The organism is Bradyrhizobium sp. CCGUVB23 (assembly GCF_024199885.1).
GTDB lineage: Bacteria > Pseudomonadota > Alphaproteobacteria > Rhizobiales > Xanthobacteraceae > Bradyrhizobium.
Map to the genome: position 1 here is coordinate 3603750 of NZ_JANADQ010000001.1, position 227651 is coordinate 3831400.

209 protein-coding genes, 4 tRNA genes, 5 pseudogenes and 1 riboswitch (1 of these 219 only partly in view) are annotated in these 227651 nt (G+C 64.3%); of the genes and pseudogenes, 105 read left to right on the plus strand and 113 right to left on the minus strand.

Going from position 1 to position 227651, the window contains the following annotated elements; all coding sequences use genetic code 11:
• The 3 genes and pseudogenes from NLN62_RS16410 to NLN62_RS16420 form a co-directional block, all read right to left on the minus strand.
• Positions 1–282: the 5' portion of a hypothetical protein gene (locus tag NLN62_RS16410; RefSeq protein ID WP_027523597.1), read on the minus strand. 90 nt of this gene lie to the left of the window's left edge; the window shows 282 of its 372 coding nt (coding positions 1–282); its start codon is at positions 280–282; its stop codon lies off the left edge, out of view.
• A gap of 72 nt (positions 283–354) precedes the next feature.
• A pseudogene (locus NLN62_RS16415) lies at positions 355–504 on the minus strand (DUF1214 domain-containing protein); the annotation flags it as partial.
• A 178-nt stretch (positions 505–682) separates the two neighbouring features.
• Positions 683–1543, minus strand: a complete 861-nt coding sequence (locus NLN62_RS16420; RefSeq protein WP_027523596.1) for a DMT family transporter — start codon at positions 1541–1543, stop codon at positions 683–685.
• Positions 1544–1702: 159 nt separating this feature from the next.
• On the opposite strand from NLN62_RS16420, the gene NLN62_RS16425 reads away from it, so the two are divergent.
• The gene (locus tag NLN62_RS16425; protein WP_051389778.1) at positions 1703–3058 is read left to right on the plus strand and encodes a PLP-dependent aminotransferase family protein; all 1356 of its coding nucleotides are present in this window, start codon (positions 1703–1705) and stop codon (positions 3056–3058) included.
• Positions 3059–3074: 16 nt separating this feature from the next.
• On the opposite strand, the gene NLN62_RS16430 is transcribed toward NLN62_RS16425, so the two are convergent.
• Positions 3075–3686, minus strand: a complete 612-nt coding sequence (locus tag NLN62_RS16430) for a GDYXXLXY domain-containing protein (RefSeq protein ID WP_254109416.1) — start codon at positions 3684–3686, stop codon at positions 3075–3077.
• Complete coding sequence (locus NLN62_RS16435; protein WP_254109418.1) at positions 3683–4954, minus strand: DUF2157 domain-containing protein; 1272 nt, start codon at positions 4952–4954, stop codon at positions 3683–3685. Before NLN62_RS16435 ends, NLN62_RS16430 begins: the two co-directional genes overlap by 4 nt.
• A 182-nt stretch (positions 4955–5136) precedes the next feature.
• On the opposite strand from NLN62_RS16435, the gene NLN62_RS16440 reads away from it, so the two are divergent.
• Both NLN62_RS16440 and NLN62_RS16445 read left to right on the plus strand, forming a co-directional pair.
• A complete protein-coding gene (locus NLN62_RS16440) occupies positions 5137–6159 on the plus strand; it encodes an LLM class flavin-dependent oxidoreductase (protein ID WP_254109420.1) in 1023 nt (340 codons plus the stop codon).
• Positions 6160–6215: 56 nt separating this feature from the next.
• The gene (locus tag NLN62_RS16445) at positions 6216–7049 is read left to right on the plus strand and encodes a PhzF family phenazine biosynthesis protein (RefSeq protein WP_254109422.1); all 834 of its coding nucleotides are present in this window, start codon (positions 6216–6218) and stop codon (positions 7047–7049) included.
• Positions 7050–7117: 68 nt separating this feature from the next.
• On the opposite strand, the gene NLN62_RS16450 is transcribed toward NLN62_RS16445, so the two are convergent.
• From NLN62_RS16450 to NLN62_RS16460, 3 genes are all read right to left on the minus strand, one after another.
• The gene (locus NLN62_RS16450) at positions 7118–7927 is read right to left on the minus strand and encodes an ATP-binding cassette domain-containing protein (protein ID WP_254109424.1); all 810 of its coding nucleotides are present in this window, start codon (positions 7925–7927) and stop codon (positions 7118–7120) included.
• Complete coding sequence (locus NLN62_RS16455; protein WP_051389776.1) at positions 7924–9006, minus strand: ABC transporter permease; 1083 nt, start codon at positions 9004–9006, stop codon at positions 7924–7926. Before NLN62_RS16455 ends, NLN62_RS16450 begins: the two co-directional genes overlap by 4 nt.
• Positions 9007–9112: 106 nt before the next feature.
• On the minus strand, positions 9113–10132 hold the full coding sequence (locus tag NLN62_RS16460) for a substrate-binding domain-containing protein (protein ID WP_254109427.1): 1020 nt from the start codon (positions 10130–10132) through the stop codon (positions 9113–9115).
• Between the two features lie 210 nt (positions 10133–10342).
• Between NLN62_RS16460 and NLN62_RS16465 the strand changes: the two genes are divergently transcribed.
• From NLN62_RS16465 to edd, 4 genes are all read left to right on the plus strand, one after another.
• Positions 10343–11581 carry an ROK family transcriptional regulator gene (locus NLN62_RS16465; protein WP_254109429.1) on the plus strand — a complete coding sequence of 413 codons (1239 nt, stop codon included), beginning with the start codon at positions 10343–10345 and terminating at the stop codon, positions 11579–11581.
• Between the two features lie 118 nt (positions 11582–11699).
• The gene (locus tag NLN62_RS16470; protein WP_256575921.1) at positions 11700–12659 is read left to right on the plus strand and encodes a carbohydrate kinase; all 960 of its coding nucleotides are present in this window, start codon (positions 11700–11702) and stop codon (positions 12657–12659) included.
• A gap of 51 nt (positions 12660–12710) precedes the next feature.
• Positions 12711–14189: a glucose-6-phosphate dehydrogenase gene (gene zwf, locus NLN62_RS16475; protein ID WP_254109433.1), complete on the plus strand. Its 1479-nt coding sequence runs from the start codon at positions 12711–12713 to the stop codon at positions 14187–14189.
• Between the two features lie 155 nt (positions 14190–14344).
• Complete coding sequence (gene edd, locus NLN62_RS16480) at positions 14345–16174, plus strand: phosphogluconate dehydratase (RefSeq protein ID WP_254109435.1); 1830 nt, start codon at positions 14345–14347, stop codon at positions 16172–16174.
• A gap of 538 nt (positions 16175–16712) precedes the next feature.
• Here the strand turns inward: edd and NLN62_RS16485 are convergent.
• Entirely contained in the window at positions 16713–17132 is a 420-nt protein-coding gene (locus NLN62_RS16485) for a hypothetical protein (RefSeq protein WP_254109436.1), read from the minus strand.
• Positions 17133–17161: 29 nt separating this feature from the next.
• Complete coding sequence (locus tag NLN62_RS52980; protein WP_256375278.1) at positions 17162–17290, minus strand: hypothetical protein; 129 nt, start codon at positions 17288–17290, stop codon at positions 17162–17164.
• A 1098-nt stretch (positions 17291–18388) separates the two neighbouring features.
• Here NLN62_RS52980 and NLN62_RS16495 point away from each other — a divergent pair.
• Both NLN62_RS16495 and NLN62_RS16500 read left to right on the plus strand, forming a co-directional pair.
• Positions 18389–19790, plus strand: a pseudogene (locus tag NLN62_RS16495) (hypothetical protein).
• 14 nt (positions 19791–19804) lie between these two features.
• Complete coding sequence (locus NLN62_RS16500) at positions 19805–20332, plus strand: SCO family protein (RefSeq protein WP_254109441.1); 528 nt, start codon at positions 19805–19807, stop codon at positions 20330–20332.
• An 18-nt stretch (positions 20333–20350) separates the two neighbouring features.
• On the opposite strand, the gene NLN62_RS16505 is transcribed toward NLN62_RS16500, so the two are convergent.
• From NLN62_RS16505 to NLN62_RS16515, 3 genes are all read right to left on the minus strand, one after another.
• Positions 20351–21415 carry an alpha/beta fold hydrolase gene (locus NLN62_RS16505; protein WP_254109443.1) on the minus strand — a complete coding sequence of 355 codons (1065 nt, stop codon included), beginning with the start codon at positions 21413–21415 and terminating at the stop codon, positions 20351–20353.
• 61 nt (positions 21416–21476) lie between these two features.
• A complete protein-coding gene (locus tag NLN62_RS16510) occupies positions 21477–22499 on the minus strand; it encodes a glutathione S-transferase family protein (RefSeq protein WP_254109445.1) in 1023 nt (340 codons plus the stop codon).
• A 33-nt stretch (positions 22500–22532) separates the two neighbouring features.
• Entirely contained in the window at positions 22533–23309 is a 777-nt protein-coding gene (locus NLN62_RS16515) for an SDR family oxidoreductase (RefSeq protein WP_371932994.1), read from the minus strand.
• Between the two features lie 127 nt (positions 23310–23436).
• On the opposite strand from NLN62_RS16515, the gene NLN62_RS16520 reads away from it, so the two are divergent.
• The gene (locus NLN62_RS16520; protein WP_254109450.1) at positions 23437–24339 is read left to right on the plus strand and encodes a LysR family transcriptional regulator; all 903 of its coding nucleotides are present in this window, start codon (positions 23437–23439) and stop codon (positions 24337–24339) included.
• A gap of 390 nt (positions 24340–24729) precedes the next feature.
• Positions 24730–26334 (plus strand): hypothetical protein, encoded by a 1605-nt coding sequence (locus NLN62_RS16525; RefSeq protein ID WP_254109452.1) that lies wholly within the window; start codon positions 24730–24732, stop codon positions 26332–26334.
• Positions 26335–26531: 197 nt separating this feature from the next.
• Here NLN62_RS16525 and NLN62_RS16530 read toward each other — a convergent pair whose 3' ends face one another.
• The 9 genes and pseudogenes from NLN62_RS16530 to NLN62_RS16570 form a co-directional block, all read right to left on the minus strand.
• The gene (locus tag NLN62_RS16530; RefSeq protein WP_254109454.1) at positions 26532–27251 is read right to left on the minus strand and encodes a hypothetical protein; all 720 of its coding nucleotides are present in this window, start codon (positions 27249–27251) and stop codon (positions 26532–26534) included.
• 653 nt (positions 27252–27904) lie between these two features.
• Positions 27905–28123, minus strand: a pseudogene (locus tag NLN62_RS16535) (YmdB family metallophosphoesterase); the annotation flags it as partial.
• 82 nt (positions 28124–28205) lie between these two features.
• Positions 28206–28674, minus strand: a pseudogene (locus NLN62_RS16540) (ATP-binding protein); the annotation flags it as partial.
• 110 nt (positions 28675–28784) lie between these two features.
• The gene (locus NLN62_RS16545) at positions 28785–30584 is read right to left on the minus strand and encodes a DUF3363 domain-containing protein (protein ID WP_254109456.1); all 1800 of its coding nucleotides are present in this window, start codon (positions 30582–30584) and stop codon (positions 28785–28787) included.
• A gap of 837 nt (positions 30585–31421) precedes the next feature.
• Positions 31422–32696: an AAA family ATPase gene (locus NLN62_RS16550; protein ID WP_254109458.1), complete on the minus strand. Its 1275-nt coding sequence runs from the start codon at positions 32694–32696 to the stop codon at positions 31422–31424.
• A 178-nt stretch (positions 32697–32874) separates the two neighbouring features.
• On the minus strand, positions 32875–33165 hold the full coding sequence (locus NLN62_RS16555; protein ID WP_254109460.1) for a helix-turn-helix domain-containing protein: 291 nt from the start codon (positions 33163–33165) through the stop codon (positions 32875–32877).
• Positions 33166–33311: 146 nt separating this feature from the next.
• Entirely contained in the window at positions 33312–34535 is a 1224-nt protein-coding gene (locus NLN62_RS16560; RefSeq protein WP_254109462.1) for an integrase arm-type DNA-binding domain-containing protein, read from the minus strand.
• Positions 34536–34699: 164 nt separating this feature from the next.
• A tRNA-Ser gene (locus NLN62_RS16565) sits at positions 34700–34789 on the minus strand.
• Between the two features lie 602 nt (positions 34790–35391).
• Positions 35392–36543 carry an ROK family protein gene (locus tag NLN62_RS16570; protein WP_254109465.1) on the minus strand — a complete coding sequence of 384 codons (1152 nt, stop codon included), beginning with the start codon at positions 36541–36543 and terminating at the stop codon, positions 35392–35394.
• A 338-nt stretch (positions 36544–36881) separates the two neighbouring features.
• On the opposite strand from NLN62_RS16570, the gene rplU reads away from it, so the two are divergent.
• From rplU to NLN62_RS16585, 3 genes are all read left to right on the plus strand, one after another.
• Positions 36882–37256, plus strand: coding sequence for a 50S ribosomal protein L21 (rplU, locus tag NLN62_RS16575; RefSeq protein WP_027523580.1), 375 nt, complete (start codon positions 36882–36884; stop codon positions 37254–37256).
• A gap of 103 nt (positions 37257–37359) precedes the next feature.
• Entirely contained in the window at positions 37360–37629 is a 270-nt protein-coding gene (gene rpmA, locus NLN62_RS16580) for a 50S ribosomal protein L27 (protein ID WP_027523579.1), read from the plus strand.
• Positions 37630–37768: 139 nt separating this feature from the next.
• Complete coding sequence (locus tag NLN62_RS16585; protein ID WP_027523578.1) at positions 37769–38362, plus strand: GNAT family N-acetyltransferase; 594 nt, start codon at positions 37769–37771, stop codon at positions 38360–38362.
• Positions 38363–38434: 72 nt separating this feature from the next.
• Here NLN62_RS16585 and NLN62_RS16590 read toward each other — a convergent pair whose 3' ends face one another.
• Positions 38435–39349 (minus strand): DMT family transporter, encoded by a 915-nt coding sequence (locus tag NLN62_RS16590; RefSeq protein WP_027523577.1) that lies wholly within the window; start codon positions 39347–39349, stop codon positions 38435–38437.
• Positions 39350–39604: 255 nt separating this feature from the next.
• Between NLN62_RS16590 and NLN62_RS16595 the strand changes: the two genes are divergently transcribed.
• The 3 genes from NLN62_RS16595 to NLN62_RS16605 all read left to right on the plus strand — a co-directional run bounded on the left by NLN62_RS16595 (position 39605) and on the right by NLN62_RS16605 (position 42964).
• Positions 39605–40084: a MaoC family dehydratase gene (locus tag NLN62_RS16595; protein WP_254109467.1), complete on the plus strand. Its 480-nt coding sequence runs from the start codon at positions 39605–39607 to the stop codon at positions 40082–40084.
• 100 nt (positions 40085–40184) lie between these two features.
• Positions 40185–41225, plus strand: a complete 1041-nt coding sequence (gene obgE, locus NLN62_RS16600; RefSeq protein ID WP_027523576.1) for a GTPase ObgE — start codon at positions 40185–40187, stop codon at positions 41223–41225.
• A 107-nt stretch (positions 41226–41332) separates the two neighbouring features.
• Positions 41333–42964, plus strand: a complete 1632-nt coding sequence (locus NLN62_RS16605; RefSeq protein ID WP_254109469.1) for an alkaline phosphatase family protein — start codon at positions 41333–41335, stop codon at positions 42962–42964.
• Positions 42965–43015: 51 nt separating this feature from the next.
• Here the strand turns inward: NLN62_RS16605 and NLN62_RS16610 are convergent, their stop codons facing one another.
• Entirely contained in the window at positions 43016–43981 is a 966-nt protein-coding gene (locus NLN62_RS16610) for a Bug family tripartite tricarboxylate transporter substrate binding protein (RefSeq protein ID WP_027523574.1), read from the minus strand.
• A 198-nt stretch (positions 43982–44179) separates the two neighbouring features.
• On the opposite strand from NLN62_RS16610, the gene proB reads away from it, so the two are divergent.
• The 10 genes from proB to NLN62_RS16660 all read left to right on the plus strand — a co-directional run bounded on the left by proB (position 44180) and on the right by NLN62_RS16660 (position 54165).
• Positions 44180–45301: a glutamate 5-kinase gene (proB, locus tag NLN62_RS16615; protein WP_027523573.1), complete on the plus strand. Its 1122-nt coding sequence runs from the start codon at positions 44180–44182 to the stop codon at positions 45299–45301.
• A 400-nt stretch (positions 45302–45701) separates the two neighbouring features.
• Entirely contained in the window at positions 45702–46997 is a 1296-nt protein-coding gene (locus NLN62_RS16620; RefSeq protein ID WP_027523572.1) for a glutamate-5-semialdehyde dehydrogenase, read from the plus strand.
• A 16-nt stretch (positions 46998–47013) separates the two neighbouring features.
• A complete protein-coding gene (locus tag NLN62_RS16625) occupies positions 47014–47658 on the plus strand; it encodes a nicotinate-nucleotide adenylyltransferase (RefSeq protein ID WP_027523571.1) in 645 nt (214 codons plus the stop codon).
• Between the two features lie 208 nt (positions 47659–47866).
• Positions 47867–48223 (plus strand): ribosome silencing factor, encoded by a 357-nt coding sequence (rsfS, locus tag NLN62_RS16630; protein WP_027523570.1) that lies wholly within the window; start codon positions 47867–47869, stop codon positions 48221–48223.
• Between the two features lie 124 nt (positions 48224–48347).
• On the plus strand, positions 48348–48830 hold the full coding sequence (rlmH, locus tag NLN62_RS16635) for a 23S rRNA (pseudouridine(1915)-N(3))-methyltransferase RlmH (protein WP_027523569.1): 483 nt from the start codon (positions 48348–48350) through the stop codon (positions 48828–48830).
• A gap of 32 nt (positions 48831–48862) precedes the next feature.
• Positions 48863–50182: a murein hydrolase activator EnvC gene (locus NLN62_RS16640; RefSeq protein ID WP_027523568.1), complete on the plus strand. Its 1320-nt coding sequence runs from the start codon at positions 48863–48865 to the stop codon at positions 50180–50182.
• The gene (locus NLN62_RS16645) at positions 50179–51534 is read left to right on the plus strand and encodes a S41 family peptidase (RefSeq protein ID WP_027523567.1); all 1356 of its coding nucleotides are present in this window, start codon (positions 50179–50181) and stop codon (positions 51532–51534) included. Before NLN62_RS16640 ends, NLN62_RS16645 begins: the two co-directional genes overlap by 4 nt.
• Before the next feature lie 144 nt (positions 51535–51678).
• Complete coding sequence (locus NLN62_RS16650) at positions 51679–52890, plus strand: divergent polysaccharide deacetylase family protein (RefSeq protein ID WP_254109470.1); 1212 nt, start codon at positions 51679–51681, stop codon at positions 52888–52890.
• A gap of 71 nt (positions 52891–52961) precedes the next feature.
• Positions 52962–53468, plus strand: coding sequence for an RNA pyrophosphohydrolase (locus NLN62_RS16655; RefSeq protein ID WP_027523565.1), 507 nt, complete (start codon positions 52962–52964; stop codon positions 53466–53468).
• Between the two features lie 196 nt (positions 53469–53664).
• Positions 53665–54165 carry an RNA pyrophosphohydrolase gene (locus tag NLN62_RS16660; protein ID WP_027523564.1) on the plus strand — a complete coding sequence of 167 codons (501 nt, stop codon included), beginning with the start codon at positions 53665–53667 and terminating at the stop codon, positions 54163–54165.
• Between the two features lie 180 nt (positions 54166–54345).
• Here NLN62_RS16660 and NLN62_RS16665 read toward each other — a convergent pair whose 3' ends face one another.
• The 6 genes from NLN62_RS16665 to NLN62_RS16690 all read right to left on the minus strand — a co-directional run bounded on the left by NLN62_RS16665 (position 54346) and on the right by NLN62_RS16690 (position 61273).
• Positions 54346–56031 (minus strand): adenylate/guanylate cyclase domain-containing protein, encoded by a 1686-nt coding sequence (locus NLN62_RS16665; RefSeq protein ID WP_254109471.1) that lies wholly within the window; start codon positions 56029–56031, stop codon positions 54346–54348.
• Between the two features lie 150 nt (positions 56032–56181).
• Positions 56182–56589 (minus strand): F0F1 ATP synthase subunit epsilon, encoded by a 408-nt coding sequence (locus NLN62_RS16670; RefSeq protein WP_027523562.1) that lies wholly within the window; start codon positions 56587–56589, stop codon positions 56182–56184.
• Positions 56590–56676: 87 nt separating this feature from the next.
• Positions 56677–58119: a F0F1 ATP synthase subunit beta gene (gene atpD, locus NLN62_RS16675; protein WP_027523561.1), complete on the minus strand. Its 1443-nt coding sequence runs from the start codon at positions 58117–58119 to the stop codon at positions 56677–56679.
• A 34-nt stretch (positions 58120–58153) separates the two neighbouring features.
• Entirely contained in the window at positions 58154–59029 is an 876-nt protein-coding gene (locus tag NLN62_RS16680) for a F0F1 ATP synthase subunit gamma (protein WP_254109472.1), read from the minus strand.
• A 154-nt stretch (positions 59030–59183) separates the two neighbouring features.
• The gene (gene atpA, locus NLN62_RS16685; RefSeq protein WP_027523559.1) at positions 59184–60713 is read right to left on the minus strand and encodes a F0F1 ATP synthase subunit alpha; all 1530 of its coding nucleotides are present in this window, start codon (positions 60711–60713) and stop codon (positions 59184–59186) included.
• The gene (locus NLN62_RS16690; protein ID WP_027523558.1) at positions 60713–61273 is read right to left on the minus strand and encodes a F0F1 ATP synthase subunit delta; all 561 of its coding nucleotides are present in this window, start codon (positions 61271–61273) and stop codon (positions 60713–60715) included. Before NLN62_RS16690 ends, atpA begins: the two co-directional genes overlap by 1 nt.
• Positions 61274–61920: 647 nt before the next feature.
• Here NLN62_RS16690 and NLN62_RS16695 point away from each other — a divergent pair.
• On the plus strand, positions 61921–62427 hold the full coding sequence (locus NLN62_RS16695) for a septal ring lytic transglycosylase RlpA family protein (RefSeq protein WP_254109474.1): 507 nt from the start codon (positions 61921–61923) through the stop codon (positions 62425–62427).
• A gap of 233 nt (positions 62428–62660) precedes the next feature.
• Here the strand turns inward: NLN62_RS16695 and NLN62_RS16700 are convergent, their stop codons facing one another.
• The gene (locus NLN62_RS16700; protein ID WP_254109476.1) at positions 62661–64871 is read right to left on the minus strand and encodes a primosomal protein N'; all 2211 of its coding nucleotides are present in this window, start codon (positions 64869–64871) and stop codon (positions 62661–62663) included.
• Positions 64872–64992: 121 nt separating this feature from the next.
• Here NLN62_RS16700 and NLN62_RS16705 point away from each other — a divergent pair, with 121 nt between their 5' ends.
• Positions 64993–65958 carry a tyrosine recombinase XerC gene (locus NLN62_RS16705; protein WP_027523555.1) on the plus strand — a complete coding sequence of 322 codons (966 nt, stop codon included), beginning with the start codon at positions 64993–64995 and terminating at the stop codon, positions 65956–65958.
• An 83-nt stretch (positions 65959–66041) separates the two neighbouring features.
• Positions 66042–66635, plus strand: coding sequence for a DUF4337 domain-containing protein (locus tag NLN62_RS16710; protein ID WP_027523554.1), 594 nt, complete (start codon positions 66042–66044; stop codon positions 66633–66635).
• 250 nt (positions 66636–66885) lie between these two features.
• Here the strand turns inward: NLN62_RS16710 and NLN62_RS16715 are convergent, their stop codons facing one another.
• The 12 genes from NLN62_RS16715 to NLN62_RS16770 all read right to left on the minus strand — a co-directional run bounded on the left by NLN62_RS16715 (position 66886) and on the right by NLN62_RS16770 (position 80854).
• Complete coding sequence (locus NLN62_RS16715) at positions 66886–67416, minus strand: hypothetical protein (protein WP_027523553.1); 531 nt, start codon at positions 67414–67416, stop codon at positions 66886–66888.
• Between the two features lie 33 nt (positions 67417–67449).
• Positions 67450–68850 (minus strand): dihydrolipoyl dehydrogenase, encoded by a 1401-nt coding sequence (lpdA, locus tag NLN62_RS16720; RefSeq protein ID WP_254109478.1) that lies wholly within the window; start codon positions 68848–68850, stop codon positions 67450–67452.
• A gap of 37 nt (positions 68851–68887) precedes the next feature.
• A complete protein-coding gene (locus NLN62_RS16725; protein WP_254109480.1) occupies positions 68888–69637 on the minus strand; it encodes an SDR family oxidoreductase in 750 nt (249 codons plus the stop codon).
• Positions 69638–69704: 67 nt separating this feature from the next.
• A complete protein-coding gene (gene odhB / locus NLN62_RS16730; RefSeq protein ID WP_254109482.1) occupies positions 69705–70934 on the minus strand; it encodes a 2-oxoglutarate dehydrogenase complex dihydrolipoyllysine-residue succinyltransferase in 1230 nt (409 codons plus the stop codon).
• A gap of 155 nt (positions 70935–71089) precedes the next feature.
• On the minus strand, positions 71090–74047 hold the full coding sequence (locus tag NLN62_RS16735; protein WP_027523549.1) for a 2-oxoglutarate dehydrogenase E1 component: 2958 nt from the start codon (positions 74045–74047) through the stop codon (positions 71090–71092).
• Between the two features lie 137 nt (positions 74048–74184).
• Positions 74185–75069: a succinate--CoA ligase subunit alpha gene (gene sucD, locus NLN62_RS16740; RefSeq protein ID WP_027523548.1), complete on the minus strand. Its 885-nt coding sequence runs from the start codon at positions 75067–75069 to the stop codon at positions 74185–74187.
• A 24-nt stretch (positions 75070–75093) separates the two neighbouring features.
• Positions 75094–75573 (minus strand): DUF1579 family protein, encoded by a 480-nt coding sequence (locus tag NLN62_RS16745; RefSeq protein ID WP_027523547.1) that lies wholly within the window; start codon positions 75571–75573, stop codon positions 75094–75096.
• A 3-nt stretch (positions 75574–75576) separates the two neighbouring features.
• On the minus strand, positions 75577–76773 hold the full coding sequence (gene sucC, locus NLN62_RS16750; RefSeq protein WP_254101860.1) for an ADP-forming succinate--CoA ligase subunit beta: 1197 nt from the start codon (positions 76771–76773) through the stop codon (positions 75577–75579).
• A 198-nt stretch (positions 76774–76971) separates the two neighbouring features.
• A complete protein-coding gene (gene mdh, locus NLN62_RS16755) occupies positions 76972–77940 on the minus strand; it encodes a malate dehydrogenase (RefSeq protein ID WP_254109485.1) in 969 nt (322 codons plus the stop codon).
• A 252-nt stretch (positions 77941–78192) separates the two neighbouring features.
• Positions 78193–79380 carry a cell division protein ZapE gene (zapE, locus tag NLN62_RS16760; protein ID WP_027523544.1) on the minus strand — a complete coding sequence of 396 codons (1188 nt, stop codon included), beginning with the start codon at positions 79378–79380 and terminating at the stop codon, positions 78193–78195.
• A 129-nt stretch (positions 79381–79509) separates the two neighbouring features.
• Complete coding sequence (gene thpR / locus NLN62_RS16765) at positions 79510–80046, minus strand: RNA 2',3'-cyclic phosphodiesterase (protein WP_027523543.1); 537 nt, start codon at positions 80044–80046, stop codon at positions 79510–79512.
• A gap of 172 nt (positions 80047–80218) precedes the next feature.
• Positions 80219–80854, minus strand: coding sequence for an arylesterase (locus NLN62_RS16770; protein ID WP_254113526.1), 636 nt, complete (start codon positions 80852–80854; stop codon positions 80219–80221).
• Between the two features lie 55 nt (positions 80855–80909).
• On the opposite strand from NLN62_RS16770, the gene NLN62_RS16775 reads away from it, so the two are divergent.
• The 4 genes from NLN62_RS16775 to NLN62_RS16790 all read left to right on the plus strand — a co-directional run bounded on the left by NLN62_RS16775 (position 80910) and on the right by NLN62_RS16790 (position 86020).
• Positions 80910–81632 carry an ABC transporter ATP-binding protein gene (locus NLN62_RS16775; protein WP_027523541.1) on the plus strand — a complete coding sequence of 241 codons (723 nt, stop codon included), beginning with the start codon at positions 80910–80912 and terminating at the stop codon, positions 81630–81632.
• Positions 81629–84199 carry an ABC transporter permease gene (locus tag NLN62_RS16780; RefSeq protein WP_254109487.1) on the plus strand — a complete coding sequence of 857 codons (2571 nt, stop codon included), beginning with the start codon at positions 81629–81631 and terminating at the stop codon, positions 84197–84199. Before NLN62_RS16775 ends, NLN62_RS16780 begins: the two co-directional genes overlap by 4 nt.
• Before the next feature lie 271 nt (positions 84200–84470).
• Positions 84471–85262, plus strand: coding sequence for a Bax inhibitor-1/YccA family protein (locus tag NLN62_RS16785; protein WP_027523539.1), 792 nt, complete (start codon positions 84471–84473; stop codon positions 85260–85262).
• 224 nt (positions 85263–85486) lie between these two features.
• Positions 85487–86020, plus strand: coding sequence for a GNAT family N-acetyltransferase (locus NLN62_RS16790; protein WP_254113529.1), 534 nt, complete (start codon positions 85487–85489; stop codon positions 86018–86020).
• 149 nt (positions 86021–86169) lie between these two features.
• Here the strand turns inward: NLN62_RS16790 and NLN62_RS16795 are convergent, their stop codons facing one another.
• The 3 genes from NLN62_RS16795 to acnA all read right to left on the minus strand — a co-directional run bounded on the left by NLN62_RS16795 (position 86170) and on the right by acnA (position 90873).
• Complete coding sequence (locus NLN62_RS16795; protein WP_254109489.1) at positions 86170–86541, minus strand: DUF2794 domain-containing protein; 372 nt, start codon at positions 86539–86541, stop codon at positions 86170–86172.
• A gap of 585 nt (positions 86542–87126) precedes the next feature.
• Positions 87127–87915: a thioredoxin family protein gene (locus NLN62_RS16800; RefSeq protein ID WP_254109491.1), complete on the minus strand. Its 789-nt coding sequence runs from the start codon at positions 87913–87915 to the stop codon at positions 87127–87129.
• Between the two features lie 237 nt (positions 87916–88152).
• Positions 88153–90873: an aconitate hydratase AcnA gene (gene acnA, locus NLN62_RS16805; protein ID WP_254109494.1), complete on the minus strand. Its 2721-nt coding sequence runs from the start codon at positions 90871–90873 to the stop codon at positions 88153–88155.
• Between the two features lie 240 nt (positions 90874–91113).
• Between acnA and ccmA the strand changes: the two genes are divergently transcribed.
• The 5 genes from ccmA (at position 91114) to NLN62_RS16830 (ending at position 94326) form a co-directional block, all read left to right on the plus strand.
• Positions 91114–91716: a heme ABC exporter ATP-binding protein CcmA gene (gene ccmA, locus NLN62_RS16810; RefSeq protein ID WP_254109496.1), complete on the plus strand. Its 603-nt coding sequence runs from the start codon at positions 91114–91116 to the stop codon at positions 91714–91716.
• Positions 91717–92017: 301 nt separating this feature from the next.
• Positions 92018–92686 carry a heme exporter protein CcmB gene (gene ccmB, locus NLN62_RS16815; protein ID WP_027523533.1) on the plus strand — a complete coding sequence of 223 codons (669 nt, stop codon included), beginning with the start codon at positions 92018–92020 and terminating at the stop codon, positions 92684–92686.
• A gap of 77 nt (positions 92687–92763) precedes the next feature.
• Positions 92764–93555 (plus strand): heme ABC transporter permease, encoded by a 792-nt coding sequence (locus NLN62_RS16820; protein ID WP_027523532.1) that lies wholly within the window; start codon positions 92764–92766, stop codon positions 93553–93555.
• A gap of 1 nt (position 93556) precedes the next feature.
• The gene (gene ccmD, locus NLN62_RS16825; protein WP_027523531.1) at positions 93557–93736 is read left to right on the plus strand and encodes a heme exporter protein CcmD; all 180 of its coding nucleotides are present in this window, start codon (positions 93557–93559) and stop codon (positions 93734–93736) included.
• On the plus strand, positions 93733–94326 hold the full coding sequence (locus NLN62_RS16830; protein WP_254109498.1) for a DsbE family thiol:disulfide interchange protein: 594 nt from the start codon (positions 93733–93735) through the stop codon (positions 94324–94326). Before ccmD ends, NLN62_RS16830 begins: the two co-directional genes overlap by 4 nt.
• 154 nt (positions 94327–94480) lie before the next feature.
• Here NLN62_RS16830 and NLN62_RS16835 read toward each other — a convergent pair whose 3' ends face one another.
• Positions 94481–95083, minus strand: a complete 603-nt coding sequence (locus tag NLN62_RS16835; RefSeq protein WP_254101838.1) for a septation protein A — start codon at positions 95081–95083, stop codon at positions 94481–94483.
• Between the two features lie 126 nt (positions 95084–95209).
• A complete protein-coding gene (gene ftsY / locus NLN62_RS16840; RefSeq protein WP_254109500.1) occupies positions 95210–96154 on the minus strand; it encodes a signal recognition particle-docking protein FtsY in 945 nt (314 codons plus the stop codon).
• A gap of 57 nt (positions 96155–96211) precedes the next feature.
• Here ftsY and NLN62_RS16845 point away from each other — a divergent pair, with 57 nt between their 5' ends.
• A complete protein-coding gene (locus NLN62_RS16845; RefSeq protein ID WP_027523527.1) occupies positions 96212–96913 on the plus strand; it encodes an RNA pseudouridine synthase in 702 nt (233 codons plus the stop codon).
• A 274-nt stretch (positions 96914–97187) separates the two neighbouring features.
• The gene (locus tag NLN62_RS16850) at positions 97188–98297 is read left to right on the plus strand and encodes a DUF2336 domain-containing protein (RefSeq protein WP_254109502.1); all 1110 of its coding nucleotides are present in this window, start codon (positions 97188–97190) and stop codon (positions 98295–98297) included.
• Positions 98298–98470: 173 nt separating this feature from the next.
• Here the strand turns inward: NLN62_RS16850 and mtaB are convergent, their stop codons facing one another.
• Both mtaB and dapF read right to left on the minus strand, forming a co-directional pair.
• Entirely contained in the window at positions 98471–99724 is a 1254-nt protein-coding gene (gene mtaB / locus NLN62_RS16855; RefSeq protein ID WP_254109504.1) for a tRNA (N(6)-L-threonylcarbamoyladenosine(37)-C(2))-methylthiotransferase MtaB, read from the minus strand.
• Positions 99724–100596: a diaminopimelate epimerase gene (dapF, locus tag NLN62_RS16860; protein ID WP_027523524.1), complete on the minus strand. Its 873-nt coding sequence runs from the start codon at positions 100594–100596 to the stop codon at positions 99724–99726. The genes mtaB and dapF overlap by 1 nt, the downstream gene beginning before the upstream one ends.
• Before the next feature lie 200 nt (positions 100597–100796).
• Here dapF and NLN62_RS16865 point away from each other — a divergent pair, with 200 nt between their 5' ends.
• Entirely contained in the window at positions 100797–101543 is a 747-nt protein-coding gene (locus NLN62_RS16865) for a GyrI-like domain-containing protein (RefSeq protein WP_027523523.1), read from the plus strand.
• Between the two features lie 5 nt (positions 101544–101548).
• Positions 101549–102253, plus strand: coding sequence for an SIMPL domain-containing protein (locus tag NLN62_RS16870; RefSeq protein WP_027523522.1), 705 nt, complete (start codon positions 101549–101551; stop codon positions 102251–102253).
• Positions 102254–102427: 174 nt separating this feature from the next.
• Here NLN62_RS16870 and NLN62_RS16875 read toward each other — a convergent pair whose 3' ends face one another.
• Positions 102428–103423: an MBL fold metallo-hydrolase gene (locus NLN62_RS16875; protein ID WP_254109506.1), complete on the minus strand. Its 996-nt coding sequence runs from the start codon at positions 103421–103423 to the stop codon at positions 102428–102430.
• 418 nt (positions 103424–103841) lie between these two features.
• On the opposite strand from NLN62_RS16875, the gene ffh reads away from it, so the two are divergent.
• The 7 genes from ffh (at position 103842) to NLN62_RS16910 (ending at position 109803) form a co-directional block, all read left to right on the plus strand.
• A complete protein-coding gene (gene ffh, locus NLN62_RS16880; protein ID WP_254101820.1) occupies positions 103842–105398 on the plus strand; it encodes a signal recognition particle protein in 1557 nt (518 codons plus the stop codon).
• A 132-nt stretch (positions 105399–105530) separates the two neighbouring features.
• Complete coding sequence (gene rpsP, locus NLN62_RS16885; RefSeq protein WP_027523519.1) at positions 105531–105863, plus strand: 30S ribosomal protein S16; 333 nt, start codon at positions 105531–105533, stop codon at positions 105861–105863.
• Positions 105864–105872: 9 nt separating this feature from the next.
• Complete coding sequence (gene rimM, locus NLN62_RS16890) at positions 105873–106424, plus strand: ribosome maturation factor RimM (protein ID WP_027523518.1); 552 nt, start codon at positions 105873–105875, stop codon at positions 106422–106424.
• 33 nt (positions 106425–106457) lie between these two features.
• Entirely contained in the window at positions 106458–107201 is a 744-nt protein-coding gene (trmD, locus tag NLN62_RS16895) for a tRNA (guanosine(37)-N1)-methyltransferase TrmD (RefSeq protein ID WP_027523517.1), read from the plus strand.
• 111 nt (positions 107202–107312) lie between these two features.
• On the plus strand, positions 107313–107693 hold the full coding sequence (gene rplS / locus NLN62_RS16900) for a 50S ribosomal protein L19 (RefSeq protein ID WP_027523516.1): 381 nt from the start codon (positions 107313–107315) through the stop codon (positions 107691–107693).
• Positions 107694–108095: 402 nt separating this feature from the next.
• Positions 108096–109502 (plus strand): 3-isopropylmalate dehydratase large subunit, encoded by a 1407-nt coding sequence (leuC, locus tag NLN62_RS16905; protein WP_027523515.1) that lies wholly within the window; start codon positions 108096–108098, stop codon positions 109500–109502.
• A 97-nt stretch (positions 109503–109599) separates the two neighbouring features.
• The gene (locus tag NLN62_RS16910) at positions 109600–109803 is read left to right on the plus strand and encodes a hypothetical protein (RefSeq protein ID WP_027523514.1); all 204 of its coding nucleotides are present in this window, start codon (positions 109600–109602) and stop codon (positions 109801–109803) included.
• 64 nt (positions 109804–109867) lie between these two features.
• On the opposite strand, the gene NLN62_RS16915 is transcribed toward NLN62_RS16910, so the two are convergent.
• The 3 genes from NLN62_RS16915 to NLN62_RS16925 all read right to left on the minus strand — a co-directional run bounded on the left by NLN62_RS16915 (position 109868) and on the right by NLN62_RS16925 (position 111218).
• Positions 109868–110437 carry a hypothetical protein gene (locus NLN62_RS16915; RefSeq protein WP_027523513.1) on the minus strand — a complete coding sequence of 190 codons (570 nt, stop codon included), beginning with the start codon at positions 110435–110437 and terminating at the stop codon, positions 109868–109870.
• Positions 110438–110638: 201 nt separating this feature from the next.
• Entirely contained in the window at positions 110639–110902 is a 264-nt protein-coding gene (locus NLN62_RS16920; RefSeq protein WP_027523512.1) for a hypothetical protein, read from the minus strand.
• Between the two features lie 97 nt (positions 110903–110999).
• Complete coding sequence (locus tag NLN62_RS16925) at positions 111000–111218, minus strand: hypothetical protein (RefSeq protein ID WP_027523511.1); 219 nt, start codon at positions 111216–111218, stop codon at positions 111000–111002.
• 367 nt (positions 111219–111585) lie between these two features.
• Between NLN62_RS16925 and NLN62_RS16930 the strand changes: the two genes are divergently transcribed.
• Entirely contained in the window at positions 111586–111798 is a 213-nt protein-coding gene (locus tag NLN62_RS16930) for a hypothetical protein (protein WP_063621725.1), read from the plus strand.
• Between the two features lie 10 nt (positions 111799–111808).
• On the opposite strand, the gene NLN62_RS16935 is transcribed toward NLN62_RS16930, so the two are convergent.
• Positions 111809–112084, minus strand: a complete 276-nt coding sequence (locus NLN62_RS16935; RefSeq protein WP_027523509.1) for a hypothetical protein — start codon at positions 112082–112084, stop codon at positions 111809–111811.
• 175 nt (positions 112085–112259) lie between these two features.
• Between NLN62_RS16935 and NLN62_RS16940 the strand changes: the two genes are divergently transcribed.
• From NLN62_RS16940 to NLN62_RS16955, 4 genes are all read left to right on the plus strand, one after another.
• Positions 112260–112658: a metallopeptidase family protein gene (locus NLN62_RS16940; protein WP_027523508.1), complete on the plus strand. Its 399-nt coding sequence runs from the start codon at positions 112260–112262 to the stop codon at positions 112656–112658.
• A gap of 255 nt (positions 112659–112913) precedes the next feature.
• Complete coding sequence (gene leuD / locus NLN62_RS16945; RefSeq protein WP_027523507.1) at positions 112914–113519, plus strand: 3-isopropylmalate dehydratase small subunit; 606 nt, start codon at positions 112914–112916, stop codon at positions 113517–113519.
• Positions 113520–113678: 159 nt separating this feature from the next.
• On the plus strand, positions 113679–114464 hold the full coding sequence (locus NLN62_RS16950; RefSeq protein WP_254109509.1) for a hypothetical protein: 786 nt from the start codon (positions 113679–113681) through the stop codon (positions 114462–114464).
• Between the two features lie 222 nt (positions 114465–114686).
• Positions 114687–115106, plus strand: a complete 420-nt coding sequence (locus NLN62_RS16955; RefSeq protein WP_027523505.1) for a hypothetical protein — start codon at positions 114687–114689, stop codon at positions 115104–115106.
• A gap of 38 nt (positions 115107–115144) precedes the next feature.
• On the opposite strand, the gene NLN62_RS16960 is transcribed toward NLN62_RS16955, so the two are convergent.
• The 3 genes from NLN62_RS16960 to NLN62_RS16970 all read right to left on the minus strand — a co-directional run bounded on the left by NLN62_RS16960 (position 115145) and on the right by NLN62_RS16970 (position 116994).
• Complete coding sequence (locus tag NLN62_RS16960) at positions 115145–115960, minus strand: BA14K family protein (RefSeq protein WP_254109511.1); 816 nt, start codon at positions 115958–115960, stop codon at positions 115145–115147.
• Positions 115961–116276: 316 nt separating this feature from the next.
• Complete coding sequence (locus tag NLN62_RS16965; RefSeq protein ID WP_156944356.1) at positions 116277–116495, minus strand: hypothetical protein; 219 nt, start codon at positions 116493–116495, stop codon at positions 116277–116279.
• Positions 116496–116718: 223 nt separating this feature from the next.
• On the minus strand, positions 116719–116994 hold the full coding sequence (locus tag NLN62_RS16970; RefSeq protein ID WP_051389775.1) for a SemiSWEET family sugar transporter: 276 nt from the start codon (positions 116992–116994) through the stop codon (positions 116719–116721).
• A 344-nt stretch (positions 116995–117338) separates the two neighbouring features.
• On the opposite strand from NLN62_RS16970, the gene NLN62_RS16975 reads away from it, so the two are divergent.
• Both NLN62_RS16975 and NLN62_RS16980 read left to right on the plus strand, forming a co-directional pair.
• Complete coding sequence (locus NLN62_RS16975) at positions 117339–117839, plus strand: DUF1269 domain-containing protein (RefSeq protein WP_027523503.1); 501 nt, start codon at positions 117339–117341, stop codon at positions 117837–117839.
• Positions 117840–118570: 731 nt separating this feature from the next.
• Positions 118571–118969, plus strand: a complete 399-nt coding sequence (locus NLN62_RS16980) for a RidA family protein (RefSeq protein ID WP_254109513.1) — start codon at positions 118571–118573, stop codon at positions 118967–118969.
• 107 nt (positions 118970–119076) lie between these two features.
• On the opposite strand, the gene NLN62_RS16985 is transcribed toward NLN62_RS16980, so the two are convergent.
• Positions 119077–119958, minus strand: coding sequence for a CoA ester lyase (locus tag NLN62_RS16985; protein WP_254109514.1), 882 nt, complete (start codon positions 119956–119958; stop codon positions 119077–119079).
• 111 nt (positions 119959–120069) lie between these two features.
• Between NLN62_RS16985 and NLN62_RS16990 the strand changes: the two genes are divergently transcribed.
• Positions 120070–120714 carry a carbonic anhydrase gene (locus tag NLN62_RS16990; RefSeq protein ID WP_027523499.1) on the plus strand — a complete coding sequence of 215 codons (645 nt, stop codon included), beginning with the start codon at positions 120070–120072 and terminating at the stop codon, positions 120712–120714.
• A gap of 131 nt (positions 120715–120845) precedes the next feature.
• Here NLN62_RS16990 and NLN62_RS16995 read toward each other — a convergent pair whose 3' ends face one another.
• A complete protein-coding gene (locus tag NLN62_RS16995; protein WP_254109516.1) occupies positions 120846–121880 on the minus strand; it encodes an aspartate-semialdehyde dehydrogenase in 1035 nt (344 codons plus the stop codon).
• 114 nt (positions 121881–121994) lie between these two features.
• Here NLN62_RS16995 and NLN62_RS17000 point away from each other — a divergent pair, with 114 nt between their 5' ends.
• Positions 121995–122792: a hypothetical protein gene (locus NLN62_RS17000; protein WP_254109518.1), complete on the plus strand. Its 798-nt coding sequence runs from the start codon at positions 121995–121997 to the stop codon at positions 122790–122792.
• 156 nt (positions 122793–122948) lie between these two features.
• Positions 122949–123335, plus strand: coding sequence for a hypothetical protein (locus NLN62_RS17005; protein WP_027523496.1), 387 nt, complete (start codon positions 122949–122951; stop codon positions 123333–123335).
• A gap of 78 nt (positions 123336–123413) precedes the next feature.
• Here the strand turns inward: NLN62_RS17005 and NLN62_RS17010 are convergent, their stop codons facing one another.
• Both NLN62_RS17010 and leuB read right to left on the minus strand, forming a co-directional pair.
• Positions 123414–124058, minus strand: a complete 645-nt coding sequence (locus NLN62_RS17010) for a CatB-related O-acetyltransferase (protein WP_254109520.1) — start codon at positions 124056–124058, stop codon at positions 123414–123416.
• Positions 124059–124189: 131 nt separating this feature from the next.
• A complete protein-coding gene (gene leuB / locus NLN62_RS17015; RefSeq protein WP_027523494.1) occupies positions 124190–125302 on the minus strand; it encodes a 3-isopropylmalate dehydrogenase in 1113 nt (370 codons plus the stop codon).
• A 132-nt stretch (positions 125303–125434) separates the two neighbouring features.
• On the opposite strand from leuB, the gene NLN62_RS17020 reads away from it, so the two are divergent.
• Complete coding sequence (locus NLN62_RS17020) at positions 125435–126634, plus strand: YbfB/YjiJ family MFS transporter (RefSeq protein WP_254109522.1); 1200 nt, start codon at positions 125435–125437, stop codon at positions 126632–126634.
• A gap of 89 nt (positions 126635–126723) precedes the next feature.
• On the opposite strand, the gene NLN62_RS17025 is transcribed toward NLN62_RS17020, so the two are convergent.
• From NLN62_RS17025 to NLN62_RS17040, 4 genes are all read right to left on the minus strand, one after another.
• Positions 126724–127506, minus strand: a complete 783-nt coding sequence (locus NLN62_RS17025) for a molybdopterin-binding protein (RefSeq protein ID WP_027523492.1) — start codon at positions 127504–127506, stop codon at positions 126724–126726.
• A gap of 77 nt (positions 127507–127583) precedes the next feature.
• A complete protein-coding gene (locus NLN62_RS17030; protein ID WP_254109524.1) occupies positions 127584–128213 on the minus strand; it encodes a cytochrome b/b6 domain-containing protein in 630 nt (209 codons plus the stop codon).
• Between the two features lie 182 nt (positions 128214–128395).
• The gene (locus NLN62_RS17035) at positions 128396–128950 is read right to left on the minus strand and encodes a fasciclin domain-containing protein (protein ID WP_027523490.1); all 555 of its coding nucleotides are present in this window, start codon (positions 128948–128950) and stop codon (positions 128396–128398) included.
• A 415-nt stretch (positions 128951–129365) separates the two neighbouring features.
• Positions 129366–130127: an SDR family oxidoreductase gene (locus NLN62_RS17040; RefSeq protein WP_254109526.1), complete on the minus strand. Its 762-nt coding sequence runs from the start codon at positions 130125–130127 to the stop codon at positions 129366–129368.
• Positions 130128–130213: 86 nt separating this feature from the next.
• Here NLN62_RS17040 and NLN62_RS17045 point away from each other — a divergent pair, with 86 nt between their 5' ends.
• Entirely contained in the window at positions 130214–131743 is a 1530-nt protein-coding gene (locus NLN62_RS17045) for a malonyl-CoA synthase (RefSeq protein WP_027523488.1), read from the plus strand.
• Positions 131744–132024: 281 nt separating this feature from the next.
• Here NLN62_RS17045 and NLN62_RS17050 read toward each other — a convergent pair whose 3' ends face one another.
• Positions 132025–132885: a sulfite exporter TauE/SafE family protein gene (locus NLN62_RS17050; protein WP_254109528.1), complete on the minus strand. Its 861-nt coding sequence runs from the start codon at positions 132883–132885 to the stop codon at positions 132025–132027.
• A 162-nt stretch (positions 132886–133047) separates the two neighbouring features.
• Here NLN62_RS17050 and NLN62_RS17055 point away from each other — a divergent pair, with 162 nt between their 5' ends.
• The 11 genes from NLN62_RS17055 (at position 133048) to NLN62_RS17105 (ending at position 145062) form a co-directional block, all read left to right on the plus strand.
• The gene (locus NLN62_RS17055; RefSeq protein WP_254109529.1) at positions 133048–133338 is read left to right on the plus strand and encodes a hypothetical protein; all 291 of its coding nucleotides are present in this window, start codon (positions 133048–133050) and stop codon (positions 133336–133338) included.
• Positions 133339–133405: 67 nt separating this feature from the next.
• The gene (sdhC, locus tag NLN62_RS17060; protein ID WP_027523486.1) at positions 133406–133804 is read left to right on the plus strand and encodes a succinate dehydrogenase, cytochrome b556 subunit; all 399 of its coding nucleotides are present in this window, start codon (positions 133406–133408) and stop codon (positions 133802–133804) included.
• The gene (sdhD, locus tag NLN62_RS17065) at positions 133801–134205 is read left to right on the plus strand and encodes a succinate dehydrogenase, hydrophobic membrane anchor protein (protein WP_254109530.1); all 405 of its coding nucleotides are present in this window, start codon (positions 133801–133803) and stop codon (positions 134203–134205) included. Before sdhC ends, sdhD begins: the two co-directional genes overlap by 4 nt.
• Positions 134206–134208: 3 nt before the next feature.
• Positions 134209–136044: a succinate dehydrogenase flavoprotein subunit gene (sdhA, locus tag NLN62_RS17070; protein WP_027523484.1), complete on the plus strand. Its 1836-nt coding sequence runs from the start codon at positions 134209–134211 to the stop codon at positions 136042–136044.
• A 24-nt stretch (positions 136045–136068) separates the two neighbouring features.
• Positions 136069–136851: a succinate dehydrogenase iron-sulfur subunit gene (locus NLN62_RS17075; protein ID WP_027523483.1), complete on the plus strand. Its 783-nt coding sequence runs from the start codon at positions 136069–136071 to the stop codon at positions 136849–136851.
• Positions 136852–137046: 195 nt separating this feature from the next.
• The gene (locus NLN62_RS17080) at positions 137047–139185 is read left to right on the plus strand and encodes a hybrid sensor histidine kinase/response regulator (protein WP_027523482.1); all 2139 of its coding nucleotides are present in this window, start codon (positions 137047–137049) and stop codon (positions 139183–139185) included.
• 58 nt (positions 139186–139243) lie between these two features.
• Entirely contained in the window at positions 139244–141202 is a 1959-nt protein-coding gene (locus NLN62_RS17085) for an ABC transporter ATP-binding protein/permease (protein WP_254109532.1), read from the plus strand.
• Between the two features lie 62 nt (positions 141203–141264).
• On the plus strand, positions 141265–142113 hold the full coding sequence (locus tag NLN62_RS17090) for an FkbM family methyltransferase (protein ID WP_254109534.1): 849 nt from the start codon (positions 141265–141267) through the stop codon (positions 142111–142113).
• Positions 142114–142137: 24 nt separating this feature from the next.
• Positions 142138–142524: a VOC family protein gene (locus NLN62_RS17095; RefSeq protein ID WP_254109536.1), complete on the plus strand. Its 387-nt coding sequence runs from the start codon at positions 142138–142140 to the stop codon at positions 142522–142524.
• A gap of 86 nt (positions 142525–142610) precedes the next feature.
• Positions 142611–142886 (plus strand): hypothetical protein, encoded by a 276-nt coding sequence (locus NLN62_RS17100; protein WP_254109538.1) that lies wholly within the window; start codon positions 142611–142613, stop codon positions 142884–142886.
• Positions 142887–143034: 148 nt separating this feature from the next.
• On the plus strand, positions 143035–145062 hold the full coding sequence (locus NLN62_RS17105) for an OmpA family protein (protein WP_156944355.1): 2028 nt from the start codon (positions 143035–143037) through the stop codon (positions 145060–145062).
• Between the two features lie 241 nt (positions 145063–145303).
• Here NLN62_RS17105 and argG read toward each other — a convergent pair whose 3' ends face one another.
• From argG to NLN62_RS17140, 7 genes are all read right to left on the minus strand, one after another.
• On the minus strand, positions 145304–146641 hold the full coding sequence (argG, locus tag NLN62_RS17110) for an argininosuccinate synthase (protein ID WP_254109540.1): 1338 nt from the start codon (positions 146639–146641) through the stop codon (positions 145304–145306).
• Between the two features lie 95 nt (positions 146642–146736).
• Positions 146737–147513 carry a phosphatase PAP2 family protein gene (locus NLN62_RS17115; protein ID WP_254109542.1) on the minus strand — a complete coding sequence of 259 codons (777 nt, stop codon included), beginning with the start codon at positions 147511–147513 and terminating at the stop codon, positions 146737–146739.
• Positions 147514–147607: 94 nt separating this feature from the next.
• A complete protein-coding gene (locus NLN62_RS17120) occupies positions 147608–148102 on the minus strand; it encodes a hypothetical protein (protein ID WP_254109544.1) in 495 nt (164 codons plus the stop codon).
• Positions 148103–148318: 216 nt separating this feature from the next.
• Complete coding sequence (gene rlmN, locus NLN62_RS17125) at positions 148319–149527, minus strand: 23S rRNA (adenine(2503)-C(2))-methyltransferase RlmN (protein WP_254109546.1); 1209 nt, start codon at positions 149525–149527, stop codon at positions 148319–148321.
• A gap of 204 nt (positions 149528–149731) precedes the next feature.
• Complete coding sequence (locus tag NLN62_RS17130; protein WP_254109548.1) at positions 149732–150376, minus strand: invasion associated locus B family protein; 645 nt, start codon at positions 150374–150376, stop codon at positions 149732–149734.
• A gap of 335 nt (positions 150377–150711) precedes the next feature.
• A protein-coding gene (locus NLN62_RS17135) for an IS3 family transposase (RefSeq protein ID WP_254095161.1) occupies positions 150712–151841 on the minus strand; the annotation gives its coding sequence in 2 pieces (ribosomal slippage) (positions 150712–151589 and positions 151589–151841; 1131 coding nt in all).
• A gap of 37 nt (positions 151842–151878) precedes the next feature.
• On the minus strand, positions 151879–152712 hold the full coding sequence (locus NLN62_RS17140; RefSeq protein WP_254109550.1) for an SDR family oxidoreductase: 834 nt from the start codon (positions 152710–152712) through the stop codon (positions 151879–151881).
• 218 nt (positions 152713–152930) lie between these two features.
• Here NLN62_RS17140 and NLN62_RS17145 point away from each other — a divergent pair, with 218 nt between their 5' ends.
• The 3 genes from NLN62_RS17145 to NLN62_RS17155 all read left to right on the plus strand — a co-directional run bounded on the left by NLN62_RS17145 (position 152931) and on the right by NLN62_RS17155 (position 156492).
• Positions 152931–153905 carry an NADPH:quinone oxidoreductase family protein gene (locus tag NLN62_RS17145; protein ID WP_254109552.1) on the plus strand — a complete coding sequence of 325 codons (975 nt, stop codon included), beginning with the start codon at positions 152931–152933 and terminating at the stop codon, positions 153903–153905.
• Between the two features lie 525 nt (positions 153906–154430).
• Positions 154431–155297 (plus strand): hypothetical protein, encoded by an 867-nt coding sequence (locus NLN62_RS17150; protein ID WP_254109554.1) that lies wholly within the window; start codon positions 154431–154433, stop codon positions 155295–155297.
• A 25-nt stretch (positions 155298–155322) separates the two neighbouring features.
• The gene (locus NLN62_RS17155; RefSeq protein WP_027523468.1) at positions 155323–156492 is read left to right on the plus strand and encodes a TAXI family TRAP transporter solute-binding subunit; all 1170 of its coding nucleotides are present in this window, start codon (positions 155323–155325) and stop codon (positions 156490–156492) included.
• A gap of 271 nt (positions 156493–156763) precedes the next feature.
• On the opposite strand, the gene NLN62_RS17160 is transcribed toward NLN62_RS17155, so the two are convergent.
• Positions 156764–157153, minus strand: coding sequence for a YkvA family protein (locus NLN62_RS17160; protein ID WP_254109557.1), 390 nt, complete (start codon positions 157151–157153; stop codon positions 156764–156766).
• A gap of 91 nt (positions 157154–157244) precedes the next feature.
• Positions 157245–157550 carry a 4a-hydroxytetrahydrobiopterin dehydratase gene (locus NLN62_RS17165; protein ID WP_254109559.1) on the minus strand — a complete coding sequence of 102 codons (306 nt, stop codon included), beginning with the start codon at positions 157548–157550 and terminating at the stop codon, positions 157245–157247.
• Positions 157551–157701: 151 nt separating this feature from the next.
• On the opposite strand from NLN62_RS17165, the gene NLN62_RS17170 reads away from it, so the two are divergent.
• Both NLN62_RS17170 and NLN62_RS17175 read left to right on the plus strand, forming a co-directional pair.
• On the plus strand, positions 157702–159150 hold the full coding sequence (locus tag NLN62_RS17170) for a TAXI family TRAP transporter solute-binding subunit (protein WP_254109561.1): 1449 nt from the start codon (positions 157702–157704) through the stop codon (positions 159148–159150).
• Positions 159151–159255: 105 nt separating this feature from the next.
• Positions 159256–160803 carry an alkaline phosphatase gene (locus NLN62_RS17175; protein WP_254109563.1) on the plus strand — a complete coding sequence of 516 codons (1548 nt, stop codon included), beginning with the start codon at positions 159256–159258 and terminating at the stop codon, positions 160801–160803.
• Between the two features lie 9 nt (positions 160804–160812).
• On the opposite strand, the gene NLN62_RS17180 is transcribed toward NLN62_RS17175, so the two are convergent.
• On the minus strand, positions 160813–161220 hold the full coding sequence (locus NLN62_RS17180) for a response regulator (protein ID WP_254109564.1): 408 nt from the start codon (positions 161218–161220) through the stop codon (positions 160813–160815).
• A gap of 160 nt (positions 161221–161380) precedes the next feature.
• On the opposite strand from NLN62_RS17180, the gene NLN62_RS17185 reads away from it, so the two are divergent.
• The 4 genes from NLN62_RS17185 (at position 161381) to NLN62_RS17200 (ending at position 166283) form a co-directional block, all read left to right on the plus strand.
• A complete protein-coding gene (locus tag NLN62_RS17185; RefSeq protein WP_051389774.1) occupies positions 161381–162178 on the plus strand; it encodes a Crp/Fnr family transcriptional regulator in 798 nt (265 codons plus the stop codon).
• Between the two features lie 51 nt (positions 162179–162229).
• Complete coding sequence (locus NLN62_RS17190; RefSeq protein ID WP_254109566.1) at positions 162230–162853, plus strand: hypothetical protein; 624 nt, start codon at positions 162230–162232, stop codon at positions 162851–162853.
• 242 nt (positions 162854–163095) lie between these two features.
• Positions 163096–164922 (plus strand): translational GTPase TypA, encoded by a 1827-nt coding sequence (gene typA, locus NLN62_RS17195; RefSeq protein WP_254109568.1) that lies wholly within the window; start codon positions 163096–163098, stop codon positions 164920–164922.
• Positions 164923–165035: 113 nt separating this feature from the next.
• Positions 165036–166283: an NAD(P)/FAD-dependent oxidoreductase gene (locus NLN62_RS17200; protein ID WP_254109569.1), complete on the plus strand. Its 1248-nt coding sequence runs from the start codon at positions 165036–165038 to the stop codon at positions 166281–166283.
• Positions 166284–166385: 102 nt separating this feature from the next.
• On the opposite strand, the gene NLN62_RS17205 is transcribed toward NLN62_RS17200, so the two are convergent.
• From NLN62_RS17205 to NLN62_RS17220, 4 genes are read right to left on the minus strand one after another with little or no spacing between them, the layout of a single operon-like run.
• Positions 166386–166793: a thiol-disulfide oxidoreductase DCC family protein gene (locus tag NLN62_RS17205; protein ID WP_027523459.1), complete on the minus strand. Its 408-nt coding sequence runs from the start codon at positions 166791–166793 to the stop codon at positions 166386–166388.
• A gap of 45 nt (positions 166794–166838) precedes the next feature.
• Positions 166839–168164 carry an SDR family oxidoreductase gene (locus NLN62_RS17210; RefSeq protein WP_254109571.1) on the minus strand — a complete coding sequence of 442 codons (1326 nt, stop codon included), beginning with the start codon at positions 168162–168164 and terminating at the stop codon, positions 166839–166841.
• A gap of 8 nt (positions 168165–168172) precedes the next feature.
• On the minus strand, positions 168173–168640 hold the full coding sequence (locus NLN62_RS17215) for a DUF2269 domain-containing protein (RefSeq protein ID WP_254109573.1): 468 nt from the start codon (positions 168638–168640) through the stop codon (positions 168173–168175).
• Entirely contained in the window at positions 168637–169524 is an 888-nt protein-coding gene (locus tag NLN62_RS17220) for a S9 family peptidase (protein WP_254109575.1), read from the minus strand. The genes NLN62_RS17215 and NLN62_RS17220 overlap by 4 nt, the downstream gene beginning before the upstream one ends.
• Before the next feature lie 267 nt (positions 169525–169791).
• Here NLN62_RS17220 and NLN62_RS17225 point away from each other — a divergent pair, with 267 nt between their 5' ends.
• The 3 genes from NLN62_RS17225 (at position 169792) to NLN62_RS17235 (ending at position 172638) form a co-directional block, all read left to right on the plus strand.
• On the plus strand, positions 169792–170301 hold the full coding sequence (locus tag NLN62_RS17225) for a GNAT family N-acetyltransferase (protein WP_027523455.1): 510 nt from the start codon (positions 169792–169794) through the stop codon (positions 170299–170301).
• Between the two features lie 178 nt (positions 170302–170479).
• A complete protein-coding gene (gene ppa, locus NLN62_RS17230; protein ID WP_027523454.1) occupies positions 170480–171013 on the plus strand; it encodes an inorganic diphosphatase in 534 nt (177 codons plus the stop codon).
• Between the two features lie 140 nt (positions 171014–171153).
• Positions 171154–172638: a M20 family peptidase gene (locus NLN62_RS17235; protein WP_254113531.1), complete on the plus strand. Its 1485-nt coding sequence runs from the start codon at positions 171154–171156 to the stop codon at positions 172636–172638.
• A 145-nt stretch (positions 172639–172783) separates the two neighbouring features.
• Here NLN62_RS17235 and NLN62_RS17240 read toward each other — a convergent pair whose 3' ends face one another.
• From NLN62_RS17240 to NLN62_RS17250, 3 genes are read right to left on the minus strand one after another with little or no spacing between them, the layout of a single operon-like run.
• Positions 172784–173668, minus strand: a complete 885-nt coding sequence (locus NLN62_RS17240) for a bifunctional methylenetetrahydrofolate dehydrogenase/methenyltetrahydrofolate cyclohydrolase (RefSeq protein ID WP_254109577.1) — start codon at positions 173666–173668, stop codon at positions 172784–172786.
• Positions 173669–173671: 3 nt separating this feature from the next.
• The gene (locus NLN62_RS17245; RefSeq protein WP_254109579.1) at positions 173672–174022 is read right to left on the minus strand and encodes a DUF167 domain-containing protein; all 351 of its coding nucleotides are present in this window, start codon (positions 174020–174022) and stop codon (positions 173672–173674) included.
• A 16-nt stretch (positions 174023–174038) separates the two neighbouring features.
• Positions 174039–174329, minus strand: a complete 291-nt coding sequence (locus NLN62_RS17250) for a YggT family protein (protein ID WP_027523450.1) — start codon at positions 174327–174329, stop codon at positions 174039–174041.
• Positions 174330–174517: 188 nt separating this feature from the next.
• Between NLN62_RS17250 and NLN62_RS17255 the strand changes: the two genes are divergently transcribed.
• Positions 174518–174593 (plus strand) — tRNA-Ala (locus NLN62_RS17255).
• A gap of 141 nt (positions 174594–174734) precedes the next feature.
• Here the strand turns inward: NLN62_RS17255 and NLN62_RS17260 are convergent.
• From NLN62_RS17260 to NLN62_RS17290, 7 genes are all read right to left on the minus strand, one after another.
• Positions 174735–175547: an enoyl-CoA hydratase gene (locus NLN62_RS17260; protein ID WP_254109580.1), complete on the minus strand. Its 813-nt coding sequence runs from the start codon at positions 175545–175547 to the stop codon at positions 174735–174737.
• Between the two features lie 110 nt (positions 175548–175657).
• On the minus strand, positions 175658–176452 hold the full coding sequence (locus tag NLN62_RS17265; protein ID WP_254109582.1) for a glutamine amidotransferase: 795 nt from the start codon (positions 176450–176452) through the stop codon (positions 175658–175660).
• 254 nt (positions 176453–176706) lie between these two features.
• Positions 176707–177486, minus strand: a complete 780-nt coding sequence (locus NLN62_RS17270) for an SDR family oxidoreductase (RefSeq protein ID WP_254109584.1) — start codon at positions 177484–177486, stop codon at positions 176707–176709.
• 232 nt (positions 177487–177718) lie between these two features.
• Positions 177719–178207, minus strand: a complete 489-nt coding sequence (locus NLN62_RS17275; RefSeq protein WP_254109586.1) for a TerB family tellurite resistance protein — start codon at positions 178205–178207, stop codon at positions 177719–177721.
• A gap of 318 nt (positions 178208–178525) precedes the next feature.
• Positions 178526–179935: an adenylate/guanylate cyclase domain-containing protein gene (locus tag NLN62_RS17280; protein ID WP_254109588.1), complete on the minus strand. Its 1410-nt coding sequence runs from the start codon at positions 179933–179935 to the stop codon at positions 178526–178528.
• Positions 179936–179982: 47 nt separating this feature from the next.
• The gene (locus tag NLN62_RS17285; protein WP_254109590.1) at positions 179983–181350 is read right to left on the minus strand and encodes a cytochrome P450; all 1368 of its coding nucleotides are present in this window, start codon (positions 181348–181350) and stop codon (positions 179983–179985) included.
• A 36-nt stretch (positions 181351–181386) separates the two neighbouring features.
• The gene (locus NLN62_RS17290; protein WP_254109592.1) at positions 181387–182760 is read right to left on the minus strand and encodes a hydrolase; all 1374 of its coding nucleotides are present in this window, start codon (positions 182758–182760) and stop codon (positions 181387–181389) included.
• 136 nt (positions 182761–182896) lie between these two features.
• Here NLN62_RS17290 and NLN62_RS17295 point away from each other — a divergent pair.
• Positions 182897–184584 (plus strand): annotated as a pseudogene (locus NLN62_RS17295) (MFS transporter).
• 84 nt (positions 184585–184668) lie between these two features.
• On the opposite strand, the gene NLN62_RS17300 reads toward NLN62_RS17295, so the two are convergent.
• Both NLN62_RS17300 and NLN62_RS17305 read right to left on the minus strand, forming a co-directional pair.
• A complete protein-coding gene (locus NLN62_RS17300) occupies positions 184669–184884 on the minus strand; it encodes a hypothetical protein (RefSeq protein ID WP_027523441.1) in 216 nt (71 codons plus the stop codon).
• Between the two features lie 182 nt (positions 184885–185066).
• Positions 185067–185363 (minus strand): hypothetical protein, encoded by a 297-nt coding sequence (locus NLN62_RS17305; protein WP_254109594.1) that lies wholly within the window; start codon positions 185361–185363, stop codon positions 185067–185069.
• 251 nt (positions 185364–185614) lie between these two features.
• Here NLN62_RS17305 and NLN62_RS17310 point away from each other — a divergent pair, with 251 nt between their 5' ends.
• The gene (locus NLN62_RS17310) at positions 185615–186664 is read left to right on the plus strand and encodes a polysaccharide deacetylase family protein (protein ID WP_254109596.1); all 1050 of its coding nucleotides are present in this window, start codon (positions 185615–185617) and stop codon (positions 186662–186664) included.
• 198 nt (positions 186665–186862) lie between these two features.
• On the opposite strand, the gene NLN62_RS17315 is transcribed toward NLN62_RS17310, so the two are convergent.
• Positions 186863–187216, minus strand: coding sequence for a hypothetical protein (locus tag NLN62_RS17315; RefSeq protein ID WP_254109599.1), 354 nt, complete (start codon positions 187214–187216; stop codon positions 186863–186865).
• 130 nt (positions 187217–187346) lie between these two features.
• Positions 187347–190772 carry an autotransporter domain-containing protein gene (locus NLN62_RS17320; protein WP_254109601.1) on the minus strand — a complete coding sequence of 1142 codons (3426 nt, stop codon included), beginning with the start codon at positions 190770–190772 and terminating at the stop codon, positions 187347–187349.
• A 701-nt stretch (positions 190773–191473) separates the two neighbouring features.
• On the opposite strand from NLN62_RS17320, the gene NLN62_RS17325 reads away from it, so the two are divergent.
• Positions 191474–192349: a hypothetical protein gene (locus NLN62_RS17325; protein ID WP_254109603.1), complete on the plus strand. Its 876-nt coding sequence runs from the start codon at positions 191474–191476 to the stop codon at positions 192347–192349.
• Positions 192350–192822: 473 nt separating this feature from the next.
• Here NLN62_RS17325 and NLN62_RS17330 read toward each other — a convergent pair whose 3' ends face one another.
• Complete coding sequence (locus tag NLN62_RS17330; RefSeq protein WP_156944350.1) at positions 192823–193641, minus strand: outer membrane protein; 819 nt, start codon at positions 193639–193641, stop codon at positions 192823–192825.
• Positions 193642–193813: 172 nt separating this feature from the next.
• On the opposite strand from NLN62_RS17330, the gene NLN62_RS53485 reads away from it, so the two are divergent.
• Positions 193814–194164, plus strand: coding sequence for an addiction module antidote protein (locus NLN62_RS53485; protein WP_084801465.1), 351 nt, complete (start codon positions 193814–193816; stop codon positions 194162–194164).
• 327 nt (positions 194165–194491) lie between these two features.
• On the opposite strand, the gene NLN62_RS17335 is transcribed toward NLN62_RS53485, so the two are convergent.
• The 5 genes from NLN62_RS17335 to NLN62_RS17355 all read right to left on the minus strand — a co-directional run bounded on the left by NLN62_RS17335 (position 194492) and on the right by NLN62_RS17355 (position 198858).
• Positions 194492–194695, minus strand: a complete 204-nt coding sequence (locus tag NLN62_RS17335) for a hypothetical protein (protein WP_156944349.1) — start codon at positions 194693–194695, stop codon at positions 194492–194494.
• A tRNA-Thr gene (locus NLN62_RS17340) sits at positions 194685–194760 on the minus strand. The genes NLN62_RS17335 and NLN62_RS17340 overlap by 11 nt, the downstream gene beginning before the upstream one ends.
• Before the next feature lie 104 nt (positions 194761–194864).
• Positions 194865–196778, minus strand: coding sequence for a heme biosynthesis HemY N-terminal domain-containing protein (locus tag NLN62_RS17345; protein WP_254109606.1), 1914 nt, complete (start codon positions 196776–196778; stop codon positions 194865–194867).
• Positions 196779–196799: 21 nt separating this feature from the next.
• Entirely contained in the window at positions 196800–198038 is a 1239-nt protein-coding gene (locus tag NLN62_RS17350) for a COG4223 family protein (protein ID WP_254109608.1), read from the minus strand.
• A 73-nt stretch (positions 198039–198111) separates the two neighbouring features.
• Positions 198112–198858 carry a uroporphyrinogen-III synthase gene (locus tag NLN62_RS17355; protein WP_254109610.1) on the minus strand — a complete coding sequence of 249 codons (747 nt, stop codon included), beginning with the start codon at positions 198856–198858 and terminating at the stop codon, positions 198112–198114.
• 146 nt (positions 198859–199004) lie between these two features.
• On the opposite strand from NLN62_RS17355, the gene tsaD reads away from it, so the two are divergent.
• Genes tsaD through NLN62_RS17370 form a run of 3 tightly spaced genes read left to right on the plus strand, consistent with a single transcriptional unit; the run spans position 199005 to position 201477 of the window.
• Positions 199005–200078 (plus strand): tRNA (adenosine(37)-N6)-threonylcarbamoyltransferase complex transferase subunit TsaD, encoded by a 1074-nt coding sequence (gene tsaD / locus NLN62_RS17360; RefSeq protein ID WP_254109612.1) that lies wholly within the window; start codon positions 199005–199007, stop codon positions 200076–200078.
• A 2-nt stretch (positions 200079–200080) separates the two neighbouring features.
• The gene (locus NLN62_RS17365; protein ID WP_254109613.1) at positions 200081–201061 is read left to right on the plus strand and encodes an NAD(P)H-dependent glycerol-3-phosphate dehydrogenase; all 981 of its coding nucleotides are present in this window, start codon (positions 200081–200083) and stop codon (positions 201059–201061) included.
• Positions 201062–201063: 2 nt separating this feature from the next.
• Positions 201064–201477 carry an EVE domain-containing protein gene (locus NLN62_RS17370; protein WP_027523428.1) on the plus strand — a complete coding sequence of 138 codons (414 nt, stop codon included), beginning with the start codon at positions 201064–201066 and terminating at the stop codon, positions 201475–201477.
• Between the two features lie 71 nt (positions 201478–201548).
• Here the strand turns inward: NLN62_RS17370 and NLN62_RS17375 are convergent, their stop codons facing one another.
• The gene (locus NLN62_RS17375; RefSeq protein ID WP_254109615.1) at positions 201549–202631 is read right to left on the minus strand and encodes an adenylate/guanylate cyclase domain-containing protein; all 1083 of its coding nucleotides are present in this window, start codon (positions 202629–202631) and stop codon (positions 201549–201551) included.
• Positions 202632–202745: 114 nt separating this feature from the next.
• Between NLN62_RS17375 and NLN62_RS17380 the strand changes: the two genes are divergently transcribed.
• Entirely contained in the window at positions 202746–203204 is a 459-nt protein-coding gene (locus NLN62_RS17380; protein ID WP_027523426.1) for an SRPBCC domain-containing protein, read from the plus strand.
• Positions 203205–203210: 6 nt separating this feature from the next.
• Here the strand turns inward: NLN62_RS17380 and NLN62_RS17385 are convergent, their stop codons facing one another.
• Entirely contained in the window at positions 203211–204380 is a 1170-nt protein-coding gene (locus NLN62_RS17385; RefSeq protein WP_027523425.1) for a DNA topoisomerase IB, read from the minus strand.
• 392 nt (positions 204381–204772) lie between these two features.
• Between NLN62_RS17385 and acs the strand changes: the two genes are divergently transcribed.
• Complete coding sequence (gene acs / locus NLN62_RS17390) at positions 204773–206725, plus strand: acetate--CoA ligase (protein WP_254109617.1); 1953 nt, start codon at positions 204773–204775, stop codon at positions 206723–206725.
• Positions 206726–207151: 426 nt separating this feature from the next.
• The gene (locus NLN62_RS17395; RefSeq protein WP_027525051.1) at positions 207152–207667 is read left to right on the plus strand and encodes a L,D-transpeptidase; all 516 of its coding nucleotides are present in this window, start codon (positions 207152–207154) and stop codon (positions 207665–207667) included.
• A 47-nt stretch (positions 207668–207714) separates the two neighbouring features.
• Here NLN62_RS17395 and NLN62_RS17400 read toward each other — a convergent pair whose 3' ends face one another.
• Together NLN62_RS17400 and NLN62_RS17405 are read right to left on the minus strand one after the other, a co-directional pair.
• Complete coding sequence (locus NLN62_RS17400) at positions 207715–208308, minus strand: thermonuclease family protein (protein ID WP_027525052.1); 594 nt, start codon at positions 208306–208308, stop codon at positions 207715–207717.
• A gap of 50 nt (positions 208309–208358) precedes the next feature.
• Positions 208359–208559, minus strand: a complete 201-nt coding sequence (locus NLN62_RS17405; protein WP_027525053.1) for a DUF1674 domain-containing protein — start codon at positions 208557–208559, stop codon at positions 208359–208361.
• Positions 208560–208753: 194 nt separating this feature from the next.
• Here NLN62_RS17405 and NLN62_RS17410 point away from each other — a divergent pair, with 194 nt between their 5' ends.
• The 3 genes from NLN62_RS17410 to purH all read left to right on the plus strand — a co-directional run bounded on the left by NLN62_RS17410 (position 208754) and on the right by purH (position 213746).
• Positions 208754–210100, plus strand: coding sequence for an RsmB/NOP family class I SAM-dependent RNA methyltransferase (locus tag NLN62_RS17410; RefSeq protein ID WP_027525054.1), 1347 nt, complete (start codon positions 208754–208756; stop codon positions 210098–210100).
• 157 nt (positions 210101–210257) lie between these two features.
• Positions 210258–211976 carry a heparinase II/III family protein gene (locus NLN62_RS17415; protein ID WP_254109619.1) on the plus strand — a complete coding sequence of 573 codons (1719 nt, stop codon included), beginning with the start codon at positions 210258–210260 and terminating at the stop codon, positions 211974–211976.
• 59 nt (positions 211977–212035) lie between these two features.
• Positions 212036–212117: riboswitch (ZMP/ZTP riboswitch) on the plus strand.
• Between the two features lie 36 nt (positions 212118–212153).
• Entirely contained in the window at positions 212154–213746 is a 1593-nt protein-coding gene (purH, locus tag NLN62_RS17420) for a bifunctional phosphoribosylaminoimidazolecarboxamide formyltransferase/IMP cyclohydrolase (protein ID WP_254113533.1), read from the plus strand.
• A 44-nt stretch (positions 213747–213790) separates the two neighbouring features.
• Here the strand turns inward: purH and NLN62_RS17425 are convergent, their stop codons facing one another.
• Complete coding sequence (locus NLN62_RS17425; RefSeq protein ID WP_254109621.1) at positions 213791–215179, minus strand: MFS transporter; 1389 nt, start codon at positions 215177–215179, stop codon at positions 213791–213793.
• A gap of 115 nt (positions 215180–215294) precedes the next feature.
• Between NLN62_RS17425 and ggt the strand changes: the two genes are divergently transcribed.
• Positions 215295–217046 (plus strand): gamma-glutamyltransferase, encoded by a 1752-nt coding sequence (ggt, locus tag NLN62_RS17430; protein WP_027525058.1) that lies wholly within the window; start codon positions 215295–215297, stop codon positions 217044–217046.
• A gap of 106 nt (positions 217047–217152) precedes the next feature.
• Here ggt and NLN62_RS17435 read toward each other — a convergent pair whose 3' ends face one another.
• Positions 217153–217818, minus strand: coding sequence for a glutathione S-transferase family protein (locus tag NLN62_RS17435; RefSeq protein WP_027525059.1), 666 nt, complete (start codon positions 217816–217818; stop codon positions 217153–217155).
• Between the two features lie 150 nt (positions 217819–217968).
• Here NLN62_RS17435 and NLN62_RS17440 point away from each other — a divergent pair, with 150 nt between their 5' ends.
• The 3 genes from NLN62_RS17440 to panE all read left to right on the plus strand — a co-directional run bounded on the left by NLN62_RS17440 (position 217969) and on the right by panE (position 220292).
• Positions 217969–218553, plus strand: a complete 585-nt coding sequence (locus NLN62_RS17440) for a DUF2239 family protein (protein ID WP_027525060.1) — start codon at positions 217969–217971, stop codon at positions 218551–218553.
• A gap of 108 nt (positions 218554–218661) precedes the next feature.
• Complete coding sequence (locus NLN62_RS17445; protein WP_254113534.1) at positions 218662–219270, plus strand: 2-hydroxychromene-2-carboxylate isomerase; 609 nt, start codon at positions 218662–218664, stop codon at positions 219268–219270.
• A gap of 98 nt (positions 219271–219368) precedes the next feature.
• The gene (gene panE / locus NLN62_RS17450; RefSeq protein WP_254109623.1) at positions 219369–220292 is read left to right on the plus strand and encodes a 2-dehydropantoate 2-reductase; all 924 of its coding nucleotides are present in this window, start codon (positions 219369–219371) and stop codon (positions 220290–220292) included.
• A gap of 229 nt (positions 220293–220521) precedes the next feature.
• Here panE and NLN62_RS17455 read toward each other — a convergent pair whose 3' ends face one another.
• The 4 genes from NLN62_RS17455 to NLN62_RS17470 all read right to left on the minus strand — a co-directional run bounded on the left by NLN62_RS17455 (position 220522) and on the right by NLN62_RS17470 (position 223982).
• Entirely contained in the window at positions 220522–221121 is a 600-nt protein-coding gene (locus NLN62_RS17455) for a c-type cytochrome (RefSeq protein WP_027525063.1), read from the minus strand.
• A gap of 166 nt (positions 221122–221287) precedes the next feature.
• Positions 221288–222565, minus strand: a complete 1278-nt coding sequence (locus NLN62_RS17460) for a sorbosone dehydrogenase family protein (protein WP_027525064.1) — start codon at positions 222563–222565, stop codon at positions 221288–221290.
• 278 nt (positions 222566–222843) lie between these two features.
• Positions 222844–223830, minus strand: a complete 987-nt coding sequence (locus NLN62_RS17465; protein ID WP_027525065.1) for an NAD(P)-dependent oxidoreductase — start codon at positions 223828–223830, stop codon at positions 222844–222846.
• A 77-nt stretch (positions 223831–223907) separates the two neighbouring features.
• Positions 223908–223982 (minus strand) — tRNA-Gly (locus tag NLN62_RS17470).
• A 276-nt stretch (positions 223983–224258) separates the two neighbouring features.
• On the opposite strand from NLN62_RS17470, the gene trxA reads away from it, so the two are divergent.
• Together trxA and NLN62_RS17480 are read left to right on the plus strand one after the other, a co-directional pair.
• Complete coding sequence (trxA, locus tag NLN62_RS17475) at positions 224259–225182, plus strand: thioredoxin (protein WP_027525066.1); 924 nt, start codon at positions 224259–224261, stop codon at positions 225180–225182.
• Between the two features lie 185 nt (positions 225183–225367).
• Positions 225368–226045 (plus strand): LON peptidase substrate-binding domain-containing protein, encoded by a 678-nt coding sequence (locus tag NLN62_RS17480; RefSeq protein ID WP_027525067.1) that lies wholly within the window; start codon positions 225368–225370, stop codon positions 226043–226045.
• 278 nt (positions 226046–226323) lie between these two features.
• On the opposite strand, the gene NLN62_RS17485 is transcribed toward NLN62_RS17480, so the two are convergent.
• Entirely contained in the window at positions 226324–227136 is an 813-nt protein-coding gene (locus NLN62_RS17485; RefSeq protein WP_254109625.1) for an SDR family oxidoreductase, read from the minus strand.
• 3 nt (positions 227137–227139) lie between these two features.
• Positions 227140–227598 carry a PaaI family thioesterase gene (locus NLN62_RS17490; RefSeq protein WP_254109627.1) on the minus strand — a complete coding sequence of 153 codons (459 nt, stop codon included), beginning with the start codon at positions 227596–227598 and terminating at the stop codon, positions 227140–227142.
• Positions 227599–227651 lie beyond the last annotated feature (53 nt).

The window sequence follows — 227651 nt, forward strand, 5'->3', positions numbered from 1 at the left end:
ATCAACGTAGCTTTGAGCGAAGGCAATTGAAGTAGCCTCCTTTTCGCAGCGATCGCGAACAGGACCGGCATTTGCCGACCAAAGGGCAACCAGCTGCTGCTGAGCCTTCGTTTCATCGCTCATGCAGTTGTCGAAACTCTGCCCCAAAACGATTCCATTCGCCTTGTCATCGGCCGCTGTGCCCTTGCACAGTGCCTCAACATTCAAATGGGGAACGCGATCGGAAACGGGCATCACCAATTGGCCTCCGAGGAGTGCCGCCGACAAAAGCGCGATCTTCATCTTGACCTCCCTCAGGTTCTGCTGAACCTTGATCTGCTCCTACCACTGCTCCCGTTTGCTGGTCCTTTGCGATCAGCTGCTCGCAACCCTTCTGACGGCCGGCGGAGACCAGGTGCCGTTGATGATCGAAGGCGCCTTCTCGTTCGGCCAATACATCCGCAGCATCAGAATGAACTTGCCGGCGGGTGCAGGCAGCCAGTTCGACTCCTTATCCGCTCCAGGCATTGCGAAGTAGGGCATGCGATGCATCAAAGAGATAACTCTCCTTATGCAATGAGACCCAGAGTTGCGGAACGGGCGTTGATTCAGATCAACGTTGATCGCATCGCCCTGACACTAGATGGCGGCCGCCCGAATGAAGGCACGCTGACGGTGATGGGACAGAGGTGAGGCATCAGCCTCACGCAAACCGCCGCGCGAACGCGACGCAGACGACCACGAGCGCGGTCGCCGCGATCATGCTCCACGCCACCGGCTCGTGCAGGACGAGGCCGGCGAGTGCGAGGCCGAAGAAGGGCTGAAGCTGTTGTAGCTGGCTGATGCTGGCGGTGCCGCCGATCGCAAGGCCGCGGTACCAAAATACGAAGCCGACGAACATGCTAAAGACGGAGACGTAAGCAAGGCCGATCCAGGCCGGCGCGCCGATGCCGTCCCATGTCAGCGGCAGCGACATGATCGCGACGGGCAGCATCAATGGCAGTGCGAGGATGAGCGCCCATGAGATGACTTGCCAGCCGCCGAGCCGGCGCGACAACGTCGCGCCTTCGGCATAGCCGAGGCCGCAGAGCAGGATCGCGGCAACCATCAGGAGATCGCCGGTGAGCGAGCCCGCGCCGCCGCCCGATAGCGCAAAGCCCGCGACCGTCGCGGTGCCGACGATCGAGAACAACCAGAACGGCAAGCGCGGGCGCTCGCCGCCGCGCAGCACGGCGAAGATTGCGGTCGCAAGCGGCAACAGGCCGACGAAGACGATCGAATGCGCCGACGTGATGTGCAGAAGCGCCAGCGCTGTCAGCAGCGGGAAGCCGACCACGACGCCGAGCGAGACGATGGCGAGCGAGGCAAGGTCTTTTCGCGCGGGTCTTTGCTGACGAAGCAGGGCAAGCAGCGCCGCCCCTAACAGTGCGGCGATCACCGCGCGCGCCGAGGTCAGGAAGATCGCGGAGAAGCCGCCGACTGCGACGCGCGTCGCCGGCAGCGAGCCGCTGAAGATGACGACGCCCAGAAGTCCGTTACCCCATCCGTTGCCGGCCGATTGCATGTCGCCTCGCTTTCCCGTGAGCGACCCTGGCCTTTTGACGGTGGCGAAACCAGCCACAATCCCATACAATCTGGCCAAACTGTACCGGTATGGAAGCCCATACACTTGGATAGACTGACGCAAACCAGAGGCCGCGGCGGGGCGCGCACCACTGACGTGATGAGCACCATCCGCGCCAAGGTCGCGGGCCGCGCGCTTGTCCCCGGCGACCGCCTGCCGTCGATCCGCAAGCTCGCCGCGAGCATGGGCGTTTCGCCCTCCACCGTGGTGGAAGCCTATGATCGCCTGGCGGCTGAAGGATTGATCCGGGCGCGGCGCGGCTCCGGCTTCTACGTCTCTGCGACAACCATGCCGCCGCTCGCGCTCACCGGTGTCGAGCCGCGCCGCGACCGCGCCGTGGATCCGTTCTGGGTCTCACGGCAATCGCTCGATGCGGATTCCACGACGCTCAAGCCGGGCTGCGGCTGGCTGCCGGCGGACTGGATGCCGGAGGCCGCCTTGCGGCGCGCCTTCCGAGCGCTCGCCCGGAGCGATGACAGCCTGCTTGCCGACTACGGCTCTACACGCGGCTCGCTTGCGCTGCGCCGCTATCTGCTGGCCCGCTTTGCCGAGGACGGCATCGAGGCCTCGGTCGACCAGCTCCTGCTCACGGCCTCGGGGACACAAGCCACCGACCTCGTCTGCCGCTTCCTGCTGCGGCCCGGCGACACCGTGCTGGTCGACGATCCCTGCTACTTCAATTTTCGCGCCCTGCTGCGTGCGCATCAGGTGAAGATCATTGGCGTGCCCTACACGCCGTCGGGCCCGGACGTCGCGCGCTTCGAGGCAATCCTCGCCGCGGAGCGACCGCGCCTCTACATCACCAATTCCGCACTCCACAACCCGACCGGCGCGACGCTGTCGTTGCAAACGGCGCATCGCGTGCTGAGCGTCGCCGCTGCACATGACCTGGCAATCATCGAGGACGATATCTTTGCCGATTTCGAATCAGAACGTTCGCCGCGCCTTGCCGCGCTCGACGGCCTCACCAACGTCATCCGTATCGGCAGCTTTTCCAAGACGCTCTCCGCTTCGGTGCGCTGCGGCTATATCGCCGCGCGCGCCGACTGGATCGAGCATCTCGTCGACCTCCAGGTCGCAACCAGCTTCGGCGGCCCGAGCCCGGCCGCAACCGAGGTGATCGCGAAGGTGCTCGCGGGCGGCACCTACCGCAAGCACATGGACGAGCTCAGGCAAAAGCTCACGCGCACCCGGCGCGAGGTGGCGCGAAAGCTCGGCGCGCTCGGGCTCGAACCCTGGCTGATGCCGCGTGGCGGATTCTTTCTGTGGTGCCGCCTGCCGGACGGACTGGATTCGACGCAAGTCGCGCGCGCGGCCCTGGCCGAAGACGCGGTGCTCGCGCCGGGCAACGTGTTCAGCGTGTCGCAAACGGCTTCGCGCTTCATGCGCTTCAACGTGGCGCAATCGATGGAACCACGCGTCTGGGACGTCATGCGCCGCGCATTGAAGATGTGACCGGATTGATCGACGGCTAGAACCACGGCTCGTCATAGACCGGTTCGCCGTCGAGCAGCAGCCGCTTGATGGCGGCACGGCCCGACGGCAACACAGCTGCGACGACCCGCAGCTTCTTCTGGTTGCGGGCTTGTTCGAGCTTTCTGCCCTCGCCTTCGGGCACGAAATAGGTTTCGAGATTGTAGGAGATCGCGAGCTTGTCGCAGAAGGCGCGCCGGCCTGAGCCGCAGGATGCGCCGTAATTGACGCGGCCGCGGATCAGCACTTCGGGAGGGGTAACTGCCACCGCCTCAGTGTGCACCGAGACCGCCTCGTAGAGGCCGTCGGCATTGGGCGCGAGCTTCACGAACACGATGGGATTGCGCGCGGCGGCCGGTTGATTGGCGAGCGCGCCCGCCGGCAATTGCGAGATATCGTAGCCGAGCACGACATAGTCGCCGCGCAAGAGGTCGCGGGGATCGACAGGCCGCGTCTGCAAGGTCACCTCCGTGCCATCGCGCAAGATCTGCATGCGATCGACGACCATCACGATCAGCAGCGCACACTGAATCAGGATGGCCGCGCCGAACAGCACGGCTTTCGGGATGCGCCGCCAGAACACGGCGAGAGGAGCCAGGGCCTCGATCATTCGTCGGTCCTCGACAGCGCGCGGTCCAGGACCGTCGCAAATGCAACAGCAATGACGCCGGCTGCAGCAAGAAAGGCCGAGCGGCGCAGCAATGAGCCCTTCACCACCCAGGTGATGCCAGCGATGACGCCGGCGATCCCGAGCCAGCCCGCGACGATCCGCGGGCGTACCGCATCGAGCATGCCGGAGACGACAAGGCCAAGCATCGCGCAAAGGAGAGCGGCATAGGCCAGCCATGGCTCGCCTGCCCGAGACGCCCACCACAGGGGGGCAGCGACCAGGACGAGGGCGATCGCGCATCCTGCGAAGGCCTCACCCATCCGCTTCGTGATCCCGGCGGATGCAAACGCGAGGATCGCGCCTGCGATCCCGCACATGATGGCCCACAGCGGTTGTGCAGTGGCAGAGCCGGGCTCGATACGGAAGATATCATCGACAGTCGTCACCTCGAGGACGGCAACGACGGCCAGCGAAAATGCCCCATAGGCCGACAAAACGCCTCCGAAGCGGAGCGCCCTTTGCGAGGGCACTGCTGCGATCGCAAGCCCGCCGCCGAACAGCAACGCCGCGCCGTCAGCGAGAACGAATGACGGCTGAGGATTGTCGAAACCAAAGCCAAGCGCTGCCACGATCCACCACGGCAGCACGGCAAGCGCGACGAGATGAGCGGCCACGCGCGAGTTCCAGGCAAGCGCGAGACCCGCGGCGACGAGCCAAACCACCGCGAACGGCAGATGCAGGGCGTCGGGCGTATCGTAGACACGCATGCAGCTCCATATGCAGGCGGCCGCGAGCCCGACCGCAAGCGCGCCGCGCGAGCCGGTCAGCGGCGCCGCCGCAAGCGCACCGATCGACCACAGCAGCATGCCGCCGGCAAAGTCCCCGCCCAGATGGTACATCTGGCCAACCAAAGCGATGCCGGCGCCGAAGATGATCGCGCCGATGCCGGCGCAGAGATCGGCGAGAACCGGCCGCTGCGTGTGTGCGAACCACGCCCCGAGACCGCCGGCAACAATCATGCCGGCGATGAGAATTGCGAACCGCAACAGGCGCGCAAGCTCCGTCCAGTGGGCGGCGACGAAGGCAAGGAATGCGGCTGCGATCAGCAGGCCGCCGACGATGGCCACGACCACGGCAATGTTGATGCCGGAGGAGAGCGGCGGAAGCACATTGCGGATGCTGGCGGCGGCCGCCGGCGCGATCACGCCATCGGCTTCCCACTGCGCAAGATCAGCTTCAAGTCGCTGGCGGTAGTTTCGGTCGAACATTGCCCTTGTCGCTGGGAAACATTGGTTGCCTCATTAGACGATAGCAGCCAGTACAAGGTTCGAACGTCATCATCCGGTGACGCTCCGCTCGCGGATGCCGGGCGCAGACGGGCAAATCTCGAGTCTTCGCCATGTTCAGAATGCCCATCGCAAACCAATCGGGACATCACTAGATTAACGCCATGAAAAAGATCGGATTTCTCTCGTTCGGGCACTGGACGCCCTCGCCGCAGTCGCAGACCCGCTCGGCCGGGGATACGCTGCTGCAATCCATCGAGCTCGCCGTCGCCGCCGAGGAGCTGGGCGCGGACGGGGCCTATTTTCGCGTCCATCATTTCGCACGCCAGCTTGCTTCGCCGTTTCCGCTGCTGGCGGCAGTGGGCGCGAGGACCAGCCGTATCGAAATCGGCACGGCCGTCATCGACATGCGCTACGAGAATCCGCTCTACATGGCGGAGGAGGCAGGTAGCGCCGACCTGATCGCCGGCGGACGGCTACAGCTCGGCATCAGCCGCGGCTCGCCCGAGCAGGTGATCGATGGCTGGCGCTACTTTGGTTATCAGCCGGCCGAAGGCGCCGATGACGCCGACATGGGCCGGCGTCATGCCGAGGTTTTCCTCGACCTCCTCCGCGGCGAGGGTTTTGCAAAACCCAATCCGCATCCGATGTTTCCAAACCCGCCCGGCCTGCTCCGCCTCGAGCCACATTCCGACGGCCTGCGCGAGCGCATTTGGTGGGGCGCCGGCTCGAACGCCACCGCCGTCTGGGCGGCCAGGCTCGGCATGAACCTGCAAAGCTCGACGCTGAAGAACGACGAGACGGGCGAAGCCTTCCACGTGCAGCAGGCCGCGCAGATTCGCGCCTACCGGGCCGCCTGGAAGGAGGCCGGCCACGCCCGCGAGCCGTGCGTCTCGGTCAGCCGCAGCATCTTCGCGCTGATGGATGATCGCGATCGCGCCTATTTCGGGCGTGGCGGCGAATCCGAGGACCAGATCGGATTCATCGACCCGCAGACGCGCGCGATCTTCGGCCGCAGCTATGCCGCCGAGCCGGATGTCCTGATCGAGCAGCTCCGCAACGACGAGGCCATAACGGAGGCCGATACGCTGCTGCTGACGATTCCCAACCAGCTGGGCGTCGCCTACTGCGCCCACGCGATCGAAGCGATCCTGAAGCATGTCGCGCCGGCGCTGGGGTGGCGCTGAGGCGTCACTATCTCTACGAAACCAAACCCATCGAGCTTATGGCGAGGAGTATCGACATGGACGTGCAACGGCTTGCGGCATTCACGCGTGACGATCAGGGCGGCAATCCCGCCGGCGTGGTGATCTGCGATGTGCTGCCGGAAGCCGACGACATGCAGAGGCTGGCCGCAGAGGTCGGCTATTCAGAGACGGTTTTTGCGGCACCGACTGCCAAGGGCTATCGCGTCCGCTATTTCGCCCCCGAGGCGGAAGTACCGTTTTGCGGCCACGCGACGATCGCACTGGGCGCGGCTCTGGCTCAGAGGGGTGAAAGCGGGCCGATCACGCTTGAACTGAACGGCGGAACGGCGATCGTCGAGGGTTTTCGCACCGCGCGCGGTCTCAGCGCGGCTCTTCAATCGGCGCCTACCCGGAATCAGCCCGCGCCGCCGGAGCTACTCGATCGGTCGCTCGACCTCTTTGCGCTGTCGCAGGCCGACCTCGACGACCGCTTCCCTCCGGCGATCATCGAAGCTGGCGCACGTCACCTGCTGCTCGCGATCCGCGACCGTCAGCGCCTGGCCGCGATGAAATACGACTTGCCGGCCGGCGCCAAACTGATGCGCGACTGGCGTTTGACGACGATCAGCCTGATCCAGGCGGAGAGTCCCTCGCGCTACCATGCGCGCAATCCGTTCGCGGCCGGCGGCGTTTACGAGGATCCGGCCACGGGAGCTGCCGCTGCAGCCCTTGTCGCCTATCTCCGCGATCTCGGCATTGCCGGCGCAGACAGCATCGAAGTGGTGCAAGGCGATGACATGGGTGTCCCCTGCCTTCTGCACGCGGATGCGCCGACCGAAGCCGGGGGTAGCGCCCGTGTTCACGGGACCGTCCGCGTCCTGGCCGGGTGAGGATGTGGCGGCATCACGATGCCGCCGAGAGGGTCAGCCAGGACAATTCGATCGGGATGGCGGACCGATCAGGCTGCTGCTTCGACCGGTGCCCGCGCGCCGGTCATGAAGGCAACGGCATCCGACATCGTATAGGATTTGGGATCGATCACGGTGAGCCGCCGGCCGAGCCGATGGATGTGAATACGATCCGCGATCTCGAACACGTGCGGCATGTTGTGGCTGATCAAGACGACCGCCAGACCTCGCCGCCGCACGTCGAGGATCAATTCGAGCACACGACGGGATTCCTTGACCCCGAGCGCCGCAGTCGGTTCGTCCAGGATCACCACGCGCGAACCGAAGGCCGCGGCCCTCGCCACCGCCACGCCCTGGCGTTGGCCTCCCGACAGTGTCTCGACGCGCTGATTGATGCTCTGCACGGTCATGAGCCCGAGCTCCGTGAGCTTTTCGCGGGCGATGCGCTGCATGGCCTTGCGATCGAGCATGCGGCAGACCGTGCCGAGCGGCCCCGTCCGGCGCAATTCGCGCCCAAGGAACATGTTGTCGGCGATCGATAGACTCGGGGACAGCGCAAGCGTCTGATACACGGTCTCGATGCCTGCAGCCTGCGCATCGAGAGGCGAGCGGAACGCGACGGGCTTGCCATCGAGCCTGATCTCGCCCGCGTTGGGAGTGAGTGCTCCGGAGAGCGCGCGGATCAGCGAGGACTTTCCCGCGCCATTGTCTCCAATGACGGCGAGGATTTCGCCGGGGTAGAGATCGAAATCGGCGTCATCGAGCGCCGTCACGCGACCATAGCGCTTGACGAGGCCGCGCGCCTGCAGAAGCGGCTGAAGAGTGTTGGATGTGTTGGATGTGTTGGATGCGATGCTCATGCCGACACCTTGCGGATCCATTGATCGAGGGCCACAGCAACAATGATCAGCCAGCCGACGGCGAATTCCTGCCAGAGCACGTCTACATCGGACAGTGCCAACCCGTTGCGGAATACGCCGACGATCAAGGCGCCGATCAGCGTGCCGATGATCGAGCCCCGGCCGCCGAACAGGCTGGCGCCGCCGACCACCACCGCCGTGATACTGTCGAGATTGGCGGTCTGGCCGGCCTGCGGGCTGATCGAGCCGATGCGCCCGATCAGCGCCCAGGCGCCGAGCGCGCAGATCATGCCGGCGATCACATAGACGGCGAAGAGGATGCGGCCGGTCCGGATACCGGCAAGCCGCGCAGCATCGGGATCGTCGCCCACCGCATAGAGGTGGCGTCCGAAGGCTGTGCGGTTCAGCACGAACCAGATGAAGGCCACGAGCCCCAGCATGAAAAAGGAGCCGTAGGTGAAGCGGGCGCCGAAGACATCCACCGGCGTTCCAAGTGCCTGCAGCAGCGGAGCGGTCTTCGCCACTTCCTGCGAGCGGATGGTCTCGGAGGCCGAGTACCAGAGATTGAGGGCGAAGAAGATCGACCAGGTCCCGAGCGTGACGATAAAGGGCGGCAGCTTGAGGCGCGTCACCAGCACGCCGTTCATGGCCCCGCAACCCGCACCCACGGCAAGACCGATGAGGAGCGCCAGCGGCGCCGCGAGCCCTGTTGCGATCGCAAGCTTGCCCATGATCACGGAGCACAGCACCATGACGGCCCCGACCGACAGATCGATGCCGGCCGTGATGACGATCAGCGTCTGGGCAACCCCGATCACGCCGATGATCGTAACCTGCTGAATGATCAGCGACAGGTTGAACAGCGACAGAAAGCGCGGGCCGACGGTGAATCCGAACGCCGCGACGCTGAGCAGGAGCACGATCGCCGGCACGGCCGTGGGATTGGCGTGGAGAAGGTGCTGCAGCTTCTGCAGGGGTGACTTCGCGCGGACCTCGAATTCGGCCACGCGGTTTTCGCTCTTGTCGAGCACGAGCTCGAAGGCCTGACCACCAGGGTGGGCATTTCCGATATCGGTCATCGCCGGTTTCCTCTTGCGTACCGAGCCAGGTTCGGAGCAAACGTTTGCGTTATTCTCAGACGCCCGTCCTCCGGGCGCCTGCCTTGTCAGGGGAACGCTTTGGGGATCAGCCCCAGCACTTCTTCAATGCGGCCGCGCTGTCGATCGACGGCAGATCGGCGGCCGGCTTGTCGGTGACGAGTTCGACGCCGGTGTTGAGGAAGTCCATGCCGGGCGACGCCTTGGGTTTGCCGCCGCCCGTGGCGTAGACCTTCACCGCCTCGACGCCCTTCGCAGCCATCAGCAGCGGAAACTGCATGGAGGTGGCGCCGATCACGCCGTCCTTCACATTACGCACGCCGGGGCAGCCGCCGTCCACGGACACGATCAGCACGTCCTTGTCGTGGCCGACCGAACGCAGCGCCTCGTAGGCACCCGCCGCCGCCGGCTCGTTGATGGTGTAGACGAGCGAGATGCCCGGATCCTTCTGCAGCAGATTCTCCATCGCCTTGCGACCGCCTTCCTCGCTGCCGAGCGTCACATCATGTCCGACGATGCGCGCGTCCTTCTCGTCACCAATCTTGGCGGGATTGCCGAGATCGATACCGAAGCCCTTGAGGAAACCCTGATCGCGGGCGACATCGACCGAGATCTGGTTCACGTTGAGGTCCAGCAGCGCGATCTTCGCGGACGCCGCCTTGGGCCCCAGCATCTTGGCAGCCCACTGCCCGATCATCTGACCGGCCAGGAAATTGTCGGTGGCAAAGGTCGCGTCCGCCGCAGTCGCGGGATCGAGCGGCGTATCGAGAGCAATGACCACAATGCCAGCAGCGCGCGCCTTCTCGACGGCCGGCACGATGGCGCGGGAGTCGTTCGGCGTGATCAGGATGCCCTTGGCGCCGGCCGCGATCAGGTTCTCGATCGCTGCGACCTGACTCTCGTTGTCGCCGTCGACTTTGCCGGCGAAGGAGCGCAGCTCAACGTCATTCGACTTGGCCGCCTCCTCGGCGCCCGCCTTCATCTTCACGAAGAACGGGTTGGTATTGGTCTTGGTGATGAGGCCGACGATCGGCTTGTCGGCAGCGGAGGCGCCGGTGGCGCCCAGAGCGAGCACGAGCGCAGCGAATAGTCCGAATGGTTGACGCATTTATTCCCTCCCGTGGAACATTTGTTGGCCGCGGTTGGACCGCGTTCTGATGATCCTAGAAGGACGAGAACGGTTCTGTCAATAAATAAATCATCCCGATTTATTAATTGACTCCGGCCACCGGATTCGTACATTGTCACGAGCAACCGCCCAGGATGGGCCATAAGACCACGGCGACGGCAAATGACCACGGAGTTTGGGGAGCCGAGGATGGACGAAACAGCACCGCTTGCGGGGAATCTTCCGGCCGCCTTGTCGGGTGGGAGCCGCGGCACGACCCAGTCGGGCGTGAGGCTCTATAACGAGCGCCTGATCCTGTCCCTCATTCGGCGCCATCGCAGTCTCGCCAAGGTCGAGATCGCGCGCCTGACCGGTCTTTCCACCCAGACGACAACCGTAATCATCAACCGGCTGGAGGCTGATGGCCTGCTGCTCGCGGGCGAACCGCAGCGCGGCCGCATCGGCCAACCTTCCGTTCCTTATTCGCTCAACCCGGACGGTGCCTTCGGACTCGGGCTGGTGATTGGGCGGCGCAGTTCCGATCTGGTGCTGATGGATTTCATTGGCAGCATCCGCGCGAGGCGCCGGACGATTTATTCCTTCCCCCTGCCCGAAGACATCATGGCGTTTGTAGAACGCGAGATGCCGGATCTGCTCGCAGCATTGCCTGAAGCCCAGCAAGGCAGAATCAGCGGCATTGGCGTCGCAATGCCCTTCGAGTTGTGGAACTGGGAAGCGGATCTGCAAACGCCGCCGGGCCTGCTGGGAAAGTGGCGTGACTTCAACGTTGCCGCCGAGCTCTCGCGCCACTTCGGCTCATGGCCGGTGCGCGTCTGCAACGACGCAACATCGGCATGTGCGGCCGAACTCAACTTCGGTGCCGGCGCAGCTTATCGCGACTTCGCATATTTCTACGTCGGCGCATTCGTCGGGGGCGGCATCGCCCTCAACGGCAGTCTCTTCCCGGGCCGCAGCGGCAACGCCGGCGCGCTCGGCTCCATGCCGATCATGCGGCGCGAGGAAAACGGCGCGACAAGCCTTCAACAGCTGATCCGCACCGCCTCCATCTACCGGCTGGAGCGACGACTGATCGCCGCTGGTCGACACGGTACCGATATCTGGCTCTCGCCCGACGACTGGTCGAGCTTCGACGAGCCGCTCGAAGCCTGGATTGCGGAGGCCGCCGAGGCCCTGGCGCAGGCGATCGCCGCATCGCTGGCAGTCATCGACTTCGAGGCCATCATCATCGACGGGGCCTTTCCGGTCGATGTGCGCCGGCGCCTCGTTTCGCGCACAAACGAATATTGGGCCCGCATGGACCGCCAGGGCCTCACCGACGCCGTAGTGGTGGAGGGCTCGATCGGGCGGGATGCGCGCGCGATTGGCGGCGCGGCGTTACCGTTGCTCGCGGCATTCGCTCGCGATTACGACGTGCTCTTCAAGGAGTGAGCATGGTCAACGGAATGGCTCCGCTCCCCCAGCGTATGATCGCCCCTGACGGAGATGCCCTTCGCGGCTTGCGCCGAACGGCCTTGATGATTGTTTCGATCAACACGGTCGCGGCATCATGATTCTCGTGTGCGGCGAAGCGCTCATCGATCTGTTTATGAAGGCGCCCGACGAAGCGGAAATGTCGGCCCGCGCTGTTGCCGGAGGCTCTCCTTTCAATGTCGCGATCGGCCTCGCCCGGCTTGGCGTTGAAACGGCCTTTCTCGGTGGCATCTCGCGCGATCAGTTCGGCGCGTTCCTCGCGGACGGGCTCGCACGCGAAGGAGTGGACGATCGCTTTCTCGTGCGCACCGATCGGCTGTCCACGATTTCGGTCGTGGCGACAACCGATGACGGTCAGCCGAACTACGCGTTCCATGGCGAGGGCGCGGCGGATCGTTCGCTTCGGCTTGCCGATCTTCCCGCAACGCTGCCGGACGATATTCAGGCGTTGACCTTCGGCTCCTATTCCATGGCGGTTGAACCGGTGGGCTCCACATTTGCCGCGCTTGCCCAACGCGAGCACCGGCGTCGCGTCATCAGCGTCGATCCGAATCTACGTCCGACCGTCGTCGGCGATCTGGAAAGCTGGGCCGCCGCTGCGGAACGCTTCTACCGGACGGCCACGATGATCAAGGCAAGTGACGAGGACATCCGCATTGCATGGGGTGGTCGTGTCTCGATCGCCGATGCCGCCGCCTACTGGCTCAACTGCGGGGCGGGCCTGGTGGTGGTGACCGAGGGCGCGAAGGGAGCAACCGCCTTTTCCGCAAGAGGTAGCGTTTCGGTGCCGGGGTGCCCGGTCGTCGTGCGCGACACTGTGGGCGCTGGCGATACTTTCCACGCGGCGCTGCTCGCGCAGCTCGCAAAGACCGGAAGGCTACATCCCGAGGCGATCGCGACGCTCGAGCCGTCGACGATTTGCGACCTGCTCGCTTATGCGACGACGGCCGCCGCCATCACCGTCTCCCGCAGTGGCGCCGATCTGCCGACTGCGGCCGACGTCACAGCAAGTCTGAGTCCACGTCTGAGAGGCTGACGAATGCAAGATGGCAGCATCGGATCGGTTCGAATTGAGGCAGGGGCGCGCATGAAAAGCCGCGCGATCCCGGTGGCTCCCTTTGTCCTGACCGTCTTCGGAGCGACGGGCGATCTTGCGCGCCGCAAGCTCTTGCCGGCGCTGTTTCGCCGCGATTTTGCGGGCCAGCTGCCCGATGCGGCGACCATTTTCGGCGTTGCCCGCGGCCCAATGCCCCGGGATGCATTCCTCGCAATGGTGCGCTCTGCGATCCTGGAACATGTGCCGGAATCGAAAACGACCGGACCCGAACTCGATCGCTTCCTGGCGCGCCTCGACTACGTGGCCGCCGACGCAGAAGGCGAGAACGGGTGGACCGATCTTGCGGCCGCTTTGTCGAAGTACGCCGAACGCATCCAGGTCCATTATCTGGCGACCGCACCGCATCTTTTCGGACCAATCTGCGAGAGACTGGGTCGTTACGGTCTTGCAAAAGGCGACTCTCGGATCGTGATCGAGAAGCCGATCGGCAAGGATGTCGAGTCCGCAGTCCGGCTCAATCAAACCGTCGGCAAGATTTTCCCGGAGGAGCGCGTCTACCGGATCGACCACTATCTCGGCAAGGAGACGGTACAGAATCTTATGGCGCTGCGCTTTGCCAACGCGCTGTTCGAGCCGCTGTGGAATGCCGCCCACATCGACCATGTGCAGATCACGGTCGCCGAATCCATTGGCGTGGAGGAACGCGGCGCTTACTACGACGAGTCGGGCGCCCTGCGCGATATGGTGCAGAACCATCTGCTGCAGCTGTTGTGTCTCGTCGCGATGGAACCGCCATATTCGCTCGAAGCCGCCGCCGTTCGCGATGAGAAGCTCAAGGTCCTCAAGTCGCTTGAGCGTATCGACGAGACAAACGCAGCGGTCCTGACGGTGCCGGGTCAATACCGAGCCGGCGCATGCAACGGCATAGCGGTTCCAGGCTACACCGACGAGATCGCCAATCGCCAGAGTACGACCGAGACTTTCGTGGCGCTCAAGGTGGCGGTTGCGAATTGGCGCTGGACCGGCGTTCCCTTCTACCTGCGCACCGGAAAGCGGCTGCAACAACGCAGCTCCGAGATTGTCGTAACTTTCCGGAAGGTCCCTCACTCGATCTTCAATTCGGAGTCGGGAAAAGCTTTGCAGACCCGACTCGTGATCCGCCTGCAGCCGGACGAGGGAATCAAGCTGTGGCTCATGATCAAGGAGCCCGGGCCGGGGGGCATGCGGTTGCAATATACCCCCCTCGACATGAGCTTTGCGGAAGCATTCGACGTCTCGGTGCCGGACGCCTACGAACGGTTGTTGATGGACGTGGTCCGCGGGAACGCCACATTGTTCATGCGCCGGGACGAGGTCGAAGCAGCATGGTGCTGGATCGATCCGATCCGTCAGGCGTGGAGCCAGATGAATGAGCTCCCCCGCCCCTATGTCGCCGGCAGCTGGGGCCCCTCCGCCGCCGTCGCCTTGATCGAACGCGATGGCCGAACATGGGCGGAGGACGGCCCATGATCCCTGATCCGTTCAGAGATCGAACTCTTTCGTTCCCTTTGCCGTCAGCGCCTGCCGGACATCGGCAGCGGGTCCCGTTCGCTCGAGCGGCGTAGCCGCGCCGATGGCGCAGAGCCAGGCATTGCAGACGGACAATTCGCAAACAGGAGGCTTGTATGAAGATCGATGCAAGGGTCAATGCACGGGTCGCCGAGGTGACGGATCGCATTGCTCGCCGCAGCCACGACAGCCGCGCACGTTATCTCGACCGCATCGCGGCAGCGGCCACCACACCGGTACGGCGGCGATTGGGATGCGCCAATCAGGCCCACGCCTTTGCGGCTTGCGGGGCGCACGACAAGAAGCTGATGCAGGATGGCCGCGTTCCCAGTCTCGGAATTGTCACGGCTTACAACGACATGCTGTCGGCTCATCAGCCCTACGAGCGTTTCCCTGATTTGATCCGCCAGAGCGCGCGCGCAGCAGGTGGCGTTGCCCAGGTCGCCGGCGGCGTTCCGGCGATGTGCGACGGCATCACGCAAGGCGAATCGGGGATGGAGCTCTCGCTGTTTTCGCGGGACGTCATCGCCTTGTCCACTGCAGTCGCGCTGTCGCATCAAACCTTCGATGCCGCGGTGTTTCTCGGCATTTGCGACAAGATCGTGCCGGGTCTTGTCATCGGCGCGCTCTCGTTCGGGCATTTGCCCGCGGTATTCATTCCATCCGGTCCGATGACCTCGGGCCTGGGCAACGACGCCAAGTCAAAAATCCGGCAGGCCTACGCGGAAGGAAAGCTCGGTCGCGAAGCTCTCCTGGAGGCCGAAGCGCAGGCCTATCACGGCGCCGGGACCTGCACCTTCTACGGTACGGCGAATACCAACCAGATGCTGATGGAAATCATGGGCCTGCAGTTGCCGGGCGCATCCTTCGTGAACCCGAACACGCCCTTGCGCGATGCGCTGACTCGCGCGGCCACCAAACGGGCATTGAACATCACCTCGCTCGGCAATCAATATACCCCGATCGGCCGCATGCTCGACGAGCGCGCTTTCGTCAACGGCATCGTCGGACTGCACGCGACCGGCGGCTCGACCAACCTGACGCTGCATCTGGTTGCCATGGCTGCCGCAGCTGGACTCATGCTCACCTGGGACGATTTCGCCGACCTCGCGCAGGTGATCCCGCTGATCGCGCGCATCTATCCCAACGGCTCGGCAGATGTGAATCATTTTCATGCTGCCGGTGGGATGAGCATGTTGATACGGGAATTGCTGGCGGCGGGGCTTCTGCACCGTGACGTCCTGACCGTCTGCGGCGATGGACTCGACGCCTACCTGCAGGAGCCGGCGCTCGATGCCGACGGAGCGTTAACGTGGCACGACGGACCGATCGCAAGTGGCGATCCTGCCGTGCTTCGAGGAATTGCCGATCCGTTCCACGCAACAGGCGGCCTTAGGGTTCTCAACGGCAATCTCGGACGCGCCGTCATCAAGACATCTGCAGTCGCGACCGAGCGCCATATCATCGAAGCTCCTGCACGCGTCTTCCATTCCCAGGACGATCTGCAAAAGGCGTTCGCTGCGGGTGAGTTCGCAGGCGATTTGGTTGCGGTGGTGCGATTCCAGGGCCCCAAGGCCAACGGCATGCCGGAGCTGCACAAGCTGATGCCGCCGCTTGGCTCACTTCAAGATCGTGGCCTGAAGGTCGCGCTTGTCACGGATGGGCGGCTCTCAGGCGCCTCCGGCAAGGTTCCTGCAGCCATTCACGTCACTCCTGAAGCCGCCGACGGCGGTGCGATTGCTCGGATTCGCGACGGCGACGTCATTCGACTCGACGCCGCCGCCGGCCGGCTTGAGGTGCTTGTCGAGCCGAGCGAATGGGCCACGCGAGCCCACGCGCAAGCCGATCTCTCCGCAGCGCATGTGGGGGTCGGTCGTGAGCTCTTCGGCTTCTTCCGCGAGCGGGTCAGTTGCGCCGATACCGGCGCAAGCGTTTTTGCCGGTTGAAGGCGGCAAAAGCCATGACCATCAACGATCGATTGATTTCATGGCGGACCGTGAACGACGATGACGGGCAATTCTCCTACGCTATTGCCCTATCCTGATCTCCGTCCTGCCAAAGCGATGATCCTCATCGGACGAACACCTGGGCGAAATACGACACTCCGAGGAAGAAGAGCGCGCCGACGGTGATCAATGCGGTAGCCAAATTTCTGTAGAATTTCGTTTGGGGCTTTGCGCTTGGTTTCGTGCCGATGACCCCGTAAGCCAGAATGGCGAGACCCGCAGCACCGAGCAGAAGGCAAATCGAACCCGCAATTGCCCATACTCCGCGGAAATGGACAGATCCCCAACGTTTGACCGGATCCCGCCAATGGTAAGGCATGATCAGGTCATCGGCGATGACGTCGCGAGGCTAACCTCCCGCCGCGCACTCCATATGAGGTCCGTCGTTGCGGGCCGCCAGCATCAAGAATGCCAAAATCTGAAGCGGCATGGAATATTTTCATTTTGGCATTTTGCCCCCCCGGGACTTTTCAACCGTCTAATCATTCTCTCCGATATACCTCAGCAGAAATCCGGCGGGCGTTTTTGTGAAGGTGTAAATCATCTCTCCGCACAAGATGTGGTAGTTGTCGTTGTTCTCCTGGTCGCGATCATAGTTAGCCGCGCCGCGCTGGATGCATGCGCGGACCTTCGTGGAGAAATAGGCTCTGTAAATCTTTGTCTGGAATTGCGCGGCATTGGTGACGGCAGCGTCTCCGTCGAACGGTAGTTTCGCCATGCCCGCGACCGCTACTGCATCGTTAGCCTTCAGCGCCGCTCGGAACCTGGCAATGAACTCGGTGAACTCTGCCTGCACGGCGGGCGGAGCTTTTTTCGAAGTCTGCGCAAAGGCCGGTGCGCCTTGCGAAAGGACGATTGCAAGTACGATTGCAAGTACGATTGTCGAGAAAGCCTTCATTGCCTGCTATTCCGCCTCCGCTCCAAAATCTATTTCGGTGTCATCGCGCTTTCGAGCGCCTGATTTTCGACGTACCAGTTTCTGCCCCGAGCCCTGACCACGCTCGCGCCGCCGCCGGCGTCGTCTTCGACGAGGGTGCGCAACACCCCGCCGACCATCGCGCTGCTCGCGAGCAGCCGCGCCCGATCGGACACAAGCTGATGGGAAGCAGACTCAGCCGAGCCGAATTGACGTGAAAGCAAAGGCCACCCCCGCAGGACGCTTCAAAAGATCACCAGAGATCGCGCCGGGCGAACGCTGGCTGCCAGATTCACCGTCGTCCTGCGCGCCACAAAGCAACCCTTGGTGCTACGGCCGAAGCAGCCGCTGCGCGCAAAATGACCCAAGGAAGGACGCGCGTCTTGGACTCCTCGATACACGATATCTGCCTGGGCGGTACTCGCGGCACTTGGGCGGCCGCTGTGGCGCCTGGGCAACAATCGGGCAGGGTCCGCCCGACATGCGACGACGCCACAACGCTGGCGTCCGGCATCAAGGCCATGCGCCGGTGCGCAGCCAGCGTTCCGCAATTTGCCGCCGACCACATCGCCGACCTCGTCGCGAACGCCGCTGCTCTGGAGCAGGTCCAGTCCGACCGACGAATCCCGACCCTCGGCCCGCTTCTGCGCACCCTGCACCTGCAACTTCGGTGGCCTTTGCGGCTGGCGGAGAGGGAGTCAGTCAACCCCCATTGAAAGACAAAGCATTTTCGACCTTCCTCGACCGAAACCCACCATTTGGGCTGCGGCGGCCGCAAAATGCGATTTCGCCCTGGCCACAACCTGTTCCTCCAACGGCCCATCATCGACGAAAACGCCATCAAGCGACTCACACGTTCGAGTCGTGTCGGGCCGCCATTTCCCCACCATTCAGAATAGAGCTGCGAACCCGATTTGCAGCGCAAACGCCGGTCCTGGGCGATCGCGTCGTCGAGCCGTACCAAATCGGTTCCAGGAAATCGGCGAAGTTCGAGACCGTTGTCGAAATGTCTGTGCCATGGGCAAGATGGCGGAGATGACCCATGCTTCGGCCGTGCTCGGTCTCGGGAGATGTCCATGAGCAGCAGCTATGCATTTGAGAGCTTGAACAAGCTGCAGATTGGTCACATCCGTCATTTCGACAATCTTTCCCTTCAGCTGCCCAATCAGTGGAAACTGATGAAAGGCAAGGGGTACGGGCAGGAGGATTTCGGCGGCTTTCGCTTTCAGCTCGCCTATATGGCCTACGCCCTGGCGCTGACCCATAGGCATCGTCTGCCCGCGGCGCCCGGTGTGTTCAAGCCGGTCTTCGAGCGGCTGATCGAAAAGATGCTCTTACCGGAAGTCTGGATGTACTGGCGCGACGTGAGCCGTGGTGGAAGCATCTTCAACGCTCACCTCTCGGCGAACTATCGCGAGGAATGGAATCCGGTCGGTCGAGATAACATCATGTACAGCGCCTACGTTCAATCGATGGCGCTGCTATATTGCTATCTCTTTAACGATGCTCGCTACGCGCGCCCCGCTGCGCTCACTTTTCGCTTCTGGTCTTATTTTTGGGGGAGGCAAGGAAAAATGCTTCGAGTATGACCAGAATTCCCTCAACGATCACATCTACTGGCAGATGGTGGAATCTGGCTATCTCGGTGTCGCCTGCGAGCCGAACTGCGTATTTCAGATATGCAATCAGCCCGCGATTCTTGGCTTCCGGATGCATGATCTTATCAACGGCGGATCGATTGCCGAGGAGGTGACGCGAGGCTATGAGCAGGCCTGGAGGGATTTTGGCCGCATCGGTGACAACGGCCATTATCACATCATGCTGGCCCAGGACACCAAGGCGGTGCGCCAGAATGTTGGTAAGTCGCCGTGGGTCGACGCGTGGACCGGTGCATTGCTCAACATGTGGAATCGCGAATTTGTCCACGAACATTATCCGAGGCAGATTCGCGACTTTCTGAAACCCGGCGTCGATGGCGCGCTTTCAATCAATGTGCCGGTACGACCAGAAGTCATGGGTCAGCGTATCGTCACCGATGATTGCGATTTCGGTTGGATTGCTGCGTGGGCCTCGGAAATGGGAGATGCCGAAACGCTGCGGGGGCTACTGGCGCACGCCGATCGTTATATGGCTCCGGCCTGGCTTGATGGCGGATTGTACTATCCGCGCAACGACATGGTCGAAAATGCCGAAGGCGTCCGGACGTTGGTCGAACCGATGTCTGGAAACGTGCTCTTGGGCTACGCTCGGCTCAATATTCCCGATGGGCTCTGGCACTTGTACAACGAGCCTTGGAAATCGGCTCACTTTGAAGAGCCGGCCATCGTTGCTGTCGGATCAGATGTCGATGTCAGCCGTGCGATATTTGATTCAGAGAACAACCGGTTGAACTTCGCGGTCGAGCGGCGGGGTGACGTTTCGGGCGATGGTGTCGTGCGGATCGCAAGGGCTTTGGCCCGCGGTCCATGGTCGCTGGCTTGTGACGGAGAGGTATTCGCACGGGGCTCGGCAACCAACGTGCAGATCGCGGGATCTGTTCAAGTGAAAATCGACGGTGAAGACGTGGTGCTCCATTGCCCCGAGCGTTTTGCACATTCATGCGTGATGGCGTTTGAACCTGGCGAGCAGGATTTCAAGTGAGCGGCACTGGGAGCTTGTCGCCGGCGTCGATCGGTGGGCCGTTTCGTCTGATGGATCACCATGGCCAGGATGTCTCGGACGAGACCTATCGTGGTTTCCACGTGCTGATTTTCTTCGGTTTCACCCACTGCCGGGTGGTGTGCCCGCGTGCGCTCACGAAGCTGACGGCAGCGCTGGATTCACTCGGTCCACTCGCCGACCGGATACGACCGATTTACATTACCGTCGATCCGGAACGTGACACAGCAGCCGTGATGCGCTCGTTTCTGCGATCATATCCGCGATTTACCGGGCTGACGGGGTCGCGGGAGCAGATCGATCACGTCAAGGGAGCGTTTCGAGTCTTCGCGCAAAGAAGGGATGACCAAGCTAGCAAGGGTGACTACGCGATCCCGCACACCGCGATAATCTATCTCATCGATCCCCAGGGCAGATTTGCAGCTCACTTTAGCGACGCTCTCTCCGCAGAGGAAATAGCAGGCCGTTTGAGGTCGCTGCTCGAATCCGACAGGGCGCCTTGCGAACGCGCGCCGACGAGATAGACCCGACGGAGTTCCCGGCTATTGAAACCGCTCTGCGAGAAATGCCGCGAGGGCTGCTTCGGTCTGCTCCGGCTGCTCGATGTGCGGGAGGTGCCCGGCGTGGTCGATTTCAACCAGCTTGGCATCGGGGATATCCTTGGCGGCCTGGCGGCCAAGTTCCGGCCAATTGCCGAGCGGCTTGATCGCTTCCGGCGGAGCATAGCGGCGGAAGAATACGCTGCGGTCGTTCTGCCCAATCGTGAGCAGGACCGGCATCTTCAAGAGGCGGTATTCATGACGAATCGGCTCGTTGAAGATCATGTCGTAGGTCAGCGCCGATGCCCGCGCCCAGCGCGGATACTCGGCGCTCAACAGCACGCGCGAGAAGATGTCGACATATTGCTGCGCCGTTGTCGGCCAGCCGACGAAGAAGGCCGCCATGAAGGCACGATAGCTTTCCGGCGTCTGTGACATCTCGGTCTTCACCAGCGCTTCGATCGGCTGTGGCGGGAGGGCGCTGCGGTAGTCTTCGAGGCCGATCGGATTCTCCAGGGCCAGCACCGCCGTCGCTTCCGGATAGTTGCGGGCAAAATAAACCGCGAGCATGCCGCCGAAGGAATGGCCGACGATCGCGGCGCGGCTCACCCCGAGGCTGTCGAGCAGCATCTTGGTGTTGTGCGCGAGAAGATCGAAGCGGTAGCGGATGTCGGGCTTCGCCGATTTGCCGAAGCCGATCTGATCCGGCACGACCACACGGTATCCTTGGGCGGTCAGGGTCGCGATCATGTGCGCCCAGTAGTTGCCTGAAAAGCTCTTGCCGTGAAGGAGCACGACGGTCTTGCCGTTGGCGGCAGCGGCGGGCGGCACGTCCATGTACGCCATGCGCAGTTGCTGGCCTTCGATGGTGAGGTCGAAGAACTTCACGGGATGGGGATATTCGATGTCCTCGAGGCCGATGCCGATCGGCTGCACCGGCTTTCGCGGCGCGGGCGATCGGGAATCCGGCGTCTGCGCCCGCGCACTGTCGGCCAGCGCAATGGCACTGCCTGCGAGTGCGACGGCGGTCAGCAATGAAGCAAGATGTGTCGCAAGACGACGGGACATGACGGCTCTCTCTTGTTGTTCGGCCGAGCGAACGTATGTGCTTGTGGATTGCGATCTCGATCTATCCCGCGGGCCGAAGCATGTGGGCATGCGGAATGCTCGCGACGGCCAACCGCTCGCGTCCGTGCGCTGCGGTGAAGTCAAGGACAGGACCGAGCGGAACGATCCCGGTTGGATTGATCGAACGGTGGCTTTCGTAATAGTGCCGCCGGATATGCTCGAAATTCACCGTCTCGGCGACGCCTGGCCACTGGTATATATCGCGCGTAAAAGCTGACAAATTCGGATAGTCGACCAATCGCCGGATGTTGCACTTGAAGTGCCCGACATAGACCGCGTCGAACCGGATCAGTGTCGTGAACAGGCGGATATCGGCCTCGGTCAGATTGTCTCCGAGCAGGAAGCGCCGATCGGCAAGGTGCTGCTCGAGCCAGTCCAGCGTGTCGAACAGCGGCAAGATGGCTTCTTCGTGGGCTTCCTGGGTCGTGGCGAAGCCTGCCTTGTAGACGCCGTTGTTGACGGTGTCGTAGACGCGCGCGTTGATCGCGTCGATCTGTTCGCGCAGTGCGGCCGGATAATAGTCGCCGGGCCGGGCACCGCTTCCGTCGAACGCCGAGTTCAGCATCCGGATGATCTCGGACGATTCATTGTTGACGATGCTGCCGGTGTGCTTGTCCCACAGCACGGGAACGGTGACGCGACCTGTGTAGCAGGGATCGGCCGCCGTATAGATCTGATGCAGGAACTGCGCGCGGTAGACCGTGTCTGGGACCACGCCCGGACCGTCGGCAAAGGTCCAGCCGTGCTCGAGCATCAGCCAATGTACTGCGGATACCGAGATCGTGTCCTCGAGTCCCTTCAGCGCGCGCATGATCAGTGTGCGGTGTGCCCAGGGACAGGCGAGGCTGACGTAGAGATGATACCGGCCGGCTTTGGCCTTGAAGCCACCGATACCGGTTGGGCCGGCGCTGCCGTCGGCCGTGATCCAGTTACGGAAGGAACTGTCCTTGCGAATGAAGCGGCCACCGCTTGGCTTCGTCGCATACCAGGCGTCGCGCCATTCACCGTCGACCAGTAATCCCATGTCAGCCTCCTCGAACGATGTTTGTCGACCGCCTCAGGTGCGGGTGATCGAAAGACCGCCGTCGACCAGCAAGGCCGTCCCAGTGACGAAACTGGAATCTTCGGACGCCAGGTAAAGCACCGAGCGCGCGACTTCTTCCGGCCGTCCGACCCGCTTCAGGGCGTGCAGATTGGTGATGAAGGCCGCCTTGTCAGGAGTATCGTTCATCTCGCGATACATCTCGGTCTCGATCGCGCCGGGCAGGACCGCATTGACCCTGACGTTCTGCGGACCGAACTCGGCGGCGAGCGTCTGCGTCAAGCCGATCAGACCTGACTTGCTTGCGGCGTAGGCGGCGACGCCGGGGAATGAAGAGCTGTAGCCGACGAATGTCGAGGTGAAGATCACCGACCCGCCGCCATGCTTGACCATCTCGGCGATCTGGTGCTTGGCGCCAAGGAATGAGCCGGTGAGGTTGATCGCGACGGCATCGTTCCAGCCGGCCTCGGAGACTTCTGTCGAGGCGCCGCCTTCGCCGAGCGTGCCCGCGTTGTTGAAGGCGATATCCAGTCTGCCGAATGTCTTCACGGCCAATGCGACGAGGGCTCTGGCATAACCTTCCGATCGCACATCTCCCGCGAGTGCGACAGCCGTCCCGCCACTGGCCTTGATCTCGGCGACGAGGCTCGCCAGCTCGCTTTCGCGCCGCGCTCCAACCACCACCTTCGCGCCTTCGGCAGCGAATAGCTTGGCCGTGACCCGGCCGATGCCCGAGCTCGCGCCGGTCACGATTGCAACCTTGTTTGAAAGACGTCCCGTGCCTTGTGCCATTTCCATTCTCCCGTTCGGCCGCGCCAACCGCGGCGTGATGGGAAGTTTCCTAGACCCACACAGAACTGGAAGGAAGGTACATAAACTGGTTATATGATTCAGTTTTCATGAATGATCTGGGCTGCCCATGGACCGTCTGCGCGCTTTTGAGGTGTTCGCCACGGTGGTTGGCCAAGGCTCTTTCACCCGCGCCGCGGACAAGCTCGAGACCTCGCCGGCCAATGTGACCCGCTACGTCAATGAGTTGGAGGAGATGCTCGGCGCGCGCTTGCTCAACCGGACTTCGAGGCGCCTTTCGCTGACCGAAACCGGCAAGACGCTGTATGACCGCGCACTCTCGATCCTGGAGGAGGTGGCGGAGGCCGAGGCGATCGCGTCCTCCGCCGCAATGCAGCCCCGCGGACGTCTGCGGATCAACGCGCCGCTGAGCTTCGGCATCCTTCACCTTGCGCCGTTATGGCCGCGTTTCATGGCGCGCTATCCGGACATTGAGCTCGACATCAGCCTGGTCGATCGGCTCGTCGACCTTGTCGACGAGGGCTTCGATCTGGCGGTCCGCATCTCGCGCGGTGGATCGCCGAGCTTGATCAGCCGCAAGCTCGCGGCCATTCATCACTTCATCTGCGCATCACCGGATTACATCGCGCGACATGGAGCGCCGCAGACTCCGGAGGATATCAGGAGCCATGCTTGCATTGCGTACGCCTATTCCGCCTCGGCCGACGAATGGCGGTTGCTGGACGGAGACGGCAAGCTTCACACGGTGCCGGTGTCCAACATCTTCCACACCAACAATGGCGAAACGGCTTGTGCGGCGGCGCTGGCCGGATTCGGATTGATCCTGCAGCCGACCTTTCTGATCGGGGAGCATCTGCGGCAAGGCCGGTTGGTCCGGCTGCTGCCGGACTATCACACGAGCGAGATCGATGTGCTGGCCGTTTATCCGAGCCGCCGCCACGTCAGCGCAAAGGTGCGTGTGATGGTGGACTTCCTTGTTGAGGCATTCCGGGGCAAGCCGCCGTGGGATTGACAGCGATCGCGGGCCGCTGCCCGCAGGTCAATTGCGCTCTGTCCGGTCCATGGACACAGGCCTACGCAGAGCTGATACCAACCTCAACGAGCGGCGAGGCCGACTGAAACCGGACATAGTGACGGCCGGTGGCACCGAAATTAGTGATGTAAAATCAGATCGCGATGTCAATCACATACGAGTTCGCATTTTTGTTCCGAATGGCGCGCAATCGCCGTATTGGGCCGCCGATCACCTCATGGGGAACTTGCTGCCGGTCGCTTCTGCGCATTGGGACTTGGGCAAGATCTGGGCAACTCGTCATGGCTTTATGGAGTTGATATCTCCGACTTTGAAAAAGGCCGAGGCGCGATTCCTGGCTATCCTCTCGTGATTCGTGGAGGTAGCGCGATGAGCCGAGTCGGACCCAAATCTTCGCCGACCGATGACCATGCGAGACGGATCGCGCGCGCGATCGCAAAGGGTCGGCCACCACCGTTCGGCCCCGAACTCGTTCGATACTGCGAAAGCTCTCCAGGCGAAATATTTTCCGCTTTCGCAGGCCTTGCCCTGCACATGCCTCCGGCCGGCAACGATGAGGTGCTTGCCATCGGATATCTGTTTCTCCTGCAGCGGCTGCTCGAGCATCTACGTTACCGTACCGATCGGGGCTATGCGGACGCCGCCAAGCTGATCGCGGATTTTCAGGCCGATGTCGTCAAGCGGGTCAAGGCAGGGCAAATCGACGGACGCATGCTCGCCTTCGTCGGAGGTGCATTGCATCAGTCGAAAATTCCAGCGTCACCAGACTTGGCCGCAGCGTCTGCGCAGCACGCCCAGAATGAGCACGAACCGCTTCAGACCGACGTCCGCGCCGCTCTCTCCGGTATCCTCAAAGCTTGCGAGGGCGATCCGTTCATGATCGTCGGCTCGCTGCTCGAAACTGCCCATGCCATGCCGGTCGAAGCCCGCTGCGCGCTGGCCGGTACTCTGGCGCTCGCCGACCAGCCCGCAGCGCGCGGCGCCGCGGTTCTGTTCCTGCTCGATCCGGCCTCGGCTGTGCGCCGCGTCGTTGCGGCAGCGCTTGCACAGGTCGCGGCCTCTCTGGCGCCGACTGATGTTCGGCGGCTCATCGCGGTGCGTAATTGGCGGCCCGAGAACGAGCGAGCTGAAATCGATGCCATCATCCGCAAAGCACGTGCGGCTGGGATCGAATGCGTGCAATGGGAGGTAGGCAGCATCGAGGCGATTGCCGCCACGGCCGTCGACGGTGCGGCAACACAAGGTTTCCTGTTGGTGTCGCCTGCAGGAAGAAAAAAGCGGATCTCGTCGATCCTGACCAAGGGCGCGATTGCAGATGCCTGGAGCAGCGAGCCGGAGTCACGTCGCCAGATCGAGGCAAGCCTGGCCAGTGCCGGGATGGCCGCTCCCACGCTTGCTGTATCTAGGTCATACCTCGATCGTATCGTGGCACATCACTTGGCAATCGGCGCAGAGAAGGGAGAGGCGCCACCGCTCGGACTTCTCGAGGTTGCCGAGACGATCGGCGGTGTCGACTGGCAACCATCGCGTATGACCTTCAGTGAAACGCTAGCCGGCCTGGTCTCCGAGGTCCCGAAGACTATGTTGGAGCCCGCGACGCTTACATCGGTGCTGCGGAAGAGCGCTGAATTGGCCGACATCGAGGTCATCGCACAATCCTGGTTTGAGGACGACCCGGAGGTTGCACGAGCGGTGGGTCGCGCAGGCCGCGGTAATCGCGCGAAGCTTGCAAACTATCTTCTGCAGAGCATCTTTGCGCGCCGCCGTGACAGATGGGCCGACCTCATTCTGAGCACCGCCTTGTGGATGCGCGAGGCGCCCGCGGAGGCCGATCTATGCTGGCGAGAGCTCGCGATCGTTGCAAAGGCGCTCGCCGACGGGAGGGACATGACCGAGATCGGTTTGATGCGCGATATCGCCTTGCGCACGATCGCGGTGCTCACGGAGCCGGCGTCGAAACTAAATTTTGGCTGATGTACGTGAGCTGCAACTCCCTCCGACTTCGGGGCAGCGCGTGTCGCAGGCCATCGCAGAATTAGCGATTGGAGCGGAACCTCAGGCTCCGCCATCATAGTGCACGGTGAAGCAACAGCGCCCACCTTCATCGGCTGCGCGTCACTTCGCCAGAGCACGATTCCGCCGCCTGCGACCGCTGTTCCGGCGCGGATGAGTTAACCGGGGTTCTGTCGGTCGAGTTCGCGTTGCGCTTCCGTTAAGGCGCGCGGCTCGACCAGCAGACCTTGTCGTTCATAGCGGCGCCGGCTCTTGCTGAAGCGTACTACCACAGCGTGCCTTGCGCTTTTCGCCTTGGCTCGGCGCGTGAGCAGCGCATCCCCGGCAGACAAAAATTCAAGATCGTCGAGACCTGTGCAGCGCAGGCACACCGGACCGGGGCTTTCCATGATGAGAAAATCTCCCGTTCCGCCGCATCGGTGGCATTTCCAGGTTTCGTTCAGCGGCTGGATCACCAGAAGCTCGGGTGCACGGCTCGCTCTCTCCGCCAAAAGCTCCCGCTTCCTCTCGGAAAGCTCACCCGAAATCCAATGGGTACGGTACAGCTTTTCGATCGTCGGATTCCCGCTCTTGCTGAAGCGCAGCGTCCGCCGCGATGGAGCCCGCGCGATATAATGCGTCTCGCTTGCGGTTAGCCCCTCCGCGGCCGCCCACGACCGAAACAGCTTCATGGCCTCGGAAATGCGCGGCAGATTAGTCTGCACCACCCTCTCGAGATAATCGACCTCTCCCCGTTGCCAGCGCTTGAGTGCACCGGGATCGAGCCATCCGATCCCCACCAGCACGTCAACGGGGCGCACATACTTCTGGGCTGCGAGCGCCGCCTCTGCCGCTCTGATCACGCGTTCGTCGAGTTTCTTACGATTGTGCGGATGCATGTGCGTCCCCTTCGCGCGCCTGCAGGTATTTCGAGCGACAGGGATCCGGAATAGCCGGAAACAGTCATGACTACCACAAGAGCACGCGACAATGGCCAACAAGCTCAAGCCCCGCGCAAAATGCGACGCCTGCCGGCGGCGGCTGCTACGTCTGGATCGACACGAAGACGGGGCAGGCCGTTCCCACGATCCCACTTAGTGCAGTGTACTCGGGCTCCTCTCGTGGAGGTGATGCCCTCAGAACCATAGAGATTCATGTCGCCGTAGACACTGATGGCGTTCACGCACACAATCCAAACACCGGCCAGAACTTCGTTCATGACCCGAACGGGCGGCGGCCGCTCGGCGTCGGCGGCGCCTGGCACAGCCGAGCTTCCTGCAGGGCTTCGGCCATCCGGTGTCGCTATTCGCCGAGTACCAGCACCCCTGGTGGCAGGATGTGAACTTCAACACGCCAGCCGCGTCGCCCTTTTCAACTATACCTTTACCCGGCAGGACGACGTGAAGTTCGGCTTCACGGGTTGATTTGAGCCCGGCTTCAGCACCCGTCACGACCGGACCTCGCTACGTGAAGGCGCTGCCTCCGAAGGAGCTGGGACAGCTGGCCAGCTTGAACTGTCTGCCCGCAGCACAAGATCGGGCGCCATCGCAGAACGATTCCAGGAATGGTTGCCCAAGGTTACAGCATCCGCGCCGGACGCCAGCAGTTCCTCGTAGATGGCGGCGGTGATGCCGAAGCCCTGGTCCGCGCCATTTTCGCCGTTGACCACGCACAGATCCACCTTCAGCTTAGCAATGCATTCCGGAAGATGGGTTCGAACGGCTTGGCGGCCGGACTTTCCAACGACATCGCCGATGAAGAGAATGCGCAAACTCAGTCTCTCAGATGTAGGCAATCGAGAATGCCGATCTGAATAGCGCTGGGTCGATCATCCCTCAGCCCGCCTTCTGCTGTCAACGAGCGCGGGTTGCATGATCGTCGTCGCGGCTTTTGAATCGCCAGCTGTCGTTGCCGGTCTCGACGATGTCGCAGTGATGGGTCAAGCGGTCGAGCAGCGCGGTGTTCATCGCTGGGCCATTCACCGAGGGCGAGATTGGTGGTGACGATCACGGAGGCGCGCTCGTAGAGCCGGCTGACGAGTGGAAGAGAAGCTGACCGTCGGACTGGGCAAAGGGCAAATATCCGAGTTCGTCCGGGACGATGAAGTCCATTCGGGTTAGATGTTCGGCAAGACCGCGCTGACGTCCGCTGTGGATCTCGATCTCGAGGCGGTTGACAAGGTCGACCACATTGCAGAAGCGACCCACGGGCACCGGATCGGATGCAGGTTCTGGCGATTGCGATGGCCAAATGGGTCTTGCCAGTGCCAGTGCCGCCGACCAGCACTACGTTGCGTTCCTGGACGATGAAGCCGCCGCCGGCCTGACAAGGCCGCCAACCGCGAAGCGGGGGCGCGGCACGCGCCCGCCTTGATAGGGCGGCGGCGGTCCGTCCCAATTGATGGTAGCAGGCGCGCCTTTGCCGTGACTGTGCTACCGGCCGAGCCCTCGGTTTCTTCCGAAAGTCCACTCGATGCCACGGTCGTCGCGCTGCAGACCGCTGATGTGCTGGCCGATGCGCTTCTCGAGGAGTGGTTGCCAGGGCACGAGCTGAAAGCCGAGCCCGTTGTCGATCATCGCGAAGCGCCCGCTGACGAGGCTGGCGACGCCGGCGAGGCGGCCACTGACGTACTCGCCGGCGTTTGCTGGCGTGTAGGTTAGCCCGCGCTCTCTCGCCATCTGGTGGCCGACACGCTCAACCTCCCGTCGCTCAAGAGTCGCCACCGTGTCCACGGGGACACGAACGTTGCCATCCTTAGCGGTCGCAAGGCCCATCTCGACAAGTCGCCGAGCCCGACGGCTGATAGCTTTGTTGACCTCTCTGCCAAAACCGCCGTCCCTGATTTCCGAGCGGTCCTCGGCAATAATCTGTCGGTCGAGCCAAGTCGCACCCTCGCTGGCAATCTGCCGGTCGAGGCCGATGGCCGAGAGCGTCCGTATTCTCAGCCCGTCGCCGCCCTGGCTGAGGTCGTAGGCCTGCCCCCGCTCGACGATGTCCTTCGGGACCTTCCAATTATCGGCATCGATCCGCTCGACTTGGCCGGCCCGGCGCAATGCCTCCAAGCGTCGGACATGGGAACGCACGAAAGCTTCGGGGTCCTTGCCCTGCCGCTCAAAGCTATCGCGGATACGCTCCAGGTGCCGGCACGGCCGGTAGATGTCGTTGCGCTCCTCGACATTGCTGGCAATGTTGCGGTCGGCAGGTCTTGGACCGGACACGACTGGGGCCGCGTCGACAATCATGTCCCGCCCGACCTCCTCGATCCGGCTCGCGTCCTTGAACTCCATGTGATGGACGCGGCCATCGATGCCGTCGACGACCAGGTAAACCCGCTCGCCCATCTCGTCTCCGGCCAGGCCCTTGGCCAGGACTCGGCCGACGATCTTCTCGCCTGATCCTTCTCCGTGAAGGGCGAATTGGCCAACGCCGCGCTCCTCGGCGAGGCCGTTCTTCGTGAGGGCCCGGTGGACGGTGTTGATGACTTCAGTGCGGTGGTCCAGATCTTTCAGGACTTGTTCCGCGCGGTCGGAAAGGGCCCATCGTCCCGGCTCAAGCTCGGTGGCCACTCCGTAGCGCTCCAGGTGCCTTACCCGGCCGATCATGAGGTTACGGTTCTCTCGTATGAGGAAGGTCGCACCTTCCCCTGGTCGCAGATCGATCACGCCCTGCTCCTCCTGCTCGGTCAAGAGTAGTTTGTCGAGCCGCGTCACGCGCTCGGCTTCGACCTCGTTCTGCAGCCTTGTCTGAAGCTCGATCTCGCTCTGGTGACCCAGTTCCCGGGTGACCAGTTCGCTTGCCCGGTGGCGGACGCCACGGCTGATATAGTCGCCAGCAATATTGAGGATGCGGCCATCATCGAGCACGCCGCGGACGATGATGTGGGTGTGGGGATGGCCGGTGTTGTGGTGGTCCACCGCGATCCAGTCGAGGTGGGTGGCGAGATCCAATTCCATCTGGCGCATGAGGTCACGGGTGAAGCCGCGAAGGTCAGCCATTTCGGTTGCATCCTCCGGGGCGACGATGAACCGAAACTGATGACGATCCTCCCGGCCACGCTCCACAAAGGCCTTGCCGTCCGCCTCGTTCTCGAAAGCGGAATAGGCCTTGCCCCGCTCGCCGTCACGCGTGACCCCATCCCGCTCGAGGTAGCGCAGATGGGCATCGACGGCCCTGCTCATCGTGGCGCGGATCTTCGGACCCCGCGCGCCACGCCGCTGCGGATTGAGCCGCACGACCCTCGCCTTGACCACCACCCGCCGGGCCCGGAAGCGGCCTGCGGAATCTCTCTGCCACCCAGCGTCCCTGCCCTGCCGAGCAAACGACGCAACGACCTTCGCGCCCCGGCCGCGCGCGCTGAACCGGCCCGACCTTCCTCCTTCCCGGCCGCCGCCCGATCGCGCTCTCGAGCCTATCCGCCGAGGATCACCACCCGCTTTGCGGACTGCGACCTGGACCTGCTTGAGAAACGGTTGCGTCCGCGGATTGATGCGCGCTCCTCCGTTGCGGGACCGGCCAGGTCTGATCCGGAAATTCTCACTGTCATCGCGTGCCATGGCGCGACGATTGACATCGGAAAGGGCCGACACAAGAGCTGCCGAACACTGATCGCATCAAATCGCATCATCACGCACGATAGCGAACAAACAGCGTGGCTCCTCTTCGGAGCACATTGCGAGCGCCATCGCTCGAAAGATTGAAATTCATCGGGAAAGTTCGAAGGGCGGCGCCTGCACACGTTGCTACGTGCCGTTTTGACGTCGCCAAAACTTGCAAAATCCAATGTGCAGACAACCCTTTGCGACCGGAGGGAGCCAGCGAACGCCAGTTCGCTTTATCTCGCCCTCCACGGTTGGCTATCCCGTGCTCACTTCCTGCCCGACCCAATTGTACGGAAACCCTGAACGCCAGCGCAGCACCAGCGGAGCAGCGCGTTCCATCGCTGCAGGGGTGTGGGGGGATGGAGCACCGCCGATGGAAGGGGCGATGGCAGGCGATGGAAGGGCCATTAGCAGAGGCGTTCGAATGGGCGTTGGAAGCGATGGAAGACCGATCGAACGGGCGATGGAAACTTATCGGGGCGCTCTCTCGATGTGCTTCCGGCGCTTCGAAGCGGGTCCCGTTTCCACACTCACGATTTTTCCGGCCGTGAACAAGCGCTCCATGGCAGCGCGAAAAGCGTCTGACGATACCCCGTTTGCCTCGGGGTCGCCGGCTAACTCAAATGGCGCACTTCCGCGACCAGTGCTCGGGCGGACGGGCCGGCCCTGGGCAATGCGCTTGTCGAGCAGTTTGAGGAAAAGCTCGTCGACGTCGCGCTCGGCTGCCGCCCGGTAGGGAGAGCTGTCGGCTGATGTTTTCGTAACGAACGTTAGGCCGTTCCAGCGCAGCTTGATCTTCTCGCCGGAGCGCCCGTAGTTCGACTTCTTGACCTCGAGTTCTCGGATATCCGGATCGTTCTTGTCTGCATCTGAAAGATGGAGCATCGCGCGGACAGAGTTACGCCAATCGACAGAATTGGCGGTTCCGGAACCGTCGGCCATGCCACGCACCGACGGGTGGTCGAGCAGCACGATCGCTGCCTCATTATCGCGCGCGACCTTCCGCAACATCGCAAGAAAGCTGCGGACCTGCCGCCGAGCGATCGCCTCACCATCGAACACCGCGGCGATCGAATCGATGACGATCAGGATCGGCCGGCGTACGCTAATCCAGAGTTCGATCTGCTGTAGAAGCGCGGTCTTCATGACTTTGCCGAACCGGTCCGCCGTCACGAGCCAGGTCGCCTCAAGGTCAGGAAAATGCAGATGCAGATCCCCGATCGCATGCGGATCGATGCACCGATGCTTGCAGATACGTTCGATCCGATCACGAATATTCGCCTCAGGTTCTTCGCAGCTGAGGAACAGGGCCGGGCCCGTCTCGACAACGCAACCCAGCCAGTCGCCGAGCCCTGCGGTCACCGAGACCAGCAGCTGCACCGCTGTTTCGGTCTTGCCTGCACCACCATTGCCTGAATAGAGCGTGAGATCGCCGCATGGAATACGCGCGGCCGCCAGCCAGCGCTGCTTGAGCGGCTCAGTCCCCTTCCAGACTGCTGGCGTCTTGGTTTCCAGCGACGGCGTAGTCGGCATGCCGGCATCGTCGGACTTGCCGTCGTGGCGCCCGGTCGAACGCAGCTCAACCGGCAGATTTGCCGACATCGCGATTTGCATAATGGCTGCTTCTTGGTCGCTGCCGGGTTCGCCGACCAGCCCATGTAGCGCAGCGACTTCGAAAATCTTGTCCGAAACGGTCGCCGGATTGAGCCAGCCGCTCCGCACATACTCGCGCAGGTGATCGGCCATTTTTTGCAGAGCATGGAGTCGCGCAGACGGTGTATTTGGTGCTGTCGCTACGATGCGAGCGGCGAGCGAGAGCGCTTTTTGCGCATCCCTTATCGGCGTTGAGATGCCTGCATCAAAGTTCATCCGATCAAGTCCAGAGCATGGCCGACCGGCTTGGAGCAGCCAGGTGGCGGCGCGCTTAGGGACGTGATTGATGGTTTCTAGCGGAAGCAGTTCGGCCGCGGCGAATCGCTTCCGTTGCTAGTCGGCGCTCGATGTATTCGTTGATCGATTTGATCGTGATCCGGCGTGACTTGCCTTCCGTGTAACTTTCCAGTTCGCCGCTGTTGATGAGCTCGTAGAGCTTTTTGCGGGAGACCTGGATCGCCCTCATCGTCTGGTTCGGCGATGCTACGAGCGGCGCTTCCAGCGCGATGGAATTAGGGGACATGTGCGAAACATCCTGCTGTTTCCAGAGATTCTTGAGCATGCCGGAGAACGATTTCTCCGCAAAGCGTTCGTTCTACCGTGCGCATTATCGGCGGCTCCATCGTAAAATTCGACGCTCGGGCGCACATTGGCAGCTTAAGCCCGCAGTCTAATGAGCTCGCAGCCTCCCGATGCGATGCGAATAGGTCAACCAACTTCGCGAAAGCCAATCACGTTTGATCCTGCCAAGAATTGCGCCCAATCCTTCATAAGGGCGCGTCGCTTCTCGAGCTTTTGTCCACGCTGGTAGGCTGCCGTGGTCTCCGACTTGTACTTGTGCGCCAGTGCTGCCTCGCGCACCCCGTCCGGGTAGTCCGTGCACTCCTCGGCCCAGGTCGCGAACGTCGATCTGAAACCGTGCACTGTGACGTGGCCGTAGCCCAATCGGTCGAGCACAGCGAGCATTGCGTTTTCAGAAAACGATCCGCCGTCGGGATTTGGAAAGATCAACCCGCCTTGAGCGCCGTCGCGCATTTTCTCCAAAATGACCATGGCAGGATCCGGCAGTGGCACGACGTGGTCTTGTTTCATCTTCATGCGCTCGCCGGGAATTCGCCAAGCCGACAATGGCCGATCGATCTCAGTCCAGCGGGCGTCCACCACTTCGTTCGTGCGGCACGCCGTGAAGATCAGAAAGCGCAGCATCGCTGCGGCAGTGCCGGCAGCCGTCGATAGGTCCGCCATGAACTGCAGTGCTTCGGCATAGGGCAGCGCTGGATGATGCCGGACGACACGTTTGGGCCGCTTTGGAAGTTTCTCGCGCAGTTGCTTAGTGAGCTCGGCGGGGTTTCGAAAATCCTTGTCGTCGACGTCGACGTTCTTCGCGATGATTGTCTCAATCCGCCCGCGGACGCGGTTCGCCGTCTCGCGTTTTTCGACCCAGATCGGCCTCAGCAATTCATACAAGTGGCTGGGCTTGATTTCTGGGATCGTCAGTTTCCCGATTGTCGGATAAGCATATCGTTTCAGCGACGATGGCCATTGATTGCGGTGCTTCTTGCTCCAGATGGCCCAGTGTTCGCGGATATAGTTTTCGGCACATTCCTCGAAGATCGGAAGAGAGGTCTTGATCTCTACGGTTTTTGCTTCCTCGCGCGCCGCGCGCTTCTCCTGCACGATGTCGACGCCGGGTGTGCTGCGATCGCCTTTGACGCGAAGACGCGCTGCGTCGCGAGCTAACCGCGCATCCTTTAGCGACACATCCTTCAGCGAGCCCAGGCCGAGCCATCGCTCCTTGCCGCCTTTACAGTATCGATAGATCCAGTTCTTCGACGTCGCACCCTTCACGATGAGATAGAGACCGTCCCCGTCAGGGTATTTGCCGGGTCGAGTTTCGCGTTCAACGTCGAGCGGCTTGAGCTTGCCAGCCATGTGGTCCCCCTCGCGAAATCCGTCCTCCGAACCCACGATCAAAAACTACGACTTGCGCGGTGACTACGGGTACCATCGCGGAACTGGCCGCAACAGCGTTCGTCACGCTAGTCGTTGTTTTTGCTGTCGTTTCGAACAATCGGATACTGAGGAGAACAGTGTAGTGGCGGAGAGGGAGGGATTCGAACCCCCGATAGGCTTGCACCTATGCCGCATTTCGAGTGCGGTGCATTCAACCACTCTGCCACCTCTCCTGAAGGCGCCAAATCGGGGTAGCCCCGTGCGGTCGGGGCGTGTTCTAGGCGAGGATGGCGAGCCAGACAAGGCGGGCGCGACGAAAATCCAGCGCTTCGTGGAAGGTGCGCGCAGGCTAACACCGGCTGAAACCGGCCCGAGAGCCTGTTTCGCGCCGATTTGCACGGTCCTGCACCGGCGCCGGGTTCGGGCGCTCAGTCTGCGAACGGAGCGCCGAGCAGCGCGAAAGCCGTCAGCACGACAGGCAGCGTTCCCAGGACAATAACCGTGATTCGAAACACCAGATCGTTCCCCATACGGTAATATTAGACCGGACAGAACGGGTGCAAAGTGCAGATTGTGCCAAAAATTCCCGAACCGGCAGAGCGCGCAGTCGAGCCCTCGCGGACGCGAATCACATGAGCTGAGAAGAAACGGGCAGGCGCCGCAGAGCCCCACGGGTGGGACCGCCAGACGCGGTAAACACTGGCGGTCCCTTGCCGCTCATTGCAATGCAGGCCGAGAAGGGCGGCTTCGCCGGCCGGCGTGAGGCGACGGATGGACCGTAACGACCGCGCAGCGTGCTGCAACGCAATCCGCGCCTTAACCTAACCAGTCAAGGTTACTCCTTGTCGTTCTGCCTGCTTTCCCTGTTGTTTTCCTTGGTCTTCTTCTTCCCGTTATCCGCAGAGTCACGGTCCTTGCCGTTACCAGCCTCCTTGCGCCGGTTGGTGAAGCGCGCATTGCCGAGCCCGGTGCCGATGGTGAGCACGCCCCAGCGCTCGACGTCCTGCATGAACGGCACCTCGGAAAGCCCCTGCACCACACCGTCGTTGTGCATCAGGATCGCGGTGTCGTGCTCGCCGATCGCCGGAATGCCCTCGACCAGGCTCGCCGGCAGGTTGAACTTGCTGCTCTCCCAATTGCCGGGGAGATTTTGCGCGCCTTTCTCGATGGAGCCGTCCTCCTTGATCACGCCGGGACAGGCGATGCCGATGAAGGGCGCGAGCCTCAACCCCTCGGTGTCGGCCTCCGCGATGAGCTCCTTCAGCATCTTGGTGAGCCGCTTCACCGCGCCTTCACGCGTCGGCTCATCGTCGGCGTGGCGCCACAGGTCGGACTTCCAGACGCAGGCCTTGGAGAGATCCTTCGCCTTCTTCCAGCGCGTCTCGACCACGCCGCAGCGGATATTGGTGCCGCCGATATCGACCGCGAGGATGCTGTCATGGGCCTCGAAAATCCAGGACGGCGCCAGATGCAGCGCGCCGATCAGGGCCGCCTCGTCCGGGTGGAAGCGGATCGGCAGCATGTCGCCCTTAAAACCCTCGGCCTTCAGGATGATGTCGGCGCGGGCGATCGCGAGCTCACCAAGGCGGCTGTCGCGGAAACCGCCGCCGACCACGATGCGCTCGGTCTTCGCCCACGCTTTGGTCTTGAGGAAGCGGCGGGTGACGTAGGCGAGCTCCTGGGCAAAATCCTCGATCGCGCTGTGCACCACGGCGGAGGCCTCGGTGTCGTCGCCAACCAGCATCTCGTCCAGCGTCTTTTTGCTGATCCGGTCCGACGGCTCGTCGCCGAACGGGTCCTCGCCGGTCTTGCGCAGCGGCTTGCGCCAATGATCCAGGATGGCCCGGAATGCGCTTTTGCTGGCGCGGTCGCCGAGAAAGCCGTCCTCGTCCTTCAGCTCGGCGTTGAAGCTGTCGACGTCCACCGACGGCAGGCGGGCAGCGCCGTGCTGCGCGATTCCCGTCGTCAAAACCAGCTCGTCTGCCATGGAGCCCTTGCCCGCTTTGAAATTCGGGATGACAACTGCGGCGGAACTCAATGGTTGCAGGTGCGGCCAACTATCCGAAGGTACCCCGGCCCGGCGGCAAGAACCGGCCAAATCCTTCAAATTTGGGGCTTTTTGAGCCCGGTTTTCCTTGACTCAAGCGCTTCGGCCGCTATAAGTCCCCCAGCCGGCGCGGGGCGTTTCTCGCGCCGCTTGTTTTTGCGTGGATTTTGAGGGGCATACCCCACCCGCGCAGAGTGCTGAAAACCCATAGCGACTGACAAAAAGCCGGCCCGGACGAAAGTCCGAAAGGCCGGGATTGAACACGAAGGAAGAGAACGATGTTCGCAGTCATCAAAACCGGCGGCCGGCAGTACCGCGTCGTACCGGATGATGTCCTGGAAATTGGCAAGATCGCCGGCGAAGTCGGCACGATCGTGCAGCTGAGTGAAGTTTTGCTGGTCGGCGGTGACGCGCCGGTCCTGGGTGCCCCGACGGTTGCGGGCGCGTCCGTGGCGGCCGAGGTGCTCCAGCACAAGCGCGGGCCGAAGGTCATCGCGTTCAAGAAGCGCCGCCGCAAGAATTCGCGTCGCAAGCGTGGCTATCGCGACGAGATCACCGTGCTCCGCGTCACCGAGATCCTGACCGGCAACGCCAAGCCCACCAAGGGGCCGCGTCCGAAGAAGGAGAAGGTGGCAAAGGAAGCCGCTGAATAGCGAGACTTTGATCACGCCAATTCACGAATTGATGCGTGAGAAAATGTGAAATGATTCCGTCAAGGAATTGATCTAGAGATACGCAGGATTTCGGAGACGAGCCATGGCTCACAAAAAAGCAGGCGGTTCATCGCGCAACGGACGCGATTCGAAGGGCAAGCGCCTCGGCATCAAGGTGTTCGGCGGGGAGCATGTGATTCCCGGCAACATCATTGCGCGTCAGCGCGGCACCACGTGGCATCCCGGCCTTAATGTCGGCATGGGCACTGACCACACTTTGTTCGCCAAGGTTGAAGGCCGCGTTGCGTTCCAGGCTAAAGCCAACGGCCGCACATTCGTATCGGTGCTTCCGATCGCAGAGGCGGCTGAATAATACGGTGGATCAAATTGGAGTCCGCCGGTCCTGACCAAACCGGCGGAGTCCTCAAGATCAAAAGATCGAAGGCTCCAGGGGAGGCGGGAAACCGGCCTCCCCTTTTCGTTTTGACCTAAAGTCTTTGACGGAGCCGGACATGTTGCAGGATTTTTCGAGCACCACCTTGCGCGAGGCGAGGCCTGATGTCGTCGCCACCGAGCGGTTGACCTTGCGCAAGCCGACGCTCGCCGACGTCAAGGCGATCGCGCGCCTCGCCAACGACCGCCGCATCGCCGAGAACACACGTCGCCTGCCGCATCCCTATTCGCACGACGACGCCGTGGAATTCATCCGCGCCACCGCAGAGCTCGGCAACGAGACCGTGTTCCTGATCGAGCACGACAATGCGCCCGTCGGCATGATCGGGATCGACTGCTCGACGCCTGACAATGCCGAACTCGGCTACTGGCTCGGCGTCGAGCATTGGGGAAAAGGCTTTGCCACCGAGGCTGCGCGCGGGGCGATCGACTTCTTCTTCGAGGAGTTCGGGGAAGGCCATCTCTACGCCGGCGCGCGCGTCACCAATCCGGCCTCGCGCAACGTGCTGGAGAAGTGCGGCTTCCAGTGGAGCGGCGTCCAGCTGCACCGCTTCTACGCGCTGGGATGCTCGACGCCCGTCGACTGCTTCCGCCTGTCGCGCGGCGTGTGGTCCTCGCTGAAGAGCTGGAGCAGCGCGAGGCGGGTGAGGTAAGGCGCAGGCGCTTCCTCAATCATCAATGTCGTCCCGGCGAAGGCCGAGACGACATTTTTCTGCGTCTCTATCTCACACAGGTGGATTCACCTGCGTGTCCTGCCGCCCCAAATCCCGTTCGCGCAAGTATATGTAGAAGCCGGCGCCGATGATGATGGCGGCGCCGATGATGGTGGCGATCGAGGGGACGTCGCCGAACACGACGAAGCCGAAGATCACGGCCCAGACGATCATCGAATATTGATAGGGCACCACCACGCTCGCGGGCGCGAGTTTGAGCGAGCGGTTGACGCACAGCAGCGCGGCGACCGAGGTGCAGCCGGCGAGCACAAACAGCACGAGGCTGCCCGTGCTCGGCGGCACCCAGTGAAACACTGAAAGTGCGAGCCCGAGCAGGAACGTGCCGCCGAACTGCGAGGAGGCCATCACGATGTCGGGCGTCTCGCGCAAGGACCGCGTGACCAGCATCAGCGTCGCAAACGACAGGCTGCCGCCGAGCGCGATCAGCGCCGGCAGGCTCACCGTCTGCGCCGATGGGCGGAGCGCGATCAGGACGCCGCAGAAGCCGATCAGGATCGCGGTCCAGCGCCGCCAGCCGACCTGCTCCCCCAAGAAGATCGCCGACAGCGCGGTGACGAAGATGGGACCTGCCAGATAATAGGTGATGACGTCGGCGAGCGGCAGGTAGACCGTCGCCAGGAAGAAGGCCGCCACCTCCAGCGTCGAGAGCACCACGCGGAAGAGCTGCAGCCACGGCCGCTCCAGATGCGTGAATTCGTGACGCTGCCGCCAGATCGACGGCGCCAGCACGAGCAAGGCCGCGCAGGCGCGCAGAAACAGCAGCTGCCCCACCGAATAGGTCGCGACGATGAACTTGCCCATGGCATCGCCGAACGAGAACAGGAAGATCGACAACACCATCAGCGCGATGCCGGCCAGCCGCGCCGAGCGTTCGTCATAGGCGGAGAGTTTCTTGAAGAGAGGCATTGAAGAGTTTGCTTTTGGAACTCGTCATTGCGAGCGCAGCGAAGCAATCCAGAATTCTTCCGCGGCGACAGTCTGGATTGCTTCGCTGCGCTCGCAATGACGGGGAGAGCGCGCCAGGAGCTGGCGAACAGGTCAGTTGTGGCCGTTTTAAAGGCATGGAGAGCCCAGACAAGCCCGGTCAAGACGAATTGAACGTATTGTCGCACTCTTCGCATCGCGGTAGCGATTGATATCTCTGGCAAGAGAGCACCAGTCATGACCGCGTTCGATCCGACCCGGCACCGCATGATCCCCGCGCAACGCTGGTTTGAGGATTTCGTCCTCGGCGAACGCTTCGTGCTGCCGAGCCGCACGCAGACCTCGGCGGTGTTCGCCGCATTCCAGACCGCGAGCGGCGACACTCATCCGGTGCACTATGACGTCGAATATTGCCGCGCCCGCGGCATGCCGAACCTGCTCGCCCACGGCTTCCAGACGCTGATCCACACCGCGCCCGGCGCAGGCCTGTTTCCCTTCATGGTCGAGGAGTCCCTCGTCGGCTTCCTCGAGCAGTCGAGCCGGTTCCTCAAGCCCGTCTACGCCGACGACACCATCTATCCCGCGCTCGAGGTCACCGAGCTGGTGCCGGGACGCTCGACTGGCGTCGTGACGCTGACGAGTACCGTGTTCAACCAGCGCAAGGAGCTGGTGCTGGAGGGGACGCAGAAATTCCTGATCCGGCTGCGCCCGGCGTGACGTCAACTGGTTAAGCAAGGGTCGAAAATCGCTTAAATTTCGGCTCCTTCCCGGACAAGTTCGGGTTGCCGCGCTGGCTTCCCTGCCCTACCTATGACCCATGAAATTCCTCGACGAAGCAAAGGTCTATATCCGCTCCGGTGACGGCGGGAACGGCTGCGTGGCGTTCCGCCGCGAGAAGTTCATCGAATTCGGCGGCCCCTCCGGCGGCAATGGCGGCCGCGGCGGCAATGTCGTCATCGAGGTCGCCGACGGGCTCAACACGCTGATCGACTACCGCTATCAGCAGCACTTCAAGGCCCAGAAGGGCGAGAACGGCATGGGCTCCGACCGCCACGGCGCCAACGGCAAGGCGATCGTGCTGAAGGTCCCGGTGGGCACGCAGATCTTCGACGAGGACCGCGAGACGCTGATCCACGACTTCACAAAGGTCGGCGAAAAATTCGTGCTCGCCGAGGGCGGCAATGGCGGCTTCGGCAATGCGCATTTCAAATCGTCGACCAATCGCGCGCCGCGCAACGCCAATCCCGGCCAGCCCGGCGAGGAGCGCTGGATCTGGTTGCGGCTGAAGCTGATCGCGGATGCCGGCCTGGTCGGGCTCCCCAATGCCGGCAAGTCGACGTTTCTCTCCAAGGTCAGCGCGGCAAAGCCGAAGATCGCCGACTATCCCTTCACCACGCTGCATCCGCAGCTCGGCGTCGTGAATGCCGACGGCCGCGAGTTCGTGCTGGCGGATATTCCGGGTCTGATCGAAGGCGCGCATGAAGGCGCAGGCCTCGGCGACCGCTTCCTCGGCCATGTCGAGCGCTGCCGCGTGCTGCTGCATCTCGTCGACGCGACCTGCGAGCACGCGGGCAAGGCCTACAAGACGGTGCGCACGGAGCTTGATGCCTATGGCGGGCTGCTGACCGACAAGATCGAGATCGTCGCGCTGAACAAGATCGACGCGGTCGAGCCGGATGAACTGAAGAAGCAGAAGGATCGCCTGAAGCGCGCCGCCAAGAAGACGCCGTTGCTGCTCTCCGGCGCCACCGGCCAGGGCGTCAAGGAAGCGCTGCGCGCACTTGCCGACGTGATCGGCGAGAGCCCGGTCTCCAGCAAGGCCAAGAGCGCGGCCGAAGCGGAGCCTTGGTCGGCTTAAAGGGGGCGGCGGCGCTCTCGCAACACCTCTCCCCGACGGGGAGAGGTTGTCTTCGCGCCATCGATAGCGCAGCATCCGGCAGATAAAGAAACGGTGGAGCGAAAAGCATGTCGCGCGCGAAAAACGTTCTCTGGATCATGTGCGACCAGCTTCGCTACGACTATCTCGGCTGCACCGGACATCCGACGCTGAAGACGCCGAACATCGACGCCATGGCCAAGCGCGGCGTGCTGTTCTCCAAGGCCTATGTGCAATCGCCGATCTGCGGTCCCTCGCGGATGTCGTTCTACACCGGGCGCTACATGCGCTCGCACGGCTCGCACTGGAACGGCTGGCCCTTGCGCGTCGGCGAGCCGACGCTCGGCGATCACCTGGGCAAGATCGGCGTGCGCAATGTGCTGGTCGGCAAGACCCATATGGCGCCCGACCTCGAAGGCATGAAGATGCTCGGGATCCCGCCGGAATCGACCATCGGCGTGCACGTCGCCGAATGCGGCTTCGAGCCTTATGAGCGCGACGACGGCTTGCATCCGACGGGCCGGCCGCGTCCGAAATACGACGAGTATCTGCGCAAGCAGGGTTACGAGGCGACCAATCCCTGGGAGCATTGGGCGAATTCAGGTGCTGCCGACGACGGGTCGTTGCAGAACGGCTGGCTGCTGGTGCATGCCGACAAGGCCGCGCGCGTGCCGGACGAGCATTCCGAGACGCCCTATATGACGCGCCGTGCGATGGACTTCATCACCGAGGCGGAGAGCGACGGACGGCCCTGGTGCCTGCATCTGTCCTACATCAAGCCGCACTGGCCCTATATCGCGCCAGAACCCTACGCCAGCATGTACAAGATCTCGGACATGCTGCCGCCGATCCGCTCCGAGCGCGAGCGGCAAAACCCGCATCCGGTGTTCGGCGCCTACATGGACATGCGCTACTCACGCAACATGGCGCGCGACGATGCCCGCGAGAAGGTGATCCCGACCTATATGGGCCTGATCACGCAAATCGACGACCAGATGGGCGTGCTGATGAAATTCCTGGAGGCGCGCGGCCTCCTGGAAACCACCATGATCGTGTTCACGTCAGATCACGGCGATTATCTCGGCGATCACTGGATGGGCGAGAAGGACCTGTTCCACGAGCAGTCAGCAAAAATTCCGCTGATCGTGATCGATCCCTCGAAGGAAGCCGACGCCACGCGCGGCACGACGTGCGATGCGCTCGTCGAGGGCATCGATCTCGCGCCAACCTTCGTCGATTATTTCGGCGGCAAGGTGCCCAGCCACATCCTCGAGGGCCATTCGCTTTTGCCACTGCTGCGCGGCGAGAAGCCGCAATGGCGCAAGGTCGCGTTCTCTGAATACGACTACGCCATGCAGGACGTGCGGCTGAAGCTGAACCAGCCGATCGAGCGCTGCCGCCTGTTCATGGTGTTCGACGGCCGCTGGAAATACATCCACGCCTCCGGCTTCCGCCCGATGCTGTACGACCTCGAGACCGATCCGGAAGAATTTGTCGATCGCGGCGACGATCCTGAATGCGCCGGCATCATCGCAAGGCTTCAGGCCGAGCTGTTCGACTGGGCGTTGCATCCAAGCGGTCACATCACCACGCCCCCCGAGAAGATCGCGGCCTATGCCGACAATCAGCTCCAGGTGAAGGGCGGGTTCCTGATCGGCATCTGGGACGAAGCCGAACTCACCGCGATCCGCGACGGCATCGCCCAGCGCGCGAAGCTGTGACTACTTCCCTCTCCCCGTAAGAACGGGGAGAGGGAGAAGAGGCAGCGCCTCTCAATTCTCGATCTTGTATCCTGTCGCCTTCACGATCGGCTGCCAGAACGCGGTGTTGGCGGCGAGCTCCTGCGTGAGCCCCTCCGCCGTGCTGCCGACCGGAATGAGTCCGATCGCGGTGAGCTTCTCCTTCACCTCGGGTTTTGCGAGCGCTGCAACTGCGGCGGCACTGAGCTTAGCCGCAAATTCTGGCGGGCTGCCGGCGGGAAGCCACATGCCGTACCAGGCGTCCGCGACGAGATCGATGCCGCTCTCCTTCAGCGTCGGAACATCCGGCGCGAACGGCGAACGCTCTGCGCTCGAGACGGCGATGATGGTCACGCCCTTGGCACGATGCTGCGGAAGCGCGTCGGCCAGCGTCGTGATGCCGAACGGCACGTGGCCGCCGACGAGGTCGTTGAGGATCGGCGCGCTGCCGCGATAGGGCACACGGCTCAAGGGAATGCCGAGATCCTTCTCCAGCCTGGAGCCCATGAAATGCGGGATGGTGCCATTGCTGGGCACGCCGAACGTCGCCTTGTCCGGATTCGCCTTCAGCCAGGCGACGAACTCGCCGAAATTCCTGGCTGCGATCGCAGGTCCAATCACGACCGCGAACTCGAAGCGCGCCAGCAGCGACACCGGCATGAAATCCTTTGCCGCATCGAAGGTCGGCGTCGTCTCCACCATCGGCAGCAGGTACATGGTGGGCCCCGTCGTCACCAGCACCATGCTGCCGTCGGGATTGGCGCCCTTCACCGCCTTGATGCCGATCAGGCCGTCACCGCCGGTGCGGTTCTCGACGACGATGGTCTTCTGCAGCGCCGGCGCCATCTCCTGCGCGATCAGCCGACACAGCGTGTCGCCGCCGGCGCCCGCCGCGAACGGGAAGATGATCTTGGTCAGCCCGGCCTGGCCGTGCGCCCGGCCCGCCTGCGACAGCAGCGGCAGCCCGAGGCATCCGGCGATGAAGTCGCGGCGATCCATACGTGCCCTCCCTCTATTCGGCCGCATTAGACAGGTGCCGCGGCGGCAGACAAGGCCGTTAACGCTGTTTACCGGCAGCCCCGTTACCCGCAGCCCCGCCTTGCGCCGGCCATCGTCCTGCTGCAAAAGCAGACCTCACCGGCGCCGCCTTTCGCTCCGCCGCCTTACAATGCAGAGCAAATTCGTCCCCAAGCGCCCATGGCCAACCCCGAACTCAGTCAATTCCGCCGCATCGTCGTCAAGGTCGGCTCGGCGCTGCTGGTCGATTCCGATGCCGGCGAAGTGCGCGCATCCTGGCTCGCGGCGCTTGCGGCCGACCTCGCAAAGCTGCATTGCGAGGGACGCGACGTCCTGATCGTCTCCTCGGGTTCGATCGCACTCGGCCGCAGCCGGCTCAAGCTGCCGCGCGGCCCGCTTAAGCTGGAAGAGAGCCAGGCCGCGGCCGCCGTCGGCCAGATCGCGCTGGCGCGGATCTGGTCGGAGGTGCTCGGGGCCCACGGCATCGGCGCCGGGCAGATCCTGGTGACACTGCAGGACACCGAGGAGCGCCGCCGCTATCTCAACGCGCGCTCGACCATCGGCAAGCTCCTGGAGTGGCGCGCGATCCCCGTCATCAACGAGAACGACACGGTGGCGACCACCGAAATCCGCTATGGCGACAACGACCGCCTCGCCGCGCGCGTCGCGACCATGGCGAGCGCCGACCTGCTCGTGCTGTTGTCGGACATCGACGGTCTCTACGACGCGCCGCCGAAGAACAATCCGAACGCAAAGCTGATTCCGGTGGTCGACAGCATCTCCTCGGAGATCGAGGCCGTGGCAGGCGATGCCGAGTCCGAACTGTCGCGCGGCGGCATGCGCACCAAGGTCGAGGCCGCGAAGATCGCGACCACCGGCGGCACGCATATGCTGATTGCGTCGGGCAAGATCGAGCACCCCTTGCAGGCGATCGCCGACGGCGGCCGCTGCACCTGGTTCCTGACGCCGGCCAATCCCGTGACCTCGCGAAAGCGCTGGATCGCGGGCTCGCTGGAGCCGAAGGGCACGCTGACCATCGACGCCGGCGCCGTCGCCGCGCTTCGCGCCGGCGCCAGCCTGCTGCCGGCGGGCGTGATCAAGGTCGAGGGCCAGTTCGCCCGCGGCGATGCCGTGATCGTGCGCGGCCCCGATATGCGCGAGATCGGCCGCGGCCTGATCGCCTATGATGCCGACGATGCCGAGCGGATCAAGGGTCGCTCCTCGCCCGACGTGATGGCCATCCTCGGCATCAGCGGGAGGTCGGAGATGATCCACCGCGATGATCTGGTGGTGGGCGGGTAAGGGCCGAAGCGGCCTCATTGCTTTTTCCCACCGGGAAGGCTCCCAACGAGCCAAGAGCGGCATGTCCCAGCCAAGACTCGCAAAAGCTCATTCAGCGCAGATAGCACAGCAATACGTTCGTCTGGGGTGGACCCTTAAGCATGAGATCTATGCCGAAGGCGACGCCGAACCGTGCGAGTATGTGTTCGAGTGGCTGGCACCTGGTGAGCCAATCTGTCCCGTTCCGATCCGGAAGCTAAACTGACGACTATCGCCGGACCTACCTCGGTTTTCGGATCTACCTCACTGGGCCAATGACCCAGCTGCCGCGCCCCGGGAGAGATCAGCCATTCCCTCCCCGCCCTTCGCAAATGCGGGATTTCCGTGCTAGGACACCGCCTTAGCAGAAGGTTGAATTCCCATGGCCGCCCCCCTCAAAGCCCTCGACGGCACTGCCGATCTCCAGGCGCTGATGACCGATCTCGCCGCCCGGGCCCGCGCTGCGGCGCGCGTGCTGGCGCTGGCGCCGGCGGAGCAGAAGAACCGGGCGCTGGAAGCCATGGAGCGTGCGATCCGTAACAACGCGGCGGCCATTCTCGCGGCCAATGCCGAGGACGTGGCCGAGGCCCGCAGCAGCAGCGACGCCACGGGCGCCTTCATCGACCGTCTCACGCTGACGCCTGCGCGCGTCGAGGCGATGGCCGAGGGCATCGCCATCGTGCGCGGCATTGCCGATCCCGTCGGCGTCGTCACCGAGAGCTGGCAGCGGCCGAACGGCATGATCATCGAGCGCGTTCGCGTGCCGCTCGGCGTCGTCGGCGTGATCTTCGAGAGCCGGCCCAATGTCGCAGCCGATGCCGGCGTGCTGTGCCTGAAATCCGGCAACGCCGTGATCCTGCGCGGCGGCTCCGACAGTTTCCGCTCCTGCCGCGCGATCCACGAATGCCTGGTGCAGGGCCTGCGTGAGGCCGGCCTGCCTGAAGCTGCGATCACGCTGGTGCCGACGCGCGACCGCGCCGCGGTCGGCATGATGCTTGCGGGCCTGAACGGCGCCATCGACGTGATCGTGCCGCGCGGGGGAAAGAGCCTCGTCGCGCGCGTCGAGGCGGAGGCGCGCGTGCCTGTGTTCGCGCATCTCGAAGGCGTCAACCACGTCTATGTCGATGGCAGCGCCGATCTCGAGATGGCGAAATCGATCGTGCTCAATGCCAAGATGCGCCGCACCGGCGTCTGCGGCGCGGCGGAGACGTTGCTGGTCGATCGCGCGGGAGCGGCGAAGAGCCTGAAGCCGCTCATCGGCCTGCTGATCGACGCCGGCTGCGAGGTGCGCGGCGACGATGCCGTGCAGGCGACTGATGCGCGCGTCAAAGCTGCGAGCGAGGACGACTGGGACACCGAATATCTCGACGCGATCATCGCGGCGAAGGTCGTGGACGGCGTCGACGGCGCGATCGCGCATATCCAGCGCCACGGCTCGCACCACACCGACGCCATCGTCAGCAAGGACGAAGCTGCCGCGAAAAAATTCCTGAGCGAAGTGGACTCCGCGATCGTCCTGCACAACGCCTCGACGCAATTCGCCGATGGCGGCGAGTTCGGCTTTGGCGCCGAGATCGGCATCGCCACCGGCCGATTCCATGCGCGCGGCCCGGTCGGCGCCGAGCAGCTCACGAGCTTCAAGTACCGCGTCCACGGCACTGGACAGACGCGGCCGTGACCTCGCAGGGCGGGCATTGAGCAACAATTTCGTCGTGCCGCGCTTCGTGGCGCAAGCGTTGCCGCCTTATACCGATGGCATGCGCATCGGGCTGCTCGGCGGCTCCTTCAATCCGCCGCATCACGCGCATCGCGCGATCAGCCGCTTCGCACTCACGCGATTGCAACTCGATCGCGTGTGGTGGCTGGTGACGCCGGGCAATCCGCTGAAGGAAAACGGCGCGCTGCAGGCGCTCGGCGAGCGCATGAAGGCTGCGCGCGCGGTCGCGGGCGATCCGCGCATCGAGGTGAGCTGTCTCGAATCCGTCATCCGCACGCGCTACACTATCGACACGATCAACTTCTTGCGCCGCCGCGCAAGCGGCCTGCGCTTTGTCTGGATCATGGGCGCCGACAACCTCGCGCAATTCCATCGCTGGCAGGACTGGCAGCGCATCGCGGCCCAGGTGCCGATGGCGGTCATCGACCGCCCGCCGCAAAGCTTTCGCGCCCTCGCCTCGCCCGCCGCCCGGGCACTCGCCCGTTACCGGTTGCCGGAGAATGAGGCAGCGCGTCTTGCGGATCGGCCGGCGCCGGCATGGGTCTTCCTCACCGGGCTGAAGCTCAGCCTGTCCTCGACAACCTTGCGGAACCCGGACGGGAGCTGGAAGGCGGCCAAATGAGGCATTGCGTGAGGCAGCTCGTGGGGGGGAACACGCTCTGGCATATTGAAACCCTTAACCCCACATGATGTAGTGTAGCCAGTGAGCGTCGGATTCGGCGTTCGCGATACAGTGAAAGGAATGGTCCCTGACCACATCTGTATTGTCCAAGTCTGTTTTACCCAAGGTTGCTAAGCCTACGCGTAAAACATCGACCCAAGCTGCGGCCTTGAAGGCGCAACCCGACGCCGACAAGACGCTGAGCCTGATCCTCTCCCGCCTCGAGGATATGAAGGCGGAAGAGACGGTCACCATCGACCTTCGCGGCAAATCGGCGTACTCCGACTACATGATCGTCACCACGGGCCGGGCCAACCGGCACGTTGGCGCGATCGCGGAAAACGTCACGAAGAGCCTCAAGGAAACCGGCATCAAGAACATCCATGTCGAGGGCTTGCCCAATTGCGACTGGGTGCTGATCGATTCCGGCGATGTGATCGTGCACGTGTTCAGACCCGAGGTCCGTGAGTTCTACAATCTCGAGAGATTGTACACGCAGGGCCCTGGGGCGGCGAAGGCGATCTAGAGGCTGAAGAGGCCGATTTCGAATCGGCTGAGGCGCATGCTAGCGTCGTGCGCGCGCGTGGTGTGCGCGGGTTGAACACGCGGCTCTCAAGACGCGGTTCTAAAGACGCGGTTCTAAAGACGTCATGCGTGTTGCTGTCATTGCGGTTGGCCGGCTGAAGCAGGGCCCCGAACGGGAGCTTGCCGATCGTTATTTCGAGCGGTTCGACGAGGTCGGCCGCAAGCTCGGGTTTCGCGAGCTGACCGTCCATGAAATTCCGGAAAGCCGCGCGCGCGACACTGCGACCCGCATGGCCGAAGAGGCCGCGGCAATCGGTTCGCACATTCCCGACAAGTCAGTGATCGTGGCGCTCGACGAGCGCGGGCAAAATCTCGATTCGACCGTATTTGCACGGAATCTCGGCCGCTGGCGCGACCAAGGTAGCGCGCATACAATATTCATCATCGGCGGGGCGGACGGACTTTCGCCCGAATTGCGCCGTAAGGCCAAGCTCGTGATCGCGTTCGGCGCGGCGACCTGGCCGCACCAGATGGTTCGCGTCATGCTTCTGGAACAGCTTTATCGGGCCGCAACCATCCTGGCCGGCCATCCCTATCATCGCGCGTGATTCGCGCCACAACGAGCACCTTTTCCGACGCGATGCGGGCTCAGTTTCTCAACCTGTTGCTGATCGCGGGCTTTGCCGGCAGCCATCTTGCGCCGGCGGCCGCGCAGACGGCATCGCCTGCGCCGCAGACCGCCGCGATCTCGGCGGATGCGATCAAGCAGCGCGAGCAGGAGCTCGAAGCCGCGCGGCAACGGCAAAAGAGCGGCGAGGAGGCGCAGGCCAAGCTGAAGGCCGAGATCGCCTCGCTCGGCCAGGACCGCACCCAGCTCAACCAGCAACTGATCGACACCGCCGCCAACGTGCGCGGCGTCGAAACCAAAATCGGCGAGGCCGAATCACGGCTGACCGCGCTGAGCGGGCGCGAGCAGGAGATGCGCAATTCGCTCAATTCGCGGCGTGCCGACATCGTCGAGGTCCTGGCCGCGCTCCAGCGCGCCGGCCGGCGGACGCCGCCCGCGCTTTTGGTGCGGCCCGAGGATGCGCTGCAATCGTTGCGCACGGCCATGCTGCTCGGCGCCCTGGTTCCGGAACTGCGTGGTCGCGCGGAAAAGATCGCAAGTGAGCTCGCCGAGCTCGTGGCCCTGCGCAAGAACATCGCAACCGAGCGCGACCAGCTCGCCGCCGACCGCGACAAGGTCCGCAACGACCAGACGCGGCTTGCAGCCCTCGTCGACGAGCGGCAGCGCCAGCAGGCCTCGCGGGAAAAGGACCTCGACGCCGAAAATGCGCGCGCGATCGCGCTCTCCAGGCAGGTGGGCGACCTCCAGGGCCTGATCGCCAAGATGGAGCAGGACCTGCAAAGCGCCGCCAAGGCAGCCGAGGCCGCAAAGCAGGCCGAGGCGAAGGCGGCCGCCAACGCCAAGCCGGGGCCGGCCGCCTTCAAGGACCGTTCCCGGACCAGCCCGGCAATCGCCTTCGCCTCGGCCAAGGGTCTGCTGCCGCTGCCCGTCAACGGTACCAAGATCAGGGATTTTGGCGGTTCCGACGGCGTCGGCGGCGTCCAAAAGGGCATTTCCTTGGCAAGTCGGCCCGGCTCCCAGGTCACGACACCGTGTGACGGCTGGGTGGTCTACTCCGGGCCCTTCCGCAGCTATGGACAACTCTTGATCCTTAACGCGGGGGGCGGGTATCATGTCCTGATCGCCGGGATGGAGCGCATTTCGGTAAACATCGGACAGTTTGTGCTCACGGGGGAGCCGGTCGCGATCATGGGGTCGACATCCCAAGTCGCCTCCATTTTCGCCACCAATGCGAGTCAACCCGTGCTCTATGTCGAGTTCCGCAAAGACGGCACTCCAATCGATCCAGGCCCATGGTGGGCCGCAAATGAAGGCGAGAAGGTTCGCGGATGATGCGCAAGACTTCAGTTATCCTCCTCAGCGCGGCCACCGGCGCGGCGCTGACGCTGTTCGTGACCCAGCCGCGCGCGGTGTTCATGGGTTCGAGCGCGCGCGCCGCGACCGCGGACACGTATCGCCAGCTCAACCTTTTCGGCGACGTGTTCGAGCGCGTGCGCTCCGACTATGTCGAGAAGCCCGACGACACCAAGCTGATCGAATCGGCGATCTCCGGCATGCTCTCCGGCCTCGATCCGCACTCAAGCTACATGGACGCCAAGAGCTTCCGTGACATGCAGGTGCAGACCCGCGGCGAGTTCGGCGGCCTCGGCATCGAGGTCACCATGGAGGACGGCCTGATCAAGGTGGTCTCGCCGATCGACGACACCCCGGCCTCGCGCGCCGGTGTCATGGCCAACGACATCATCACCAATCTCGACGACGAGGCGGTGCAGGGCCTGACCCTGAACCAGGCGGTCGAGAAGATGCGCGGCCCCGTCAACACCAAGATCAAGCTCAAGATCATCCGCAAGGGCGTCGACAATCCGATCGACGTCACCCTGGTGCGCGACAACATCCGCGTCCGCTCGGTGCGCGCCCGCGTCGAAGCCGACGACATCGCCTATATCCGCATCACCACCTTCAACGAGCAGACCACCGAAGGCCTGAAGAAGGAGATCGCCAATCTCTCGAACCAGATCGGCGACAAGCTGAAGGGCTACGTCATCGACCTCCGCAACAATCCCGGCGGCCTTCTTGAAGAAGCAGTCACAGTGTCGGACTCCTTCCTGGAGCGCGGCGAGATCGTGTCGACCCGCGGCCGCAATGCCGAGGAGACCCAGCGCCGCTCCGCCCATCCGGGCGACCTGACCAAGGGCAAGCCGGTGATCGTGCTGGTCAACGGCGGCTCGGCTTCGGCCTCGGAAATCGTCGCCGGTGCATTGCAGGACCACAAGCGCGCGACCATCGTCGGCACGCGCTCGTTCGGCAAGGGCTCGGTGCAGACCATCATTCCGCTCGGCAGCGGCAATGGCGCGCTGCGGCTGACCACGGCGCGCTACTACACGCCGTCGGGCAAGTCGATCCAGGCCAAGGGCATCGTGCCCGACATCGAAGTGCTCCAGGACGTGCCGGACGAGTTGAAGTCTCGTACCGACACCAAGGGCGAGGCCTCGCTGCGCGGGCACCTCAAGAACGATGGCGACGAGAAGACCGGCTCGCAGTCCTACGTTCCGCCGGATGCCAAGGACGACAAGGCGCTCAAGATGGCCGACGATCTCCTGCACGGCATCAAGAACAGCGCCTCAGCGGCGCCAGCGCCGGGAGACAACAAGGCAGCGGCCGACAAGCCCAAAGCGGCGAACTGACGTCACGCGGCAACCTAGACGTTTCAAAAGGGCGGCTCACGGAGCCGCCCTTTTTTGCTGGGAAGCTTTACCCCGGTAGACCCACGGCCTGCCGCCGCTTGACCACGTCGTGTTATCGTCATTGCCGAGTGATTCGGGATGCGCATGACTGAAACGGCCGATGATCTGAGTGCTCCGCTCGGACGGGACACGCCGCGGCGGAAACGCCGGCTGCGGTTGCCGTTCACGGGATTGCAGGTGATCGCCGTCCTGCTTCTCCTGTTCCTCGCGACCTTTGCCGGCTTTGCCATCTTCAACAAGGACCCGCTCGGCGGCGAGCCGATCACGCGCGTTGCCATCCGCGAGCAGAAGGCCGCCGAGGACAAGCCGGCAACCGCGGCGCCCGAAAATTCGGGCCATGAGACCAAGGCGGCGCCAAAGCAGGCCGCGCCCGGCGACCAGAAGACCGTCACCATCATTGACGGCTCCAGCGGCGCCCGCCATGACGTCATGATCGGCAGCGGCGGCGAGGCTGCCGACAAGGGCGATCCGGCAGCCGCCGCGCCCGCCATCATGTCCGGGGTCGACCAGCGGCTGCTCGAGAAGTCGCGTTACGGCATGATCCCGGTCGCAGCCGCGGACCTGAAGCCATTCACGGTCTATGCGGCGGAAGCCGACCGCGCCAAGGCGGCAAAGACGCCCATTGTCGCGATCGTCATCGGCGGGCTCGGCGTCGGTGCCGCCAAGACCGCCGATGCGATCATGAAACTGCCGGGCGCGGTGACGCTGGCCTTCACACCCTATGGCGCCGATCCCGGCAAGCTCGCCGAGCGCGCCCGCGCCCAGCACCACGAGATCTTCCTCCAGATCCCGATGGAGCCCTACGACTTCCCCGACAATGATCCGGGCCCGCAGACCCTGCTCACTTCGTTGAGCACCGACCAGAACATGGACCGGCTGTACTGGCATTTGAGCCGGATGCAGGGCTATGCCGGGCTCGCCAATTTCATGGGCGCCCGCTTCATCGCCACCGACGCGGCGATGCAGCCGATCGTGCGTGAGGCCGCCAAGCGCGGGCTCGGCTTCTTCGACGACGGTTCCTCGCCGCGCAGCGTCGCGCCCCAGGCCGCCGCAAGCCAGGCCATGCCGTTCGGCAAGGGCGATATCGCGATCGATGCGGTACCGACCGGCGCCGAAATCGACCGCGCCCTCAACAAGCTCGAATCCATCGCCCGCGAGCGCGGCGTCGCCATCGGCACCGCCTCCGCCCTGCCCGTCTCGATCGAGCGGTTAGGTACCTGGATCAAGACGCTGCCCGACCGCGGTGTCCTGCTGGTGCCATTGACAACCGCGATGTTGAAATCAAAATCCAGCTGAATCAACGGATTGGTACGGCAGGTCCCATGGGGACGAAAGGGTCGGCCACGAGTGGTGAGAGGTTTGGCGGAATGACGCGTTACGAGGACCTGCCCTACCGGACCTGCGTTGGGGTGATGCTGCTCAACAAGGACGGACTGGTCTTCATCGGGCGCCGCGCCGGCGGCATCGAGCATGTCGACGAGACCCATGTCTGGCAGATGCCGCAAGGTGGCGTCGATCCCGGTGAAGATACCTGGGAAGCCGCCATGCGCGAGCTTTACGAGGAAACCAGCGTGCGCTCGGTGGAACGGCTCGGCGAGGTCGCCGACTGGCTCACCTACGACATTCCGCGTACCGTCGCGGGCCGCGCCTGGAAGGGCCGTTACCGCGGCCAGCGCCAGAAATGGTACGCCATGCGCTTCACGGGCAAGGACAGCGAGATCGACGTCGCCAACCCCGGCGGCGGCGGTCACAAGGCGGAATTCGTCACCTGGCGCTGGGAGCCGATGAAGAATCTTTCCTCGCTGATCATTCCCTTCAAGCGCCCGGTCTATGATCGCGTGGTGCAGGAATTTGCCGCGCTCGCGGCGAGCTGACAGAGCGGAGTCGCCGCCGCCCTCTCCGGGATCATCCCCGCCTTGTGCGCAATTGCGCACTGGGGCGGGGATCCACAACCAGAGGCGGTAGTTGGTGCGGCAGATATCAACCACGACCTTTCAACCGGTAACGGCCTGTGGTTAAGGATTCCGGGCTCGCGCTTCGCGCGCCCCGGAATGACGAAGAGAGAAGTTGGTGCCCGATCAAAAGCCCTATCGTCCCAATGTCGGGATCGCGCTGTTCAATGCCGGCGGCCTGGTGCTGATTGGCCATCGCTTCCGGGGTGACGGCCCCGAGATCATCCTGCCGGGACTGGACTGGCAGATGCCGCAGGGCGGCGTCGACGAAGGCGAGGACCTGCGCGATGCCGCCATGCGCGAGCTCTGGGAAGAGACCAGCGTCAAGAGTGCCGAGTATCTCGGCGAGACCGACTGGTTCACCTATGAATTTCCTCCCTATGACGGACCGCAAACGCATCGCCTGGCGAAATTCCGCGGCCAGCGCCAAAAATGGTTCGCGCTGCGCTTCACGGGGCGTGACGAGGAGATCGATCCGCTGACGCCGCGCAACGACCAGCCCGCTGAGTTCGATGCCTGGCGCTGGGAGCGTCTCGACCGTGTCGCCGATCTGGTGGTGCCATTCCGCCGCGAGGTCTATCGCGCGGTGGCGCAGCAGTTCGCGCCGTTCGGAACCTAAGAGTCGAAAAACAGCCCCATGCAAAGTAGCCGGCAACTGCCGGCGCGATGCGCTGTGGATTTTGAGAAGTCACTGACTCGACGGACAAAATCAGCGGCAGGACGCGATCTCGGTAGCGCCGAACCGGTGCGGCACCAGAGGCCACCTCTCTCCGCTGGGGAGAGGTGAACCGAGCCCGCCTCAATTGATCGGTCCCACCGTGAACGGGCCGATGGCGATGACGTGGCAATCGCTGTCGCGCTTGGCGCATTCGGCGAGTGCGCCGTTGACGGCGGTCTGCTCGTCGGCAGCCTTCAGCCCCAGTCCCGGGCGCCCCGCGGTCCCCACGGCAACCGCATTCCAGCCCATGGCCTCGCCGAGCTTGCGGACGACGTCGTCACGCGCATCGGCAATGATCGATGGATTGCTGGCGGCATGAAAGAAGCCGGTCACGCGCAGCGCCGAGGGAATCGGCACAGTGAAATTGTCGTCGACGGCCACGATCATGCAGGCGCCCCCGGCAAACGCGCCGCAGGATTCCAGAGCGCGTCGCGCCGCTTCGTCGATGGTTGCGGTGCCGACCACCATGAAATATTGCCCACCGGGCCCGAGCGCGACCGCACGCGACTTTGCGGCCGGCACGAAGCTCTCCAGCCGGGCCTTCGCCTGATCCCTCACCATTGGAACGTCTTTCGAGGCAAACGGCCGCTGGGTCATGGGGTCCACTCGGACCCAAGGCTGCGGCGGCATCGGCGGCCGGCCATGAGCGTAGATGATGTTGTTGCCGACGGCGTAGATCTCGCAGCGGCGCGGCGACTGCGCGGTATCGGCGCGCTTCTGGCATTGATCGAGCGCCGCACTGCGCGCAGCGTCCTCGTTCGGCTGATTCAATGCGTAGCCAACGAAGCCGCCAATGTTGAGCGCGAACGCCTTGGAGTCGCCTGCCGCGGAATATTCATTTGTGAGGTAAGCGCGAGCGCGCTCGCCAACGAACGGCACCTGGTCGGCCGGAAATTTGGCTGCGGCGGCCGGCGACGACGGGGCCGGTGTGGGTGAGGCTGCTGCGGTCGCAGTCGGGTTTGTCGTCGGAGTTGCAGTCGGCGTGCTTGCGGGTGCTTTTGCCGCCGGGCTTGGTGCCGTTGTAGCCGGCGTCGCAGGCGCGCTCGGCACGGCGGCTGCGGTTGCGGCCGGCGGCGGGCTCGACGTCGCAACCGCCGTCGATGTCTGCTCGAGCTTGGTGAAATAGAGAAAGCCCGCAACGCCGATCGCGACGATGGAGACGACCGCGACCACCAGCGGCCACATCCAGTTCGGCGCCGGCGCGGGCTTCGCGCCTGGCTTCTTGACCTGCGGTGTCGAATAACTTCCGTCCTCGCGGCGCATCGCGACCATGTAGGCGTGCACGGGGGTCGGGATGTTCTTGACCTCCTGCGCGCCGATGTCGGCGAACTGCACCGAGAGCTTGTTGGCGACCTGCTCGTGCACCGCGCGCGAGACGCAGATGCCGCCGACTTCGGCAAGCCCCTCGAGGCGCGCGGCGATGTTGACGCCGTCGCCCAACAGATCGCCGTCGCGCTCGACCACGTCGCCGATGGTGATGCCGATGCGGAACGACATCTGCCGGCTCGGCGGATAGGCCATGTTGCGGGTCCGCAGGGATTCCTGGATGTCGATCGCACAGCGCACCGCATCCACCGCGCTCGGAAATTCCGCGAGCACGGCATCGCCGGCGGTGTTGAAGATCCGTCCGCCGGCCTTCGCAATGAAATCGTCGACGACGGACCGATAAGAGGCGAGACGCCGCAGTGTCTCCTCTTCGTCTTCCGCGACCAGCCTGGAATATCCGGCAATATCGGCTGCGAAGATCGCCGCGATCTTGCGTTTCATCTGCACCAGCCCTGGAACTCCATTTGCTGCGGCAGAATGCCGTTATCCAAGACGCGGTGCAATAAGGTTTCAGCGCCCGTCACTTCCGTGACGAGCGCTGAATTCATTCAGGAATTTTTTTGTGCGAGCCCCGGAGCGGTGCCCCGGGGCTTAGTGCATAGCCGTCGTATTGAGCTCGTGCTGGATGCTCTTGTAGTGATCGAGCCGCGCGATCGCGAGATCGAGCTCGCCGCCTTCCTTCTCGGAGAGCTTTTCCTGCATCTGCGTGATGGTATCGGCGAACTGCGCCCGGTCGAGCTCGTCGATCGAGGTGGCGACGTCGGCGAGGATCGTCAGGCGGTTATCGGAGACTTCGGCCAAACCACCGGTCACGATGACCTTCTGCTTCTGGCCGCCGGCGAAGATGGTCAGGATGCCCGGCCGCACCGCAGCCACGACGGGAGCATGTCCGGCGAGCACGCCGAAATCACCTTCCCAACCGGGAATGTCGACCTGATCGACCTCGCCGGAGAAGGCGAGCTTTTCGGGAGAGACGAGATCGAAGTGGAAGGTGGCCATGAAGGAAACCTGCGAATGGTGAGTAGCGAATGGCGAGTGGCGATTAAGGGAGCGGCTATTCGCTACTCCCTATTCGCTATTCGCTGCTTAGGCCGCCTCGGCAGCCAGCTTCTTGCCCTTCTCGACCGCCTCTTCGATGGTGCCGACCATGTAGAAGGCGGCTTCAGGGAGGTGGTCGTACTTGCCTTCGCAGAGGCCGCGGAAGCCCTTGATGGTGTCCGCGAGCTCGACGAACTTGCCGGGCGAGCCGGTGAAGACTTCGGCGACGTGGAACGGCTGCGACAGGAAGCGCTCGATCTTGCGGGCGCGTGCCACCGTCAGCTTGTCCTCTTCCGAGAGCTCGTCCATGCCGAGAATGGCGATGATGTCCTGCAGCGACTTGTAGCGCTGGAGCACCTGCTGGACGAGACGCGCGGTCTGATAGTGCTCCTCACCGACGACGAGCGGCGAGAGCATGCGCGAGGTCGAGTCGAGCGGGTCCACCGCCGGGTAGATGCCCTTTTCCGAGATCGCGCGCGACAGCACGGTGGTGGCGTCCAAGTGCGCGAACGAGGTCGCGGGCGCCGGATCGGTCAAGTCGTCGGCCGGAACGTAGATGGCCTGCACCGAGGTGATCGAGCCCTTCTGCGTGGTGGTGATGCGCTCCTGTAGCGCGCCCATGTCGGTGGCGAGCGTCGGCTGATAACCCACCGCCGAAGGAATACGGCCGAGCAGCGCCGACACTTCCGAGCCGGCCTGCGTGAAGCGGAAGATGTTGTCGACGAAGAACAGCACGTCCTGGCCCTGGTCGCGGAAGTGCTCGGCGACGGTCAGACCGGTGAGGCCGACGCGGGCACGCGCACCCGGCGGCTCGTTCATCTGGCCGAACACGAGAGCGCACTTCGACTTCACGCTCGGATCCGGATTGTGCGGATCGGCATTGACCTTGGACTCGATGAACTCGTGATAGAGGTCGTTGCCCTCACGGGTACGCTCGCCGACGCCGGCGAACACGGAGTAACCGCCGTGCGCCTTGGCGACGTTGTTGATCAGCTCCTGAATCAGCACGGTCTTGCCGACGCCGGCGCCGCCGAACAGGCCGATCTTGCCGCCCTTCGCGTACGGAGCAAGAAGATCGACGACCTTGATGCCGGTGACGAGAATTTCAGCTTCGGTGGACTGGTCGGTATAGGTCGGCGCTTCCTGGTGGATCGCGCGGATGCCCTCGGCCTTGATGGGACCAGCTTCGTCGATCGGCTCGCCGATGACGTTCATGATGCGGCCCAGCGTGCCGTCACCCACCGGAACCGAGATCGGCTGACCGGTGTCGGTCACTTCCTGGCCGCGCACCAGACCTTCGGTGGCGTCCATCGCGATCGTGCGGACGGTCGATTCACCGAGGTGCTGCGCGACTTCGAGCACCAGGCGGTTGTTGCCGTTCTTGGTCTCCAGCGAGTTGAGAATGGCCGGCAGGTGGCCTTCGAACTGCACGTCGACGACGGCGCCCATGACCTGGGTGACGCGACCGATCTGGGTGGCTGCTGTAGCCATTTACTGTCTCCTTCGATCCGAATTTCGCTTCCGGTCAGACTGCTTCTGCGCCGGAGATGATTTCGATGAGTTCCTTGGTGATCTGAGCCTGACGCGTGCGGTTGTAGACCAGCGTCTGCTTGCGGATCATTTCGCCGGCGTTGCGAGTGGCGTTATCCATCGCCGACATCTGCGCGCCGTAGAACGAAGCGTTGTTCTCGAGCAGCGCGCGGAAGATCTGCACCGCGAGATTGCGCGGCAGGAGGCGGGTGAGGATCTCGTCCTCTTCCGGCTCGTATTCGTAGGACGTCGTTGTCGCGCCGGCGGCGGACTCCTCGACGACCAGCGGGATCACCTGCTGGGCAGTCGGGATCTGTGCGATCACCGACTTGAATTGCGAGTAGAACAGCGTGCAGACGTCGAACTCGCCGGCATCGAAGCGAGCCAGCACCTTCTTTGCGATATCCTCGGCGTTGACGAAGCCGAGTTGGCGGACAGAGCGAAGATCCAGGTGCTCGACGATCTGCTTGTCGAACAGGCGGCGGAGCTGCTCATAGCCCTTGCGGCCGACGCAGAAGAATTTGACTTCCTTGCCCTCGTTCTGGAGGGCCAACGCGCGCTCGCGCGCCAGACGCACGATCGAGGAGTTGAACGCACCGGAGAGGCCGCGCTCGCCGGTGCAGACCAGGAGCAGGTGGACCTGATCCTTGCCGGTGCCCGCGAGCAGCGCAGGCGCGCCGGGCGATCCCGCCGCGGCGCTGGCGATATTGGCGATCACGGTAGACATCTTGTCCGCATAGGGACGCGCCGCTTCGGCGGCAGTCTGGGCGCGGCGCAGCTTCGACGCCGCCACCATCTGCATGGCCTTGGTGATCTTCTGCGTCGCCTTGGTGGAGGCGATGCGGACCCGCATGTCTTTGAGAGACGCCATTCTTCGTTCACCCCGACGGTCCGACCGATCAGATCAGACCGCTAGCCTGTCCCTATCGTCATGCCCGGCCGTGTGCCGGGCACGCGCTCTTCATTGTTGCTTCAAGCGAAACGCGTGGCCGGGATGCCGGCCGCGCCATCAAGCAAAGCTACTATTAAGCGAAGCTCTTGGCGAAGCCTTCGACCACGCCCTTCAGCTTGGCCGCCGTGTCGTCCGAGAGGTCGCGGCTGTCGCGGATCGCATTGAGGATCTCGACATTCTTGCCACGCAGGAGCGAGAGCAGACCGTCCTCGAACGCGCGCACCTTGTTGAGCGGCAGCGGATCGAGATAGCCGTTGGTGCCGGCCCAGATCACGCAGACCTGCTCTTCCATCTTCAGCGGCGAGAACTGCGGCTGCTTCAGAAGCTCGGTCAGGCGCGAGCCGCGGTTGAGCAGGCGCTGAGTCGAGGCGTCGAGGTCGGAGCCGAACTGCGCGAACGCCGCCATTTCGCGGTACTGCGCGAGCTCGCCCTTGATCTTGCCGGCGACCTTCTTGGTAGCCTTGGTCTGGGCAGACGAACCCACGCGCGACACCGACAGACCGACGTTCACCGCGGGACGGATGCCCTGGAAGAACAGGTCGGTTTCCAGGAAGATCTGGCCGTCGGTGATCGAGATGACGTTGGTCGGGATGTAGGCCGACACGTCGTTGGCCTGGGTTTCGATGACCGGCAGCGCCGTCAGCGAGCCCGAGCCCTGGTCCTTGTTGAGCTTCGCCGCGCGCTCGAGCAGGCGGGAGTGCAGGTAGAACACGTCGCCCGGATAGGCTTCGCGGCCCGGCGGGCGGCGCAGCAGCAGCGACATCTGGCGGTAGGCGACGGCCTGCTTGGACAAGTCGTCATAGATGATGACGGCGTGCATGCCGTTGTCGCGGAAGTACTCGCCCATGGTGCAGCCGGTGAACGGAGCGATGTACTGCATCGGCGCCGGATCGGAGGCGGTCGCAGCGACGATGATCGAATATTCCAGCGCGCCCTGCTCTTCCAGCACCTTCACGAACTGGGCGACGGTCGAACGCTTCTGGCCGATCGCGACGTAGACGCAGTAGAGCTTGATGTTCTCGTCGGGCTGCGCGTTGAGCGGCTTCTGGTTCAGGATGGTGTCGAGCGCGATCGCGGTCTTGCCGGTCTGGCGGTCGCCGATGATCAGCTCGCGCTGGCCGCGGCCGATCGGGATCAGGGCATCGATCGCCTTGAGGCCGGTCGCCATTGGCTCGCTCACCGACTTGCGCGGAATGATGCCGGGCGCCTTGACGTCGACGCGCATGCGCTTGTCGGCCTGGATCGGACCCTTGCCGTCGATGGGGTTGCCGAGCGCGTCGACGACGCGGCCGAGCAGGCCCTTGCCGACCGGCGCGTCTACGATGGCGCGGGTGCGCTTGACGGTCTGGCCTTCCTTGATCTCGCGGTCGGCGCCGAAAATAACGATACCGACGTTGTCGGTTTCGAGGTTCAGCGCCATGCCGCGGGTGCCGTTCTCGAACTCGACCATTTCACCGGCCTGGACGTTGTCCAGACCGTAGACGCGGGCGATACCGTCGCCGACGGACAGCACCTGTCCGACTTCGGAGACTTCAGCTTCCTGGCCGAAATTCTTGATCTGGTCCTTGAGGATCGCGGAAATTTCCGCGGCGCGGATGTCCATCAGCCTGCCTCTTTCATCGCGTGCTTGATCGAATTGAGTTTGGTGCGAAGCGAACTATCGATCATGCGGCTGCCAAGCTTGACGACGAGGCCGCCGATGATCGAGGGATCGACTTTCACGTTGAGCGCGACGTCCTTGCCGGTCACCGACTTGAGGGCGGCCTTGAGGGCGTCGAGATTCTTGTCCGAGAGCTGCTCCGCGACGGTCACGTCGGCAGAGGCCTCGCCCTTATATTTGGCAACCAGCGCGCCGTAGGCGCGGATGACGTCGGCCACCGCGAACAGGCGGCGGTTGGCCGTCAGCACCTTGAGGAAATTGGCGGAAATGCCTGATATGCCGGCCTTGTCCAGCACCGCGGACAGCGCCTTGGACTGGCTATCTGCCGAGAACACCGGGCTGCGGACGAGGCGCTTCAGATCTGCGCTGTCGCTGAGCATGGTGCCGAACCGGTCGAGATCGGCTTTGACCGCATCGACCACATTCTGGTCGCGGGCCAGTTCAAACAAGGCCGTTGCATAACGGCCGGACACACCTGAAACGGACGTATCTTCTGCAGCCACAGACGCGCTCTTTATAGCTGTCAAACTCGCAAGGGAAAAACCGTCGCCACGAAGCGGCGCCTAGCGATCCAAGCCCTTGGAATTCAAGCGGGACTTCGATTTTCGACCGACACAGGGAAGTGCCGGGCTCGTTAAAATCGGCGCTTTGCTAACATAGCAGGCGCGCAGGTGCAACATGACGCCAAATTAAAGGCTGCGGCTCTCCGTCCCTGCTGCGGTCATGGGCACTGCGGGCCACGCGGCACCGCACCACTATTCCGGCACCACCCAAAAAGCGTCGACAGGTCGGCCCGACAGGAATTCGTTCCTGCTTTCAGCGCATAGCGGCCATGAACACAGCTCGCAGAGACGTGAGCCCGACCACCGCCGCTTCACTTGGTCAATTACTTATCAAATTCTCAACGCGCCGGCCGATGACTTGGTTTTACAGTATTAGCAAGTATTCGTTCGGTTAAAGAATCGTTAACGGCAGAGATAACAAAACATCCGACAAATATCGGATTGGATAACAAGATGTCTCAGTCGGACACATGACGAAATTACTGCCCAATTCATGCCGCATTGCAGCGTGAAACGCGCACTTGCTCACAAACCGATGGGGGCTCCACTAGCCACACATGTGGCAATACTAGCGTAGGGACAAATAAATGTTGTCATTGAAGACATTGGGGTTTGCAACCCGGCCGCGGACGGCGATCGCTTTCGTCGCTGCCACTCTCGTTATCGGTGGAACTGCCACCGAAGCTTCCGCCAAATCCCGGCATCACCATTACCGGCATCATCATCATCACGAGGCCAGCACCAGCGACACGTCGATTGCGGGTTCCTGGATGAACGCCAACGCCTCCGTGACGCCCTCCTCGGGTTCCGGCCACAGCTTCTCCGGCATGGCCTCCTATTACGGCAATGAGTCCGGCAGCCGCACGGCGTCGGGCGCACGCTTCAACCAGAACGCCATGACCGCGGCGCATCGTTCGCTGCCGTTCGGCACCAAGCTGCGCGTGACCCATGGCGGCCAGAGCGTCATCGTCACCATCAATGATCGTGGCCCGTTCGTTCGCGGCCGTGTCCTCGACCTCTCCACCGGCGCTGCCCGCGCCATCGGCCTGACCGGCGCCGGCGTCGGCCGCGTGACCGCCGAGGTCGTCTCCTGACGCGTCGTTCGACGCGCATCTCATAACGAGCCCGGCAGTTTCATCGTCCGCAACGGACCTTGTGAGATTTGCTGCGCTCGAAACAAGCCCGCCGTCTTGGGGGACGGCGGGCTTTTTCGTGCTCTCGTCATTGCGAGGAGCGCAGCGACGAAGCAATCCAGACTGCCCCTCGCGGAGGGAGTCTGGATTGCTTCGCCTCGCTCGCAATGACGTGGATAGACTTGTCGCGCTCTCTACAAAAAGCTCTGCGGATCGACGTCGGTCTCGAGCTTGAGATTGCCCTTCGGCTTCGGCGCCACGGCGAGCCAGTTGCGCAAATAGTCCGAGAGATCGAAGCCGCGCGCGGACTTCACCAGGATGCGGAAACGATAACGGCCCTTGATCACGGCGAGCGGCGCTTCCGCCGGTCCGAGCACCTTCACGCGCTCGTCGCGCGGCGCCACCGCAACGAGCCGGCGCGCAAATCCTTCCGCACTCGGGCGATCGCCGGCGGAAATAATGAGGCCCGCAAGCCGCCCGAACGGCGGATAGAGCGTGCGCTCACGCAGATCGATCTCGCTGTTGTAGAAGGCTTCGCGATCGCAGGCGATCAGCGCCTTCATCACGGGATGCTCGGGCTGATGGGTCTGGAGATAGCCGACACCGCGGCCCTGCTCGCGGCCGGCCCGGCCGATCACCTGGTTGAGCAGCTGCCAGGTGCGCTCGGCAGCGCGCGGATCGCCGTTGCTGAGGCCGAGGTCCGCATCGACCACACCGACCAGATTGAGCCGCGGAAAATTGTGACCCTTGGCGACGAGCTGCGTGCCGATGATGACATCGACGCGGCCCTCGGCAATGTCATTCAACTCCGAGCGCATCGTCTCGATCGAGGTGATGAGATCGCTCGACAGCACCATGGCGCGGGCTTGCGGAAACAGCGCGGCCGCCTCCTCCTGCAAACGCTCGACGCCGGGCCCGACCGCGACCAGCGATTCCTCCGCCGAGCAATGCGGGCAGACGTTCGGCCGCGGCATCGAGAAACCACAGTGATGGCAGACCAGCCGCTGGCGGAACCTGTGATCGACCAACCAGGCATCGCAGATGGTGCAGGCGAAGCGATGGCCGCAGGCGCGACACAATGTCAGCGGCGCGTAGCCGCGGCGATTGAGGAACAACAGCGCCTGCTCGCGCCGCTCGATCGCGGTCCGGATTTCGCCCGCAAGTCGCGGCGAGATGAAGCGGCCGCGCGCCGGCTGCTCGCGGCGCAGGTCGATCGCCTCGATATGCGGCATGTGCTGGCCGCCGAAGCGCGAGGGCAGCGCGATGCGCTGATAGCGCCCCTTGCGCGCATTGACCTCTGATTCGACCGACGGCGTCGCAGAGGCTAGCACGATCGGAATTTTTGCGATATGCGCCCGCACCACCGCCATGTCGCGGGCGTGATAATGCACGCCGTCATCCTGCTTGTAGGCCTGGTCGTGCTCTTCATCGACGACGATGAGGCCGAGATCGGCGTAGGGCAGAAACAGCGCCGAGCGGGCGCCGACCACGACCGGCGCGCTCCCTTCCGAGATCGCCGCCCAGTTGCGCGCGCGGGTGCGCGGGGTGAGCTCCGAATGCCATTCCAGCGGCCGCACGCCAAAACGTTGCGCGAAGCGGTCGAGGAACTGGCCGGTGAGCGCGATCTCCGGCATCAGGATCAGCGACTGCTTGCCGCGGCGGATGGTCTCGGCGACCACCTCGAAATAAACCTCGGTCTTGCCCGAGCCGGTGACGCCGTCGAGCAGGGCGACATGAAAGGTGCCGTTGGCCGCAAGCGCGCGCATCGCATCGACCGCAGTGCGTTGCAGATGCGTGAATTCCGGCTGGCCGTAGGCGGGGTCGGGCGCCGGCGGTGGTGGCGGCGGCGGCAACGGCTCGACCGTCAACGTGCCTTCGTCGACGAGGCCATCGATCACCCCGGCTGAGACGCCCGCCTCCTTCACGACATCGGACTTGCCGTGCAGCAGGCGATCCGACAGCACCTCGATCACCCGCCGCCGCGCCGGCGTCAGCCGCCTTGGCGGATCGCCGACCAGCCGCACGCCGGCGCGCATCCGCTCGGGCCCGAGGTTCTCGCCCATGCGCAGGCACATGCGCAAAACCATGCCGCGCGGGCCGAGCGTGTAGTTGGCGACCCAGTCGACCAGCGCGCGCAGCTCGCCCTTCAGCGGCGGGACGTCGAGTTTCTCGCTGACGTCCTTTAGACGGTTGTGCAGGCGAGGATCCGGATTGGCGTTCTCTGCCCACACCACCGCCAGCACCTCGCGCGGGCCGAGCGGCACACTGAGGAGATCGCCCGCCTTCAATTCCATGCCGCGCGGCACGCGGTAGGAATAGGTCTGGTCGAGCGCGACCGGCACCAGCACGTCGACCATGCGGGTCGAAATGGCGGGGGCAGTGTGGCTGCGCGACGAATGATCCATGAATAGTCTTGGACGGAGAATCGGAACCCGGGGCCTCAAGGCTACCCGCGCGCGGCGGCCTTAGCGAACGATAAACGAGTGTGATGCGATATACTGTGCGGAATCACCACGTCCAGAGCGCATGAGCAAAGCGGCCGCCCCACCAATCGAGCTCGCCAGCGCCGATCCGTCGATCGCGCAGGAGATGATGCGCTGGCTGTCGCATCTCGGCGCCGAGCGGCGGCTGTCGCCGAAGACGCTGGAAGCCTATGCCCGCGACCTCAGGCAGTGCCTGGATTTCCTCTGCACCCATTGGGGCGAGCGCGTGACGCTCAAGCGCTTCGCCGCGCTCGAGGCCAGCGACATCAGAGCCTTCATGGCGATGCGCCGCGCCGACGACGTCGCCGGCCGCTCCTTGATGCGCGCACTTGCGGGCCTGCGCTCGTTCGGCCGCTTCCTTGAGCGCGAGGGCAAGGGCAAGGTCGGCGCGCTCTCTGCCATTCGCGCCCCAAAGGTGGCCAAGAGCCTGCCAAAGCCGCTGCCGATGGCATCCGCCAAGCGCCTCGCCGACGCCGACGAGCGCGCCGGCGAAGAGCGCGAGACCTGGATCCTGGTGCGCGACGCCGCCGTGATGGCCCTGCTCTACGGCTCGGGCCTGCGCATCTCGGAAGCCTTGGGACTAAAGCGGCGCGACGTGCCGCGCCCCGGTGAAGGCGACGTGCTCGTCGTCACCGGCAAGGGCAACAAGACGCGCATGGTGCCGGTGCTGCAAAACGTGCTGGCACTGGTCGCCGAATATGTCGCGATGTGCCCGCATCCGTTGCTGGCCGAAGGCCCGGTCTTCGTCGGCGCGCGCGGCGGTCCCTTGAGCCCGCGCATCATCCAGCTCGCGATGGAGCGGCTGCGCGGCGCACTTGGCCTGCCCGACAGCGCCACGCCGCACGCGCTGCGGCATTCCTTTGCCACGCATCTTCTGTCGCGCGGCGGCGACCTGCGCGCGATCCAGGAATTGCTCGGCCATTCCTCGCTGTCGACCACGCAGGTCTATACCGGCATCGATTCCGAACGGCTGCTCGAAGTCTACGCCAGCGCGCATCCGCGACGCTGACACACTGACGTCACAACTTGCTTGCCTCTTGCGCGGCGCCCGCGGTTCGGTCAATCGTGGGGAACCGAGGCAGGAGGGATATTATGAGCGCACACGAAAGCATGGAGCACGCGGAGCATGCCGAGCACGCATCCGGCGAGAACAAGAAGATCGCCCTTCTGATCGCGGTGCTGGCGCTGTTCCTTGCGATCTCGGAGACGCTCGGCAAGGGTGCGCAGACCGAGGCGATCAGCAAGAACGTCGAGGCCGCCAATCTCTGGGCGTTCTTCCAGGCCAAGAGCGTCCGCCGCACCGTGGTGCAGACCGCAGCCGAGCAGGGCAAGCTCACGCTGGGCTCGGCCGCCGACGACGCCATCAAGGCGGCCATCCAGAAGCAGATCGAGGACTGGCAGAAGACCGCGGCGCGTTATCGTTCCGAGCCGGAGACCGGCGAGGGCACCGAACAGCTCGCCGAAAAAGCAAAACATGCCGAGCACGAGCGCGACGAGGCGACCGCAAAATACCATCACTTCGAGCTGGCCTCGGCCGCCTTCCAGATCGGCATCGTGCTGGCTTCGGCCACCATCATCACCGGCATCATTGCGCTCGCCTATGTCGGCGGCCTCCTGACGCTCGCCGGCATGGTGATGACCGCACTTGGCCTGTGGTGGCCGCATCTGCTGCATCTGCACGGGTAGCGCGCGGCTTGCCTGCCTCTCGCCCCCAACGTCATTGCGAGGAGCGGAGCGACGAAGCAATCCAGATTCTTTCCGCGGAGACGGTCTGGATAGCTTCGCTGCGCTCGCAATGACGGGATGGTGGTGTAAGCGCGCGGATTCGAAGGGCTCGTAGCCGGATGAGCGAAGCGATATCCGGGAAGCCGCAACGACAAGCCCCGGATATCGCTTCGCTCATCCGGGCTACGCAACGTTCATTGCTGGAAAACGATCAGCGTGCCTCGTGCACGCTCTTGCGGAAGCGCTGGATCAGACGGAGTGCCCGGGAGGACCATCCCTCGCCATTGCCGGTAAGGGCATTCTTGATGCGCAGCTTGATCGGCTCGACCAGCGCCGTCGATTTGGCGCGGATCATCATCACGAAATCATACAGCCGCTCGAACCACGCCATCTCCAGCAGCTTGTCGCGCGTCACGTCGAACACGAAGGCGGTGACGCCGACGCCGAGCAGTTTGGCGAACAGGATCGTGAACACCGCGCTCATCCAGTATTCGTGGGTGAGCAGCCAGAGCCCGACCAGCTTGAGCGGAAACAGCGGGATGATCGGCACGACGAAGACGATCAGCGTCATCGCCGGCGACAGCGCATCGACGCGTTCGGTCAGCCATTGCTTGAACTGCGCGAGCGGGATCGCGGCAACGACACGCGCCACGATCGGCTCGAGATGGTCCCACAGCCAGGCTTCGATCAAAAAGATGATCGCCAGCAGGACCCAGACCGGTTGAAGAAGGCGGCGCAGCATGTGTTTCCCGCCCGATTCGGCTCGGCGCGTCGCCTACATATGGATGGCCCGCTTGCCGACTGCAAGCGCGGCCTCCTTGACGGCCTCCGAGCGGGTCGGATGCGCATGGCAGGTGCGGGCGAGATCTTCCGCGCTGCCCCCAAACTCCATCAGCACACACGCCTCGTGGATCATTTCGCCGGCTTCACGGCCGACAATGTGCACGCCAAGCACGCGATCGGTCTTCGCATCTGCGAGAATTTTCACAAAGCCATCAGTGGTCTGGTTGACCTTGGAGCGGCCGTTGGCGGTAAAGGGAAACTTCCCGACGGTGTAGGCCACGCCCGCCTGCTTCAGCTCTTCCTCGGTCTTGCCGACGGAGGACACTTCCGGCGTGGTATACACCACACCTGGGATCACGTCGTAGTTCACGTGACCGGCCTGGCCGGCGAGGATTTCCGCCACGGCGACGCCCTCGTCTTCGGCCTTGTGCGCGAGCATCGGGCCAGCGACGACATCGCCGATGGCATAGACGCCCTTCAGGGTGGTCGCGAAGTGGGCATCGATCTGCACACGGCCGCGATTGTCCAGCGCAACGCCGGCCTCCTTCAGCCCGAGACCATCGGTGTAGGGCACGCGGCCGATGCAGACCAGCACGACGTCAGCCTCGATGGTCTCAGCCGCACCGCCGGCGGCCGGCTCGATCTTTGCGAGCAGTGCCTTGCCGTTCGATTCGACACCGGTGACCTTCGAGCCCAGCTTGAACGCGAATCCCTGCTTTTCCAGGATGCGTTGAAATTGCCGTGCGACTTCGCCGTCCATGCCCGGCAGGATGCGATCGAGGAATTCGACGACCATGACCTCGGACCCGAGCCTGCGCCACACCGAGCCAAGCTCAAGCCCGATCACGCCCGCACCGATGACCAGCAACCTGCCCGGCGCCTTTTCCAGCGAGAGCGCGCCGGTCGACGACACGATGCGCTTCTCGTCGATCTCGATGCCCTTCAGCCGTGCGATGTCCGAGCCGGTGGCGATCACGATGTTCTTGGTCTCGATGACTTGCGACTTGCCGTCCGCGGAGACCTCGACCTTGCCGGTGCCCAGAATCTTGCCGCTGCCCTTGAGCACGTCGATCTTGTTCTTCTTCATCAGGAACTCGACGCCCTTGACGTTGCCGTCGATGCCCTGCTGCTTGAAGTTCATCATCGCGGGCAGATCGAGTTTCGGCGCCGAGACCGAGACGCCCATCTTGGCGAAGGAGTGCGCGGCTTCCTCGAACATTTCGGAGGCGTGCAGCAGCGCCTTCGAGGGCATGCAGCCGACATTGAGGCAGGTGCCGCCGAGGCTGGCGTTCTTTTCCACCACGGCGACTTTCATGCCGAGCTGGCTTGCGCGCACCGCGCAGACATAACCGCCCGGTCCGGTGCCGATGACGACGAGATCGTAGGTAGCCATGAGAGAAAGTCCCGTAGGTTTAGCGTGAAAGGATGTGTCAGCGTCCGCCGGACACATCGAGAATGGCTGAGGTAACGTAGGAGGCATCGTCCGACATCAGCCAGACGATGGCATTGGCGATTTCCTCGGCGGTGCCGACGCGCTTCATCGGCACCAAATGGGCCAGACGATGGGCGCGATCGGGCTCGCCGCCGGCGGCGTGGATTTCGGTGTCGATCAGGCCCGGGCGGATGCCCGCGACGCGAATGCCTTCGCCGGCGACCTCGTAGCCGAGGCCGATGGTAAAGGAATCGATCGCGCCCTTGGAGGCGGCATAGTCGACATAGGTGTCGGGCGAGCCGAGCTTGGCGGCGACGGACGACAGATTGACGATCACGCCGCCCTTGCCGCCATGCTTGGTCGACATCCGCTTCACCGCCTCGCGTGCGCAGAGGATGGAGCCGGTGACGTTGACCGCCATGACGCGCTGGATGCGCTCGGCCGACATCTCGTCGACGCGCACGCCGCTCTTGCCGACAATGCCGCCATTGTTGACGAGCGCGCCGAGGGTGCCGAACTCGTCGGCCGCTTTGAACAGCGCGAGGATATCGCTTTCCTCGGCGACGTCGCACTTCACCGCGATGGCCTTGCCGTTCCTGGCTTCGATCGCGGCGACGACCTCGTCGGCGGCCTTCTTGTTGCTGGCATAGCCCACGACCACGCGAAAACCGCGCGCCGCCGCTGCGAGCGCGGTGGCGCGGCCGATGCCGCGGCTGCCGCCGGTGATGATCGCAACCTTGTCCGTCATGCTCGCCTCCATCCTTGCGCGCACGCCGTCGCCCGTGCAGGCGACGGCGCTTTCAAGACTTTGGGTATCAGAGGTCCAGGACCAGCCGCGCCGGATCTTCCAGGCTCTCCTTGACACGGACCAGGAACGTCACGGCTTCCTTGCCGTCGATCACGCGGTGATCGTAGGACAGCGCCAGATACATCATCGGGCGGACCTCGACCTTGCCGCCGATCACCATCGGCCGCTCCTGGATCTTGTGCATGCCGAGGATGCCGGACTGTGGCGCGTTCAGGATCGGCGTCGACATCAGCGAGCCATAGATGCCGCCATTGGTGATGGTGAAGGTGCCGCCCTGCATCTCCTCGATCGTGAGCTGGCCGTCGCGCGCACGGCGGCCGAAATCGGCGATGCCCTTCTCGATGTCGGCGATCGACTTCTGATCGCAGTCGCGGACGACGGGCACGACAAGTCCCTTGTCGGTGCCGACGGCGACGCCGATGTGGTAGTAGTTCTTGTAGATCAGGTCGGTGCCGTCGATCTCGGCGTTGACCGCCGGGATGTCCTTCAGCGCCTGCACGACCGCCTTGGTGAAGAAGCCCATGAAGCCGAGCTTGGAGCCGTGCTTCTTCTCGAACACGTCCTTGTAGTGCGCGCGCAGCGCCATGACGTTGGTCATGTCGACCTCGTTGAAGGTCGTCAGCATCGCAGCCGTGTTCTGTACATCCTTGAGACGCCGCGCGATGGTCTGGCGCAGGCGGGTCATCTTGACGCGCTCCTCGCGCGCGGCATCGTCGGCCGGCGAGGGGCTGCGCACCTGCACGGCCGCGGCCGGCTGGTTGACCGGGGTCGGCGCGGAGGCGGCGCGCTCGATCGCGGCGAGCATGTCGCCCTTGGTGACGCGGCCGTCCTTGCCGGAGCCCGGAACGGTCGAGGCATCGATGCCGGTCTCGGCCGAGAGCTTTCGCACCGACGGGGCGAGCGGCGCATCGGCGGGCGCCGCCTTGGGCGCGGCGGGTGCAGGAGCCGAAGCCGGCGCGGCGGCAGGCCTGGCGGGAGCGGCAGCCGGCTTGGCGGCGCCGGCGCCATCCGTGATCTGTCCGAGCAGCGCGCCGACTGCAACCGTCGCACCGTCAGCGGCGATGATCTCGCTGAGCGTGCCGGCCGAGGGCGCCGGCACTTCGATGGTGACCTTGTCGGTCTCGAGCTCCACCAAGGGCTCGTCGACGGCGACGGGATCGCCGGCCTTCTTGAACCAGCGGCCGATGGTGGCCTCGGTGACGGATTCGCCGAGCGTCGGCACACGAATTTCAGTCATGGTCTTTTCCCTAAAAGATCGCTTGTGCGGTCATGAATTCGGTTGTCATCGCCAGCGTAAACAAACGATCCAGCCTGCCGCGACGCTCGCACGTACGGACGACGCGGCGGACTGGATGCCCCGCTTGAAGCGGGGCATGACGCAGTTCAAAAAATCTAGCTCAGAGCCTCGTCCAGGAACGCCTTGAGCTGCGCCTGGTGCTTGGACATCAGGCCGGTCGCGGTTGCGGCGGAGGCGGCGCGGCCGACATAACGCGGACGCCGGCTTACGCCGTTCACCTGGTTGAGCACCCATTCGAGATAGGGCTCGATGAAGTGCCACGCACCCATGTTGCGCGGCTCCTCCTGGCACCAGATCACCTCGGCCTTCTTGAAGCGCGCGAGCTCCGCGACCAGCGCTTTCAGCGGCACCGGATAGAGCTGCTCGACGCGCATCAGGTAGATGTCGTCGATGCCGCGCTTCTCGCGCTCCTCGTAGAGGTCGTAATAGACCTTGCCCGAGCACAGCACGATGCGGCGGATCTTCTCGTCCGGCACCAGCTTGGTGGCCTCGCTCGGCAGCATCTGGGCGTCATCATAGAGGATGCGGTGGAACGTCGTGCCCTTGGCGAGCTCGTCGAGCCGCGACACCGCACGCTTGTGCCGTAGCAGCGACTTCGGCGTCATCAGGATCAGCGGCTTGCGGATCTCGCGATGGAGCTGGCGGCGCAGCACGTGGAAGTAGTTCGCCGGCGTGGTCGGATAGACCACCTGCATGTTGTCTTCGGCGCACATCTGCAAGTAGCGCTCGAGGCGTGCCGAGGAGTGCTCCGGTCCCTGTCCCTCGTAGCCATGCGGCAACAGGCAGACGAGGCCGGACATGCGCAGCCATTTGCGCTCGCCCGAGGAGATGAACTGGTCGAACAGCACCTGCGCGCCGTTGGCGAAGTCGCCGAACTGTGCCTCCCACAGCGCCAGCGCATTCGGCTCGGCCAGCGAGTAGCCGTATTCGAAGCCGAGCACCGCCTCTTCCGAGAGCAGCGAGTTGATGACCTCGTAGTGTCCCTGCTCAACGCCGAGATGGTTGAACGGCGTGTAGCGGCTCTCGTCTTCCTGGTCGATCAGCACCGAATGGCGCTGCGAGAAGGTGCCGCGCTCGCAGTCCTGGCCGGACAGGCGGACATAACGACCTTCCTCCAGCAGCGAGCAGAACGCCAGCGCCTCGCCGGTCGCCCAGTCGATGCCGACGCCGTTGTCGATCGCCTTGGCGCGGTTGTCGAGGAAGCGCTGGATGGTGCGGTGAACGCGGAAACCGTCGGGCACCTTGGTGATCTTGCGGCCGATGTCCTTGAGGATGGAGGTATCGACGCCGGTGACGCCGCGGCGGGCGTCCTCTTCCTGGTCGGCGATCTTGAAGCCGGCCCATTTGCCGTCGAGCCAGTCGGCCTTGTTCGGCTTGTAGCTGGTGCCGGCCTCGAACTCGGCATCGAGCCGCGCGCGCCAGTCGGCCTTCAGCTTGTCGACCTCGCCTTCGGTGACCACGCCCTCGGCGATCAGGCGCTTGGCGTAGAGCGTCAGCGCCGACGGATGTGCCGCGATGCGCTTGTACATCACCGGTTGGGTGAATGCCGGCTCGTCGCCCTCATTGTGGCCGTAGCGGCGATAGCACCACATGTCGATGACGACCGGCTTGTGGAACTTCTGCCGGAACTCGATCGCGACCTTGGCGGCGAACACCACGGCCTCCGGATCGTCGCCGTTGACGTGGAAGATCGGCGCGTCGATCATCTTCGCCACATCAGACGGATAGGGCGAGGAGCGCGAATAGCGCGGATAGGTGGTGAAGCCGATCTGGTTGTTGACGATGAAATGCAGCGAGCCGCCGGTGCGGTAGCCCTTCAGGTCGGAAAGGCTGAAGCATTCCGCGACCACGCCCTGGCCGGCGAAGGCGGCGTCGCCATGCATCAGGAGCGGCAGCACCGAGATGCGCATGTCCGGTGGGTCGCCATGCTGGTCCTGCTTGGCGCGGACCTTGCCGAGCACCACCGGATCGACGATCTCCAGATGCGAGGGGTTCGCGGTCAGCGACAGATGGATGCGGTTGCTGTCGAACTCGCGATCCGACGAGGCGCCGAGGTGATATTTGACGTCGCCCGAGCCTTCGACCGCGTCGGGGTTGGCCGAGCCACCCTTGAATTCGTGGAACAGCGCGCGGTGCGCCTTGCCCATCACCTGGGTCAGCACGTTGAGGCGGCCGCGATGCGGCATGCCCACGACGATTTCCTTCACGCCGAGATTGCCGCCGCGCTTGATGATTTGCTCCAGCGCGGGGATCAGCGATTCACCGCCGTCGAGGCCGAAGCGCTTGGTGCCGGTGAACTTGGTGTCGCAGAATTTTTCGAAGCCCTCGGCTTCGACCAGCTTCGTCAGGATGGCACGGCGGCCTTCCGGGGTGAAGGAGATCTCCTTGTCCGGACCTTCGATGCGCTCCTGGATCCAGGCCTTCTGCGCCGCGTTGCTGATGTGCATGAACTCGACGCCGAGCGTCTGGCAGTAGGTGCGCTCGCAGATCGCCACGATCTCGCGCAGGTTGCCGTATTCGAGGCCGAGCACGTGATCGAGGAAGATCTTGCGGTCGAAGTCGGCCTCGCTGAAGCCGTAGGTGCGGGGGTCGAGCTCCTCGCGGTTGCGCGGCGCCTCGATGCCGAGCGGATCGAGCTTGGCGTGGAAATGGCCGCGCATGCGGTAGGCGCGGATCAGCATCAGGGCGCGCACCGAATCGCGGGTGGCCTGGAGCACGTCGGCGGAGGAGAGATCGGCGCCCTTGGCCTGCGCCTTGGCGGCGATCTTGGTGCCGACCGCCTTCTCGACCTGGGCCCAGTTGCCGTCGAGCGCCGAGGTGAGCTCGTCCTGGGGCGTGACCGGCCAGTTGTCCCGGGCCCAGGACGGCCCTTCCGCGTTCTTGCGGACGTCGGCCGGCTGGTCCTTCAGGCTCTGGAAGAACTCCTGCCACTCGGCGTCAACCGAGGAGGGGTCTTTCTCGTAGCGGGCGTAGATTTCGTCGATGTAGGTGGCGTTGGTGCCCTGCAAAAAGGATGAGAGGGCAAAGGCTGCGTTCGCGTCCTGGCGAGACATTCTTGATTTCCCAGCGATTTCGGTTCGCGCAAATGAAAACGGCGCTGACCCCGATCCTCCGGCAGCGGATCGGCGTATCAGGCACCGTTTACCCTATCTGTTGCGAACTTTCGCCCGGAAAAGCACCAAGAACTGAATTAAGCTTTCAACTTTTCGGCAAGGGTATGTCCGAGCCGTGCGGGCGACGGAGAGACGACAATACCGGCCGATTTCATCGCTTCGGTCTTGGAACCGGCGTCGCCCTTGCCGCCCGAGATGATCGCGCCGGCATGACCCATGCGGCGGCCTGGAGGTGCGGTGACACCGGCGATGAAACCGACCATCGGCTTCTTGCGACCGCGCTTGGCCTCGTCCTTGAGGAACTGGGCGGCGTCCTCCTCGGCGGAACCGCCGATCTCCCCGATCATGATGATCGACTCGGTCTTGGGGTCGGCCAGCAGCATCTCCAGGACGTCGATGAACTCGGTTCCCTTGACCGGGTCGCCGCCGATGCCGACCGCGGTGGTCTGGCCGAGCCCTTCCTGGGAGGTCTGGAACACGGCTTCATAGGTCAGGGTGCCGGAGCGGGAGACGATGCCGACGCTGCCGGTCTTGAAGATGTTGGCGGGCATGATGCCGATCTTGCACTCGCCGGCGGTCATGACGCCCGGGCAGTTCGGCCCGATCAGGCGCGACTTGGAGCCGGCCAGGGAGCGCTTGACGCGGACCATGTCGATGACCGGAATGCCCTCGGTGATGCAGACGATCAGCGGAACTTCGGCATCGATCGCTTCGCAGATCGCGTCCGCCGCGCCCGGGGGCGGCACGTAGATCACCGACGCGTCGGCGCCGGTCTTCTCACGCGCCTCGCGCACGGTGTCGAACACCGGCAGGCCCAGATGCGTCGCGCCGCCTTTGCCCGGCGAGGTGCCGCCGACCATCTTGGTGCCGTAGGCAATCGCGGCCTCGGAATGGAACGTGCCGTTCTTGCCGGTAAAGCCCTGGCAGATGACCTTGGTGTTCTTGTCAATCAGGATGGACATGAGGTCTGCTTTCGCGAACTAACTTTAGTGGATGCGACGATAGACGCCGGTGAGCACGTCGGCCCAGCCTTCCGCGTCCGGCGAGAACTGGATCTTCAACGAATAGGAATTGTCGTCGATGATCTCGTAGATGTGGCGCGCATTGCCGCGCAGCGAGCCACGCACCAGCGTCAGGGTCTTGCCGACCCAGCCGCCGGAGGCGGGCGAGGGCGGCGTGTAGCCGAGCGAGTCGTACCAGAACAATTTGTAGGTCCGGTCGTCGCGGTCGTACGTGAAGATGCCGTGGGTGGCGAAGATCTCCTTGCCGTCGCGCATCTGGACCACGTCCTGGATCAGATAGAAGCCGTTGAGATCCATGCGCGCCACCGTGCGTGAAGTCGCCGGCCCGCCGGGATTCCAGCGCGACGGGTAGACCATCTCCTCGCCATTCCATTCACCGGCGAACGCGGCGAGACGCGCGTGCTCCAGCAGCGGAGATGATTGAGCGAGATGGTCCTGGGGCATGGCCTAGCCTCCCTTGACGGCCTTCACGATCTTCTGCGCGGCGTCATCGAGATTATCGGCCGGCACGACGTTCAGGCCTGATTCACGGATGATCTTCTTGCCGAGCTCGACATTAGTGCCTTCGAGGCGGACCACCAGCGGGACGCTGAGGCCGACTTCGCGCACTGCAGCCGTGACACCCTCGGCGATCACGTCACACTTCATGATACCACCGAAGATGTTGACCAGAATGCCCTTCACGTTCGGGTCGGCGGTGATGATCTTGAAAGCGGCGGCGACCTTTTCCTTGCTGGCGCTGCCGCCGACGTCGAGGAAGTTGGCCGGCGCCATGCCGTAGAGCTTGATGATGTCCATGGTCGCCATGGCAAGGCCGGCGCCGTTGACCATGCAGCCGATATTGCCGTCGAGCGTGACGTAGTTGAGATCGTATTTCGAGGCCTCGATCTCCTTGGCGTCCTCTTCGGTCTCGTCGCGCAGCGCCACCACTTCGGGATGACGGAACAGCGCGTTGTCGTCGAAGGAGACCTTGGCGTCGAGCACGCGGAGCTGGCCCTGCTTGGTCACGACCAGCGGGTTGATCTCCAGCATCGACATGTCCTTGGCGACGAAGGCGGCAAAGAGCTGCGCGGTGAGCTTTTCGGCCTGCTTGGCGAGATCGCCGGACAGGTTCAGCGCCTTGGCGACGGTGCGGCCGTGATGGCCCATGATGCCGGTCGCCGGATCAACCGAGAAGGTGACGATCTTCTCGGGCGTGTTGTGCGCGACGTCCTCGATGTTGACGCCGCCTTCGGTCGACACCACGAACGACACGCGCGAGGTCTCGCGGTCGACCAGGATCGAGAGATAGAACTCCTTGTCGATGTCGGAGCCGTCCTCGATGTAGAGGCGGTTGACCTGCTTGCCGGCAGGTCCCGTCTGCACGGTCACGAGCGTGGCGCCGAGCATCTGCTTGGCGAATTCGGCAACTTCAGTGGCCGACTTGGCGATGCGGACGCCGCCCTTGTCGCCGGCACTGGCTTCCTTGAACTTGCCCTTGCCGCGGCCGCCGGCATGGATCTGGCTCTTCACCACCCAGACCGGGCCCGGGAGAGCCTTTGCCGCCGCTTCCGCGTCGGCCGCCTTCAGGACCGGAACGCCCTTGGAGATCGGCACGCCGAACTCATTCAAAAGCGCCTTGGCCTGGTACTCATGGATATTCATCTGGTCGCTCCCTGAACCCGCGCGTGGTGACCTCGGGGGTTCACCTCTAATTTCGGTCTGGCATACCATATACCAGAACAACTGCAACCCGGAATCTTTTGGAATCTGGACTGCCGGCCCCGGAAACCCGCCCGACCGGGGTCCCGGACATGAAAGCGCCGAGGATCGGGTCCGATCCTCGGCGAGATTTTTTCCCGATCAGCGGCCCAGAAGGTCGGGCGCGATCTTCTTGCAGGCGTCGACCAGGCCGGACACCGCGCCGACCGACTTGTCGAAAGCCTCGCGGTCCTTGCCGGCGAGCTCGATCTCGACCACGCGCTCGACGCCCTTCGAGCCGATAACGACGGGCACGCCGACATACATGTCCTTCACGCCGTATTCGCCGTTCAGGTACGCAGCGCAAGGCAGCACGCGCTTCTTGTCCTTCAGATAGCTCTCGGCCATCGCGATCGCGGACGCCGCCGGCGCATAGAAGGCCGAGCCGGTCTTCAGCAGGTTGACGATCTCGGCGCCGCCGTTGCGGGTGCGGTCGACGATCTCGTCGAGGCGCGCCTGCGAGGTCCAGCCCATCTTGACGAGGTCGGGCAGCGGGATGCCGGCGACGGTGGAGTACTTCACCAGCGGCACCATGGTGTCGCCGTGGCCGCCGAGCACGAAGGCGGTGACGTCCTCGACCGAGACGTTGAACTCATCGGCCAGGAAGTAGCGGAAGCGCGCCGAATCCAGCACGCCGGCCATGCCGACGACCTTCTTGTGCGGCAGGCCGCTCGCCTTCTGCAGCGCCCAGACCATCGCGTCGAGCGGGTTGGTGATGCAGATGACGAAGGCGTCGGGGGCGTATTTCTTGATGCCGGCACCGACCTGCTCCATGACCTTGAGGTTGATGGAGAGGAGGTCGTCGCGGCTCATGCCGGGTTTGCGCGGCACGCCGGCGGTGACGATGCAGACCTTGGCGTTGTCGAGCGCCTCGTAGGAGTTCGCGCCGGAATAGCGCGCGTCAAAACCGTCGACCGGCGAGGACTGCGCGATGTCGAGCGCCTTGCCCTGCGGCACGCCCTCGGCGATGTCGAACATCACCACGTCGCCGAGTTCTTTCAGGCCGATGAGATGAGCCAACGTTCCGCCGATCTGACCGGAGCCAATCAAAGCAATCTTGTCGCGCGCCATGTGAACCTGTCCTTTAGACACGTAAGGAGGGGAAAACTGAGACGGGTGGTTATCCCTTTCGCTTCCCCCGTTCAAGTCGCCCAATGCCCAATTGTCGGGCTTGCCGAGAATTGGGGCGCGTAACGATAACGCTGTCATTCCGGGGCGCCGGCGCCATTGCGCGGGCAAACCCGGAATCTCGAAGTTGTGGCGCAGGATTTTCGGGTTCGCACTGACGCGCGTCCCGGAAATGACGGTGTTGGGAGATAGGACTTAAGTCTCCACCAGGCCCTTGGTGGAGCCACTGGCGGTGGAATCCTTGCGGCCGTGCGGCTGCGCCAGGTAGGATTCCGAGCTCATCTCGATCAGGCGCGAGGACGTGCGCTTGAACTCGTTGGCCTCGTTGCCTTCGTTCGCCAGGTACAGCGACACCGGATTGGCTTCGGCCGAAGCCATCAGCTTCACAGCATTGTCATAGAGTGTGTCGATCAGCGTGATGAAGCGCTTGGCGGCGTTACGCTCAGCGAACTCCATCACTGGAATATGGTCGACCAGGATGGTGTGATAGTCGTGCGCGAGCCGCAAGTAGTCGGATGCGCCGAGCGGCTTCTCGCAGAGATCTGCGAACGAGAACCGCGCCACGCCGTGCGCCGAGCACGGCACGTGCAGGATGCGGCCCTTGATCGAAATATCGCGCGACTTGCATTTGGCGTGGCCGGTCATCTTCGCCCAAGCGCGATCGAGCGCGGCATCGGCGTCGGCATCGGCCGGCACCAGCCACATCTTCACGCCCTGAAGTTTCTCCAGCCGGAAATCGGTGCGCGCATCGAGCCGCAGCACGTCCATGTGATCGTTGATCTGCGCGATGAAGGGAAGGAACAGCGCGCGATTGAGTCCGCCCTTGTAGAGATCGTCGGGCGCGACGTTCGACGTCGCCACCACCACCGTGCCGAGTTCGAACAGTTTCGCGAACAGGCGGCCCAGGATCATCGCATCCGCGATGTCGGTGACGTGGAATTCGTCGAAGCAGAGCAGCCAGCCTTCATCGAAGATCGCGTTCGCCGTCAGCGCGATGACATCGCCGTCGGCGATTTCGCCGCGCGCGATGTTCTGGCGATAGCCGTAGATACGTTCGTGCACCTCGGCCATGAATTCATGGAAATGCGCGCGCTGCTTGTGCGCGACGGAAGAGTGCTGAAAGAACAGGTCCATCAGCATGGTCTTGCCGCGCCCGACCTCGCCGTGGATGTAGAGCCCGCGCGGCGCATCGTCCTTGTCGCCGCCACCGAACAATCGGCCGAGCAGCCCCTGCTTGCGCTGCGGCTTGTAGCTCGCAAGCCGCTGGTCCAGCGCCGCATAGGCCTCCGCGACCTCGGCCTGGGCCGCATCCGGCTCGATCGCGCCGGACGAGACCAGCGCCTGGTATTCGCTTCGGAACGATGAATTGGGGGTGGAGAGCATGGCCCCCTTACCGCCAGAGACCGGCCGAAAATGCAAGCCGAGAATTAGGGAAAGGGGTATGCGGATTTCGTGTCCCGGACGCGCTGCAGCGCGCAAGCGCTGCGCTGCGTCCGAGGCCCGAGAACCAACCTACGCACAGAGATCGTAGGAATCCTCGACGACGTAGGGTCCGCCACCGGTGGATGCGCGCGAGGAGAACAGGACAAAACGTTCGGCCGTGAACACCTTGCTCGGGAAGTAACCGCGCAGCGAGAGATAATCGGCGACGTCCTGGTCCGAGGCATCGTGCAGCCGCGCCAGCGTGACATGCGGAATGAACTTGCGCCCTTCCGGATCGAGGCCGATGCGCTGCATCATCCGCTCGAGCTCGGCCTGCAATTCGATCAAGGGCCGGCTCGGCTCGATGGCGGCGACGACTGCGCGCGGCTTGCGGCCGCCGAAGCTCGTGAGCCCCTGCACCTTCACCTCGAACGGTTTGCGGTTGACGCGAAACAGCAGCGAGGCGATCTCGTTGGCGGAAGCGCCGTCGATATCGCCGATGAAGCGCAAGGTGACGTGATAATTTTCGGGATCGATCCAGCGGGCGCCGGGAAGGCCGCCCCGCAAGTTGGAAAGTGTCTGACCGACCTCGGCCGGAATTTCCAGACCAGTAAACAAGCGTGGCATCGTTGAGCACTCCCGATGCTTGGACATGCGCCTTGAAAAGGCCCATGTCCAAATTAGAGCCGGCGACGAATCACCGGTAACCTGATTCCTATCGCAGTTATGTGACTCTGCGAAGCGTAGCGCGGACCACTCCGGGAAAACCCTGGGTATTAGGGTTAGTATTGCCCGCTTTTCAACGTCGTTGCCCGCTTATCGTGCCAAGGAATGCCTCCACGGCAGGCATCATGTTCTTGACGATGATGTCGACGCCCGCAGCGGTGGGATGAATGCCGTCGGCCTGGTTGAGCTTGGCGTCGGCCGCAACGCCATCGAGGAAGAACGGATAGAGCGGCACGTCGAATTTTTTCGCCAGATCCGGATAAATCGAATTGAAGCGCGCGGCATAGTCGCCGCCGTAGTTCGGCGGCGCCAGCATGCCGCACAGCATCACCGCAACGCCGCGCGCCTTCAGGCGCGCCACGATGTCGCTGAGCGCGGCGCGCGTGACGTCGGGGTCGAGCCCGCGCAGCGCATCGTTGGCGCCGAGCTCGACGATCACGCCCTCGGTTCCCTCCGGCACCGACCAGTCGAGCCGGTCCCGGCCACCGGAAGAGGTGTCGCCGGACACCCCGGCATTGATCATGTCGACGGCTATACCTTTGTCCTGCAAGGCTTTTTGGAGCTTCATGGGAAATGCGTCCTGGCCCTGAAGGCCGAGGCCGGCGCTCAAGGAATCGCCGAGCACGACCAGCTTGACCGGCGGCTTGGCCTGCGCGCCGGCGCCGGCAATCCCTGTCATCAAGGCGACCATCAACACGGCTATGTGCATGAAGAATCCGTAACGCCTCTCGACCGGGTGCGCGGAGTTGCCATATGACCGGACCATGGACAGTCGCATCGAATCCTCTTCGCTGGCCGGCACGACGCCGGACACCATCTCCATTTCCAACGTCAATCTCTCACTGGGCACGGGCGCGGCACGCGTTCACATTCTCAAGGATATCAGCCTTCGGGTCGGCCGTAGTGAAGCTATCGGCCTGATCGGCCCGTCAGGGTCGGGCAAATCCACGCTGCTGATGGTGATGGCGGGGTTGGAGCGTCCTGATAGCGGAGAGGTGGTGGTGAGCGGCACGCCTTTCAATGCCCTCGACGAGGACGCACTCGCCCGCTTCCGCGGCCGCGAGGTCGGCATCGTCTTCCAGTCCTTTCACTTGATCCCCACCATGACGGCGCTGGAGAACGTCGCGGTGCCGCTCGAGCTCGCCGGCAATCCGGATGCGGCCAAGCGCGCCGCGCAAGAGCTGCAATCGGTCGGGCTCGGCGATCGCCTGCATCACTATCCCTCGCAACTCTCGGGCGGCGAGCAGCAGCGTGTCGCGCTCGCCCGTGCGCTGGCGCCGGACCCTGCGATCCTGGTCGCCGACGAGCCCACCGGCAATCTCGACGAAGCGACGGGAAAGCAGATCGTCGATCTCATCTTCGGCAAGCATGCCGAGCGCGGCATGACGCTGGTGCTGGTGACCCATGATTCCTCGCTTGCGCATCGCTGCGACCGCGTGATCCGCCTGCGCTCCGGGCGCATCGATACGCAGTATTCCCAGCCATGAGCGTCGCCACTGAACCGTTCGCGCGACACGGCGCGGCCGCGCTGTCGCTGCGCTATGCGTTGCGCGAACTGCGCGGAGGCCTGCGCGGCTTCTACGTCTTCATCGCCTGCATCGCGCTCGGCGTGATGGCGATTGCCGGTGTCGGCTCGGTCGCGGCCAGCCTCAGCGAGGGCCTGGCGCGTGAAGGCCGCACGCTGCTCGGCGGCGACGCCTCGTTCGTGCTGTTCCAGCGCGAGGCAAAGCCTGAGGAGATCGCTTTCCTGCGTTCGCGCGGCACGGTGTCGATCGCCGCGACGCTGCGCGGCATGGCGCGCGCGGCCGACGGCAAGCTCGCGCTGGTCGAGATGAAGGCGGTCGACGGCAATTACCCGATGCTCGGCCAGTTGACGCTGACGCCGCAATTGCCACTGTCCGATCTTCTCGCGGAGCGCGACGGCGCGTTCGGTGCCGCCGCGGATCCGACGCTGCTGGCGCGGCTTTCCCTCAGGATCGGCGACCGCGTCACCATCGGTAACGCGACCTTCCAGATCCGCAGCGCGGTCGAGGCCGAGCCCGACAAGCTTGCCGGCGGCATCGGCTTCGGCCCCCGTTTCCTGATCAGCGAGGAAGCCTTGCGCGCCACCGGCCTGATCCAGCCGGGCAGCCTGGTGCGCTGGGTCTATCGCGTCAAGCTGCCTGACAGCGCCAACAGCGAGCGCGCGACCGAGGCATTCATCAGCGACGCCCGCAACGCGGCACCGCAGGCCGGCTGGGAGATCCGCAGCCGCTCCAATGCATCGCCTCAGCTCGAGCGCAATATCAGCCGCTTTACCCAGTTCCTGACGCTGGTCGGCCTCGCCGCGCTTTTGGTCGGAGGCGTTGGCGTCGCCAATGCCGTGAAGAGCCATATCGACCGCCGGCTCGAGGTCATCGCGGCGTTCAAGGCCGTCGGCGCCACCGGACGCGACGTGTTCGGCATCTATCTCGCGCAGGTCATCCTGCTCGCCGGGATCGGCTCGGTGATCGGGCTCGCGCTTGGCGCAGCCCTCCCCTTCGCCATCGTCGGCCTGTTCGGAAAGCTGTTACCGCTGCCGGTGATCCCGGCCGTGCATGCCGACGAGCTGGCGCTCTCCTTCATCTATGGCCTGCTCACCGCACTCGCCTTTGGCCTGTGGCCGCTCGGGCGCGTCCATGACGTACCGGTGGCCGCGCTGTTTCGCGACACGATCAGCGCCGAATGGCACCGGCCGCGCTGGCGCTATCTCGCCTTCATGGCCGTGGTGGTCGCGCTACTCGTCGCGGTCGTGATCGGGCTATCGTTCGACAAGCGCATCGCCACGGTGTTCGTGCTCTCGTCCATCGTGGTGTTTGCGGTGCTGCGCGGCATTGCGGGGCTCTTGATGACGATCGCGCGGCGATTGCCGCGCACGCGGCTGCCGATGCTGCGGCTTGCGATCGCCAACATCCACCGTCCCGGCGCGCTGACGCCGTCCGTGGTGCTGTCGCTGGGGCTGGGACTCGCCGTCCTCGTCACCATCACCCAGATCGACGGCAATCTGCGCCGGCAGTTTCTCGCGGCGCTGCCGGACCGGGCGCCATCGTTCTACTTCATCGACATCCCGAGCGTGCAGGCCGAGCAGTTCGACGGCTATCTGCGCCAGATCGCGCCGGGGGCGAAAGTTGAGGACGTGCCGATGCTGCGCGGCCGCATCGTCGCCGCGCGCGGCGTCAAGGCCGAGGACCTGAAGCCCGCGACCGACGCCGAATGGGTGCTGCAAAGCGACCGCGGCCTGACCTATACCAGCGAGCTGCCGAAGGGCTCCAAGGTGGTCGAGGGCGAATGGTGGAGCGCCGATTATTCCGGCCCACCGCTGGTCTCGATGGAGAAGAAAATCGCCGACGGGCTCGGGCTCAAGCTCGGCGACGAAGTCGTCGTCAACGTGCTCGGCCGCGATATCCCGGCGAAAATCAGCAATTTGCGCAACATCGACTGGCAGGGGCTCGGCATCAATTTCGTTCTGGTGTTCTCGCCCAATGCCTTCAAGGGCGCGCCGCATACCCACATCGCGACGCTGACCGAACAGGGCGGCGATGCGGCCGGCGACGGCAAGATCATCAAAGAGGTCGCCGATGCCTATCCGATGGTGACGAGCGTGCGGGTCCGCGAGGTCATGGAGACGGTCGGCTCGGTCGTCACCAATCTCACGCTCGCGATCCGCGGCGCCAGCGCGGTGACGTTGATCTCCGCGATCCTGGTGCTGGGCGGCGCACTCGCCGCCGGCCATCGCCACCGGGTCTATGACGCCGTGATCCTGAAGACGCTGGGCGCCACGCGGCTGCGGCTGCTCGGCGCCTATGCGCTCGAATATCTCCTGATCGGGCTCGCCACCGCCGTGTTCGGCGTCATCGCCGGCAGCATCGCGGCCTGGATGATCGTGACCCGGCTGATGACGCTGAGCTTCGTCTGGCAGGCCGGCAGCGCGGCCGGCGTGGTCGTCTCCGCGCTCGTCGTCACGGTCGGGCTTGGGCTCGCCGGCACGCTGCTGGCGTTGAACCAAAAGCCCGCCACCGTGTTGCGGAATTTGTGACAAATTGAAGCGGGCGGCGGCGCGGCAACCCCAATCTCCCGGATTTTCCGGGTTAACCACGCCCGCGCGTCAGATTGCGCGTCCATGGCGACATTCGGCCGCGCGTGGACGCTTGCAGCAAATGTGTTAGTTTCCCACATGTCGAGTGGGTCCGGATCCCCGATTGTTAGCCAAAATTAATGTCGGCAGGCAACGGTATCCGGGATAGAATTTTGACGACCCGGGCGGCATCAGCCCTTGTGCCGGCCGGCCAACCAATGGGAATTCGACCATGTCGGACCTAGACCGCAACTACGCTTCTCCTTTCGGCAGGGCCGCCGGGCGTGTCGACGCCGCGACGGTCGATGCCGGCCTGCGCGCATACATGCTGCGCATCTACAATTACATGAGCATCGGCCTGGCCATCACCGGCCTCGCCGCACTCGGTGTCTACATGGCGGCCGTGACCAGCGACCCCTCGGGGGCCGCCGCCAAGATCGGCAGCCAGTTCCTGACGCCGTTCGGCTACGCGATGTTCGTGAGCCCGCTGAAATGGCTGTTCATCCTGGCGCCGCTCGCCATGGTGTTCGTGATCTCGGCCGGCATCAACCGCCTGGCCCCCTCGACCGCCCAGATCCTGTTCTGGGTGTTCTCGGCGCTGATGGGCATCTCGCTATCCTCGATCTTCCTGGTGTTCACGCACACCTCGATCGTGCGGGTCTTCTTCATCACCGCGGCCACCTTCGGCGCGCTGAGCCTCTACGGCTACACCACCAAGCGTGACATGACCGGGATGGGATCGTTCCTGTTCATGGGCCTGATCGGCATCATCATCGCAAGCCTCGTCAATCTGTTCCTGGCGAGCTCGGCGCTGCAGTTCATCGTGTCGGTGGGCGGCGTGCTGGTGTTCGCTGGCCTCACCGCCTGGGATACCCAGCGGCTGAAGAACGACTACATCTACGGCTACGCCTCGGCCGGCGGTGACATTGCCGAACGCGCGGCGATCACCGGTGCGCTGTCGCTGTATTTGAACTTCATCAACCTGTTCACGCTGCTGCTGCAGCTGCTCGGCCAGCGCGACTAGGTTCTGATCCGAGAGAATGACACGAGCCCCGGCCGCAAGGCCGGGGTTTTTGTTTGTGAGGTTGGCGTTCCCACAAGCACCGTCATTGCGAGGAGCGCAGCGACGAAGCAATCCAGAGTCCCTCCATGGATGCACTTCTGGATTGCTTCGCTGCGCTCGCAATGACTATGTGGAAGCGCCAATGCCTCTTTCCGCCGCCGGACGAAGCTTCTAATCTCGCCCCCATGTCCGCACCTGAAATCAGGCCCACAACCGAGGCCGACCTTCCCGCCATTACCGCCATCTACGAGCACGCCGTGCGCCGCGGCACGGCGACCTTCGAACTCGAACCGCCCGACCTCGCCGAGATGACGCGCCGCTACACGGCGCTGACGGATGGCGGCTACCCCTATTTCGTCGCCGTGCTCGATGGCCGCATTGCCGGCTACGCCTATGCCGGCGCCTACCGGCCGCGGCCGGCCTATCGCTTCACGGTCGAGAACTCGATCTATCTCGAGCCGTCGTTCCATCGCCGCGGCATCGGCTCGGCGCTGTTGCAGCGGCTGATCGTCGAATGCGAGGCGCGCGGCTTCCGCCAGATGATCGCCGTGATCGGCGACTCCGCCAATGCCGGCTCGATCGCCGTGCACACCAGCGCCGGCTTCAACATGATCGGCACGCACCCCAATGTCGGCCTGAAGTTCGGCCGCTGGCTGGATACGGTGATGATGCAGCGCGACCTCGGTGAAGGCGGGCGCACGGTGCCGACGGATAGATAGCCGTCGTAGCAAGCATTCAACGCCGAGGGGCTTCAGCTGTCGTAGGGTGGGCAAAGCGGAAGCGTGCCCACCACTTCTATTTCAATCCCGGAAAGATGGTGGGCACGGCGCGGTGCGCCTTTGCCCACCCTACGGCACCGTTTGTGCGGCTACACCACCGCCAGCTTCCGATCGATCACCAGCAGCACGCGCTCGAGCTCATGGCCGCGGCGCAGGATCAGGCCGGTCGCCGAGATCACGCTGTACATGCCCTGCTTGCGCGCGAGCCGCGGATCTTTCTCGATACGGTAAAGCGGCACTTCGGAGGCGCGGCGATAGACCGAGAATACGGCGCGGTCTTTCAGGAAGTCGATGGCATAGTCCCGCCACTCGCCGTCGGCGACCATGCGGCCATAGAGGTTGAGGATGCGATGCAATTCGAGCCGGTTGAACGTCACCCGGCTCGGTTGGGAACTCGCAGCGGCGCTACGCGCCACTGCGCGCTGCTCGCTCGGATCGGCATCCTCCGACATCAGACCCATGGGCAGCGCCTCCTGTCGCGTTGACGCATGACCGGCGGTCGCGAAACCGTTCCCGTCCGCGGATCATGACAGTTGCATGATTGCGCCAACCGCTGTCGGCCGCAAGGGGCGCCCCAACCGCCCGGCTGCACATCGCACCGCAAACACACCTCCTGGCTGTGGAACTCCCTCGCGACATACCGTCACGGGATCGTTAGCAGGAATCATAGTCTCGCCGCTTTTCCGCCTAGCGCCTGCCGCCCTGCACTGCGAAAAGATTCGTGTGCGTTGGCCCGGTCCTTTCGGTTCCGGATTCCTCAGCCCCCAGCCCCCCGGGGTCGTCGGGATCGGGCCTGTTCGCACGAAGGAGGACCAACGCGAGTTGGTCCTTTTTTGTTGTGTGGGGGCATTTCTGCCGACGCACTTTCTCTCCTCGCCAAAGATTTTCTCCCCTCATCCTGAGGAGCTTACGCAGCAAGCGTCTCGAAGGATCGAGGCCGAGTTGCCTCAGCGTGGGCCTACATGGTTCGAGACGGCGCTACGCGCCTCCTCACCATGAGGATCAAGAGCGGATACGTGGTAGGGACGAGAGACTTTAGTCGGCAATCAATGCAGCGACGTGTACGCCGCGCCCAGCATCGGGCCCGGCTTCTCGCGGCTGCCGTCCTGGACATAGACTACCGCGCCATCGACGCCCTCGCGCGTGAGGTTCTCCAGCGGCACGGTCCAGCTTTCCGGAGTACCGTTCCAGTCGCCGACCTTCAGCAGGTTGCGCACCACGTTGTGGTAAGTGATCTGCTGCCCGCGATTTTCGCCGCGGCTGATCGAGATCGGCACCGCCTTGGTGATCGAGCAGATCCAGACCTCGCCATGCGACACCGCCGCCTCCTTGCTCGCGGCCACCGAGACATTGAGCTGCTTGCCTGCGAGCGACATCGACACCGGCACGCTCATCACGTTGTCGCCCTTGGCGGTCTTTGCGATCGCGCTCTCGATGCCGGCGCGGTCGCTGCCGATGACATGCTCCGAGCCGTTGACCACGACCTGCGGCGTGTAGACCTCGCGGTCGCCGCGCATCCGCGAATAGGCGCGCTGCCGCGCCGAGAAGCGCGAGTCCGCCAGCGTGTCCTTCCAGCCGAGATAGTCCCAGTAGTCGATCGGCATGCTCAGCGCGATGATCGAGGGATCGTTGGAGAGCTCGCCGATGATCTTGTCGGCGGGCGGACAGGACGAGCAGCCTTGCGAGGTGAAGAGCTCGACGACGGCGCGGGGATCGGCGTGGGCGGGACGGACGACCGCGATGATTGCGCAGACGCCAAGTGCACTTGGCCAGATCGCACCTGACCAGATCGCACCGGACCATCGCGAAATCAGATTAGAGGCCATCATAGTCATGTTGAACGCCGCACACCTTAGCTGATGTCGAGGGGAAATCTTCTCGCCGGTTGGTCACCGTAGTCTTACGGATAAGTCTTGCGCGCGCAGTGCGTCCCGCATCGTCCGAGACGAAAACCTTTCGCTGGACGAGCCCATCTGGAACATACCGCAAACGAACAAAGGCGGCCCTTGATAGGCCGCCTTCGCTTAACGTTCTACTCACTTCGCAGTGAGCCATCGTTCACAAATCCGCGCTTACGCCGCGAGTTTGCGCAGCACATAGTGCAGGATACCGCCGTTGCGATAGTAGTCGAGCTCGTCCAGCGTATCGATGCGGCAGAGCAGCGAAACGCGCTGCAGCGAGCCGTCGGCCGACACGATCTCTGCGGTCAGCTTCTGGCGCGGCTTGAGGTCGCCGACGAGGCCGCGCAGGGTGACCTTCTCGTCGCCCTTCAGCCCAAGCGACTGCCAGGAAGTGCCCTCCTCGAAGGTGAGCGGCAGCACGCCCATGCCGACCAGGTTGGAGCGATGGATGCGCTCGAAGCTCTGGCAGACCACCGCGCGAACGCCGAGCAGACGCGTGCCCTTCGCCGCCCAGTCGCGCGAGGAGCCGTTGCCGTATTCGGCGCCGGCGAACACCACCAGCGGCACGTTCTCCTGCTGATACTTCATCGCGGCGTCGTAGATCGACATCTGCTCGCCGTCGGGCCAGTGCTTGGTGAGACCGCCCTCGGGAATGTTGCCGTCGGCGCCCTTGAGCATGAAGTTCTTGATGCGGATGTTGGCGAAGGTGCCGCGCATCATCACTTCATGGTTGCCGCGCCGCGTGCCGTACTGGTTGAAGTCGGCGGGACGCACCTGGTGCTCGCTGAGATATTTGCCCGCGGGCGAGGTGAGCTTGATCGAACCGGCCGGCGAAATGTGGTCGGTGGTGATCTTGTCGCCGAACATGGCGAGGATGCGCGCCTCGACGATGTCGGTGACCGGCTCCGGCTCCTTCTTCATGCCTTCGAAATAGGGCGGGTTCTGCACATAGGTCGAGCTCATGTTCCAGCGATAGGTCTCGCTCTCGACGGTCTTGATCTTGCGCCAGTTGGTGTCGCCCTTGAACACGTCGGCATACTTCTTCTTGAAGATCGACGCAGTCACGAACTTCTTCATGAAGGCGTTGATCTCCTTGGTCGTCGGCCAGATGTCCTTCAGGTACACCGGCTTGCCGTCCTTGCCCTCGCCGAGCGGCTCGGTGGCGAGGTTCTTCGTCACGCTGCCCGCGAGCGCGTGGGCGACGACGAGCGGCGGCGAAGCCAGATAGTTCGCCTGCACGTCCGGCGAGACGCGGCCTTCGAAGTTGCGGTTGCCGGAAAGCACGGCGGCGGCGACGATACCGTTATCGTTGATCGACTTCGAGATCTCCTCCGGCAGCGGACCGGAATTGCCGATGCAGGTGGTGCAGCCGAAGCCGACCAGGTTGAAGCCGACCTTGTCGAGATCGGCCTGCAGCCCGGAATTGGCGAGATATTCGGCGACGACCTGGCTGCCCGGCGCGAGCGAGGTCTTCACCCAGGGCTTGGCCTTCAGGCCCTTCTTGGCGGCATTGCGCGCCAGCAGGCCCGCGCCGATCAGCACGCTCGGATTGGAGGTGTTGGTGCAGGAGGTGATCGCCGCGATCACGACGTCGCCATGGCCGAGTTCGAAGTTCTTGCCCTCGACCGCGTAGCGCTTCTCGGCGTCATCGCCCTTCTTGTACTCGTTGGCCATCGCCAGCGAGAAGCCTTCCGACACGGAGGGGAGCGCGATGCGACCTTCGGGACGCTTCGGACCGGCCATCGAGGGGACGACGTCGCCGAGATCGAGCGTCAGCGTCTCCGTGAACACCGGGTCCGCCGACTTGGCAGTGCGGAACAGGCCCTGCGCCTTGGCATAGGCCTGCACCAGCGCGACGCGCGGCGCGGCGCGGCCGGAGGTCTTGAGGTAATCGATCGCGGCGGCATCGACCGGGAAGAAGCCGCAGGTCGCGCCATATTCGGGCGCCATGTTGCCGATCGTCGCCTTGTCGGCGACCGAGAGGTTATCGAGGCCGGGACCGAAGAACTCGACGAACTTGCCGACGACGCCAAGCTTGCGGAGCATCTGCGTGACCGTCAGCACGAGGTCGGTCGCGGTGACGCCTTCCTTGAGCTGACCCTTGAGCTTGAAGCCGACCACGTTCGGCAGCAGCATCGACAGCGGCTGGCCAAGCATGCAGGCTTCCGCCTCGATGCCGCCGACGCCCCAGCCGAGCACGGCGAGACCGTTGACCATGGTGGTGTGGGAATCGGTGCCGACGAGCGAGTCGGGATAGGCGACCTCGAACGTGCCGGTCTTCTTGCCGACCGTCATCTTCTCCTTCTTGGTCCAGACGGTCTGCGCCAGATATTCGAGATTGACCTGGTGGCAGATGCCGGTGCCGGGCGGCACGACGGAGAAGTTCGAGAAGGCCTTCTGGCCCCACTTCAGGAATTCGTAGCGCTCCTGATTCTGCTTGTATTCCTCGGTGACGTTCTTGGCGAAAGCCTTGTTGTCGCCGAAGAAGTTCACGATCACGGAGTGGTCGATGACGAGATCGACGGGCACCAGCGGATTGATCTTCTCGGCATCGCCGCCGAGCTTCTGCATCGCGTTGCGCATCGCGGCGAGGTCGACCACGGCCGGCACGCCGGTGAAATCCTGCATCAGGACGCGGGCCGGACGGAAGGCGATCTCATGCTCCAGCGACTTCTTGCGCAGCCATTTGGACACCGCGACGATGTCCTCCTTCTTGACCGAGCGGCCGTCCTCGTTGCGCAGCAGGTTCTCGAGCAGCACCTTCATCGAATAAGGCAGCTTTGAAATCCCCTTCAGACCATTCTTCTCCGCGGTCGGCAGGCTGTAATAGACATAGGTCTTGGCGCCGACCTTGAGGGTCTTTTTGCATTTGAAGCTGTCGAGCGAGGTCATGTAGGAAATCCCAATTGTTAGTTATACCCGGCAGAGGGTACTTTAACACCGTCAGCGAATCCGGCTGGGGTCGCTTGCAGGAGCGAGTGGAGTGCTGCATCAAGTTCCGGGCTTATAGAAGCTTTCTAACCGCACCGCCACAAGGACGATCGTGCCGCAGCAATCCGGGAGCCTCAAATTCTGCTGCGCTACCCCAAGTTTTCTTGAGGGCCGGCGGTGACGGGGTCGACCAGAAGCGACATGCAGCTCTCAGGGCGTGGCATCAGATGCGTGCGGGGCGGCCGCGAGGTGTTTGCCGGCCTCGATTTCGTGGCCGCCTCCGGCGAGGCGCTGGCGGTTGTGGGGCGCAATGGCTCCGGCAAGACCTCGCTGCTGCGGCTGATCGCGGGGCTGCTGGTTCCGGCCGGGGGCAAGATCGAGCTTTCCGGCGGCGATGCCGAGCTGACGCTCGCCGAACAATGTCATTATCTCGGCCATCGCGACGCGATGAAGCCGGCACTGAGCGTGGCGGAAAACCTCGCTTTCTGGGCTGATTTTCTCGGTGGCGAGCGCTTCGACGGGGCCGAGAGCCTGTCGACCGTCAGCCTCGACCACGCCGCCCATCTGCCGGCCGCGTTCCTCTCCGCCGGCCAACGCCGCCGCCTCTCGCTCGCCCGCCTGCTGACGGTCCGCCGCCCGGTCTGGCTGCTGGACGAGCCGACCACCGCGCTCGACGCCGCCGGCCAGGACATGTTTTGCGCCTTGATGCGGGAGCACCTGGAACGCGGAGGAATGATCATCGCCGCCACCCACATGCCGCTGGGGATCGAGGCGCGGGAGCTGCGGATCGGGGGTGTGGCGTGAAGTTCGACCAGCCTCAGCTTTCCTGCTCTGGTCCCCCGCGCTCTCGGCTTTCTTCGAGCCCAGGCTCCATCCTCTCCGTTCCCTCCCCCCTTTCGGGGGAGGGTCAGGAAGGGGGGTGCCACACGGCACGGCCTATCGGGTCGAGCGCTGGGGAGGCAGGCGCTCTGTTGCTGGCGCTTCGCCGCCGACGAGCACCTTCCTCGGGGCTACCCCCCTCCCCCACCCTCCCCCGCAAGGGGGGAGGGAGCGCACCGGCCGGGCGGCGCGATCGCGATGTCCGTTGCGCAACAAGAGGCGCCCCATGACCGCCCTCTCCGCCCTTATTCGTCGCGATGTCCGGATTGCCCTGCGGGTCGGCGGCGGAGCGCTCATTGGGGTGCTGTTCTTCCTGACCGTGGTGGTGCTGATGCCGTTCGCGGTGGGGCCGGATCTGGCGCTGTTGTCGCGGCTGGGACCGGCGATCCTGTGGCTGGGGGCGCTGCTGGCGAGCCTGCTCACCCTCGACCGTCTCTTCATGGCCGACCACGAGGACGGCTCGCTCGACCTGATCACGATGAGCCGGACGCCGCTGGAACTGGCCTGCGCCGCCAAGGCACTGGCGCATTGGCTGGCCGCCGGCCTGCCGCTGATCGTCGCAACCCCCGTGCTCGGCCTCCTGCTCAATCTCGACATGGTCGCAACCGGCGCGGTGGCCCTCACCCTGCTGGCGGGAACGCCGGCCCTGACCTTCACCGGCATGATCGGCGCGGCGCTGGCGGTGACGCTGCATCGCGGCGGGCTGCTGATGGCGGTTCTGGTGCTGCCGCTGTCGATTCCGGTGCTGATCTTCGGCGTCGCGGCCTCCCAGGCCGTGATCGTCGGACCAATGTCGTTCGGCGCGCCGTTCTCGATCCTGTGCGCGCTGTCGCTCGTCAGCCTGGTGATCGGCCCCTTCGCGGCCGCCGCAAGCCTCCGGCACGGACTGGACTGATCTTGACCCCGATCAACTTTCGGTTCGCACTTTCGTGCTGATTGCCTGCGGCCCCTTGCCATGATTATCAGGTGACCATGACGCTGATCGACCTCGCCAACCCCTCGCGGTTCCTTGCGCTGACGGCGCGCGTGCTGCCGTGGCTTGCGGGGGCGACCGTGATCCTGCTGGCGCTTGGCCTCTATCAGTCGGCGCTGGCGCCCGACGACTATCAGCAGGGCGCCACCGTGAAGATCATGTTCATCCACGTGCCCAATGCCTGGCTGTCGATGTTCGTCTGGGGCGTCATGAGCGTGGCCTCGCTCGGCACGCTGGTGTGGCGGCATCCGCTCGCCGACGTCGCCGCGAAAGCGGCCGCTCCCATCGGCGCCGCCTTCACTTTCCTCGCGCTGCTCACCGGCTCGCTGTGGGGCCGGCCGATGTGGGGCACCTATTGGGAATGGGACGCGCGGCTGACCTCGGTGCTCATCCTGTTCCTGATGTATCTCGGCCTGATGGCACTGTGGCGCGCGGTGGAAGATCCCTCGCGTGCGGCGCGTGCCGCGGCGGTGCTGACGCTGGTCGGCGCGATCAACCTGCCGATCATCAAGTTCTCGGTCGACTGGTGGAACACGCTGCACCAGCCGGCCTCGGTGATGCGCATGGGCGGCTCGACGCTCGACAAATCGTTCCTGATTCCGCTGCTGGTGATGGCGGTCGCGTTCACGCTCTTGTTCGTCACGCTGCATCTGGCGGCGATGCGCAACGAGATCTTGCGCCGCCGCGTCCGCTCCCTGCAAATGATGCAGGCGAGCCGCATGGCGTTTTCGAGCGAGGTGGGCGCCGGTTCGCGTGAAGAAAACGCGTCAAAAGAATTTGGGGCCGCATAACATGTCGCTCGGCCCCTACGCCTCCTTCATCGTGACGTCCTATCTCGCCGTAGCCATCGTGGTGGCGATCCTGATCGGCTGGATCGCGATCGACTATCGCAGCCAGACAGAGCGCCTGCGCGAACTGGAAAAGAGCGGCGTCACCCGCCGCTCGGGCCGCAGTGCCACGGAGCTGCGATGAGCGAGCACTCGACCTCCGCCACGCCGTCGCGCGGCACCTTCCTGGTGGTGCTGCCGCTGCTCGCCTTCATCTGCCTTGCGCTGCTGTTCTGGTTCCGGCTCGGCAGCGGCGATCCCTCGCGCATTCCCTCGGCACTGATCGGCCGGCCCGCGCCGCAGACCACGCTGCCGCCGCTCGATGGCCTGCAAGTTGGCGGCGCGCAGGTGCCGGGACTCGACCCGGCCGCGTTCATGGGCAAGGTCAGCCTGGTCAATGTCTGGGCGTCCTGGTGCGTGCCGTGTCACGACGAGGCGCCGCTATTGACCGAGCTCGCCAAGGACAAGCGCTTCCAACTCGTCGGCATCAACTACAAGGATGCGCCCGACAATGCGCGGCGCTTCCTCGGCCGCTACGGCAATCCGTTCGGCGTCGTCGGCACCGATGCCAACGGCCGCGCCTCGATCGAATGGGGCGTCTACGGCGTCCCCGAGACCTTCGTCGTGGGACGCGAAGGCACGATCGTCTACAAGCTGGTCGGCCCGATCACGCCGGAGAATTTGCAGAGCGTGCTGCTGCCGCAGCTCGAGAAGGCGTTGAAGGCGGGAAGCTGACGCCGTCGTCGGTACCAGCGAAGCAATATCGCTGTCATGCCCCGGCTTGACCGGGGCATCCAGTACACCGCGGCTTCTCTGTATCCCTCTGCCGTCTCTGGAATACTGGATCGCCCGGTCAAGCCGGGCGATGACAGTTGAATGTGTGGCCAGCCTACCCCTTCCTCACATCCCCCGCTTCGGCCTCGCTCGCTTCCAGCGAGACCGGCGCGATGTGGTAGCGCTTGGTCAGCGGCATCTGCGCGATGGCGAAGATCATCGTCAGCGGCGTCACGCCAAAGACCTTGAAGTTGACCCAGAAGTCCGTGCTCTGGGTGCGCCAGACGATTTCGTTGAGCACCGCCATGCCGGCAAAGAACAGCGCCCAGCGGAAGGTGAGGATGCGCCAGCCCTGCGGGGTCAGGTTGAACATCTGGTCGAACATGATGGCGATGAAGGAGCGGCCGAACAACAGCCCGCCGCCGAGCACGGCTGCGAACAGGCCGTAGATGATGGTCGGCTTGACCTTGATGAAGGTCTCGTCGTGCAGCACCAGCGTCAGTGTGCCGAACACCAGCACAATCGCGCCGGTGACCAGCGCCATGATCGGCACGTGCCGCGTCACCACATAGGAGGCGATTATCGCCGCGACGATGGCGACCATGAACGCGCCGGTCGCGGCGAACAGATTGAACCTCGAATTCACGAAGAAAAACACGAGCAGCGGGCCGAGCTCGGTTGCCAGCTTGAACAGCGGATGCGGCTGGGTCTTGTCCATTACCTGACCTTTGTTGCCGTCATCACCCGCGAAAGCGGGTGATCCAGTACTCCGAGGCGCTTCGATCGACAACCAATGGCGCGGCGTACTGGATGCCCCGCCTGCGCGGGGCATGACGAGAGAAACCTACGATTCAATTCCGGCGATCGCCCGGGCGAAATCGCGCGCGGTGAACGGCGCGAGATCGTCGACGCCTTCGCCGACGCCGATGAAATGCACCGGCAGCTTGAACTTCTCGGCGAGCGCCACCAGAATGCCGCCGCGCGCGGTGCCGTCGAGCTTCGTCATCACGAGGCCGGTAACACCGGCCGTGCGGTGGAACGCCTCGACCTGCGACAGCGCGTTCTGGCCGACGGTGGCGTCCAGTACCAGGAGCACCGCATGCGGCGCCGTGCTATCCACCTTGCGGATCACGCGCACGACCTTCTCGAGCTCGTTCATCAGCTCGGCTTTGTTCTGCAAGCGGCCTGCGGTGTCGATCAGGAGCACGTCGATCGCCTGCTCCTTCGCCGCCGTCAGCGCATTGAAAGCGAGGCTTGCCGAATCCGAGCCCTGCGCGCCTGATATCACCGGCGTCCTGGTGCGCTCACCCCAGACCTTGAGCTGCTCGATCGCCGCGGCACGAAACGTGTCGCCGGCCGCCAGCATCACCTTGCGGCCTTCGGAGGCGAATTTCGCCGACAGCTTGCCGATGGTCGTGGTCTTGCCCGAGCCGTTGACGCCGACCACGAGGATGACGAAGGGCTTTCTCGCCGCATCGATGTCGAGCGCTTTTGCGACCGGCACCAGCACCTTCTCGACCTCTGTGGCGACGACGTCCTTCACCTCATCCGCCGAGATCGCCTTGTCGTAACGTCCGGCGCCGACCGCGTCCGCGATGCGCACCGAAACCTCGGTGCCGAGGTCGGCGCGCAGCAGCACGTCCTCGATGTCGTCGAGCATGGCGCGGTCGAGCTTGCGCTTGGTGACGAGATCGGCGACCGCGGTCCCGAGCGAGGCCGACGTGCGCTTCAGCCCGTTGGACAGGCGTCGCCACCAGCTCAGTTTGGGGGTGTCAGTGGTATCGTTCATGGTGGCGTGTTAGCCGTTCCGGCTCCTAAACGAAAGTCTCCAACGAAAGTCCTGATATTGCTCGATGTTCCCGAGTTGACTGCGGATGAAATCATGGCGCGCGTGCTTCACCGCGACGGGTTGATGCTGGTGATCGACAAGCCGGCGGGCCTTCCCGTGCATCGCGGCCCCAAGGGCGGGGCGAACCTGGAAGCATCCTTCGACGCGCTGCGATTCGGCCTGCCACGGCCGCCGGTGCTGGCCCACCGGCTGGACAAGGACACCTCCGGCTGCCTCGTGCTTGGGCGTCATCGCAAGGCGACCGCTTCGCTCGGCCTGCTGTTCAAGCACGGCAAGATCGGCAAGACCTATTGGGCCGTGGTCGAGGGCGGACCGGCCGAGGACGAAGGCACCATCGACCTGCCGCTCGGGCGCCTCAATGCCGAGCGCGGCTGGTGGCAGAAGCCGGACCCGGAAGGCCAGAAAGCGGTCACCAACTGGAAGGTGATGGGGCGGGGCGAGGGCCTGACCTGGCTTGCCATGGAACCGGTCACGGGCCGCACCCATCAATTGCGGGTGCATTGCGCGGCGCAGGGCTGGCCGATCGTCGGCGACAACATCTACGGCAACGGCCCGCGCTTCGGCGAGCCGCGGCTGCATCTGCATTCGCGCGAGATCGTGGTCCCGATCTCCCGCAACAAGGAGCCGGTGCGGGTGGTCGCGCCGGCCCCGCCGCACATGCAGGAGCGGCTCAGGACCTGCGGCTGGAACGGGGAATAGCGCCGCATGTTCGCTTAACCTCTCCCGCTTGCGGGAGAGGTCGGCGCGCAGCGCCGGGTGAGGGCTTTCTCCTCTTGGAGGTTCTCGGTTGCGGAGACACCCTCTCCCCGGCCCTCTCCCGCAAGCGGGCGAGGGAGCCCGCCGCCTTCGTGGCGGCAATCGAACCTGATCCCAACAGGCGCCGATGGTTTACGAAACGTTCAGTGCTCGCCTCTAATGATGCCGGTTGCTTAGAACAAGCTTCTTCGAACCGGCTCAGGACGAGCAACGCTTCATGCCGCAGGCCCAGCCATCGATCGTCGACGAAGTCGAGGGTGCGATTCGCGCCGGCTCGGACGAAAAGCGCCTGGAAACGGCGCGGCGCGTCACCGACCTGTTCCTGTCCTCCGCCGGCAGCTTCAATGACGAGCAGATCGCGCTGTTCGACGACGTGCTCGAGCGGCTGATCAAGACCATCGAGCTGCGCTCGATCGCCGACATGGGCGCGCGCGTCGCACTTGCCGAGATCAGCGCGCAGCTTGCGCCGATCGCGCAGGCGCCCCCGTCCGTGATCCGCCGTCTTGCCGGCAATGACGAGATCAGGATCGCCGGCCCGGTGCTTCAGGAATCCGCGCGCCTCGACGATGCCGAGCTCGTCGGGATCGCGGCCACCAAGGGCGAGCAGCATCTGCTCGCGGTCGCCGGCCGCTGGTGGCTGAAGGACATCGTCACCGACGCACTGCTGGCGCGCCGCTATCCCAGCGTCAGCCGGCGCCTTGCCGCCAATCCCGGCGCACGGTTTTCGGCAAGCGGCTTTGCCGTCATCGTCGGACAGGCCGAACAGGACCCCGAACTGGCAGTGAGCGTGGGCGTGCGCGTCGATCTGCCGTTGGACCTGCGCCGTCAATTGCTGCGTTCGGCAACCGACGCCGTTCGCACCCGCCTGTTGTCGCGCGCCCCGCCGCATCTGTTCGAGGAAATCCAGAACTCCATCGCAAGCGTCGCGACCGGCGCCGATCGCGAGATGTCGGGGATCCGCGATTTCGTCGGCGCCAAACGCGCCGTCGCAAAGCTGAAGGAGACCGGCCAGCTCAACGAGGCAACGCTGCTCGGCTTTGCCGTGCAGCGGCGCTATGAGGAGACCGTCGCTGCGCTGGCAGCATTGTCCCTGTCCACCGTCGAGGTGATCCGGCCCCTGATGCAGAGCCTGCGCGATGACGGCCTGCTCGTGCCGTGCCGCGCAGCGCTGCTGAGCTGGGAGACGACCAGCGCCGTGCTGGAAAGCCGCTACGCCACCGGCACGATGAAGCCAGCTGACCTCGCCAAGGCCAAGGGCCATTTCGCCAGAATGACGCCGGAAAACGCAAGGCGCACGCTCAGGTTCTGGCAGGTAAGGGCGTCGTAGAGGAGCTCTTTTCCCCTCTCCCCTTGTGGGAGAGGGTGGCTCGCCGCGTAGCGGCGAGACGGGTGAGGGGTCTCTCTCCGCGCGCACTGCCGTGACATTTGAATTTGCGGATGCAACCCCTCATCCGGCGCTTCGCGCCACCTTCTCCCGCAAGGGGAGAAGGGAAAGCAGAGTCACACGGTCAGCCGCTCGCCATCCTCACCGCCAATTCTGAGCGGAACGACACTGCCCACCCGCGCCCCAGCCACCGCGACCGGCAGATAGTGCTCCGTGCGCCCCTGGCAGTCGCTTTCGATCAGCACGGCGCGGGTCGCGCCGACCTCGACCTGCAGGCGGCGCCGCAGCGCCGCTTCGCCGGCCGCGCGCAGGCGTTTCGCGCGATCCTTGATCACCGCGCCTGCGACCTGCGGCATCCGCGCGGCCGGGGTGCCGGGGCGCGGCGAATAGGGGAAGACGTGCAGGAAGGTGAGACCGCATTCCTCAACGAGGTCTCGCGAGCGCGCGAACATCTCTTCCGTCTCGGTTGGAAAGCCCGCGATGATGTCGGCGCCGAGCGCGATGTCCGGCCGCATGCGGCGGACCTGTTCGCAGAACGCAATCGCGTCGCGCCGCGAATGCCGCCGCTTCATGCGCTTCAAGATCATGTCGTCGCCGGATTGCAGCGACAGATGCAGATGCGGCATCAGCCGCGCATCATCTGCGATGGCATCGAGCAGATCGCTATCTGCCTCGATCGAATCAATCGAGGAGATGCGCAGCCGCTTCAGCTCCGGCACGTGCCGCAGGATCTGCTTCGTCAGCATGCCGAGCTTGGGCGCGCCCGGCAGGTCGGCGCCGTAGCTCGTGAGATCGACGCCCGTGAGCACGATCTCAGCGTGGCCGCGCTCTACCAGCCCACGCACCTGCTCGACCACCGCCCCCATCGGCACCGAGCGCGAATTGCCGCGGCCGAACGGGATGATGCAGAAGGTGCAGCGATGGTCGCAGCCGTTCTGCACCTGCACGAACACGCGCGGCAGGCCGCTCGCAAAGCCGTCGATCAGATGCGGCGCCATCGCCTTCACCGCCATGATGTCACTGACCGCGATCTTGTCGCTGCTGCCGACATCGAACGCGGCGCGCGTATCGCGCCAGGCCCTCGCGTGCATCTTGTCGTCATTGCCGACGACGCGATCGACCTCCGCCATGCCTGCAAACATGTCGCTTTGCGTTTGCGCCGCGCAGCCGGTGACGACGATGCGCGAGCCGGGCCGCTCGCGCTTCAATTTGCGGATCGATTGGCGCGCCTGCGCGACCGCCTCGTTGGTGACCGCGCAGCTATTGATGACGATGGTGTCTGAGAGCCCTGCGCCCTCCGCCTCGCGGCGGATCACCTCGGCCTCGAAGGCGTTGAGGCGGCAGCCAAAGGTTACGACCTCGACGCCCATCAGGCGACCGAGGCGAACAGCGCCGGATCGAAATTGCCCTCATATTCGAAGGTCGCAGTGCCTGTCATCAGCACGTGATCGTCGCGCTCGCGCCATTCGATGCCGAGCTTGCCGCCGGGCAGCGTGATCTCGACGCTGCGGTTGGCGCGCTTCAACCGCGCCGCCGCGACCGCGGTCGCGCAGGCGGCCGAGCCGCACGCCCTGGTGAGGCCGGCGCCGCGCTCCCAGGTGCGGATCGTGATGTGATCGCGATCGACGATGTGGGCCAGCGTGATGTTGGCGCGCTCGGGGAAGATCGGATGGTTCTCGAGCAGCGGACCAAAACGCCCGAGATCATAGGCGTTGACGTCGTCGACCCAGAAGATCGCGTGCGGATTGCCCATGCTCACCGCGGAGGGCGAATGCAGAATCGGCTTGTCGATCGGCCCGATCTGCAACTCGATGTAGCGGGTGTCGCGAAACTCCTCCGCCAGCGGAATATCGTGCCAGCCGAACTTCGGCGCGCCCATGTCGACGGTATAGAGATCGGGGGCCGGTCCCTGCCAGCAGTTCAGAAGCCCCGCAGCGGTCTCGAACGCCGCGGTGGTCTGCCCGGTCTTCTCGAAAATCCGCCGCACCACGCAGCGCATGCCGTTGCCGCAGGCGCCGGCCTCCGAGCCGTCATTGTTGTAGATGCTGATGAAGGCCTCGGTGCCGTCGAGCCGCGGCTTCCGGAGCACCATGAGCTGATCGTAGGGCACGCCGTTCGCGGAGGCGACCGCACGCGCGTCGTCGGGCGTGACCGGCGCAGCCGAATCCCGCATGTCGACAACGACGATCTCGTTGCCGATGCCGTTCATCTTGGCAAATGCGTGATTGGCGAGCGCGCTCATGAAATGTCCTGAATTTCGCCTGTCTTATATGGCGATCATGGGACGGTTGGCCAGTCATTTGCCGCGTGTGCCCTATGACGCATCTGTCATGGGACGAATTTGGGCCATGCGTGTTAGATAGGCGCGTTCGCGCGAACCGGGACGCGCACGTGGTGCAAGAAAATGCGGGCAGGTCCTTGCTTGCCCTGGGGAGACACGTAATGACGAGCTTTTTCCGTCCTTTTCTGGCCGCGATGATCCCGGCAGCGGCCATTACCCTCTGCCTCTCCGGCGCGTTCGCCCAATCGCCGACCCCAGCACCGGCTGCCTCCGCAAGCCCCTCGCCAGCACAGGCGACCTCGCCCTCACCGGCCGCCAGCGCGTCGCCCTCACCTGCGACGTCCCCGTCGCCGGCCCCGGCGGCCAGCGCCTCACCCTCGCCCAGCCCGACGGCGCCCCCGGCAGCAGCCACGACCCCGCCCGCCACCTCCGCCCCGGTTCAGACCGCCGATCCCTTTGGCCAGGAGATGACGCTGGAACCGAAGAGGGTCGTGATGGCCAAGGGCAGCGCCAACTGGGATTCCGCCTTCGACACGCTGATCGATTCGTTCAAGGCGCTGAACGCGCTTCTCGATAAGCAGGGCATCAAGCCCGCGGGCAATCCGATGATCGTCTACACCTCGACCGACGACACCGGCTTCACCTTCCTCGCCGAGATCCCGATCGATCAGGATCCGAAAAACCTGACGAAGGACATGAGCATCGGCAAGTCGCCGGAGGGCAAGGCGCTGAAGTTCGTCCATCGCGGCTCCTACGACAATATGGACAACACCTATGAGGCGATCACCAATCACCTCGACGACAAGAAGCTGGAAGCCAAGGACACCTTCATCGAGGAGTACCTCACCGATCCCCTGAAGACGGCCGAGGACAAGCTCGTGATCAATGTCTATGTGCCGCTGAAGTGAGCGTGATGAAAAAAGCAATTGCTGCCATTTTCGCCGCCGCGCTTGGCGCGACACCTGCGCTTGCCGACGATTTTCCGTCAGCGGTCTCGGTGAGCGGCGAGGCGACCGTGTCCGCGGCGCCCGATCTCGCGCAAATCGATGCCGGCGTCGCAAATGACGCGAAGACCGCGAAAGAGGCCTCCGACGCCAACAATGCGGCGATGGGCAAGGTGCTGCTGGCCTTGAAGGGCGCTGGCATCGAGGAGAAGGACTACCAGACCTCGCGGCTGTCGCTGCAGCCGCAATATGCAACCTCGTCCAAGACGTCGGACCGCGCGACCAGCATCGTCAGCTTCCGCGCCAGCAACCGCGTCACGGTCAAGATTCGCGACGTGACCAAGGTGGCCAGCGTGATCGACACGCTGGTGAGTGCCGGCGCCAATGATGTCGGCAACATTTCCTTCGAGGTGACGCAAGCCTCGAAGCTGCTCGACGGTGCCCGCGAGCAGGCGCTCGCGGACGCCCGCCGCAAGGCGGAGATTTATGCCAAGGCCGCCGGCGTCACGCTCGGCGCCCCCCTCAGCATCTCCGAAGGCGGCGGCCCGATGCCGCTGTTCAAGGGCCGCATCGCCGCTGCACCAATGGCCGCAGCCCCGGCGCAGGTCGCTCCCGGCGAGGAGACGCTGTCGGTGACGGTGAATGTGAGCTGGGCGATCAAGCCGGCGCAGTAGCTCTCATGTCCCGGACGCGCTGCGGCACCGAAAGCGCGATCACGCGCGTCTTCAACGCGCTATGGACGCTGCGCAGAGCCGGGACCCACTAATGCATAAAGTCTGGGCCCCGGCTCAGCAGCGCATCACTAGCGTGCTGCGCTGCGTCCGGGGCACGAATCATTCGACGAGACGCTAAATCTCCACGACCTGCCCCGGCTTCAGCGCCACGAACCGCTCGCGCGGAACGTTCGCTGCATCGAGGGCCTCTACGAGCGCCTTCGCCGGCGCATCGATGGCCTCATCCGTGAGCTGGAACGTGCCGTGGTGATGTGCGAGCGCGGCCTGCGCGCCGCAATCGAGGAGCGCTTTCACCGCGTCTTCCGGGTTCATGTGCTGCTCGCGCATGAACCAGCGCGGCTCGTAGGCGCCGATCGGCAGGATCGCGAGCCGTAAAGGTCCGTGCGTTTCGCCGGCGCGGCGGAAATGCGTGCCCTCGCCATAGCCGGAATCGCAGACGACGTAGATTTTCCCCGCGGGTGTCTCCAGCACGAAGCTCGCCCACAGCGCCCTGTTGCGGTCGAACAGGCTGCGCGCACTCCAGTGCCGTGTCGGCACGAGATGCACGGCAATGCCGCCGCCGAGCTCGACGCGGTCGTGCCAGTCGAACGCCTCGGCGCGGATCGCGCCATCGCGCTCACGCATGGTGAGATCATTGCCGAGCGGCGTGACGACGCGCGGAGCAAAATTCTTGGCGAGCCGCGACAGCGTCGCGATGTCGAGATGGTCGTAGTGGCCGTGCGAGACCAGCACGACGTCGATCTTCGGCAGCTTGTCGAAGGCAATGCCGGGATCGTTGTGACGCTTCGGCCCGGCCCAGCCCACCGGCGAGACCCGCATCGACCAGACGGGGTCGACGAGGATGTTGAGACCGCTCGCCTGGATCAGCCAGCTCGCGTGGCCGACGAAGGAGAGCCGCACCTTGCCGCCGTTAACCGCCAGCGGCGGATAATCGGCATAGGGGCTCGGAACCCATTTCGGCCAGGCCGACCGGTCGCGCTTGCCGCCAAATTGCCAGCGCAGGACCTCGCGAAGCGATTTCGGCGGCACCCCGTCGGGATCAAAGAACTTTTCGCCGTCGAAATGATCGGACGGCGGGCCGGAATAGCTCTTAATGCTGCGGCGGGTCATTTAACGGCCCGAATGGCCCCAAAATAAAGGTTCCGGCAAGGAATAAGCAGCCGGACCGGCCCCTTCAAGATGCGGCATTGCGGCTTGTTTCCTTGACTTTTGCGACTTGCGGGGGTTTAAGGCCGCACCACTTCTCGGAAAGGCTTTCTTTTCGACCCGCCGACTGGCCCTGCGAGGCCAGAGGTCAACGCCCGACAGCGCGATGCGCCCTCGGGCGCAAAGGTGTTTGGAAGATCGCATTTGGCTTCGGGCCACGACCCGAGCAAGTGGTCATCCCCCGCGAAGGCGGGGGATCCAGTATTCCAGAGGCAGCTCGGCTTGAACCGCGCCGCCGCGGCCTACTGGATGCCCGGTCAAGCCGGGGCATGACGGTGGTGAACGCGACAACCCTGCGCAAGCAGGACAAAGGACGACTTCATTGTTCGACAATCTGTCGGAAAGGCTTGGCGGCATCCTCGATCGTCTGACGGGGCGCGGTGCGCTGACCGAAAAGGACGTCGACGCCGCGATGCGCGAGGTTCGCCGCGCGCTGCTGGAGGCCGACGTTGCGCTCGAAGTGGTGCGCAGCTTCACCGAGCGTGTGCGCGAGCAGGCGATCGGCGCCACCGTCGTGAAGTCGGTCACTCCCGGCCAGATGGTCGTCAAGATCGTCCATGACGAGCTGATCAACACGCTTGGTGCCGAAGGCCAGACCATCGACGTGAATTCCGTGCCGCCGGTGCCGATCATGATGGTCGGCCTGCAAGGCTCCGGTAAGACGACGACCACCGCAAAGCTCGCCCGCCGCCTCGTCCAGCGCGACAAGCGCAAGGTGCTGATGGCTTCGCTCGACGTCTACCGTCCGGCGGCGATGGAGCAGCTCGCGGTGCTCGGCCGCGATCTCGACATCCCGACGCTGCCGATCGTGGCTGGGCAGCAGCCGCCGCAAATCGCAAAACGCGCGCTGGAAGCCGGCAAGCTCGGCGGCTACGACATCGTGCTGCTCGACACCGCCGGCCGCACCACGCTCGACGAAGAGATGATGGCTGAGGCCGCCGCGATCAAAGCCGCCGCCAACCCGCACGAAGTGCTGCTGGTCGCGGATAGCCTCACCGGCCAGGACGCCGTGAACCTCGCGCGCTCCTTCGATCAGCGCGTCGGCTTGACCGGCATCGTACTGACGAGAGTGGACGGCGACGGCCGCGGCGGCGCCGCGCTGTCGATGCGCGCCGTCACCGGCAAGCCGATCAAGCTGATCGGCACCGGTGAAAAGACCGACGCGCTGGAGGATTTTCACCCCGACCGTATCGCCGGCCGTATCCTCGGCATGGGCGACGTGGTGTCGCTGGTCGAACGGGCCGCTGCCAATATCGACGCCGAGAAGGCCGCACGCACCGCCGAGCGGATGCGCAAGGGCCAGTTCGACCTCAACGACATGCGCGAGCAGCTCTCGCAGATGGCGAATATGGGCGGCATCAGCGGGCTGATGGGCATGATGCCCGGCATCTCCAAGATGAAGAACCAGATCGCCGCCGCAGGGATCGACGACAAGATCCTGAAGCGCCAGGTCGCGATCATCGATTCCATGACGCGCGAGGAGCGCCGTCATCCCGACCTGCTCAAGGCGAGCCGCAAGAAGCGCATCGCCGCGGGAAGCGGCCAGAGCGTCGAGCACGTCAACAAGCTGCTCAAGATGCACCGGAACATGGCCGACGTGATGAAGGCGATGGGCTCGGGCAAGCGCGGCCCGCTCGCCGGCATCGCACAGGCGATGGGCTTTGGCGGCGGCATGAAGATGCCCTCGCCCGAGGAGATGAAGGCGTTGCAGGAGAAGATGCAGGGCGCGGGCGGCGGACAGGGCTTGCCCAACCTGCCGAAGGACCTGCCCGCGGGCCTGCGCCAGGGCCTACCGAATGTGCCGGGGCTCACGGGCCTCAGCAACAAGCCGACCCTTCCCGGGCTTGGTGGCTTCCCCGGACTTGGGAAGAAGAAGTGACCTCGACCGTCATTGCGAGCGAAGCGAAGCAATCCAGAGATGCTTCCACGGAAACAGTCTGGATTGCTTCGTCGCTTCGCTCCTCGCAATGACGAACCAACCTTTGAATTAACAGCTACTCAGGAGACCAGAATGTCAGTCGTCATCCGCCTCGCGCGCGCAGGCACCAAGAAGCGCCCCGTCTATCACGTCGTCGTCGCCGACTCGCGCTTCCCGCGCGATGGCCGCTTCATCGAGCGTCTCGGCTACTTCAACCCGCTACTGCCGAAGGACAACGAGACCCGCCTGAAGCTCGACATGGACAAGGTGAAGGCCTGGCTCGCCAAGGGCGCGCAGCCGTCGGACCGCGTGATGCGCTTCCTCGACGCTGCCGGCGTCAAGAAGCGCGAAGCACGCAGCAACCCGCAGAAGGCCGTGCCGCGCAAGGAGCGCAAGGCGCAGGCCGAAGCCGCCGCGAAGGCGTAAGGCTAGCTCATGCCGGCGCTGGTCTGCGTCGCGCGGATCGGCGCCGCGCATGGAGTGCGTGGCGCGGTCAAATTGTGGACCTTCACCGAAGATCCCTTTGCCGTGCGGCGCTATGGTCCGCTTCTCACCAAGGATGGCAAGCGCCAGTTCGAGGTCGCCCAAGCGCGTGAAGCCAAGGACCATCTGGTCGCGACGTTCAAGGGCGTCACGACCCGCGATGATGCCGAACGGCTCAACGGCATCGAGCTCTACGTCGCGCGCGAAAAACTGCCCGCGACCGACGAGCATGAATATTACCACACAGACCTGATCGGGCTCGCCGCCGTCACCGCGGCCGGCGATGTGCTCGGCCGCGTGCTCGCGATCCACAATTTCGGCGCCGGCGACATCATCGAAATCGCCCCGCCGAAAGGCACGACGCTGCTGCTGCCGTTCTCCAACGCGGTGGTGCCGGAGGTCGATCTCAACGGCGGCCGCGTGGTGATCGAGCTGCCGCAGGAAATCGAGGGCGAGGACGAAGAACCCTCCACGAGTCGTCCCCGCGAAGGCGGGGACCCGTAACCACAGGCCGTGGTTTTGGCTAAGCTGATTGCTATGACGAACTCCTCACCCTGGCGCGCGACGGTGCTGACGCTGTTTCCGGAGATGTTTCCGGGACCGCTGGGCGTGAGCCTGGCTGGCCGGGCGCTGGCCGCGGGCCTCTGGGAGCTGGAGGCGCGGGACATCCGGGCGTCCGCGACCGACCGCCACCGCAGCGTCGACGACACGCCGGCCGGTGGCGGGCCGGGCATGGTGCTGCGCGCGGATGTCCTGGCCGCAGCCATCGATGCCACTGAGGTCGGCGAGGTGCGGCCAAGGCTCCTGATGAGCCCAAGGGGTCGGCCATTGACCCAGGCCCGCGTCGTCGAGCTGGCAAAGGGCCCTGGCCCCCTGATCGTCTGCGGCCGGTTCGAGGGGATCGACCAGCGGGTGATCGATGCGAGGGGCCTGGAGGAAGTCTCGATCGGCGATTACGTGCTCTCCGGCGGCGAAATCGCGGCGCTGGCGCTGATTGACGCCTGCGTCCGGCTCTTGCCGGGGGTGATGGGCAAGGAGGCCTCGGGAACCGAGGAAAGCTTCTCGGACGGCCTCCTGGAATACCCCCAATACACCCGTCCGCAGCTGTTTGAGGGGAGTCCGATCCCGGAGATCCTCACCTCCGGCGACCACGCCAAGGTCGCGGCCTGGCGGCGGGCCGAATCCGAGGCCCTGACGGCCGCCCGTCGGCCTGATCTGTGGGAAAAAGCGGCGAATCGGGCCTCCGGCCAAAAAACGCCAAAAAACACGACAGACGGGTGACAAACGCTCCCGCTTGCCTTATAGGAGCGGCCAAATCCGCAATGGCTGGATAGACGAATTTCGCGCAGCCCCCTCTTTTTCGTGGCGGGGCGCGCCGATGGAGAATTACCCATGAACCTGATCAAGCAGCTCGAAAAAGAGCAATTCGACAAGCTCTCCGCCGGCAAGGAGATTCCGGAATTCGCCCCCGGCGATACCGTGATCGTCAACGTGAAGGTCGTCGAAGGCGACCGCACCCGCGTGCAGGCCTATGAAGGCGTCTGCATCGGCCGTTCCGGCGGTGGCCTCAACGAGAGCTTCACCGTGCGCAAGATCTCCTACGGCGAGGGCGTCGAGCGCGTGTTTCCGCTGCTCTCCCCGATGATCGACTCGATCAAGGTGGTGCGTCGCGGCAAGGTGCGTCGCGCCAAGCTCTATTACCTGCGCAATCTCCGCGGCAAGTCGGCCCGCATCGTCGAGAAGCAGGACCGCGCGGCTGCAGTCAACGAGTAATCTACGAAACAGGCGGATCGGCAAAAAGCGCGGGGCTTGGCTCCGCGCTTTTTTGTTGCGCTCACGCGTCATTGCGAGCCCAGCGAAGCAATCCAGACTGTCTCCGCGGATGCATCCCTGGATTGCTTCGCTGCGCTCGCAATGACGAACTTGAAGCTCTCGCGATTTCGTCGCGCTGTGTTATATACGACTAGAATGCTTCCAGATCGGACCAGCAACGAGCCCATCAAGCGCATCGTCATCGACGATCGCTCGCGGCTGCCTGGCCGGTTCTTCGGACGCTTTGCGACCGCGGCAACGTCAGAGCTTAGGCGCGCAGCTTGAACGCTGCGCTGACGATTTTGTTGCTCCGCGCGTAACCCGCGCTCTTCCGCTCACACAACAGTCCCGGAGCTCACGCTCATGTCCAAACCGACCACGCTGTACGACAAGATCTGGAACGACCATCTGGTGCACGAAGCCGAGGACGGCACCTGCCTGCTCTATATCGACCGCCATCTGGTGCACGAAGTCACCTCGCCGCAGGCCTTCGAAGGGCTGCGCACCACCGGGCGCAAGGTGCACGCGCCCGAAAAGACGCTCGCCGTCGTCGACCACAACGTGCCGACCACCGATCGCACCAAGCCGAACCCCGATCCGGAGAGTATCGAGCAGATCAAGGCGCTCGCCGAGAACGCCAAGGAATTCGGCATCGAATATTACAACGAGTTCGACAAGCGTCAGGGCATCGTCCATGTCATCGGCCCCGAGCAGGGCTTTACGCTGCCCGGCACCACCATCGTCTGCGGTGACAGCCACACCTCGACGCATGGCGCCTTCGGCGCGCTCGCGCACGGCATCGGCACGAGCGAGGTCGAGCACGTGCTGGCGACGCAGACGCTGATCCAGAAGAAGGCGAAGAACATGCGCGTCACCGTCGACGGCAAATTGCCGGAGGGCGTGACGGGCAAGGACATCATCCTGGCCATCATCGGCGAGATCGGCACCGCCGGCGGCACCGGCTACGTGCTCGAATACGCCGGCGATGCGATCCGCGCGCTCAGCATGGAAGGCCGCATGACGGTCTGCAACATGTCGATCGAAGGCGGCGCGCGCGCCGGTCTGGTCGCGCCCGACCAGAAGGCGTTCGACTTCCTGCGCGGCCGTCCGAAGTCGCCGCAGGGCGCCGCCTGGGATGCCGCGATGCGCTATTGGGAGGGCTTGCGCTCCGACGACGGCGCGCATTTCGACCACGAGCTGCGGCTGGATGCAGCCAAGCTGCCGCCGATCGTGACCTGGGGCACCTCGCCTGAGGACGTCATCTCGGTGACCGGCCTGGTGCCGGATCCGGACAAGATCGAGGATGAAGCCAAGCGCCTCTCCAAGCATCGCGCGCTGAAATATATGGGCTTGGCCGCGGGCACGAAGATCACCGACATCAAGCTCGATCGCGTCTTCATCGGCTCCTGCACCAACGGCCGCATCGAGGACCTGCGCGCCGCGGCGAAGATCGCCGAGGGCAAGACCGTCAGCGCCCATGTCAACGCCATGGTCGTGCCGGGCTCCGGCATCGTGAAGGAGCAGGCTGAAGCGGAAGGTCTGGACAAGATCTTCATCAAGGCCGGTTTCGAATGGCGTGAGCCGGGCTGCTCGATGTGCCTCGCCATGAACCCGGACAAGCTGAAGCCGGAAGAACGCTGCGCCTCGACCTCGAACCGCAATTTCGAGGGCCGCCAGGGCTTCAAGGGCCGCACGCATCTGGTCTCGCCGGCGATGGCGGCCGCGGCTGCGATCGCCGGCCACTTCGTCGACGTCAGGGATTGGCGCTGAGCCACTCCCGCGCAATTCTAGTGATCCCGGCAAGCCTGCCTTAAGCGGCATGCCTGAGACTTCATCCTCGCGACAAGCTCGCGAGGATGAAAACGCCATGGCCAACAAGCCGGAATATGTCGATCTCGTCAGCGATGCGACGCGCCAGCATCGGCGGCGCGCCGCGCCGTTGCGCGTCGTCGCCAAGCCCGAGATCGAGGAAACCTCGCGCCTCAGCCGCTGGCCGCCGGCGATGTTCCGGCAATGGAAGCTCGACAATCTGATGCGCTGGAAGTCGGCATCCTGGAAGCTCAGGGATTAGCTGTTTGCTATTGATGTCATTCCGGGGCTCGCGAAGCGAGAACCCGGAATGACCACAGCTCACATCACCAATAGCGGTGCCGCCAGCCCCAGTGATGCCAGCGATGCCGATGGTGCCAGCGGCAGATGCGGCGCGGACCCCAATAGGTCCAGATCACCCGGCAGCGGCGCGGATAGCTGTAATAGGGATAGTAGCCGCCGTAGAAGCGCCGGTGGAAGTAATGATGCCGGTAGTAGGAATGGTAGATTCCATAGTGACGATATCCGCCGTAACGGAAGCCACCGTTGCGATAGCCGCCGCCGTGAAAGGCCGGCGCGGCACGGAAGCCACCGCCGTGGAAACCGCCGCCATGGAAGCCGCCGACATGCGCTCCGCCACCGCCGTGAAAGCCTCCGCCACCGTGAAAACCTCCACCACCACGGAAGCCTCCACCATGGCCGCCACCGCCACCACCGTGACGGACTTGCGTGACCATGTCATCGGCCGCGGCTTTCGCTGCCGGTAAGGCGACCGGATTGATCGGGGTCAGCGCCTCGGCGCGCTGCGCAGCCCCTGCCGACAGCATCAGCACTGCCGCGGCCGCAAGCCCGAACAAGCGGATCACGCCTGCCCGGGAATCAACACTCCTCAGCATCAAACCCTCCTGAATCTGGACAGCGCAGTTGTGTGCTCCCGTCTCCAAATGAGAGGCGGGCTTGGCGGGCGCTGTTCAGGTGCGGTCGCTCCCCAAGATTAAATTAGGGACGGCGACGTGAATGCCTCATGAATGAACGAGGACGCAGAAGATCGCTGCGGCGCGGGGGAGTGTGCAGTTGTGCCAACCTAGAGCGCGCCGTCACCACCACGGCCCGAAGCCGAGCACGAAGGGAGCGGGCACGCTGTAGGGATAGGGCCGATAAAAGACGGGCCGCGCGTAGTAGTGCGGCTGATAGGGTACGTGCCGAACGCTACGCATGTATCGGTCGTGACGCCGCATGCCGAAATCAACCGTTCGCACTGAGACCTGCTGCTGTGTTGCGATCGACGTTGCCGCAACCGACGCATCAGGTAATGCCATCGCCAATCCCAAAGCGACGACGATCACGATCGCTGCCTTCATGACAATCTCCATGCCGCCAGCATGGAGCCTTCACTACGTCATCTGCAAGCGAAAACAGGCCCGGTTATCCGGGCCTGTTTTGCCGCCGATCGACGCGTCACCACCAGCGCCGGTGATGCCAATGGTGCCAGCGCCAATGATGATGGTGCCAGCCATGCCAATGCACTTCCGTCGTTGTAGCAGCGACATCCTGCACCGCTTGCGCGGCGCCGGGATTGATGAGGGACACGGCCTGCGCACGCTCAATGGGCACAGCACACATGAGTACCGCTGCGACGGCAGCGAGACCGAGCACCTTGACCTTCTTGGATTGCATGTCGTCCTCCTCCGACCTCGATTGTGTGACGCAATTCAGCATGACGTCACGGAGCAGGACGCTAGAGGCGGCGGGCTGAATCGTGTATGAATGAACGCGCCGCAATGATGAACGCGAAGGAAATGAACGCGAAAGACCTGCGGCCAGATACTTTCGAGATCCGCGCAACGCATTTCGTTTGCGCCAAAAAAACCAACCGTCAATGATCGGCGTATCTTCTGGACGGCTAAAGCGCGATGAAATTGGGATGAACCGTCATCGCGCTTTAGGTTTTTGTTTGCGCATGATCTTTTCGGAAAACCGCTTCGCACTTTGCGCTAACGCGGCCCTTCGGGTCCGGATCATGCTTTAGATGCAGGAGATGATCATGGCACAGTCTCGCGGTGGGCTGCCGGTTTCTCGCCTTGCTGTTTCAACGGTCACGCTGTTCGGCTCGGAGGCGGCGCTTGCCGCACAGGGACCGGGCGTCGAGGCCGGCACGGCGAGCCCGTTCGCGCAAGCGGTGATGGCGATCCTGGTCTATGGCGCGTCCGCGCTCGTCGTCGGCGTCGGCCTGATCGGCGCGCTGCGCGGTCGTTAGGCGAGAGGCGTCAACCGCGCCGCCAATAGCAGCTCATGCGCGGCACGATCACAGTGCCGCTCGGCCGATATTCCTGCACATAGGTGGCGTTGCATTCCCGCACCGCGTCCGGGCCGGGATAGTAGCGCGGATAGACCCCGTCCGGCGTCTCGTAGGGCACCACGCGCAACCGCGGCCGGCGGCGCAGCGGCGGCGCATCCGGCGGCTCGGCCTGGGCCAACCGGACTTCGGCGCCAGTCGTCTGGGCTTTCGCACCGGAATCAAAAAACAGCGAAAACAACCCCATGCAAAGTAAGATCTGGCAAAGTAAGATCTGTGCCGCTGTTCCCGCCCGCATCGTACCACCCACCTGAACCGTCCCCATCAAGGCGCCGTACGCTCCCCGTTTTGGCGACGCGCGTCAACCTCACCGCGATCATAAAGCCGGATGCATCGCCGGGGAACCCGCGCTAAGAGAAGGCATGTGGACGGAATTGAAAGCGCCTTCACTCGCCGAAATGGAGGTGGTGGCGCACGACATCTTCGAGCGCCTGCCCAAGCACTTTCGCGATCTCTGCGAAGGCGTGATCATCCGCGTCGAGGACTTCCCGACCGAGGAGGTCCTGGACGAGATGGACTGCGAGAGCGAGTTCGACCTGCTCGGTCTGTTCCAGGGGGTCGGCCTGCCGCAGCAGAGCCTTGGTGACGTCGCGCGGCTGCCGAACATGGTCTGGCTCTACCGCCGGCCGATCCTGGACTACTGGGCCGAACACGAGGAGAGCCTTGGCCATATCGTCCGCCACGTGCTGATCCACGAGATCGGGCACCATTTCGGCCTCTCGGACGACGATATGGCCGCGATTGAGGCTCAGGCGGATTGAAGCGCCGCCGCAAGTGCGGTGCGCTCCCTCCCCCGTTTGCGAGGGAGGGCTGGGGAGAGGTTGTCCCCGCAATGGGACAGCCCCCCAAGAGGAGAGAGCCCTCACCCGCGCCTTCGGCGCGACCTCTCCCGCAAGCCGGAGAGGTGAAATCCCGATGCCGCGCCAGCGCAGCCCTTATCTGCTGAATTTGGCCTAGGATTTGGGCCCCGATCGCGATAAATAGCCGTTCCCCTGACCTGACCGGGAAGCGCAACCATGGACAAGTTCACTACGCTGGAAGGCGTCGCGGCGCCGCTGAAGATCATCAATGTCGACACCGACATGATCATTCCGAAGCAGTACCTGAAGACCATCAAGCGCACCGGCCTCGGCAAGGGGCTTTTCTCCGAGCAACGCTACAAGGACGACGGCAGCGAGAATCCGGACTTCGTGCTCAACCAGCCGGCCTACCGCAACGCCAAGGTGATCGTTGCGGGCGACAATTTCGGCTGCGGCTCGAGCCGCGAGCACGCGCCCTGGGCGCTGCTCGACTTCGGCATCCGCTGCGTGATCTCGACCTCGTTCGGCGACATCTTCTACAACAACTGCTTCAAGAACGGCATTCTGCCGATCCGCGTCAGCCAGGAGGACCTCGACAAGCTGTTCGACGACGCCGAGCGCGGCGCCAATGCCACGCTCACCATCGACCTGCCCAACCAGGAAATCCGCGGCCCCGACGGCGGCAAGGTCAAGTTCGAGATCGATCCGTTCCGCAAGCACTGCCTGATCAACGGCCTCGACGACATCGGCCTCACGATGGAGAAGAAGGCCTCGATCGACACCTACGAGGAGAAGCTCAAGCGCGAACGCGCCTGGGCCTGAGATTTTATTGTTTGAGCATGATCTATTCGGAAAACCGCTTCACACTTTTCCGGATCATGCTCTAGTTCCGTTTCGAGCCCCGGTGCGATGCGCGCCGGGGCTTTTTCTTTGCCCTCTTGTGCTTTGCCCTCTTGCGTTTGTCATTTATAGCTTCCGCGCATGTTGCCTGATGTCGTCACCTTCTGGGATGGCCCGATGGACGCGCTGCGCCAGACCTGTCTGCGCTCGCAGCTCGCGGCCGGGCACAAGGTCACGGTCTACAGCTTCGACACCATTCCCGGCCTGCCCGCGGGTGTCGGCAATGCCGAGGCCGAAGCGATCCTGCCGCACGCGTTCTCGGAAAGGCTGCGGCCGCCGCAGCCGGACGGAAGCTGGCGCGACTGGACCACGCTTCAGTTCAGCGACTTCTTCCGCATGAAGCTGATGGCGCAACGCGCGGGCCTGTGGCTCGACGCCGATGTGCTGCTCCTGAAACCGGTCGAGATCGATCCCGCAAAACCCTATTTCGCCTGGGAGCGGCCGCGCCAGCTCGGTAACTCCGTGCTGTATCTGCCGGCGGAGCACGGCATCGTCCGCGCATTCGAGGCGCTGATGGAGCAGGAGGAGCTGACGCCTGACTGGCTGTCGCTGCGCCATCGCCTGACGTTTGCACTGCGTCGCCTGCGCGGCGGTTCGAACCGGCTTTCGGATATTCGCGTCGCGATCTATGGGCCCGCCGCACTGACCGCGCTCGCGCGCCGCTTCGGCGAACTGAGCTGCGCGTTGCCGAAGCAATCGTTCTACGCCGTGCACGCCGAGCCAAAGCTGTTCTTCGCGCCGTCGAACTATCTCGGCCTCGTCGCCAACCCCGAGATCATCGGCCTGCACATCTCGCCCAAGGGACGCGGCGGCCAGAAGCCGATTCCCGGCAGCCTGTATGCCTGGGCGGCGGAGCGGTTCATCTAGCTTTGCTTTCGTGTCCCGGACGCGGTGCGGCACATAGTGCCGCTCCGCAGAACCGGGACCCACCTACCTGCATGGGCCCCGGCTCAGCAGCGCACCGCTTGCGCACTGCGCTGCGTCCGGGGCACGAGATCAGCGGCCTCGTCGTTCCTATTTGATCCAGCGCAACGCAATTTCCTGCATGTCTGCTCTACTCCCTTCAATACCGCCGAATGGAGCGTCGAGATGAGCACCCAGAGCAGACCCTATCCCGTGGTTCAGGATCTCATCGATTCCTTTGCCGGCTGGCTGAAGCATCGCCGCGAGCTGAACGAGATGCGGCAGCTCGATCGTTCCGATTTCAACCGGATCGCGAGCGATCTGCGGCTGTCGCCGGATGATCTCGAAGAGCTGGTCCGTCACGGCCATCATGCCGCAGACGAACTGCCGAAGATGCTGGCGCAGCTCGGCATCAGCGAGGAGCAGCTCGGCCGCGCGCAGCCGCTTCTGCTGCGCGACATGGAGCGCCTCTGCGCGCTGTGCAACGAAAAGGCGCACTGCCACCGCGATCTCGCCGACGGCACCGCCGCCGAGAACTACGGGGGTTATTGCCCGAACGCCTCAACGCTGGAGACGCTGGATCGCACGGGCAGCGCGCCGCACTAGACGCGCGGCGGGAGCATTCGCCAGGTCGAAGGCGGCAACTATTGGCAGGTATGGACCTGTCCGTCATAGCCCCTGTAGGTCCCGGAGGATGGATTATAGGTTCGATACTGCTGGCAGTTGGGGCCGGCACTCTGGCTCACAGCCCGGCGCCGTTGTCGGCCTGTTTCGGTTACTCTGTTCTCTTGTTCACCTTGCTCTGGCGCAACGCCAGCAGACTGCTTAACGGCTGGCGAATCTTCGACTGCAATCGCCTTCTTCTCTTCCATGGCCTGGCGCACTTGTGCCAATTCAGTCGCCAGCGACTCGGCCCGATCGTGCTCCTGCTGGAGAGACTGCCGCAATTCCGCTGTCTCGTTCTCGATTGACTGCCTGGGTCGTTGCGCTACCTCGCTCGCCCCGCTGCTTTCGCGTGAACGCACCAGTCCCGTCGTCTCGGTTCTACTTCGCACCTTCGCGACGTCCCCCTCGAGCGCAGTGGGGGCGGAGAGCCCTCGGGGATTCAGCATTGTCCGCTGCAAATAGACGCCGCCAATCGCACCTGCGATGACCATTGCGGCAATCCACCAACGTGCAGTTCCTCGTCGCTCGTGCAGTGCCACAATCCGAACAGTCTCTGCAAGCGCTGAGCCGATCGCGGTGGCGGGCCGCGCGAGGGGTATACCGGACGGCGAGGGCTTGTAAAAACTGTAACACGGGTACCAATGCGATGGCGTCAGCTGGCTCGCTTCGCCATATTCGCCGATCCATTCATCGGTCTCGGTCGACCACCGGGCAACCTCAAAGCTTCCGCTCGCTTCATCCTCGAGCACGATGGTGTGCCCATTCTTTGGTGCAGTCTCAATCGGATAGCGCATGCCAATGGCGCCTCTTCAACTTGACGCGTTGGTCAATGATGACCTGCGCCGGCTGGGAATTCAGGAAAGTCGCATCGCTTTCATTTTGTCAGCACCGACTGTGATCCTCGCCCTGCTGAGAATGTACGTTGAGGTGACCATAATTATGGCTAGAGCTATGCAGCAGTAATCGCGCGATGACGTTCCCCGGCGGTTCCTGCGGCCGCCTCAATCAGCGAAGGGCAGCTCGGCCGCGCGCCCTCGCACCGTGTCTGTGCGCAATGCGGCCGCAACCTCGTCAGCGGCACCGCCGCGGCGCGCCGCACTGACGAGCAGTCTACTGGGTCAGTTTATAGCAATGCCCGCCGCCCCTGTGCTTTACACGCGCGCGGCAAGTATCCAGCGTCGAAAATGAGCAGTCAGGTTGTCCTGCGGCTTTCGCCCCTCTTAACTGCGCACAGAACGTGGCCGCATTGGCAGAGTCTTGAGAACAAAGAACGAAGCCCATCGAGAGAACCATCATCGCGGAGATCAGCGCCAGCTTTGAACGCGACATATCAATTCCTCCTATGAGGTTTGCCCCAATCTTCTCCTTTGAGATTGCCAGAACGTGCTGCTCGTTCAGTGGTTGCTAAGCGCGCGAGAGCAAGGCTTCAAAATCCCTATTCGGCAGCCGTTCGCAGTCGCGGCTAGTTCGCCGGGTGCCTGGAGATTTCTGACAGCCGCGGAATGTCCACCCGCTGCAGGGTTCCGTCGAAGTGAAATGGGCTTGCGCCACATCATCCCGATCGCGCTTCTTGGCGACGAAAGTACGTGTAGGCCCCGACGGTGAGATAATTGGTCAAGACTGCGATCACATTCCAGATGACGATGTTCCTCGAGCCGATCGATACGCCATAGATCACCCAGAGAATTTGGAAAGTACCCGTGATGGCCGCCATTCTAGGGTTCATGCCGACGCTGGAGCGCCGCTTCAGCATGGCAATGAGGTCGGGCAGAGCGGCGAAGGTCGTCCCGAATCCCGCCGCGAAGCCGATGATCTGATTGAGATCCATCACCTCTCCTCTCAACGCCCGAGCAAAAACCGGCTCTGTCCCTCACTGCCATCGGGCAGTCGCGAGAGTGTGGCAGTCTGGGACGAAACGCGCATCGTGCCGCTGCAGGCGGCGCCAATGCGGATCTTGATGGTGCGCGGGCAGGCAAGGTTTGTGGCACGCCCTTATTCGACGGCACGTAAGACAATCCCGCTTACTCAATTGCGCGGGCGATCAAAACCATCTCCGACTTGTGAACACATGGAACCGATCAGCCGACAAGAGACTTTTCGGTCTGTGTTAAACGTGACCGCGCGTATCAAGCGGACCAGGGGCAGCACTTCAAGTCAGGACGGGAGTGTTCAATGTCAGACCTTGTTGCGATCGTGTACCCATCCGAAGCCAAAGCAGAGGAAGTTCGGCAGAAAATTCTCAAGCTCCAGAAGGAGTACCTGATCGCGATCAATGATGCCGTGATCGCGGTCAAGACAGGGGACTCCGTCAAACTCAATCAGCTCGTGAACACGACGATGGCGGGCGCCGCGAGCGGCAGCTTCTGGGGACTGCTGTTTGGATTGGTGTTCCTGAATCCTCTCATCGGCGTGGCTCTCGGTGCCGGCGCAGGCGCATTGGGCGGCGCGCTGACCGACTTCGGGATCAGAGATCAGTTCATGAAGGATCTCGCCGCGAAGGTGAAATCGGGAGATGCCGTTCTGTTCCTGCTGATCCAGAGCATGACCGCAGACAAGGTTCTCAACGAGATCAAGGATGTGGGAGGAACGGTTCTCAAGACCTCGCTCGATGAAAAGAAGGAACAGCACCTGCGCGATGCCCTCGCAGCCGCAACTCAGTCCAAGGCTGCCTAGCTAGACTGCCTGGCGTTATGACTCCGACATTGCAGCACACGGCTGTGGCCATTCAGCCGGCGCGTGTCCTGCGCTGTCACGAGCGAGGAGCAAATCATGCGAAAATCGACTTTATGGGTACTCGCTCTTGCGGCCGCTTCGGCAGCGGTCATGACGACCGGCGGTCCTTCGCAGGCGAGCCTCATCGCACCACTGGGCGCGCGCGAGGTTGCCGATCAGCTTCGCCTTGCGGACACAGTCCAGTTCACCTGGAGAGGCCACCGTTACTGTTGGTACAACGGCGGATGGCGTGGCGGCGGCTGGTACCGATGCGGCTTCAATTGGCGGCGCGGCATGGGCTGGGGCGGTCCGGCAGGCTGGCATGGGTGGCGACGGCCACATCAGCGCCCGGTGGCACGCCCACCGACAGTTCGCCCGCCGGCAGCGCGCCCACCGAGGCCAGGTCGGCCGGGGCCAAGTCGACCAGGGCCAAGTCGGCCGGGAACGCAGCGACCGCAAACACTCCCTGAGCGCATTCCGAACAGGTGATAGCCACCGCTTTGCCCGGCCGCAGGCGTCAGGCGGCCGAGCATCTTTTTTTGGGTACAGCCTCAACCCTTGCTCATCGCCACGATCGCATCCGCGATCTCAATCGAGCGGCGCCGCTATGGCTGCCCCCTCAGAAATCCGAGTTGGGGCGGCTTTCAGACCCGCCGGCGAGTTGGTATCTGAGATACGAAATGAGGCAGACGATGAAATCCCGCGTAGAAACACTCACACCGCCGAACACGCCGAAACCGATCGGGCCCTATAATCACATCGCCAAAGTCGGCGAACATATATGGATTGGTGGGACCGCTGGAGTTGATCCAGCGACAGGACATTTGGCAGTGGGAGACATAGGTGCCCAGACTCGGCAAATCTTCAAATCATTCGAAGTGATGCTCGATGCCGTCGGCTCCGACCTCAGCCACGTTACTCACATCAATGTCTTCCTGCAGCACATGTCCGACTTCGAGGCGATGAATGCTGCCTATGTCGAGATGATGGGCGACCACAGACCTGCGCGCACAGTTTTTTCTGTCCAGGAACTCCCCAAGCCAGGCGTCTTGCTTACGATGAACCTTACGGCGGTGACGCGAGAGCGATGATCCCTGCGCGCCGAACGGCGCGGGGACCGCCTTCTGCGAATACTCTTCGCGAACAGAAGATTTGCACCCGGCGTCAGAAAGACGAACGTCGCCTTCAAGCGTACGCCCTACCCCTTGCTCATCGCGGCGATCGCATCTGCGATCTCGATCGTGCGGCGTGCCATGTCGGCGTGCAGGCGTTCGACCATCTGGCCGTCGAGCCGGATCGCCCCGCGCGAGACGTTCTCCGGCAATTCGAACGCCGCGATGATTTTGCGGGCGCGCGCGACGTCCTCCTCGGGCGGGGTGAAGATGACGTTGCAGGCCTCGATCTGCGAGGGATGGATCAGGGTCTTGCCATCGAAGCCGAGATCGCGACCCTGCGCGCATTCCGTCGCAAAGCCGCTCGAGTTGTTGATGTCGCTATAGGGCCCGTCGAGGATTTCGAGGCCGTGAGCGCGCGTCGCCAGGATGCAATGGGTGATCATCGGGATCATTGCGGCGCGGCCCTCCAGCATCCTGATCCGCGTCTCCCGCGAAATGTCGTTGGGTCCGAACACGAAGCCGACGAGGCGCGTGTTGGGATCACGCGAAGCGGCCGAGAGCTCTTCTGCATGCAGGACTGCACGCGCGGTCTCGATCATGGCCCAGACCTTCACCGTCGGCGCGGCACCAAGTTCGGCGAGGCGGCGGCCGATCGTATCGAGATCCTCGACGCTCGAGACTTTTGGAACCAGGATGCCGTCGGGCGACGCCTTGGCAGCCATCGCGACGTCGTCGGCCCACCAGGGCGTATCGAGCCCGTTGGTCCGGATCAGAATCTCGCGCCTGCCAAAGCCTTTCGCGGCGATCGCGGCCGCGATCTGGTCCCGCGCCACCGCCTTGGCGTCGGGGGCGACAGAATCCTCAAGGTCCAGGATCAGGCCGTCGGCCGGCAGGTTGCGGGCCTTTTCCAGCGCGCGGGGGTTGGAGCCGGGCATGAACAGATGGCTGCGGCGCGGACGGGTCATGCTGGCGTTCCTTCCGGGTTCCTCGAATGTCTTCTAGCCCGAGCCGATAGCACCTGGCCTGCCTATTCGAAAGGCTTGTTCGCCCCTGCGGTATATGATTAGGCATAGGCCATGATCACGTTCCCTCAGCACTTGCTGGACGGCTACAAGGCCTTCGCGACGCAGCGGCTGCCAACCGAGCAGACGCGCTATCGCGAATTGTCGGTGAAGGGCCAGTCACCCGAAGTGATGGTGATCGGCTGCTGCGATTCCCGCGTCTCGCCGGAGGTGATCTTCGACGTCGGTCCGGGCGAGCTGTTCGTGATGCGCAACATCGCCAATCTGGTGCCGACGTATCAGCCCGACCAGAATGCGCACGGCGTCTCGGCGGCGCTGGAATATGCCGTGACGGTGCTGAAGGTGAAGCACATCGTGGTGCTCGGGCACGCGCAATGCGGCGGCATCCGCGCCTTCGTCGACAAGATCGAGCCACTGACCCCCGGCGATTTCATCGGCAAATGGATGCAGATGTTCATCAAGCCCGGCGAGGTGGTCGAGCAACGTGACCGCGAGACGATGGCGCAATTCGTCGAGCGCATCGAGAAGGCCGCGGTGTTCCGCAGCCTCGAAAACCTCATGACCTTCCCGTTCGTGCGCAAGGCGGTCGACGCCGGCCAGATGCAGACGCACGGCGCCTATTTCGGCGTCGCGGAGGGATCGCTGTTCGTACTCGACAAGGTCGCGAAGGAATTTCGCAGCGTCAGGGACGCGGGGTAGGTTCGTCAACGCGACGAGAATTTTTGTAGGGCGGGCAAAGCGAAGCGTGCCCACCACTTCTGATGACATCGAGAAAAGTGGTGGGCACGGCGCGTTGCGCCTTTGCCCACCCTACGAGATCTCGATCGGTCTTACGCCGCCTTCTGCTTCGCCGTGATCAACTTGCGGTTGATCAGGACCTCGGCGATCTGGATCGCGTTGAGCGCTGCGCCCTTGCGAAGATTGTCCGACACGCACCAGAAGGCGAGACCGTTCTCGACCGTGGCGTCCTCGCGGATGCGGCTGATATAGGTCGCGTCCTCGCCGGCCGCTTCGTAGGGCGTGGCGTAGCCGCCGGGCTCCTGCTTGTCGATGACGAGACAGCCTGGCGCCTTGCGCAGGATCTCGCGCGCCTCATCCGCCGCGAGCGGGTTCTCGAACTCGACGTTGACGGCTTCCGAATGACCGACGAAGACCGGCACGCGCACGCAGGTCGCGGAGAGCTTGATCTTGGGATCAAGGATCTTCTTGGTCTCCGCCATCATCTTCCACTCTTCCTTGGTGTAGCCGTCCTCCATGAAGACGTCGATGTGGGGGATGACGTTGAAGGCGATGCGCTTGGGGAATTTCTTCGCGATCAGCTCGTCGTTGGTGTAGACGGCCTTGGTCTGCGAGAACAATTCGTCCATTGCGTCCTTGCCGGCACCCGACACAGATTGATAGGTCGAGACCACGACGCGCTTGATGGTCGCCTTGTCGTGCAGCGGCTTCAGCGCGACCACGAGCTGCGCGGTCGAGCAGTTCGGGTTGGCGATGATGTTCTTCTTCGCAAAACCCTTGGTCGCGTCGGCATTCACCTCCGGCACGATCAGCGGCACGTCCGGGTCCATACGCCAGGCCGAGGAATTGTCGATCACGACCGCGCCGGCGGCACCGATCTTCGGCGACCATTCCTTCGAGACCGAGCCGCCCGCCGACATCAGGCAGATGTCGATGTCGGAGAAGTCGTAGTGCTCGAGCGCTTTGACCTTCAAGGTCCGATCGCCATAGGAGACCTCGACGCCGACGCTGCGGCGTGATGCCAGCGCCACGACCTCGTCCGCGGGGAATTTGCGCTCATCAAGGATGTTGAGCATTTCCCGTCCGACATTGCCGGTCGCTCCGACGACTGCGACTTTGTAACCCATCGTTCACTCTCCGATGAAAAAGCCTTCCCCAAGCGGCGCGCTTAACCAGGAAGAGCAGCGCTTCTATGCGAGAACCGCCCGCAAGACAACGTTTGGCCGTGCCAGAAGGCATTGATGCCGCCGTACCAGGCCTTCTCGGCCGCATTTCCCAGAACCAGGATCCATCTGGCACTCCTAGGCTTTGCCGATGAGATCGTCCGCACAATGGCGGGCCTGTTCGCGTATGTGGGGACGCTGGCGCTGCTTGCCATCCTCGGCCTCGCCGTACTCGGCCAGTTGCCAGGTCTGCGGGATGACGAGCCGGCGATACGGCCAGGCTGGAACGTGGCCGACCGCTCGCATCCTGCCTTTGCCGTCAGCCGGCTCGATTCCAGCGACAAAACAGACGCTTACATCATACTTCGGCATCCGGAGGGCGGCCGCAAGGACGTCATGCGCTGGGTCGGCGACACGCCGGTGCCGGTCGCCGAGCTCGAAATCTACCGCCCCGGCGGCGAATTCGTCCCGGCGGCGCGCCTGCCGGCAGACATGGCGGCCCGGATGGGCCTCGGTGCGGCGACGCGACTCGAGGAAGCCGGCGTCATCGACAGCAAGTTCGGGCCCGTGGCGCTGTATGGTCCGAGCGGGCAGGCCTCCGGCTGTCTCGGCTACGTCAAGCGGATCGAGGAGCCCTCGCTTCAGATCTCCGGCTGGTCGTGCCAAGGCGACACCTTCAAAGGCGACACGCTGCCGGCCCGTCGCGCCGCGATCGCCTGCACGCTGAACCGGCTGACGCTGCTGACCTCCGGCAACGAGCCGAAGCTGGCCGAATTGTTCGCCCATGCCGAGCTGAAGCGTCGCCCTTGCGGCCCGCCCGCCTCCGCGGACTGGCTGATGGGCGCCGGGAATGCGCAGCTACGCGGCGCGCTTTGACGCGCATCAAGCTCAAGTGGCTGGTTTTCATGCAACTTTTGGCCGCAGGCGGAATTATTCCGGCGCGGTGTGACCCAATTGACCTAGTTGCAGCCACCCCCGGCGCGCTAGTATGAGATGAAATCGATTGGCGGCCTGCCGCTTGAAGGGGACGTGATGAGCTCGAAATTTTCCGCCGCGAACAAACTGGCGCTGTGGCTTGCGGCGGGCGCTGTTGCCGCCATAGGCCTGACCACCTCGGCTGACGCCAAGACCAAGCGCACCTATGACGATCGCGGCTATTACGGCCCGAGCGGTCCCAACGTGGTCTATCAGCAGGGTCCGCACACCCGCATCTATGTCAGCAAGCGCTCCTGGCTCGATGGCGGCACCGAGGTCAATCCGGGCGACCGCAAGTTCATGGACTATGCGTTCCCGTCGCCGTACGGGTACCCGACCTTCGCGCGCGAGAACAACAACCGTCCGATCGATCGCCAGCCGCTGAGCACGCCGTCCGATCTCGGCGGCTTCCCGACGGCCTTCCCGCTCCCGCCGCTGTATTGAGCGGACGGATCTAAACTTAGCGACGCCGTGATGGCCGGGCATGTCCCGGCCATTTTTGTTTTGTGATGACCTCCCGCTCTACCCGCTGGGAGCAAAAGCCGGGTCGTAACGCTTGCAAAATTGTTCGATCGCCTCGGAACGGAAATCGCTCAAGCGTTCGAAGATGATCTCGTCCGGCCAATCCCACCATGCGATACGGCGCAGGCTTTCCGCGACAGAATCGGTAAAGCGCTTGCGGATGGGGCGCGCGGGAACGCCGCCGACGATCGTGTAGGGCGGTACGCTGCGGCTGACGACCGCGCCTGCGGCGATCACCGCGCCGTCGCCGACCGTCACGCCCGGCAGCAGGATAACGGCGTGCCCGATCCAGCAATCATTGCCAACGATCACCCGGTCGCTGCGGCGGTTTGCAAAAAAGTCGCGGTCACGGCTCGCTGTCGCCTCGTAATATTCCGGGCAATAGGTGAAGCGATGTTGGGACGGACGGCCCATCGGATGGTTCGGCGCGCCGATCCGCACCGAATTGGCGATTGCCGTGAACTTCCCGATCACGGCGTCGGCGACCTCGCAGTTCTCCCCGAGATAGGAGTAGTCGCCGAGCGAGGAAAACTCGATGCGCGTGTTGCAGAGGATTTCGCAACGGCGCCCGATCTGCGCCTCGCGCAGGCGCACCGCTTCATGGATGACGGTTTCCGCGATCTTGGGTCGATGCGACGCATCCATCAGGTGGCTCCACTAGCAGACGACGAAGGGTGGGTTAGCCGAAGGCGTAACCCACCAGTGTTTGCCTCCGCGGAAACAAAAAGAGGTGGGTTACGCTGCGCTAACCCACCCTGCGATTGCGGTGCTTGCCGTTACGCGTGCAGCTTCTGCAGTTCCTTCAAGATCGCTTCGCCCATCTGCGTGGTCGAGGCGGCGGTCGTGCCTTCCGACTTGATGTCGGCGGTGCGCAGGCCGCTCGCCAGCACGGCGGCGATCGCAGCATCGACCTTGTCGGCGAGCGCGCCCATGTCGAAGGAGTAGCGCAGCGCCATGCCGAAGGACGAAATCATCGCGATCGGGTTGGCGAGACCCTTGCCGGCGATGTCGGGCGCCGAGCCGTGCACCGGCTCATACAGAGCCTTGCGCTTCTTGCTCTTCACATCGACTTCACCGAGCGAAGCCGAGGGCAGCATGCCGAGCGAGCCGGTCAGCATCGCCGCGATGTCGGACAGCATGTCGCCGAACAGATTGTCGGTGACGATGACGTCGAACTGCTTCGGCCATTTCACCAGCATCATGCCGCCGGAATCGGCGAGCTGATGCTCGAGCGTGACGTCGGGATATTCGCGCTTGTGGACCTGCGTGACGACCTCGTTCCAGAGCACGCCCGACTTCATGACGTTGCGCTTTTCCATCGACGTCACCTTGTTGCGACGCTTCTTGGCGAGATCAAACGCGACGCGGGCGATGCGCTCGATTTCGTAGGTGTCGTAGACCTGGGTGTCGATGGCGCGCTTCTGGCCGTTGCCGAGATCGGTGATGGTCTTGGGCTCGCCGAAATAGACGCCGCCGGTGAGCTCGCGCACGATCACGATGTCGAGGCCCTCGATCGCCTCACGCTTCAGGCTCGAGGCGTCGGCCAGCGCCGGATAACACACGGCGGGACGGAGGTTGGCGAACAAGGCGAGATCCTTGCGCAGCCGGAGCAGGCCGGCTTCCGGGCGCACCTCGTAGGGCACCGCATCCCACTTCGGACCACCGACCGCGCCGAAGATCACGGCGTCGGCGTCCTTGGCCTTGGCCATGTCGCCCTCGGAGATCGACACCTTGTGGGCGTCATAGGCCGAACCGCCGACGAGGCCGGTGTCGGTCTCGAACTTGGCGATCCCGGCCGAATTGATCCAGTCGATCAGCCGCTTCACCTCGCCCATTACTTCGGGGCCAATGCCGTCACCGGGGAGCAGCAGCAGTTTATGGGTCGCCATGGTCGGTTCCTCTGAGATCGAATTCGGCCGGAGTGCTAGAGCGGCGTTGCGCGCTTGGCAAGACACCATTGCCGCGGCGTGGCTGTGCAAGGCGGGCAGGCCCTGCCACAATCAGCCTTGCCGGAGCACCCCTTGCACGCCCCTGACCGCGCCCCATTAGAGCCGCGCCCTGCGCGGCTGATCCTGACGCTGTCGCTGGCGGCGACGGTCGGGCTTGGCATCGGCCGCTTTGCCTATGCGCTGGTGCTGCCGGACATGCGGGACAGCCTCGACTGGTCCTATTCGGCCGCCGGTTTCATGAACACCATCAACGCCGTCGGCTACCTCGCCGGCGCCCTGATGGCCTCGCGGCTGATCCAGCGGGTCGGCTGGTCGGCTGCAATCCGTGGTGGAACGCTGGCCTGCCTCGCGGCCCTGGCGGTCTGCGCACTCACCGGGAACTTCATCGCGCTCAGCCTGGCGCGGCTGGTGCTGGGCCTTGGCGCGGCGGCGGGCTTCGTCGCCGGCGGCGCGCTGGCCGCAACCATCGCGCAGTCGCATCCCGAAAGGGCCAATTTCCTGCTCAGCCTGTTCTATGCCGGCCCGGGCGTCGGCATCCTCGCCTCTGGGCTGATCGCGCCGTTCACGCTGCAGCATTTCGGGCCGGGCTCCTGGTGGATCGTGTGGTGGGCGCTGACGCTGCTCTCGGCCGCCATGACGATCCCGCTGTTTCTGGTCCGCATCGAGAGCAAGGCGCGGTTCAGCGAGGCGGGGCACGGCACGTTCGCGCTTCCGCCCATCCTGATCTATCTCGCCGGCTACTTCCTGTTCGGCGCGGGCTACATCGCCTACATGACCTTCATGATCGCCTATGTGCGCGATGCCGGCGGCGGGGCGGCCGCGCAGGCCGCGTTCTGGAGCCTGATCGGGGTCAGCGCCTTCGTCACACCCTGGGTCTGGCGCGGCGTGCTGGCGCTCGACCGCGGCGGGCTCGCAACCGCGATCATCCTCGGCACCAACGCGCTCGGTGCGAGCTTGCCGATGCTGGGGCATTCGACGGCATGGCTTGCGACCTCGGCCGTCGTATTTGGTGTCGCCTTCTTTGCCGTGGTCGGTTCGACGACCGCGTTCGTGCGCTTCAACTATCCGCCGCAGGTGTGGCCGACCGCGATCGCGGCGATGACGATCTCGTTCGGCGTCGGCCAGACGCTCGGACCGATCGTGGTCGGCGCGATCACGGATGCGCTGGGCAGTCTTTCGTATGCGCTGAATGTTTCGGCGGCGTTGTTAGCGCTCGGTGCGGTCGCGGCGCTGTGCCAGAGGAAGGTGAGGCCGAAAGGCTCGGTGTCGTAGGGTGGGTTAGCGAAGCGTAACCCACCACTATTTCGCGCAGAGGGAGAAGAGGTGGGTTACGCTTCGCTAACCCACCCTACAAACCGCGGCTAGCTCCCGCTGAACGAATTATATCCCTGGTCTTCCCAGTAGCCGCCCTTGTACTCGTTGGTGACTTCCATCGAGACCACGTATTTCGGGCTCTTGAAGCCGAGTTTTGTCGGCACGCGGATCTTCATGGGATAGCCGTACGCGCGCGGCAAAATCTCGTTCGCATATTTGAACGTCATCTGAGTCTGCGGATGCAGTGCGCTGCGCATGTCGAGCGGGGAGTTGTAGCCGTCCTTGTCGGCGCACTGGAACCAGACATATTTCGCGCGGGTGTCGGCGCCGATCAGTTTCAGGAAATCGCGCAGCGGCGTGCCGGTCCAGCTTCCGATCGCGCTCCAGCCCTCGACGCAGATGTGGCGGGTGATCTGCGTGACCTGCGGGAGCTGGTAGAGCTCGTCCAGCGTCCAGGACTTCTTGTTGTCGACGAGGCCGCGCACCTCGAGCTTCCAGTCCTTGCCGTCGACCTCGGGCGCCTCGTCGAGATCGTAATAGGCATTGAACGGGAACGGCTTTGTGATCGCGCTTTCCGGGAAGGTCGGCGCCAGCGCGTCCGGGTTGAAAATGAAGGCCTGCACCGCGTCGTTGAATTTCGACACCGTCTTCAGCATCTCCTCGGCGGAGGATGAATCGACGACGTCGCAGCCGGTGAGCAGGCTCAGCGCACCCAGGCTGGCGCCGCCCGTGATGAAGCGGCGACGTGTGAGGTCCGGCATCACCTTGAGCGAGTCCCTGATCAGGAGACGCTTGTCGACGCCGGAGATCAGGAATGAACGCTTGGCCATGACAGTTCTCCAGAATCTTTTGTTCTGAGCATGATCTTGTCGGAAAACCGGCTCCCACTTTTCCGGATCATGCTCGCTCAGCGACCGATGATCATGGCGCGCAGGCTCTTCGGCACCAGCAGCGCGAGCGCGACGTGGACCACGAGGAAGGCGCAGGTCGCGGCCATGCAGAAGAAGTGGACGTAGCGCGCGGTTGGATAGTCGCCGAACAGCATCACCAGGTAATAGAGTTGCACGGGCTTCCAGATCGACAGGCCCGACAGCACGATGAGCACGCCGACGACGATGATGCCGGCATAGAGCAGGCGCTGCACGTAGTTGTAGACGGTAAGATCATCATGACCGAGCTTGAAGGTCAGCGCCGCCTTGACGTCATGGAGCACACCCGACGGCGTGATCGGCAGCAGCTTCTTGCGGAAACGGCCGGTGGCGAAGCCGGTGATGAGATAGGCGAGCCCATTGATCATCAGCAGCCACATCGCCGCAAAATGCCAGAGCAGCGCACCGCCGAGCCAGCCCCCCAGCGTGATGTTGCGAGAGAAGCTGAAGTTGAACAGCGGCGAGGCGTTGTAGATCTGCCAGCCCGACATGATCATCAGGATCATGGCAAGCGCGTTGATCCAGTGCATCACCCTCACCCAGGCCGGCTGAATGACCTTCGCCGGCGAGGCGGTAGCGGGTGCATCGGTTGCAGCAAGGCTGGACATGGTGGTTCCGTCCTCAGGGGTCGCGTGACAACAAATATACGCCGGCAATTTCGGTTTCGTTACGCCCTCATAGGCATCGAACCGATGCCTATGAAACATCGCGGTCACAATAAAGCGAGCCGGGATCCCCCGGCTCGCCGTTTCGCGCATCCTGTTCGGGGATGAAACAGGGTACTGCGGTGTTACGTCGCCGGCATCAGCACGGTATCGACCACATGGATCACGCCGTTCGACTGGTTGACGTTGGTGATCGTCACCATCGAGGTCCCGCCCTTGGCATCGACGATCCAGGTCTTGCCGTCCATTTTCTTGACCGTCAGCTCCTCGCCCTCGGCAGTCTTGAGCTTCTTGCCATCGGTGAGGTCGGAGGCCTCGAGCTTGCCGGGCACCACATGGTAGGTGAGGATCTTGGTCAGGGTCGCCTTGTTCTCCGGCTTGACCAGGGTGTCGACGGTGCCGGTCGGCAGCTTGCCGAAGGCAGCATTGGTTGGCGCGAACACCGTGAACGGGCCCTTGCCTTCCAGCGTCTGCACGAGGCCGGCGGCCTTCACCGCCGCCACCAGCGTGGTGTGGTCCTTGGAGTTGACGGCATTCTGGATGATGTTCTTGGAGGGGAACATCGCGGCCCCGCCGACCATGACGGTCTTTTCCTCGGCGCGAACCGGCGCGACGATGGTCGCGGTGATGGCGAGTGCGCTGAAGGCTGCGGCGGTGAGATAGGCAATACGCTTCGACATGGAGAGTCTCCCGATATCTGGATGAAGTCCTGCAACAACGGCACCTTGCGACAGGTGTGAGGCGATAGCGCCGTCGTTGGCCGAACTACGGGAGGGTTTGCGACGCGGTTTCGGACAATAATTTATTGTGATGCGTGAAACTTTGGGTGGGCGAATTCGTGGGGTGCTGCGCGCTCGCGCCACGCACGCCAGTACCGCAGTGTGGGGCAGGCGCCACATCCTCCGCTCGTCGTCCCGTGGCGCGCAAAGCGCGAGCCCGGGACCTATAACCACAGGGAGTGGTTGTGGTGCGCGACTGGTAACCACAAGTCTTCGCCAAACCACTCCCTGTGGTTATGGGCCCCCGCCCCCCGTGCGCAATTGCGCACTAGGCGGGGGCGACGAGTTGGGATTGGGGCAACGACGGAGTGTAATCTCAATCCCTGCTGAGCGGCGTCTGGATAAAGCCGCGATTATTCGTGGGGCTGATCAGCACCTCGTTGATGCAGACGCGCGGGGGCATCGAGGCGATGAAGGCGATGGTGCGGCCGAGATCTTCGGATTGCAGCATCCTCGCCTGCTCCTCCTCGCTGGGCACGACGGGGCGCAGTTTCAGGATCGGCGTCGCCACTTCGCCCGGCATCAGGCAGCAGGCGCGCAGGCCGTTGACGCACTCGTCCATGTTGAAAGAATGGGTCAGCGCCAGCACCGCATGTTTGGTCGTGGTGTAGGCCGGGCCCGGCATTTTCGAAACGTGGCGGCCGGCCCAGGACGAGACGTTGATGATGCATCCGTCCTGCTGCCTGCGCATCGCCGGCAGCACCGCGCGCATGCAATAGAGCACGCCGTTGAGGTTGATCTCGACGAGCTCGTCCCAACCCTCCAGTTCCATGTCGTCCCAGCTTCGCCTGGGAACGTTGATGCCGGCGCTGTTGACCAGGAGGTCGATGCGGCCGTGCTTGGCCAGGATCTGATCAGCCGCCTTCTGCACATCGGCGGCAATGCTGACATCGAGCGGGATCGCCTCCGCCGCCCCACCGTCTTTGGCGATCTTGGCAACCACGGCATCCAGCGCGTCCTTGCGGCGGCCGGACACCACCACCGTCCAGCCGTCGGCCGCGAGCGCCTCCGCGCCGGCCTCCCCGATCCCGCTGCCGCCGCCGGTGACCCAGGCCACGCGTTTCCTTTCGTTTGTCATGCAAACTGTCTCCGTTGCTTCATCGGGGCTGTTTTTGCTAATCCAGCCCTCGGTTTTGACCGGCCTTCGCCGTTGAGGAATGTTGCATGAACCAAGCTGCCAACGCCAATCTGTTTTCCCGCCTGTTCGATAACCTCGAGGATCCGACGCGGCTTGCGATCGAGACCCATGACGGCAGCCGCATCACCTATGGCGAGCTGATCGCACGCGCGGGCCAGATGGCGAATGTGCTGGTCGAGCGCGGCGTGAAGCCTGGCGACCGCGTCGCGGTGCAGGTGGAAAAATCCGTCGCCAATATCGTGCTGTACCTCGCAACCGTGCGGGCCGGCGCGGTCTATTTGCCGCTCAACACGGCGTACACGCTGAACGAGCTCGACTACTTCATCACCGACGCCGAGCCGTCACTGGTGGTCTGCGATCCCTCCAAGGCCGACGGCATCGCCGCGATCGCCGCCAAGGTGAAGGCCAAGGTCGAGACGCTCGGGCCCGACGGCAAGGGCTCGCTGACGGACGCCGCCGCGAAGGCGAAGAGTGAGTTCGCCACCGTGGCGCGTGCCAACGACGATCTCGCCGCAATCCTCTACACGTCAGGCACCACCGGTCGCTCCAAGGGCGCGATGCTGTCCCACGACAATCTCGCCTCGAACTCGCTGACGCTGGTCGACTACTGGCGCTTCACCGAACAGGACGTGCTGATCCACGCACTGCCGATCTACCACACCCACGGCCTGTTCGTGGCGACCAACGTCACGCTGTTCGCGCGCGCCTCGATGATCTTCCTGCCGAAGCTCGATCCGGACCTCATCATCAAGTTGATGGCGCGCGCCACCGCGCTGATGGGTGTGCCGACATTCTATACGCGCCTCCTGCAAAACCCCGCGCTGTCGCGCGAGACGACCAAGCACATGCGTCTCTTCATCTCCGGCTCGGCGCCGCTGCTCGCCGAAACTCATCGCGAATGGTCTGCGCGCACCGGGCATGCCGTGCTCGAGCGCTACGGCATGACCGAGACCAACATGAACACGTCGAACCCGTATGACGGCGAGCGCGTGCCCGGCGCGGTCGGCTTTCCGCTGCCCGGCGTGTCCGCCCGCGTGACCGATCCCGAGACCGGCAAGGAGCTGCCGCGTGACGAGATCGGCATGATCGAGGTGAAGGGACCGAACGTCTTCAAAGGCTATTGGCGCATGCCGGAGAAGACCAAGTCCGAATTCCGTCCCGACGGCTTCTTCATCACCGGCGATCTCGGCAAGATCGACGCCAAGGGCTACGTCCACATCCTCGGCCGCGGCAAGGATCTCGTGATCTCCGGCGGCTTCAACGTCTACCCGAAGGAAATCGAGAGCGAGATCGACGCCATGCCGGGCGTGATCGAGTCCGCCGTGATCGGCGTGCCGCATGCTGATTTCGGCGAAGGCGTCACGGCCGTCCTGGTCTGCAACAAGGGCGCCGATGTCACCGAGGCCGCGGTGCTGAAGGCGCTCGACGGCCGGCTCGCAAAGTTCAAGATGCCCAAGCGCGTCTTCGTCGTCGACGAGCTGCCACGTAATACGATGGGCAAGGTGCAGAAGAACGTCTTGCGGGATACCTACAAGGATATTTACACGAAGAAGTAGCGCCGCGCTCCACTCTCGCTGTCGTCCTGGCGATAGCCAGGACCCATTACCCCAGGGAAGAGCTGCGGCGCGAGGCGGTAACTACGAGTCTTCGCCAAACTATTCCCTGTGCTAATGGGTCCTGGATCGACGCTCGCTCCGCTCGCTTGTCCAGGACGACGTGGGTTGAGGCCGGCGCCACAATGAATCGTCATTGCGAGCACAGCGAAGCAATCCAGACCGCCGCCACGGAGAGATTCTGGATTGCTTCGCTACGCTCGCAATGACGGAATGTGCAGCGCTTATTGCCCACCCAGCAAACTCAGCACAAACCGGCTGCCCACGATGAAGAGATAGCAGCCGAACGCGGTCTCCAGCGTGCGCTTTGACATCGCATGCGCGGCTTTCACACCGAGCGGTGCGGTGACGAGGCTCATTGGCATCACCAGCACGGCGCCGATCAGCGAGACATAGCCGAGCGCGACCGGCCATTGCAGCGCTGCGACCTCGGGAAAACGCGCCGCCGCCGGCCAGCCGGCATAGATGTAGCCGAGCGCGCCGGGGATCGAGATCAGCACCGCGAGCGCCGAGGAGGTCGCGACCGCCTGATGGATCGGGCGGCCGTAGAACGTCATCAGCAAATTGGAGAACAGGCCGCCGCCGATTCCCATCAGCGTCGAGAGGATGCCGACCAGAAAGCCGTAAGCGCGCATCAGCGGCCCTTTCGGCAGGTCGTCACCGAACTTCCAGGTCTCGCGCGCGAAAATGAGCCGCGCCGCGGCGGAATAAGCGACGGCGACGAAGACGATCTTGAACAGCCGCTCCGGCGCGTAGCGCGCAACCACGCTGCCGGCGATGACGCCGATGACGATCGGCAGCCACCAGACGCGCAGGACCGCCATGTCGACCGCGCCGCGCTTGTAATGCGCCTGGAACGAGCGGATCGATGTCGGGATGATGACCGCAAGCGAGGTGCCGACGCAGAGCGGCATCCGCACCTCCAGGGGCACGCCGGCGATGCGGAAGCATTCGTAGAACACGGGGACCAGGATTGCGCCGCCGCCGATGCCGAACACGCCGGCGAGAAAGCCCGAGAGCGCGCCGACCGCGATGAGCAGCAGCGCCAGCTCGACGATGTCCTGGAGATTGAGACCTGCAATCACGCGAATCGTATCCCGGCACGTGAGCCACGAACCCCCAGGTCGATGCACCCGGACGAAGCGCGACGCGTCCGCAACTTCTAGGCTATCTCGCTCGTGGTCGTCAGCGGGTAGCGACAGGCGCGGGATGCAGGGCACGCATATCGGAAGCGCCTTGGAGGGATGATGGACGTGAAAACAGCTCAAGCGGCAGGCTTCTTCGCGGTTCCGCCCCAGGTCGCTTTGGCCGCGCTTTTCGGCATGAACGGACTGGTTCGCGTGAGGACGATCCTCTTGCGATTTCAAGTCGCGAAGCGAGGCCCCCAAGAAACGGCGAAAGATTCAGCTCTTCAACATCCCGATGTCGTTCTGGTATACCAAGCTCCTGATCAGCCTTGCTTCGTGATCCCTCTAGAGCTGAACGCTGGTTCGCTTTATGGCGATTTGGTGATTGCGTGGATAGATTCGACTCCGTAAATAGGGCCGACCTTTCGCGATCCCCGCGCGCCCCATGCTGGGCCGCAATAAAACACCAAAGCCGCCCATGACCGCACGGATCGAACGACCGCTTTCACCACACCTGCAAGTCTACCGCTGGACGCTGACGATGGCGCTATCCATCGTCCACCGCGCCACCGGTATCGCGCTCTATTTTGGAACGGTTCTGCTCGCCTGGTGGCTGATTGCGGCGGCGTCGGGCCCGGGGGCCTACGGCAATGTGCAGGCCTTCACCGGCAGCTTCTTCGGCCGTCTCATCGTGTTCGGCTACACCTGGGCCCTGATGCATCACATGCTCAGCGGCATCAGGCATTTCGTCTGGGACCTCGGCTACGGCTTCAAGGCCAATGAGCGCGAGGCCCTGACCTGGGGCGCGCTGATCGGTGGCATCTCGCTCACTGTCCTGATCTGGATCATTGCCTACGCGATCGGAGGCGGACGATGAGCACGACCGATACACCCAAGCGCAGCATGCGCACGCCGCTCAGCCGCGTCCGCAACCTCGGCGCCGCGCATTCGGGCACGTCTGACTTCTGGCGCCAGCGCCTCACCGGCGTCGCGATGACGCTGTTGATGCTGCCTGTGATCGTGGTCGTCATGATGCTGCTCGGCAGCAACCAGGCCGGAGCCAAGGTGATCCTCGGCTCGCTGCCGATCGCGCTGATCCTCTTGCTCTTCATCTTCGCCAGCGCCTGGCACATGAAGATCGGCATGCAGGTCGTGATCGAGGACTACGTCCACAACGAGAAGCTGAAGCTCGTTGCGGTCATGCTCAACAACTTCTTCTCGATCGCGGTGGCGCTCGCCTCGACCTACGCGATCCTCAAGCTGTCATCCGGAGTGTAACCCATGGCCGCCACCACGAATGGCAAGGGCAGCGGCGCTCCCGCCACCAACGGAAAAGCCTATCCGATCGAAGACCATACCTATGACGTCGTCGTGGTCGGCGCGGGCGGTGCGGGCCTGCGCGCCGTCGTCGGCTGCAGCGAGGCGGGCCTGCGCACGGCCTGCATCACCAAAGTGTTCCCGACGCGCTCGCACACCGTCGCGGCGCAGGGCGGCATCTCCGCTTCGCTCGGCAACATGCACAAGGACGACTGGCGCTGGCATATGTACGACACCGTGAAGGGGTCGGACTGGCTGGGCGACCAGGACGCGATCGAATACATGGTGCGCCACGCGCCGGAAGCCGTTTACGAGCTCGAGCACTGGGGCGTGCCGTTCTCGCGCACCGAGGACGGCAAGATCTATCAGCGCCCGTTCGGCGGCATGACCATGGACTACGGTAAGGGCCAGGCGCAGCGCACCTGCGCGGCCGCCGACCGCACCGGTCACGCCATGCTGCACACGATGTACGGCCAGTCGCTCCGCCATGCGGCAGAATTCTTCATCGAGTTCTTCGCCATCGACCTGATCATGGACGACCAGGGCGCCTGCCGCGGCGTGATCGCGCTGAAGCTCGATGACGGCACGCTGCATCGCTTCCGCGCCCAGACCACGATTTTGGCGACCGGCGGCTATGGCCGCGCCTACGCCTCCTGCACCTCGGCCCATACCTGCACCGGCGACGGCGGCGGCATGGTGCTGCGTGCCGGCCTGCCGCTCCAGGACATGGAGTTCGTGCAGTTCCACCCGACCGGCATCTACGGTTCGGGCTGTCTCGTCACCGAAGGCGCGCGCGGCGAGGGCGGCTATCTCGTCAACTCCGAAGGCGAGCGCTTCATGGAGCGCTACGCGCCGTCGGCCAAGGACCTCGCCTCGCGCGACGTCGTCTCGCGCGCGATGACCATCGAAATCCGCGAGGGGCGCGGCGTCGGCAAGAAGAAGGACCACATCTTCCTGCATCTCGACCATCTCGATCCGAAGGTCCTGCAGGAGCGGCTGCCGGGTATTTCCGAATCGGCAAAGATCTTCGCCAATGTCGACGTGACCCGCGAGCCGATCCCGATCGTGCCGACCGTCCACTACAACATGGGCGGCATCCCGACGAATTATCACGGCGAGGTGCTGACCAAGAAGGATGGCGACGACAACGCCGTGATACCGGGCCTGATGGCGATCGGCGAAGCCGCCTGCGTCTCGGTGCACGGCGCCAACCGTCTCGGCTCCAACTCGCTGATCGACCTCGTGGTGTTCGGCCGCGCCGCGGCGCTGCGCTGCGCCGAGAAGCTCACCGCCAACGGCAAGCAGCCGGAGCTGCCGGCGAACTCCGCCGAGCAGTCGCTCGGCCGCCTCGATCATTACCGCTACGCCTCCGGCGGCACGCCGACCGCGAAGCTGCGCGAGGGCATGCAACACGTGATGCAGAACAATTGCGCGGTGTTCCGCACCGGCGAGGTTCTGAGCGAAGGCCAGAACCTGATCCAGAAGGTCCACAGCGGCATCACCGACATCGCGGTGTCCGACCGCTCGCTGGTGTGGAATTCGGACCTCGTCGAGACGCTCGAGTTCGACAATCTGATCTCGCAGGCGGTGGTGACGATGAACTCGGCCGCCAACCGCACCGAGAGCCGCGGCGCGCATGCCCGCGAGGATTATTCCGAGCGTGACGACAAGAACTGGATGAAGCACACGCTGGCCTGGCTCGACGATGCCGCCAAGGTCACGATCGACTACCGCCCGGTGCACAACTACACCATGACCAACGACGTCCAGTACATCCCGCCGAAGGCGCGCGTGTACTGAGCGAAAGCGAAGGCCTGATCGAAAATGGTTGAATTCGCACTTCCGAAGAACTCGAAGATCACCGGCGGCAAGACCTGGCCGAAGCCCGCGGGCGCGACGGACTTGCGCGAATTCCGCGTCTATCGCTGGAACCCGGACGACGGCAAGAACCCGAGCGTCGACACCTATTACGTCGACACCAACGACTGCGGTCCGATGGTGCTGGACGGCCTGATCTGGATCAAGAATCACATCGACCCGTCGCTGACCTTCCGCCGTTCCTGCCGCGAGGGCGTCTGCGGTTCCTGCGCGATGAACATCGACGGCCAGAACACGCTCGCCTGCACCCGCTCGATGCACGACGTGAAGGACGGCGCGGTGAAGATCAACCCGCTGCCGCACCAGCCGGTGGTGAAGGACCTCGTCCCCGACCTCACCAATTTCTACGCGCAATACGCCTCGGTCGAGCCGTGGCTGAAGACGACCTCGCCGACGCCGCAGAAGGAATGGCGCCAGAGCCACGAGGACCGCGAAAAGCTCGACGGCCTCTACGAGTGCATCCTCTGCGCCTGCTGCTCGACCTCCTGCCCGAGCTATTGGTGGAACAGCGAGCGCTATCTCGGCCCCGCCGCCCTGCTCCAGGCCAACCGCTGGGTGTCCGATTCGCGCGACGAGGCGACCGGCGAGCGGCTCGACAATCTCGAGGACCCGTTCCGGCTCTATCGCTGCCACACCATCATGAACTGCGCCAAGGCTTGTCCGAAAGGCCTCAACCCCGCAGAGGCGATCGCCGAGCTGAAGCTGAAGCTCGTCGAGCGGCAAGTTTAAGCGAACTTTTATGCATCGGCGGCGGCCGGACATCGCCGCGGCCGTATTGCTACCTATGGTAGCTTAGCTCAGGATTGCTACTGGCGCATCCTTCGCGGGCGGAGACGCGCCGGCCGCAACCAAAGGTTCCCATCACAAGCCACTTCCTTCCCTGCGGGAAATTCAAGTAAGCTTCGTTCCGGGTCAGGAGCGACTGTGCAGGGTGCGCAACGCAATTCGTTGAAACTGCTGCAGTGGATGATGGCGGCATCCCTGGCGCTGCCGATTGCGCTGTTCATCATCGCCTCGGCGATCTCCTATCATTCGACCAACGACATCGCCGACCGCGAGATCGAGCGCACGCTCGACGTCGCCCATGAGCATGCGCTCAAGGTGTTCGAGACCATCGACCGCAGCCTCGCCGAGCTCAACGAGGTGGTGCGCGGCCTTTCGGACGAGGCCATCCGGTCGCGCGAGGGGGCGCTGCATCTTCGCCTGAAGCGGCTGACCGATTCGCTGCCGCAGCTCAAATCTGTCTGGATCTTCGATGCGCAGGGCCATGCGCTGGTCAACAGCCTGTTGTCGCCGGCGCCGCAGGTCAGCTTCGCGGACCGGGATTATTTCAACGCCCATGTCGACCAGACCATCGGCACCTTCATCGGCACGCCGCTGACGCCGCGCCAGCCCTACCAGGGCGCCCGCTTCTTCGGCATGAGCCGCCGCCGCGAGTCCGACGACGGCAGCTTCATCGGCGTGATCCAGGCCTCGGTGTTTCCCGAATATTTCGAGAGCTTCTACGCGCGCATCGGCAGCGATCCCGGCAGCTTCTTCGCGCTGGGGCGGACCGACGGCGTCCTGCTCGCGCACTATCCGCACCTCGATCGCGATGTCCGGCTCGACCCCGGTGGGCCGGTCGGCCGGAAGATCGCGCTGAGCCCCGCGCACGGGCTGATGACCATCGCCTGGCCCGCCGACGGGATCGAGCGGCGCATCGGCTACAAGCGCGTCGCCGAATATCCGATCTATGTCAGCGCGGGGCTCGAGACCTCGGCGATCCGTTCGCGCTGGCTCGCCACCATGGGCCAGCACCTGATTTTCGGTCTGCCTGCCACCGCCCTGCTCTTCTTCATCCTCGCGCTGGCGTTCCGGCGCACGCAGAACCTCCAGGCCGAAGCGGCACGGCGGCGCGACGCCGAGGAGGCACTCAAGCACAGCCAGCGCCTGGAAGCGCTCGGACAGCTCACCGGCGGCGTGGCGCACGACTTCAATAACCTGCTGACCGTGATCCGCGCCTCCATCGACCTGTTGAACCGACCGCAATTGTCGGAGGAGAGGCGGCAGCGCTACATCAACGCCATCACTGATGCGGTCGCGCGCGCCGCAAAGCTGACCTCGCAGCTCCTGGCCTTCGCACGGCGGCAGACGCTGAAGCCCGAGGTGTTCGACGTCGGCACGCGCGTGCAGTCGCTGCGCGACATGATCGCCACGCTGACGGGACCGGCCATCGAGATCGTGATGCGGCTGCCGGCGGCGTCCTTTCTCGTCAACGCCGATGCCGGCCAGTTCGAGACGGCGCTGTTCAATATGGCGGTCAATGCGCGCGATGCGATGCAGGGCCGCGGCAGGATCACGTTCACGGTGGAGGCGGCGACGGCCGTTCCCGACAGCCTGACACATCTCGTCGGCAGCCATGGCTTCATCACCGTCACGGTCACCGATACCGGGTCCGGCATCCCGATAAGCCAGCTCGGCCGCATCTTCGAGCCGTTCTTCACCACCAAGCAGGTCGGCCACGGGACCGGGCTCGGCCTGTCGCAGGTGTTCGGCTTCGTCAAGCAATCCGGCGGCGAGGTGACGGTTGCGAGCGAGGTCGGCCGCGGCAGCGCCTTCACGCTCTATCTGCCGCGCGTACCCGCCGAGGTGCTGCCGCAGCGGCAGGCGCCCGACACCGCACCGGCACTCGCCGGCAGCGGCATGTCGGTGCTGGTCGTCGAGGACAATATCGAGGTGGCCAATTTCGCCGCCGATGGTCTCACCGAGCTCGGCTACAGCGTCACGCTGGTCGACAATGCCGGCGATGCGCTCGCCGAGCTGACGGTGGACGCGGATCGCTTCGACGTGGTGTTCTCCGACGTGGTGATGCCCGGCATGACCGGCCTCGATCTCGCGCACGCGATCCGCGACCGCGGCATCGACGTGCCAATCGTGCTCACCAGCGGCTACAGCCACGTGCTGGCGCAGGACGGCAGCTTCGGCTTCGAACTGCTGCAAAAGCCCTACTCGATCGAGGCGCTGTCGCGCGTGCTGTACAAGGCGGCACGGCTGCGCCGCGTGCGGGATGGAGCGGCGGAGTGACTTCCGCGAGCCGCTGAAGCCAGAAGGAACCGGCTGATTTCCCTCGCGTTGTTCAGCAATGCAAAAGCCGGCCGCCGAACGCGAAAAGGGCAGGAAGCCGCCCATAATCGAGATCGCCGGCGAGAACGACGAGGAGGTCGCTCCGCCGCCTCCGGAGATTCTCGAATCGGGCGCCGATCTATCGCCTGAGGAGATCGAGGAAGCGCGGAAAGACTATCTGCTGACCCGCTTCTGGATCAGTGCAAGGGGCTTTTGGGGCCCAAATGGCGATCGGCTGGCCTGGCCGTTCTCGATCGGGCTCGGGGTCCTGATCGTCGCCACCGTCGGCTTTCAGTACGGCATCAACGTCTGGAATCGCGCGATCTTCGATGCGATCGAGCAGCGCGACGCCTCCACCGTCTACCATTTGACAGCGGTGTTCTTTCCGCTCGCATTCGGCAGCGTCGCGCTCGGGGTGGCCCAGGTCTTCGCGCGCATGCGCATCCAGCGCCGCTGGCGCGCCTGGCTCACCGCAAGCGTGCTGACGCGATGGCTCGCCAATGGCCGCTACTATCAGCTCAATTTGGTCGGCGGCGACCACGACAATCCCGAATACCGGATTGCGGAAGACCTGCGCATCGCCACCGATTCACCAGTTGACTTTCTCGCCGGCGTGACCGCGGCATTCCTGTCGGCGGCGACCTTCATCGTCGTGCTCTGGACCATCGGCGGCGCGCTCACGGTCAGGCTCGGCGCCACATCGCTCACCATTCCCGGCTTCCTCGTGATCGCCGCCGTCGTCTATGCCGCGATTGCCTCGGGTTCGATCGCAGTGATCGGCCGGCGTTTTGTGAGGGTCTCCGAGGACAAGAACCAGGCAGAGGCCGACTTCCGCTACACGCTGACGCGCGTGCGCGAGAACGGCGAGAGCATCGCGCTGCTCGGCGGCGAAGAGGAGGAGCGCGACGGCATCGACCGCAACTTCAGCAACGTCTTGCGCCAATGGGCCCGGCTCGCTGGACAGCACATGCGCACCACCCTGGTGTCTCAGGGCTCGAGCCTTGTTGCTCCCGTGGTCCCTCTCTTGCTCTGCGCACCGAAATTCCTCGACGCCAGCATGACGCTCGGGCAGGTGATGCAGGCCGCCTCCGCCTTCACCATCGTGCAGAGCGCGTTCGGCTGGCTGGTCGACCACTATCCGCCGCTGGCCGACTGGAACGCCTGCGCCCGGCGCATTGCCTCGCTGATGATGTCGCTCGATGGTCTCGAACGCGCCGAGCAGGGTGACGGCATCGGGCGTATCAAGCGTGGCGATACGGACGATGATGCGATGCTGGAGCTGCGCGATCTCTCCGTCACGCTCGACGATGGCACCGCGGTGGTCAGCGAAACCGAGGTGGTCATCGAGCCCGGCGAGCGGCTGCTGGTGGCCGGCGAATCCGGCACCGGAAAGAGCACGCTGGTGCGCGCGATCGCAGGCCTGTGGCCATGGGGTGGTGGCAGCGTCAACCTCCATCCCGACCGGCGGCTTTTCATGCTGCCGCAGCGTCCCTACGTGCCGACCGGGAGCTTGCGCCGTGCGGTCGCCTATCCGGGCGCAGCCGAAGACTGGACGGTCGATGAGATCTGCGCAGCCCTGCGCAAGGTCGGCCTCGATCATCTCAAGGAGAAGATCGAGGAAGAGGGCCCGTGGGACCAGACGCTGTCCGGCGGCGAGAAGCAGCGTCTCGCCTTCGCGCGGCTGTTGCTGCACAGCCCGGACATCGTGGTGCTTGACGAGGCGACCTCGGCGCTCGACGAGAAGAGCCAGGACAGGATGATGAAGATGGTCACGGACGAACTGCCGAAGGCGACCATCGTCAGCGTGGCGCATCGCGCCGAACTCGAGGCCTTTCATAGCCGCAAGATCGTGCTGGAGCGGCACAGGGGCGGTGCCAGGCTCGTGAGCGACGTCGACCTCATCCCGCGCAGGGGTAAGCGGCGGCTGCTCGGCAGCTTCCTGCGCCAACGCAAGCCGGCACCGAAAAAGGCGGTCTGAGCGACGTTGGAGTCGTGCGCAAAACCGGCTATGCATGCGCCGCTTGCAACGAGGACCTCTGCTTGACGCGCGATACCGACCCCAAGCCCGCTCCATTCGGCGCGTTCGCGCCGAATGCGGCGCAAGCTGCGATCATTTCGCTTGCGCACCGCTCCGGGCTGAAGCGCGGCGCGTTCCGCCCGTGGCTGTCGCGGCTTGTCAACCTGCTGCGCGCGGGTCCCGTCGACGTGCAGCATCAGGGCGCCTCGTTCCGCTTCCATCACCAGGCGAGCGCGACCGAGCGCGGTGCGCTGTTCAACCCCGACTATAATCTCGACGAGCTCGAGTTCCTGCGGCAGCACACACCAAGCGGCGGGGTGTTCGTCGACGTCGGCGCCAATGTCGGCACCTTCGCGCTGGTGATGGCGCGCCATGTCGGCGCGCAGGGCAGGATCGTCGCAATCGAGCCGCATCCCATGACCTTCGCGCGGCTCTCGTTCAACAACCAGGCGTCGGGATCGATCCAAGAATCGACCCGGGGATCGATGCAGGTCCGCCTCGTGCAGGCTGCGGCCGGCGATGCCGACGGCGAGCTGATGATCGAGACCGACGGCGACAATCTCGGCGCCAGCCATGTCGTGACCGGCACGGCGACGGCAAGGGCCATCAAAGTGCCGTCGTTACGGCTGATACGCATCCTCGAGGAATCCGGCATCACGAAGGTCGATGCCCTCAAGATCGACGTCGAGGGCTTTGAAGACCGCGTGCTGATCGGCTTCTTCCGCGACGCGCCGCAATCGCTATGGCCCCGCGCTGTCGTGATCGAGCATCTGTCACAAAACGAATGGCGCGAGGATTGTATTGCAGACATGGTGGCGCGCGGCTTTGCCATCACGCGCAAGACACGGAGCAACACCTTCCTGTCACGCTGACGACGATCAACGACGGAGATTCCGATGATCGATCACATGGGTTTTCCTGTTTCCGACTATCAGCGCGCCAAGGCGTTCTATACCAAGGCGCTGGCGCCGCTCGGCTACAGCCTGATCATGGAGGTCACGCAGGAGCAGACCGGCCACGATCCCGCGGCGGGCTTTGGCGCCGACGGCAAGCCGGACTTCTGGATCGGCGGCGAAGGCGCGTTGAACAAGCCGGTGCACGTCGCGATTCTCGCCAAGGACCGCGCCACCGTGGATGCGTTCTACAAGGCGGCCATCGCGGCCGGCGGGCGCGACAATGGACCGCCTGGCATTCGCGCGCATTATCATCCGACCTATTACGGCGCCTTCGTGCTCGACCCCGATGGTCACAACATCGAAGCCGTCTGTCACGCGCCCGAATAGGCCTGTTCCATCGTCATGATGCGCGGGAACATCGACGCATCGGCAACGTTATCGTCTTTCGAGCAACGATATGTCGATGATGGATGATGCCGACCGAACCCCCGGAGATTCCGCCGGCAACACCGGGCACACCGAGTGAGCCGCCACCAGGAATTCCACCGGGCAATCCGCAGCCGGATATCGTGCCGCCTGTGCGCGAGCCCGGCGAGTCACCGCGACCCGATGAATTGCCCGGCCGTGTCCCGGAGGAGATCCCGCCGCGCGGACCGAACGGGCCGCGCACGCCCAATCCCGCGACGGATGCGAATTTGTCGCATCGTCACATTCGAGGCGATTGCAAGATGGGCCTGAATGCGCAATGAACGTCGATGTTCTGAAGTGATTTGCATGCAGAAATAAATCGAGACGCGGCTGCTTCGCCCGCCACAATCCGGCCTAACGCGTATCTGTTGATCGCAACACTGACTCCAAGAACTTCCTCTACAAGAACCTTCCCCAGGATCTCATCACATGACTCAATTTCGCTTCGTGCTGCTTGCCACGACGGCTCTGACCGCGATGCCATTCGCAAGCTCCGCATCGCACGCGCAAAGCGCACCCATCGTGATCGCGCAGGCGCAGGGCGAAACCGGCCCTGACGGAAAACCGAAGCAGCCATCGCGGGAGCAGCCGAAGGCGCCGCCGCAACAACCGCCGGCCGCTCGCCCCGCACCGGCCCCACCGCCGCCTCCGCCCGCGGCTCCCCAGCGTCCGAGTGCGCCGCCGCCGACGGCTGCGCCTCCGCATGCCCCGACACCACCACCTCCGGCGGCTGCGCCGACACGGCCGACGCCTCCGCCGCCGCCACCACCTCCGGCGCCAGCGGCTCCAAAGCAACCATCGCCACCCCCGGCGGCGGCACCGCAGCAGCATGCGCCGACGCCACCTCCGCCGCCTGCGGCTGCACCGCCCGCGCGCGTTGCCCCGACACCGACGCCAACACCGCCGCCTCCGGCAGCGCCGTCGCGCGTTGCTCCGACACCGACCCCGACGCCCCCTGCCGCGCCTCCGGCACGGGTCGCGCCGACGCCAGCGCCGACAGCGACGCCTGCACCGGCGGCACCAACGACGCGCGCCACGCCGACCCCGACGCCCGCGCCAACTGCTACGCCCGCTCCTGGCGGTGCGACGACCACGCCACCGGCAGGTCGCACGGGTCCGGCACCGACGCCCGCCCCCGGCGCAACCCCGGCCCCGACAGCAACGCCGGCTCCCGGCGGAGCCATGACGCCGCCGACCGGACGTCAGGGCGCAACGCCCCCTGCAACCACACCGCCAGCCGGCACGCCGCCTGCGGGTGCGCCCGCTGCCGGAACTCCGCCTGCGCCGCAGGCGGGCGCCCCGGCCCGGCCCACGCCTCCCGCCGGCGCCGCGGCGCCAACTGTCGTCCCTGGCACGCCAGCCGCAGCGCCACCGCCCAACAGGGCGCAATACGCTCCGCCGACGGTTGCGCCGGCCTTCCGGGCCGCGCCGACGGTCGCAGCGCCGCTGCCGCCACCGCCGCGCCCGCCGCAGCGTGATCTGACGCCGCTCGCTATCGGAGCGGGCGTGGTGGCCGGTGCCGTGATCGGCGCCACCATCGCCGACTACCGCAACCAGCGACAGGAGGTCGTCGAAGGCGGCCGCACCGTCTACACCGAGCCGGACCGCATCATCATCCGCGACCCGGGCGGGCAAGCGTACGTCCGCGGCAACGATCTCTATCGCTTCCGCTATGGCGCCCGCGACATCCGCAGCGAGACGGTCGGCGGCGAAACCCGCACCGTCGTGATCCGTCCCGACGGCAGCGAGGTGATCACCGTGGTCGGTCCGGACGGTCAGTTGCTGCGGCGTATCCGCAGGGACCCCGGCGGGCGCGAGATCATCATCATCGACAACAGCTACCGTGATCCGCGGTCGGTCGGCGGCTTCTATGTCGACGTGCCGCCGCCGGTGGTGAACATTCCCTACGATCGCTACATCGTCGACGCCCAGGAGGCGTCGCCGGACGTGATCTACCAGACCATGGAGGCACCGCCGGTGCAGCGGATCGATCGGCGCTACTCGCTCGACGAGATCCGTTACAGCCCGAATGTTCGCATGCAGATGCCGAGCATCGACGTCAACACGATCAACTTCGAGACGGGGTCGTGGACCATCCCGCCGGACCAGGCTGCGAGGCTGCAGGTGATCGCCGACGGTCTCAACCGGGCGATCCAGCGCAACCCGCGCGAGGTGTTCCTGATCGAGGGCCACACCGACGCGGTCGGCAACGACGTCGACAATTTGTCATTGTCGGACCGCCGTGCGCAGGCCGCGGCCGAATTGCTGACCCAGCAGTTCAATGTGCCGGCGGAGAACCTGACCTCGCAGGGCTACGGCGAGCAGTATCTGAAGGAGCAGACGCAGGGGCCGAGCCTGATCAACCGGCGCGTCACCATCCGCCGCATCACGCCGCTGCTCAACGGCGGCCAGGCCTCGCTGCCGCCGCCCCCGCCCGGCACCACGCCGCCGCGGTAAGCGCAGCCACAAATGCAAAATGGCCGGGAGCGATCCCGGCCATTTTTGTTTCTTGCACTCTCGTGCCCCGGACGCAGCGCAGCACGCAGTGATGCGCTGCTGAGCCGGGGCCCATCTACTATCGATGCAATTGGATCGAGATTCTGGGTCCCGGCTCTGCGACGCACCCCCATAGCGCGTCGAAGACGCGCGTGAACGCGCTTATGGCGCTGCATCGCGTCCGGGACACGAGCAGACGCGCTTAACCCTTGTCGCTCTCGAGCCGGAAGATCTGCGAGCCTTCGCCGCCCGACAGCAAGCCGTTCTCGGTGTAGAGCTTGAGCTTGGTGCGGGTGTCGGCGATGTCGAGGTTGCGCATGGTGAGCTGGCCGATGCGATGCTCCGGCGTGAACGCCGCGTCCTCGACCTTCTCCATGCTCAGCCGCTCCGGCGCATAGGTCAGGTTGGGGCTTTCCGTGTTGAGAATCGAATAGTCGTTGCCGCGGCGCAGCTCGAGCGTCACCTCGCCGGTGACGGCCCGCGCCACCCAGCGCTGCGCGGTTTCGCGCAGCATCAGCGCCTGCGAATCGAACCAGCGGCCCTGGTAGAGCAGACGGCCGAGGCGCAGGCCGCTGACGCGATATTGCTCGATGGTGTCCTCGTTGTGGATGCCGGTGACGAGGCGCTCATAGGCGATGTGCAGGAGCGCCATGCCGGGCGCCTCGTAGATGCCGCGGCTCTTGGCCTCGATGATGCGGTTCTCGATCTGGTCGCTCATGCCGAGGCCATGGCGGCCGCCGATGGCATTGGCTTCCAGGAACAGCGCGACAGGATCTGCAAAGGTCTGGCCGTTGAGCGCTGTGGGCTGGCCCTCCTCGAAACGCACCACGACCTTCTCGGCCTTCACAGTGCAATCGTCGCGCCAGAACGGCACGCCCATGATGGGATTGACGATCTTGATGCCGCTGTCGAGGCTCTCGAGATCCTTTGCCTCGTGCGTGGCGCCGAGCAGATTGCTGTCGGTCGAATACGCCTTCTCCGCACTCATCTTGTAGGCGAAGCCTTGGGCGGTCATGAACGCCGACATTTCGGCGCGGCCACCGAGCTCGTCGATGAACTGCTGGTCGAGCCAGGGCTTGTAGATGCGCAAGGATGGATTGGTCAAAAGGCCGTAGCGATAGAAGCGCTCGATGTCGTTGCCCTTGAAGGTCGAGCCGTCGCCCCAGATGTTGACGCCGTCTTCCTTCATTGCGGCAACCAGCATCGTTCCGGTCACGGCGCGCCCGAGCGGCGTGGTGTTGAAATAGGTGATGCCGCCGGTCGAGATGTGGAAGGCGCCCGACTGGATCGCGGCGATGCCTTCGTGGACGAGCTGCGTACGGCAATCGACGAGCCGCGCCTTTTCGGCGCCGAACTCCATCGCCTTGCGCGGGATCTCGTTGTAGTCGGCTTCATCCGGCTGGCCGAGATTGGCGGTATAGGCATAGCAGCGCGCGCCCTTCTGCTTCATCCAGAGCAGCGCTGCGCTGGTGTCGAGACCGCCGGAGAAAGCGATGCCGACCTTTTCTCCCTTGGGCAGGCTCTTCAGAATCGTAGTCATGGCGCTTCCAATCGGATCTTAAGGGGCTGATGTCGTCTTTCGGTGTGACTTGCGCGATTATCAAATTTCGCGTGCATGGGCACGCCTTTAATGGCTTACATCGACGCTGCCGGGCCGGTTTTGCGGCCGAACACGCGCTGGCGGAGCCGATAGGCCGGCCAAGCCAGCCGGGTCAGGGCGGCATCGACCGCCTCGTCGGAAAACCGTGTCCGCGGCCAGCGGTAAATCAGGGCGTAGGCGAGCCAGATCACCAGGAAGGTGACGAGGCCGGCGATCGAGACGTCGGTGAAAAAGTGCCCGCCAAAGGCCATGCGCAGGCCGCTGGTGACTGTGCCGAACACCACGGCCCCGGCATAGGCGAGCGGCCGCCACGTGGGCGGCGCCAGCGCAGCCGGCGCCAGCGTCCAGAACGCGGTCGCGCCCTCGCCGGAGAAGAACGAGCAGTTGCGTCCGCAGCCGCCGCGCGGATCCCACCACGGCACGAATGGCAGGTCACCGGCGAACTCGGTCACGACCACCGGGCGCGGCCGGCCCCAATAGGATTTGAAGGCGAGATTGGTGAGAATGCCGGCCGACAGCGTCAGCGTCACCAGCAGGAAGACGATCGTTCGTCCCGAGACCATCAGCGGCCGGTCGGGCCTGACCAGCTTGACCACCAGCGCCACGATCGATGGAACTGCGAACGCCCAGGCGATCCACATCGCCGCATCCCGCGCAAAGCCGGCCCAGCCATTCAGCTTGAGCGGAAAGGTCTTCGTCTCAGGATCGAAGAACAGCGAGGCGAGCTTGAGATCGAGCTCGGGAAAGACGCCGAAGACGACGCCGATCACGAGCCACAGCGCCAGCGCGATGAAGAGTCCAGTCCGGTTCATGGCGCGCGGTTTAGCCGAGCGGGATGGGGATGGAAACCCTTCGGCTGTCATTCCGGGGCGATGCGAAGCATCGAACCCGGAATGACTACATTACCTACAGCGCATCCGGCCGCGAATTCGACGGCAGCGGCGGGGGCGACTTGCGCGGGGGCGGCGGATGGCGCCAGGCGCCCGCATTGCGACCGGCGATCATCCAGTAGACGACACCGGCGACGATACCCGCGCCGGTCATGATCTCGAGATGGCGGCGCACGATGCCCTCGAACTCGAGCGTCTCGGGATGGAACGGAATAAGGCCGAGATAGCAGGCAAGCCCGACGAGCCCGCCACCGACCGCATAGGCGAGCGCACTGCGGATATAGAAGGCCTCGGTGATCGCGACGATGACCATCGCCGGCAACAGCGCGAAGCCGGAGATGAAGATGAAGCCAAAGCCGAGCAGGACGTCGATCGTGCCTTCATCGACCGGACCTGCGCCGAGATCGGAGAATTCCGGGAACAGCAGCGCAGCCACGACGATCATGCCGCCGACCAGACATGAGGCCAGAAAGCCGAGAAAGATCACGACGAGGCGCCCGATCAGTGCCATCGGACGCATCCATCATCGTTGACCGAATGTAACACAACGTCCCCCACCGTCATTCCGGGGCTCGCGAAGCGGGAACCTCCGAGCGCAATTGCGCTTCGGGGAATCTCGAGATTCTCAGGTGCGCAACTGCGCACCATAGTTCGGCTTTTCGAGCCCGGAATGACTGCCTAGAAATAACGACGCCCGGCCATGACGCACGTTGATGGCCGCTTCATGTCAATCGGTCATCGCCATCGCGCGCAGCGCCTGGCGCTCGCGAACCGAGAGCTTTTCCGTCTCCGATTTGAGCTGGCCGCAGGCGGCGAGGATGTCGCGGCCGCGTGGCGTACGCACCGGCGAGGAATAGCCGGCGTTGAAGATGTATTCGGAGAATTTTTCGATCTGGTCCCAGTCCGAGCATTCATAGGCCGTGCCGGGCCAGGGATTGAACGGGATCAGGTTGATCTTGGCCGGGATGCCCTTGAGCAGCTTCACGAGGAGCCTGGCGTCGTCGAGGGAATCGTTGACGCCCTTGAGCATCACATATTCGAAGGTGATGCGGCGCGCGTTCGAGGCGCCCGGATAATCGCGGCAGGCCTGCAGCAATTCCGCGATCGGATATTTGCGATTGAGCGGCACGAGCTCGTTGCGCAGCTCGTCGCGCACCGCGTGCAGCGAGATCGCGAGCATGACGCCGATCTCGTCGCCGGCGCGCACGATGTTCGGCACCACGCCCGAGGTCGACAGCGTGATGCGGCGGCGGGAGATGCCGATGCCTTCATTGTCTCCGACGATGAGCAGGGCATCGCGCACCGCGTCGAAATTGTAGAGCGGCTCGCCCATGCCCATCATCACGATGTTGGTGACGAGGCGCGTGCCGTTCTCGCGATCGGCCCAATCATTCAGGCGATCGCGCGCCACCATCACCTGCCCGACGATCTCGCCGGCGGTGAGGTTGCGTACCAGCCGCTGCGTGCCGGTGTGGCAGAAGGAGCAGTTCAAGGTACAGCCGACCTGCGAGGAGACGCACAGCGTGCCGCGATCGGTCTCGGGAATGTAGACGCACTCGACTTCATGCGCCCTCTCGACATTGTCACCGCTCGGCAGGCGCAACAGCCATTTGCGGGTGCCGTCATTGGAGATCTGCTCGGCCACGACTTCGGGCCGGTCGACGGTGAAGTGCTTTGCGAGCTCGGCGCGGATGTCCTTCGAGATCGAGGTCATCTCGTCAAAGCTCCTGGCGCCGCGGAAATAGATCCAGTGCCACAATTGCTGCACACGCATCTTGCGCTGCGCGGGCGCTACGCCGATCTCGCCGAGGCGTTCGGCAAGCTCGCTCCGCGACAGGCCGATGAGCGAGGGCCTCGCCGGCGGCACATAGGTTTCGAGCGGGACCTTTTCCAAGGGAAGCCCGGCGGCAATGGTGTCGGTCGATTGAACGGTCATCGTCATTCTGTCTTGAGAAAAACTCTCGCCCCTCATCCTGAGGAGCGCGCATCGCGCGCGTCTCGAAGGATGAAGGCCCGGAACAAGCATCTCGGCCTCGCGGTTCGAGACGGCGCTTGCGCGCCTCCTCACCGTGAGGGGAAGCAGCTTTCAAATAGGCGTTTGAAAGCCCCCAAACAACGCCAAATTGGCGCGAAACGCACCCTACCGCTTGCAGTCCTGCGCGATTCGATCGAGGGCCTGCGCCAGGCCCTTGAGCGAGAAGGTGTCGGTGGTCTCGGTCCCCTTGGCCGAGACGCCCTTGACCACGAGATCGGCGGATTTGCGCATGGCCTCGACCATCCGCTCCTCCTCGGCCGCGTTCTTGATCCAGAGGCCGTCGCCTTGCGTGTACATCGCGTAGGACGCGCCCCCGACCTCCAGGGTCGATTCCGAGCCCGGTTTCAGCGCGTAGCCGATCATGACCGAGACTTCGTTGTTGACCCTCTCCGACGGCCGGGTGGAGACGAAGGCATAGGCCGGGTCGCGCGGGCGGTTCGGCGGATTGGTCTTCGAGGACGAGGGTTTTGCCAGCGCGAAACAAACTTTCTTGCCGTTGGGCGTCGCCGAATAGGCGCCCCAGGTGCCGAACTGTCCGATCAGGGACGGCTCCGCACCGCCTGCAATGGCCGGAGGCGGCGCCACCGGTTTACTCTCGGGCTTTGCCGCCGTCTTTGCTGCGGTCTTGGCATCCGCGGCCGGCTTAGCCACTGCCTTCGGCGCCGGTTGCGCGGTTTGCGCGCGCGCAAGATCGGCCATCCCGCACGCCACCACGCCAGTCATCAAGGATAAAAAAAGCACCCGCCACATCCTGGAGTGGTTCCCTCAATATTGTGACTGGAAGATGGCCCGGCCGGACTTTGTCCCGCACCCAAAATAGCCGGTAAGAGCCTGATTCGGAACGAGGTTACAGGGAAGAAAGTCCTAGTCTTTCGGTCTTAGCCCTTGGATCTGGCGGCGCGCTGCGCGGCCCATTGCGCCTCGGTCCAGCCGAGCAGAGAGCTGGCCCCGGTTGTTTGGACAGCGCCCCGCGAAAATTAAGTGGATTCCTGCCGGGTTATGCTGAAGGCGGGGCTTTACGATTTTGCTGTGGCGTCGGGAGGGCGTAAGCCCGACCAGAGCCGCAGCAAAATCGTTGGCGACGATCATGCGGCCGTCACCATCGTTTGCGCGCCGAAGTAAGCCTCGTCGGGCGTGCGTTCGTCAAGGCTCGAGTGAGGACGTCCTCGGTTGTAGAACGCCAGATATTTGGAAATCGATGCTCGCGCCTCGAGCACGCTGTCGTAAGCACGCAGATAGACTTCCTCGTATTTGACAGTGCGCCACAGCCGCTCGACGAACACGTTGTCGCGCCAGGCACCCTTGCCGTCCATGCTGATGGCGATGTTCGCGTCCAGCAGCACGCCGGTGAAGTCGAGGCTGGTGAACTGGCTACCCTGATCCGTGTTGAAGATCTCGGGCCTGCCGTGCTTCGCCAACGCCTCCTGGAGCGCTTCGACGCAGAATATCGTCTCCATCGTGATCGATACGCGATGGACCAACACCCGTCGGCTGAACACATCGACGACCGCCGCGAGGTAGACGAATCCACGTCGCATCGGAATGTAGCTGATGTCCATTGCCCAGACCTGGTTCGGCCGCTCGATCTTCAATCCGCGCAATAGGTACGGGTAGATCTTGTGGCCCGGTGCGGGCTTGCTCGTGTTCGGACGGCGATAGATCGCCTCGATCCCCATGCGCTTCATCAGCGTCGCGACGTGGCGGCGGCCAATCTGCATGCCCTCACGCTGCAACAGCGATCGCAGCATGCGCGCCCCTGCGAAGGGATAATCGAGGTGCAGCTCATCGAGCCGGCGCATCAAGACAAGGTCCTCGGCCGAAACCGGCCGAGGTTCATAGTAAACCGTACTGCGGGCAAGGTTCAGGACCTTCGCCTGGCGCACGACAGACAGATCATGGTCGCGGTCGATCATCGCTTTGCGCTCAGCAGGCCCGCCTTGGTGAGCGCGCCGGACAAAAAATCGTTCTCCAACGCAAGCTCGCCGATCTTGGCATGTAACGCCTTCAAATCGACCGGCGCCTCGGCCGGTCCGTTGTCCTGCCCAAACACTCCGGCGGCGCCTTCCAGGAGTTGGGTCTTCCAGGTCGTGATCTGGTTCGGATGGACATCAAACAATTGCGCCAGCTCGGCCAACGTCTTCTCCCCCTTCACGGCCGCCAAAGCCACCTTTGCCTTGAATGCCGGAGAATGCGTCCGGCGACTCCTCTTCGTCATCTTCGCTCCTGATTCGCGGCAAGAAGCCTCGCCGCTCTCAGGCAGAAAATCCACTCAAGCTACTGTCCGAATTTGCGGAGCCAGCTCTCAGGTCCTCGGCGCCGGAACTGCGCAAATGGGCGCCGCCGTCGATCACCACCATCTCGCCATTGATATAGCCGGCGCGGTCCGAGACCAGAAAGCTGGCGAGATCGGCGAGCTCGGCATGCTCTCCGGTGCGGCCCAGCGGATTGCGCGACGCCCAGCCCTCATCGCGGCCCTCCGGGCGCAGCTGGCCGGAGGCGCCGGCGGTCGGGAACGGACCCGGCGCAATCGCCACGGTGCGGATGCCCTTCGGCCCCCATTCAACCGCGAGGCTCCTGGTCATCGCCAGCACGGCCGACTTCGCCATCGCTGAGGGCACGGTGAAGGCACGGCCGGTAATGGTCGAGGTCGAAAGGATCGAGAGCACGACGCCCTTGTGCGCGCCTTCGATCCAGCGGCGGCCCGCCGCAAGCGTGCAATACATCGCGCCATGCAGCGTCGGCGCCAGGATCGCGTCCGCGGCACGGAATGAGAGATGCTCGCTCTGCGCGATGAAGGTCGCGGCCGCATTGTTGACGAGGATATCGAGCGGCGCCTCGCGCCAGATCTGATCCATCATGCCATCGACCGCCGCGCCGTCGCGGACATCACAGACGATGGTTGTGACCTTGCCGCCGGTCTCGTTTCGCATCTCGCTGGCGGCAGCCTCGAGGCGATCGCGCTTGCGGCCGCAGATCACGAGCTCGGCGCCGAGCGCGCGGAAGCGACGCGCCATCGCAGCACCAAGTCCGGAGCCGCCGCCGGTAACCAGGATGCGCTTGTCCCTGAGCAGGCCTGTTTCAAACATCGTTTGAATCCTCCCGTCCGCAAACATCGCCATTGCTAGCGCAGCGAAGCAATCCAGACTGTCGCCGCGGAAAGATTCTGGATTGCTTCGCTGCGCTCGCAATGACGGAGAATAGGCCTACGCATCGCTTTGAACAAAGAAACCGGATTGTGGGCCGGCGTTAAATCCGGCAAAAGCAGGCAAACTACAATTCCGCTTTGAAACGCCTAGGTGTCGCCATGAAAGCCATCCTCTGCTCGCAATATTGCCAGCCCGACGATCTCGTGTTGGCCGATGTACCGGATCCGGTGGCAGGGCCCGGCGAAGCCGTAATCGCGATCAAGGCGGCGGCGCTGAATTTCTTCGACATCCTGATGATTCAGGGCAAGTACCAGGTCAAGCCGCCGTTCCCGTTCTCACCGGCCGCCGAAGTCGCCGGTGTGATCGAGAGCATCGGCCCCGGCGTGACCGATCTGAAAGTGGGCGACCGCGTGGTGGCCTCATGCGGCCATAACGGGGCGCGCGAGAAGATCGCGCTGCCGGCGGCTTCGATCGTGAAGATTCCGGACAATCTCGATTACGACCGTGCGGCCGGAATCATCATCATCTACGGCACCGCGCTGCACGCGCTCGAGGATCGCGCGAGCCCGAAGCCGGGCGAGACGCTTGCGGTGCTCGGCGCAGCCGGCGGCACCGGCCTGGCGGCCTGCGAGCTCGGCAAGCTGATGGGCCTGAGGGTGATCGCCTGCGCCTCGTCGGATGAGAAGCTTGCTTTTGCGAAAGCGCACGGCGCGGAGCTGACGCTCAACTACGGCAAGGAAGATCTGAAGGAGGGCCTGCGCAAGCTCACCGACGGCAAGGGCGTCGACATCATCTTCGATCCCGTGGGCGGCGCCTATGCCGAGCAGGCACTGCGCTCGATCGCCTGGGAAGGCCGCTTCCTGGTGATCGGCTTTGCCGCCGGCGACATTCCAAAGATGCCGCTCAACCTCGCGCTGCTGAAGGGCTGCGATATCCGCGGCGTGTTCTGGGGCGCCTGGACGCGGCTCAACCCGGCGAAGAACCGCGCCAATCTGGAGAAGCTCGTGAAGTGGACGGCGGAAGGCAAGATCTCCTCCCACGTCGACCGCACCTTCCCCCTGGCGCAGACCGCCGATGCGCTGAAGGTGCTGGCCGGCCGCCAGGCGATGGGCAAGGTGATCCTGCATCCCTGACGTCGCGCGGATGTTACGAAACGTTGCTCGCCACAAACCTGGCCGTCATCGCCGGCCGCACATTCAACTGTCATCCAACTGTCATCGCCCGCCTTGCGCGCAGTTGCGCACTGGAGCGGGCGATCCAGTATTCCAGCGACGTCAGACGCATGCGGAGAAGCCGCCGCGTACTGGATTTCCCGCTCGCCGCCTACGCTAAAGCCTTGGCGTAGCCGGCCTTGGCGTAGCCGGGTCGCGGGGAATGACCGCGTAGAATGTGGTGCATGCAACGCCTCTCGCAGCAGACCGCCGGATTTAAGGTAAAAGTTCCCTCAACCACCGCGATCAAAATTGCGGTGCACGTCCCGCTCTTGCCTCAATCAAACCCAAATGTTTCCTGATTCGCCCAAACCGTGGTCGTCTTTTGGGCTGAATCGGACGGCGATTTACCGGTTCCAGTGAGCGGGGGCTTCTGGACAACAATAAGAAGACTTCACCCGGGATGCCCCCAGCGCGTTGCGTTTAGTAATAGGGGAGCATCAGACCATGGAGACGACGGCCTACCGTCTGTCCAAGACATCTCGGGCGTTCGACGCCGAGCAAGTCATGACCGATCTGGACGCCATGCCCTATCATCTGGCACAGGCCGACCGGACCGAGCTTTCACCGCACGATCCGATGCCGCTGTTTTTGTCCGATCCGCAGGGCACGCCGGATCCACGAGAGTTTACCCCCCGCCGCGCGCGGCGCGTCGGCCTCGCGACGCAAATCGTCGCCAGTGTGCTGGCCGCATCCGCGATCGCAGTGCTGGTCACGTTGTTCCACTCCGACGTCAGCCGCCTGTTCGCCGCCAATGCTACGGCATGGATAAGCAGCGTGGCGGCCGAGGAGCCGGCGACACCACCGGCCCCGGTCGCACGCCAGACCCCGCTGAAGGATCCGGCCCGGGTGTCGAACCCGATGCAACTCGCCGCCGCAGAAGCCAGGGAAGTCACGGCGCCGGCGCCGCCGAGCCGCGAGGCGATCGCGACCGCCTACCAGAACGCGCTGCAAGCGCAGACGCCGGCACAAGCCGCCGCCGCGCCCGTCGCGCCGCCGCCCGCACCGCTGGCGCCACCTCAGCCCGTCAAAACGCTCGACGCCGACACGCTGGCCGGACTGATGACGCGCGCCAGGAGCCTGATGACCATCGGCGATATCGCAGCCGCCCGGCTGCTGCTCGAGCGCGCGGCGAATGCGCAGGATGCGACAGCGGCGTTCGTTCTGGCGCAGACTTTTGACCCGGCCGTACTCGGCACCAAGGATACGCGCAGCATCACCGCGGATCCCGCCACTGCACGAAGCTGGTACCAGAAGGCCGCTGCCCTCGGATCCGCGGAGGCGCGGGCGCGCCTCACGCAACTTCAGGACTAGGATTTCAATTTAAGCAGAGGACATCATGCGTAACGCTTTGAGAATGGCGCTAGCCGCCATCGTGACGATGTGTGGCCTGTCAGCACAGGCCGAGCAGACCGAATACGACCCGAGCAAGGTCTCGGACAGTCTGAAGGCGATCTTCCAGTTCGGATCGGTCTCGACCAAGCAGGCGTTGAACGCCAACACGGTCACGCTGATCACCGGCACCATCGGCGGCACCTATGTGCAGTTCGGCGCCGACCTCGCCTCCGTGCTCGATGACGGCAACAAGCTGCGCGTGCTGCCGATCGTCGGCCGCGGCTCGGTGCAGAGCGTCGCCGACATCCTGTTCCTCCAGGGCGTCGATCTCGGCATCGTGCGCGCCGACACGCTCGACTACCTCGAGCGCAAGGGTTTTGCGAGCGACATCAAGAAGCAGTTCACCTACGTGACCAAGCTCTACAATGAAGAGATGCAGGTCATCGCGCCGAAGTCGATCGCGACACTGAAGGACCTCGAGGGCAAGAAGGTCAGCGTCGACCTGCCCAATGGCGGCACCTTCGTCACCGCGCTCACGGTGTTCGAGCGGCTCGGGATCAAGGCCAACTTCGTCTATATCGAGCAGCGCATCGCGATGGAGAAGCTGAAGGCCGGCGAGATCGACGCCGTGATCGTGGTCGGCGGCAAGCCGTACAAGTCGGTCTCGACCTTCAATAATGACGGCCGCTTCCATCTTGCGGGCGTGGACTACGCCAAGCCGCTCCAGAGCGACTATCTGCCGGCGACGCTGACGGCAAAGGACTATCCGAACCTGATCAAGGATGGCGAGACGGTCGACACGATCGCGGTCCCGGCCGTGCTTGCCGCCTATAATTGGGGGCCGAAGACGGATCGTTACCGCAAGATCGCACTGTTCGTGGACGCGTTCTTCACGAAATTCCCGACGCTGCAGAACCCGCCCTTCCATCCGAAATGGAAAGAGGTCTCGCTCGCGGCCCCGTTGTCGGGCTGGAACAGGCTGCCCGTGGCGCAGCAATGGCTCGACAGCCACGGCGTCGAGCCGGTGGCGCGCCAACGCTTCGAGACATTCCTGAAGCAGAACCCCGCGGCGGCGAAGGTGTCCGAGACCGACAAGGAAGCGCTGTTCAAGCAATTCCAGGCCTGGGAAGCGGAGAACGGCTCGCGGGCGCAGGCGAGGTCGGAGAAGAAGTAGCGGCAAACACCGTCATTGCGAGGAGTGAAGCGACGAAGCAATCCAGACTGCCACCGCGGAAACATCTCTGGATTGCTTCGCTTCGCTCGCAATGACGAGCTTGTGGAACGCTAGCGCTGCACTCTCACTGTCATCACCCGCCTTGTGCGCGATTGCGCACTGGAGCGGGTGATCCAGTATTGCAGAGACAGCGCAATGACACGGATAAGCCGCGGCGTACTGGATTGCCCGCTTTCGCCGGCAATGACGGCGGAGCGTGTTACTCCCGCGACTACGCGGCTTCCGCCTCTGCTTCGCCCACACCGCGCTTCAGCGCGGCGCGGGCGGCTTCGCGGTGATCTGGCGTGATGTGGCTGGCGACCAGCTTGATTGCGGTCGCGAGCACGGCGGCATCATCGGTGAAGCCGAGCATCGGCAGCATGTCGGGCACGACATCGAACGGCAGGATGAAATACGCGATCGCGCCCAGCAGCGATGCCTGCACATGGCGCGGCGTCTGCTTGTCGAAGGCGCAGTAATAGGCGGCGAGCAGATCCTCGGCGAACGGCAGGTGCGCGACCACGCGCTTCAGCTTGCGCCAGAAACGCCGGCGCACGGTCTCGCGGTCTTCCGCCAGCCGATCGGCCGGCTCAAAGCCGACGCTGTGTTCGGCAGCAGCCATGGTCCAAAACTCCCCGTTCAGGCCGGCGCGGCCGATGGCCGCATCCAATGCCGATCACAAGATGGGGATGCGGCGGCATTGCAACAAGACGTCAGCCAAGGCCTGCCTGTGTCGCGATGGCGTTCATCGCCTTGGCGAGCTCGATATCGAGCGCGGTGACGCCGCCGGCATCATGGGTCGAGAGCACCACCTCGACCGTCTTGTAGACGTTCTTCCATTCGGGATGATGGTCCATCTTCTCGGCCACCAGCGCGGCGCGTGTCATGAAGCCGAAAGCCTGGTTGAAATCCCTAAAGGTAAACGTCCTACCGATCGCCTCGCGGCCACCGGTCTCGGTCCAGTCGGATAGTTCGCTCAAGGCCAGCTTGCGTGCTTCCGCCGACAGCCGCTCCGTCATGGTCGCCTCCGTCTTCAGGGGAACTTTACCCTAACACCGTGCTGACGCCGGGGTTCATATGGAGTTGTCCTCCATCCGCTAACCATGACGCAGATGTAACCCTGACGGGCAAGAAATTTGCTACAATTGCGGGGGTAATGACCAGGCCAAGATGAAACCGAGCCTGAAACGCCTGTATGGGAGATCGATGACCGGGGGCCTGGAGCTGGCCGAAACACCCACACCGACGTCGCCGCGATCGGCGGCGCGGAAGACCATGCTTGTTTCGCTCGCGTTCGTGCTTGCTGTCGTCGGCGCGCTCGTCGGCGGCTATTATTTTGCCATGCGCCCGGTGACGCTCAGAATCGCCGTTGGCCCGGCCAACAGCGACGACGTCAAGGTCGTGCAGGCGCTGACGCAGGCTTTCGTCCAGAGCAAGGGCTATGTCCGGCTGCGTCCGGTCCAGACCGAGGGCGCCACCGCGAGCGCCGAGGCGCTCGCCGAGAACAAGGTCGACCTCGCCATCATCCGCGGCGATCTCGACGTGCCGAAGACCGCCCAGGCGGTTGCGACGTTGCGCAAGAACGTCGTCGTGCTCTGGGTCCCGGCGACCGGCAAGGGCAAGAAGAAGGGCGCCAAGATCACCAAGATCGCGCAGCTCGCCGGCCATCGCATCGGCGTGGTTGGCCGCACCCAGGCCAACGTCAATCTCCTGAAGGTGATCCTCCAGCAATACGGCGTCGATCCCGCCAAGGTGGAGATCGTGCAATTCCCGGCCAATGAAGCCGCCGAAGCGATCCGCACCCAGAAGGCCGACGTCTATCTCGCCGCCGGCCCCGTCAACAGCAAGATTACCGCGGATGCGATCGCCGCCTCCACCAAGGACGGCGGCACGCCGACCTTCCTCGCGATCGATTCGGCCGACGCGATCGCGCAGAACCATCCGGTCTATGAAGCCGCCGAGATCCCCGCCGGCACCTATGGCGGCTCGCCCGACCGGCCCGATGACGAGGTCAAGACGATCAGCTTCGCGCACCACATCGTGGCGCGCAAAGGCCTGTCGGACACCACCGTCGCCGCCTTCACCCGGCAGCTCTTCGCGATACGCCAGCAGCTGGTGACGGAATTCCCGCTGGCGGCGAAGATCGAGACGCCCGACACCGACAAGGACGCCGTGATCCCCGTGCATCCGGGCGCGGCCGCCTTCGTCGACGGCGAGGAAAAGACCTTCCTTGACAGATACAGCGACTACATCTGGTGGAGCCTGATGGCGCTCTCGGCGATGGGCTCGATCGGCGCCTGGTTCGCCGGCTACCTGAAGAAGGACGAGCGCGACAACAACAGCCATCTGCGCGAACGGCTGCTGGACATGATCGCGGCGGCGCGGCGCTCGGAGACCGTCGACGAGCTCGACCAGATGCAGGGCGAGGCCGACGACATCCTGCGCGACACGCTGCGCTGCTTCGACCACGGCGCCATTGAAGAAAGCGCGCTGACCGCCTTCAACATCGCGCTCGACCAGTTCCACTCCGCGGTCGCCGACCGCAAGGTGCTGCTGCTCAGCCTGCCGCAGAACCTGCAGCGCGCCGGTGCCCAATTCCGCGCCGCCGGCAACGCGTAAAAGCTTCCGCGCGTAATCGCTGCGTCACATTGTCTCAATATAGCGTTGGCTTCGCAGTGACGGCTGCCACCGCAGTCGTCCCGACCGATTTCGAGACGCCTTTCCATGAAAATCAAATTCTCCCGTCGCCAATTCCTCTCCACCAGCGCCGGCGCACTCGGCGCGATCGCGATGCCCTATGTGTCGCGCGCGGCCGACCGGCCGCTGATCACCCATGGCGTTCAGTCCGGCGACGTCACGGTCGACGGCGGCGTGGTCTGGGCGCGCGCCGATCGTGCCTCACAGATGCTGGTCGAGGTGGCGACGACGGATAGCTTCAAGGACGCCCGCGCACTGCCGCCGATTGCCGCGCTGCCCGAGAGCGATTTCACCGCGAAGATGCTGGTCGAAAATCTGCCCGGCGGTCAGGACATCTTCTACCGCGTCCGTTTCCGCGATCTCTCTCACACCGCGATCGAGAGCGAGCCGGTGGTCGGCCGCTTCCGCACCGCGCCCGCTGACCGCCGCGACGTCAGCTTCGTCTGGGGCGGCGACGTTGCCGGCCAGGGCTGGGGCATCAATCCCGACGACGGCGGCATGTTCACATTCTCGGCGATGCGCAAACACCGTCCGGACTTCTTCCTGCATTCCGGTGACACGATCTATGCCGACGGCGTGATCCCCTCCGAGGTGAAGCTTGCCGACGGCAAGATCTGGAAGAACGTCACCATCCCCGAAAAGGCCAAGGTCGCCGAGACGCTCGACGAGTTCCGTGCCGCGCACAAATACAATTTCACCGACGACAATGTCCGCGCCTTCAATGCCGAGGTGCCGATCTTCGTGCAGTGGGACGACCACGAGGTGACCAACAACTGGTCGCTGTCGAAGGATCTGCCGGCCGCCTACAAGGAGCGCAACGTCACCCTGCTCGCCGCGCGCGCCGCGCGCGCCTTCCACGAGATGTATCCGATGCGCGAGAGCATCGTGGAGCCGGGCCGGGTCTATCGCCAGATCTCCTACGGCCCGCATCTCGACGTCTTCATGCTGGACGAGCGCAGCTATCGCGGCCCCAACGGTCCGAACCTGGAGACGGAATACGGCCCCGCGTCCTATTTCCTCGGGCCGGATCAGATGGCCTGGCTGAAGCGCGGCCTCCTGAACTCGCGCGCGACCTGGAAGGTGATCGCCTCCGACATGCCGCTCAGCATCCTCGTTTACGACGATGCTGCGAACAAGAAGGGGTCGGAAGCCTTCGCGCAGGGCGACGGGCCGGTGCGCGGGAGAGAGTTCGAGATCGCCGACCTCCTGCGCTTCATCAAGATGGCGCCGATCAGGAACACGGTGTGGCTGACCGCCGACGTGCACTATACGGCCGCGAACTACTACAATCCGGACAAGGCGCAGTTCCAGGAATTCGAGCCGTTCTGGGAATTCGTCTCGGGGCCGCTGCATGCCGGAACGTTCGGACCGGGCGAGGTGGACAACACGTTTGGACCCGAGGTGCGTTTCGTCAAGGCGCCCGGCCTCGACAAGCAGAACCTGCCGCCGTCGGCCGGCATGCAGTTCTTCGGTCACGTCAAGATCGACGGCTCAAGCGGCCAGATGACGGTGACCATGCGTGACCGCGCCGACACCGCGTTGTGGTCGACGACGCTCGATCCGAAGCTCGCTTAGAGCCCACTGCTACCTGGAGGCACGCGCGCGCAGCACGGCCTCCATGGCATCACTGGTGCAGGGCTTTTGCAGTCGCGGCCGGCCCGCGAACTCGGGCGGAACGCGTACCTCGTCGCCGTAGCCGGTGACGAAGACGAACGGGATTTTCAGCGCAACCAGCCGCTCGGCGATCGCAAAGCTCGTCTCGCCGATCAGCTCGACATCGAGGAGCGCAAAATCGGGTGCGCGGTCGGTGATCGCATCCAGTGCGCGCGCAACGGATGCGACTGTCCGCACATCCTTCACGCCGAACCCGAGCAGGCGTTCTTCGAAATCGATCGCGATGATGGGATCGTCCTCAACGATCAGCACATCGGCGGGGACATCGGAGCCGTCGAATGAAGCGTGCTGCATGGTCTCGTCGATTGAGGGCTGCATGGTGTTCCAATCAGGACGGTTTCAGCCCGATGCCTGCGCCCCGCGCATCGGAGGTTCCAGGAACGAAGCGCACCACATCACCGTTTCTCCGTCTGTCCACTTGTGCACACAGGCGGCGAGCGGAACCAGCTAATGTCGGGGGAGATCGGAGAGCGTTGGGATGGATGCGCGAAGCAACAGGACAGCCGAGATTGCGAGCCGGCCCTACAACAATCTGCTGCGGCGACTGAGCCAGGCCGACTACGCGCTGATCGCGGCGCATCTGACGACCGAGGCAACATCGGCGAACGAGCTGCTCTACAATCCCGGCGACGACGTCCAGGTCGTGCATTTTCCCTGCGGGCCGTCGCTTGCGACCTTCCTCGTTCCCAACGAAGACGGCCGCGACGTCGAGACCATTCTGGTCGGCCGCGAGGGCGCCGTCGGCGGCGTCGTCAGCGAAGGCTATCTGCCGGCCTATACGCGGATCGTCGTGAAGTTCGGTGGCCCCTTCGTGCGCATCCATGTCGGCAAGCTCGAGGCCGCCAAGCGCAGCTCGCCGACGCTGCGCAACATCTTTGCGCGCTACGCCGACTGCATGCTGGCGCAGATCTTCCAGTCGACGGCCTGCAACGCCATCCACTCGATCGAGCAGCGCACCGCCAAATGGATTTTGGCCGCGATGGAGCGGATCGACGGCAACGACAGCGTGCCGCTCACGCACGAGCAGCTGGCGACCCTGCTCGGCGTCGGGCGTAGCTACGCGAGCCGCGTCATCCAGTCGTTCAAGGCGCAAGGCCTGATCGAGACGCGTCGCGGCTCGATCCTGGTGTACAACCGCGAGGGCCTCAAATTGCGGGCCTGCCTGTGCAACGACGCGGTGAAGGGCCATTTCGAGGAGGTGCTGCGCGGGGTGTATCCGACGGAGGAAGAGGATATCGGCGTGGAGGCGGGTCGATCCCCTCGCCGCGCGACGTGAACCCACGCAAAGAGCGCTGCTACAAAACCGGGGTATCCATGGAGGACTACCTTGGCCGTCGATTATTGGTGGGTCGGCTTTTTCGTCGACGACGCGACGCGTCAGCGCCTCAAACCACACTTCAAGGCAGCCGCTGCGAACAGCAGCCTTTCGATCGAAGCGGAGCAGGCGATCGCGGCTTGGCGCGCCAACCCAGGCGATTTCGAGGAAGCGGCCTTTTGTTCAAACCCAGAAACGGCGGCTCAAACCAACGCCTTCATTCGCGCGTTCGGCCTTCCCGGGTTTGTCGAGCTTGCAGTGCAGTTGCTGATTGAGGGCCACGAGCTCTCCGGGATCGCCAACGAACAAAACCTGTTCGGTATGGTCATCACGTCCCGGCATGCACCGGTGAGTATCGTCTGGCACGCGCTGGGCGCAGAACGCTCGGAGCTGCTGCCTGGCCGGATGGGCAACATGCTGCTGGCTCCAAACGAGGTTGAAGCCGCCCTTGAGGCGACCCATCGGGCCTATTCGGGCCTGGCGACGAACGAGATGCTGACGAGGGCAAGGCGCTATTGCTGTCACAGCGTACGAGACGACGAGCTGCGCGAGACGCTCGACTTTCTGCCCGGAGGGCTCGCGGAAGCCCGTCGGAGGAACCTGGGGTTCACCGCGCTGGCATGCCCAAGACTTTGAAAGAATTTGACCAAACCCCGTGGTAGAACGGCCAAGCGACGGCCAAAGAAGCCATTGTTTTTTAGCGTTTTCTGACTATATTGCGCTGCAAACGCGTTGAGGTGCCCGGCTTTGATGGCCGGGCTTCCTTTTTGGGCGGAAAGCGCCCGTTTCTCAGGTTTCCAGCGTTATCCGAAAAAGAGGTCCCGGTCTGACCGGCGAGATCGCGCTAACCCATTGTTCGACCGCAAAGAAGCTCACTCATGAACCTTCGTAACGTCGCCATCATCGCCCACGTCGACCACGGCAAGACGACCCTCGTCGACCGCCTCCTCCAGCAATCCGGTACCTTCCGCGAGAACCAGAAGGTGGCCGAGCGCGCCATGGACTCCAACGATCTGGAGCGCGAGCGCGGCATCACCATTCTGGCCAAGGCGGCCTCGGTGCAGTGGAAGGACACCCGCGTCAACATCGTCGACACCCCCGGCCACGCCGATTTCGGCGGTGAGGTCGAGCGCATTCTGAACATGGTGGACGGCGCGCTGGTGCTGGTCGACGCCGCCGAAGGCCCGCTGCCGCAGACCAAGTTCGTGGTCTCCAAGGCGCTGAAGGTCGGCCTGAAGCCGATCGTCGTCATCAACAAGGTCGACCGCCCCGACGCGCGCCCGACCGAAGTCATCAACGAGGTGTTCGACCTGTTCGCGGCCCTCGACGCCAGCGAGGAGCAGCTCGACTTCCCGATCCTCTACGGGTCGGCCAAGCAGGGCTGGATGGCCGAAAGCCCGGAGGGTCCGAAGGACAAGGGCATGGAGCCGCTGTTCGACCTGATCCTGCGCCATGTCGCGCCGCCGAAGGTCGAGGAAGGCCCGTTCAAGATGATCGGCACCATCCTGGAGGCCAACCCCTATCTCGGCCGCATCATCACCGGCCGCATCTCGTCCGGCATCCTGAAGCCGAACCAGCAGGTCAAGGTGCTCAACGCCGACGGCAAACTGGTCGAGCAGGGCCGCATCACCAAGATCCTGGCCTTCCGCGGTCTCGAGCGCACGCCGCTCGATGAGGCCGAAGCCGGCGACATCGTCGCCATTGCCGGCCTGACCAAGGGCACCGTCGCCGACACCTTCTGCGATCCGACCGTCGAGGTGCCGCTGCCGGCGCAGCCGATCGACCCGCCGACCGTGTCGATGTCGTTCATCGTCAACAACTCCCCGCTCGCCGGCACCGAAGGCGACAAGGTGACGAGCCGCATGATCCGCGACCGCCTGCTCCGCGAAGCCGAAGGCAATGTCGCGCTGCGCGTCGTCGAAGCCGCCGACAAGGATGCGATGGAAGTGTCGGGCCGCGGCGAATTGCAGCTCGCTATCCTGATCGAGACTATGCGCCGCGAAGGTTTCGAGCTCTCGGTGTCGCGTCCGCGCGTCGTGTACCAGAAGGACGAAGCGACCGGCGCCACCATGGAGCCGATCGAGGAAGTCGTCATCGACGTCGACGAGGAGCATTCCGGCGTCGTCGTGCAGAAGATGAGCGAACGAAAGGCGGAGCTGATCGAGATGAAGCCCTCGGGCGGCAATCGTCAGCGCCTGGTGTTCTACGCGCCGACCCGCGGCCTGATCGGCTACCAGGGCGAGCTTTTGACCGACACCCGCGGCACCGCGATCATGAACCGCCTGTTCCACGGCTATGCGCCGTACAAGGGCGAGATCCAGGGCCGTCGCAACGGCGTGCTGATCTCCAACGACCAGGGCGACGCGGTGGCCTACGCCATGTTCAAGCTGGAAGACCGCGGCCCGATGATGATCGAGCCCGGCTGGAAGGTCTATCGCGGCATGATCGTCGGCGAGCACACCCGCGACAACGATCTCGAGATCAACGTGCTCAAGGGCAAGCAGCTCACCAACATCCGCACCACGTCCAAGGACGAGGCGGTGCGCCTGACCCCGCCGATCCGGATGACGCTGGAAAAGGCGCTCGCCTATATCGAGGACGACGAGCTCGTCGAGGTCACGCCGAAGTCGATCCGTCTGCGCAAGAAGCACCTCGATCCGAACGAGCGCAAGCGCGCGGAGAAGGCCAAGGAAGCGGTGGCGTAAGCCACTCACGCTGTCATTTCTTGGTCATCTCGCTGTCATCACCCGCTTCGCGGGTGATGACGCTCACGTGGTGGTGGCTTTGGCGCACACAACAGACGTGCTAGAGCCCAGCCATGATCTCCCTCCCCTCCTCCGTCGACGTCGCAATCATCGGCGCGGGCGCCGCTGGTCTCGGCGCAGCCCACGCGCTGAAGGATTCCGGCCTCTCCATCATCGTACTGGAAGCGCGCGACCGGCTCGGCGGCCGCGCCTGGACCGTGCAGGCCTCGCCTGAAGTGATCTTCGATGTCGGCTGCGGCTGGCTACATTCGGCAGACAAGAACTCCTTCGTAGGAATCGCCGAACGCCTGAATTTCGAGGTCAACAGGGATCTTCCACCCTGGCGCGATCGCGCCTTTGGCGAGGTGTTTCCGGACAGCGAGCGCGAGGACTTCGGACGCGCGATCGACGAATTCTACGAGCGTGTGTCCGAAGCTGCGCAAGACCGCGAGGATGCGCCAGCCGAACGCTATCTCGAACCCGGCAATCGCTGGAACCCGATGATCAATGCAGTCTCGACCTATGTGAACGGCTGCGAGCTCGACCGCGTCTCGATTCTGGACATGGACGCCTACGAGGACACCTACTTCAATTGGCGCGTACGGGCCGGATTTGGCGCGCTGGTCGCGGCCTACGGTGCGTCATGTCCAGTGGCACTGAACTGCAACGTCACGCTGATCGATCACTCCGGCAAACGCATCCGGCTCGACACGTCGCTCGGCACGCTCACCGCGGAAAAGGTGATCGTCACGGTACCGACCAGCCTGATTGCAGATGAAGCGATCCGGTTCTCGCCGCAGCTCCCGGCCAAGGTCGACGCCGCGCGCGGCCTACCGCTCGGCGTCGATGACAAGGTGACGCTGGCGCTGGAGAACGCGGAAGCCTTTCCAAAAGAAGGCAATTTGCGCGGCGCCACCATGCGCACCGCCATGGGCACCTATCACATCCGCCCGTTTGGTCAGCCCTGCATCGACGGTTTTTTCGGCGGCCGCTTTGCACGCGAATTGGAGGACGCCGGCGACGGCGCCTTCGCAGCCCAAAGCATCGACGAGATCGCGGGTTACCTCGGCAACGACATCAGGCGCATGCTGAAGCCGCTGCGTGAGTCCCGATGGGCCCACGATCCCTTCGCCCGCGGCGCCTATTCCCACGCGCTCCCGGGTCATGCCGGCGACCGCGCCGTGCTGGCGGCTCCCGTCGATGGGCGGCTGTTCTTTGCGGGCGAGGCGACGTCGCCGAACTTTTTCTCGACGGCGCATGGAGCGCGGGACAGCGGAGAGCGGGCGGCGAATGAAGTGCTGGCAACGATGGCAAAGGCGTAGCAACAAACTCCGTCATTGCGAGCGGAGCGAAGCAATCCAGAATCCCCCGCGGAAAGATTCTGGATTGCTTCGTCGCTTCGCTCCTCGCAATGACGGGGGCTACTACTCGATCACCCTCGCCCGCAAGTCCGCGTCCGGCACGAAGCACGCATCATACTTGCCGAAAATGCGATAGCGGTTGCGTGCGACGAGATTGTAGACCGCGTTCCGCAGCGGTTTTGGCACGGCGAACAGCGCGCGCACCCAGCTCCAGCCGGGGAGTTGCGACAGCACGGTCAGCGCGGCGTCCGATTTCATGAATACTTCGCCGCCGTGAACGACGGCGTTGGTGTCGGGATCATCGGGATCGATGCCGAAGGTCTGTGCGAGCTTCGTTCCGTACTCCGACTGGATCGGCGTGAAACGGAATCGGCGCGCCGTGTCGCGCGTCGCGACGAAGCGGATCCAGCGTGAGCAGAAGATGCAGACGCCGTCGAACAGGATCACGTCGTCGTCAGGCCATTTACTCATCAGAGTCTCTTTATTGACGCGTCTTCTTCACGCGAACCGAAAACGCTATCGGCTATCCAGCATCAGCAGAGCGACCAGCATCAGCACAATCGCCGGGCCCGTCTTCACCAGCGCGCCAAGCGGCTCGATCCAGAGGTCGGGCGTCAGGATCGCGGCGCCGACCATATAGCCGAGCGAGGCAACGATGCCCGCGACGAGCCCGACGCCCGCGGTGCGGCGGAAGGCGATGAGCACGCCGATCGACATGTCCATGAGGCTGGTGCCGATGGTGATGGGATCGACCAGCGCGGATGGGAAGCCGTGCGCGCTCAGGATGCCAGCGGCGGCGCGGTAGGAGACGATCAGGGCGATGAAACCGGAGACGACCCAGAACGCCACCAGGCTCGCGAACACAAACGCCTTGACCAGGTATAGCCGCGCAAACCATTTGTCCTGAATGGTGGCGGGATGACGCCCGATCGCCTCGGCCAGTGTCGTCGGCACAATGCCTGTGGCCGCGACCCAGTGCTGGGGATCGCCCGTCACGCCGCGGCGCAGTTCGGCGATCGCGGTGGAGCGCACCGGCGGCATCCAGCCGAGCCGGCTGGCGAGATCGCCTGCCCACGCGCTGCAATCGAGCAGGAATGCCGGCATCGCGAGATGCGGCCAGCCGGCCGTGCCGAACGCAAGGCGAAACTGCTTGATGACGCCAGCCATCGTGACCGGCTCGGCCTGCATCAGGTCCCAGCTCACGGCTTTCACGGCGGGATCGTCGATGTCGCGCGCCGCGAGCCAGGCGATCGTGGCGGCAATGTCGCTGATAGCGACGGGCTGGAACGGCGTCGCCATCTCCTTGGCCGGCAGGTCGAGCGGAGAGGCCGCGAGCGCGCGCAGCATGGCGCTGCCGCCATAGGCGGACGGCGCGACCACGAAGCCCGGGCGCAGGATCACGTGGGGAATGCCGGAAGAGGCGACCAGGCGCTCGGCCTCGCGCTTGGTCGTGGCAAAGGAGGTACGATCCTCGTTGGCCGCGCCGGGGATCGAGATGTGCACCAGCCGGATCGCGCGGCCGCTCGCGCCAATTGCCTGCAATAGGCGCACGACGAAGTCGCGATGAACAGCGTTGGTGTCGCTGCCGGGAGCGTCCTGGAGGACGCCCACGCAATTCACGACCACATCGACCGCATGCTCGTTCAGAAGGCACGTCAGCGCCGCCGCGTCGAGCGTCATGATCGGCAGCTCGATATCGAGCGCGCTCATCCTCTGCGCCGGCGACAGCTGTCGCGCCACGCCGATGATGCGAAAGCCGCGGGCGCGGAGATCGTCGGTGACGAAGCGGCCGATCAGGCCGGAGGCTCCCAACAGGAGGATGTTGCGCACCACTTCACTCATCATATTACTCAGAACGGCTTTGCGATCATCAGCCAGAGGATCAGCATCGTTGCGCCAAAACCCGGGAAGCCGAAGGCGAACCAGCGGCGGAACAGCACGAAATAGCGCGGCGGCAGGGCCGCGCGCTGCTCGGCCGCCTTGCGCGCGAGATCGCGCATCTCGATCTGCATGAACACCACAGGCACCCAGAACAGCCCGGCGACCGCGTAGAGCGCCAGTGACGCCAAGAGCCAGCGCTCCGCGATCGACGTCGCCGAGAGCATCATCAATAGTCCGCCCGTAACCGGCTGGAGGATGACCGCCGAGAGCGTGAACAGGGCGTCCGCGATCACCACGACCGCGGCCGTGCGCGCGATGAACTCGGCGTCCCGGCTGCGATGCGCCATCAGCATGAAGAAGGCGATGCCGCTGCCGGTGCCGAGAATGACGATGGCACCGAGCACATGCAGATATTTGACCAGGAAATACAGCGTCATGGCTTCTTGGCCACCAGCGGCTTTGGTGATTTCAGCGCGCGCTCGAGTTCAGCGCTGGTGGCTTTGACGCCGGCTTCGGTCTCGATCATCCAGTGGCCCTCGCTGCCCACGGCTGGCAGCGCGCGAAAATCGACCTTCCCACCACTGCTGCGAAACGCATCGGCCAATTGCCGCGAAAATGCCGGCGCGAAATAGCTGTCGTTGGCCGCCACCACCCAGGTGATCGGCACGCGCGCCGCCTTGCCGAACTCGCCTGCCGCCGAGGTGAGCGTATGCGGCGCGCAGACCTGGTTGGGGAAGTCGTTGGCATGGCCGCCGCGCCCGGGTGCAAAGGCGATGATGGCGCCAACCGTCTTGGGGTCGGCATTGGCAAGCGCGAGCGTGCCCCAGCCGCCCGCGGAATGACCGAGCACGACGGCGCCGTCCTTGCGGACGAAATCCTGCTCTCGCAAGAATTCCAGCGCGCGTGCGATTTCCTCGGCGGTGGCGCGGCCCGAGCGCGCGTAGTTCGCCTCGTCGCAGCCGCCCTGGTCCTCGACATAACGGCCGCCGGTTGCGCCATGGCCAAGCCTTTCCGGCACCAGCACGGCAAAGCCGCGCGCAACCAGAAACGCGGCGAGCGCGCGGTACTCCGGTTGCGGCATTTGCGCACGACGCAGCACGTTTTGCGTGGAGGCATGTGCGATCAACGCGAGGCGGAACGGGCCGTCGCCCGGGGGACGGAAGAGCAGGGCATGTGCCGGCGTTGCAGCATCCGACGAGGGCACGCGCCACTCTTGCCGGCGAAACGGCTCGCCTTCGGCACCCGATGCCCCCAACGCGCTCTGCGCACGCGCGGGCGTGGCGAGAATGAGCAGGGCAACGATGAGCGCAGAGAACCGCATGACTGCCGGCAGCAGAATTCGAACGACAAAGGCCAGACTAGCTGGAACGAATCATCATGGGCGGACTTTTCTCGCGTTGCCGCCATGCAGTCCTTCGCGAAACGGCTGGTTTTGCACCGGCGCAGGGCATCTCGCTGCCGTCCAAAGCGGCGCCCTGTCCTCTTTCGGTACAACACGGCTCGGAAACTGATGCAGAAAGTCCACAGGTTAACCGATAATTAACGATGGCTCTTGCCGCCGGCCCGGCGACTTGGTTTGATCGCGCCCATGAGCACAACCCTGATCGAGGTCCGGCCGGCCAAAGCTGCTGACGCAGCCGCGGTGGCGTCTACCCATGACGAAGCTTGGCGCTCGGCCTATCAGGGCATCATTCCCGGCGCCGAACTGGAAAAGCTGATCAATCGCCGCGGCCCGCAATGGTGGGACAGCGCGATCCGCAAGGGCAGCCGCGTCAGCGTGCTGGTGTTCGGCGACAAGATCGCCGGCTACGCGAATTACGGCCGCAACCGCGCCCGCAGCCTGCATTTCGACGGCGAAATCTACGAGCTTTACCTGCGTCCGGAATTCCAGGGGCTGGGCTTCGGCCGGCGCCTGTTTACCGCCGCCCGCCGCGACCTGATGCAGAGCAATTTGAAGAGCATGGTGGTCTGGGCGCTGTCCGACAACGATCCGGCTACGGAATTTTACCGGGCGCTGGGCGGCCGCATGGTGGCGCGCTCCTCGGAGCGGTTCGGGCCCAAATCGCTCGACAAGGTCGCTTTCGCCTGGACCAATTGATCCGCTGTCATTTGGCTGGCAGTACTTCCTTCCGCCGATACCGTTTGCCCATTTGAGCCGGTAAGAACCGGTGTTCATTATTTCGCGAAAAGTCGATGGATCGGCGGGCCAAGCCCGCGTATGACAGCGCGAAATCGCTGCCGGGCGAGATCCCCTTTCGGCAAACACGGAGCTTTTTATGCGTATCGATGCGGTCTCGATCGGGACCAAAGCGCCAAACGAAGTCAACGTCATCATCGAAGTGCCGGTTGGCGGCGAGCCGATCAAGTACGAGATGGACAAGGAAGCCGGCACGCTGGTGGTCGACCGCTTCCTCTATACGCCGATGCGCTACCCCGGCAATTACGGTTTCATCCCCCACACGCTCTCTGACGATGGCGACCCCTGCGACGTCTTGATCGTCAACACCCGCGCCATCATCCCCGGCGCCGTCATGAGCGTGCGCCCGGTCGGCGTGCTGTTCATGGAGGACGAGGCCGGCGGCGACGAGAAGATTTTGGCGGTGCCGTCTTCGAAGCTCACGCAGCGCTACGACAAGATCAAAGCCTATAGCGACCTGCCCGACATCACGCTGCAGCAGATCCAGCACTTCTTCGAGCATTACAAGGATCTCGAGAAGGGCAAATGGGTGAAGATTCTGCGCTGGGGCGGCCCCGAGGAAGCGCACAAGCTGATCCTCGAAGGCATCGAGCGCGCGAAGAAGAACAAGTAAGCTTCCGTGTCCCGGACGCGGCGCGGCATGAAATGACGCGCCGCTGAGCCGGGACCCATGGCGCCGCTGGGCCCCGGCTCGGCAGCGCATCACTGGCGTGCTGCGCTGCGTCCGGGGCATGAGCTTCGTTCGGAATGGCTATGCGCCGTCTTCTCAGGATCATCCGCAACGTCGTTCTGCTGATCGTCGCCGGCGTGCTCGTGCTCGCCGGCGTCTTGCTGTTCAACGTCCTCACGCGGGCATCGCGGCAAGTGCAGGTCGCAGCGATCCCGCGCGCGACGGTCGACACCGAAGGCGCGGCAAAACGGCTGTCGGAAGCGATCCGCTTTCAGACCATCTCGAACTTCCTCAATCCCGAGCAGGACGCCAACGCTCTACACGGGCTCGAGACGCATATCTCGCAAAGCTTTCCGGCGTTCAATGCCGCAGCCACGCGCGAGGTGATCGGCGGCCACAGCCTGCTCTACACCTGGGAAGGTTCTGATCCCAAGGCCCAGCCGATCGCGCTGCTCGCGCATCAGGACGTGGTGCCGATCGCGCCGGGCACCGAGAAGGACTGGCAGCAAAAGCCGTTCGACGGTGTCGTCGCCGACGGCTTCATCTGGGGCCGCGGCTCCTGGGACGACAAGGGCAACCTCTATTCCATGCTGGAGGCGGCCGAGCAGATGGCGAAGGACGGCTTCCGACCAAAGCGGACGATCTACTTCGCCTTCGGCCATGACGAGGAGGTCGCTGGCACACGCGGCGCCAAGGTGATCGCGGCCACGCTCAAAGCACGCGGCGTACATCTCGACTTCGTGCTCGACGAGGGCCTCTTGATCGCCGAGGGCATGATGAAGGGACTACACAAGCCGGCCGCGCTGATCGGGCTCGCAGAAAAGGGCTACGCGACGCTGGTGCTGACCGCGCATGCGACGCCCGGCCATTCCTCGATGCCGCCGCGCGAGACCGCGATCGGCATGATGAGCGCGGCGCTGGCGCGGCTGGAGGATCACCGGCTGCCGATGCATATCCGCGGCGCGGTCGCCGAGATGTTCGACATGCTGGCGCCGGAGATGAGCGGCTTCAGCCGCGTCGCGCTGTCGAACCTCTGGCTGTTCCGGCCGCTGCTGCTGCGCGAGTTCGAGAAGAACGGCCCGAGCGAGGCGATGGTCCGCACCACCACTGCGCTCACCATCTTCAATGCCGGCGACAAGGACAATGTGCTGCCCGGGAATGCGGAAGCCACCGTCAATTTCCGCCTGCTGCCCGGCGACACGCAAGCCAGCGTCACCGATCACGTCCGCACCACGATCGATAATGACAAGATTTCGATCGCGCCGTTTCCCGGCAACACCGACCCGCCGCCGGTGACGGGGACTGCGAGCAAATCCTATGCGGCGCTGAACCGCACGATCCGCGAGGTCTTCCCCGACGTCGTCGTCGCGCCCGGCCTGATGGTCGCGGCGACCGATTCACGCCACTACGCAGGCATCGCCGACAACATCTTCCGCTTCTCACCGGTGCGTGCCAACAGCGAGGACTTGAAACGGTTTCACGGCACCAATGAGCGCCTCAGCATCGAGGGCTATGCCGACATGATCCGTTTCTATCGGCGGCTGATCGAGAATACGGCTGGGTCTTAAGCTCAGGGCGAGTGGCGCCGCAGCGAGGTGCGCCCCTCGCCCCGCTCTTCGCGGGGAGAGGGTTGGGGTGAGGGGCTGCGTGCGCGATCGCCGTGAGAAATGGACTCGCGGAAAGTCCCCCTCACCCGCAAGCGGGGCGAGGTAACTACACCGCCGGCTTCGGCAGGCCGGCGATTGCGCAAGCCGCACGCAGCGTATTCACCAGCAGGCACGCCACCGTCATCTGGCCGACGCCGCCCGGCACCGGCGTGATTGCACCGGCGACGCCAAGCGCCTCCTGATAGGCGACGTCTCCGACGAGACGCGTCTTGCCGTCTTCTTTCGGGATGCGAGTGATGCCGACATCGATCACGGTCGCGCCCGGCTTCAGCCAGTCGCCGCGCACCATTTCCGCCTTGCCGACCGCGGCATAGACGAGGTCGGCACGCCTGACGAGACCAGGCAGATCGCGCGATCGCGAATGCGCGACGGTCACCGTGGCGTTCTCGTTCAGCAGCAACTGCACCAGGGGACGGCCGACGAGATTGGAGCGGCCGAGGACGATGGCGTTCATACCCTCGAGCGAGGCGTGCACGCTCTTGGTCAGGATGATGCAGCCGAGCGGCGTGCAGGGTGACAGCGCCTCCAAACCGCCGGCGAGCCGGCCGGCATTATTCGGATGCAGGCCATCGACGTCCTTGGCGGGATCAATGGCGTTGATCACGGCTTCGGTGTTGAAGCCCTTCGGCAGCGGAAGCTGCACCAGGATGCCATGCACGGCGGGATCGCGATTGAGTTTTGCGACCACCGCAAGCAAATCTCCTTGCGAGACGTCGGCCGGCAGCTTGTGCTCGAACGAGGCCATGCCGGCCGCTTGCGTCTGGGTGCGCTTGGAGCGGACATAGACTTCGCTGGCGGGATTGTTGCCGACCAGCACGACGGCTAAGCCCGGCACCAGATTGTGCTCGCGCTTGACGCGGGCAACCTCGTCCGCGACGCGGGCGCGGAGCTCCGCGGCGATGACTTTTCCATCGATGATCTGGGCCGTCATGTCCTAGTCCTTGTCCGTCGATTTGGCCGCGGCGAGCCGGCGCAGCGCCTCACCAAGGCGCGCCGGGTCGCCATCGACCGCAATCTGCTTCAACCGCGAGGTGGCCCCCGAGAGCAGCCGCACGCTCGCCTTCGGCACGCCGAGCGATTTCGCAATCAATTGCAACACCGCACGATTGGCTTCGCCGCCATCGGCAATCGCGCGCACCCGCACCTTGAGCACGCTGCGGCCGTCGGAGAGCGCCTCGACACCGTCGATGTCGTCGCGGCCGCCGCGCGGCGTCACCCGCAGCGCGATACTGATACCCGAGGTGGAATAGCGCCAAGGTTCTGTAGAGGGCTTTGTCGAGGCCAAGGCCCGCCTGCTTCGCCTAAATCACGTTTGGGTAGACGTAGTACATGATCACCCGCTCGATGAACATGATGATCAGGATCAGGATGATCGGCGAGATGTCGATGCCGCCGAGATTGGGCAGGAAATTGCGAATCGGTGCCAGCACCGGCTCGGTGATGCGGAACAGGAACTCTGCCACCGCCGAGACGAACTGGTTGCGGGTGTTCACCACGTTGAAGGCGATCAGCCAGGACAGGATCGCGGAGGCGATCAGCAGCCAGACGTAGAGGTCGAGCACGATGATGACGATGTCGAGAACGGCACGCATGGCTGGGAAAACTCTGGTTCCGGTGGGGATTGACGCCCTTTGCTAGATATCGGTTCCCCCCCGTCCAAACAAGGGAAGTCCCGGCACCCACAGGGCTAAAACCGGGCTACGCCCGTCCTTGACTTGACCTTGGCGGGGACTTAAATGGCGCCCGGTTGTCGGCCGCGTTTACCAGAGCGGCCCGCGACGGGGCCATAGCTCAGCTGGGAGAGCGCGTCGTTCGCAATGACGAGGTCGGCGGTTCGATCCCGCCTGGCTCCACCACGCTTCGCCCTTCGGGCTACGCGTGGCGCAGCCATGCAAGAGCCCGAAGGGTGAAGCGTGGTGGAGCCACGCAGGCAGCCCGAAGGGTGAAGCGTGGTGTCCGGCGAAGCCCAAAGGGCGAAGACGGACTGTTTTTCGTACCTACCTCCCCGTAGACCGCGGCGGGCGTTTCTCCACAAAACTCGCGACGCCTTCCCTGAAATCGCTGCCGTTGAGCGCCACCAGCATTTCCCGGTTGGCCTCGATCGTGGCCTCGGCCAGGGTCTGGAACGGCACCTCGTAGAGCTGCCGCTTGATCACGGCCATGGCGCTCGGGGAGACGAAATCGGCGAGATCGCGCGCATAGGCGTAGGTCTCCTCGCGCAGCTTCTCCGGCGGGCAGAGCCGGTTCACCAGCCCGATCCGCAGCGCCTCCTCGCTTCCCACCCGTCGCGCCGAGAGCAAAAGATCCAGCGCGTTGGCGTGGCCGACGATGCGCGGCAGCATCCACGAGATCCCATGTTCGGCAATCAGTCCGCGCCGCGCGAAGGCCGTGGTGAACACCGTGTTGTCCGCCGCAAAGCGCAGGTCGCAATAGAGCGCATGAACGAGGCCAATGCCGGCGGTCGCACCGTTGAGCATCGCAATGACCGGCTTCCCGATCGACGGATAATAGCCGTAGCGCGTCTGCCAATCGGGCCGGCGGTTCATGTCGAAGGGCGGCAGGTTCGAGGCACGCCTGATATCGTTGGGATCGAGCCCTTTCAGCGCATCCATGTCCGCGCCGGCACAGAACGCGCGCCCTGCCCCCGTCAGCACGATGACGCGGACATCGTCGTCGGCTGCGGCGGCTTCCATGGCATGGCGGACGTCGCGCTCCATGATCGGCGTCCATGCATTCATGCGATCGGGACGGTTGAGCGTGACGGTCGCGATCCTGTCGCTGACCTCATAGAGAATATGCTCGTAGCTCACGGCGCGCTCTCCCTTGTTCTTGCTTGGTCGCGCGCCTTCAAGCGCGCGTTGAGCGCGAGCCTAGCACATCCGGGAAAGAGGCAAGCGGAAGACGGAACGCGCCGCCGCGATCACTCGGCGGCCTGCGCCATGACCGGCCTGCGAGCGAGCCAGCCGTCGACGAAATTCTTCAGCCAGGCGCGCTCGGCAACGTCGTAGACCGCGCGGTCCGCGAAATGATGGTGGCGGGCGCATGCGCCGGGCGCACTCAGGCCGTCATAGCCGCGCGTGGTCCAGCGATGCATCATTGCGTAGGTCACGTCGGGATGAAACTGGAAGCCGAAGGCATTGCCGGCGCAGAAGGCCTGCACCGGAAAATCGTCACCCTCGGCGAGCAGCTCCGCGCCTGCAGGCAGCTCAAAGCCTTCGCGGTGCCAGTGATAGACCTTTCCCGGCCAGTCCGGGCACAGCGCGTGACCCGCCGCTGTCGGACGGATCGGATAGTAGCCGATCTGGGTGAGCGCGTCGGGGTGCGGCGCGACGCGGGCGCCGAGCTGCATGGCGAGCATCTGCGCGCCAAGGCAGATGCCCAGAAACGGACGCTGCTCGCGGAGCGGAATTTCGATCCAGTCGATCTCGCGGCGGATGTACTCGTCGCAATCATTGGCGCTCATCGGGCCGCCGAAAAACACGGCACCGGCGTGATGCTCGAGCGTCTGTGGCAAGGGATCGCCGAAGCGCGGCCGGCAGATGTCGAGGCGATGGCCGAGCGCGCGCAAGGCGTTGCCGACCCGGCCGGGTGTCGAGGATTCCTGATGCAGGACGATCAGAACGGGCAGCGGCGGCTTGCGGTCGGCGGCGTCTGGCTCCCTTCTCCTGAAGGGGACCACCTCCGCGCCACCAAGCCTGTCCGTCCGGAACGACATTTGCCCTTTTCGAAAGCTATCGGTTCAGACCACCAGCATAACTAAGCGATCGTTAATTTCATGTGAGTTCGCGCACACACTGAACTGAAGGAGACAAAGCAAGCGCCGGGCCAAAATCGGTTCTCGCCGCGGCTAAAGCGCGATGAGATCAGGATGAACCGTCATCGCGCTTTAGGTAATTGTTTGCGCATGATCTTTTCGGAAAACCGCTTCGCACTTTGCGCTAACGCGGCCCTTCGGGTCCGGATCATGCTTTAGCGCCGGCGCCTCTGGAACCGGCCGACGGCGGCCAAAATGAAGCCGCGCGGGAAGAAGCGCAGCAGGAACGGCACGATCTTGATGCCGAGACCAGGCAACACCGCCCGTTTATTGGCCATCAGCCCGCGATAGGCGGCGCGCGCAACATCAGTGGCAGAGACGTCGAGCACGGCGGAATCGATACCCGGGGCAAAGCCGGCGCGGGCCTGAAATTCGGTCGCCACAGGACCCGGACAAAGTACGGTGACGCGGACGCCGCGCGGTCCGAGCTCGCCGCGCAGCGCCTCGGTGAAGGAGATGACGTAGGCCTTGGAGGCATAATAGACGGCCATGCCCGGGCCGGGCAGGAAGCCCGCGACCGAGCCGACGTTGAGAATGCCGCCCTTGTTCTTGACGAGTTGATCCGCGAAACGCAGCGACAGCTCGGTCAGCGCGCGGATGTTGACGTCGATGATGCCGAGCTGCGCGGCACGATCGCACTCGATCGCGTCACCGAACACCCCGAAGCCGGCATTGTTGACGAGATGGTCGAGCTCGACGTCGGCAGCGGCCAGTGCCGCCGCGATCTTCTCGCCCGCGCCAGGCTCTTCCAGATCGCAGGCGATCACGATCGGCGTCTTGCCGCCCTTGGCTGCGATCTCGCTGGCCAATGCATCGAGCCGATCGGCGCGACGTGCCGTCAATGCCAGGCGGTGACCGTTCGCGGCAAACACGCGCGCCAGCTCTGTGCCTATGCCCGCCGAGGCACCGGTAATCAGCGTCACACGCTCAGTCACGATCGACGTCTCTTCAATGCAAAGCGAAATTGGGGCGACAACCCCAAGACGAGGCCTAAGACGAGAGCATAGGCCGCGTGCGCGATGCAAGCCGCCCGTCAGCCTCGCAACCAGCGTCGAGGATGGAGGATGCAGAAAAAACCGCAGATTTGCGGCGGTATTCGGCTAAGCCGTGATCAGCCGATACATTAAAGTTTCGTCATGTGATCGCGACTTCGTCCCGCCAATGCGATCAAGCGCCGGCGACGCCGTCCTTGATTTGACCGGTGCCGCGGCTCGCGATGAGATGCTTGAGGTCGATCCTGTCGCGCTGTGACACGCCGAGCAGATCGGATGCACGCCAGACGACGTTGTCCTCGAACTCGGTCACCTGGCCATCGGCATAGACGACCTCCCACATCATCTCGACGATGCGCTTGCGGCCCTCTTCATTGAGCGAGCGCATGATGACGCTGGTAAAGTGATAGAGATCGACTGCCTCGCCCTCGACCTGGGTTGCGGAGGCGATCAGGCGGTCCGCGGTGCCGCGATCCAGCGAGAAATGGCTTTCGATCAGGCTGTGCAGCTTGCGCCGTTCGGCTTCCGTCGGCTCACCGTCGAGCGAGATCACATGGATCAGCAGCGCGGTCGCCGCCAGGCGATAGTCGTTGTCGCCGAAGGCGCGGTCCTGCGCCTCGGGGGCGACGATGTCGGCAATGAATTGGCGCAGTCCGTCGAGCATGAAATCCTGCCGCAAATGGGTGGCGCCGCAACGGCGGCCTCTCCCCTTTATATGAGCGGGAAATTCGCACCGCGCAATGCGCGCTTATGCCCCGCACTGCATTACGTTTCGGCAATCTGGTAGCGCAACTTTTCCGAGTCGTCCTGGCGAAAGCCAGGACCCATTACCCCAGGGAGACCTTTTGTACGAAACCGCCAACCACTAGTCTTCGCGCGAACCAAGACCGGTGGGTATGGGTCCTGGCTTTCGCCAGGACGACGTTGGGGGCACAGTACAGCGCTCGCAATGACGGAGATTGTGGCGGCCATACTCCACCGCTCACGGCAGCTCGTACACCACCATCTTGTCGGCGATGCCGCGCAGCGCGGCCTGTTTCTGGATCGGCTTGATCGACCATTGCTCCAGGATCCTGGCGACCGCCGGCGCGTCCAGCACGGGACCGGTGATGTGGATTTCCTGGGCCATCGACACGCTCTGCACGCGCGCGGCAATGTTGACGGTGCGGCCGAAATAGTCCTGCCGCTCGTTGAGCATGACCGCAAGACAAGGCCCCTCATGAATGCCGATCTTGAGAACGAGATCTGCGGAGCCGCGCTTCTTGTTCAATTCCTCCATTGCGGAGCGCATGCGCAAGCCGGCGACAAGCGCGTCCTCCGGCTTGACGAACGTCGCCATCACGGCATCGCCGATCGTCTTCACCACGGCGCCCTTTTCGGAGGCGATGATCTCGAGCAGCGCATGGAAATGCGCCCGCACGAGGTCGAAGGCGGCGAGATCCCCGACGCGCTCATAGAGCGCGGTCGAGCCCTTCAGGTCGGTGAACAGGAAGGTCAGCGAGGTGATCTGCAGGCGCTGGTCGATATTGAGATTATCCGCCTTGAAGACATCGCGAAAAGTCTGGTTGGACAGCATCCGCTTGGCGGTGAGGAACGGTTTGCGCTTGCCGATCAGGTGATGCAGCGCCTCGGCCGCGATGAACACGGTCGGCAGCACACGCACGCCGGCCTGGTTGTCCAGGGACAGCCGCAGGGGTCCGGGCCGCAAGGTCGTGGTCCCCGTCGGGGCCTGCACCTTGTTGTACATGATCGCGAGCTGCTGACGCTCCTTGGTCGGCTCGCCCTGGACATCGATGAAATGCGCGGCATGCGTCACCGGCTCGAACACGATGATGAAATCGTTCGGAAGCTGCAGCGACATCGTCGCCTTTTCACCGGCCGGAAGTTCGAGCGTGTCGAGCGTTACCTCATTGGCGAGGGTCGCGAACGACTCCTTGTTGAAGTCGACGCCCGAGCTCCAGAACATCTGCTTGAAATAATCCCACACCGAAAGCAAGTCGGGATCGTGTGCCGCGATGCGCCGCACGCGCGGGCTGACCGTGAACGAGACCTCGACCGCTTCGTCGACGGACGCCTTGTAGCCGCAGGCGCAGAGCGCGCAGTGATAGTCATCGGGTCGCAGCGCCTTCAGCGTCGTGTGTGCGCCGAGCACGCCGCCGCACCCCGGACACAGGACGTTCCAGCTCAGGTCAAACAGTCCGAGCCGCGCCGAATGCAGGAACGCGGAGATGACCCGCTCCTCGTCGAAGCCATACTGCCTGGAGAAATCGATGGCGTTGATGCGGTTGAGCTCGTGATCCTCGCCGCGATCGATCAGCCGCTCAATCTGGTCGACTACCTTGGGCTCGGCGGTCTGCTTGAGAACCGAAAACTGCGCCTGAATGTCGCTCATGTCGCCTCATCTAGTGTGTCGGCGCAGCGATCCCAAGGACCGGCTCGTCACCGTGGCGTGATACGGAACATGGGAGGATGGTCCGGTTGCGTCGTGACGACGCCGACGGGAATAACGGGACCGGTGTCGACCAGCTCAACACGGAATTCTCCGATCAGCCGCGCCAGGGCCAGCACCGACTCGGCTTGCGCAAAAGGCGCGCCGATGCAGACGCGCGGACCGGCGCCGAACGGCAGGTAGGCGAAGCGGTCGGGCGGGGTCGCCGACATGAAGCGCTTGGGAATGAAGGCGTTGGGCTGGTCCCAGAGCTTTTCGTGCCGGTGCAGAAGCCACGGCGCGATCATGATGATATCGCCCTTTTCGATCTCGACGCCCGCCGCGTTGTCCTTGTCGAGTGCCGCACGCGCGATCAGGAAGGCCGGCGGATAGAGCCGCATGGTCTCCTCGATCACGGCGCGGGTGAATTTCTGCCGGTCGATATCGGTTATGTTGTCAAGGTGCTCGCCGCGTGTCTCGGAGGCGACTTCCTCCTGGGTTTCGGGATCGAGCGCCAGGAGATAGAGCGCCCAGGACAGTGCCGTCGCGGTCGTCTCGTGACCCGCCAGGATCATGGTCGCGACCTCGTCGACGAGTTGCGCATCCGAAAAGCCCTTGCCGGTCTCGGGATCGCGCGCTTCGTCCATGAGGTCGAAGAGATCGCGCGGCGGCGCGCCCTCGTTCTTGCCGGCGGCGCGCCGCTCGGCGATCAGCGTCGCGACGAACGCGGTCCAGCGCTTGCGGAAACGCGCGCGCGCAAAATCCATCGGGCTCGGCCAGGACACCGGCAGCAGCATGTCGAGGAAATACGGCCGGCCCAGGCGCTGGCCGTACTCCATGACGAAATTGCGCAAGGTCGCGCCGTGCTTGTCCATGCCGAACGAGAACATCGTCCGCCCGGCGATCTCGAGCGTCATCCGCTGCATGATTTCGCGGAGGTTGAGGACCTCACTGGTCTTCGTCTTGAGCTTCGCGATGGTCTCGTCGAGCACCGCCGTCATGTGCGGAACGAGGTTGGCGGTGGCGTGCGGCGTGAACGCAGGCGCCAGCGTTCGGCGCTGATGCCGCCAGGGCTGTCCTTCCGCGATCAGCAGACCCTCGCCGAGCACCGGACGCAGCATCCGGATGCCGGCCGGCGTGCGCGTATAGTTCTCGTAATTGGTGAGCAGGATGTGCCGGATCGAGTCCGGCCGGTTGAGGATGAAGCTGTTGTGCAGGAAGAAACGGCCCTTGATGACGTCTTCCTCGTAGGCGCGCTGTGCCCACGTCGCGATCATGTTCTTGCGGATCACCGCAACGCGGCGGAGGAACGGCATGCCCTCCGGCGCACGCGGCGGGGTCGGCGGAATGATGGGCCGGCGCACCTTGGCGACATTCATGGGCTCTCTCCCCGCATATCCACCGCACCCACAGAGCTAGTAAGTCAGCTCGGCAATCGCAATCCTGTTCTCGGCGGCCGGCCAGGCCCGGGCCACGATCCGTTCTTCGTTGAACTCAGCCACGACGTTACGCCCGACATCTGTGGCCGGAAGCCGCAGGGTTGCTGCCGTATCCGTTGGCACGCCCGGCTTGACGTCCGCCGGCTCCTTGCCGTCGAACAGCACGATGTCGCGCGGCAGGCCGAAATAACCGCGCGGCCGTGACAGAATCAGGACTGCACCGGCCCCGGCATCGGGCGGACCGAGCGGGCGGGCGGCGCGCAGGTGCACCACGTCCGACGAGCGCGGAAAGGGCGAGCGGTAGATATGCGTCGTGGGCGCGGTCGGCGAGGTCAGGACGAATTCGAGCGACCAGGTCGGGTCAACCTGCGCCGGCCCCCAGCGGCCATCGGCGGCGGTCTTTGAGCCATGCACCGCACCGCCCTGGCGCTCGCCGCTGGCGGGATCGACACGAAACACCTCGACGGTGGCGCCCTCCACGGGACGATTGGTCGGCACGCCACCGGGCGTTCCCATCACCAGCCCGCTCAACTTGACGCTGCTCTCGGGCGTGATCGCGATGCGGTCCGGCTCGCGGCCAGCGATGAACTTGTAGATCTCGCGGAAGGCGCGCGGATGAAACGCCACCTCCTGATGATCGAGCGTGCCGAGCACGAGATTGGTGGCGCCTTTCAGTTCCGGGCCCTCGGCAGTGACATTGGTGGGCACGCCGGGCTTGCCGATGAAGCGGCCGTCGGCCTGCGCATATTTGTCCATGCCGTCGCTGCGCAGGGTGAGGAAGGCCGGCCCCGGCGTTACCTCGCTCTCGCCCTCGTTCAGGCCGCGCAGGAACGGCCCACGGCCGTTGAACTCGCTGCCGAGCACATCATCGCTAGCCCAGACACCGTGATTGGGCGTGCCGCACAATACGGCGTGGCTGACATCGCCGGCGCCGCCGTTCTTGATCACGTTGCGGATGGCGTAGCCGCCGCGCGAGCTACCAACCAGCGCGACGCGCGACGCACCCGTGCGGCGCTTCAATCCGGCGATGGCGGCGGCGAGCTCCCGGCGCTGGTCCTCGGTCGAGGAGCGGTTGGGCTGTTCGACGCTGTCGGCGTCCCGCGCATTGGGATCGGTGAAATTGATCGCGAGCATGCGCTCGCGCGCAACGCCATTGGACTCCATCCGCCATAATGTCGTCATCCAGAGCGCGCCGTAGGCGCCGTTGCCGTGCACGAACAGGATCGGCGGCACCTCGGCAGCGGCTGGCACTGCGGGCGTGGTTTGCCCCAATGCAGGCGTCCGCAAGCTCGCAACCGCGAAGGGCAGCGCGCTGGCGCCCTGCAAGATCGTCCGTCGCGATAGTTTCATGTCGTTCCCCCCGGCAAACCACTCGGTTGCACCGCTTATAGCCGTCTAACCACTGGACAGCGAAGGACTTTCGCAGGCATCACTTGGCCCAGCAGGAATCGCCGAACCATTTCTCGCAAGCCATTTGGAAGGGGATATGACCGAGCAGCCGAAACGCCAGAAATTTGCCAATGACGGCATCGCCGCGCCCCTGCGGTATACCGTATTCCGGCGCATCTGGCTCGCCAGCCTGCTCTCCAATCTCGGGCTCCTGATCCAGGGCGTGGGCGCGGCCTGGGCGATGACGCAGATGGCGGCATCGGCCGACAAGGTCGCGCTGGTGCAGACCGCGCTGATGCTGCCGATCATGCTGATCTCGATGCCGGCAGGCGCCATCGCCGACATGTATGACCGCCGCATCGTCACCCTGATCTCGCTCTCGATCGCGCTGGTCGGCGCATCCGCGCTCACGATCCTGGCCGGGCTCAAGCTCATCACCCCCGAAACGCTGCTCGCCTTCTGCTTCATCGTCGGCAGCGGCAACGCGCTGTTCGGCCCGGCCTGGCAGTCCTCCGTCAGCGAGCAGGTGCCGCCGGACTCGCTGCCATCGGCGGTGGCATTGAACGGCATCAGCTACAACATCGCGCGCAGCTTTGGCCCCGCGATCGGCGGCGTCATCGTCGCTGCGGCCGGCGCGGTGGCGGCCTTTGCCTGCAACGCCATCCTCTATCTGCCGCTGCTGGTCGTGCTGCTACTGTGGCGACGCAGCACCGAACCATCGCGCCTGCCGCGCGAAAAGCTCAACCGGGCCATGGTCTCCGGCGTGCGCTACATCACCAATTCACCGCCGATCAACATCGTGCTGACGCGCACGCTGGTGATGGGCCTGATCGGCGGCGCCATCATGGCGCTGATGCCATTGGTCGCGCGCGACCTCCTGCATGGCGGCGCGCAGACCTACGGCATCATGCTCGGCGCCTTCGGCATGGGCGCGGTGGTCGGCGCGCTCAACATCCACGAATTGCGCAAGCGCATGAGCGGTGAATCGGCGATCCGCGCCTGCACGATCTCGATGGCCTTTGCGATGGCCGCGATCGCGCTCAGCAGCGAGCCGGTGCTGACCGCGGCAGCTCTCGTGTTGGCGGGAGCGGTGTGGATGGCGTCGGTGGCGCTGTTCAACATCGGCGTGCAGCTCTCGGCGCCGCGCTGGGTCGCGGGCCGCTCGCTGGCCGCATTCCAGGCCTCGATCTCCGGCGGCATCGCGATCGGCGCCTGGGGCTGGGGCCATCTCACCGACTATGCCGGCGTCGAGACGGCGCTGCTGGTTGCCGCCGCCTGATGCTGATCTCGCCGCTGCTCGGACTGTGGCTGGCAATGCCGCGAGTCGGCGCACGCAACGAGGACGCCGAGGTGCTCGCCGATCCCGAGGTGAGGCTGTCGCTGACCGGGCGCAGCGGGCCGCTGGTGGTCGAGATCGAATATCGCGTGGCGCAGGAGAATGCGCGCGCCTTCCACAATGTGATGCAGGACGTGCAGCTCAGTCGCCAGCGCAACGGCGCCTATGGCTGGTCGATCGCGCGCGACATCGCCGATCCGGAATTGTGGACCGAACGCTATCACTGCCCGACCTGGCTCGATTATCTGCGCCAGCGCAACCGCTCGACGCAGTCCGAGCGCGCGCTGCATCAGCAGGCGATCGATTTCCACATCGGACCCGAGCCAGTGCGTATTCGCCGCATGCTCGAGCGCCCATTCGGCTCGGTGCGCTGGAAGGAAGAGACACCGGACCGCAGCAGCGGCGAGGTGCTGCCGGTCGTCGCGACCGCGGCGGGGAGCAGCACTTAATTTTTCACCGAAGCCGTAGCCCGAATCTTACTTCTGTCATTCCGGCGCGCGCCGTCAGGCGCGAGCCCGGAATGACAGCGATGACTACTGCCCGTGCTCGGTCAGCACCTTGTCGCAGGCCTTGCTGAGGCGGGTGCGATTCTGCTTCAGGCAGGCGAGCACGGCCGAATCACCATTGTTCATCACCGAACGGCAGAAGCGCGAGACGTCGCGGGCGCAGGCATCGTGGCCCGGCTGCTGCTGCGCCGACGCACTCGATGCGATCAGGACCAATGGAAGAATCAAAAGAAATCTGCTCATCGCGCAATGCCTCATACCCGAAACGATAGGCGGGCGAAGCTAGAGCGATGGTTCCCGCGCTGCAACGGCTTTGTTGATGAGCCGTGCCGGCGAGAGGCGCGTGGCCCCGGTCCGGCACCGGGGCACTTCGCGAGGGAGCTCAAGGGCGATGAGGCATCATCGCCACGCAAGCGGCACTTGTCTTAGTGCGCGCTTTGCTGGACGTCGGCGACCTTGCGCGACGGCGCCTTGGCGAGGTCCTTGTCCATCACGGCGCGGCAGCCGGGGCTGAGATCGGTGCGATGCTTGATCATGCAGGCGGTGATCGCGGGGATGTTGGGGATTTCCGACGAGCACAGGCGGAAGGCGTCACCGGTGCACATCTGCTGCGCCTCGGCGGTGTAGGCAAAGCTTGTCGTCGTGGACAGGATCGAGACGAAAGCGGCAAAGCCCAGCGCCAGGCTGGCGTCGCGGATTTTGGACGAGAACGACATGGTCATTTGAGGCTCCCATTGGTGCCGCCGTTGGGCGGGATGCGTTAACGGGACCTACGATGATCCGGCAAAACCGTTTCCACTGTGATGACGGTCACGACCGGCCCGCTGACTGTGACATCGGTCACTTTGGCGCACCCCGCTGAAATTCCTCCGCAACCGCCGTCGTGTTGGTGTCACGTTAACTGTTCCTTCGCATTAATGGCTCGGCGCGGGGAAAAACCGCTGGTTTGGTTGCGTATTTGGAAAGAGTAGCGATGCGTAATGCGTTAGGCCTGATAGCGGCCAGTGTGATTGCGGCGGTCGTGATCGCCGGAGGTTGGTTCTTCTATTCCTCGCGCGCCGAACAGGCCGCTCCCCAGACGATGGCGGCCCGCGCGCCGGAGCCCCTCCCGGCCTCGGCGAAGCTTGCGGCCAGGGACGATGTCGAGACCACGGCGGCACTGTCGGGCAGGCAGGTCGCGGCTGCGGCCGCGCTGCCCGCGCCGGCGCCAGCGATGCCGGTTCAGCAGAAGTCCACCTGCACCAATCCGAACGCGCTTGGGGTTGCCCGCGTGGTCGAGATCGATACCACGGGCGGTCCGGGCTTCGGCTTTGAGCACTTCAAGCAGTTCGACTTCCTCACCGACAAGGAGGTCGTGCTGACCTTCGACGACGGTCCGTGGCCGAACAACACGCCGGCCGTGCTGAAGGCGCTCGCCGACGAATGCACCAAGGGCCTGTTCTTCGCGGTCGGCAAGCACGCGACCTATCACCCCGAGATCCTGCGCCAGGTGCTGGCCCAGGGCCACACGGTGGGCACGCACACCTGGTCGCACGTCAACCTGAACAGCAAGAAGATGACGGAGCAACAGGCCAAGGACGAAGTCGAGAAGGGCTTTAGCGCGGTGAAGTTCGCGCTCGGCACCAACCCCGCGCCGTTCTTCCGCTTTCCCCAGCTTCAGCACAATCCGGCGATCGTGAGCTATTTCGGCACCCGCAACGTGGCGATGTTCTCGACCGATCTCGACTCCTTTGACTTCCGGAAGGAAAGCACGCCGGACAAGATCGTCAGCAACGTGATGACCAAGCTCGACAAGCTCGGCAAGGGCATCATCCTGATGCACGACTTCCAGAAGCACACCGCCGAAGCGCTGCCGACGCTGCTCGCGCGCCTGAAGGCCGGCGGCTACAAGGTCGTGCAGATGAAGGCGAAGACGACGTTCCAGACGCTGCCGGAATATGACGAGGCGCTGCTCAAGGATCTGAAGGTTCCGACGTCGAGCGCGCGTCCGATCTCGAGCGTGGTGCAGACGGTCTCGCAGTAAGCTTCGGCAGATCAAGGCTGCTTAAATTGAACGTCATGGCCGGGCTCGTCCCGGCCATTCGCGTTTTCTTGGTCCGTCATTCCGAGGCACGCGCAGCGTGAACCCGGAGTCTCGAGATTCTCAGGTGCGCAATTGCGCACCTTAGCTCGATGCTTACGCATCGCCCCGGAATGACGGAGCAGGCGGTGGAGTGCCGCTTCACCAATAAATGCCGTGGCGATGCAACTCGCTGATGATGCGGCCTTCGGTCCAGTAAGGCTTGCGCTTCGGCTTGTCGGTCTTCGCGGTGGACTTGGTCGTGCTTGCTGGCGCCTGCGTCGTTGCGGACGTCGAGCTTGTGGCTGCCGTCGTCGCAGGTGTCGTGGACACGGCCGCGGGCCGGTCGACATATTTCGGAGCTTCGGTGGGCTTTGCGGCCTGCGGCGCCGTGGTGGTCGTGGTCTGCTGCGCGGCCGGATCATCGGCGGAAGCGAGCGCGAGCCCACGCGAACCGGCGGCCTGAGCGGACGCGGAGGCCAGAACCATGGCCGCAACCAGAATGATCTTGCGCATGTGTGTCTCCCGTTCTGAGCGTCACGGGACGCTAGGACAAGTCGGCACGGCGTTACGTGACGTGGGTCACGCAAGCGGACGTCGCTGCATCATTGGCCGGAATCTTTGTTCGGGCGCCCCCGGCCCCGATCTAGTCTGCACTGAACGGCACCGATGCGCGTCCACGCACCGACCAGACGGTGAACTGATTGCTCCCGAGCCCCCCAAGCTCGCCATCGACCGAGAACCTCGGGCCGGCTCCCAGTGTCACGCCGACGCCAGTCGTGACGCGCGCCGACCAGCCTTGCAGGAACTGGGTCGGCTGCAACAGCGGCCCGACCGGCAGCGTCGCGTCGTCGCGGTTGAAGTAATAGTCGGCGTAGAGGCCGACATAAGGCGTCAGCTTGACCGTGGTCGTCCATAGCCAGGGATACATGATTTTTGCGCCGGCGCTCGCGCGGCCTTCCGAGAAGGAGCGTGAGCTCTCCGTGACGCCGAAGTTGTCCGTGTAGGCGTCTTCGCGCTCCCACAAGGCATAGACCTTGAGCGATGGCTCAATCTCGAAGCCGTAGTGCGTCTTGTAGACGCCGATCAGCGACGCCGTCGCGAGCCAGCGTTGCCCCGGGAACGTCGCGGATGCGGTGCCGGCGACGCCATTGTAGCTAATTCCCGAGCGCGCCAGGCTGGCGTCGAATCGCATGCCCGACAGGAAGCGCCAGCCGAAATATCCGCCGGCCGTCCACCCGTCACCCTTCAATCGGCCGTCGAGCAGCTGCGAGGTGTAGTCGAAGTTCTCATAGCCGCCGAATGCGCCGATCAGAATATCCGTCGTGAGGCGATGCGATATTCCGAACAGCGCATTGATCTGTCCGCCACGGATATCGCCGGTCTGCTGGCTGGTATTCCAGTCGCTGCCGCGTATGTCGGCCCAGGCCAGCCACAACGGTGGTGCGAGCACCGGCGGCATCCCCTTGTTCGGCGGGGGCTGCAGCTCGCAGCCGAACTTGAAGCGCAGGCCGCCGCCGTTCGCCTTGACCGGCATCTGCGGGCCCGCGCAATCGGTAAAGCCATCGGCAATCGCCTCATCGACTGCGCCAGAGACCGCGGCGCCCGAAGCATGGGCCTCGATCTTGGTGACGGTGAGTTGCAAATCGCGCAAGCGCCCGCTGTCCGCCGGCACGCTGATGGTGATGGAGGCACTCGCAGTGTTGCCTGTTCCGCCGTTCGTGGACGTGACTGGGTCGGTGACGTTGGTCAGCGACCCGACGGTCGTTCCCGTCACGTTGACCGAAAACGTGCAGGACGCGGCGGCCGGGAGCGTCGCACCCGTGAGGCTGACGCTGCCGCCGCCTGCGGTCGCCGTGATGGAGCCGCCGCCGCACGAGCCGGTCAGGCCGTTTGGGCTCGCAACCAGGAGCCCGGCCGGGAATCTGTCGGTGAGCGCGACGCCGGTGAGCGCCGAGCTGGGGTTGGGATTGACGACGGTGAACGTTAGCGAAGTTATGCCGCCCGTCGAAATCGACGCGGCGCCGAATACTTTTTGGACACTCGGAGAGAGCGACGTATTGACCGTGAGCGTCGCGCTGGCGCTGTCTCCGGTCCCTCCGTTGGTCGAACTGATCGGTGAGCTCGCGTTGACCTTGATGCCGGCGGTCGTGCCGGTCACGTTGAGCGAGATCGTGCAGGATGAGGCGACCGCGAGGGTGGCGCCCGAGAGGTTGACGCTGCCGCCGCCGGCTGACGCGGTGAGGGTGCCGCCGCAGGAGTTGGTCAGGCCGCTGGGGCTCGCAACCAGGAGCCCGGCGGGAAACGCGTCGGTGAACGCGACCCCCGTGAGCGCCGTCGAAGCATTGGGATTGCTGATCGTGAAGGTGAGCAACGACGTACCGCCGACTGCAATCGATGCTGGCGCGAAGCTCTTGGAAATTCCGGGAGGAGCCAGTGCGGTCACCTGGAGCGACGAACTGGCAGTGTTGCCGGTCCCTCCATTGCTCGAGGTGACGTTGGAGGTGGTGTTGACCTTGGTGCCGGTGGTGGTGCCGGTTACGATGAGCGAGAAGGTGCAGGCCCCGCCTCCCGTAATGTTTGCGCCCGCGAGCGCGATGCTCGTGCCTGTCGTCGTAAGCGTGCCGCCGCATTGTGCGATGCTGGCAGCCGGAACAGTGAGCCCGGCCGGCAGAGCATCGGTGAAGGCTACCCCGGACAGCACCAGCACAGGGTTGGGGTTGATGATCGTGAAGGTAAGCACCGATGTGCCGCCGAGCGGAATCAGTGAAGGCGCGAAGCTCTTGGCAATCGCAGGCGGAGAGGTCACGCCCACCGCGAGCGCCGCGCTGGCGTTGTCTCCGGTTCCTCCGTTGGTTGAGCTGACCGGTGATGTGCTGTTGACCTTGATCCCGGTGGTCGTGCCGGTCACGTTGAGCGAGATCGTGCAGGACGAGACCGCCGCGAGGGTGGCGCCCGAGAGGTTGACACTGCCGCCGCCGGCAGGCGCGGTGAGGGTGCCGCCGCAGGCGTTGGTCAGGCCGCTGGGGGTCGCAACCAGGAGCCCGGCGGGAAACGCGTCGGTGAACGCGACGCCCGTGAGCGCCGTCGACGCATTGGGATTGGTGATCGTGAAGGTGAGCGACGATGTGCCGTTGACGGCAATCGATGCTGGCGCGAAGCTCTTGGAAATTCCAGGAGAAGCCAGTGCGGTCACCTCGAGCGACGCGCTGGCGGTGTTGCCGGTCCCCCCATTGGTCGATGTGACCGCCGAGGAGTTGTTGACCTTGGTGCCGCTGGTGGTAGCGGTCACGGTGACCGAGAAGCTGCAGACCCCGCCTCCCGCAATGCTTGCGCCCGCGAGCGCGATGCTCGTCGCGGTCGTCGTAAGCGTGCCGCCGCATTGAGCGATGCTGGCAGCCGGAACAGTGAGCCCGGCGGGCAGAGTGTCGCTGAACGCGACGCCCGTGAGCGCTGCCGAAGCATTTGGATTGGTGATCGTGAAGGTGAGCACCGATGTGCCACCAAGCGGAATCGATGAAGGCGCGAAGCTCTTGGCGATTGCGGGGGGCGAAGGGGTCGGCGCCGCGTCAACGGTCAGGTGCGCCGTTGCATTGTTGCCGGGCCCCTGGTCCGAGGAGACCTTGACTGAGTTGTTCTTCTGGCCGGTGGCGGTGGCGGTCACGTTGACAGCGACGGTGCACGTCTGGTTCGACGCCAAAGAGACGTTCGCCAAGCTGATGCTGGTTGCACCGGCCGTGGCCGTCACATTGGAGGCATTGCAGGAGGCGTCGGAGCCGGTGACGGTCAGACCGGTGGGAGTGGCGACAACAAGTCCGCTGGGCAGAGCGTCTGTGAAGTTTACGCCGGTGTTTCCAAGAGTGGCGCCAGTGACGGTGAACGTCAGCGTCGTGCTGCTGCCAACCGTGATCTCCGATGCGCCGAACGACTTGTCGATCGTCGGCGTATTCTGCCCGCGCACCTGCGCAGACCCCGGGCTGGCGGACAGAAACGCGATCAGCACGCCCATGACTGCCGCCCACACCGTCGCGCGGCAGCGCAATCTCTGCGCTGCCGTCGCAGCAGCGTCCACGCGAGGCGGCTTCGAAAACCAACGGATCGCAAGCGCCGCGACGAGAGATCGCGCAATGGGGCACAACCCGCACTTCATCGCCGCCCTCAAGGACAGTTGTCACGCCGGCAAAGGCAATAACGAAAGGTCGGGACGCGTCAGTCGGTTCGGCCGCTAGAATGTTTCAATTGCGCGCGGACCACCGTGAACGGCGAAGCCGCGCCAAGTTCAAAGCTCAGATTGCAATCTACGAACACCACAATCCTCGGAGGAACGGCCACAAATGCGGCAAACGACCAAGGCGGTGCAAGTTTCACGATGACTGTTGCCACCGCGCGACGCAGCGGACAGCGACGCTGACCGAATCTGGAGGCTGGTCTGGACGTGTCTGGATGAGAAGGTGTGCCGCAAGAGGGCATCACACTATAGGAATAAGCTATTGTTCAAACTAGCTAATTTCTGTGCGATTTTGGCTGAATGCCAGCATGAATGCCAACAATTTTCGTGGCCTCGGGCGAGCGACAGCGAAAAGTTTTCATTCGCGCTGCGGCAGCAACAGTGTGCGAATCAGCGTCTCAGAGTGGTGAGCATGGTGGTTCGCTGAGGGTACGGACCGGTGAATCGTGAGGTTCCCCCGCCCAAGTGAAATCAAGTTTTCCCCGCTTTTTGGACCTCGATAGCAGGGTACTGGTCGACAAGAAGATTAAGGGGGGTATCGCCCTATGCCGACCAAAGACAGTTTTGATCCGGACTATCCTTTGCCTCTCTTTCTCGCCGATGAACCTGAGCAGCAGGGTATCGGGAAAGCGTGGGAAAGAGCAGCTGTTATCTCGTCGCGAGTTCTTAAGGCGAGTATTTTGGTTGCAACGGCGACAGCGATCGGTATCGCGATTCTATCGGTGGGAAATCCAGTGACGCTCTTTGCGGACGTCACGGCTTCCATTGCGGACGTCACGGCTTCGCTGGTCGACAAATCGGCGCTTCAGCCTGGCACCGACCGGTCGATGTCAACAATTCAATCTACCGCCGATGCTCAGGCCTTGCCGCCGACCGCAAAGGACGCGCCGACCCGCGACGAAGTGGCTGCGGTCTCTGAACCCGCCGGTCAGAGTCAGCCTGGCACCGACCGATCGACGTCAACAATTCAATCTACCGCCGATGCTCAGGCCTTGCCGCCGACCGCAAAGGACGCGCCGACCCGCGACGAAGCGGCTGCGGTCTCTGAACCCGCCGGTCAGAGGCAGACGGAAAATAGTGAGGTGCCATCTGAAACCCTGTTTAGGCAATTCCAAGCTTGGATGGCCGAGCAAGATGCGCAGGCACAGGTCGGGCCAGTACAGCCCGTTCAAGATGCGCCGGCACGGGTTGCGGAAAATGCCCGAGCACCGCTTCGGTCCATGCAAAGGCACCAACACGTCAGGCCCGTCCACCATGCCCGGGCAGAGATACAGCCCGTGCAAAATCCGCAAAAAAAGATCCGGCGGGAGCAAACTGCACGGGTACAGGTCCCACCCGCACAAGACGCCCGAGCACAGGACCAGTCTGCGCAAAATGCCCAGGCACCGTCGTTCCTACCAATCTTCGGTTGGCGCAATTAGACCAAGCAGGAAGTGCCTTTGCCCAGGCCTGCAGCACGGCGCGCTTAAGGCGATGGGCCAGAACCCAGACGGCAACCAGCGGCCTCCGCAGGGGCTCCTAAGGGCGTTGGTACTTCGGTGCCCCTGCCCCCAATATTTTCCGAAAGTGGACACCGCCCTGTGAAGTCCGGCACAGGCTTTGGCTTTAGCCCAAACTTTTTGAAGCCAGGGGTGGGGGCGCGCCTGGAAATGGTACCATGCCCCCAAGGGGGCCCCAAGGCTGGCCCTGATGTCGTTGACGATGGCCCCCCAGGTCCGCTGCGAATTCAGTCATACCGGGCGCCAGCATCTCATCCTTCTGGAAGGTGCGGTCGGTGCGGTAGTAGCTTGTAATGGATTCGTCGCTGTTGCCCGCAAGCTCAGTCGCGAAAAGCCTCAAATAAAAAAGCCCCGGCGCGATGCCGGGGCTTTCAGGACGTTCAAGTCGGGAGAGATCAGTACCTCGGAATGACCGGGCCGCCCCAGTTGAAGCGATAGACCAGCGAGGTCATAACGGTCTGAGTGATGAGCCTGTCACTGCTGAAGAAATTGGTGGACAGGCCAGTCGCGATAACATTCTCGAAGCGATCGGTCCGGTTATACTCGGAGACGCGATACTCGGTCTTCCAGGTGAGGTTCGGAATCCAACCGCTCTGATACTCGACACCGCCGCCAAGGAACCAACCCTGGACCGTGCGGCCCGGAATCACGGTACCAAGGAAGGTGTTGTTTATTGGGGTGAAGAAGTTACCAGTGCCAGTCAGATGGGCTTCAGTGTAGCCGCCGGAGAAGTAGGTGAGGGTGTTCGGATTCACGAGCCAGCCGATGCGGCCGCCTACAGCCCACTGAGAGTTCACCTTCTCCTGCGCGGAAAAGAAGGGGGAAACGATACTGGGGCGATCACCCCTCATGTCGGACCAATAGTAATCAGCCAGGACGCCGATCACGAACTGACCCGTGCCGAAGAACCCGCCTCCCCCGCCGAGCCCGAACTGATAGTCGCAGCCGCCGCCGCCGCCGGCCAGCCAGCCCTTCCCGGCCACGTTCACGTTCGCGCCAGCAACAAAGTCCGTACCGGTGACGGGGTCCCTGAAGCGGCTATTCGTTTCGTTGTCGTAGAGGCCGTAACCAACACTGCCGGCGATGTAGCAGCCGGTCCAGTTGGCAACCGGAGCAGGAGGCGGAGGCGGAGGCGCCTTGACGGCCATATCAGCAGCAAATGCCTGCCCCGTGAGCGCCGCTGTCGCGGCCAGTGCGAGCACCAATTTCCTCATGGTAATCCCCAATAGTTCGCGTCAAAGTTGATCACGGTGGAGGGCGTTCCGCACCGATTCCCAAATTTCAGTTCGGCAGCTATACGCATTTAGTGCGGCAACTATACGCATTTCTCGATATAAGGCTGTCGCTCGGAGGCCACAGTCACCCTTAATCAACGGGGGGCAGCCCATGTCGGATCGGAAAGCAGACGCCAAACTTTTCAGAGATAATCCGGAGGCAATCGCGGCCTATCTATCTGACGCATTTGAAGAAAATGACATCGATGTTATCTTGATGGCAATGAATCGGGTAATGCGGGCTCAGAACGTACAAGCTTTGGCACGGGAGTCCGGGCTGCGTCGCGACAAGCTTTACGTGACATTTAGCGGAGAGACAGAGCCTTTCCTTTACCGGGTCATGGCTCTCCTTAACGCCCTCGGCGTGGGCCTCACCGTAAAGGCGAGACCACCTCGCCCGATACCGCCTCGACCGAAACTGGGGCGTCCTCGAAAACGCTCCGCGGGCGCGCCGGTTGATTAGATTTGGCAACTTCGCAATCAGCTAAGACGGCCCATTCTTAAGCCGGTCCTCCACCCGACACTCCGGTGCGGGGCCGAATTTGGTAGCGACCGGGGCGGACTTCGATGAATGCACCCTCCTGCTGTAACCGCGGCGGCGGCCACCTTTAAGTCGAGCAGTTTGAAATTGGGTTGGTCAGGGCATAGGCGCAGGGGCCCGGCTGGCAATATGGGACCCGCAGATTTCTCGTCGTATCCCATTGACGAAATCACATGATGACTATTGGCGCGCCTTCACGGCAGGCAGGCACGCGAGGCAAAAAGTCCGTAGCTCAGTGCTTGGGTATTTTCAAAATGTTGGCATTGAAAATGTTGGCATTGAGAGAATCGCCAACGTACCGATGCCAACAAAACTGCCAACGGTTGTTCCGGCTGTCAAAGAACGCCGACGCACTGCCAAGAACAGGATTATCAAAAATAGTAATCGTTTCAGCGCTTTAAGCGCTAAAAACGACAGGCGGCGAACGCTGGTGAAGGAGAAGTGGTGCCGCAAGAGGGACTCGAACCCCCGACCCCGTCATTACGAATGACGTGCTCTACCAACTGAGCTATTGCGGCGGACCCTTGACGGCCCTTGGGGGCCTATCGGCCCCCGGACGCGCGCGCTCCTGATATCGGGCATGGCCCGAATTGGCAAGGACAAGCCGGGCCCAACTTGCCGATCAGCGTCCCCAGCGGGACCAGAAACCCCGCCAGCCGCCGGCCTGGGCCTTCGGCGTGCCGATTTGTTCCGTAAATTCATCGCTCGGCCCCTCGTCATCGATTCCGGGGTCATCTGGCGCACGGATGATCGGGATAACGGCAGGAATTGGCGAAAACGCCGGCTTGCCGAGGTCGGTACGGGCGCGGAACACGGGCGTAGCCGCAATGGGGGCCGATTCGGCGGGCTCGGGCGCCGGTTTGGCCAGCTCATTGGCCGCCGTGACCGGCTTAGGCGCTTCGGACACCTTCATGTCGATTGTCTTGGCGTCGTTCTTGGCTTCGTTCTTGGCTTCCGGCGTCCTGACCTCCGAAGGCTTGACCTCCGAAGGCTTGACCTCCGAAGGCTTGACCTCCGAAGGCTTGGTCTCGGCAGGCTTGGTTTCCAAAGACTTGTTTTCCAAAGACTTGGTTTCCAAAGGCTTGGCTTCCAAAGGTTTGGGCGCGGGCGGCAGATTGTCCTGCGCGGCCGGCGCAGGCGCTGGCTGGACCGGTTCCAGCGCCTCGCTGCTGACGATGATCCGCTTCGGCGGCGGGGCAGCCAGCATGGCCTCCTCGAACGGGGAGGCCTCGATCGTCGTGCCCTTGTCCGAGGGCAGGCTCGCAACGGGCGCCTGCCATTGGAAGGCGTCGAGCCGGCCGGTGACCGGCGAAACCGGACGCCAGCGGTTGCTGACATAGCCATCGGCCGTCCAGGCCGGGTCGTGACGGGCGCGCACGGCGCGCAAGGTCCAGGCCCGCGCACGGCCGCTGTCGCCATGCTCGGCGCGCTCGATCTCCGCCATCAGGAGCGCAACCCGCTGGGTCGGATCGTTGATGAGCGGCGCCAGCGCCTCGCGGGCGCGGACGAATTCGGATGCGTCGATCGCGGCGCGCGCGAGCGCGAGCTGGCCCTCGACATGACCGGGCGACTTGGCCGCCAGCGTCTCGATCCGCTGCAAGCGCTGGCGCGCGGAATCGCCGAGCTTCACATGCGCATAGGCATCGGCGAGATCGGGATGCGGATGCGAAAGCCAGGCGGCTTCCACGAGCTTCATGGCGCGGCGCACCTGATGCGCCTCGCTCTCGAATTTCGCTGCGAGCGCGGCGGCCGGCACCAGGGTCGGCGCGAGCTTCACCGCCTCCATCACGCTCTCGCGCGCGACGTCGCGGTCCATCGTCTCGAGCTCCAGCGCGCGCGCCGTGAGCAGAACGCCGCGCTGCCGTCGCCATGCCTTCTTGTCGATCAGGCCGGCCGAGAGATTTGAATCGAGGATCGCGAGCGCGCCGCTCCAGTCGCTGCGCGCGCAGCGGAAACCGAGCACCGCCTGCGAGGCCCAGGTCGAGGACGGCGACAGCTTGATGGCCTCCTCGGCGATCATCACCGCGGAAACTGCATCATCGGCGCGCTGTGCCTCGATGAAAAGGCCGCGCAGGCCGAGGAGCCGCGTATCGGGACGCTCGGCCATGGCGCGGAAGGCACGCTGCGCCTCGTCGCGATTGCCGTCGAGCTGCGCCGACTGCGCGTGCAGGAGCAGCGCCAGCGGATCGTCCGGCGCATGCCGCCGCGCCGCATCCGCGTGGCGGCGCGCGAGCGCGGTGTCGCCGTGGCCGATCGCCAGCAGGCCATGGGTGATGGCGTGGCGGCCGCGCGCATGGCGCTTCTCGTGACGACGGCGACGCATCCGCGCCGGCGTTCGCCAGATCCCGCTCAAAATGCTCCAGGCGAATATTGCCGCCACCGCAACAAGGCCGAGCCCGAACGCGAACACCGGCACTGTCGTCGTGGCGCGTAAGTTGCCCCAGGTCAGGATGACATCGCCGGTCTGATCGGCAACCCAGGCCCCGCCGGCCGCGGCAAGTGCGATGAGGATGAGGAACGATACGACGCGAAGCATGGTGATCCCTTCAGGCGCAGTCTATTGCGCGGGTTTGGCGAGATCCGCCATGGCATCGTCGGCGAATTTGCGGGACGCCGCGAGCGCGGCATCGCGCGCATCGGTCTTGTCGAGCCAGGCCTTTGCGGCTTCGCGATCGGCTTCCGGCAAGGTCTTCAGCTCGCGCCGCGCCGTGTCGAAATCGTTGCGCAGCGCCGCCGCGGTCACCCGCGCGACGATCGCGCCGCGATCATTCCCGACGCCGTCGGTGCGCTCGATGCGGACCAGCTTTGATGCCCCCGCCTGAAGGCGATCGACGATGCCGCCGCTGCTGGCCGGCGCTTCCGCCGGTGGCGACAACTTTGGCACGATGTTGAGGAGCTCGCGGCTCAGCAGCACGGGAGACGGAATGCCGACGGATGCGAACGTCTCGAGCGGCTTCATCGCCTGCGGATCAGGCGCGAAGGATTTCGCTGCCGCAAGCTGCGCTGCATAGCCATCGCCGTGACGGACCGCGACGTCGAGCAGTGCCGCCGCAACGACGCGACGCAGCGCCTTGTCGTCGGTGGACTTTGCATCGGCGATCTTCTCGCCCTGCTGTGCGCGCTCGGCACGCTCGGCCTTGATGGTGCGCTCGAGCTGCGCGATGCGATCGGTGATATCAGACAGATCCGGCGCGGCAGCCGCGTCGCGCGGCGCGGACTTCACGTCGTTCAGTGCACTGCCGAGCTTGTCCGATTGCGTGCGCAGGCTCGCGATGTCGCTGCGCAAGGCGGTGACCGATTTGTCCAGCGCGTCAAGCCGCGCCGCTGCGGCCGGGTCTGCGGCAGGTGCCACTGATTTGTTGACCTTGGTCTCGACAGTAGCGAGGCGCCCGCTCAATGCATCGACCGTCGCGGTCGCGACCTGCGGCGCCGCCGATGGCGCCTGCACCTGGGGCCAGCCCAGCATCCAGCCGACCGCGATCACCAGCGCGGCTGCAACCGCGCCCGACAGCGGCGCGATGACCCAGGGGGACACCGGCTTGGACGTCGGAGGCACCGCGGCCTGGGCCTCGGCGCGTTCCGGCTCGCCTCCTGGCTTGGCGGCTTCGGGCTCGGCTGCTTCGGCCGCGGCCGATTCGGCTATGGCTGCATCGGCCTCGGCCGGCTCCGGCTCATCGGCCGGCTGCTGCGGCTGGGTGGATACCTCGGTCGCCTCGAGATCGATGGTGGGCGGAGTGCGCTTGGCACGACCGGACTCGGGGGCCAATCCTGCGTCTTCAGGCTTGTCTTCGGCCATCGTGACGTTTCCTCACACTTGCAAGCGACGTACTCGGACCGGCCCCCAAAGTTGAAGGATTCGGCCCGTTCTCTTACGCCAAACGGGTGCGCAAAGCACGCGCCAAGGTCTCAAATAAGGCATTCTCGTCCGGCGCGGCCGCGACCGCAACCTGCGTCGCGCCGGCCTCGCGGAGCACGCCGGCGATGCTCTCCGACAGGCAGCACTGCGGAATCGACAGCGCGGAGATCTCGACGCCCTCGTCGCGCGCCGCATCCAGGAAGGCGCGCGCGCTGCGCCGCGAATAATGCAGGACGGCCCGGATGCCATGGGCGACAAAACCTTCGCAGACCTCGCGCGGCAGATGCTTGACCGGCACCATGCGATAGATGGTTTGCGCGACCACGTTGAATCCTTCCGCACCCAGCTCGGCCGAGAGATCGCGCGACAGATCCGCGCCCGCGAGATTAAGCAGCGTGCTCTTTTTCTTCACGACCTTGTCGCGCGCGCCTTGCAGCACCTTGTCTCGAAGGGCCGCCCCGTCCCCGCCGGCGACGATCACCTTTTCAAAGCCGGCCTCGCGGGCAGCTGCGGCCGTGTGCTCGCCGACCGCGAACAGCGGCAGCTTCGATAGACGAAGCTCCGGCAATTGCGGCGCGATGGCGCGGATTGCATTGGCGGACGTGACGATGATGCCGCTATAGCTTGCCTCGCTTTCGTCGTGAAACGCGACCGGCTCGAACTTGAGCGCCGGCGCGAGCAGCACCACATGACCCTGAGCACGCAGGCTTGCCGCGGTGGCCTCATTGTCGGGATGCGGCCGTGTGACAAGAATGGCCATGATCTCTATTCTCCGGCGCACCGCGACCTGGTGTTCCGGAAGTTGCAAGGCGCGATTGCCTTTGGCGACCCCGGAATGCTACCGGACGTACCAGAACTCTGCTTTGCGGAAGAGCGCAAGGGCGCAAATTGGATAACAATTCGCCAATGCTGGTATTGGGCATCGAAACCACCTGCGACGAAACCGCCGCAGCCGTGATCGCGCGCACAAGTGATGGCGACGGCAAGATTCTCTCCAACATCGTGCGCTCGCAGGTCGAGGAACACGCCCGCTTCGGCGGCGTGGTGCCGGAGATCGCCGCGCGCGCCCATGTCGATCTGCTCGACGGTATTATTGACCGCGCCATGACAGAAGCCGGCATTGGCTTCGCCGAATTGTCGGGGGTCGCCGCCGCGGCCGGTCCGGGACTGATCGGCGGCGTCATCGTCGGACTCACCACGGCAAAGGCGATCGCGATGGTGCACGACACCCCGCTCGTCGCGGTGAACCATCTCGAGGCGCATGCGCTGACGCCGCGGCTGACCGATCACCTCGAATTCCCCTATTGCCTGTTCCTGGCTTCGGGCGGCCACACCCAGATCGTCGCCGTGGTCGGCGTCGGACAATATATTCGGCTCGGCACCACCGTCGATGATGCGATCGGCGAAGCCTTCGACAAGGTCGCCAAGATGCTCGGGCTGCCTTATCCCGGCGGTCCGCAGGTCGAGCGCGCCGCGGCAGACGGCGATGCGGCGCGATTTGCGTTTCCGCGGCCGATGCAGGGACGCCCGGACGCTAATTTTTCGCTGTCGGGACTAAAGACGGCGGTGCGCAACGAAGCGAGCCGGATCATTCCGCTCGAGCCACAGGACATCAGCGATCTCTGCGCGAGTTTTCAGGCCGCGGTGCTGGATTCGACCGCAGACCGCCTGAGCATGGGCTTAAAGCTGTTCCGCGAGCAGTTCGGTCCGCCGCAGGCACTCGTCGCGGCCGGCGGCGTCGCCGCCAATCAGGCGATTCGCGGCGCATTGCAGGACGTTGCTGAAGCGGCCGGGACGCGGCTGATCATGCCGCCGCCCGCGCTCTGCACCGACAACGGCGCGATGATCGCCTGGGCTGGCGCGGAGCGTCTCGCGCTCGGCCTCACCGACACGATGGATGCCCAGCCCCGCGCGCGCTGGCTACTCGATGCCAACGCGACGGCGCCCAAAGGCTACGCCAACACGCGCGCAGGATTTTAACGATGACATCCCTCCAGTCCGTTGCGGTGTTCGGCGCGGGCGCCTGGGGAACGGCGCTGGCGACGGTCGCTGCACGGGCGGGAAGAACGGTGACGCTGTGCGCTCGTAATTCCGAGCACGCAGGCCGGATTGCATCGTCGCGCGAAAATCCGCGGCTTCCTGGCGTGAAATTGGCTCCCGACATCGTGGTGACGAGCGAGCTGGCGCTCGCGGCGCGCGCAGACATGCTGCTGATCGTGACGCCCGCGCAGCATCTGCGCGGCGCGGTCAACACGCTGGCGCCGCATCTGACCAAGCCAACTCCGGTCGTCGCCTGCGCCAAGGGCATCGAGCACGGCACCCATAAATTCATGACTGACGTGATCGCGGAAGCCGCGCCGCTCGCGCTGCCTGCGATTCTGTCGGGACCGAGCTTCGCCGACGACGTCGCGCGCGGCTTGCCGACGGCGGTGACGCTGGCCGCGACAGACGATCAGCTCGCAAGCGCACTGGTGCAGGCGCTGGGCTCGCCGACATTCCGCCCCTATCACTCGACCGATGTGCGCGGCGTCGAGATCGGCGGCGCCGCCAAGAACGTGCTGGCGATCGCGGTCGGCATCGCGGTCGGGCGCAGGCTCGGCGCTTCCGCGCAGGCCGCATTGACCACGCGCGGCTTTGCCGAACTCGCCCGCTTCGGCCGTGCGCTCGGCGCGCGTAGCGAGACGCTTGCAGGCCTGTCCGGCCTCGGCGACCTGATCCTGAGCTGTTCAAGCCCGCAGTCGCGCAATTTCGCGCTCGGGCTCGCACTCGGGCGCGGCGAGACGCCGCCGGCCGGCAAGCTCGCCGAAGGCGAGTTCACCGCACCCGTGCTGATCGAACTCGCGTCTTCGCAAAACATCGAGATGCCGGTATCAGAAGCGGTGGCGGCGATCCTGAGCGGCAAGAGCACGATCGACGCCGCGATCTCAGGGCTTTTGACGCGCCCCTTCAAGGCAGAGGAATGAACATGGCGTACTGGCTGGTGAAATCCGAACCGTCCGTCTGGTCCTGGGACCAGCAGGTCGCCAAGGGCGCCAAGGGCGAGGCCTGGACCGGCGTGCGCAACTTCACCGCGCGGCAGAATCTCGTGAACATGAAGAAGGGCGACAAGGCGTTCTTCTATCATTCCAACGAGGGCAAGGAGATCGTCGGCATCGCTGAAGTCATCAAGGAGGCCTATCCCGATCCGACCGACAAGACCGGCAAGTTCGTCTGCGTCGACATCAAGGCCGACAAGCCATTGAAGACGCCGGTGACGATGGCCGCGGTCAAGGCCGACAAGAAGCTCGCCGACATGGCGCTGGTGAAATATTCGCGCCTCTCGGTGCAGGCGGTGACCGCGGACGAATGGAAACTCGTCTGCAAGATGGGCGGGTTGTAGTTGCTGCCGTAGCTCGAGTTGCAGGGTGGGCAAAGCGAAGCGTGCCCGCCTCTCCTTTCGCCTTACGGCAATCAACTTTCCGGCAGCGCGAACACTTCGCATGGCGCGGCGATGCCGCGCAGCCGATGCATCCCGAGCGAAAGCAATGGCGTGTCGGTCTCGGCGGCCAGCGCACCCGACACGAGAACTGTCTTGCCGAGCGGCTTACACAATCCCTCGAGCCGGCTCACCAGGTTGACGGCCGAACCGATCGCGGTGAAATCCAGCCGATTGGCGGCGCCGATATTGCCCCACAGCATCTCGCCGAGATGAAGCGCGGCGCCGAACGACAGCGACGGCAATCCCTGACGGCGCCGTTCGTCATCCAGATGAACCATGCCGGCGCGTGCCGCGGTCGCCGCGCGCAAGGCGGCGTCGCAGGCACGACGCGGCGAACCATCAACCACTGGGAAGATCGCCAGCACGCCATCGCCGATGAATTTCAGCACCTCGCCGCCAAAGGCGTGCACCGCGCCCGCGATGCGATCGAACCAGGCATCGAGCGCCGAGATGACCGCGGCCGGCGGATTGCCTTCGGACAGCGCCGTGAAGTCGCGCAGATCCGCATAGAGCAGTGCAGCCTGGATGGTTTCACCGAGATCGCGGCGCAGCGGCGCGGCCAGCACGCGCTCGGCGCTGCGCCGGCCGAGATAGGCTTCGAGCGCGGCCGCCAGCGTGGCCCGTACGGCGAGCACGGCGAGCGGCGCGGCAGCAAAGCGCGCGGCTTGCTGGAGATCGTCGATCTCGCGCGGCGTGAACGGGCGCGGCCCGATCCAGCCGAGCAACGGCCCTTCCTGGCGCCGTCCGATCACGTCTTCGTGGACGATGCCGGCAGCGAGTCCGCTCAGCCAGCGCCGGCCGGCATCGTTGCGTGGTGCAAGTGCGGCAGCCCCCGGTGCAAAGCCGAGGGCTTCGACGACCTCGCCGCTCTCGGCGCGCCACAGCCAGGTTCGCTGTGCGATCAAGGGATGCGGGACGTCCAGGGTCAGGCTGCCCGCGATGAGCGGCAATCCATCCGCAACCAGATGCGCGCCGAGATTCGCGAGCAACCGGTCGGCGCCCGTGGTCTCGGCGGCGGCATCGACGAGCCAGGCGAGCGTCGAGGATAACTGCATGACGCGATCATGCGGTCTGCGCGCCATTTTTGTCACGGCCTATCGTCGATGGCGGGCCTTGAAGAGGCGCTGTAGTGGCGCCATCTGCCTAGTTCAACCTGGGAACCGACGCCGATGACTGAGCCATTCATAGTCCGCCGCGAGACCCATATCCCGGCCCCGCGCGCCACTGTCTTCGCTTATCTCGCCGACCCCGACAAAATCGTGAACTGGATGGGCTCGGAGGCAACGTTCGAGACGCAGCCTGGCGGGCTTTACCTGCTCAAGGGTATTGGTCAGCGCGGCGGCGTCGCCCGCGGCGCGTTTCGCGAGGTCGTGCCGGTGCACCGGCTCGCCTACACGTTCGGTTGGGAGGGCGGCCAGGAAGTGCCGCCCGGCTCGAGCCTGATCGAAATCGATCTGATCGAACGCGATGGCGGCACGCTGTTGCGCATGACGCACAGCGGCCTGCCGACCGCAGAACAATGCGAAGCCCACAGCAAGGGCTGGGCCCATTATCTGGGCCGGTTGAGCCTCGTGGCCGGGGGCCGTGATCCCGGACCCGATGTGATGAAGCCTCAGGGCAAGATGTAGCGGGCCTTACACCGCGGCCGTCGCCACCACCTGCGCCAGAAGCTGCTCGCGCCTGGCCTGCGAGCGTTGCCCCTTCATCGTCGCAGCAAAACGCTCGAGGATGCCGTCTTCGAACGCGGTGACGATGGTGTCGTGGACGTAGCTCCTGCGGCAGATCGCCGGCGTGTTGGAGAGCTTGTCGGCAGCGGCGCGGATCGCGTCCAGCACCTGTCGCTTGCGGCCGCGCTGGCTGGTCGCCGGCGTGATCCGCGACAGCGATTCCACGACGACGGCCGAGGCCATCAGCGTGCGAAAATCCTTCAGCGAAATTTTGATGCCGGCGATCTCGCGCAGGAACGCGTTTACCTGCGTGGTGTTCACCGAACGCACCGTGCCGGAGGCATCGCGATACTGGAACATGCGCTTGCCTGGAACACCCTGCAGAATGCCAATGGCGCGAACCAGCTTGGCCGCATCGCATTCCTTCCGCACCGCCTTGCCGCCCTTGGCCTTGAAGGTCAGCACGAAGCAGTCGTCTTCCAGCGTGACGTTGGACTTCAGCAGCGTGGTGGCGCCGCGGGTGCCGTTGAGGCGGGCGTAGGATTCATTGCCGGGACGGATCGCGGTACGGGCGATCAGCTCGATCACCGCCGAGAGCGCGAACTCGCGCGTCGGCTCCTCGCCCGACAGGAACGCCGAGACCTTGCGCCGGATCTTCGGCAGCGCGCCGACGAGCTTTTCCAGGCGATGCGCCTTGCGCTGCTCGCGGACCTTTTCCCAGTCGGCGTGATAGCGATATTGCAACCGCCCGGCGGCATCGCGACCCACCGCCTGGAGATGCGAGCTCGGATCGGCCGAGTAGCGCACCTCGCGATAGGCCGGCGGCACCGCCATGGCGTGCAGCCGGCGGATGGTGCGGGCGTCGCGGATATGGGCGCCGTTGGGACGGACGAAGGAATAGCCCTTGCCGCGCTTGATGCGGCGGATGGTCAGCTCGTTCTGGTCGCCAAGCCGCAGGCCCAATTCCCGAGCCAGCGCCTCGACCGAGGTCGCGGGGGCCGTATCGTAGGTCTTTTTCGGGGTGGGACGCCTGAAACCGGTCGGTTTGGGCCATTGTCCGAGTGCTTTGGCGAGCGCAATAGCGGCGGGATCGGCTGAAGCGGGCCGCATCGTCCCGAAATTCTGCTGATCCATCATAGTGTTACGCCTTAGCTCCGCCTGTTGTCGGACAATGCTGTTGTTTTGATTTTTGTTCCGTTGGGTCTCGCTGGACCCCCGGTCAGGCCATTTAGGAGGTTCCGAACGGCATTGCGAGTCCCGAATCAGTGACGAACGGTTGCCAGATACCTCTTTCCGGTGCATGGAGGGTCTGCGTTGCCGCTTCCGCAAGGTTCGGTAAAGAGCGGAATAGCCCTCGCGCCGGTTGTTTTCAGACTTGCGACAGGCACCCTCACTGACCTTGATCTTTCGCATGGCCGGATGCCCGCCGAAGGTCCAGCTTGTCCTCCTTGTCGGGCGCCGTTAGCCCGACGCATAATCATTCAAATGATGTAGGCGTGGCGTTGAGCTTGCCGCTTGTGGAGGAAAACATGTCCGAGAAGATCTACGACGTGCCGGCAGAGTGGGCGAAGCGCGCCTGGGTCAACCAGGCCAAGTACAAGGACATGTACGCCCGCTCGATCTCGGACCCGAACGGCTTTTGGGCCGAGCAGGCCAAGCGCGTCGACTGGATGAAGGCGCCGACCAGAATCGAGAACGTCTCGTTCGCACCCGGCAACGTCTCCATCAAATGGTTCGAGGACGGCGTCCTCAACGTCGCCTGGAACTGCATCGACCGGCACCTCGCCAAGCGCGCCAACCAGACCGCGATCATCTGGGAGGGCGACGATCCCTCGCAGTCGAAGCACATCACCTACAAGGAGCTGCACGACGAGGTCTGCCGGATGGCCAACATCCTGCGCACCCGCAATGTCAAGAAAGGCGACCGCGTCACCATCTACCTGCCGATGATCCCCGAGGCCGCCTACGCGATGCTGGCCTGCGCGCGGATCGGCGCGATCCACTCGGTGGTGTTCGCCGGCTTCTCGCCCGACAGCCTCGCCCAGCGCATCAGCGACTGCAAATCCAAGGTGATCATCACCGCCGATGAAGGCCTGCGCGGCGGCAGGAAGGTGCCGCTGAAGGCCAATGTCGATGCGGCGCTCGCCAAGACCGAAGGCGTCGACTGGGTCGTCGTCGTCAAGCGCACCGGCGGCAAGGTCGACATGTCCCCGTCGCGTGACCTCTGGTACCACGACGCGGCCAAGATGGTGACGACGGACTGCCCGGCCGAGCACATGCATGCCGAGGATCCGCTGTTCATCCTCTACACCTCGGGCTCGACCGGCACGCCGAAGGGCGTGCTGCATACCTCGGGCGGCTATCTCGTCTATGCCGCGATGACGCACCAATACGTGTTCGACTATCACGACGGTGACGTCTACTGGTGCACCGCGGACGTCGGCTGGGTCACCGGCCACAGCTACATTCTGTACGGACCGCTGTGCAACGGCGCGACCACGCTGATGTTCGAAGGCGTGCCGAACTACCCCGATAATTCCAGGTTCTGGAACGTCATCGACAAGCACAAGGTCAACATCTTCTACACCGCGCCGACCGCGATCCGCGCCCTGATGCAGGGCGGCGACGAGCCGGTGAAGAAGGCCTCGCGCGCCTCGCTGCGCCTGCTCGGCTCGGTCGGCGAGCCGATCAATCCGGAAGCGTGGGAGTGGTATCACCGCGTCATCGGCGACGACCGCTGCCCGATCGTCGACACCTGGTGGCAGACCGAGACCGGCGGCATCCTGATCACGCCGCTGCCCGGCGCAACCAGGCTGAAGCCAGGCTCGGCGACGCTGCCGTTCTTCGGCGTGGTGCCGGAGATCGTCGATGCCGACGGCAAGGTGCTGGACGGCGAGACATCAGGCAATCTCTGCCTCACCCGCTCCTGGCCGGGCATGATGCGCACGGTCTATGGCGATCACGCCCGCTTCGAGCAGACCTACTTCTCGACCTACAAGGGCAAGTACTTTACCGGCGACGGCTGCCGGCGCGATGCCGACGGCTATTACTGGATCACCGGCCGCGTCGACGACGTCATCAACGTCTCCGGCCACCGCATGGGCACCGCCGAGGTCGAGAGCGCCTTGGTGGCGCATGAGAAGGTCTCGGAGGCCGCCGTGGTCGGCTTCCCGCACGACATCAAGGGCCAGGGCATCTACGCCTATGTCACCCTGATGGCCGGCGTCGAGCCGACCGAGGACCTGCGCAAAGAGCTCGTGACCTGGGTGCGCAAGGAGATCGGCCCGATCGCCTCACCCGACCAGATCCAGTTCGCGCCCGGCCTGCCCAAGACGCGGTCCGGCAAGATCATGCGCCGCATCCTGCGCAAGATCGCCGAGGACGAGCCGGGCAGCCTCGGCGACACCTCGACGCTCGCCGATCCGGCCGTGGTCGACGACCTCGTCAAGAACCGCCAGAACAAGAAGCAGACCTCGGCGTAAGAACGCTCTCGTGCCCCGGACGCAGCGCAGCGCTTCTTCAGCGGTGCGCTGCAGAGCCGGGGCCTATCCATCCCCAACACTGGGTCCCGGCTCTGCGTCGCGTCATTCCATGCCGCGCCGCGTCCGGGACACGCGACTGCTTCCAGTCCGAAGCCATTTGATTCCGGCAAAACCCAACACCCTCACGCACTTGTCAGGGCGCGCGCCGGCGCGGCCGTATGTTTCCCGCCGAGTGTTGTTTTCCGGTCATTTACTTTAATTCGAACTTTTCCTTTGTTCCCCGTGCTGGCTGGGCCCAAGGCGCGGCGCGTGGAAACCATCCGGTTAACGCGCGCGGTTAAGAATGCGTGGGCGAGCGGGCGATTTCCGGGTTTTGCGTGCATTTTTTGGACGACCCGTTCGGGGCAACGGATAAGGAAGCAAGTGATGTCGATGAGGATTGCGGTGGCGCTCGCCGCCACCATCGGGGCAGGGATATTGATGTCGACGGCGGCCGAGGCACGGCCGGAAATGGTGGGGCTGCACGGTGGCGAATATTCGCCGGGCACCATCGTGGTCAAAACCAACGAGCGCCGGCTCTATCTCATCCTCGATGGCGAGCACGCCATGCGCTACCCGGTCGGCGTCGGCAAGTCCGGCAAGCAGTGGGCCGGCACCACCCGCATCGACGGCAAGTACCGCAACCCGGCATGGTCGCCTCCGGCCGAAGTGAAGCGTGACAAGCCGAACATGCCCGACGTGATCCCGGGCGGCTCGCCGCGCAATCCGATGGGCGTCGCGGCGATGACGCTGGCCGGCGGTGAATACGCCATCCACGGCACCAACGTACCGGGCTCGGTCGGCGGCTTCGTCTCCTATGGCTGCATCCGCATGCTCAACGACGACATCAGCGATCTCTACAGCCGCGTCTCCGTCGGTACGACGGTGGTCGTCACGCGCTGAGAACCAACCGATTCAAGACGAAAAGCCGCGTCTTGACGCGGCTTTTTTCATTGCCAGAAGCGCCAGCTGCGCGCGCACCAGCCCTCGCGATGACCGCCATTGTAGCTGCGCGCATAACCGCCCGCGAGCAGCGCGGCCGAGACGTTGGGCGTGCGCTTGGTGGCAACATCGGCGAGAATGCGCCCGTATTTCTCTGGGCCAAGATTGTAGATCACAATGCCGCCCTGGCCGAGCAGATGGCGTAGCGCATCGGTGGCAGCTTCGGCCTTGTCCAACTCTTCCCGACAGGACGCCTTCATTTCGGGCGCATCGATGCCGCGCAGGCGAACCCGTGCGACGAGATCCCGCCCGTCGCGCTGATGCACGCGTGCGAGAAATGTGTCGCCGTCGATGGTGCGGATGACGTCGACCGACTGGCGAATGTCGGGATTGCCTGCCTGCTGCAGGATGATCTCGGCGTCCTGCGCCCGTTCGTCACCGGCATGCGGCACGGGCCAGTTGGTGCCATGCCGGTAGATGAGCACGACCGCGGTTATGACAACGACCACGAACATCCACGGCAGCAAGCCCGCGAAGCGGCGGCCAAACGGTGCGCCACTGAACGAGGGCCGATACGGATTGATTCGGTCGCGGGGAGACATCAGCCGACGCTAGGGCTGAGTCGGGCGAGCCTGCAAGAGACCACCCGGTCTCAGAAATCCGAGGCGATGCCCTTGCGCTCCCAGTCGCCATAGCGCGTGGGCTCGGGACCCTTCGGCCCCTGCAATTCTTTTGGTGCGGCTTCGGCATTGGCCGCGGCGGCCTGCCGGCGTGCCTCGGCTTCCGCCAGCGCGCGCTGCGCGGCCGGCGTCAGCGGCTTGCGCTGGGGAGGGCTGGACGGAGTGTCGTTCATCTCTGGCTTCCTAGCCCAGGGACGCGCCGCGCGCGATCGGAAAAAACGCCGCGCATAGGGCAGAGATCGACATGCAGGGCTGAAAAAACCAGAGCCGATTCTTACATTTGGCATATTCGCGTGCCACAGATGCGCTTCTTCAGGCATGCGCCCATACCGGCGGAACTGCCGCTCGCTCAGAACCTTACCACCGCATGCCATCTCAACGTTTTGCTCCACCCTCCGAAGTGCCTGGTCTTGCGGCGCGGCGGATCGCCGCCGACATCGTCGACGGTGTCCTGCATAAGCACCGTACGCTGGACGACCAGCTCGACGGTGGCGGCGCCCATCCCGGGCTGAAGACGCTCGCCGATCGCGACCGCGCGCTGATGCGGCGTATGGTGGCAACCGTCCTGCGTCGGCTCGGCACGCTCGGCCACGTGCTGTCGCGTCTGCTCGACAAGGGCATCCCCGGCGAGGCGCCGCGCGCGCAAAGCGCGCTCCTGATCGGCGCTGCGCAAATTCTCTGGATGGATGTTCCCGATCACGCGGCCGTCGATCTCTCGGTCCGCCTGGTGCAATCCGATCGCCGAGCCGCGCGCTATGCCGGCCTCGTCAACGCCGTGCTGCGCCGCTGTGCGCGCGAGGGCAAGGCGCTGGTGGAGGAAGTCGCGACGCAATCGCTCGATCTACCGCCCTGGCTGCTAGCGCGCTGGAGCGCGCAATATGGCGAGGCCACCGCGCGCGAGATGGCGCTTGCGCTCGGCCACGAGCCGTCGCTCGATCTGACGATGAAGTCGGATGCCGCGCAATGGGCGAGCCGCCTGCATGGCGAGGTGCTGCCGACCGGAACCGTGCGCACGCTGCTGCACGGCTCGGTGACCATGCTGCCCGGCTTCAGCGAAGGCCAATGGTGGGTCCAGGACGCCGCAGCCGCATTGCCGGCCCGGCTGTTCGGCGATATCGCCGGCAAATCCGTCGCCGATCTCTGCGCCGCTCCCGGCGGCAAGACGGCCCAACTGGTGCTCGCCGGCGCGAACGTCGTCGCGGTAGACCGTTCGCCGGCGCGCGTGGCACGGCTGCGCGAAAATCTCGCCCGATTGTCGCTACAGGCCGAAACCGTCGTCGCCGACGCCGTGGAATGGGCCGGACCGCAGCACGGCTTTGACGGCATCCTGATCGATGCGCCCTGCACCTCGACCGGCACGATCCGCCGCCATCCCGATGTGGCCTGGCTGCGCCAGGAGTCGGATATCGCGGCGCTCACGGCGCTTCAGCAGCGCCTGCTGCTGAAATCCGTCTCATTGCTCAAGCCCGGTGGAACGCTGGTCTATTGCACCTGCTCGCTGGAGCCCGAGGAAGGCGAGCACGCGATCGCCGCGCTGCTGGCCGCCGAGCCGGCGCTGCGCCGCGTGCCGATCCAGCCGTCCGAGGTCTTTGGGCTCAGTGAGATCATTACCACTGAGGGCGACCTGCGCACCCTGCCGAGCCACCTGCCAAACGCCGACCCAAGGCTCGGCGGGCTCGACGGATTCTTCGCTGCCCGGCTCGTTAAATCCTGATTTTGCACCGGATTTTGCGCCACTGATGCTGATTCGCCACCTTTCAAGGTGGTGTCAGCCGGCGGATTTTGGGATTAAAAGGATTCGTCAGGAATCCTCTCCCCCTTCAAGGCAAGGCGTGTCGGTCGCTCAACGCAGACGCATCTCGACGCTGGTCATGAACCGCTTCGCGCGGAACATGCTTGCGCGCGCGAGCGGCGGTTCCGTGGCGGTGTCGCGGCTCTGGCCAGGCCGCACCGACCGGCTGATCATCGCGCCGCACGACCTGCGCACCGCAGACGCCACGCGCGCGGCCGAGATCTATGCCGGGCGCTTCGTGTTCGCCGGCAAGATCGTCAATTGCCACGGCCGCTCGATCTTCGATCTCGAGCCGCCGTCGGAAGACTGGGAGGTCGCCCTGCGCGGCTTCGGTTGGCTGCGTCACTTGCGCGCTGCCGACACCGCGCTGACGCGGGCCAACGCCCGCGCGCTGATCGAGGACTGGATCTCCAATCCCGCCAACAAGCGACGCGCCGTGGCCCGCCGCGCCGACGTGCTGGCGCGGCGTGTGATCTCGCTGCTGTCGCAGGCGCCGCTGGTGCTTGGTGACACCGACAACAAATTCTATCGCCGTTACCTGCGGGCGCTGGCGCGCGAGATCCGCTATCTGCGTTTCACCATGGTCGACATCCCGGACGGGGTGCCGCGGCTGCAAGTGTTGATCGCGCTCTGCTACGCCTCGTTGTGCCTTGCCAACCAGGCGCGCCACATCCGCAGCGCGTCGCGCAAGCTATCCGATGAATTACAGCGGCAGATCCTCCCCGACGGCGGACACGTCTGCCGCAATCCCGGCGCGTTGATCGAGCTCCTGATCGATTTGCTGCCGCTGCGGCAGACCTTCGCGGCGCGCAACATCGCGCCACCGCCGGCGCTGCTGAACGCGATCGACCGCATGATGCCCATGCTGCGTTTCTTCCGGCACGGCGACGGCAACTTTGCGCTGTTCAACGGCATGAGCGCGACGTCGTCGGATCTGCTCGCCACGCTGCTCGCCTATGACGACACCCACGGCGCGCCGATGGCGACCATGCCGCATACCGGCTTCCAGCGCCTCGATGCCGGAGCGTTGACGCTGATCATGGATACCGGTGCCCCGCCGCCGGCCAATGTCAGCCACGACGCCCATGCCGGCTGCCTGTCGTTCGAATTGTCCTCGGGCACGAGCCGCATCGTGACCAATTGCGGCATGCCGACGACGGGACGCGACAATTGGCGGCCATTCGCGCGCGGCACCGCGGCGCATTCGACGCTCACCTATCACGAAACATCATCATGCCAGTTCGTCGGATTGTCGGCGATGAAGAAGCTGCTGCACGGCGCGCCTGTGACCAGCGGGCCGGCCATGGTCGAGAATTATCGCGAGGTCGTGCAGAACGGCACGCTGCTGACGACGTCGCATGACGGCTATCTCGCCAAGTTCGGTGTGATCCACCGGCGCGTGGTGATGGTCGCCAATGACGGCACGCGGCTCGACGGCGAGGACACGCTGTCGCCGCCGCAGGGCGGACGCCTGAAGGGCGCGGGTACCGATTTCGCGCTGCGCTTCCATTTGCATCCGGCGGTGAAGGCGAGCCGGCTGTCGGATGCCCGCGGCGTGATGCTCGTGCTGCCGAACCGCGAGGTCTGGACCTTTGAAGCACTGGACGACAAGGTCGATCTCGAGGACAGCGTGTTCCTGGCCGGCAATGACGGCCCGCGCCGCACCGCGCAGATCGTGATCCGGCAGGACGCGCGCCAGGCCCCCTCGATCCGCTGGAGCTTTGTCCGCTCCACGGCTTCGCCCCAAGTCACCAATGCCCGCCGCAACGCCCGGCGCGAGCCGGAACTTCCGCTGTAAACGCGCGCGGCCCACGCCTATCTAGCCGTTGTGAAGAGCACCGAAAGCTGGTACCGAGCACCCGCTCGCGCGACTGGCGACCTTGGATGGAGCACCATCGGGAAGCGCGGGATTTATCTGCCGCGCGCCTGGGCATAGGTACTCCCGACACAGAGGATCTTGCCCATGACTGATGCGATGACTGACCATCCCCGCCGCGTTACCCGCGCCCTGCTTTCCGTTTCCGACAAAACCGGTCTGATCGAGTTCGCCAGGGCGCTTGCCGCCCATGGCGTCGAGCTGGTGTCGACCGGCGGCACCGCCAAGGCGATTGCGAGCGCCGGCCTCAAGGTGAAGGACGTCTCCGAGCTGACCGGCTTTCCCGAGATGATGGACGGCCGCGTCAAGACGCTGCATCCGAAGGTGCATGGCGGCCTGCTCGCGATCCGCGACAACAAGGAACATGCGGACGCGATGAAGACGCACGGCATCGCGCCGATCGATCTGCTCGTCGTCAATCTCTATCCGTTCGAGGCAACCGTCGACAAAGGCGCGGGGTTCGAAGAGTGCATCGAGAACATCGACATCGGCGGTCCCGCGATGATCCGCGCCGCCGCAAAGAACAATGACGACGTCGCCGTGGTCGTCGAGGCGCAGGATTACCAGGCCGTGCTCGACGAGCTCGCCGCCCACAACGGTGCGACCACGTTGAAGCTGCGCCGGCGCCTCGCCGCAAAGGCCTATGCGCGCACCGGCGCCTATGATGCCGCGATCTCCAACTGGTTCAACCGGCAGCTCGAGATCGATGCGCCCGACTACCGCGCCTTCGGCGGCAAGCTGATCCAGGCCCTGCGCTATGGCGAGAACCCGCACCAGACCGCGGCGTTCTATGCGACGCCCGACAAGCGGCCGGGCGTCTCGACCGCGCGGCAGCTGCAGGGCAAGGAGCTCTCCTACAACAACATCAACGACACCGACGCGGCCTATGAGTGTATCGGCGAGTTCGATGCCAAGCGCACCGCGGCCTGCGTCATCGTCAAGCACGCCAACCCCTGCGGCGTCGCGGAAGGCTCTGATCTCGTCACCGCCTATCGCCGGGCGCTGGCCTGCGACTCGACCTCCGCCTTTGGCGGCATCATCGCGATGAACCGCGCGCTCGATGCCGACACCGCGCGCGAGATCACAAAGATCTTCACCGAGGTGATCATCGCACCCGATGCCAGCGAGGAAGCGATCGCCATCATCGGCGCGCGCAAGAATCTGCGCCTGCTGCTCGCCGGCGGCCTGCCCGACCCGCGTTCGGCGGGTCTCACCGCCAAGACCGTTGCCGGCGGCTTGCTCGTACAGAGCCGCGACAACGCCGTGGTCGACGACATGACGTTCAAGGTGGTGACGAAACGTGCGCCGGCCGACGCCGAGATGCGCGACCTGAAGTTCGCCTTCCGCGTGGCAAAGCACGTCAAGTCCAACACCATCATCTACGCCAAGGATCTCGCCACCGTCGGCATCGGCGCGGGCCAGATGAGCCGGGTGGATTCAGCGCGGATCGCGGCACGCAAGGCGCAAGATGCGGCGAACGAGCTGAAGCTCGCCGAGCCTCTCACCAAGGGATCGGTCGTGGCCTCTGATGCATTCTTCCCGTTCGCCGACGGCATGCTCGCCTGCATCGAGGCCGGCGCCACTGCCGTGGTGCAGCCCGGCGGTTCGATGCGCGACGACGAGGTGATCAAGGCCGCAGACGAGCACGGCATCGCCATGGTGTTCACAGGGACGCGGCACTTCCGGCATTAACTCTCCACGAGTCGTCCCGGCCTTCGCCGGGACGACTGCAGAAATCATGGCTCCCTCACCCGCGTCAACAGCGCGAGCCCGGCGGCAAAGAACGCCACCAGCACGCCCATGCCGGCTTTTTGGCTCGCGGTCCCGGCCGTGATTGCGCCGATCAGCAGCGGGCCGATGAAGGACGTCACCTTTCCGGTGAGCGCGAACAGGCCGAAATACTGCGCGATGCGGTCCTTTGGCGCCAGCCGAATGAGGAGCGTGCGCGAGGCGGCCTGGAGCGGGCCGCCAGCGGCGCCGATCAGGCAGCCCAGCACAAGGTAGGCACGCTCGGCCGCGCCCGCGAACAGGGCGCCGCCCGGCTCGGGCGGCGCGACGCTGATGAACAAGATCGAATCCTTGTCGACCAGCAGGATCGCGGCGAGCGACAGCAGCAGGATCAGCATGCTGATGGCAATCACGCGCTTCGGTCCCAAGAGATCATCGAGCTTGCCGCCGAGCCACGCGCCGAACGTACCGGCGATCGCCAGGATGATGCCGAAGGTGCCGATCTGGATCGTGTGCCAGCCGAACGTGCCGGCGGCATAAATGCCGCCGAAGGCGAACAGCGACACCAGGCCGTCGGTGTAGATCATGTTCGCGAGCAGGAAGATCGCGAGCGATTTCTGCCGCGGCAGTTCGCCGAGCGATTGCTTCAGTTGCGCGAGTCCTGCGCGCAGCGCCGCGCGCACCGGCCGCTTGGCGGGATAGTCCGGCGTGAACAGGAACATCGGCGTCACGAACACGATGAACCAGAGTCCCGTCAGCGGTCCGGTGATGCGATCGCCCTCATGCATGGCCGGATCGAGCCCGAACAGCGGCTTGAAACCAAGCAGCGTGCGCCCCGTCTCAGGGTTCGCGGCGAGGAAGCCGAGCACGATGATCAGGCTGATGATGCCGCCGACATAGCCGGTGGCCCAGCCATTGCCGGAGAGGCGGCCGATTCGCTCCGGCGGCACAAGTGTCGGCATCATCGCATTGTTGAAGACTGTCGCGAACTCCGCGCCAACGCTCGCGAGTGCCACGGCCGCAAGCAGCGGCGGGATGATGGTGGGATCGCCGGGCTTGCCGATCCAGAGCGCCGAGGAGCCCAGCACCAGTACGGCGCCGAAAGCAGCAATCCAGGGCTTGCGGCGGCCCGCGGCGTCCGCAACGGCGCCTAACACCGGCGACAGCAGGGCGATGACCATGCCGGCTGCCGCCATCGCAAATCCCCACAGCGACTGTCCGGTCGCAGGGTCGGGCGCGACGCTGGTGGCGAAATAGGGCGCGAAGACGAACGTCGTGATCAGGGTGAAATAGGGCTGCGCAGCCCAGTCGAAGAAGATCCAACTGACAACGGCAACGCGCGGCGGATAGGTCCGCTCCTTATCGGCCATATCGGTGTCAGAGGCGATCGTCGTCATCAGCATTCCTTATCACGAACAGTTTTGCCTCTCTTGGCGCAAACGGTATAGCATTGCCGTGACGGCTGTGGAGTGACGGCAAGACACGACAGAAACAAGACACGGCGAAATTTTGATGATGTCGTTTGTCCTGACACGACGAAAAGTCGTAGCTGCCCTCACGCTTCTAGGTATCAGCCTGTTTCCAGCGCGCGCTCAGGATGCGCGCCGCATCTATGAACCGCCCGCACTCGGCACCGTTCACGCCATCGCCGCCGAGCACGGCATGGTGGTGGCGCAGGAGAGAATCTCCGCACAGATCGGCGCAGACATCCTGCGGAGCGGCGGCAACGCGGTGGACGCCGCGGTCGCGACCGGTTTCGCCATGGCCGTGACCTATCCGCGCGCGGGCAATATCGGCGGCGGCGGCTTCATGGTGATCCATTCCGCCGACCGCAAGGAAGACGTCGCGATCGACTATCGCGAGACCGCACCAGCTGCGACCACATCAGACATCTTCCTCGGCGCCGACGGCAAGCCCGATATCGCGAAGTCGCGCGATTCCGCGCTCGGCATCGGCGTGCCCGGCACGGTCGCAGGACTGTCGCTGGCGCTCGAGAAATACGGCTCCGGCCAGTTCACGCTGGCGCAATTGCTGGAGCCCGCGATCGCGCTCGCGCGCGACGGTTTCGTCATCAGCGACGACATCGCCGACACCTTGCCGGGCGCACACAAGCGATTTGCGCGCTGGCCGGCATCGGCGAAAATCTTCTCGCGACCGGACGGCACGCCGCTGCAAGAGAATGACCGGCTGGTGCAGGGCGATTTGGCGCAGACACTGTCGACCATCGCCGCCCAGGGTCCGCGCGGATTCTACGAGGGACCGGTCGCCGACAAGCTCGCCAAGGCCGTCACCGATGCTGACGGCATCATGACATCAGGGGATCTGCAGACATACAGGCCCGTGATCCGCGAGCCGGTGCGCGGCAGCTATCGCGGCTTCGACATCGTCTCGATGCCGCAGCCCTCGTCGGGCGGCGTGGTGCTGGTGGAGACGCTGAACATCCTGGAAGGCTTTCAGCTTTCCGATCTGAAGCAGGGCTCGCCGGCCTCGCTGCATCTGCTGATCGAAGCCATGAAGCGCGGCTATGCCGATCGCGCGCGCTATCTCGGCGATCCCGCTTTCGTCAAGGCGCCGATCGAGACCCTGATCGCCAAGGACTATGCGGCTAAACTTCGCGCCGGCATCAGGGCCAACAGCGCCACGCCGGCGAGCGAGATCGTGGCGAGCGCGACGCCGCCGCGCGAAGGCAGCAACACCACGCATTTCTCGGTCGTCGACAGCCGCGGCAATGCGGTGAGCAACACTTATACGCTGAACTTCAGCTATGGCGTCGGCCTGGTCGCCGACGGCACCGGCGTGCTGCTCAACAACGAGCTCGACGATTTCACCGCGGCGGTTGGCGCCTCCAACGCCTATGGCCTCGTCGGCTACGAGGCCAATCTGCCAGGGCCGGGCAAGCGGCCGCTGTCCTCGATGTCTCCGACCATCGTACTGAAGGATGGCAAGCCGGTGCTGGTCACGGGCTCGCCCGGCGGCAGCCGCATCATCTCCACCGTGCTCCAGGTGATCGTCAACGTGCTCGATTATCATATGGATGTCGCCGCCGCCGTTGCAGCGCCGCGGCTGCATCACCAATGGCTGCCGGATGAAGTGCGCGTCGAGCGCGGCTTTTCCGACGACGTGCTGTTCGAGCTGAAGGCGATGGGTCACCTCGTCGTCGAGCCGATGGGCCAGACCTCGGCCAACTCGATCGCGGTGACGCCGAACGGCCCGTTCGGCGCACCCGACCCGCGCACGCGGGGCGCTGCGGCGGAGGGGCAATAACTTTCATGGTTTGAGCATCGAACCCGGAATCACGCGCCACAACTTCGGGATTCCGGGTTCGCCCACGTAAGGACGCGGGCGCCCCGGAATGACGATGGGAACGACGCTACCGCCCGACCTGGTACGGCCCGCCCTTCTCCAGCGCGCGTTGATAGGCTGGACGCGCGTGGATGCGCTCGAGGAACGCCATCGCCTTGGGATGGCCCTGCTCCAGGCCGCCGCGCGCTTGCGCCGCTTCCAGCGGAAAACTCATCTGGATGTCGGCCGCGGTGAAGTCGGGCCCGGCGAACCACTCGGTCTTGCCGAGCTCGCCTTCCCAATAATCCATGTGCTGCTTGATCTGCGGATTGACCAGCGCGGTCAGCGCCTGGTTCGAGACCTTGCGCACCAGCGGACGGAGCAGCGCCGGCGCGCGCTTCGGCATCAAGGTGAACAGCAATTTGAGCAGCAGCGGCTGCATCGCCGAGCCTTCGGCATAGTGCAGCCAATAGGTGTAGCGCAGCCGCTCCGGCGTGTTCGGCGGCGGAATCAGGCGTCCCTGACCATAGGTGCCGACGAGGTATTCGACGATCGCGCCCGATTCGGCGATGGTGTTGCCGTTGTCGGTGATCACGGGCGACTTGCCGAGCGGGTGGATCGCACGCAGCTCCTTCGGCGCGCGCATGTCGGGCTGACGCTGATAGCGCACGATCTCGTACGGCACGCCCAGCTCCTCGAGCAGCCACAGCACGCGCTGCGAGCGTGAATTGTTGAGATGATGAACGGTCAGCATTTGAGGTCCCCGCTGGTCTCGGGCGCGTTCGTGCCAGCCCGGCGGGCGAATGTCGAGCCGGACGGTCGTTATTTTTACCCGGGCATATTGACGCTTCTATTTTACCCGGATATTAAGTGGGCCATCGTGTCAGATTTCGCAGTGATTTCAATGCAGAGTACCTTCACAGCCTTTGTCGGCCAGCGGCGCCTGGCCTCCGGGCCGATCGCGGACGTGGTCCTGGCGGTCAAGCGCGCGGACGCGTGGGCGGGCTCGCCGATCGTGATCTTCAGTGACTTGAGCGGGCGGGCGGTCGATTTCGACCTGCGCGGCGACGACCAGGAAGTGCTGGCCCGCCTGCCGACGATCGCGCCGGCGCAATCCGACGGGCACATTGAGTTGCCGAGTGCGCCGCGCGGCCGCGGCCGGCCCAGACTCGGCGTGGTGGCGCGCGAGGTGACGCTGCTGCCGCGGCACTGGGAATGGCTCAACGCGCAGCCGGGCGGCGCCTCGGTCGCGCTGCGCAAGCTCGTCGACGAGGCGCGGCGTGCCCGCGGCGATCGCGACCGCGAGCGGCAGGCGCGCGATGCCACCTACCACTTCATGTCGGCGATGGCCGGCAATCTCGCGCATTTCGAGGAGGCCTCGCGCGCGCTGTTCGCAGGCGATCGCCGGCGCTTTGCGGCAGAGATCGCCGACTGGCCCGCCGACATCCGCGACCACGTCGTGAAACTCGCAAGCAGCGACCGCGCGTAGGCAGAAGGCGCCTCCGATCAAAGTAGTATTATGGCCATCATGAAACGGGTGGACCTGCCGCGCGCGCTGCGCCACAATGTGCGCAAAGCGAGCTCACGGGAGGACGGTTTGACGCGCGCGGCCCCACAATTCCTGTTCGATTTCGGCAGTCCCAATGCGTTTCTCAGCCATGAGGCGATCCCTGCGATCGAGACGCGGATCGGCGTGAAATTCGAGTATGTGCCGATCCTGCTCGGCGGCATCTTCAAGGCGACCAACAACAAATCGCCGGCCGAGACGCTCGCCGGCATCAAGAACAAGCGCGAATTCCAGGCTGTCGAGACCGAGCGTTTCCTCAAACGCTTCCACGTGCAGCCCTATGTCTGGAACCCGTTCTTCCCCGTCAACACGCTGAACCTGATGCGCGCGGCGATCGCGGCCCAGCTCGAAGGCGTGTTGGAACAATATGTCGAAGCCGCATTTCATCACATGTGGCGCGAGCCGAAGAAGATGGACGATCCGAAAGTCGCGATGAAGGCGATCACCTCGTCAGGCCTCGATGCGCAGAAGCTGTTCACACGTGCCCAAGAACCCGATGTGAAGGCAAGGCTGATCAAGAATACCGAGGAGGCCGTCGCGCGCGGCGCGTTCGGTTCACCGACATTCTTCGTCGGTACCGAGATGTTCTTCGGCAAGGAGCAGCTGCGCGAGGTCGAGGAGATGGTGTCGGGAAAGTGATTCTGACCCAACGAGCGAAGTGAGGTATCTCCCCGGTGTCGTCCTGGCGAAAAACATGACGACGGCGAAAAAAGAGCAAGAACAAACGGAGCACCCGCATGCGCATTCTCGTCGTCGGCGCCGGCGCCATCGGCGGTTATTTTGGTGGCAGGCTGCTGCAGGCCGGGCGCGATGTCACCTTTCTGGTACGGCCGCGGCGCGCGAGCGAGCTTGCGAGCGCCGGCCTCGTCATCAAGAGCCCGAACGGCGATGCGACGCTGACGAACCCGCCGGCGGTGCAGGCGGGCAAGCTCGCCGAAAAGTTCGACGTCGTGCTGCTGAGCTGCAAGGCGTTCGACCTCGACGATGCCATCAAATCGTTCGCGCCGGCAGTCGGGTCGAACACCACGATCATTCCCGTGCTCAACGGCATGCGGCATCTCGACGTGCTGGACCAGAAGTTCGGCGCCGAGCGCGTGCTCGGCGGGCTCTGCGCCATCGCCGCGACGCTGAACGAGAAGCGCGAGGTGGTGCAGCTCCAGCCGATGCAGGCGATCAATTACGGCGAGCGCGACGGGAAACTGTCGGCGCGTGTGAGGGCGATCGACGAAGTCTTCACCAGCGGCATCGCCGGGGCGAGCGCGAGCCACAACATCATGCAGGACATGTGGGAGAAGTGGGTTTTCCTCTCCTCGCTCGCGGCGTCGACCAGCCTGATGCGTACCTCCGTCGGCAACATCCTGGCGGTGCCCGGTGGCAAGGATTTTCTCTTAGGGATGCTGGACGAGACCAGCGCCACTGCGACCGCAGCGGGCTATGCGCCCGGCGGCCCGTTCTTCGAGCGGGTCAAGGGCTTGATCACCACCGAAGGTTCCCCGATGACCGCGTCGATGTTCCGCGACATCAAGGCGGGCCTGCCGGTCGAGGCCGATCACATCATCGGCGACCTCATCGCGCGCGCCGATACTGCGAAAGTGCCGGTGCCAAAACTGCGCATCGCCTATACGCATCTGAAGGCGTATGAGAAGCAGCGCGTGGGGTAGCTAACTCGCCCCACACATCCCCGTCGTCCCGGACAAGCGTAGCGAAGCGGAGCGCAGATCCGGGACCCCCGCGCGAGCGCTTGCGCTCGTCGCGATAGCACAGGGATTGGTTATGGCGCGAGCTGGTAACCACGAGTCTTCGTCAAACTCGATCCTGTGGTTATGGGTCCCGGGCTCGCGCATCGCGCGCCCCGGCACGACGGCCGGTGTTGGCGGCTACAGTTCTCCGCTACTGCAAATGCGCCAAGTAATGCGCGAGCGCGGTGATCTCTTCCTCGCTGAGCGAATAGGCGATGTCGGCCATGGCGGCGACGCCGCCGCCGACGCGCTGGCCGGCTTTGTAGTCGTGCAGCGCCTTCACCAGATATTCCTCACGCTGGCCGGCAAGGCGGGCGACGGCCTTGGTGCCGGCATAGCTGTCGGTGTGGCATGAGGCGCAGCGGCGGCCGCTAGCTGCTTCCTTGCCTTTCTTCGACAGGTCGGGATCCTTGTCCTCCGGGCCTTTCGGCGGCGTGAGCTGCGAAAAATAGGCACCGAGACTGCGGATGTCCTCGTTGGCGATCTCTTCCGCAATCGGCTGCATCTGCTCGTTCTTGCGCGAGCCGGCGCGGAAGAACACGAGCTGCCACTGCAGGAACTGATCCGGCTGGCCGGCGAGCGAGGGGATGTTCTCGGTCTGCGAGATGCCCTTGTCGCCGTGACAGGCGGCGCAGACCGCGGCCTTCTCCTTGACGTCGGCAGCGTGCGCGACAAAAGCGGGAAGACTGACGAGCGCTGCGATCGAAAAAGCGAGCGCGCTGAGTGCGCGCGAAACAGGTTGCCGGTGCATGACGAGATTCCGATTTGCTCGTCATTCCGGGGCGCCCGAAGGGCGAACCCGGAATCTCGGGATTCCGGGTTCGATGCTCCGCATCGCCCCGGAATGACGAGCGTGTAACTTCAAACGAAAGGCTGCGGCGACCTCCAGGCAACCGCAGCCTCATGTTCACGTCGCGCTACTTCTTGCTGTAGCTGATGCGATAGATCGCGCCGGCCCAGTCGTCGGCGACGAGGATCGAGCCGTCCTTGGCGAGGATGATGTCGTCGGGACGGCCGAGATAGCCCTGGTCACCTTCGAGCCAGCCGGAGGCGAACACCTCCTGCTTGGGGTTCTTGCCGTCGGGCCCGACGATCACGCGCACGATGCGCGCGCCCTGGTACTTGTGCCTGTTCCAGGAGCCGTGCTCGGCGATCAGGATGTTGTTCTTGTACTCGGCGGGGAACTGGTCGCCGGTATAGAACTTCATGCCGAGCGGAGCGACGTGCGCGCCGAGATTCAGCACGGGCGGCGTGAACTCCGAGCACTTGTGACCCATCGCGAATTTCGGGTCCGGCAGATCGCCCTGGTGGCAATAGGGATAGCCGAAATGCTCGCCGATCTTCGAGATCATGTTCAGCTTGTCTGACGGCAGATCGTCGCTGACCCAGTCACGCGCGTTCTCGGTGAACCAGTATTTGCCGCTGCGCGGATCGACGTCGCCGCCGACCGAATTGCGGACGCCAAGCGCCCAGACTTCGGCGTTGCCGGTCTTGGGATCGACGCGCCGGATCTGCGAGACGCTGGTCGGCGGAATGCCGACGTTGAAGGGCGGTCCGAACGGCAGGAAGAACCAGCCGTCCTTGTCGGTCGCGATGTACTTCCAGCCATGCGCGGCATAGGACGGCATGTCGTCATAGACGACCTTGCCCTGGCCGAGATTGTCGAGGTTGGCTTCGGCGTTGTCGTAGCGGATCAGCTTGTCGACGGCGATGACATAGAGCGCGCCGTCCTTGAAGGCGAGGCCGGTCGGCATGTTCAGACCCTTGAGGACGGTCTTGACCTCGCGCTTGCCGCCATTGTCCTTGATCGCATAGACGTTGCCGAGGCCGAACGAGCCGACGAACAGCGTGCCCTTGTCGCCCCAGGCCATCTGCCGCGCGGCGAGAACGCCAGGCGCCCAGACCTCGATCTTGAAGCCGGCCGGCAGCTTGATCTTCTTCACGATGTTGGCGAGCTCGGCTTCGGACGCGCCGGTCGGCGGGCCCGATGGGGGCGCAAGACCCTTCTGCGCCTCGGTCTCATCCCCTAAGAACCAGTCATCCGGCGGATGCGTCCAGAATTCCTTGGTGCCGGATTCGTATTTCTTCAGCGCCCGGTTCTTGTCCTGCTGCTGCTGCGCATTCACGACGCTTGTCCCCGCGAGCAGGGCAACCGCCGCAAACGCAAAGATGGATCGATGGAATATGGATTTCATCGCGTCACTCCCCTAAGGCGGCCGTGGCGGCCACACCATTATTGTTTTGCTATTCGAGAGGCGAAGTTCGGAGTCTGTCGACAGAGGCAGACTCAAAAAGGTTAGCACATCTGCAAGCGCTGAGAAGCATGCGCTGCACATCGCGATCAGCCTCAATAAAAATTGAGAGAGAGTTTCTCCGCATGCATGGCATGCGCGTGCGCGCGTTCTCGCTGCAACGCGGAATCATGAAGCAAGCGGCTATTTGGCAGGCAGCGCTCGCGTGCACGCGATGAGAATTATGAGACTACGGGATAAGGCCCGCGCTCGAAGACCGTGTCATGATAACCTTTTGAGCCGACCTGACGCGCCAGCTCGCTGCGAAAATCGCGAGTCTTCCGCAGGCTGCTCAGCACATGGGCAAAGTCGAATGCGGGCCGCCAACCCAGCTCGCGGCGCGCACGATCGTTGACGTAGACGCGGTCGATGGTCGGAAACAGGCGCCAGCCCCGCGCCGCGTAGAGTTTTGCGCAATCGGGATAGAGCGTATGCACGAGGCGCGCGGCGTCCTCAGCCAGGGCGACGAGGTGGCTTTGCGTGAACGGGCTCGTCGCCGAGACGATGTAGCGCGCGAAGCCGATGCTGGTAGCGCGCTCGTCGGCGAGGAGGTGGGCGCTGACAGCGTCCGCTATATCCAGCCGGCGATAAAGCAGCTCGTTGGCCTGCGCGTTCTCGGTCGCAAAATTCTCCCGCGCGGCCGCATCGTCGTCCTCCTCCGGAAAGAAGCGCGAGGTTCGCAAGACGATGACGGGAAGCCCGCGCTCGCGGAAGAACAGCTCACACAGATTCTCCGCCATCAGCTTGGAGGTGCCGTAGATGTTCTTCGGCACCGAGGGCAGATCCTCGGTGACCCAGACGGCGGCGTTCCCCGCCTCGGGCCGAAGCTGCGAGCCGAACGCGCTGGTGGTGCTGGTGAAGACGAAGCTCTTCACGCCGGCCTCAGCGGCGGCCTCGAGCAGGTTGAGCGTGCCGGTGACGTTGGTGTCGATGAAGTCCTGCCTGGAATGCGTGGCGACATGCGGCTTGTGCAGGGTGGCGGTGTGAATGACGGCGGTGACGCCCGCCATCGCGGCCCGCACAAAGCCGGGATCGGTGATCGAGCCCACCTGATCGGTGAACTCCGATTTCTTCAAATCAACCCCATGCACAGTAGACCCGCGCGCGTGAAGTGTCCGGAGAATCGCTTCCCCGAGGTGGCCTGCGCTGCCGGTGACCAGAATTGTCATTCTCACGTCCAACGTGCGTCCCGGACGGAGCCGCCAGACGGCGATCCGGTCCTGTCAGGCTTGACGCTGGGAGAAATTGGAGCGGGCGAAGGGGCTCGAACCCTCGACCCCGACCTTGGCAAGGTCGTGCTCTACCACTGAGCTACACCCGCGTCCTGTGTCGGTCGCGTGACGCGCCGGCAACGGCTGTCGTATGCCAAAAGCGGGCGGCGAATGCAACAGCTACCGGCGGCATCTATTCGCTTTCGGAGACCTAAATGAGCCCCGAATCGGGTCGAAAGCGACCCGAAACGCCCAGGAACCACCGAATCACGCACCATGGATTGAAATTCGGCCGTCCCGGCCCAATTTAGGAGCCGGGACAGCAGCATATGGGACGGCGTCGTGCTAAAGAGCCGCCTTTCCGGACATCAGACGAGGGGACTCCTGTGACGATCATTGACCAGGGCAACGGAGCGGCGGGCCAGGCTGCGCCCGATCTGATCAAGGACACGACCACCCAGACCTTCGTCAAGGACGTCATCGAGGAATCGAAGCGCCAGCCGGTGCTGATCGACTTCTGGGCGGAGTGGTGCGGCCCGTGCAAGCAGCTCACCCCGGTGCTGGAAAAGGCCGTCAAGGCGGCCAAGGGCAAGGTCAAGCTGGTCAAGATGAACATCGACCAGCATCCGGCGATTCCGGGCCAGATGGGCATCCAGTCGATCCCGGCCGTGATCGCCTTCGTCAACGGCCAGCCGGCCGACGGCTTCATGGGCGCGGTGCCCGAGAGCCAGGTCAACGCCTTCATCGAACGCCTGACCAAGGGCGTCACCGCACCGGGCGAGGTCAATGTCGCAGAGATCGTGAAGGAAGCAGACGCCGTGCTCGCCGAGGGCGACGTGGCGGCCGCGGCGCAGATCTATGCCGAGGCGCTGTCGCACGATGCGACCAACATCGCCGCGCTCGCGGGCCTTGCGAAATGCTACGTCGCGTCGGGTGCCATCGAGCAGGCCAAGCAGACGCTCGCCATGGTCCCGGAGTCCAAGCACGGCGATGCCGCGGTGAAAGCGGTGCAGGCCGCGATCGATCTTGCCGAGCAGGCCGAATCGCTCGGGCCGGTCGCGGAGCTGGAACAGAAGGTCACCGCTAACCCGCTCGATCATCAGGCGCGGTTCGATCTTGCAACCGCGCTCAATGCGCAAGGCGACCGGGCGGCCGCGACCGACCAGCTGCTCGAGATCGTCAAGCGCGATCGCAAATGGAACGATGATGGCGCCCGCAAGCAGCTCATCCAGTTCTTCGAGGCCTGGGGCGGCGCTGACGATGCGACCGTCGAGGGACGCAAGCGGCTGTCGACGATCCTGTTTTCCTAAAGTGCGATGAGATTAGGACAAATCGTCATCGCGCTTTGGCTTATTGTTTGAGTATGATCTCCGCGCAAACGCGTTCCACGTTTGTCGCGAGGGAAAGCCGCTTCGCACTTTGCGCTGACGCGGCCCTTCGGGTCCGGATCATGCTCTAAGGCCACGGACGCCATGTAGATCAGCGGGGAGCGGGTATGCCGATCAATATCGAATATCGCGGGCCCGCCGATCTTCCCGAGATCATCCCGGTGTTTCCGCTGCCCGGCGCGCTGCTCTTGCCGCGCGGGCAGATGCCGCTCAACATCTTCGAGCCGCGTTATCTGTCGATGGTCGACGACTCACTTCGCGATGGCCATCGCCTGATCGGCATGATCCAGCCTGATGTGGCGCATTCGCCGAAGAACTCGGACAAGCCGGTGCTGTTCAATGTCGGCTGCGTCGGCCGCATCACTCAGCTCGCCGAATCCGGCGACGGCCGCTACATCCTCGAGCTCACCGGGATTGCGCGCTTCAAGGTGGTCCAGGAGCTCGAGGTGCTGACATCCTACCGGCAGTGCAAGGTGGACTTCTTCGCTTTCACCGATGATTTCACCGCGCGCAAGGGCGAGGACGCGGTCAATCGCGAGGCGCTCCTGGTGGCGCTGGCCGACTTCCTGAAGGCCAACAACCTCAAGGTCGACTGGGAAGGCGTCGAGAGCGCACCCAACGAGGCGCTGGTCAATGCGCTGGCGATGATGTCGCCCTATGGTCCCGCGGAAAAGCAGGCGATGCTGGAAGCGCCCGACCTCAAGACCCGCGCCGAAATCCTGATCGCCGTCACCGAGATGGATCTCGCCAAGAAGCGCACGAGCGGCGATCCGCCGCTGCAATAGTGCGGAATGCCTTTAGGTTGAATCGATCGAGCCGCGGGCTCGCCCAACCTCTCCCGCTTGCGGGGAAGGCATAGGCCGCCTTTGGCGGCCGTCCTCATAAGAGACGCCGAGGCGACGCCTCGGCTATGGCGAAGCGCCGGGTTGAGGCTTTCTCGGCATTGGGAGTCTCATTGCGGAACCACCCTCACCCCGACCCTCTCCCGCAAGCGGGAGAGGGAGCGCACCGACTTTGCGGACGCAACAGGACCTGATTTCATCACGCTCTAGCGCTCGCGGCATCACGCCGCGCGGCGAACGTCCGGATATTGCCGGCGCAGCCAGTCCGCCCAGGACAATTTGCCGCGCACGCCCTGGCTGACGACAAAGCCCATGCCGCGAGCTCGCGTTTCCGACAATGATATCGGCAGGATCTTCCGGTGGAGACCACGCCCGTGCTGATACTGGCGCGCGAACTCGGTAAGGCTGAGATCTTCGGGACCGCCGATCTCCGCTCGCGCTCCACGCGCACCATCGAAGGCACAGGTCACGACGTAGTCGGCGACATCAGACGTATCGACCGGGTTGAACACCGTCGTCGGCATGGGCCAGGCCGGAAGCCAGGCCTGGCGGGCCAGCAGCTTGTCGAGCAGGTAATAGAACGGCATTGCGCGAACGACGGACCATGACAGCGTCGAACTGCGGACGAGCTTTTCGCCGGCGAGCTTGACGCGGGCATAGGGCAACGTCGCCTCATCGAGGCCGACGATCGAGACGTGGAGAAAGTGCCGGATGGATTGGTCGCGCGACAGTGACAAAAGCCGCTCGGTGCCCTCGACGTCGACGGCGGAAGGCGAGCTGAAGAAATCCACCGGCCTGAAGCCGCCCCGGCGCGTGATCGGCGAGTAGGTCGCTGCATTGATGACGGTGTCGACACCGTGCAGCGCCTCCGGCAGCCCGGCGCCTGTGGCGAGATCACCGACTGCCCATTCGACATCTGATCGAGGACCCGGCGTTCTTGCCAGAACGCGGACGCGATGCCCGGAGGAGACGAGGCGATCGACGATATCCTGGCCCAGATGTCCCGTGCCCCCGGTTACGAGCGTCAATGGCATGTGTCACTCCTCATCTCGCTCGCCGTCCTGGTCACGCAGGGGAACCAGAATGGTTTCACCGGTTGCGACCAGCGAAATGTTTCCAAGCCTGTCTTCGGTAAAGAGTTCCGCCCGGGCAAAGACCTGCCTGCACCCGGCGCGCATCAATCTGCCCTTGGCAACGAGAGCGCTGCCCACCGCCGGCCTCATGCAGTTCATCGAGAAATGCGATGCGGTCACCGAACCGACCTTCGTGGCCGCGGCGAACCCACAAGCGGTATCGAGCAGGGCAGCGATCATGCCGGCATGGAGATGTCCGGAATATTGCGTGAAGCTGTCGTTCCACTTCATGCGAATTTCAGCTTCACCGTTTGCGGCCGCGACCACCTCGAACCCTGCGCGCAGATTGAAGTTGGCCCAGGCATTGACGGCGGCGAGATGCCAGAGATCCAGGCCGGCGTCGGAATGGTCGCGCTGCTCCATCGCGACCCCCTAAAGCGCGATGAGATTAGGATGAATAGTCATCGCGCTTTAGG

Bases quoted from the DNA above. Each gene is read 5' to 3' on its own strand.
- NLN62_RS16800 (WP_254109491.1), bottom strand. From the start codon at position 87,915: ATGACTATGATGGCCTCTAATCTGATTTCGCGATGGTCCGGTGCGATC.
- NLN62_RS17025 (WP_027523492.1), bottom strand. From the start codon at position 127,506: ATGGCCAAGCGTTCATTCCTGATCTCCGGCGTCGACAAGCGTCTCCTG.
- NLN62_RS16590 (WP_027523577.1), bottom strand. From the start codon at position 39,349: ATGCCTCTCTTCAAGAAACTCTCCGCCTATGACGAACGCTCGGCGCGG.
- thpR (WP_027523543.1), bottom strand. From the start codon at position 80,046: ATGCCACGCTTGTTTACTGGTCTGGAAATTCCGGCCGAGGTCGGTCAG.
- NLN62_RS16470 (WP_256575921.1), top strand. From the start codon at position 11,700: ATGATTCTCGTGTGCGGCGAAGCGCTCATCGATCTGTTTATGAAGGCG.
- NLN62_RS16725 (WP_254109480.1), bottom strand. From the start codon at position 69,637: ATGACGGACAAGGTTGCGATCATCACCGGCGGCAGCCGCGGCATCGGC.
- zwf (WP_254109433.1), top strand. From the start codon at position 12,711: ATGAAAAGCCGCGCGATCCCGGTGGCTCCCTTTGTCCTGACCGTCTTC.
- NLN62_RS17325 (WP_254109603.1), top strand. From the start codon at position 191,474: ATGCCGACCAAAGACAGTTTTGATCCGGACTATCCTTTGCCTCTCTTT.
- NLN62_RS17120 (WP_254109544.1), bottom strand. From the start codon at position 148,102: ATGGCACTGATCGGGCGCCTCGTCGTGATCTTTCTCGGCTTTCTGGCC.
- NLN62_RS17385 (WP_027523425.1), bottom strand. From the start codon at position 204,380: ATGATGGATCAGCAGAATTTCGGGACGATGCGGCCCGCTTCAGCCGAT.
- ftsY (WP_254109500.1), bottom strand. From the start codon at position 96,154: ATGAACGATACCACTGACACCCCCAAACTGAGCTGGTGGCGACGCCTG.
- NLN62_RS17045 (WP_027523488.1), top strand. From the start codon at position 130,214: ATGAACCAAGCTGCCAACGCCAATCTGTTTTCCCGCCTGTTCGATAAC.
- rimM (WP_027523518.1), top strand. From the start codon at position 105,873: ATGCCGGCGCTGGTCTGCGTCGCGCGGATCGGCGCCGCGCATGGAGTG.
- NLN62_RS17220 (WP_254109575.1), bottom strand. From the start codon at position 169,524: ATGCGGTTCTCTGCGCTCATCGTTGCCCTGCTCATTCTCGCCACGCCC.
- sucC (WP_254101860.1), bottom strand. From the start codon at position 76,773: ATGAATATCCATGAGTACCAGGCCAAGGCGCTTTTGAATGAGTTCGGC.
- NLN62_RS16550 (WP_254109458.1), bottom strand. From the start codon at position 32,696: ATGGCCGATCACCTGCGCGAGTATGTGCGGAGCGGCTGGCTCAATCCG.
- NLN62_RS16595 (WP_254109467.1), top strand. From the start codon at position 39,605: ATGACCGCGTTCGATCCGACCCGGCACCGCATGATCCCCGCGCAACGC.
- NLN62_RS17410 (WP_027525054.1), top strand. From the start codon at position 208,754: ATGCCATCTCAACGTTTTGCTCCACCCTCCGAAGTGCCTGGTCTTGCG.
- NLN62_RS16925 (WP_027523511.1), bottom strand. From the start codon at position 111,218: ATGCAATCCAAGAAGGTCAAGGTGCTCGGTCTCGCTGCCGTCGCAGCG.
- acs (WP_254109617.1), top strand. From the start codon at position 204,773: ATGTCCGAGAAGATCTACGACGTGCCGGCAGAGTGGGCGAAGCGCGCC.
- NLN62_RS16835 (WP_254101838.1), bottom strand. From the start codon at position 95,083: ATGGACAAGACCCAGCCGCATCCGCTGTTCAAGCTGGCAACCGAGCTC.
- NLN62_RS17265 (WP_254109582.1), bottom strand. From the start codon at position 176,452: ATGTCGTTCCGGACGGACAGGCTTGGTGGCGCGGAGGTGGTCCCCTTC.
- argG (WP_254109540.1), bottom strand. From the start codon at position 146,641: ATGACTACGATTCTGAAGAGCCTGCCCAAGGGAGAAAAGGTCGGCATC.
- NLN62_RS17140 (WP_254109550.1), bottom strand. From the start codon at position 152,712: ATGTTTGAAACAGGCCTGCTCAGGGACAAGCGCATCCTGGTTACCGGC.
- NLN62_RS16735 (WP_027523549.1), bottom strand. From the start codon at position 74,047: ATGTCTCGCCAGGACGCGAACGCAGCCTTTGCCCTCTCATCCTTTTTG.
- NLN62_RS16460 (WP_254109427.1), bottom strand. From the start codon at position 10,132: ATGCGTCAACCATTCGGACTATTCGCTGCGCTCGTGCTCGCTCTGGGC.
- NLN62_RS16870 (WP_027523522.1), top strand. From the start codon at position 101,549: ATGAAAAAAGCAATTGCTGCCATTTTCGCCGCCGCGCTTGGCGCGACA.
- NLN62_RS17485 (WP_254109625.1), bottom strand. From the start codon at position 227,136: ATGCCATTGACGCTCGTAACCGGGGGCACGGGACATCTGGGCCAGGAT.
- NLN62_RS17095 (WP_254109536.1), top strand. From the start codon at position 142,138: ATGATCGATCACATGGGTTTTCCTGTTTCCGACTATCAGCGCGCCAAG.
- NLN62_RS16995 (WP_254109516.1), bottom strand. From the start codon at position 121,880: ATGGGTTACAAAGTCGCAGTCGTCGGAGCGACCGGCAATGTCGGACGG.
- NLN62_RS17010 (WP_254109520.1), bottom strand. From the start codon at position 124,058: ATGGATGCGTCGCATCGACCCAAGATCGCGGAAACCGTCATCCATGAA.
- NLN62_RS53485 (WP_084801465.1), top strand. From the start codon at position 193,814: ATGTCGGATCGGAAAGCAGACGCCAAACTTTTCAGAGATAATCCGGAG.
- NLN62_RS16850 (WP_254109502.1), top strand. From the start codon at position 97,188: ATGCCGCAGGCCCAGCCATCGATCGTCGACGAAGTCGAGGGTGCGATT.
- NLN62_RS16785 (WP_027523539.1), top strand. From the start codon at position 84,471: ATGTCGGACCTAGACCGCAACTACGCTTCTCCTTTCGGCAGGGCCGCC.
- NLN62_RS17280 (WP_254109588.1), bottom strand. From the start codon at position 179,935: ATGAGCGACATTCAGGCGCAGTTTTCGGTTCTCAAGCAGACCGCCGAG.
- obgE (WP_027523576.1), top strand. From the start codon at position 40,185: ATGAAATTCCTCGACGAAGCAAAGGTCTATATCCGCTCCGGTGACGGC.
- odhB (WP_254109482.1), bottom strand. From the start codon at position 70,934: ATGACTGAAATTCGTGTGCCGACGCTCGGCGAATCCGTCACCGAGGCC.
- NLN62_RS16930 (WP_063621725.1), top strand. From the start codon at position 111,586: ATGGCACAGTCTCGCGGTGGGCTGCCGGTTTCTCGCCTTGCTGTTTCA.
- NLN62_RS16950 (WP_254109509.1), top strand. From the start codon at position 113,679: ATGTTGCCTGATGTCGTCACCTTCTGGGATGGCCCGATGGACGCGCTG.
- NLN62_RS16780 (WP_254109487.1), top strand. From the start codon at position 81,629: ATGAGCGTCGCCACTGAACCGTTCGCGCGACACGGCGCGGCCGCGCTG.
- NLN62_RS17115 (WP_254109542.1), bottom strand. From the start codon at position 147,513: ATGAACCGGACTGGACTCTTCATCGCGCTGGCGCTGTGGCTCGTGATC.
- NLN62_RS17300 (WP_027523441.1), bottom strand. From the start codon at position 184,884: ATGAGCAGATTTCTTTTGATTCTTCCATTGGTCCTGATCGCATCGAGT.
- NLN62_RS17240 (WP_254109577.1), bottom strand. From the start codon at position 173,668: ATGACGGCCCAGATCATCGATGGAAAAGTCATCGCCGCGGAGCTCCGC.
- NLN62_RS17330 (WP_156944350.1), bottom strand. From the start codon at position 193,641: ATGAGGAAATTGGTGCTCGCACTGGCCGCGACAGCGGCGCTCACGGGG.
- NLN62_RS16640 (WP_027523568.1), top strand. From the start codon at position 48,863: ATGCGGGCTCAGTTTCTCAACCTGTTGCTGATCGCGGGCTTTGCCGGC.
- rplU (WP_027523580.1), top strand. From the start codon at position 36,882: ATGTTCGCAGTCATCAAAACCGGCGGCCGGCAGTACCGCGTCGTACCG.
- NLN62_RS17170 (WP_254109561.1), top strand. From the start codon at position 157,702: ATGAAACCGAGCCTGAAACGCCTGTATGGGAGATCGATGACCGGGGGC.
- dapF (WP_027523524.1), bottom strand. From the start codon at position 100,596: ATGAGCGCGCTCGCCAATCACGCATTTGCCAAGATGAACGGCATCGGC.
- NLN62_RS17440 (WP_027525060.1), top strand. From the start codon at position 217,969: ATGCAGAGTACCTTCACAGCCTTTGTCGGCCAGCGGCGCCTGGCCTCC.
- NLN62_RS16465 (WP_254109429.1), top strand. From the start codon at position 10,343: ATGGACGAAACAGCACCGCTTGCGGGGAATCTTCCGGCCGCCTTGTCG.
- NLN62_RS16975 (WP_027523503.1), top strand. From the start codon at position 117,339: ATGTCAGACCTTGTTGCGATCGTGTACCCATCCGAAGCCAAAGCAGAG.
- NLN62_RS17355 (WP_254109610.1), bottom strand. From the start codon at position 198,858: ATGGCCATTCTTGTCACACGGCCGCATCCCGACAATGAGGCCACCGCG.
- rpmA (WP_027523579.1), top strand. From the start codon at position 37,360: ATGGCTCACAAAAAAGCAGGCGGTTCATCGCGCAACGGACGCGATTCG.
- lpdA (WP_254109478.1), bottom strand. From the start codon at position 68,850: ATGGCTACCTACGATCTCGTCGTCATCGGCACCGGACCGGGCGGTTAT.
- NLN62_RS17040 (WP_254109526.1), bottom strand. From the start codon at position 130,127: ATGACAAACGAAAGGAAACGCGTGGCCTGGGTCACCGGCGGCGGCAGC.
- NLN62_RS16920 (WP_027523512.1), bottom strand. From the start codon at position 110,902: ATGAAGGCAGCGATCGTGATCGTCGTCGCTTTGGGATTGGCGATGGCA.
- NLN62_RS17155 (WP_027523468.1), top strand. From the start codon at position 155,323: ATGCGTAACGCTTTGAGAATGGCGCTAGCCGCCATCGTGACGATGTGT.
- NLN62_RS17000 (WP_254109518.1), top strand. From the start codon at position 121,995: ATGCCGCCGTACCAGGCCTTCTCGGCCGCATTTCCCAGAACCAGGATC.
- NLN62_RS16425 (WP_051389778.1), top strand. From the start codon at position 1,703: ATGAGCACCATCCGCGCCAAGGTCGCGGGCCGCGCGCTTGTCCCCGGC.
- NLN62_RS16910 (WP_027523514.1), top strand. From the start codon at position 109,600: ATGGCCAACAAGCCGGAATATGTCGATCTCGTCAGCGATGCGACGCGC.
- NLN62_RS17365 (WP_254109613.1), top strand. From the start codon at position 200,081: ATGACATCCCTCCAGTCCGTTGCGGTGTTCGGCGCGGGCGCCTGGGGA.
- NLN62_RS16560 (WP_254109462.1), bottom strand. From the start codon at position 34,535: ATGGCTGGCAAGCTCAAGCCGCTCGACGTTGAACGCGAAACTCGACCC.
- rplS (WP_027523516.1), top strand. From the start codon at position 107,313: ATGAACCTGATCAAGCAGCTCGAAAAAGAGCAATTCGACAAGCTCTCC.
- NLN62_RS16505 (WP_254109443.1), bottom strand. From the start codon at position 21,415: ATGTCCCGTCGTCTTGCGACACATCTTGCTTCATTGCTGACCGCCGTC.
- atpD (WP_027523561.1), bottom strand. From the start codon at position 58,119: ATGGCTACAGCAGCCACCCAGATCGGTCGCGTCACCCAGGTCATGGGC.
- NLN62_RS17310 (WP_254109596.1), top strand. From the start codon at position 185,615: ATGCGTAATGCGTTAGGCCTGATAGCGGCCAGTGTGATTGCGGCGGTC.
- NLN62_RS17030 (WP_254109524.1), bottom strand. From the start codon at position 128,213: ATGTCCAGCCTTGCTGCAACCGATGCACCCGCTACCGCCTCGCCGGCG.
- zapE (WP_027523544.1), bottom strand. From the start codon at position 79,380: ATGCTCTCCACCCCCAATTCATCGTTCCGAAGCGAATACCAGGCGCTG.
- NLN62_RS16665 (WP_254109471.1), bottom strand. From the start codon at position 56,031: ATGAAACGCAAGATCGCGGCGATCTTCGCAGCCGATATTGCCGGATAT.
- NLN62_RS17315 (WP_254109599.1), bottom strand. From the start codon at position 187,216: ATGCGCAAGATCATTCTGGTTGCGGCCATGGTTCTGGCCTCCGCGTCC.
- NLN62_RS17100 (WP_254109538.1), top strand. From the start codon at position 142,611: ATGCCGACCGAACCCCCGGAGATTCCGCCGGCAACACCGGGCACACCG.
- NLN62_RS17275 (WP_254109586.1), bottom strand. From the start codon at position 178,207: ATGCTCGACGGACTGCGCCAATTCATTGCCGACATCGTCGCCCCCGAG.
- ccmD (WP_027523531.1), top strand. From the start codon at position 93,557: ATGTCGCTCGGCCCCTACGCCTCCTTCATCGTGACGTCCTATCTCGCC.
- NLN62_RS16645 (WP_027523567.1), top strand. From the start codon at position 50,179: ATGATGCGCAAGACTTCAGTTATCCTCCTCAGCGCGGCCACCGGCGCG.
- NLN62_RS17370 (WP_027523428.1), top strand. From the start codon at position 201,064: ATGGCGTACTGGCTGGTGAAATCCGAACCGTCCGTCTGGTCCTGGGAC.
- NLN62_RS17210 (WP_254109571.1), bottom strand. From the start codon at position 168,164: ATGAGTGAAGTGGTGCGCAACATCCTCCTGTTGGGAGCCTCCGGCCTG.
- NLN62_RS17145 (WP_254109552.1), top strand. From the start codon at position 152,931: ATGAAAGCCATCCTCTGCTCGCAATATTGCCAGCCCGACGATCTCGTG.
- NLN62_RS17455 (WP_027525063.1), bottom strand. From the start codon at position 221,121: ATGCACCGGCAACCTGTTTCGCGCGCACTCAGCGCGCTCGCTTTTTCG.
- NLN62_RS16610 (WP_027523574.1), bottom strand. From the start codon at position 43,981: ATGGATCGCCGCGACTTCATCGCCGGATGCCTCGGGCTGCCGCTGCTG.
- NLN62_RS17085 (WP_254109532.1), top strand. From the start codon at position 139,244: ATGCAAAAGCCGGCCGCCGAACGCGAAAAGGGCAGGAAGCCGCCCATA.
- NLN62_RS16455 (WP_051389776.1), bottom strand. From the start codon at position 9,006: ATGACCGATATCGGAAATGCCCACCCTGGTGGTCAGGCCTTCGAGCTC.
- NLN62_RS16555 (WP_254109460.1), bottom strand. From the start codon at position 33,165: ATGCTCAAGAATCTCTGGAAACAGCAGGATGTTTCGCACATGTCCCCT.
- NLN62_RS16585 (WP_027523578.1), top strand. From the start codon at position 37,769: ATGTTGCAGGATTTTTCGAGCACCACCTTGCGCGAGGCGAGGCCTGAT.
- sucD (WP_027523548.1), bottom strand. From the start codon at position 75,069: ATGTCCATCCTGATTGACAAGAACACCAAGGTCATCTGCCAGGGCTTT.
- tsaD (WP_254109612.1), top strand. From the start codon at position 199,005: ATGCTGGTATTGGGCATCGAAACCACCTGCGACGAAACCGCCGCAGCC.
- NLN62_RS16530 (WP_254109454.1), bottom strand. From the start codon at position 27,251: ATGCATCCGCACAATCGTAAGAAACTCGACGAACGCGTGATCAGAGCG.
- ccmB (WP_027523533.1), top strand. From the start codon at position 92,018: ATGACCGCCCTCTCCGCCCTTATTCGTCGCGATGTCCGGATTGCCCTG.
- NLN62_RS16440 (WP_254109420.1), top strand. From the start codon at position 5,137: ATGAAAAAGATCGGATTTCTCTCGTTCGGGCACTGGACGCCCTCGCCG.
- NLN62_RS16705 (WP_027523555.1), top strand. From the start codon at position 64,993: ATGAGCAAAGCGGCCGCCCCACCAATCGAGCTCGCCAGCGCCGATCCG.
- NLN62_RS16450 (WP_254109424.1), bottom strand. From the start codon at position 7,927: ATGAGCATCGCATCCAACACATCCAACACATCCAACACTCTTCAGCCG.
- NLN62_RS17375 (WP_254109615.1), bottom strand. From the start codon at position 202,631: ATGCAGTTATCCTCGACGCTCGCCTGGCTCGTCGATGCCGCCGCCGAG.
- NLN62_RS17425 (WP_254109621.1), bottom strand. From the start codon at position 215,179: ATGACGACGATCGCCTCTGACACCGATATGGCCGATAAGGAGCGGACC.
- NLN62_RS16715 (WP_027523553.1), bottom strand. From the start codon at position 67,416: ATGCTGCGCCGCCTTCTTCAACCGGTCTGGGTCCTGCTGGCGATCATC.
- NLN62_RS16745 (WP_027523547.1), bottom strand. From the start codon at position 75,573: ATGCCCCAGGACCATCTCGCTCAATCATCTCCGCTGCTGGAGCACGCG.
- NLN62_RS17415 (WP_254109619.1), top strand. From the start codon at position 210,258: ATGAACCGCTTCGCGCGGAACATGCTTGCGCGCGCGAGCGGCGGTTCC.
- NLN62_RS17130 (WP_254109548.1), bottom strand. From the start codon at position 150,376: ATGTGGCGGGTGCTTTTTTTATCCTTGATGACTGGCGTGGTGGCGTGC.
- NLN62_RS16775 (WP_027523541.1), top strand. From the start codon at position 80,910: ATGGACAGTCGCATCGAATCCTCTTCGCTGGCCGGCACGACGCCGGAC.
- NLN62_RS16710 (WP_027523554.1), top strand. From the start codon at position 66,042: ATGAGCGCACACGAAAGCATGGAGCACGCGGAGCATGCCGAGCACGCA.
- NLN62_RS16955 (WP_027523505.1), top strand. From the start codon at position 114,687: ATGAGCACCCAGAGCAGACCCTATCCCGTGGTTCAGGATCTCATCGAT.
- NLN62_RS17480 (WP_027525067.1), top strand. From the start codon at position 225,368: ATGCCGATCAATATCGAATATCGCGGGCCCGCCGATCTTCCCGAGATC.
- NLN62_RS17215 (WP_254109573.1), bottom strand. From the start codon at position 168,640: ATGACGCTGTATTTCCTGGTCAAATATCTGCATGTGCTCGGTGCCATC.
- atpA (WP_027523559.1), bottom strand. From the start codon at position 60,713: ATGGACATCCGCGCCGCGGAAATTTCCGCGATCCTCAAGGACCAGATC.
- NLN62_RS17250 (WP_027523450.1), bottom strand. From the start codon at position 174,329: ATGCGTGCCGTTCTCGACATCGTCATCATCGTGCTCGACCTCTACGTC.
- NLN62_RS17160 (WP_254109557.1), bottom strand. From the start codon at position 157,153: ATGGCTGCTGCCGAACACAGCGTCGGCTTTGAGCCGGCCGATCGGCTG.
- NLN62_RS16980 (WP_254109513.1), top strand. From the start codon at position 118,571: ATGAAATCCCGCGTAGAAACACTCACACCGCCGAACACGCCGAAACCG.
- NLN62_RS17205 (WP_027523459.1), bottom strand. From the start codon at position 166,793: ATGAGTAAATGGCCTGACGACGACGTGATCCTGTTCGACGGCGTCTGC.
- NLN62_RS17055 (WP_254109529.1), top strand. From the start codon at position 133,048: ATGGACGTGAAAACAGCTCAAGCGGCAGGCTTCTTCGCGGTTCCGCCC.
- NLN62_RS17290 (WP_254109592.1), bottom strand. From the start codon at position 182,760: ATGAAACTATCGCGACGGACGATCTTGCAGGGCGCCAGCGCGCTGCCC.
- panE (WP_254109623.1), top strand. From the start codon at position 219,369: ATGCGCATTCTCGTCGTCGGCGCCGGCGCCATCGGCGGTTATTTTGGT.
- NLN62_RS16965 (WP_156944356.1), bottom strand. From the start codon at position 116,495: ATGTCGCGTTCAAAGCTGGCGCTGATCTCCGCGATGATGGTTCTCTCG.
- NLN62_RS16970 (WP_051389775.1), bottom strand. From the start codon at position 116,994: ATGGATCTCAATCAGATCATCGGCTTCGCGGCGGGATTCGGGACGACC.
- NLN62_RS17005 (WP_027523496.1), top strand. From the start codon at position 122,949: ATGAGCTCGAAATTTTCCGCCGCGAACAAACTGGCGCTGTGGCTTGCG.
- NLN62_RS16670 (WP_027523562.1), bottom strand. From the start codon at position 56,589: ATGGCCACCTTCCACTTCGATCTCGTCTCTCCCGAAAAGCTCGCCTTC.
- typA (WP_254109568.1), top strand. From the start codon at position 163,096: ATGAACCTTCGTAACGTCGCCATCATCGCCCACGTCGACCACGGCAAG.
- NLN62_RS16435 (WP_254109418.1), bottom strand. From the start codon at position 4,954: ATGTTCGACCGAAACTACCGCCAGCGACTTGAAGCTGATCTTGCGCAG.
- edd (WP_254109435.1), top strand. From the start codon at position 14,345: ATGAAGATCGATGCAAGGGTCAATGCACGGGTCGCCGAGGTGACGGAT.
- sdhD (WP_254109530.1), top strand. From the start codon at position 133,801: ATGAGCACGACCGATACACCCAAGCGCAGCATGCGCACGCCGCTCAGC.
- NLN62_RS16605 (WP_254109469.1), top strand. From the start codon at position 41,333: ATGTCGCGCGCGAAAAACGTTCTCTGGATCATGTGCGACCAGCTTCGC.
- NLN62_RS16680 (WP_254109472.1), bottom strand. From the start codon at position 59,029: ATGGCGTCTCTCAAAGACATGCGGGTCCGCATCGCCTCCACCAAGGCG.
- NLN62_RS16700 (WP_254109476.1), bottom strand. From the start codon at position 64,871: ATGGATCATTCGTCGCGCAGCCACACTGCCCCCGCCATTTCGACCCGC.
- NLN62_RS16570 (WP_254109465.1), bottom strand. From the start codon at position 36,543: ATGGCAGACGAGCTGGTTTTGACGACGGGAATCGCGCAGCACGGCGCT.
- NLN62_RS16655 (WP_027523565.1), top strand. From the start codon at position 52,962: ATGACGCGTTACGAGGACCTGCCCTACCGGACCTGCGTTGGGGTGATG.
- NLN62_RS17035 (WP_027523490.1), bottom strand. From the start codon at position 128,950: ATGTCGAAGCGTATTGCCTATCTCACCGCCGCAGCCTTCAGCGCACTC.
- NLN62_RS16430 (WP_254109416.1), bottom strand. From the start codon at position 3,686: ATGATCGAGGCCCTGGCTCCTCTCGCCGTGTTCTGGCGGCGCATCCCG.
- proB (WP_027523573.1), top strand. From the start codon at position 44,180: ATGGCCAACCCCGAACTCAGTCAATTCCGCCGCATCGTCGTCAAGGTC.
- NLN62_RS17075 (WP_027523483.1), top strand. From the start codon at position 136,069: ATGGTTGAATTCGCACTTCCGAAGAACTCGAAGATCACCGGCGGCAAG.
- sdhA (WP_027523484.1), top strand. From the start codon at position 134,209: ATGGCCGCCACCACGAATGGCAAGGGCAGCGGCGCTCCCGCCACCAAC.
- NLN62_RS16865 (WP_027523523.1), top strand. From the start codon at position 100,797: ATGACGAGCTTTTTCCGTCCTTTTCTGGCCGCGATGATCCCGGCAGCG.
- NLN62_RS16620 (WP_027523572.1), top strand. From the start codon at position 45,702: ATGGCCGCCCCCCTCAAAGCCCTCGACGGCACTGCCGATCTCCAGGCG.
- mdh (WP_254109485.1), bottom strand. From the start codon at position 77,940: ATGGCGCGCGACAAGATTGCTTTGATTGGCTCCGGTCAGATCGGCGGA.
- NLN62_RS17350 (WP_254109608.1), bottom strand. From the start codon at position 198,038: ATGGCCGAAGACAAGCCTGAAGACGCAGGATTGGCCCCCGAGTCCGGT.
- NLN62_RS17435 (WP_027525059.1), bottom strand. From the start codon at position 217,818: ATGCTGACCGTTCATCATCTCAACAATTCACGCTCGCAGCGCGTGCTG.
- rlmN (WP_254109546.1), bottom strand. From the start codon at position 149,527: ATGACCGTTCAATCGACCGACACCATTGCCGCCGGGCTTCCCTTGGAA.
- NLN62_RS16820 (WP_027523532.1), top strand. From the start codon at position 92,764: ATGACGCTGATCGACCTCGCCAACCCCTCGCGGTTCCTTGCGCTGACG.
- trmD (WP_027523517.1), top strand. From the start codon at position 106,458: ATGACGAACTCCTCACCCTGGCGCGCGACGGTGCTGACGCTGTTTCCG.
- ggt (WP_027525058.1), top strand. From the start codon at position 215,295: ATGATGTCGTTTGTCCTGACACGACGAAAAGTCGTAGCTGCCCTCACG.
- NLN62_RS17345 (WP_254109606.1), bottom strand. From the start codon at position 196,778: ATGCTTCGCGTCGTATCGTTCCTCATCCTCATCGCACTTGCCGCGGCC.
- NLN62_RS17225 (WP_027523455.1), top strand. From the start codon at position 169,792: ATGAGCACAACCCTGATCGAGGTCCGGCCGGCCAAAGCTGCTGACGCA.
- NLN62_RS16935 (WP_027523509.1), bottom strand. From the start codon at position 112,084: ATGGGGTTGTTTTCGCTGTTTTTTGATTCCGGTGCGAAAGCCCAGACG.
- leuC (WP_027523515.1), top strand. From the start codon at position 108,096: ATGTCCAAACCGACCACGCTGTACGACAAGATCTGGAACGACCATCTG.
- NLN62_RS17400 (WP_027525052.1), bottom strand. From the start codon at position 208,308: ATGTCTCCCCGCGACCGAATCAATCCGTATCGGCCCTCGTTCAGTGGC.
- NLN62_RS17465 (WP_027525065.1), bottom strand. From the start codon at position 223,830: ATGACAATTCTGGTCACCGGCAGCGCAGGCCACCTCGGGGAAGCGATT.
- leuB (WP_027523494.1), bottom strand. From the start codon at position 125,302: ATGGCGACCCATAAACTGCTGCTGCTCCCCGGTGACGGCATTGGCCCC.
- NLN62_RS16940 (WP_027523508.1), top strand. From the start codon at position 112,260: ATGTGGACGGAATTGAAAGCGCCTTCACTCGCCGAAATGGAGGTGGTG.
- NLN62_RS17180 (WP_254109564.1), bottom strand. From the start codon at position 161,220: ATGCAGCCCTCAATCGACGAGACCATGCAGCACGCTTCATTCGACGGC.
- NLN62_RS16990 (WP_027523499.1), top strand. From the start codon at position 120,070: ATGATCACGTTCCCTCAGCACTTGCTGGACGGCTACAAGGCCTTCGCG.
- NLN62_RS17235 (WP_254113531.1), top strand. From the start codon at position 171,154: ATGCGCCGTCTTCTCAGGATCATCCGCAACGTCGTTCTGCTGATCGTC.
- NLN62_RS52980 (WP_256375278.1), bottom strand. From the start codon at position 17,290: ATGGTCGGCGGGGTGTTGCGCACCCTCGTCGAAGACGACGCCGGCGGC.
- NLN62_RS17405 (WP_027525053.1), bottom strand. From the start codon at position 208,559: ATGAACGACACTCCGTCCAGCCCTCCCCAGCGCAAGCCGCTGACGCCG.
- NLN62_RS16520 (WP_254109450.1), top strand. From the start codon at position 23,437: ATGGACCGTCTGCGCGCTTTTGAGGTGTTCGCCACGGTGGTTGGCCAA.
- NLN62_RS16485 (WP_254109436.1), bottom strand. From the start codon at position 17,132: ATGAAGGCTTTCTCGACAATCGTACTTGCAATCGTACTTGCAATCGTC.
- rlmH (WP_027523569.1), top strand. From the start codon at position 48,348: ATGCGTGTTGCTGTCATTGCGGTTGGCCGGCTGAAGCAGGGCCCCGAA.
- NLN62_RS17175 (WP_254109563.1), top strand. From the start codon at position 159,256: ATGAAAATCAAATTCTCCCGTCGCCAATTCCTCTCCACCAGCGCCGGC.
- NLN62_RS16650 (WP_254109470.1), top strand. From the start codon at position 51,679: ATGACTGAAACGGCCGATGATCTGAGTGCTCCGCTCGGACGGGACACG.
- NLN62_RS16445 (WP_254109422.1), top strand. From the start codon at position 6,216: ATGGACGTGCAACGGCTTGCGGCATTCACGCGTGACGATCAGGGCGGC.
- NLN62_RS16525 (WP_254109452.1), top strand. From the start codon at position 24,730: ATGAGCCGAGTCGGACCCAAATCTTCGCCGACCGATGACCATGCGAGA.
- NLN62_RS16790 (WP_254113529.1), top strand. From the start codon at position 85,487: ATGTCCGCACCTGAAATCAGGCCCACAACCGAGGCCGACCTTCCCGCC.
- NLN62_RS16915 (WP_027523513.1), bottom strand. From the start codon at position 110,437: ATGCTGAGGAGTGTTGATTCCCGGGCAGGCGTGATCCGCTTGTTCGGG.
- NLN62_RS17380 (WP_027523426.1), top strand. From the start codon at position 202,746: ATGACTGAGCCATTCATAGTCCGCCGCGAGACCCATATCCCGGCCCCG.
- NLN62_RS16695 (WP_254109474.1), top strand. From the start codon at position 61,921: ATGTTGTCATTGAAGACATTGGGGTTTGCAACCCGGCCGCGGACGGCG.
- leuD (WP_027523507.1), top strand. From the start codon at position 112,914: ATGGACAAGTTCACTACGCTGGAAGGCGTCGCGGCGCCGCTGAAGATC.
- NLN62_RS17460 (WP_027525064.1), bottom strand. From the start codon at position 222,565: ATGAAATCCATATTCCATCGATCCATCTTTGCGTTTGCGGCGGTTGCC.
- rpsP (WP_027523519.1), top strand. From the start codon at position 105,531: ATGTCAGTCGTCATCCGCCTCGCGCGCGCAGGCACCAAGAAGCGCCCC.
- NLN62_RS16795 (WP_254109489.1), bottom strand. From the start codon at position 86,541: ATGGGTCTGATGTCGGAGGATGCCGATCCGAGCGAGCAGCGCGCAGTG.
- NLN62_RS17105 (WP_156944355.1), top strand. From the start codon at position 143,035: ATGACTCAATTTCGCTTCGTGCTGCTTGCCACGACGGCTCTGACCGCG.
- NLN62_RS16830 (WP_254109498.1), top strand. From the start codon at position 93,733: ATGAGCGAGCACTCGACCTCCGCCACGCCGTCGCGCGGCACCTTCCTG.
- NLN62_RS17200 (WP_254109569.1), top strand. From the start codon at position 165,036: ATGATCTCCCTCCCCTCCTCCGTCGACGTCGCAATCATCGGCGCGGGC.
- acnA (WP_254109494.1), bottom strand. From the start codon at position 90,873: ATGACCTCGCTCGACAGCTTCAAATGCAAAAAGACCCTCAAGGTCGGC.
- purH (WP_254113533.1), top strand. From the start codon at position 212,154: ATGACTGACCATCCCCGCCGCGTTACCCGCGCCCTGCTTTCCGTTTCC.
- NLN62_RS17395 (WP_027525051.1), top strand. From the start codon at position 207,152: ATGTCGATGAGGATTGCGGTGGCGCTCGCCGCCACCATCGGGGCAGGG.
- mtaB (WP_254109504.1), bottom strand. From the start codon at position 99,724: ATGGGCGTCGAGGTCGTAACCTTTGGCTGCCGCCTCAACGCCTTCGAG.
- NLN62_RS16985 (WP_254109514.1), bottom strand. From the start codon at position 119,958: ATGACCCGTCCGCGCCGCAGCCATCTGTTCATGCCCGGCTCCAACCCC.
- NLN62_RS17285 (WP_254109590.1), bottom strand. From the start codon at position 181,350: ATGAATGTCGCCAAGGTGCGCCGGCCCATCATTCCGCCGACCCCGCCG.
- NLN62_RS16510 (WP_254109445.1), bottom strand. From the start codon at position 22,499: ATGGGATTACTGGTCGACGGTGAATGGCGCGACGCCTGGTATGCGACG.
- NLN62_RS17185 (WP_051389774.1), top strand. From the start codon at position 161,381: ATGGATGCGCGAAGCAACAGGACAGCCGAGATTGCGAGCCGGCCCTAC.
- NLN62_RS17165 (WP_254109559.1), bottom strand. From the start codon at position 157,550: ATGACGGAGCGGCTGTCGGCGGAAGCACGCAAGCTGGCCTTGAGCGAA.
- NLN62_RS16960 (WP_254109511.1), bottom strand. From the start codon at position 115,960: ATGCGCTATCCGATTGAGACTGCACCAAAGAATGGGCACACCATCGTG.
- sdhC (WP_027523486.1), top strand. From the start codon at position 133,406: ATGACCGCACGGATCGAACGACCGCTTTCACCACACCTGCAAGTCTAC.
- ccmA (WP_254109496.1), top strand. From the start codon at position 91,114: ATGCAGCTCTCAGGGCGTGGCATCAGATGCGTGCGGGGCGGCCGCGAG.
- ppa (WP_027523454.1), top strand. From the start codon at position 170,480: ATGCGTATCGATGCGGTCTCGATCGGGACCAAAGCGCCAAACGAAGTC.
- NLN62_RS17150 (WP_254109554.1), top strand. From the start codon at position 154,431: ATGGAGACGACGGCCTACCGTCTGTCCAAGACATCTCGGGCGTTCGAC.
- NLN62_RS17305 (WP_254109594.1), bottom strand. From the start codon at position 185,363: ATGACCATGTCGTTCTCGTCCAAAATCCGCGACGCCAGCCTGGCGCTG.
- NLN62_RS17490 (WP_254109627.1), bottom strand. From the start codon at position 227,598: ATGGAGCAGCGCGACCATTCCGACGCCGGCCTGGATCTCTGGCATCTC.
- NLN62_RS16420 (WP_027523596.1), bottom strand. From the start codon at position 1,543: ATGCAATCGGCCGGCAACGGATGGGGTAACGGACTTCTGGGCGTCGTC.
- NLN62_RS16770 (WP_254113526.1), bottom strand. From the start codon at position 80,854: ATGCACATAGCCGTGTTGATGGTCGCCTTGATGACAGGGATTGCCGGC.
- NLN62_RS16875 (WP_254109506.1), bottom strand. From the start codon at position 103,423: ATGACCCGCCGCAGCATTAAGAGCTATTCCGGCCCGCCGTCCGATCAT.
- NLN62_RS16515 (WP_371932994.1), bottom strand. From the start codon at position 23,309: ATGGCACAAGGCACGGGACGTCTTTCAAACAAGGTTGCAATCGTGACC.